Below are 230686 nucleotides of genomic sequence, written 5' to 3' on the forward strand. Positions count from 1 at the left end.
TTTCGTATGCCGATCGTGGCCAACAGTTCGCCCAGGCAGTTTTGGAGTAAAGAATGAGCGTCACACTGTCCGCGGAAGACGAGCGGGCGAGGGACGTTATTCGCCAGGCCGTTCTGCTGGTTCTTTCCGCCACGCTCATCCTGACGGTTATTGGAATCGTCATGGTCTTTTCCGCCACGTCCGTCACCTCGATCTCGCAGGCCCTCGTGTACGACAATCCTGCGGCACGCTTTGCGGAGGCTCAACGTCAGCTCACTTTCGGAATCGTGGGGCTCATCCTGCTGCCTATCGCGGCATGGATTACTCCCCGGTTCTATGAGCGGTTTGCTTGGCCGATCTTTATTGCGGGGATCGGGCTTCAGCTTCTTGTCCTGACCCCGCTCGGCATGTCCTCGCGCGGCAACAACAACTGGGTGAACATTGGCGGCTTCACCCTGCAGCCATCCGAGTTCCTCAAGCTTGCCGCCGCTCTCTGGCTCGCGGTCATGGTCGGGCGGCTTGCCAAGTCTGACATGTCGGACATGAGGAAGGTCGCCATGCCGGCAGGGGCGGGAGCACTCATCGCGCTCGGCGGCGTACTCGCCGGCCGGGACATGGGCACCGCCATCATCTTCGTTCTCATGTACGGGGTGCTGTTCTGGTTGGCGGGAATCCCGGGACGCTGGGTCGCGATCATCGCCATTTGCGTTGCCGTCGTTGCCGTGTTGCTCATCGCAATGGAACCGTCGCGCCTCAACCGTGTCGCGGACTACGCTGAGAACATTTTCATCACCCCCGACGTCTATGACCCGACCCAGTCGGAGTATGCGATGTGGGCATTTGGCACCGGCGGGATTGGCGGTGTCGGACTCGGTGCCTCCCGGGAGAAGTGGAACTACCTTCCCGAGGCGCACAACGACTTTATTTTCGCGGTTATTGGTGAAGAGCTGGGCTTGGCCGGCTGCTTCGCCATCATCATCCTCTTCGTTGTTCTCGGCTTCGGTCTGTTCCGGATCGCCACCCACCACAGGGACCGCTGGGTCCGGTACTTTGTTGCGATGATCGCGGTCTGGCTGACCGGGCAGGCCCTGCTCAATATGATGGTCGTGACCGGCGTGCTACCGGTCTTTGGTGTGCCACTGCCGTTCATCTCCCAGGGTGGTTCCTCGCTGATCGCCTGCCTGCTTGCTGTCGGCGTGGTTCTCTCGATGGCTCTGCGCCAGCCGGGAGTGGCCCAATCCTTGCGACTGTCGAAAACTGCATTCAAGTCCGTTGCTACGGTCAGGAGCACCAAATGAAAGTACTTGCCGCTGCCGGTGGTACCGCCGGCCACGTCAACCCGATGCTGGCAACCGCACGGGAACTCACCGAGCGTGGACACGAGGTGCTGGCGATTGGGACGATGGAGGGCCTGGAGGCGGACCTCGTTCCTGCCGCGGGACTCGAACTCTATCCGATTGCGAAGATCCCACTCCCGAGAAAGCCCTCCCTGGACCTGGTACGACTGCCGGGACGGATGCGAGCGACGGTGAACGAACTGCGTGGGCTCATGCGCGCCCGCAGCATTGATGCGGTCATCGGTTTCGGTGGTTACGTGTCGACTCCGGCATACCTGGCTGCGCGACAGGAAAAGATCCCCGTCATCATCCAGGAACAAAATGCTCGCCCCGGGCTGGCAAACAAGCTCGGGGCCCGCTGGGCTAAGGGTGTTTCCCTGACCTTTGAGACGACCCCGCTCGCCGCCAAGAACGGCATCACCCGCGTCACGGGACTGCCGTTGAGGAAAGAAATCAGTGACCTCGCGGCCGACTTTCAGGTGCCGGAACGCAGGTGGGAACGCCGCAATGCCGCAGCAGAACGCTTCGGACTCGACCCCGAAACCCCGATCGTTCTCGTGACCGGCGGTTCTTCGGGTGCACAACGCCTCAACGTTGCCTTCTCCCAGGCCGCCACCGATATTCGCAAGCACGCTCAGGTCCTCCACATCACCGGGCGCGGCAAGAGTTCCGACGTTGACTCGAGTTCCACGGGTGAGGGATACCGGGTTGAGGAATACGTGGGTGACATGGAAGAGGCGTACGCGGTTGCCGACCTCGTTGTGACACGGTCCGGTGCGGGCATGGTCGCCGAACTTGCCGCCCTCGGAATTCCCGCCGTCGTAGTCCCCCTCGCAATCGGTAATGGCGAGCAGTACCTCAACGCCAAAACCTACATTGATGCTGGCGCCTTCACCCATATCCCCAACGACGAGTTCACGGCCGACCGGGTCCGATCCGAGATCGTCCCCCTCATCAACCCCACGACGCTCAAAGAACGCCGCGACATCCTGCTCCAGTCCGGGGTGTCGAACGGCGGCTCTGCCGTCGCCGACCTCGTGGAGGAGTGCGCATGAAATTCCATCTCATCGGTGCCGGCGGAGTAGGCATGGTTGCCGTTGCCGAACTCCTTGCCTCACGCGGACAGACGGTCACCGGATCCGATGCCACCGCCTCCGCTAACACGCAGCGTCTCGAATCCATTGGGGTCACGATCTTCATTGGCCAGGATGCCGGCAATGTCGACCCTGATGCTGCGGTCGTCATCTCGTCCGCCATTAAGCCAGCAAACCCGGAACTCGCGATTGCTCGCGCCCGCGGGCAACGCATCCTCCACCGCTCCGAAGCACTCGCGCTGGCAGCGACAGGACTGGATTTCATTGCGGTGGCCGGAGCCCACGGTAAGACCACAACCTCGGGCATGCTTGCCGTTGCCCTCACCGAAGCAGGCCTTGACCCGTCCTACGCGGTAGGGTCCACCCTGCCCGGCGGTGCCTCGGGTGCGAAACTTGGTGGCGGGGACGTGTTCGTTGCCGAAGCGGATGAGTCGGATGGCTCGTTCCTCAACTACACTCCCGCGGTTGCTATCGTGACAAACATCGAACCGGACCACCTCGACCACTACGGCACCGAGGAAGCATTCCAGCAGGCCTTCGTTGACTTTGCGGCCTGCCGCGTGCGCGGCGGTCTCCTCATCGGGTGCGGTGATGACGAGGGGGCGGCGGCACTCCTGCAGGCGGCAGAAGGGCGGCGCTGGTCCTATGGGACCGGTAACCAGGTTCCTGGAACCGATGCCCATATCAAGATCACAATCACAGGTCCTGGCACTGCCACGCTGACCTTCCAACCCAACCGCGGACCCCACGCTAGCGCCACGGTGCGCCTCGCGGTCCCGGGTGATCACATGCTGCTTAATGCGGCCTCGGCATGGGCGACGGGGATTGAGCTCGGTGTCGACCCGGAGACCATGGCTCGCGCCCTTGGGACATTTCGGGGAACAGGACGGCGCTTCGAGAAGCGCGGCACGAAGAACAGCATCGATGTCTACGACGACTACGCACACCACCCCACCGAGGTGGAGGCAACGATCCGAGCAACGGCTCAGCAGTCCGAGGGACGGATTCTTGTTGTCTTCCAGCCCCACCTCTACTCCCGAACCCAAAACTTTGCTCGCGAATTCGCGAAGGCACTGGACCTGGCCGACGATGTGATCGTGACCGGGGTGTACGGTGCGCGAGAAGAACCGGTCGAGGGAGTCGACGGGTTCCTCATTACCGATCAGATGGTGCGCGGGGAATTTGTGGAGGACATGCACGAGGCGGCACGCGTCATTGCCAGCCGAGCCCAGCCCGGGGACCTGATCGTCACCATGGGTGCCGGTAGCGTCACCAAGCTCGGTCCCGAGATCCTGGACCTGCTGTGAGACCACCCAAGCAGCCCCGCAGGATCCAAACGGACCCAGCACGGGACCGCCAGATCCCGCCCCCGGAAACCGACACCGCGCGCGAGAGAGACGGTCGGGCCGGGCATGAAGGCGAACGCACATCCAAGCGGAAGACCGAGTCCGAGCGTGAGTCATCGGTCGACCGGGCGGTACGGAAAACAAAGACGCCCGCCTCGGGTAAACCATTGATGCCCCGCACCGCCGGCAAGCTCGCTTCCGAGCGGGTATCTGCCACAAAGCCGGTGATGACAGGCTTCCCGGGACGGAAGCGGTCCGAGAAGGATACCGCCGAAGAAAGTGCGCAGGCATGGACAAGCGGGGGAGCGAAGCAGAAGAGGGGCCTGAGGCGAAAGACCGGCACGGTTCCCGAACTGCCCATCCCGGAGAACCGCAAGAAGTCCTCCGACCCGTACGTGCTGACAGACAAGATCGAGAAGAAGAGACAGGCACGACGGAAGCAGCTGCTTCTCCGCATGGCCGGCCTTCTCGCAGCTATCGGCCTGGTTGCTGGCGCGATCTGGCTCCTGTTCTTCTCCTCCTTCTTTGTTGTGAAGGAAGACAAGATCGAGCTCACGATTGACGACCCCGCGGGCGTTGTCAACGAGGAGCAGGTCAGGGAGATTGCGCGCACCGCGACCGGGACTCCGGTGCTCCGATTGTCCGCAGCCGAGATCGAAGGGCAGCTGGAAGAGAATCCGGCCGTTCTTGATGCCTCCGTCAGTTCCTCGTTCCCGAACGGGATGACCGTGGACATTACGGCACGCGAACCCGTGGCCTGCGTTGGCGACGAAGGATCGTGCGTGGGAATCTCGGAAGATGCTGTGCAGTTGGAGATCTCCGATGAGGTGAGGGCGAGCCTACCGAGGTTGACGATGGACCTGGATGGTGACCACGCCAAGGCTCAACTCACCGGGCTCCTCGATGCGGTGGCAACCATGCCAGAAGATGTCCGCGGGCGTGTCCAAACAGCCACCATCTCCTCGTCGGGGCTCATCGAATTCCAGCTCGATTCCGGTGTTATCAAGTGGGGTCCCTCGGAGGAGAACGAGAAGAAGGCGCGAATTATCGCGGTTCTGCTCGATCAACCCGCCGGCACCTACGATGTGACATTGCCGGATGCCCCCGTCACGTATTAGACGACTTTGCCGATTGGGCGCGTCGGTAGTTGAACGAGGCCCCGAAGGTCCGTAACTTATGCGCGAGGTTGGAGCCAAGAAACCTCAACCATAACTTGAGGTCCCCGGAGGAAATATGTCAACAATCAACAATGCAGCAAACATCAAGGTCATTGGCGTTGGTGGTGCAGGAGTCAACGCCGTCGATCGTATGATCCAAGATGGTGTTGCCGGGGTTGAATTCATTGCCGTCAACACGGATGGCCAGTCCCTCGTCAAGTCCGAGGCGGAGACAAAACTCGACATTGGCCGCTCCGTCTCGAACGGCCTCGGCGCGGGCGCCGACCCCGCAATTGGACGCAAGTCCGCCGAAGAAAACATCGACATCATTCGCGCTGCACTCGAGGGCGCAGACATGGTGTTTGTGACCGCGGGTGAAGGTGGCGGAACCGGAACCGGTGCCGCCCCAATCGTGGCGAACGTTGCCCGTGAACTGGGTGCACTCACCGTTGGTGTCGTGACCCGCCCGTTCGAATTCGAAGGCCGTCAGCGTGCCTCGAAGGCAGCCGAAGGCATCAAGGAGCTGCGTAGCTCGGTCGATACCCTCATCGTCATCCCCAACGATCGTCTCCTTGAGATCGCGGAATCCGAGCCCTCGATCATCGAGGCCTACCACATGGCTGACGAAGTGCTCCGCTCCGGCGTCAAGGGAATCTCCGACCTCATCACGATCCCCGGCCTCGTCAACCTCGACTTCGCGGACGTGAAGGCGGTCATGAAGGATGCAGGAACAGCCATCATGGGTATCGGCTCCGCATCCGGCGAGGACCGGGCCATGAGGGCAACCGAGAACGCGATCTCCTCCCCGCTCCTCGAGGCCCGCATCGACGGTGCTCACGGCGTGCTCCTTTCCTTCCAGGCTGGAACCGATTTCACGATGCGCGAGCTGGCAAGCGCCTCCCAGCTCGTCCAGGAATCGGTCGACCCGAACGCGAACATCATCGTTGGCCAGATCATCGAGGAATCCCTCGGCGACGTCGTCAACGTGACGGTCATTGCCGCGGGCTTCGACGAGGCCGAGGACCACATCCTCGAGGGCCGTATCCCCGGAGCAGTCTCCCAGACGAAGCCGCAGGCCTTCCCCACCAGCCCCGAGGTTGCTCCCGTGCAGGAATCCGAGTCCGCGACCGAGGCTGAGCCCGGTCACCTCGTGACCCCCTCTGCACCGGTCGCGCCCCAGCAGCCTCAGCAGCGCCCACGCGTTGTTGAGGAAGAGCGCGGTCGTTCTGATCTCGACATTCCGTCTTTCCTCTTCAACGAGGACTAATCATTTACCGGGTTGATCTGCCGGGGGTGTTCGCAGGCTTCACGATGAGGGAAGCAGGAACATCCCCGGACTCGTATGCCGGGAACCTCGGTTACCACGTGGGAGACGATCCTGACAACGTTGACCTGTGGCGCGGCCGCCTCCAAGACGAGACTGGTCCGCTGTCGTGGATGAGCCAGGTGCACGGCACCACGCTTGTTGATGCTGCACCGCACGTGCAGGAAGCCGATGGCTTGCTGCTGGGGCCCGGTCAGGGCGGGGCGGTCATGGTGGCAGACTGCGTGCCACTCCTGCTCCTTGGTACGGGGCCCGTCACCCGCGGCGCAGTTGTGCATGTGGGACGGAAAGGACTCCTCGGTGGTATAGCCACCAAGGCGGTTCACGCTCTCAGGTCGGCTGGTGCAACGGATGTCCGCGCTGTCATTGGACCCTCGATTTGCGGAAGCTGCTATGAGGTGGGGGAGGAGGTGGCGGCGGAAGCCGAGAAGGATTTACCTGGTTCTGCGAGCACCACCTCCTGGGGAACACCGAGCATCGACATCCCCGGCACACTCGTGAGGCTCCTGGAAGCCGAAGGAGTGGATGTTGATCTGGTCGAGGCGTGCACGATGGAGGATGAGCGATTCTTCTCGCACCGCCGTCAAAAGGGCCGCGCTGGGCGGTTTGCGGGGGTTCTGGTTCTGCCGGGTTGACGACACTCCGCGGGACCTAGCACCGAAGAATGACCGACTGAATTACCGTAATCATGGCATGCTACTAACGGAAGGGGGAGCGCCGTGGGAATGTTTGAGCGCTTCATGGAGAAAGCACCGGCCATCGACGAAAACGAAGAGTACTTCGACGACGGCTACGAAGAGTATTCCGACTACGAGGAAGAGACTCCAGTGAGTAGCATCAGGCCCGTGGCGGCCCACGAAGAAGTGTCGCGTATCGCGACCTGCCGTCCGAAGACGTTCCAGGACATCGCGGTTTTCGCTGACGAGTTCCGCAAGAACCTCCCCGTCATCCTCAACCTTGCTGACGCGGACGATCACGCACGCCAGCGCATTGCCGATTTCGCACTCGGAGTCTGCTACGGCCGTGGTGGCAACCTCAACAAGATTTCAGAAGATGTCCTGCTCATGACCCCCCACTCGGTCCGCATGGATGAGTACCCTTCCGATGGGAATAACCGACTCGGTCATTAATGGCTCTTCTACTCCAAATCCTGTGGTGGGGGCTCTGGCTTTACACCCTGATCCTGTTCGCCCGGGTCGTCATTGACCTGGTGACCGTACTGTCTCGTGACTGGCGCCCCACCGGCGTGCTGCTAGTCGTCTCGAACTTGGTGTACGGGCTGACAGATCCTCCGCTCCGATTCTTGGGACGGTACGTTCCGCCCCTCAGGCTGGGTGCCGTGGCGCTCGATATGGGATTCCTGATCCTATTTTTCGGTGTCTCGCTCGCCCAGTGGATCATCCAAAGAATCCTTATTGCACTGTAGACCGCAATTATCTTGACAATCCTGGTGTAGTGTTGAGAACGATCAAGCACTACCCGAACTACCAAGAGGTGAAGACATGGCGCTGCTCACTGAAGACGATGTCGTAAACAAGACATTCACCGAGTCCCGTTACCGTGAAGAGGGATACAACCAGGACGAGGTTGATGACTTCCTCGACGAGGTTGCAGAAACGATCAAGCAGTTGACGGAAGAGCGTGACAGCCTCCGTGAAGAGCTTGCTCAGTCCAAGGCACGCGTTGGGGAACTCGAAGCCAGCGGCGGGCAGACCCAGCAGGTAGCGGCAGCGACGCAACCTCAGACCACGAACGAGACCGGCGACCTTGCCGGCCCCGCAGCGGGCGTCCTCGCACTCGCACAGCAGTTGCACGACAAGTACGTCAACGAGGGCCGCGAAGAAAGCGAACGCATCCTCGCGGAAGCGAACACCGAGTCGGCTCGCATCATCAAGGAAGGTGAGGACCAGTACAACCGGACCCTCACCCAGCTCGAGCAGGAACGCGGTCTCCTGGAGCGCAAGATTTCCGAGCTTCGTGACTTCGAGCGCGACTACCGTTCACGCCTCAAGTCCTACCTCGAGTCCCTCCTGTCCAATGTTGAGTCGGGTAACACCGGCGCGGGCAGCATCTAAGAGACATGAGTTCGATGGCGGCCTACGGGCCGCCATCGATGTGTTATGTACCGACTTGCTCTCCCCATCACCCTGGCCGTTATTCTCATGGACCAGGGGACAAAGTTCTGGGCCGAACAGGCCCTCGCCGACGGTCAACGCATCCCCGTGATTGGGGATTTCCTCAGCTTCGTCCTGGTCTACAATCCGGGTGCCGCCTTCTCGTTCGGGACCGGTAACACGTGGCTGTTCACAATCTTCTCAATCGTCGTCATCTCCGCGATCTCCTACGTCCTGAAAGAGTGCCGGTCACGAGCCTGGGGCATTACCCTCGCCGTGATCCTCGGCGGCGCAGCAGGGAACTTTATTGACCGTATTTTCCGTGACCCGTCGGTCGGGCAGGGACACGTCGTTGACTTCATCAACTACAACGGATGGTTTGTTGGGAACATTGCCGATATCGCCCTCGTCCTCGGCGTGGTTGCACTCATTATTATTGAACTGCGAGGCATCCCTTTCGGGGGAGTGGAACAGCGGGCGGAGGACGAGCCAGAAAACGTAGAGGAGTGAGGGCGATGAGCGAGTTGCGCAGATACTTCGTACCGGAAGGACTGGCTGGCGAACGAGCGGATGTTGGGGTCGCTCGCCTGACGGGACTCACCCGGTCTAAGGCAGGTGACCTGATCGACGAGGAGAAGGTCAGAATTGGCGGCCTCCCCGTGCAACGCTCCCGCAGACTCCTCGACGGTGAAGGTATCGAAGTCGAGATCCCGGCACCCGAACCGGCTGAGCCCGTCGAAACCCCGGTGGACATGGATGTCGTCTTTCAAGATGACGACATCATCGTCATCGACAAACCCGCAGGGGTCGCAGCCCACCCGTCGGTCGGATGGGAGGGACCGAACGTGGTCGGTGCGCTCCGTGCGGCAGGGGTCAAGATTTCCTCCTATGGTCCATCCGAACGCAAGGGGATCGTGCACCGCTTGGACGTGGGTACTTCGGGGCTCATGGTGGTCGCAAAGTCTGAACAGGCCTACACGGTTCTGAAGAGAGCTTTCAAGGAACGCACAGTCTCGAAGATCTACCACGTTCTCGTCCAAGGTCATCCCTTCCCCGCGAAGGGCACGATCGATGCGCCAATTGCCCGGGACACTCGGCATTCGTGGAAGATGGGAGTGGTGGCCGGAGGCCGAGCCTCGATCACCCACTACGACACGATTGAAACCCTCGGGGGAGCAAGCCTGCTCAAAGTGGACCTAGAAACCGGGCGCACGCACCAGATCAGGGTGCACATGTCCGCGGTCCATCACCCCGCCATCGGCGACCCCCTCTACGGTTCCGACCCGACCCTGTCTGCGAAACTCAATCTCGACCGCCAATGGTTGCACGCAACCGAGCTGTCGTTCGCCCATCCCCGCACGGGTGATGGGGTGACTTTCCATTCTGACTATCCTGCCGACCTGCAGTACGCACTGGATCGGATGAGGGAGGGTGACCTGTGGTAATCACCAGAATTGAAACGAGCGAGGATCTAGAGGGTGCCTTCGCGGTCCGTAAGGCAGTCTTCGTGGACGAACAGCACGTGCCCGTGGAGGAGGAACTCGACGATCTTGACCACGCAGCCACGACCGTTCACGTACTCGCGAAGGACGATGAAGGGCCGTGCGCAACGGGCAGAATCCTCCTCGACGGTCCAGGTCAGGTTCATCTCGGCCGGATCTGCATTCTCCCGCGCGTCCGAGGCACCGGTCTAGGCCGGAAGCTCATGGCGGAGCTGGAAAGCATCGCGTACGCGGAATATTGCAGCGATGGCAGGCTTGTTATTGCACTCTCTGCCCAGGACCAGGCTCAGGGCTTCTACAGTGCTCTTGGATACGACTATGTCGATGATCGGGAGTATCTCGATGCTGAAATCTGGCATCGAGATATGAGCAAGACCGTGACTGGAGTGTCCGACTAGAAGTCACGGGTCTGCAGGTTAAGAGGTAGAGAGTGGCCGGCCCACGAAGTACCGAGGTTGAGACCTGGGAACCTGATGGTCGTTGATCGCCTCAGTTGTCGTGACCAGTATGGGCACGTGAACCAAGTAGCATTCGGAAGACCAAGCGGGTGCGGGAGAGTCTGAAGAATTAACGCTTGCTACGGCGACGCGCCGGGGACTCCCCGATGAAACGGCGTGGCCATGAGCCGATCGGGTCACAACGGTCTTTTCTGGTCTGTTATCTGCCTGCCGGGAACCTAAACTGGTGAGTATGGCTATTGCAGATGAAGATTTCGCGCACCTCCACGTACACACCGAATATTCGATGCTCGATGGTGCAGCCAAGATCCAGAAACTTGTGGATGCTGCGGTAAAAAATGGCCAAAAATCGCTTGCTATTACCGATCACGGATACCTATTTGGTGCCTACGACTTCTATCGCACTGCCAAGAAAGCCGGGATCAAGCCCATCATAGGTCTCGAAGCATACGTGACCCCCGGGATCTCCCGCTTCTCGAAAGAACGCGTTCGCTGGGGACGGGATGATCAGAAGGCGGATGACGTGTCGGCCTCCGGTGCCTACACGCACATGACACTGCTTGCGCACTCAACTGAGGGCATGCACAACCTGTTCCGGATGGGATCGAAAGCCTCCCTCGAAGGACAGATGGGCAAATGGCCACGGATCGACCGTGAGCTCCTGGAGACCTACCACGAGGGACTCATCGGCACGGCTGGATGCCCCTCGGGTGAGGTGCAGGTCCGGCTTCGGCTCGGACAGTGGAACGAGGCGGTTCGTGCCGCGGGTGAAATGCAGGACCTGTTTGGCAAAGAGAACTACTTTGTCGAACTCATGGACCACGACAACGAGATCGAACGCCGGGTGCGTAACGACCTCATCAAGCTTGCCAAGACCATTGATGCTCCGATCATTGCCACGAATGATTCGCATTACGTCAATGAAGAAGATGCGAAGATCCAGGACACGATGCTGTGCATCAACTCCGGCTCGACACTGACCGATCCTGACAGGTTCACGTTCGACGGGCACGGCTACCACCTGCGAACAACCCAGGACATGGAGAAACTGTTCGGGGATGTTCCGAGGGCACTCTCGAACACCGTGCTGATTGCTGAACGGGCCGAGATGGAGTTTGTGACAGCCGACCAGGGCGCGAACTTCATGCCCGAGTTCCCCACACCTCCGGGCGAGGACCCGACCTCGTGGTTCGTGAAGGAAGTCGAGAACGGGCTTCGCTACCGCTACGGGGATACGATCCCGGACGATGTTCGCCAGCGTGCCGACTACGAGGTGAGCGTCATTGCTCAAATGGGTTTCCCCGGCTACTTCCTCGTTGTCTCCGACTACATCAAGTGGGCAAAGAGCCAGGGCATCCGCGTCGGTCCCGGACGTGGTTCCGGTGCGGGCTCCATGGTCGCCTACGCCCTTCAGATCACCGACCTCGACCCGATCCCGCACGGCCTGCTGTTCGAGAGGTTCCTCAACCCCGAACGTGTCTCCATGCCCGATATCGATGTCGACTTCGATGAGCGCCGCCGCAACGAAGTGATCGAATACGTCGAGAACAAGTACGGGAAGGAAAACGTTTCCCAGGTCGTCACCTACGGCACGATCAAATCGAAGCAGGCACTGAAAGACGCCTCGCGCGTGCTGGGCTACCCGTATGACGTGGGTGAACGGATGACGAAGGCGATGCCTCCCGGTGTCCAGGGGAAGGAAATTCCGCTCGGCGACGTGTACGACAAGAATGCACCTCGCTATGCGGAGGCCGGAGAGTTCCGGGCTCATATTGAGTCGAGTCTGGACAACCAGAAGGTGTTCGAACTCGCCACCGGTATTGAGGGGTTGACCCGCCAGTGGGGCGTCCACGCTTGCGCCGTTATCATGTCCTCCAAACCCCTCGAGGACGTCATCCCGATCATGCAGCGCCCCCAGGACGGCGCTATCATCACCCAGTTCGAGTACCCGCAGTGCGAGGAACTCGGACTGCTGAAGATGGACTTCCTGGGGCTGCGTAACCTCACCGTTATTGAGGATGCTCTCGAAAACATCCGCAATAACGGTAAAGAAGCACCGGACATCGATAATCTGCCCCTCGATGACAAGGAAACGTACGAGCTCATGGGCAGGGCCGAAACGCTTGGCGTATTCCAGCTGGATGGTGCGGGCATGCGCACCCTGCTCAAGCAGATGAAGCCTGACAACTTCGAAGATATTTCGGCTGTGTCCGCGCTGTACCGCCCGGGACCGATGGGGGCGGGCTCGCACACGAACTATGCGCTCCGTAAGAACGGTCTGCAGAAAATCACCCCCATTCACCCCGAACTGGAAGAGCCGCTCCAGGACATTCTCGGCACCACCTACGGTCTGATCGTCTACCAGGAGCAGGTCATGCAGATCGCCCAGAAGGTGGCCGGATTCTCGCTCGGTAAAGCAGACGTGCTCCGCAAGGCCATGGGTAAGAAGCAGCTGAAGGTACTGAACGCCCAGTTTGCCGATTTCGAGGCCGGCATGGTCAACAACGGGTACTCGAAGGAGTGCGTCAAGGTGCTGTGGGATATCCTCCTGCCCTTCTCCCAGTACGCATTCAACAAGTCCCACTCTGCCGCCTACGGTGTCGTCTCCTACTGGACCGCCTACCTCAAGGCCCACTACCCGGTGGAGTTCATGGCTGCGTTGCTGACCTCGCAGAAGTCGGACAAGAAGAAGCTCGCCCTCTACCTGGCCGAATGCCGCCGCATGGGCATCGTCGTCAAGCAACCAGACGTCAATAGCTCAGCCGCGAACTTCACCGCCGTGGGTGACTCGATCATGATCGGGCTCTCCGCGATCCGTAACGTCGGCGCGCACGTGGTTGAAGGAATCATTGAGGCACGCGAAGAGCACGGCGAGTTCACGTCCTTCCAGAACTTCATGGACAAGGTGCCGCTCCCGGTCTGCAACAAGCGCGCCCTCGACTGCCTCGTCAAAGCGGGCGGATTCGATCAACTCGGATATACCCGCAAGGCACTCGCCCTCATCATCGAGGAAGCCGTCGATGTGGTTGTCGGAATCAAACGGAACGAGGCCGCGGGCCAGTTCGACCTGTTTGCCGATTTGGGAGGATCGGGGCCCACCTTCGATATTGAAGTTCCGGACGTACCCGAATGGGATAAGAAGACGAAGCTGAACTTTGAACGAGACATGGTGGGGCTCTACGTGTCCGACCACCCGCTGTCCGGGCTTGAGGCGGCGGTTGAACGAGCCTCCACGGCGTCCGTTGTGTCGATCTTTGAAGGTGAGGACCGTGCGGATGGTGAGATGGTGACCGTTGCTGGTCTCATCACGTCCGTTGAGGTGCGTGTCGCAAAGAAGACCGGCAGACTCTGGGCTCAAGTCATGTTGGAGGACATGACGGGATCAATCTCGATCAACGTCTTTAACGCCACGTACCAGAAGGTCGTCGATCACCTCGTCCAGGATGCTGTTGTCTCGGTGCGTGCGAAGGTCTCGAACCGGGACGGGGACATCCAGCTCAACGCTCAGGATGTCGCACCTGTCGACACGAGGGGTGTCGATGATCGTCCGGTCCTCATCTCCATTCCTGAGGAACGCTGCACGGAACGGACCATGAACGAGCTCCGCCACCTGCTTCAGAACTACCCGGGCAACACGCCCGTCCACCTCAAGGTGAAGAAGCCCCACGTGTCGGTCATCGTCAAACTGCCCGGTACCCTCCATGTCCAATCCGGCCCAGCACTCGCCGCTGACATCTCGGTCATCCTCGGAGCCAGAAGCCTGGCGTAAACAAGCGGGATCCATGATGCCCTGCCAGACCGTAGCACCGAGCTCGGACTGGCAGGGTTGTCGTTTGGGAGAGGGCCTTTACCGGAAGCGGAGGTATGACCGGCTAGGTATTGGATTGAGCTAAATACTCGCTGTTGGGCGCCGCAAGTATTGGAAGTACTTGAGAACTGAGTGACTCAACCCGCTTGGTCTGATTGGTGTCTGGTTAGGCGGGCGAAGGAAAAACGGGAGTAGGGTGGAAAGCGTGCAAAAAACGCTTATCCCCGGACTTGCCTTTAGCCTCATCGTCGGAGCCGCGTGTGTGCTCCTGCAAAGGCTCGTCCCGGGGCTTAGTGCACTACTCGTCGCCATCATCGCGGGCATCGCCGTCGCCAACCTCACTCGAATACCCGACTCGCTAACTCCGGGTCTTGCCGTCGCTTCGAAGAGGGTTCTGCGGATCGGGATCGTGCTCCTTGGGTTCTCGATCCTCCTGGACGACATCGTCGCCCTCGGATGGGGTGTTGTTGCGGTCGTCATTGCCGTGGTCTTCGGTGGCCTGTTCGGCACCATTCTGATCGGACGGTGGCTCGGGGTCACACGATCACAGTCCGTGTTGATCAGTGCCGGTTTCTCGATTTGCGGGGCTGCGGCAGTTGCTGGAGTTGAGTCCACGATTAAGCGCAAGGATAGCGAGGTGGCGACCGCGATCGGGCTTGTTGTCCTGTACGGCACTGCCATGATCGCCATCGTTCCCCTCCTGCTTGGGTTGACGGGCTTCGACGATCACCTCAAGGGCCTCATTACCGGGGCATCGATCCACGAGGTGGCGCAGGTCGTGGCCGCGGGCGGGATCATGGGCGGGGGAGTCCTAACCGTTGCGGTCATCGTTAAGCTCGCACGCGTTCTCATGCTCGCGCCCGTGATCGCCACGCTAGGATTCCTCGAACGTGGCAACAATCAGTCCGATAAGCGTGCCCCGCTGATCCCGCTCTTCGCCGTGGGCTTCATCGCGGCATCCGTCTTTGCTTCCCTCGTCGATATCCCGGACTCGGTCAGAACCGTTATTTCCCTCCTCCAGTCCCTGTGCCTGGCCGCGGCCATGTTCGCACTCGGAGCAGGAATTCGCTTCTCCTCATTCAAACAGGCAGGAATGAAACCCGTTTTGCTTGGAGCGCTCTCCACCCTGCTCGTGGCCGTCATTGCCACCACCGGCATGATCCTCGTTTCCTAAGAAACATCGTCACTACCTCGGGGAACACGGGGAACACGGGGAACGAAGACGTACGAGGACCGGGATATGTAGTCGCAAGGGTAAGGGTTGTTGCCCGACGACCTCAGTCGGTGCGGGGTGTAGATAGGCTGTGCTTTGTGCTGGTTACATGCGGCGGGTTCCCCTGCGCACGAGATAGACACAGACGAAGGCGAAGATCGCGGTCCAGACAGTGAAGTTCAGCAGTGCCTGCCACAGAGGCTCATCGGTCGCGTTCCCGTTCGTGTCGAACCCCGTCCCCTCGTACAGCGGATACTTCGCAAGCGTTGCATATCCGTAGAGGGGCGTGAGCTTTCCGATGGTGAGCATGATGCCAGACAGGGGCACGAAGAGGTTGCCGAGGAAGGCGAGGATGACGAGGATGCCGGAGCCGACCGAGGCACCGGTCTCGTTCTTGAACAAGAGCCCGAAGGCCAGGCCGTAGAGGGCGAACATCATCGACCCGACGACAAGAATGATGGCCGACAGAAGCCAGGTCATCCCATCAGCTTCGGACTTGAGAAGGAAACCAAGAAGGTAGATGAGGGCGATAGGGAAAGCCCCCACCGTCATGGCCAGTGCCGTCTTCACACCCACGTACGTGGACTGTTTCATGGGGGTGAGGGCAAGCTGTCGGCCCCAGCCCTGGGTTTTCTCGACGGCCGCCATGCCCGACACGCTGGACGTGGCGGTTGCCGCACCGTAGGCACTCATGGAAATCATGGTGGCCATGGCGATGTTGCCGTTACCGACCCGAACATCCGCCCACTCCATGGTGGAACCGAAGATGATGAACATGAAGGCGGGTAGGGCGATGATGAAGAAGAGGGAGGCGGGGTCGCGGAGGATCCGCTTGATTTCGATCCAATACATGGTGCCGTTCACGATGTCTCCACCTCTTCGGTCAGATCAACGAACGCATCCTCCAGCGAGGGGGCAACGATTTCGAGCCCCGCGACGCCATCGAGTGACAGCAGAAAACGAGCAAGATCGTCGCTATTCGCGCTCTTTGCTTCGAGGAGTCCGTTGTGAATCGAGTACGCAAGATCGGGAAAGGCTTGCGAGAGTCGTGCGTGCACCGCGTTTTCGTCTGCCACCCGGACGGCGAGGAGGCGGATGTCGGTGTGGTGGCGGATCTGTGACATCGGACCATCGGCGACCACCCGGCCGCCGGAAACCAGGATGACTCGCTCCGCGAAGGATTGGGCTTCTTCCAGGTAGTGGGTGGCGAAGATGACGGTGCGCCCCTCCCGGGCCTCCTCCTGCATCGTCGTCCAGAAGGAACGGCGTGCCGTCACATCCATCCCCGATGTCGGCTCATCGAGAATCAACAGGTCGGGGTTTGGAAGGAGTGAGAGCGCGAATTTGAGTCGCTGCTGTTCGCCGCCGGAGCAGAGGGACACTTTGCGATTGGTTAGATGGCCAATACCCGCCCGTTCGAGGACGACGCGGCCGAGCGTGGGGGTGCGGTAGTTGGAGGCTACGTAGTCGATCACTTCCCCGACTTTGAGGTCGTGGAGCAGGCCACCGGTTTGGAGGACCGCGCTAATCTTTCCGTCGCGGATTGCGTCCCTGGGGGAGAGGCCTTCAATCTGAACGCTTCCCGCCGTTGGGTCGGTCAGGTCGAGAACCATGTCGAGTGTCGTGGTCTTGCCGGCCCCGTTAGGGCCGAGAAAGGCAACGATTTCACCCTTGTTAATTGTCAGGTCGATGCCGTCTACGGCCTTGACCTTGCCCCTATTAAAATGCTTCTTGAGATGGTTGATCTGTACTGCCGTCATGGTCGTATCTCCCTGATGTCGGAAGTAAGGTTCTTCCCAGTGTCCAATAATTGGACACAATGCGAAAACGGAAACGCATATTACCCACAAATTCCATTCAACGAACGGCGTTCATGAGGGCGTGCATTTGGCGGCGAATACGAGCTAATGCACCGAGTGTGCCAACAATGGTGGCAGTGAAAATAGGCCGGCTACGCGAACAATCGCTGCAGTGAAACTATTGGGCGCTGCTGGTGAGGCAGGTGGAAGGTGATCAGCCTAGTCGGCGATGACGGTGATCGATTCACCGTGAACGGTGACCGTGTCACCTTCGCCCAACTGCTTGCCGCGCTGCGTGCAGGGAGAGCCGTTGAGGAGGACCTCACCCGTTTCGATGAGTTCGCGGGCGTGAGCACCGGACTCGGCAAGGTTGGCGAGTTTCAGGAACTGGCCAAGTCGGATGGGAAGTCGAACGTTGACCTCAGTCATTGATGAGTTTCTCCTGTGCCTTCTTGCGGAACTTGACCCAGAGGGCGATTGCGACGATGAGGATGATGAGGGTGGCGATGCCGGCCGGAGAGCCCGCGAAGGCCGCGATGAGAGCATTCCACATTGAGAAACCGATCGTGGAATAGATGAGTGCCCACACGAGGCAGCCGGGGAACATGGCGGCCGTATAGTTGATAGGAACCATGCGGGTGAGTCCGGCACTGAGCTGAATGATCGTCTGGAATCCGACCGTCAGAAAAGACAGCGGGATGATGATCCAACCGCGCCTGTGCAGAGTGGCGATTCCATTTGTGACGGCGTCCTTTTGGGACCAGTCGTAGAACGTTCTCCGCCATCCCTCTTCCGGCACGTTCTTCATGAGTCTGGAGGCAATGTAGTAGCCGAGCCAGTAGGTTGCCTGTGCCCGTGTGAAGACGACGACCAGCAGGAAGAGGTAGAGCCAGATGAAGGGGCCTGAGGAGATCGACTCAGGCATCAGCATCTCCGTGGCAGGCCGCGCACACCCCGTAAAGCTCAAAGGTATGGGAGACCCCAACGAAGCCATGCTGAGACGCCGTTCTTTCGGCCCAGTCCTCCAGCTGTGGTGCTTCCACTTCTTGGGTGGAGCCGCACCTGCGGCAAATCAGGTGATGATGGTGGGCTTGACGGAGGCATTTCCGGTAGAGCATCTCTCCATCAGAATCACGCAGGCAGTCCACGTCACCGTCATCGGCAAACAGTTGGAGGGTGCGGTAAACCGTGGCAAGACCAACGTCCTCACCGCGTTCGGTCAGCAGCTCGTGCAGGCCCTGCGCGGAGAGGAACTTATCGGTTGAATCGAGTGTCTCGCGGATAATGGAGCGGGCACGCGTGGAGCGACGGATCGGTTGACCTACGCCGTTCGACAATTTTCACCTCTCAACTCATCATCCATGGTCGGATGAGGATCTTCCACCTTCGATCTTACAAGGAGGGGGCGGGCGAGCGATACGATCGCGTACAACGCCACAGTGAGCGTCACGATCATCGCGCCGGGAGAAAGATCGTACACGTAGGTGATGATCAGGCCGGCCTCGGCAACAATGATGCCGATGATCATGCCGAGCCGCATCGTCATCGTGAACGAACGGGTGACGAGCTGGGCGGTGGCGACGGGGATGACCATGAGGGCTGACACCATAAGAACCCCGACCACCCTCATCGAAATCGCCACCGTCAGTGCCGCGGTGACGGAGATGAGGACCGAGAGAAGCTGCACGGGGATGCCGCTCGCTTTCGCGAACTCCTCGTCGTGACAGAGCGCAAAGAGGGCGGGGCGAAGACCGATGCCGACGAGAATGATGAAGATGGCGAGTCCGAGAGAAAGCCACATGTCCATCGTTGTCACGGTGGAGAGGGAGCCGAACAGGTAGGCGTTGAGGTTGGCGGTCGTACCACCGGCAAGCCCGATCAGGAGAACGCCACCCGCGATGCCGCCATAGAACAGGAGGGCAAGCGCCACGTCACCCGATTCCCTGCCGCGGCTGCGAAGAAATTCGATTGCGAGAGCGCCAACGACGGAGGCAATGATGGCACCGGGAACTGCCCACTGATCCTGCTGGGTTGCTCCAGCAGCTGACGCAGCAAGCCAACCGGCTGCGACACCGGTGAGCGCCATGTGCCCAATGCCGTCACCGAGAAGGGTGAGCCTGCGCTGGACTAGATAGGTGCCCATGATGGGGGCGGAGATGCCAACGATTGCGGCGGTGATGAGAGCGCGCCGCAGGAGGCCATTGCCCCACATTTCACTCAGAATATCGATCACAGCTGTCCCTCCAAGTCCGGTGTCCGATAGGGCAACGCCTCATCTCCGTGCTCGTGGTCGTGCTCGTGGTCAGGATGATCGTGACCCGTTTGGGCAAGCGGTGCTGCTCCCCGGTGCACGATGCGCCCGTGTTCGATAACAATCGTCTTGTCGATCATGGGTGCGAGTTCCTGCAGTTCGTGGAGGACGACGACGATGGTGAGGCCTTCCTCGCGGCGCCGCATGAGCGTCTTCGTGATCTGCTCGCGCGATTGCCGATCCACTCCCGAAAAGGGCTCATCAAGGAACAGGAGTGAGGGCTTGCGAACGAGAGCGCGGGCGAGCATGACTCGCTGCTGCTGGCCACCTGAGAAGGTTTGAACGGATTCGTTTCCGCGGTAGGCGAGCCCTACCTCGTCGAGTGCTTCAAGGGCCTTCTGCTTCGCATTCTTCGCGTGCCGGACGCGTTTGCCGTAGAGAAGGCCCGAGGCAACGACTTCGAGAGCGGTTGCCGGAACTCCCGCCGTGGAAGTGACGCGCTGAGGCGCGTATCCGATCCGTTTCCAGTCAATACTTCGTCCCGGCAGTTCGGCACCGAAAAGCTTGATGGTGCCGGTGTGGGGAAAGATCCCGAGCATGGCCCTGACGAGAGTGGATTTGCCGGATCCGTTGGGGCCGAGGATCCCGAGAGTGGTGCCGGATTCGACCGTGAGATCAATAGTGGACAGAATCTGGGATGCGCCTAGGCGCACCCCAACGTTCGTGAGTTCAACCGCTGTCAACTGCACCCCAATGCACCTTGGAGCTTTGACAAATTCGTTCTCATGATTTCCTCGTAATCGACATCGGGATCTCGCTGGGTGGCCCCAGCATCAAGAATGTCCACGTCCACGCCTGCTTCCTCAGCCAGCACGCTCGTAATCGAGTATTCGGCATCGGAGGTCGCGAAAATTAATGATACTCCTGAGTCGGAAATGAGGTCAGTGACCTCTGCGACACGCCTGGGGGACGGTTCGGTGTCGATCTCCAGTCCGGCGATGCCCTCCTGCTCAAGGTCGTAGGCGTTTGCAAGGTAGCCGAAGGCTTCGTGAGAGACAACGAACGTGCGGGTCTCGCACTGGGACAGCCCGGCATGAAAATCCCCATCAAGCTTCGTCAGATCTGCGACGAGCTGCTCCGCGTTCTGCCGGTACTCCGCGGCGTTCTCGGGATCAATCTCCGCCAGTTGCTCGGCAACGGGCTCTGCCAAAAGCGCCGTTTGGGTGGGGTCTAGCCAAAAGTGGGGGTCGGGACCCGAGTGATCGTGCCCATCATGCGAATGTTCATCAGTAGTTTCTTCCGATGCCTGGTCATCGGAGTGCTCGTCAGCGGTATCCGAGGCGTCGTCATTGTCGTGATCGTGACTATCCGTGTTTTCGGCCGCGCCGTGTTCGTGACCGTCAGCGGAGTCCGCCCCGTCCCCATGATCGTGGTCGGAGTGGTCGATGTTCTCGATGACGTCCACGTAACCCATGGCATCGATGACACGTGCCGGCGCGGTCGCGTCGACCGCGTCGTCCATGGCCGCCTGGTAGCGCGAGGCGTAGAGCACCAGGTCGACACTTTCGAGTTGGGTGACCTGCCTGGGGGAGAGCTCCAGGCTGTGGTCGTCCGAGCCTGCCGGGGTCAGCGACGTGACCGAGACGTAGTCGCCACCCACATGCTCCACCACGTACTGGAGTGGGTAGATGGAGGTGGTGACGGTAATGTCTCCGCCCCCTGCCGTGTCGGTATCGGTTCCGGAGCAGGCTGCGAGGACCAGGGCGAGTGCGCCGAGGGCAGCAACGGACTGTGAATAACGCTTCATGAGAACCATTCTCTCCTTAATGATAATGGTTGTCAATTTGGTGGAGTGCGTTGTGGGACACGGCAGAATGTGGTTTTCGGATCTGTTTCGGGGATACTGGGAGGCGTATGTCAGCATCCGTGCCATCCAGGTACGGGAAACAGAAAGGTTCCCATGGCTACTTCGAAACTCGACAACGTCATTTCTCTCGCGAAGAGGCGAGGCTTCGTCTTTCCCTCCGGTGAGATCTACGGCGGTACCCGCTCGGCATGGGACTACGGGCCGCTCGGTGTGGAGCTCAAGGAAAACATCAAGCGCCAGTGGTGGCGCAACATGGTGCAGGGCCGCGAGGACGTTGTCGGACTCGACTCGTCCATCATCCTCCCGCGCGAGGTCTGGGTTGCCTCCGGTCACGTAGGTGTCTTCTCTGACCCGCTGACCGAATGCCTCAACTGCCACAAGCGTTTCCGCGTGGATCAGATGCAGGAGGAATTCGCCCACAAGAAGGACCTTGAGAACCCGGATGACATTCCCCTGACTGAGCTTGGATGCCCCTCCTGTGGCACGAAGGGCCAGTGGACCGGGCCTCGTGACTTCAACATGATGCTCAAGACGACCCTCGGCCCCGTCGAGGACGAGTCGGGCCTGCACTACCTGCGCCCCGAAACCGCCCAGGGAATCTTCGTCAACTACAACAACGTCATGACCTCGGCACGCCAGAAACCGCCGTTCGGCATCGCCCAGGTCGGAAAGTCGTTCCGTAATGAAATCACCCCGGGTAACTTCATTTTCCGTACCCGCGAATTTGAGCAGATGGAGCTGGAGTTCTTCGTCAAGCCCGGCACCGATGAGGAATGGCACGAGTACTGGCTCCAGTACCGCACGGACTGGTACGTGGATCTCGGCATTAACCGGGACCACCTGCGCCACTACGAACACCCCCAGGAAAAGCTCTCCCACTACTCGAAGCGCACCGTCGATATCGAGTACCTGTTCGGATTCCAGGGTGGCGACTGGGGCGAGCTTGAGGGCGTTGCCAACCGCACCGACTTCGACCTCTCAACCCACACTGAGCACTCGGGTAAGAAGCTCGAGTACTTCGATCAGCAGACCGGTGAACGCTACACCCCGTACGTCATTGAGCCCTCGGCAGGTCTCACGCGTTCGATCATGGCGTTCCTCGTCGAGGCTTACCACGAGGATGAGGCCCCGAACACGAAGGGCGGCGTCGACAAGCGCGTTGTGCTCCGGCTCGACCCGCGACTCGCACCCGTTAAGGCAGCGGTCCTGCCGCTGTCCCGCAAGGAGGAGCTGACCGTTCCCGCGAAGGCGTTCGCTCAGGAACTGCGCGGCATGTTCAACATCGAATATGACGATGCTGGAGCCGTGGGACGCCGCTACCGCCGCCAGGACGAGATCGGCACTCCCTTCTGCATCACCTACGACTTCGATTCGATCGAGGACCAGGCCGTCACCATTCGTGACCGCGACACGATGGCTCAGGAGCGCGTCTCCCTGTCCAAGGTCGCCTCGTACCTCAACGAGCGAATCCCGCGCTAGTGCATTCCCATGAGGACGTGAGCCTCGACAGGGGTACGACAAAACGCATTGCCACCTGGCAGTCGATCATCGTCGTACCCCTGGCGCTCGCCACCCTCATCGGACTCATCCTGCTCTGGCCCCCGTCCAACACCCCGGCCGGATCCATTCCCCTCCTCGCGGACTCGGCACGCCTCGAAAAGGGGCGGATCACGGAGATGGGGGAAGTGGACGAGACCGGAGCCACCCCGGTCCGGATGCTGCTCGAGGGGGATGTCGGGACCGAAGTTCCGGTCCACGTGCCACCCGAAATCATCGTGAACGGGCTGGACGTGGGGGACACCATAGAGGCACTGTTTACTCCGTCTGCGATCGGCACCGGTACGCCCTACGTATTCTGGGATTTTGAACGGGACGTCCCCCTGTGGACTCTCATCGGGCTCTATCTTTTCGTTGTCGCCCTCGTCGCCCGAGGCAAGGGACTGGCTGCGGTCGCGGGGCTTGGACTGTCCCTCGCCGTTGTCGTTCTCTTCATGCTCCCCGCACTGCTCGCAGGGTCGAGCCCGCTCCTCGTTGTCCTCGTCGGGGCAGGGGCGATGATGTTCACCTCGATCTACCTCGCCCACGGCATCTCAATCCGCACCACGACAGCGATTCTTGGCACCGCGGGAGGCCTGCTCGTCACCGGTGTGCTCGCCATTGTCGCCACCGACTTCGCGAACCTGACCGGTACGCTCACCGACTCGGCACTGTCGCTCACCTCCTACAGCATTCAGCTCGACCAGGTACTCGTGTGCGGCATGATTCTCGCCGGCCTCGGTGCTCTCAACGACGTCACCATCACCCAGGTATCAACCGTGTGGGAACTGCGTGCCGCGAACCCGGACGCGACCGTCGCCCAGCTCTACCGGCAGGGTATGGTCATTGGTCGAGATCACATCGCCTCCACGATCTACACGCTCGCCTTCGCCTATGTGGGTACAGCCCTGCCCCTTCTCATGTCCGCAGCCTTACTCGACCGGTCCTTCCTCGCTACACTGTCTACTGGCGAAATCGCGGAAGAGATCGTACGCACCCTCGTTGCCTCGATCGGACTCGTGCTCGCCATCCCACTCACGACCGGAATTGCTGCGAGGCTAGCGCGTGCCTGAACTAAACTTTGGAAACCTGACCGTCACGGACGTTGTCCTGGCGCCCATGGCTGGCGTCACGAACCCGCCCTTCCGCAGGCTCTGCCGCGAAGCGGGCGAGCTCGGTGCCCGCCAGGCCGGATACGAGGGCGTGAGCGGACTCTACGTGTGCGAAATGGTCACCACCCGCGCTCTTGTCGAGAGGCACCCGGAAACGATGCGCATGGTCGAACCGGACCCGGAGGACCCGATCCGCTCCATCCAACTCTACGGAGTAGAACCTAAAACCGTGGGAGCCGCCGTCAAGCTCCTGGCCGACGAGGACCGTGCCGACCACATCGACCTGAATTTTGGATGCCCGGTCCCGAAAGTTACCCGCAAGGGCGGGGGAGCCGCACTTCCCTGGAAAACAGACCTCTTCACCGAGATCGTCACAGCAGCCGTCGACAACTCCGGCGGCATCCCCATCACTATCAAGACCCGCATCGGTATCGACGGCGACCACCAGACGTATTTGGATGCTGGGCGGATCGCGCAGGATGCGGGGGTGGTTGCCATGGCACTCCACGGACGCACCATGGCCCAGCACTACTCGGGTAAAGCCGACTGGGACACGATCGCGACCCTCGTCGACGAACTCGACATCCCGGTCCTCGGCAACGGTGACCTCTTCACCGCGGACGATGCGGACGCGATGAGGGAACACACGGGGTGCGCGGGAATTGTTGTAGGCCGCGGATGCCAGGGCAGGCCCTGGATCTTCACCGATCTCGTTGCCGCTTCCCACGGCTCCACCGTCCGAGCCCGCCCCAGCTTCCGGGAAGTCAGCGCCATCATCCACCGGCACGCCGAATACTCCATTGACCACTTCGGTGACGAGGGACGCGCCATGAGAGAAATGCGCAAGCACATCACCTGGTACCTCAAAGGCTTCGCCATCGGTGGGGAGGCCCGCCGCGACCTCGCACTCGTCTCCACGCTCGCAGAGCTTGACGACCGCCTCGCCGCCATTCCCGACCAGGAGTATCCCGATGCGGCTGACGGTCCCAGGGGGCGTGCCGGCTCTGAGAAGAAACCGCACCTGCCCGAATTCTGGCTCGACTCCCGCCAACTCTCACCCGAGCAAAGCCTCAAGATCCACGCGGCCGAACTCGGCATCTCCGGAGGCTGACACCCCCGCCGGTCTGGCGATGAGAGGACCCGCACTCGGTCCACAGGAACAAGGATGCTCACCCCACCCCGGAAGCGTTGTAAGCTCTAAAGGTGGACTATGACGGCCTTGATGTAGAGCGGTGGGCACCCGAGGGTGCCCACAGTGCCGCCCGCTCCCACTTCGAACGAGACCGGGCACGCGTCCTTCACTCCGCTGCGCTACGCAGACTTGGCGCCAAAACCCAAGTGCTGGGGCCCGCTACCAACGACTTCGTGCGCACCCGGCTCACCCACACTCTCGAAGTTGCACAGATCGGACGTTCGCTCGCCAAATACATGGGAGCTGACCAGGACCTCGTCGAAACCGCCTCGCTCTGCCACGACCTGGGCCACCCGCCGTTTGGGCACAACGGTGAGCGAGCGCTCGCGGAAGTTTCCCAAGACATCGGTGGCTTTGAAGGGAACGCGCAAACACTGCGCCTCATCACCAGGCTGGAACCGAAACGATTCTTCCCCGACGGGAGGCCGGCCGGCATGAACCTCACCCGCGCCACGATCGACGCAACGATCAAATACCCGTGGGGAGCGGGTGAAGGGAAGCGAAAGTTCAACTTCTACGAGGACGATCGCGACGTATACGAGTGGGCTCGGCTGAGCAATGAGGGACAGTGCGTGGAAGCGCAGATGATGGATCTCGCTGACGACATCGGGTACTCGGTTCATGACGTGGAAGATGCGATTGTTCGTGGCCACGTGCATGTCGACACCCTGGCAAACGAGCTCGGCCAGGTCATCGAAGCCACCATCAACTGGTATGGCGGTGACGCGGACCGGCTTGCCGCGGCCTTCGAGCGACTCCAGCCCCTGCTCCCGACGAGCTATGACGGAAGCCAGCGCGATCTTGCGCGCCTGAAAGACTTGACGTCAGACTTTATCGGTCGGTTCCTCACCGCGGTGACAGATGCCTCCCCAACCTCGCTGAGGTATCGGGGCGAGGTCGTTATTCCCGAGGAGATCGCGGACGAGGTCCTGCTCCTCAAGGGCATTGCGGTCACGTACGTCATGGCACCACGGGAACTTGAACCCACCTACCTGTCGCAGCGCTCCGTCCTCTTCGACCTGGTTGACGCCCTGTGGGACCGGCCTGCAGAAATGGATCCCATGTACCTCGACACGTATCGGGAAGCGGGCGACGATGCTGCGAAACTCCGGGCCATCATCGACCAGGTTGCTTCGCTGACCGACCAGTCGGCGATGGGATGGCATGCGCGCCTGTGTGGAATGCTCAGGAGCTCCCTGTGATCCCCAGAGAAGATATCGACAAGGTGCGCGAACGCGTCCGCATCGAAGACATCGTGTCCGACTACGTGTCGTTGCGGAATGCGGGTACGGGTTCGATGAAGGGGCTGTGCCCCTTCCACGATGAAAAGTCCCCGTCTTTCCACGTGCGCCCCCACGTGGGCCGCTGGCACTGCTTCGGATGTGGGGAGGGCGGCGATGTCTTCTCGTTCGTTGAGAAAATTGAACACATCCCGTTCATCGAGGCCGTCCAGTTCCTTGCGCGCAAGGTTGGTGTGGAGCTGCGCGACGAGAAGGGACCGCGTGAGAACAGGGGAGTGACGAGGGCGCGACTCGTTGATGCGCACACGGCAGCCGTCGAGTTCTACCAAGACCAGCTCTCCCGCAACTCTGTTGCCCTCGAATTCTTAACCAATCGGGGTTTCGACCGCGAGGTCATCGACTCGTTCGAAGTCGGATACTCACCAGACTCGTGGGATGAATTGCTTCGCCACCTGCGCGGAAAAGGATTCACCGAGAAGGAGCTCGCCGCAACCGGGCTGTTCTCAAGCGGCACTCGGGGAATGTATGACAGGTTCCGTGGCCGTATCATGTGGCCAATCCATTCGATCACTGGTGAAACCATTGGATTCGGTGCCCGGATCATCGGTGAGGGACAACCCAAGTACCTCAACACCCCCGAAACGCAGCTTTACCAGAAGTCGAAGGTGCTCTACGGGCTGGACAGGGCAAAGAAAGCCGTCAGCACCGACCGTCAGGTCGTCATCGTCGAAGGCTACACAGATGTCATGGCTGCCCACCTGGCAGGAATCACGACTGCGGTCGCAACCTGCGGCACCGCCTTCGGAACTGAACACACGAAGATTGTCCGCCGCCTCATCGGAGACTCGGCATCGCCCTCGGCCGGAGTGCAACTGTCGTCTGGCAGGTCCGTGGGCGGAGAAATTATCTTCACCTTCGATGGTGACGAGGCCGGTCAGAAGGCCGCCCTGCGAGCATACGAAGAAGACCAGTCTTTTGCGGCCCAAACATTCATTGCCGTTGATCGCGCGGGTCGGGACCCGGCCGATGTGCGGCAGCAGGATGGTGATGAGGGGGTGCGCGCCCTCATCGAATCCCGCGAACCACTCTTTGCCTTCGCAATCCGTTCCGTGCTCAAAGGGGCCCGCCTCGAAACAGCCGAGGGACGCGTGGCAGGACTGCGGGCAGCAGCCCCCATGGTCGCGGGCATCCGCGATCAGGTCCTGCGGGGCGAGTACTCGCGGCAGCTGTCTGGCTGGTTGGGGATGGACGAGGACTCGGTGCGTTCCGCTGTTAGAAGCGCGGGCGGCCCCCGAGGCCAAGCGCGGCAAACACCTGCCCAGTTGGCGCCCCGCAATCAGCTTCGGGACCCGATCGAACGGATTGAACGCGAAGCGCTTGAAGTCATCTTGCAGATGCCGAACTATGCTCGAGCGGCCGGGGTTGACGATCTGCCGGCAGAAACATTCGTGGTGCCGGTCCACCGGTCCATCCACGACGCGATCCGGGCAGCGGGCGGTGTTGCCGCCTACGCGGTGAAGGAAGAAGAGCTTGCGGGAAGGGGAGTGCCAGATGCCGCCTCGAAGGCAAGCAACTGGTTCGTCGACGAAGTCTCCTCCCAGGCCGAACCCGAAGTGGTGGCTGCGATCTCCCAAATTTCGGTTGCGCCACTTCCGCAACGCGACCCGGAAGGGCTGTGGACCTATGCTCGGGGAATCATCTTGTCCCTTCTCAGGCTTGGTGTGACCCGTCAAATCGGTGAAATCCGGGGCAGGCTTCAGCGCACGGATCCCGAACACGACGATTACGAGGCACTCTTTGCCAGGCTCATGCAGCTCGAACAACAAAAGCGAGCCTACGAAGAGGCGTAGCGTGGACACAGGTCAAGCTTGGGTAGGGTGCCCGTGAATTTGTTCACCGAATCTATAGAATTGGTTTGACTCCTGTGTGATTTTTGTATTTGCCGAGCTCTCTGAATGGACTTCACGCGGAGCTGTGCATCTTAGCTTGATAGTGGCCGTACCAGCAGTCAGTCGCAAACCCTCGGTCATTTCCTAGTGTGTGCACTCGACTGTTTGTCCAATGTTGGTTTTTTGTTAATGTACGTACACAAAATTTGGATTTCTGCCCCGCAGTGTAAACTTCAAGAATTTTAAAGTTATTTGTCCTCACTCTCCTTCATAATGAAGTTGTGTTTAATACACGCTGACTCACATTGGAGAGAATGATGATACGAAGAGGTATTGCCGCAACCGCGGCAATTGCTCTGACTACGAGTGGTATTGGTTTACTATCGGTAGCCGCGGTGGCTGCTGATGAGGCTAGATATCTGCCGGCGTCAGAGATTACTTGGACAAGCACCCCGGAAGAAGAAACCGCTAGTTATAACGTATGGCACTTCGACCCCAGTTCGACGGTCGCGGCCGAGCAGAAGCTCAATGGTCTCCTCGTCAAGGCGGGAGAGCGCGCTCTCATCGTTGAGGGAACCGGCAACGATGTTGTGGAAAATGGCGGACAGCCCGTCGATGCCACGAGTGTGACCGACCTTGCCTCGAGCCTAGATGTGGTCACCTCGCACCCCAACCTGGTTCACTACCAGATTCCGGTCTTTTATGGCTGGGGTGAAGAGGGTATAGCACCCAAATTCACGACCCTGCGCAAGCAGGTAAGCGCGGAAGACGATAAATGGGTGAGTTCCGCAGCCATCGATGCTGATGGCGATGGCACCCCTGAAATTGCGCACAATGCCACCTACAACATTACCGAGATTGCCGATGCCCTCGACGAGGCGGGCGGTGACAACGTCACGCCGATCGCCGCGGGATTCATTATTGACAAGGTCGATACTGACGTTCTCGTTTCGTCTTTCACCGCAAACGGTGAGCAGGTGAAGTTCTATGGCGCTCCCGTTGCGGACAGCTACACGGGTGAGGCGCAGACGCTCGTCCACCAGCAGATTCGTCCCGATGAGGCCGTGTACAACGGTTGGCACCAGGGACACGAGCCCGCTCGTGGAGAGTACGTCACCGTCATGGAGAACGGTGTCCCGGCAGGACTCAAGCTGACCCGGGACGTCCAGATCCTCAACGGCCTGGGTGACGACCTGGCTCTGGTGAATGCGCTCGAGCTGGCTCGTACGATGGAAGTTGAAGTTGCCGAGGGGTCTTCCCCGGTATGGTCGCAGATCCCGATCTTTGCGTTCCAGGATGGCGTGCTTGGTGATGGCCAGTTCACGACACTGCGCGCACAGATCCCCGCATCGGGCAAGCTCGCCGATGCCGAAGCGTGGGTTTCCAGCCGAGACATCAAGGATGCCACCGGCGCGATCATTATCAAGTCCGGCGAAGCTCTGTCGTTCGATGAGCTTCTCAGCAAGATCGACAACCATGCAGTTATTGGATACGGCTTCCTCACGAGCGGAGCAAACGCCAATGCGACCGTTCGCTCTGTCACGTTTGATGGTGTGACAACGTCGTTCTACCAGGAGCAGGCTGCCTGGGAGGCGGATGACGTGTACGTCCCGCTGTCGGCAATTGTTCCGACCTCCAACGCAGCGGAAGAAACCGAGAACTACAATGTCTGGCACTTCGACCCCAGCTCAACGACGGATGCTGACCAGAAGCGCAACGGCATCGTCGTTCCGCAGGGCGAACGCGCCCTCATCGTTGAAGGTAACGGCAACGACCTAGTCGGTCCCACCGGAGCATTGGCAGACAGTACAGCGATCCCTGCTCTTATTGAAAGCCTGGAGATCGTGACGTCCAACGATGCGCTCGTTCACTACCAGATCCCACTTCGCTTCGACTACAACGAGGAAATGGGATCCTGGAACTGGGCCACACTTCGCCAGCGTGCAGATGCTGATAACGATCAGTGGATCAGCTCCCGCGCCATTGGCACCGACATCAAGGCAAACACCGCCTACCCGATCGACGAGATCGTCGCAGCACTGAATTCGTACGGCGATGCCCGCGTCATTGCAGCCGGATTTATCATTGACAAGCCCTCCGAGGATGTCCTCATTTCATCCTTCTCCGCGAAGGACGTGACGACATACTTCTACGAGGCAGATGAAGCAACGGGAAGCTACGACGGGGCAGACGAGTTCGTCATTGACGAGCAGATTCGTCCCGACGAAGAAGCCTATCCAGGATGGCACGATGGCCACCCGAACCCGGGAACCTATGAGACGGTCTACCGTGGCCCCCAAGCCAATGGCGTCCAGCTTGAAGGAACCGTCCAGCTCATCAACGGATTCGAACCCGAGAACTTCATCCAGAATGGTGTGGAGCTGGCTTCCACCCTTGAAGTTGATATCGCATCCGGTGACGATCCGGTCTTCGCGCAGATCCCGATCTTCTACTACCCAGACGGCAGCCTGAACGAGAAGTTCACGACCATCCGAACAGAGTTCAACGAGTCTGGAATCATCTCTGAGGATGCCCAGTGGACCACTTCGCAGAACATCGTTGACTCGAACGGCGACGTTGTCATTGCCAAGAACACCAGTGCATCACTGGCTGACATCAAGGCAGCGCTCGGTAAGCACGATGTTCTCGCGTACGGGATTCTCACGTGGGAATCCGGCCCCGTCGTCATCAACTCCATCACCTTCGATGGTGTAACCACGAGCTTTGTTGGTAACGCGGTAGCGGTTGCACCCGAAGCCCCGACCCAGTCCGGTGACAATGGTGAAACCATTACGATCCCGACGGTTGACGGAGTCGAATACCTCGTCGGTGGCGAAGTGCAGACAGGCGAGATTACTCTGAACATCGGTGAGAGTGTGACCGTCACGGCACGCGCTGCAGACGGCTACGCATTCGAAGACGGAGCTGTCACCGAGTGGACGCTCTCCTACATCAACACCGTTGTCGAGGCAGAAGCGCCAACGCTTGAGGACAATGTCGTGACGATTCCGACCGTTGAGGGTGTCGAATACCTTCTCGATGGGGAGACCGTCACAGGCGACATCACTCTGCTCGTTGGGCAGACAATTGAGATTACGGCACGTGCTATCGACGGCTACGAGCTTCAGGGCGATGCTGACTGGTCGTTCACCTATGTGAATACCCAGATCACGGCAACCGCTCCGGCCTTTGAGGACAACACGATCACGATCCCCGTGGTTGAAGGCGTGGAATACCTCGTTGACGGCGAAGCCGTCACGGGTGACATCACCGTGCCGATCGATTCGACAGTGACCGTGACCGCGCAGGCAACCGCCGGATACGACCTTGTCGGTACCACCTCGTGGGACTTTGACTATGTCGACGTGATCGTCACAGCCACGGCCCCGACCTTCGAGAACAATGCCATCTCCATCCCTGTGTTCGACGGTGTGGAGTATGTGGTTGATGGCGAGGTTGTCACAGGTTCGGTCGCGGTTGAGATTGGTGAAACCGTTGAGGTGACTGCTCGCGCGATTGCCGGTTATGAGCTTGCTGGGGATTCGGCTGCTAGCTGGTCGTTTGCTTACGTGAATGTCGTGGTTGGGGCGAAGGCTCCGGCCTTAGAGGACAACACGATCACCATTCCTGTGGTCGAGGGCGTCGAGTACGTGGTTGACGGCGAGGTCGTTTCTGGCACGGTCGAAATCACGAAGGACACGACTGTCACGGCTCGTGCGATCGAGGGCTATGTCCTCGCAGAGGACTCAGTTACGGAGTGGGACTTCAAGTACGTTGCTCCGATCGTTGAGGTCACCGCGGTGGCCCCGGCCTTTGAGGACAACACGATCACGATCCCTGTGGTTGAGGGTGTTGAGTACCTGGTTGACGGCAAGGTCGTGTCCGGATCGGTCGCGGTTGAGATTAGTGAAACCGTTGAAGTCACCGCTCGCGCGATTGCCGGTTATGAGCTTGCTGAGGATTCGGCTGATAGTTGGTCCTTCACCTACGTCAACGACTCAGTGACAGCTGTTGCGCCGACGCTGCTCGGTAAGACAGTCACCATCCCGAACGTTAAGGGCGTCGAGTATGTCATTAACGGAAAGGTTGTGACTGGCACCTACGATCTCGCAAACGGACAGACGGTGACCGTCACCGCTCGCGCAGTGCCCGGTTACGACCTGTTGGGAACCTCCTCCTGGAAGTTCAGCTACTCGGCAGTTGCCAAGGGCAATATCTTCTACATCCTGAACTCGTGGAATAAGCCCACCGAGGACTTCCGTTTTGCATACGGGCGTCAGGGAGATGAAGTGTTCGTGGGTGACTGGGATGGTGATGGCTACGACACGCTCGCAGTCCGTCGCGGCAACACCTTCTTTGTGAACAATGAGTTGCGTGGCGGAAACGCCGACAGCCCGTTCAAGTACGGCCGCGTCAACGACCAAGTGCTTGTTGGTGATTGGAACGGCGACGGCAAGGACACCTTCGGTATCCGCCGTGGCAATACGTTCCACCTGAAGAACAGCCTTGCCGGTGGCAACGCCGACGCGTCGTTCAACTACGGTCGTACCACCGATGAAGTTTTCATCGGTGACTGGGACGGTGACAAGAAGGACACGGTGACAGTACGCCGTGGCAACACCTTCCATGTCAGCAATTCCTTTACCGGCGGAAATGCTGCGCGGTCCTACACCTACGGGCGAGTGACCGACGATGCAATCGCAGGTGACTGGAACGGCGACGGTAAGGACACCATGTCACTCCGTCGTGGAAACACCTACATCATCAACAATGGACTCACTGGCGGCAATGCGGGTACTTCGATCCGATACGGTCGTGCAAATGACAACGTCATCATTGGCGACTGGAACGGCGACGGCATCGATACGATTGCTGTGAACCGTTACGTTGGCTGATTCCTAAACCAACACGTGAGGGGTGCTGGCAGCGAAACTGCAACCAGCACCCCTCAACTCATTTGTAACCCCGGTGAATGAAAGCGAATTGCTCGCCTGTTTCCCATTTATTGCTCGACCGGGGGAGCTAGATACTAGAGGTCCGGCAGGTTCTCAGCCAGATAGGGAAGTGCCCGCGATGTGCCGATGTAAACGTGGAGGTCGGCAAACTTATCGCCGCGAGTATCGCCACGATTAATGATGGCAATCGGTTTGCTGTCCCGATGAGCTTCCCGAACGTATCGCAAGGCCGACGCGACAGCGAGCGAGCTTCCAGCCACAAGAACAGCGTCAGACTCGGAAACAATGGCACGTGCCTCAGCCGTGTCCTCGGGGCGGACCGTGCCACCGAAGAAGACAACGTCCGTGCGGAGAATACCGCCACAGATCGGGCAGTCCGCAACGACAAATCCTGACGTCTGCTCAATAGCCGCATCAGCATCGGGAGCAATCTCAACATCATCAATGTGACGCTCTGCCCATCCCGGATTCAGTTCTGTCAAGATCACGTTCAGCTCGGAACGCGGCATGATCATGCCGCATTGAGTGCAGGTGACCCGGTCCCCTCGACCGTGGAGATTCACTAGACGCTTTGTTCCCGCCGCACCATGTAGCATGTCAACGTTTTGCGTAATGATCCCGGTGACGATTCCGCGTTCTTCGAGGAATGCGAGTGCCCGGTGGCCGACATTTGGCTTCGCCTTGTAGGGGTGCCGCCACCCTACGTGATTCCGTGCCCAATAGTGGGAGCGGAAGGATTCAGAGGCCATGAACTGCTGAATTGTCATGGGGTTGCGGGGTGGAGAGCCGGGGGACCGATAATCTGGCAATCCCGAATCCGTCGAGATTCCCGCGCCGGTAATAACCGCGAGCTTCTTGCGTTCGAGGAGCCGCAATGCTGGTGCTAGGGCCTCCGCTAAGTTGGTAGGCTCTGGCCGAGCAGCATCAGCCGGTGGTGCTTCGATGTTCTTGATACGAAGCCGCGGGGCTGCGCCGTTCGGAAAGTAATCCTCGATCGAGTTGGCCATGGGAATTACTGTAGCGGACGGTCTCCTTCGACACGGTCGCACAGATCGCTGTTCGTTATTGGCGAGCTGACAGCGAAAACCGCCATCCCAGGATCCTCATGCGCTCCTCATCTGTCTGTCCTAAAGGGTGCCTAGTGTTCCTAATCATGATGAGAGATATTCGTGCCAAGGTGCGAGAGAACATGGGGTCCCGGTTCACCCGAGTCTGGTGGATCGCACTGTTTGGTATGTGTCACCCTCATTGTCGGGGTTCTGATTTTGGACATGATGCACCGCCTGCACCACGTGCGCGGCATGTTCCCCTTCGCCGGCCACCACTGGTTTGATTCCGATGCGGACCGGAGCCTGTCGGAAATGATCGGATACATCCAGTCCCTGGCCTCGGCGTGGCTCATTCTGTTCTTGGCGGTCGCAGTCAAGAAAGGTTGGACCCACATTGTTCTTGGCCAAACCATGATCCTCATCGTTCTCGACGACTACCTCCGGATTCACGAGGAGCTTCGTGGCACCTTTATTGACCTGCTGAGCCTCGAACCCATGTGGGGCTTGAGAGCTGAAGATCTCGGCGAGCTACTTGCCTGGCTGTTCCTCGGCATTCCGATTCTCATCTCTGCAGTTCTGGCATGGAAGTATTCGGGTAGGAGAGCACGCAATCAAACCAAGTACTTTATAGCAGGACTTGGATTCCTGCTTTTCTTCGCTGTCGTCATTGACATGATTGCGATTCTTCTTGGTGGGATAGGGATCGAAGCTGGTGCGCTCGGATGGCAGGGGAGGGCGTACTACGTCCTGACCATCTCAGAGTCGGGTGGTGAACTTGCTGGGCAGTCAATAATTTTCGTCACGACCCTGTTCTTTGCCCTTCAATACCTCAATCGAGCTGCAACTCGCTCGGAGTCCGACGAAAGACTCGATGCCGAGTCGCAGGTAATGAATTTGAATGGCAGGGATAATTAGCGAACGCATTGCCTAGGGAGATGCTTGGTCTCTATAAGCCAACGTGGTTGTCGAAGAACTTCAGAAAAAACCGATAGAGAGTTCCATTCAGCCGGCATTCCTATTGGACCAACAACTTCGTCAGTCTCAATCGTGGAAGATGGTCTGACTGAGGGGGTCCCAAAGTGAAGTTGCGGTACCACCAAAGCAGATTTATCCCAGTGCCCCCAACAGGACTCGAACCTGTGACCCATGGATTATGAGTCCACTGCTCTAACCGACTGAGCTATAGGGGCAACGCATACATTCTAGAGGACCAATGCGACGTTGAGAAAACGAAGCGCATGCCTCCGGTCTGGAAGTGGATCTCTCTGTTGTGTGGCAACGTGTGTGTGGCAACGTGCTCGGTTGTCTGAGAGGCCGAGAGCCCCCGTTAGGGTACTCGGATTAATCTCATTCACATTCCTCCGGCTCAAGTTCATTGTCTTGAATAGCTTATTTCAAGTCATAGTGCTTGAACGGTTGTGAAGCTAGCTAAGTTTCCGGAGAAGGTGGCGATACGGGGAGCTCTTGCAAGCTGCATTCTCGAAGTACACGAATTCCGTGCTTAGGAATTGTGGATGTCACGGCCTTTCAACAGCCTCAGGCTCGCGAGGTAGAGGACGATGGTGAGGGCGATCACGATTGCCAGCGGTAAGACCTTTAACTCGCTGTATGGGAGCAGGGGAGTGTGCGTGAAGCGAGAGAAATTACTCAACCATTGCGGGGTTTTGATGAGTTCCCCAAGGAAGAGGTCAAAGTCGATAAAGAACACGAGGATCCAGGAATAAGGGGTAAACCTCGGGTTGTGGGAATCTCGAGATCGCGTTCCGGTTCACGAATCTTCCGCAGTTTCTCGACCTCCTCACCCCAGTTGTGGAGCACCGTGGCGCGAGCAATTTCATTCCGAATATTGAAGTAAAGCCCGTGCGCCCTCATCCGCGACACATCCGTCGGATCCCACTTCGCTGGTTCGTACTGGAGGGCCCTGAACTCGAGCGGTGCTTCAATGACACCGGATTCGATGAGGGAGATATAGGCGTTGATACCAGCGGTGAACGCTTCTGCCACCGATTTGGTTGAATTGGCATACGCAAGCCACTCCGCACGCATGTCACCACGGTAAATAAACTTCTTCGCTGCCCGGTCGTATGGAACGAGACGTTCTCCGAACACTTCAGCTAGGAGTCCGAGACTCCGGCGCCTGTGAAAGTCGAGTTGCCACAGGCGGTGTCGAGCGGCGTTGAAACCCTGAGCGAAATAAACGTCATGGGTGGTGTTTGCGTATATGTGGGGCACGCCCACCTGTCGATTCGAATCTCTACATCGTCATCCAGTCCGGGGACTGTGTGCACTGCATCCGTCAAGGTGCCTCCGAAAGTCATCGTTGATTGTCGGGAGCCGCTGTTGCCTATGCCACATCGGCCTGCCATGCAGGTTAGCCGAAAGGCCTCACTGAAACATGCCAAATGTATACACCACGTCTATTTCGAAGAAATGCCTCGTGACGTTATGTGCAATCTGATGGGGTGATACTGGCCCGGGGTTAAACTGCTTTGAAATCTCCGAGATTCCTATGAAACCCCTTGGTACCATCGGTGTCACCGTGAGTTCGGCGGATTTTTCGCATCGTTTTAGGCCTTCCGAATTGTCAGAAATGTGCCCCCATTTTGCAGTTAGGGGTAACTTGGACGTATTCCCAGGGACGTTGGCACGGCGTGCATATGTACTTCGTCTTTGCCCAAGCAAAGATTGACCCAACGCAAGTCGAAGCCGGATCTCCGAGTTTCTAAAAACGTTTTCGAACGACTTTATGTATCTCGGTGCCTGGTGAAGTCGGATGTTGAAGCCTATGAACGGGGAGGTGTAATCGAGTAAGTGGCTGCCTCGTTAGGCAATGGGCGCTGTGCGTGCGACAGGAAGAGAACGAAGAACTCATCGCTTGCAGGGGCGAGCTGCCAGGTGCCAAACCGAGCATCGAGCTTGAGCCCGGCTTCCTGTGCGTCGGCTTCGAAGTCGTCGATCTCGTACCCGCGGCCAGCGCCGAAACCAATCGTCATGCGCCCACCCGGTGCCAGGTGTTCCCTCATGCGAGTCAGAGAGGGAACGCGTTCACTACCCGCCAGAAATGTCATGACGTTGCCTGCCGAGACAATGTGGTCGAATTGGGCGAGCCCGGAATCGGTCTGAAGCTGGAAGGTCGCGAGGTCTCCCGTGACCCACTGAGCGGAAGGATGGTCTTCCTGAGCGACAGAAATGAGGTAGGGGTCGAGATCGAGTCCGATCACCTGGTGACCACGCCTCGCAAGGTAGCCGCCGAGCCTGCCCGAGCCACATCCAGCATCAAGAATCCGTGATTCCCTTTTGGTCAGGGCATCGATGAGGCGGGCCTCTCCGTGAATATCGTGACCGGCTTGCTCTAGTGTCCGCCACCGCTGCGCGTAGTTCACCGCGTGATTCGGATTCTGGCTGGTCACGGTCTTCCACACATTGACTTCAGGAGCGCTCATAACCCAAGTATCGGTCTTTCTTTTGAAAGTGTCGAACAGGCGTGATTTGAGGCGACTTTGAACTAACTCAGAGCATGTGGGAGCGGTTTTGCGTTAGTGGGGGGATAGCTGGGTAGTTGCGCTGCGGAGGTAGTCGTAGAGTTTTTGGAACTACGGAATCTTTGGAGTAGTAGAAAGTGCGGGGACGGATCGTAAGTGATCTGTCCCCGCACCGTCTTGAAAGGTCTAGACGAGTTCTGCGTCGACCGTGATCTCTGCCGAGGCGTAGAGGCGAGAAACGGGGCAACCTGATTCAGCGTCGGAAACCGCGGCCTTAAATGCTTCTTCGGTGATGCCGTCGATGTCGGCCTTGAGGGTGATCTTGGAGGTGGTGATGGTTGGGTTACCATTCACTTCGTCGAGCGTTACTTCGGCGGTTACCTCGAGGCGGTTCGGAACAATCTTGTCCTGGCTCAAGCGATCGTTTAATGCCATGGCAAAGCACGAGGAGTGCGCAGCTGCGAGCAGTTCCTCGGGGCTGGTCTTGCCCTCGGGTGCTCGCGTGCGTGATCCCCAGGTGACGACCTGGTTGTCGAGAACTGAAGAGCTGGATTGGGAGAGGGTTCCCTTGCCGGAAGGAAGATCGCCTTCCCATGTGGTCGTAGTCGAACGTGATGCGATGGCCATGGTGGACTCCTTCATTGAAAAGTTCCCATGTGAGACTGTGATCTGGATCAACATGGGTATGCCTCCATTGTTTGCCTGAATGAAGGGCGAGTCAATGGCTCCAAGCTTTCCGTGAAGATCCTTGCCTTTACGAAATACTATTGCCGAGTCATTGAGAAGTGACGGGTGTGGAGGGGGCACTTGCCTTGGTTGTAGCTCGGGTGTTCCGGTCCTCGCCACCAAACACCGTAGAATGGGCAGAGAATATGAAGGAGGCCCGGTGGCTAAAGAAGATGATGAGCCTCAGCTCCCGCTGAGCGAAGAAGAAGCAATCGCCAAGCAGCGCAAACAGTTCCTTCTTTTTGCAATCGCTGGCATTCTCATGCTCGTGATTGCGTTTCTTGCCGGGCGGACAGTTAGGGGCTGGGTATCCGATGATGATTCGGCACCCCTGTTCAGTCCCGTCAGCATCGTGGAAGTGATTGATGATGAAATCTGAGCGAAGACTATGGAGCGGTGAGCTGGCCGATGGGCGAACGGTGGTCGTGACCGAGCACTTTGGCCGAATTGTTGATGGCTCGCAGATCGTTACCGAGTGGCCCTGGGTAAACTACGCATCGGGGGAGTGGGACGGCGAGGCGGGCAGATTCGATGCCCTGGCCATCGCTGATGATGTCGAAGACCTGACTCTTGACTTCGGCCCTCAATCGGATCTCGACATCGGCCTCATCCTGTCCGACCGCATCGAGGCATCCATCGTCTACCACGAGACGGCACTCGTCACCGACGTGGGTTGGGTCCGGGTGTTTGTGAGAAGAAATCCTGATGGATCCATGTTCACCCAGGCCCTTGGTTACAACATTGACGATGCTGAACCTGAGAAGGTGGAACAAGTGGTAAACGAACTCGAAGTTGCGGTGCGCGAAACGGTGGGGATGAGGGTGAACTAGTGCCTTTCGGCACAGTTTCGAAAAATCACTGAAGCGAGTTTGAAACCGGACGGCTAAGCTTGCTAAAGTCGCTATGTCGCAATCCCGCATAGCTCAACGGCAGAGCATTCGACTGTTAATCGAAGGGTTGCTGGTTCGAATCCAGCTGCGGGAGCCAATGGCCCTTAACATACGTTGAGGGCCATTTCTTTTTCCTTCATCCCAGCTTTTCTGTGACTCTCCTAGCAGACGGGTTCCGCACCAGGCTTGCTGTGATTCCTGTGGAATAATGAGCGCATGGCTTACCGAGAAATTCGTGTGATTGGTGACCCGGTACTACGGACCGTGTGTGACGAGATTAAGAAAATCACCCCCCAGGTTGAATCCCTTGTTGAAGATCTTCTGGAGACGGTGGATGACGAGGGTAGGGCCGGTCTAGCTGCGAATCAGATCGGTGTTTCCCTGCGTGCATTCTCGTGGAATATCGAGGGTGAGATCGGATACATTCTCAACCCGAAGATCGTGGGCCTGTCCGAAGATGAGTACCAAGATGATGATGAGGGATGCCTTTCCATCCCCGGTCATTTCTTCCCGACCAGGCGCGCCTGGTACGCCAAGGCCGTGGGCGTAGACTTGGCAGGTAACGAAGTAGTTGTCGAAGGTGAAGAGATTATGGCTCGTTGCATCCAGCACGAAGTTGACCACCTTGACGGTCACCTCTACATCGACCGCCTCGACCGCGCTGCTCGTAAGAAGGCACTGAGGAAGATCAGAGACCTATGAGACTCGTTGTTTCTGGAGCATCGGGCTTCCTCGGATCCGCACTGGTTACCGGTGCGGAGGAAGCCGGGTGGTCCGTGGCAACACTGTCACGTGGGACAAATGCGCACGAGACACCCAACTTTGATCCAGGAAACGGTTGGGTTGACGAGAAAGTCTTGGCAGGCGCGGATGCTGTCGTCTGCCTCAACGGTGCCGGCCTCTTTTCACGGCCGTGGACTGCTTCCTACAAGGCGAATCTCCTTAGCTCCCGATTGAGTTCGGTGAAAACTCTTATTGACGGGATCGGTCGACTGAACCCACATGAGCGACCTTCGCACTTCGTGACCGGCTCCGCCATCGGCTACTACGGCGCCAACCGTGGCGACCGTGTCCTTGATGAAACTGACTCGCCGGGTGATGATTTCTTGGCAGATCTCTGTGTTCAATGGGAGGCAGCCGGCAGGGAAGTGGAGAAGCTCGGTGTCACGCACTCTGCTTTGCGTACGGGACTTGTCATGGACGGGAGAGGGGGCATGCTGGGCTTGCTCAAGCATCTGTACCGCTTCGGATTGGGTACGAGGCTGGGGGATGGACAGCAGTGGATGTCGACCATCTCGCTACGCGACCACGTGAGAGCCACCCTCCACGTGATCGAACACGAGCTCGCTGGTCCCGTCAACCTCACCTCTCCCAACCCTTTGCGCAACAGGCAGTGGCATGAACTGCTTGCGAAGCACCTTCATCGCCCCGCCTTCCTCGTCGCGCCCCGTCCCGTTTTGACACTTGCCCTTGGTGACTTCGCGAAGCAGGCAGCCTTTGCTTCCCAGCGTGTACTCCCAGACAAACTCGTAGGGTCGGGATTTGAATTCTGGGACCCGACCGTTGCCGACATCTTCACTCAGGCACTGCCCTCAAAGTAAGCCCGCGGCTAGCGTCAAACGCCGCCATGTGGCACAGTTGGTGGTATCGGAAACGTACTGGGTGTGACGGGGAATCTCACCTAAGGAGGTTCCGATGACAACACAGCGCGCCACCCGTGGCGTTGTCTTCATACATTCTGTAACGCCCGCCCTCCAACCGCATGTGGAGTGGGCGCTTTCTGGTGTCCTGGGATACCAGGTCCACATCGAGTGGATAGACCAGCCCGCCAACCCCATGTATCACCGTGGCGAATTCTCGTGGACCGGTGACGTGGGGATGGGGGCGATGCTCGCGTCAGCCCTCAATGGCTGGGAACACTTGCGCTACGAGATTACGGAAGAAAGCACGCCGGTATCTGAAGGCGGGCGCTGGTCTCACACGCCCGAACTGGGAATCTTCTACGCTCAAACCGATCTCGTCGGCAACGTTGTCGTTCCCGAGAACAGAATCCGAGCGGCCATGGAATACGTGGAGTCGGACCCTGCGGAAATGAGAAGGCTCCTCGACCTGGCTCTCGGCCAGGCTTGGGATGATGAATTAGAACCGTTCAGGTACGCCGGCGCGGGAGCGCCCGTGCGCTGGCTACACCGAGTCGGCTAGTACCCTTTGTCCACACCTTCATCGGGCCAATACGTTCGGCATCCCATCTTTCATGGGGTGCTGAACCATGTCAGGGGAGGAATAGGAGGCTGTGCCCTGATCGTCAGGACCAGAGGACCTGACACGTATCGTCATGCCACCGCTCTTTTGCGGGATTTGTGAGTACGCGAAGCCTCTTGGCAGTGGCCTGAGCAATCTCCGGCGACAAAGAGGAAGGTTTTCCTAGTCCTCAGCGATGAGGGCGAGAATGGTCTTAGCCTGCTCAATGCGGGAATCGGGGATTGTTACTTTGAGAGCACGCTCCAGTCGAAACGCGAGAGCATACTTGGTGAGTGGATCGAGCTGCAGATCGGCCTCGAGATCTGTCGTCTCCGTAATTTCTTCCACCGCGATTTCGGGTGCCAGGGTGTGAAGGATGTCGCGGGCTACCTCGATCGTGGAAGTCATAATTCATTATTACCTCAAATGCGAACAGTTTGATGTGGCCCACCACAACTGTGGCCTGGTTCGCTATCCTGGAAGCATGGCTTTCATAGACTTACTGAGACAGCTCATGCAGAACTCCGGAGCCCTTCAAGGGGAGGACGCTGCAGAGGTACTTCGCGGAATTGAACTCCGGGAGGCGCTGTCTGAGGACCCGAACGACATTGCGGCCTTCCAGGGACTGGCAGAACTAGTCGATGAGGCAGCAAGTAGCTCCATGACAGTCGAGGATCCGCTGACGGCAGAGGGAGCGGAGAGCACGCCCCAGGAGCAGGCGAACCTCGCCATGTGGTCCCTCGCCGAAGAGTTGAGCGGCCGCCCCAACGCCTGGTACCCGCTCATCGAACTGGCACGCCTGTCCGTTGAATCGGATGTTGAAGGCGCTACGCGCCGCCTCCAGACCGCCATCGAAAGAGATGAAACCGGTCGGGCACTGGGCGAATCGATCAAGGTTCTGCGCGAGGCCGGCTACGCCGATAGCGGTATTTCCCTTGGCATTGGTTACTGGGACCCGAAGAACCAGAAATTTGCAGCGGGGGAGCAGCTGATTTTGGCCGCGATTGATGCTCACCGCCCGGATATTGCCACCAAGAACTTCCAGATCTTGGAGCAGTACGCGATCAAGGGGGAGCACGAGGACCGGCTCGCATTCCTTTCGCAACTTATCGAACAGTCAGAGGCTGAAGCCGAGTCGCGTTTGAAGGAACGCGAACAGCGCGAGAATTGAGTGACCATGGCCCGCTACGTTGAAATTCATCCCGACAATCCGCAAGAGCGACTCATCAACAAGATTGTTGATGATGTCCGCGCGGGTGGTGTTATCGCTTTCCCCACGGATTCGGGATATGCGATTGGTTGCAAGCTGGGGGACAAGGATGCGCTTGAGCGACTTCGTGCAATCCGCAAGGTCGGCGATAAACACCATTTCACGGTGCTGTGCAGCGACTTCGCCCAGCTCGGCCGGTTCGTCATTGTCGACAATGCGCAGTTCAGGCTGATCAAGCAGCTCACTCCGGGCCCCTACACGTTTATTTTGAAAGGCACCAAGGAAGTGCCTCGCATGACCCTCAATCCGAAGAAGAACACGATCGGTGCGCGGATCCCTGACCACCGGATCACCCAGGCACTCGTGTCCTCCCTCGGCGAGCCGATTCTCTCCTCCACTCTCATCCTCCCCGGCGAGGAGGAGCCGATGAACGACGGGTGGGAAGTGAACGAAGTGATTGGTCATCTCCTTGACGTGGTGATTGAGGGACCGGTGGGAACGGAAGGCGCAACCACAGTTGTCGACATGTCGTCCGGGTTTGCTAACGTTGCTCGTGAAGGTGCCGGCAGTGTGGAGATGTTTGAGTGAAACTCGGAGCCATTCTTTTCGACCTTGACGGCACAATTATTGACTCCGCTCCAATCATCACCTCTCTGCTCGCCAAGACGGCCGAGACGATCACCGGCAAACCCGTAGAGTCAGCGGACATGATCAAGTACGTCGGCCCGCCACTCAAGTGGTCGATGGGGGACATGGGTGCGGCCGAGGACGATATTCCGGAATACATTGCCTACTACCGTTCCCACTACGACGAGGTCATGACCTTGTCACCCGTGTTTAGCGGGATGGCAGAACTCTTGCAGGACCTGTCAGCAGTCTTACCGATCGGGCTCGCCACATCGAAGAAACTGTCCGGCGCAAAACTCACCCTCGAAGCCAAGGGTCTCGACCACCTTTTCACAGTGATCCGTGGAGGAAGCGAGGATGGGCTCAGTGCCCGCAAGGCCGACATCATTTCCTCCGCCCTCGAAGGAATCGGACCGGTTGAGGGTGAGGTTCTCATGGTTGGTGACCGTATCTACGACATTGAAGGTGCTGACGCCAACAACCTGAAGACAATAATCGTGTCCTGGGGTGCTGGTGGTCAGGAAGAACGGGACCGAGCGTGGAAGACCGTCGACACGACCGATCAACTTCGTGAGCTCCTGTTTTCTATTATCCCGGCCCCATAGCGAAGTTAAGTCTTTGTTGTTCAACACTTAGTTGCTCAACACCCGGTCGCTCGCCCATCCCAAGCACGTCATCGAACCCTTTCGGTGCAAGGGGGAGAGCTCCCGTAATGGAGTGAATGACGAGCCCCGCCTCTTTCGAGTCCAACGGACTCGAAAGAGGCGGGGCTTCGTTTATTCTTTTCCGAGCTTTCTCAGCTTCCTGTGAGGCTAGTCGGCATTGTCGTCTTCGGTTCTGTCGAACTGTGCCTGGTAGAGGCGGGCGTAGGCACCTTGGCGCTCGATGAGCTCATCGTGGGTACCCTGTTCGACGACGTCACCACTTTCCATGACCACGATCAGATCGGCGTCGCGGATCGTGGAGAGACGGTGTGCAATGACGAAGGAGGTGCGGCCCGCCTTCAGCCTGCTCATGGCCTCCTGGACCAACATTTCTGTTCTCGTATCGACCGAGGAGGTCGCCTCGTCGAGGATGAGGATCTGCGGATCTGTGAGGAAGGCGCGTGCGATAGTGACAAGCTGCTTCTCACCAACGGAGATCATCTCCCCATCGTCATCCACGATTGTGTCGAGTCCCTTGGGGAGCTGGCTGGCGAGGCGATCAACGGTTGCAGCTTTCGCTGCGGCGAGTACTTCCTCGCGTGTGGCGTTGTCCTTGGCGAAAGCAATGTTGTCAGCAATCGATGCCTCGTACAGCCAGGTCTCTTGGAGGACCATGCCCATGTTGCGGCGTAGCTCGTCCTTGGAGACGTTTCTCGTATCGACTCCGTCGATGAGGATCTGACCCGAGTTGATCTCGTAGAACCGCAGCAGCAGGTTGACGAGGGTGGTTTTGCCGGCACCGGTTGGTCCAACAATGGCGACCGTTTGTCCGGGCTTGGCATGCAGATTAAGTCCCGTGATGATCGGGGTGCCTTTCTCGTACGAGAATCGCACATCCCTAAACTCAACCTCGCCCCGCCGGGGTTCTGGCATGGTGGCAGTCCCGTCCTCTTCCATCTCCTCCGCATCCAGGAAGGCAAAGATGCGTTCGGCGCTTGCCGCGCCGGACTGGAGGAGGTTGGCCATGGAGGCGAGCTGACCCAAAGGCTGAGTGAACTGGCGAGAGTACTGGATAAAGGCCTGGACCGAACCAAGCGTGATTGTACCGGCTGCGACCTGGATGCCACCCACGACGGCAACGATGACGTAGCCGAGGTTGGAGACAAGGTTCATCGCGGGCTGCATGAGAGCGGAAATGAACTGGGCCATGAAGGAGGCGTGACGGAGCTTGTCATTCTTCTCATCGAATTCGTCGACAAACACGTCCTGCAAACCGAACGCCGTCACAACCTCGTGTCCCGTGAATGCCTCCTCGACAGTGTCCGACACGTCGCCCGTGGTCTTCCACTGGTCACGGAAATAGGGTTGTGCCTTCTTCATGATCTTCGTGGCAAGCCAGACTCCGGCCGGAACAACAATGAACGTGAGGAGTGCCAGCTGCCAGCTGATGACGACCATCATCGCCGTAATACCAATCATCGTCAGGATGCTTTGGAAGGCGGAGTTGAGGGTCTGCATGAGTGTCTGCGTAACGTTATCAACGTCGTTCGTGACGCGGGAGAGAAGGTCACCGCGGGACCTACCGTCAATGTATGACAGGGGCACGCGGTCAATCTTGGCCTGGGATCTCGCACGCAACTCCCAACCGAGATTCTGAACGACGACACGGATGATGCAGCCGGCAAGGAAGCTGATGGCGGCAGCCGCAAGATAGAGTCCAACGACAATGAGCAGGATCTTCCCCAGCTGACCAAAGTCAATTCCCTGCCCGGGAGTAACATCGGCCTTGCCCACCATGTTGGCGAGCTCCGACTGCCCGCGCTCCTCGAGGAGCGCCGCCGTCTCTGAGGCTGAGAGTCCCGAGGGGAGACCGTCGAGGATCCTGCCCAGCACGCCGGTGTAGATGAGGTCGGTTGCTCGGCCGAGCATGGCGGGAGCCGCCACCTGCATGACCACCGCAATCGCGGTCAGGATGATAATGGCGAGGATCTTGATCCTGGCCGGTCTAAGCATTCCCTGGAGTCGTTTAGTCGTGGCACGGAAGTTCTTGGGCTTCTGGCCCGGTGCGGAGCCTTGGCTCATGCTGCCTCCTCTGCCGAAAGCTGGGAGGCGATAATCTTGCGATAGGTTTCGCTCTTCTCCATGAGCTCCTCGTGCGTTCCCTGACCAACATCCCGTCCCTCGTCGAGCACGAGGATCCGATCGGCATCGCGAATGGTTGAAATGCGCTGCGCAACGATGAGAACTGCAGTATTCGGTATCGCCTCCGGGAGGGCAGCACGGAGCCTCTGATCGGTGGCAAAGTCGAGAGCCGAAAACGAGTCGTCAAAGACCAAGAGATCTGTGTCCTCAACCATGGCACGGTAAAGGGCTCGAGCGATGGTGAGGCGCTGGCGTTGACCACCCGACAGGTTGCGTCCACCCGGATCGACCCGAGAAGCTAGACCATCATCCAATTTCTGCACGAACTCGGTGGCTTGGGCGTAATGGAGCGCTCGCCAAATCCGATCCTCATCAAACTCCGTGGCACCGCGTTGACCGGTGACGGTTGAGGCAATGGTGCCGGCGAACAGGTATGCCTTCTGAGGAACGAGAGCGATCCTTGACCGCAGGGCAGCCGGATCGAGTTCCCGCACGTCCACACCGCCGAGGGTGACCGTGCCACGGGCGGGGTCGACCATGCGGCTGAGGAGATGGACGAGGGTAGTTTTTCCGGAGCCTGTGCCGCCCACAATCGCGGTGGTTGACGCGGGTGGGAACGACAGGTTGATCGAATCCAGAACCGGGCTGTTAGCATCCGCGAACTGGACCGTTGCATCAGTGAGCTCAATCGTTGCGGGGGAGGGTGGCAGATCGGCGGGCTGTTCGGGTGCCGTGATGCTGATCGGGATGTTGAGGACCTCCGAGATGCGGCGGGCAGAAACCTGGGCGCGCGGGATTATCATGAACATCATGGCCGCCATCATGACCGCCATGAGGATCTGCATGAGGTAGTTGATGAACGCGATGAGCGCACCCACCTGCATCCCACCATCCTCAATCCGGTACCCACCGAACCATACGATTGCCACGGACGAGACACCGATCATTGCCTGCACGACGGGCATCATAAACGCCCACGTCGTCCCGATCTTGAGCCACACCTCGCGTAGCGAGTCGTTGGCTTCCCGGAAGCGTTTCTTCTCTGCCCGTTGGCGCTGGAAGGCGCGAATGACGCGGATGCCGGTCAGCTGTTCTCGCAGGATCCGGTTGATCGTATCGACCCGCTTCTGCTGGGTCTCGTAGAGCGGTCCCAACCGAACAATCATGAAGAATACGAAGCCGGCCAGAAGCGGCAGGATAATGAGGAACAGGCCGGAAAGCGTCACGTCTTGTGCCGCGGCCATGATAATTCCGCCCACCCCCATGATCGGTGCCATGACGATAATCGTGAAGGTCATGTGGACGACCATCTGCACCTGCGTGACGTCGTTCGTGGACCGGGTGATGAGGGAGGCGGGACCGAATTCGTGAAGCTCGGACCTGCCGAACTGCTGCACCTGGGTGAAGACCTCGCGGCGCAGGTGATGACCGAGCCCCATTGCAAGTCCCGCACCGAGGTAGATCGCGCCAGCAATGGTGATGACCTGCAGGATCGTCACGGCAAGCATCAGCCCGCCCAGGACCCAGATCCGCCCAATATCGGCCGCGATGACTCCGTCGTTGATGATCGCCGCGTTCAGTGCGGGAAGCATGAGGGAAGCCATCGATTGGATGAGTTGAAGAACAAGGACCCCTGCGACCTTCCATTTTCGTTCCCGCAAGTAGCCCCACGTCAGTCGTACGAGCATGCTCCTCTTTCAGTAAGTCGAGGGGCGCCGAATAATCGGCGCCCCTCTGCGTTTAACTAGTCGATTTTATCGACCTGTCCTGTGCTGATCCTGGATGGCTCCTAGGCGTCGCCACCGGCCTCACCGGATTCACCGGCCATGACATTGAACAGGTCGTACTTGTCGATAGCCTGCTGGACAACACCACGATCGATGCGGCCGAGATCAGCGAGAGTCGCAAGAGCGCGGACCACCATGGAGTGGGCGTCGATCTTGAACTGGCGGCGAGCAGCTGCACGAGTATCGGAGTAGCCGAAGCCATCAGCACCGAGTGTTGAGTAGGTGCCGGGCACCCAGCGACGGATCGAGTCCTGAACCTGGTGCTCGAAGTCCGAGGTGGCAACGAAGACATCAGCATCGTGCTGGAGCTTCTCGGTCAGGTAGGCGGTGCGACGCTCCTCGTTCGGGTAGAGGAAGTTGTGTTCGTCCACCTCGAGGCCGTCCTTGCGAAGCTCGTACCAGGAGGTCACGGAGTAAACGTGTGCCTTGACGCCCCAGTCGGATTCGAGAATTTCCTTCGCGTGGAGGGCCCACGGGACACCGACACCGGAGGCGAGCAGACCAACGCGGTTGCCGTCACCTTCCTGTGCTTCAGCGATCTTGTGGATGCCGCGGATGATGCCATCAACGTCCACGTTCTCCGGCTCGGCAGGCTGAAGCAATGGCTCGTTGTAGACCGTCAGGTAGTACATGACGTCCTGGTCGCGACCATCCGATCCGTCACCGTACATGCGCTTGATGCCGTCTTGGACGATGTGGGTGATCTCGTAGCCGTAGGCAGGATCATAAATCACCATCGCGGGGTTGGTAGAGGCGAGGACGGGGGAGTGCCCATCCATATGTTGCGTACCTTCACCAGCGAGAGTGGTACGGCCAGCGGTTGCACCGATGATGAAGCCGCGAGCCAGCTGGTCAGCGGCTGCCCAGAACTGGTCACCCGTTCGCTGGAAACCGAACATCGAGTAGAAGATGTAGAACGGCATCATCATCTCCCCGTGCACGGCATGCGAGGTGCCGACCGTGGCGAGCGTGGCAGCGGAACCTGCCTCGTTAATGCCAAGGTGCATGATCTGGCCCGACTCGGCTTCCTTGTAGGACAGGAGCAGGTCGGCATCCACGGCGGTGTAGTTCTGGCCGTGGGTGTTGAAGATCTTCGCAGTCGGGAAGATCGCATCCAGACCAAACGTACGAGCCTCGTCCGGGATGATCGGAACGACGCGCTTGCCGAACTCCTTGTCCTTCATGAGCTCCTTGAGGAGACGCACGAGGGCCATGGTCGTGGCAACCTTCTGGGTGCCCGACCCCTTCTTCAAGACATCGAAGCGCTTCGCTTCGGGAAGCTGGATACCGTTCCAGGTCTGACGGCGCTCAGGCAGGTAGCCACCGAGTTCCCTGCGGCGCTGCTGCATGTACTCGTATGCTTCGCTGTTTGCCGGGGGACGGTAGTAGGGAGCGTTGTACGGATCCGAGAGCTGCGAATCGTCAATATCGAGTGCGAGAGTGTCGCGCAGACCCTTGAGGTCCTGCTCGTTGAGCTTCTTCATCTGGTGCGTCGAGTTACGGCCAGCGAAGTTCGTGCCAAGCAGGTAGCCCTTAATGGTGTGGGCGAGGATGACGGTGGGCTGACCGGTGTGCTCGGTCGCTGCCTTGTATGCGGCGTAGACCTTGCGGTAGTCGTGACCACCGCGCTTGAGCGACCAGATCTTCTCATCCGACCAGTCCTTGACCATGGCCTTGGTGCGGGGGTCACGTCCGAAGAAGTTCTCACGAACGAAAGCACCGTCATTGGCCTTGAAGCCCTGGTAGTCACCGTCAACGATCGTGTTCATGATGTTGACGAGAGCGCGGTCGTGATCGGCCTCGAGCAGCGGATCCCATTCGCGGCCCCAAATGACCTTGATGACGTTCCAGCCGGCTCCGCGGAAGAATGCTTCAAGCTCCTGAATGATCTTGCCGTTACCGCGGACGGGGCCGTCGAGGCGCTGCAGGTTACAGTTCACAACGAACGTGAGGTTGTCGAGACCCTGCTGGGCTGCGAGCTGGAGCATGCCGCGCGACTCCGGCTCGTCCATCTCACCGTCACCGAGGAATGCCCACACGTGCTGCTGGTCGGTGTCCTTGATGCCGCGACCCTGCAGGTACTTGTTGAACCAAGCCTGGTGAATAGCCTGTGCGGGGCCGAGACCCATCGACACGGTCGGGAACTCCCAAAAGTCCGGCATACGACGCGGGTGCGGGTACGAGGGGATGCCTCGTCCGCCCGCGGGGTGGGAGTGTTCCTGGCGGAAGCCGTCCATGTCAGCTTCGGTCAGGCGGCCCTCCACGTACGCACGTGCGTAGTTACCGGGGGCTGCGTGACCCTGGAAGAAGACCTGGTCTCCGCCACCGGGGTGGTTCTTGCCGCGGAAGAAGTGGTTGAAACCAACCTCGTACAGGGTGGCAACCGATGCGTAGGAAGAAATGTGGCCACCGACTTCAACACCGGGACGCTGTGCGCGGGTAACCTGAACGGCGGCGTTCCAGCGGACCCAACGGCGAATCTCGCGCTCAATCTTCTCGTCGCCAGGGAAGTAGGGCTCGTCCTGAACCGCGATCGTGTTCACGTACGGGGTGTTGAGGTTGGCTGGGACCTGAATGTTGCGTTCCCGTGCACGGCGTAGCATTGAGAGCAGAATGTAACGTGCTCGCGGTCCGCCACGGTGGTTGATCAGATCGTCGATTGAATCAAGCCACTCCTGAGTCTCCTCTGAATCGATGTCAGGGACTCGGCTTAGCAGGCCGTTAATCAGCGGTGACGTATTGTCTTGTGAACTCACAGCATCTCCTTGCAGTGCACTAGAGGGTGCGGGGCGGGCCGACTGTGGCCGGCTTGACCAGTACAATCAAATCTACCGCTTTCGGGGCCAAACGTCCCGCCTCTTCTCGTTCTCTCCCTGTGAAAGTTCCCTCATCCCCCTCGTTTTGTTACCGATTAGCCACAGTTTTCACCAAATTCGGTGGTAGACGTGGAAATTTCCCCCAAGATTTGGTGAACTAGGGTTGTGGAAAATCAAGCGACCGCAGCCTCGCGGTCTACACAGGAAAGGACCGGTTCTTCGAACGGATCAGTTGAACTCGGCTTGCACGCCGGTCAAGTGATTCAGGAATTTGGTTGGGACACTGACGTCGATGACGGGTTCCGAGCCAGGATCGAAGACGCAACGGGCGAAGCGCTCGTTGATGAAGATTACGCAGATGTCTGTGACGGCACCCTGATTTGGTGGCGTGATGATGACGGAGACGAAGATGACCTCGCCGATCTTCTCGTTGATGCAAAAGGCAACCTGGACGATGGTTCAGGAATCATGTGGGTTTTGATTCCAGCTATGGGACGTGACGGCTACGTCGAACACATCGTGGTGGAAGAAGCAGCGCAAAACGCTGGACTTTCCGCCACCACCGCGGCCGCTCTATCACCGGAATGGACGGGTGTCCGCCTGTCCGCACGGGGTCCACGGCGCTAAGAATCAGTAACAGTCCATAGGGCGGGTGACGATGTCACCCGCCCTTTCACTTCCGCTAACTAATCCTTCTAATCCTTTAAGTCCTCTTGTATTGAATGACGTTGACGGCTTCATTCGCGGAATAGTTTCACTCACGATCCCACCGCTTCTATGCTGATTCCTGCCACCGCTCCCATGCTGATGGTGATTCTTCAAGGGCAGCCTTCCAATGAATGCGCACAGTCCACACCCCGCACTCATGAAAACAAATTGGACTTCATCGACGAAAGCGTGGGAAAAGTTTCATCCTTTGAGTTGAAGCGACATAAAAGTCACTAATGTCGCAGAAAAGTTACCAACCCGTTAATCTCAAAGGTGGTCCAGATTGCTGACACTGGCTGAGCAATCGTAGAGCGCCACGGAACTCAGCGGCGCGATGTAAATGCTCAAATGAACAGGGCATGATCGCATGCGGGAACCGGGGCGATGGGCTTGCCTAACGATGCCACGAAGACATGAGCGACACCGAGTTGCTCTCTGAAAGGTAAAGCGGTGACACAGTACCGAGTTGAAGAGGACCTCCTGGGGACTCGCGAGATTCCAGCCGACGCCTACTACGGCGTTCACACCCTGCGAGCGATGGAGAACTTCCCCATGTCAGGACGGCTCGTGCGGGACGTTCCCGAGTTCGTCAGAAGCATGGTCGAGGTGAAGAAGGCATCGGCTCTTGCCAACAAGGAACTGAGGTCACTCCCGTCAGACATCGCTGACGCAATCATCGCTGGCTGCGACGAAGTACTCGAAAACGGCCGTTGCATCGACCAGTTCCCGATCGACCTATTCCAAGGTGGTGCCGGCACCTCGGTCAACATGAACACGAACGAGGTTGTCGCCAACCTGGCACTCGAACTCCTCGGATACGAGAAGGGCCGCTACGACGTCATCAACCCGAACGATCACGTCAACAAGTCGCAGTCCACGAACGACGCCTACCCGACAGCGCTGCGTCTCGCGATCTACCGGCTGGTCATGCACCTGCGCACGAGTGTCGTCAGCCTTGCCGAGGCTCTGCGGGAAAAGAGTGAGGAGTTCTCCAAGGTTCTGAAGATGGGGAGGACCCAGCTTCAGGACGCAGTCCCCATGACTCTCGGCCAAGAATTTGGTGGCTGGGCAACAACCCTGGAGGAAGAAAACGTTGTTCTCCAGCGTGCTTCCAACTACCTCCTTTCCATCAACCTCGGCGCCACCGCCATCGGCACCCGAGTCAACACCCCCGAAGGCTACGCGGAGGTTGCGGCGCGCAAGCTCTCCCACGTCACCGGGCTCGACATCACCTCCGCACCCGACCTGGTTGAGGCCACGAGCGACACCGGTGACTATGTCATCGTCCATGCAGCACTCAAGCGCACCGCCCAGAAGCTTTCCAAGATCGCATCCGATCTCCGCCTCCTCTCGTCCGGACCGCGTGCCGGATTCAATGAAATTAACTTGCCGGAGATGCAGGCGGGATCGTCGATTATGCCCGCCAAGGTCAACCCCGTCATCCCCGAGGTCGTCAACCAGGTCTGCTTCAAGGTCATTGGTAACGACGTCACGGTAACAATGGCGGCAGAAGCCGGTCAGCTCCAGCTCAACGTCATGGAACCCGCACTGGCGGAAGCAACGTTTGAATCCATCCACCTCCTGATCCAGGGCTGTGACACCCTGCGCACCAAGTGCATCACTGGCATCACCGCCAACGCCGCACGCACCCGCCAGGACGTCGAGAACTCAATCGGCATCGTCACCTACCTCAACCCGATCATCGGCCACCACAACGGTGACCTGGTCGGTAAGGAATGTGCTCGCACCGGCAAGTCCGTCAAGGAAGTCGTGGTGGAAATGGGGCTGCTGACCGCAGAGCAGGTCGATGGCTACCTCACCCACGAAGCCTTCATGCATCCCCGCTACACAGGCAAGGTCTGGGCAGAGGGGGAGAAGGGGCTCCCCGAAAAGTAGGGCATTCCAATAATTGAATTTGTTGGGTGTGGGGCGGCCAGGATTCGAAGGATCGATGGCTACCCCGCACTCATGTCAGCGCAATATATCGCTCAAGAAAAGCGAATGCCGCGATGTTGAAAGCGGCTTGAATGCGCGACAACTGGTGGCGTTGAACACGAACATCCCAAAAACCTGTTTCTCGTTTGCTCGGTCGGAATGAATCCGTGTAAAGTCACTAATCGATCCACCAAAGAGTAACGCAAAGTCGTTATCTCCAATGTGGTTCAGGGCCTGTAGCTCAGTTGGTTAGAGCACCTGGTTTACACCCAGGGGGTCGGGGGTTCGAGTCCCTCCGGGCCCACAAATCCGATGAGTCGGGACATAGGCGACAGTTTATGTCCCGACTCATTTCATTTACCTCAACGAAGACCTAGGTCAAAGATGATCTAGCCTTTCAATGCACGTGAGCTAAGTGCAGAGTTGGTTGAATGTGGCCGGGATAGTCCCGATGGTCGTCGGCAGTACAGTGTCGGCAGCCTTTAGTCTGCGTAGCTTTGCTTGTGGCTAAGGATCCTGTCCGTACTGGCCTCCGGAGTGAGGTCAAGCTTACGCAGTAACTGAGCATTGAGGGCGACCACAATTGTGGACAGTGACATGAGGATCGCGCCGACGCTCATCGGCATCACAAACCCAATGGGTGCGAGGATGCCGGCTGCGAGAGGCACCGAAATCAGGTTGTATCCGGCAGCCCACCACAGGTTCTGCTTCATCTTCCTAAAGGTGGCGCGTGACAGTTCGTAGACTGACAGCACTGAGCGGGGATCGGAGGAGGCAAGGATGACTCCGGCGGAGCCGATTGCTACATCGGTCCCGGCACCAATGGCGATGCCAACATCGGCTTGGGCCAATGCGGGTGCGTCATTGACGCCATCGCCCACCATGGCGACCTTGCGGCCCTCAGCCTGGAGTTCCTGGACCTTGGCGGCCTTGTCCTCAGGGCGGACGCCCGCGAAGACGCGATCAATGCCGAGGTCCTTGGCAACAGTGTCAGCAACTGCCTGAGCGTCACCGGTGATCATGACGACCTGCGAGCCTTGAGCGTGAAGAGCGTCAACGGCATCGCGAGACTCGGGACGGATTTCGTCAGCGAGTCTGAGACCACCAATCACTTCACCGTCTGCCAGTACATGGAGAATGATTGCGCCCTCTTCTCGCCACTGTTCAGCGATGGGAAGCTCCTGAGCGGAACGCTCCTCGAGCAGGTAAGGGCCACCGACTTCAATCGCTGTTCCGTTGACTGCGGCTTTGACGCCGACAGCAGGGGAGGAAGAGAAATCGGAGGAGGTTGGAACTTCAAGCTGACGATTCTGTGCGGCACCGGTAATGGCGCGAGCAAGCGGGTGCTCACTGCCTGCTTCAGCTGCTGCTGCCAGAGCGAGTACCGAGTTTTCGGTGTGGTCACCAACAGGTTCTATTCCGGTTACGGTGGGCTCGCCCTTGCTCAGGGTGCCGGTCTTATCGAACAGGACAGTATCGACGCTTCGCATCGATTCAAGAGCGAGACGATCCTTGATGAGGACACCGCCGCGCGCTGCACGTTCGGTTGCGATGGAGACAACCAAGGGAATGGCGAGTCCGAGAGCGTGAGGGCAGGCGATGACGAGCACGGTAATCGTTCGAACAACGGCTTCGTTCGGTGTGCCAACAAATGCCCAGACAATGGCTGTGATGATGGCCGCTCCGAGAGCAAACCAGAATAGCCAAGCTGCAGCCCTGTCTGCGATGCGTTGCGCACGTGACGAGGACGCTTGAGCATCAGAGACAAGCTTCTGGATTCCCGCTAGGGCAGTATCGTCACCGGTTGCTGTGACCTCGACCCTCAAGCCGGAGTCGGTGGCGATCGTGCCAGCCACGACATTGTCGCCGATTTCGCGGCGCACAGTTGTCGATTCACCCGTCACCATCGACTCGTCCATGGAAGCAGAGCCATCGACAATGCGACCATCGGCCGGTACGGATGAACCCGGGCGGACGATGACTACGTCGCCGACCATGAGATCAGCGGGGGACACCTTGATGACTTCATCGCCGTCCACCTTCTCTGCCTCATCCGGAAGCAGAGCAGCAAGTGAATCCAGGGCAGATGTGGTTTGAGCCAGTGACCTCATCTCAATCCAGTGCCCAAGGAGCATGATGACTACGAGGAGGGCAAGCTCCCACCAGAAGTTCAACTGGTGATTGAGCAGATTAAGAGAAGCACCCCAGGACGAGATGAAGGCGACGGTGATGGCCAGGCCGATGAGGAGCATCATGCCGGGCTGGCGCGAACGAATCTCGATGACAGCACCCGTCAGGAACGGCCAACCACCCCAGAGGTACATGATTGTGCCCAGAATTGGCGATACCCAAGGGGCCCACTCAGCATCTGGCACCTGGTAGCCAAGGAGATCAGCAAACATGTCGTTGAAAATGACAACGGGGATTGCCATGACGAGCATGATCCAGAACAGCCTGCGGAACTGGCCAACATGATCTCCGTGATCACCATGCCCGCCGTGTCCACCATGTCCTGAACCATGGTCGTGTCCTGCATGGCCGGCATGTGGCTTATGGCCCGAGTGGTCTCCAGGGGCTTGATCAGAGTCGATCACGGCCGCACCCTTGACGTGAGATTCGGTTCCACGACCGTGATGCTCGTGATGAGAGTCGTGCTCTGTGCTCATGTAGGTCCGCTTTCTCCTCTTTATTTGTCATCTGACTGGTCATTTACACTTCGACCATATACCCCCGAGGGGTATACGTCAATGCTTTGTGTCCGTATTTTCATGACCAAACCCGGCTCTTGTGGGCAGGTTCTGTCAGTGCCGTTGAGTCGAATACTGAATTCTTGAGAATAAGTCGGGAGTTAAAGGCGGAGTGCTTGCCTTAACTCACAAGATCCGTACCTGCTGCGGAGTTGAACCCGACAGCAGACTCATTGCAGAAACTTGGGATGTTGGATGGGGATACAGTTCGGACAAGGAGGTAATCATGGCGGACAAAGTGGCAAGTGTTGAGGAGTATTTGGATGGAGTGAATCCTGAGTTCCGCAGTGAACTCGAGCGGATACGCGAATTTGTAACCCATCTTGTTCCCGGTCTTGAAGAAACAATTAGCTATCGAATGCCGACCCTGAAATAGAAGAGGTGGGCTCTCGTCTATTTCACCGCTTCAAAGAAGCACATAAGCTTCTATCCATCATCGTGGGCGATCGATGAACTGAGGGACCGACTCGATGGATACAACACCACAGCGCACGCTGTGCAATTCACTCTAAAGAATCCGCTTCCGAAGGAGTTGATCGAAGACCGAGCGGGGGTTTATGTGCGTCAGATTGATGCTGAGTTGAACTAGAGAATGAGCGATCTCTGAACAGGCTGTAGCGAACGAGGAGAAGTCATCCTCGGAACAATGCTTACTTCAAATTGAAACTGATGAGTTTGCGTGTGAGTCAAATGGGAATTTGGCGAGGGTTGGGGATTTTACATTGACCTCGACAATTTCCTTGGTGGGTGAACGACTGTCAGTCCTCTTGGGACAAGCCTGAAGCCGAGCTGATCGTACGTGAAATCCGTAGGTGGAGGGGTGAACAATTCTGTCCACCCCTCCACCTACATCTACAGATCGGTTCTAGATAGTGACGACCGTCCTGCCGTGGCCGTGGCCGGTCTTAATACGAGCGAGAGCATCGGGTGCCTGGTCGAGCGGAACGACATGCGCCAACATCGGGTCAAGGGAACCGTCAGCGACAGCCGCCATCAACTCCTCCAGCATCGCTCTCAGATCAGCCTGTGCTTTTTCGTCGCCGTGGGAATGTGCGGCACCGAGCGCAATTTCGTGAAGCGAAACTGCGTAGGTGAATGGCTCGATCACGGAACCATCGGGCCGGCCTGCAATCGACACAAGCCCACCACCATGGACCAGTATGGAGAGGTTTTCGGTTGCGGATTCTGCACTGACCGTGTCGATAACGGCGTCCACCCCTCGGCTGTTGGTCAGTTCCTTGACGCGTTCCACCACGTTTTCCGTGCGGTAGTTGATGACCTCGTCCGCGCCGAGCTTCCTGACGCGTTCAATGTTTGCTTCAGAACAGGTGGTGATGACCTTTGCGCCCATCTTTTTCGCGAGCTGGATGGCATATCCACCAACGTCACCGGCACCGGCAGTGATGAGAATTGTTTGTCCGGCAGATACGTGAAGACGGCGGTGAACCGCCTGGAATGCTGTCATGCCAGCGCACGGGAGTGCGGCTGCCTGCTCGAACGTGACTTCGTCGGGGATGGTGGCGAGGATTGTGGCTGGCGCGGTGACGAACTCGGCGAGTCCGCCTTCTCGGCGCAGATCACCGTGGAAGACTACGTGCTGACCGATCTCGAATTCGGTAACTCCCTCACCGAGAGCCTCGATCGTTCCTGCTGCGTCGAGACCCAGCACGTGTGGCCAGGACCATGCAGGATTGCCGCCGCCAGCTACTCCCACATCAACCGGGTTGAGGCCGCAGGCATGGACGCGGATGAGAATTTCACCCGGTCCTGCGGTCGGTTCGTCAATTACACCGAGTCGGAGTGTGTCGGGAGTGCCCGGCTGGTCGAGCAGAATTGCCTTCAAGTACGGATCCTTTTGTGTTCCATGTGACTCGAGCAAGGTAGTCGCTCGTAGCGGAGAGTGAATACATCGCATGCTACTCGCGCTTGCTGTCTCCACCTGGTGGGTTCGCAACGGGTGAGATGGGGACTAAATTGACGTTCGAGAAGAGATTGATCGGTTCGCGTGGGTCGCCGGATTGACGGAAGTCTCCCCGTCCATCATGGTTAAATTGTGACACGAATTGAGCCTTCAGATCGGCCCACGGCCCGACACGTTCTCGGGGTTTTTACAAGGCTGGGACTGACCTCTTTCGGTGGGCCCGTTGCTCACCTTGGCTACTTCCGTGATGAATTCGTGAAGCGTAAGAACTGGTTATCTGACAGGGACTACGCGGACCTGGTGGCGCTGTGCCAATTCCTTCCCGGGCCCTCCTCCTCGCAGGTGGGGATGGCGATCGGCCTGCACCGTGCCGGCGGGCTGGGCATGCTCGCCGCCTGGATTGGTTTCACCCTTCCGTCAGCGATTCTGCTCGTTCTCTTTGCGGTTGGCCTGACAGCGGTCGGGGATACTGCCGGGGCGGGATGGTTGCTGGGACTCAAAGCCGCGGCAGTTGCCGTTGTCGCACACGCCGTCTGGGGCATGGCAAAGTCGCTCACACCCGATGCGAAGCGAGCAACGATCGCGCTTGTCACCCTCCTGATCGTCATCCTCTTCCCGGGGGTGCTTTCCCAAGTCATTGCCATCCTCGTTGCAGGGATTGTTGGCTGGCTCTGGTTGGGAGATTCTGAGAAACGGGATGACATTGTCTCTGACATCAAAGTTGGGATCCCGCGTGCCGTGGCAGTTATCTGCCTCGGCTTGTTTTTTCTCCTCCTCGTTGGACTTCCCCTTCTTGCGTCACTGACGTCCCAGCCCATTATTGGCCAGATTGATACCTACTACCGTGCTGGTGCCCTCGTGTTCGGTGGAGGTCATGTGGTTCTTCCGCTCCTCGAGGCAGAGACGGTACAAACCGGTCTTGTCACCCACGACCAGTTCTTGGCGGGATACGGGGCTGCGCAGGCTGTGCCAGGGCCACTGTTCACCTTCGCGGCCTACCTCGGTTACGTCTCCGTGGGCGGGGGAGTGGCGGGTGCTGTTGTCGCCCTGCTCGCAATCTTTCTCCCATCCGTTCTCCTCATCGTCGGCATCATCCCCTTCTGGGAAGGTCTCCGTCACCGCAGCCGGGTCCGCAGGGTCCTTTCCGGAGTTAACGCCGGCGTGGTCGGTATCCTTGCAGCCGCTCTCTATACTCCCGTCTTCACCTCGGGCATTACCGGACCCGAAACTTTTGGGGTCATGGCGGTGGCATTGGTGGCGCTCGCGGTCTGGAAGCAACCGGCGTGGCTGGTCGTGCTTGGATCCGCTCTCCTTGGACTGGTCTTTCTCTAATTCAGCTTGTGGCCGCGCTTGCTCTCAGGTGACTGGTGCGATCTCAGGATAGTTCGATAACCGCGTCCCACTCGTGGCTCTCGTCATTCCATGTCAGATCGCATTCCCAGTGCTGTTCCACTCGTCGGCGGGGTTGAATGAGAAAACTTTGCCGCTCAAGTGAGTGCCGTCAATCGTTTCGTAATCAAACTTCGTGTCAACCGGGTCGGTCATTTCGAGCTCGACTGCAAGCTCACACATGTCTTGACCGGTTTCAGGGCGCGCGGGGTCGTGAATGATCGCAGAAGGCGGCTCCTCGATGGTTGTTTGAGTGATCGACCAATTCTCACCCGACCAGTTCATCTCACAATTCCAGTGAATGGTGACCCGCTGATCTATCTTGTCCGCACCAACGGCTGATCCGCTCATGACATAACCGGATCCCATCGAATCTGCGGCTTCCTCAAGAGGTTCGTATTCGTCATCTCCGGTGAATTGCACCTGGTCAGGATTGACGACGGCTTCGAGTACGCTCTCCTGACACTGATTGGGTGCAGAGGTCAGATCATCCGGTGACGGGGTTGATTCAGCAGGAGGAGTGGTTGTCGGTGGCTCGGATGTCTCTGCATCCGTCGGCTCATCAGCCACCTCCGTCGTGTCGTCGGATGGTGTTTCGGGTGCCGGTTCGGTGGTTGGTGTCGTGCTTTCGGTTGGCTGCGTTGCTTGTTCGGTGGGTTCCTCACCGGTTTCGGTGCTATCCGAGCAACCAGCAAGGACGATCCCGGCGGCCGCCAGTGCCAGTAGTTTCCGTGTCATCGTGATCAGGAATTCCCTCAGCCTTGTATTTGCTGTCACATAACAGCCTAGGGAGGTTATTCGTGCTCGGCATGCGGAGAAAACGATTGAAACCGCTTACAAGACTGTTATCCCAACGAATAAACCGCATTAGGAAATGTCTGGAATGAGGTGCGGTTAGTAACAAGAAGCAGGTTAAGAATTGCCTGACTGGTGTCTCTTGGGGAGGTGGCACGTGCCGACCGTCGATGCGGTGCTTGTGGCCGTGCCAACCGTGAACTAGAGCCAGCCCATGGAGCCGAGAATGACGATCCAGGCTGCGAGGGTGATGAATGAGACGAGGATGGAAAGCATGACGATGGCGGTGCTGACGTCGGCCTCACCGTAGGGCTCGGCCAGGGAGGGCAGGATGGAATAGGTCGGTAGCGCACAGGTGATGATCGCGGCGGCCTTGAGCTCGATCGGCAGGTCCGGAAGCCCGATGGCGATGAGGAGGGTGAGGACGCCGATGGCGATGGCGGGCATGGCCACCAGCTTCCCGCTCACCGCAACAAAGACGTCGAGGAGAGCTCCCTTGATCTGTAGCCCGGCAAGGATCCCACCCACCGTGAAGAGCGCAAGGCCGGTCGTGGTGTTGGCGAGAAGATCCACCGATCGGCCGGCCCAGTCTGGCATGACAAATCCGATGGAGTTGAGGACGAGTGCGAGGGCGATTGCGATGACAAGGGGGTGGAGGAGGACTTCTCTCGCCGTGGTCTTGAGGCGCTGAATGAGAGAGCCGGAGCCGGTTGCGTGCTCGGCAAGGAACAGGGTGAGAGGGATGATGAAGACATTATCGACCAGCATGTCCATGCCGACCGCAACACCGGCCCATTCCGGTACGAGGATAAGGAAGATGGGAAGACCCATAAAACCGTTGTTCGTCCCCGCCATGCCAATACCCATGAAGGTGGCTCGTAGCTTGCTACGCTTCATCACCTTCGCATACAGGTAAGCGAGGCCAAACATGATGATCGCGGTCAGGGCATAGGTCAGCAAATAGGTGGGGCGAAAGATCTCGGATGCGGCCTTGCCGTAGACGTTGACGAACACGAGGATCGGGAGCGCAATCTTGACCACGAAAGTAGAGAGGATCGACATGTCCTCCCGCTTGAATGGACCGAATTGGACTGCAATGTATCCGACTCCCACCACAAGGAAGATCGGGACAATTGCCGACACGACGAGACTCAACGCCACTCACTTTCGTTTCAACATCCGGTTCCCGATCGACAGTGCACCGGACCCTACGGGTACACCCTAGGGCACACCGTTCCGATGTGACCTTACTTGCGAGGTTTTGCATTCGTCCTTAACGATATGCTGTCGCTCCGTCACGATCGAAGCACCAAAACCAGAATGGATTTTGTATCAATTGCTCCGGCGGTAGTGGATTGCCGCGGTTGCTAGGATCCCCTGCATGGTAACACTGCTCGTTATGAGGCATGCCAAATCATCCTGGAACACAGGGGTCGAGGACTCTCTGCGGCCCCTGAATAAACGTGGCCGGCGACAGGGAAATGCGGCGAGGCAGTACCTTGCCGAACAGCATCCTTCAATCGATACGGTTCTTTGCTCGCCGTCGACTCGCACTCGGCAGACCTGGAAACTCGTACAGGATGCTGGGATTGATGGGCCGGTGACCTATGTGGACGACATCTATGAAGCGGGTGTCACCAACCTGATTGCTGCCGTGCGAACTCTGGGAGATGGGGAGACGGTGTTGCTGATCGGGCACTTTCCCGGAGCGCATGACCTCGTCGAGTACTTGGCGGAGCCGGATGGGAGCCAGGCGTGGGAGAAGCTGGACGATGGATTCGTGACCAGCTCGATCGCCACGCTCACCATCCCCGTTCCGTGGGGACGTGTGAATGAGGGATGTGGAAGGCTCACCTCGTTCGTAGCGCCGGGCCGAGAATAGATGACGACGAATTTGACAGTTCAACGGTTGGGTATAAGTTGTTCAGTTTTGGCTCTTCGATGAATGCCAGGTGACGTTTGCCCGCGAAATGGGAACTGAGCTTACTGACGGCTACGATTGACGGAAAGCTTATCTGCGAGGGCTATAAAAAGAGGGGCTATGAAGAGGTCGCTGAGGCGCGAAGACTGGTTGACAATTCCCAATATCATCACCCTCGTTCGGCTCCTGCTCCTTATCCCCATCTGCTATCTGCTCGCGATCGATTCCAGCCCGGTCGTGACGGCGATCCTGCTCGTCACCTTTGGAGCAACCGACTGGATTGACGGCTACGTTGCTCGCCGGTTCAATCAGGTCAGCAAGGTCGGAGAGATCCTTGACCCCATTGCCGACCGTCTCGGCGTCGCGGTCATCGCCCTCTTTCTCGTCATCGGGCACCATTTGCCCGACTGGATTGCCTACGTGGTGATCGGAACCGATCTCACCCTCGCCATCATCTACCTGGTTTTCAAGGGAAAGTATCGAGCGAAGGTCAGCTATCTCGGTAAGGTGCGGACCGCGATCCTCATGGCAGGATTGCCGCTCACCGTGTTTGGTCGAATCTCCCAACTCAGCTTCCTTGGTTCGATTGGCGTCGTTGCCGCCGCGGTCGGTGCCATCCTCCACGCCATCACCGGCATCACCTACGCCGCGACCATCTTCAATATGCGCAGGGTGGACCGCACTACGGGTCAGGACTGATCGTATGTCGAGCCAGGACTGATCGTTAGCACCAGTTAAGGGATCGGCGGCCAGCATCCAAGCTTGAAGCGTGATTCGCTAGTCGAGCGGGTCGCGCGAGATTGGGCAGGTCATGCAATGGCCACCTCCGCGGCCCCGACCAAGCTCCGCCCCGGCAATCGTGATGACGTTGATCCCAGCGTTCCGCAGCGCCGAATTGGTCAGGGTGTTGCGATCGTAGGTGAAGACTGTGCCGGGTTCGAGGGCGACGGCGTTGTTGCCGGAGTCCCACTGTTGGCGCTCTGATTCGTACACGTTGCCCGCGGTTTCAACCGTGCGGAGTTTTGGAAGCCCCATCGCTTCGGCAACAACCTCAACAAAGTGACGCCCCTTCTCATCGAATACTTTAACTCCTGGTTCCCTCTCCGTGGGACGCAGGACGTAGGGGTGGATGGCGTCAACGATCTTGGGGTGGATTGTCACGAGGTCACGGTCGGCAAAGGTGAGGACGGTATCGAGGTGCATGGCGGCACGTAGCCTCGGCATTCCTGCAACGACGATTTCGGTGGCTGCCTCCGCCTCGAAGAGGGATGCTGCGAGGGAGGTGAGTGCTTGGTGGGAGGTTCGTTCGCTCATCCCGATCAGAACAACACCGTTTCCGACGGGCATGACATCTCCGCCTTCTAGATGAACTTTCGCCCAGTCGGTATCGGAGCCACCCCACCAGCGAACCGAGTCCCGATAGCTCTCGTGAAACGTGTAGATCGCCTCCATGAGCAACGTTTCCTCTTTCCGTGCCGGATAGTAGAGGGGATTCATCGTCACCCCACCGTAGATCCACGCCGTGGTGTCACGCGTGTACAGCATGTTTGGCAGGGGTGGGAGTAAATACTCGCTATCGACGGGGACGTCCCGTGAGAGGGCCATGTGTCCGCTCCGGTACTCGGAGGGTAGTTCGGCCGTGGCAAGCCCGCCGATTAGGAATCTCGTGAGGTCGGTAGGGGAGATGGAGTCCAGGTAGGTGCGGGTACCGTCAACGAGCCCGATCCCGACCCGGTTCGGGTGGACCTTGCGGTCGAGCAACCATGCTCGTGCTTCCGGTATTGCCATGGTTTCAGCCAGCAGGTCATGCAACTCGACAACCTCAACGCCCTGGCCCTGCATCTTCTCCACGAAGTCGCGGTGGTCGCGCTTGGCTGCTTCGACCCACATGACGTCATCGAACAGGAGCTCATCGGAATTCGTTGGGGTGAGTCGTTCGTGGGCGAGTCCCGGCCGGCACACGAGGACCTTACGGAGCCTGCCCACTTCGGAATGGACGCCGTGTGCTACCGCGGGTGTCGCCGCTGTACCAGGATCGTGCTTGGAATCGGGTCCGGTTGCGTGGGAACTGGTGGTGCCGGCTGTTGTGTGTGCCATGCGGGCTACTTTGTCACAGCTGTCAGCGAATGTCAGGCGGACCGCCCCTCCGTGGCCAAACTGCCACGCAAAGGAAATGACTGGGGAAGGGTATGAAGGGAGTGAGAATTCAACCATTCCGGATGAGCCATGCGCGTGTATTCTGACCGGATCCAGGCGCCTAGTCCGTGCCGGTTTCCCTTGTCAGGACACCGATGACATCACCGTCTGCGTTGGAGATCGAGAGGGTGTTGCCGCTGAGCTGTCCCGTGTCTAAACCGGTCAGCCACATATCCACATTCATGCAGAACATGCGGGTGGAAGCGACCTGGTGAAAGGCGACCGTTGCACCCTTCTTGGACCACGATCCCACCATGGCGTTGCAGCCGTCGTTTCCCGTGAGCCTGCCATCCTCATGGAACTCCAGAAAGGCCTGAGGAGGGTCGGTGGCGCTCCATCGACCGAGCGGTGAAGTGATTCCTAGCAGTCCTGCGGCAATCACCTCGGACACTCTCTTGCTCTGTTCACTCACCGTTCAATCCCTTCGCTCAATGCCGCGTTTTCAAGTCCCATCATGACAGATCGGGAATGCGAAGAGTCACCATATGCTGGACAAAGTGCTGATCTAGATTCCCAGAACGGTCTTGGCAATGAGGAAGTACACGACAAGACCGGTGGCATCGACAAAGGTGGTGATGAACGGGTTGGAGAAGACCGCGGGATCAACCCCGAGAAGCCGCGCAATGATTGGCATGATCCCACCAACCGCCGCTGCCATCGTACACACCACGGCAAGAGTCAGCCCGATGGTCAGCCCGATGCTCGGACCATAAATAGCGCCCGTAATGATGCCGCCGAGGATCCCGAGGATGCCTCCCATCAGCAATCCCACGCTCAGTTCCCGCACCAGCACTTTCGCGATATCTCGATTCTCAATATCCCCCAAAGCAAGCGCGCGGGTGATCGTGGTGGATGCCTGATTACCGGTGTTGCCGCCCGTTCCGATGAGGAGTGGAACGAAGAGGGCGAGGGCCGTGACCTGAGCCAACTCAGATTCGAAAATGGAGAGAACCTGGACGGTGAGGGTGGCTCCGATTGCCAGAACGAGAAGCCAGACAATGCGGGAGCGAACGAGGGACCGGACCGGGGTTGAGAAATACGGCTTCCCCAAAGGATCGGTACCGCCCTGGCGGGCAGAGTCTTCCGACTCCTCCTGCTCAATAATCCGACCAGCATCATCCACCGTCACAATACCGACGAGCCGATTCTCATCATCAACGATGGGCAGAGCAAGGAGCCTTCGATCAATGATGAGACGTGCTGTGTCCTCCGCGGACGAATAGGCGCTCGCGACCCTCGCCTCCCGCATGATGCTCCCAATGAGGGTATCGGGCTCGTGGCGCAGCAAATCACGCAAACTGACGATGCCCAGGACGTGACGACCGTTGTCAACGACAGGAATGGTGTAGATCGTTTCCGCTTCATCAATGTGCTGCTGCACCCGTTGCAGGGTGTGTTCCACGGTGTAGGTGTCCCTGGTTGATACATACTCGGGGGACATGCGGCGGCCGATTGAGCCCGGTTCGTAGCCGAGAACGATGCTGGTGAGCCGCCGCTCATCAGGCGTCAATCCGCTGAGCAGTCTCGTTGCTGCGGTTGCCGGCAGTTCGTCGAGAATCCACGCTCGATCATCGGGGTCCAATTCGGCAAAGAGGGAGGCCACTTCCTCACCTTGTAGGGCTTCAATGAGGTCACCCTGCTGTTTGGGGGAGAGAAGATCAAAAACCCCGGCCGCACGATCCTTTTCCAAAAGCCGATAGAACACGGCCTGGCTCGCAACCGGCAGGCGTTCGAAAACTGTCACGGTCTCGTCGACGTTTGCGGGTTCGATGAGCTCCTGGACAGCGGTCCAGTCTTGGCGGGCGAGGAGGTCTTGAATCGTACCTTGGAGGGCAGTCAAAGATTGGCGCATGGTGGTCCTTCACGTGGGGAGATGGTTACTCACGAGTCCGCGCCCTCCCTGGAAGTTACCGGCAGGATCCATCCTGCCTACATGTGTGGGTGCCTAGGCCCTAAAAATTGAGGAGAGCGCGCTGAATGATCGGTGGCGGGAACTATCAGAATTCATGTCCCTCACCTCGCTCTCGTCTAGCCCAAATCAAATACCACCATATCAAGCCCCCACATTCATGCCATCTCGAAGGTGAGGATTGTCATGACAAGTCAAGCAGATCCGGAGAACCCCGGGTTTTGCAGTGAAGAGAGATAGAGAGGAGAAGAAAGAAGAAGAGAGAAGCGGTGAGGATCTGCTAGGGGCGTTGTGAAAGTGACGCGGAGCGGTAACGGGATAGCGGAGTCGTGAAGAAGCGGTGTGGTGATAGATGAAAGGTGGGGTCTTTCCTCGACTAGTTAGTCAGAGAAAGACCCCACCTCAATTCACCAAACCGATTACGGTCTGCTGTTTGGCTAGGGGGCTACGTGCTTGCCCTTCTTTTCGGAGCCGCCATCTGCCTTGTCTTCGAACTCCTGGTCAGCGGAGCCGTCCGAGCCGGCATTATCAGTTCCAACAGCATTCTCCTCAGCTTGCTGCTGGAACGATGCTCCTTCCACGTCAACTGAGGGAAGGATCTTGTCGAGCCAGGCCGGAATCCACCAGGCTTTCTCTCCGAAGATTGAGAGCGCGGCGGGAATGAGGCTCATCCTCACCACGAACGCATCGAGGAGAATACCGAAGGCAAGACCGAAACCAATCGGCTTGATCATCGTCATCTCGGAGAAGATGAAGCCGGCGAAGACGGAGAACATGATGAGGGCGGCGGCGATCACGACCGCACGACCCGCGTACAGTCCGTCCGTCACGGCCTTCTTGGCTGGGCGGCCGTGCGCCCACGACTCACGCATGCCCGTCGTGAGGAACAGCTGGTAGTCCATCGCCAACCCGAACAGGATGCCAACGAGAATGATCGGCAGGAACGAGAGGATCGGACCCGGATTGTCAACACCGAAGATGTCGGAGAGCCAGCCCCACTGGTAGATCGCAACGACCGAACCCATGGCTGCGAGTGCCGAGAACAGGAACCCGACAGTTGCCAGGAGCGGCACGAGGATCGAACGGAACACAATGACGAGAAGGACTAACGAAATGAGGATAACGACCGCCAGGTAGACCGGCAGCACCTCGGCCAAGTTCTCCGACACGTCGATCTGCATGGCTGTCTGACCCGTGACATCGAGAGTGATCTCGTTGCCCTCAATGGTGAGAGGTGACATGTCACGAATGGTGTGGACGAGGTCCTCCGTTTCCACATCCGAGGGACCGGTGGTGCCGATGACCTGGAAGACGGCCATGTCACCATCCTCGGAGGCACCGGCCGGCAGAACCGACACGATTCCCTCCGTGGCAGACAGTTCCTCACCAATCTGCAGGATCGTTTCCTGCCGCGCTGCCTCGTCGAGTCCGCTCGGCAGATCGGCGGCCACAATGTGTGGGCCGTTGCGTCCGGGACCGAAAGCCTCCGAGGTAATCATGTAGCTTTCGTAAGCATCCGAACCCGGATCCTCATTCGAACCATCGGGCAGTCCCAGCCTCATCGAGAAGAAGGGGATCGCGAGAACGCCAAGAACAACGAGCGAGACAATGGTCGTGGCCCACGGGTGGCGGACAGGGAGCGGAACCGGCTTCGAGTCATTGGCCTCGTGAACCGCGACAATTCGGTCGAGTTCCTGAGCCTGCTTGCGCTGCTTCTTGGGAAGCACACGGTATTCCATGAGGTGCAGGATCGCGGGAGTCAAAGTGATTGTCAGAAGAACGGCGATGAGGATCGCGAGCGCCGCGACGTTACCCAGAACGCCGAGGAACGGGATGCCAACGAGGTTGAGTGCGACGAGGGCGATGATGACGGTGGAGCCGGCGAAGACAACGGCGTTGCCGGAGGTGCCGACCGCGAGACCAATCGAGTCATCGATCTGGTAGCCGCGCAGTAGCTGCCGGCGGTGTCGGTTGACGACGAACAGGGTGTAGTCGATGCCGACCGCGAGACCCAGCATAATGCCGAGAATCGGGGAGATCTGGTGCATCTCAATCACACCCGCAAGCGCCTGGGTGATCATGACCGTGATGCCCACGCCCACGAGGGCGGTGAGGATGGGGAGGGTTGCGGGCAGGATCGCGCGCAGCATGACGAGAAGAACAATGGCGGCAACGAGCAAGCCAATGGCTTCGGTGGGGCCAAAGATGTTCGAGATGTCGGACGCGATTGCTTGCGAGTAGTAGATGAGCACACCGGAGTCACCGGCCTGGTCGATCGCGGCCCGGAGCCCGTCACGGGTCTCGCTTGTGACTGACATGCCGTCACCGTCGAAGGTGATGGTTGCGATGGCGGCGGTGCCGTCCTCGGAAATGACGGAGTAGTCGCCAACGATGTCGAGTGTTCTCTGAGCGGTCTCCAGCTGGGCCAGACCGTTATCGATCTCGGTCTGTCCGGCCTCTGCCTGGGCACGTGCCGTATCGAGTTGAGCCTGCTGGGAATCGAGCTCCGCCTCGGCCTCGTCAAGGGCTGTGACCTGGGCCTGGAGTTCTTGCACCTGTGCTGCTACGTCCGCCGGTAGCTGGTCCGTCGGCACGTCCGGTACCTGCGCCAGGGCCTCATCGAGCTGTGCGCGTCCCGCCTCGAGTTCGCCACGGGCCTGGTCGAGCTGTTCCTGACCGGACTCGAGCTCAGCGAGGCCAGCATCGATCTCTTCCTGGCCGGCGGTGAGCTGCTCACGGCCGGATTCGGCCTCGGCGAGCTGCTTCTCCATTTCCTCCGCGCTTACGAATGGATCGGTGACGGCAAAGATGCCATCTACCTTCTCCGCCTCCGACAGTGCGGTTGAGATCGCGGTGATCTGCTCCTCCGACAGAGGGTCGCTGCTTTCAGAGGTAAAAGTGATGGTTCCCGTGCCCTTCGCTGCCTCGGGTAGTTCTGATTCGAGACGGTCGGCCAAGTCCTGCGACCTGGTTCCGGGAATGGAGAGCTCGGATGAGTAGGTGCCGCCCGCGAAGGTGCCGAGCAGGATGGCGCCGACAAGCAGCAGCGCCCATATCCCAATAACGAACGGGGAATGTGTGGCGCTTCCGCGACCGAGTCGCTGAAGGAATGAAGCCATGAAAGTGACCTTTCGATTGGTTGGCAGAGCTGACTTGAGACGATTGGGTGATTGCGGTGAAAGAACTAGGTGCGGTCGGCGAAACCGTGGCGGACATTGTCAAGGGCTCTCTTGTTGAGAGCCTCCCAGTGCGAGCGGGAACCGGAGTCGACCAGGGTTCCGTGGGCCCAAATAGACTGGGCGGTTTGGATTGCGGAGATAATCGCGTGAGCGAGAAACACGCCATCAACCGGGTTGAGTGAGGGCACATATGTCCGCAGGACACGGTCGAGGATCTCGCTGGATTCCTCAATGATCTGGCTCGACCACGACAGGGTGTTCATGTGGCGAGGATCCGTGGATAGGACCTCCGTGACGTGACCGAGGTACCGGAAGGACAGGTCGGAGTTGAGGGCCTCACCGAGTTGCGTGAGAAAATCGTCGACCGAATCAATGTCGTCGAAAATGTCTTCGATCTGGTCGATGAGGTCCTCGATCAGGGAGGTGAGGTAGGCGTAAACCGCACTGTCTGCCGTGTGGAAGTGATTGAAGATCGAGCGGCGGGACGTGCCAGCTGCGTCAGCGAGCTCCGCGACAGTAAAGTTCCCCATGCCTCGCGTTGAGGCAAGTTCGCCAGCGGCAGCGACAATCGCGCGGCGATTGCGCTCCTTCACTGACTCGGGGTGTCCTGATTTGTCCATGCGCACCTGACCACTCTAAAGATCGAATTGCACTGAGTGCAAATGTTTCTGATGTGACCTTGTCGACCTGGTGGCAACGCTCCCAGTCTGCACCCAGACAAGGGAATTCCCTAAAGATGTTGAGCGTGGAATCAGACCGCTCGGTCGTGTTGGTAGGGGCTTGGAGGATCGAATGAGCGGCGGCCTGTCCGGGATGTCTGAACTGCCCGTTTGTGGTGTGTTTCCGGGGATTTAGGTCCCACGGGTTCGCTGTTTTCTTTTCCTAGAGTGAAGGTGACGATGCTAGGAGAGGCACAATGGCACAAGAGACGTCAATCGAACCGTGGGAACAGCGGCGATTGCCCCGCAGTAGCAATGCCCCGGGTTTGGATCAGGAAGCGCTCGATCGGGGTCGTGTTGAACCTCGACACGTTATTCCTCAGGTCCGCCCCAGCAACTGGACATTGAAGGTCACCGCAGCAGTGACGGGATCGTTGCTCGCACTGTTCGTGATCGTGCACATGGTGGGCAACCTCAAGGTGTATCAGGGACCGGAAAGCTTCAATGCTTACGCACATTGGCTCAAGGTGGCGGGATATCCGCTGCTGCCGAAGATGGGCCTGCTGTGGATCGTGCGAGGGGTCATGGGTACCTCCCTCATCCTCCACATCTGGTCCACCCTCCTCATCCGATACCGGGGGTACAGGCTGAGAGGTGGCCGGAAGAAACCGCAGCTGAGGGCTGGGTCGTTCGTTTCGCGGCTCATGCTCTGGACAGGAATTGTTCTCCTGCTCTTCATTTTTATTCACATCCTTGATCTGACGACGGGGCAGGCGAATAGCGGGTTCCAGGCACCAACCGCGACCGAATCTTTCGCGTACGAGAACCTCGTTCATTCAATGAGCCAGCCGCTCTTCGCGGTGATCTACATGGTGGCCATGGGCGCACTCGCCCTCCACCTCGTGCACGGCCTGTGGCTGATCGTGACGGACCTGGGAGTAACGGGGGAGCGGACCAGGAAGATCTGGCAGGCAATTGCCCACCTGCTCGCCGTTGTCGTTGCCCTCGTCAACATGTCGATACCCCTTGCCGTCCTGCTTGGAGTGGTGTCATGAGGCTCGGTTTGGCTCGACAAAAGTCTAAGAAAACAAGATTTGGTGTGAAGAACAAGAAGAGAAATAGGGACGTGGGAGCCGTGCGAGAACGTAGTGAAGAAGTCCGCGGGTCAATGTCGATCCGCGGATCCCATCCGGGCCACGATCACGGCTCTGTTAAAACGGATGCGGTGGTGACCGATGGGCCGAAAGTTCGTCCCGGAACGATCCTCGATGCGGCGGAGCCTGCCGGGCCTGCAGAGCAGGCTTGGGCGAATGCGAAGCAGGGCTACAAGCTCGTTGGCACTTCGAACCGCCGCAAGTTCACGGTCATTGTTGTGGGCACCGGCCTGGCCGGTGCGGGAGCAGCAGCAACGCTTGCCGATCTCGGCTATCACGTCATCTCCGTGACCTATCACGATGCTGCGCGCCGGGCCCACTCGGTTGCTGCCCAGGGCGGCATCAATGCCGCGCGGGGCCGCAAGGTCGATAACGACTCGGTTGCTCGCTTTGTGAAGGACACCGTTAAGGGAGGTGACTTCCGTGGCCGGGAGAAGGAAGCCTACCGGCTGGGAGAGATCTCATCCCAGGTCATTGACCATCTCAACGCTGTCGGAGTGCCCTTCGCTCGCGAATACGGTGGCTCCCTCAACACCCGCTCCTTCGGTGGCGTCCAGGTTTCCCGCACCTACTACACGCGCGGACAAACCGGACAGCAACTCCAGGTCGCAGCATCCGCCGAACTTGCTCGCAAGGTCAATGACGGCATGGTGACCCAGTACGTGCGCCACGAAATGGTCGACCTCATCGTGGAGGACGGCAGGGCGAGGGGAGTGATCGTTCGCAACCTCGTGACGGGCGAACTCAAGCCGTTGCTCGGCCACGCGGTCGTTCTTGCCACGGGTGGATACGGAAACATCTACTACCGGTCCACGCTGGCAAAGAACTCGAATGCGTCGGCAGCATGGCGGGCGCATCGCCGAGGTGCGCACATGGCAATGCCCTCGTTCATTCAGTTTCACCCGACTGCGCTCCCCATCTCGACCGAATGGCAGTCGAAAACGATCCTCATGAGTGAATCGCTCCGCAACGACGGTCGGATCTGGGTCCCGAGGGACCCGGGGGATGAAAGGGGCGCGAACGAGATCCCGGATGATGAACGGGACTACTATCTGGAACGCAAGTACCCAGCATTTGGCAACCTCACGCCCCGAGACGTTGCCTCCCGAGCGGCGAAAGAAATGATTGATGCTGGCCACGGGGTCGGTCCGCTCAAAAACTCCGTCTATCTCGACTTCCGTGACGCCATTGCCAGGCTTGGCAAGGATGAGATCGCTGCTCGGTACGGGAACCTGTTTCACATGTACACCGACGCCACGGGTGAGGACCCGTACACGGTGCCCATGAGAATCGCACCCGGAGCCCACTTCACCATGGGAGGGCTGTGGACCGACTACCAGCTTATGACCTCCATCCCCGGACTCTTTGCGGCCGGCGAGGCAGGTTTTGCCTACCACGGAGCCAACAGGCTCGGAGCAAACTCGTTGCTCTCGGCCTGTGTTGATGGCTGGTTCACCATCCCGACAACGGTCCCGAACTACCTGGCACAGCATCTGGGTGAGGCGCTTCCAGAGGCCGACAGCCCGGCCGTGAAACAAGCATTGGATAACTCGTACGATAGGTTCGATCGCCTACTCGCCATCAATGGGAAGACCCCGCCGCGGGACTTTCACCGCCGTCTGGGCGAAGTTCTGTATGCCGGATGTGGGGTGGCGCGTAGCGCCGAATCCCTTACCTCCGCCATCACCAAGATCCGGCAGATCCGCGAAGAATTCTACGAGGACCTCCTCATTGCTGGACCGGTTGATCGAGTGAATCAGGAACTGGAGTATGCGGGACGGGTGGAAGACTACCTGCAACTTGCCGAGGTCCTGTGCGTCGATGCGTACGACCGTGACGAATCGTGCGGTGCGCACTTCCGGACCGAACACCAAACCGAGACGGGAGAAGCCAAGCGAGACGACGAGAATTGGGCTCATATCTCGGCCTGGGAAACCAGCGGGTGGCCGAACGAACCGGCCTTTACCCGTCACACCGAACCACTAACCTTTGAAGCCGTCCCGTTAGAAGTGAGGGATTACCGATGAAACTAACCGTCAACGTGTGGCGACAGGGCGGTCCCGCCGAGAAGGGAAAGTTCGAGAAACACGAAGTCACCGAGCTGGAACCGTCACTGTCAGTCCTTGAACTGCTGGATAAGATGAACGACGACATCGTGAAGGGCGGGGGAGAACCCGTGGCCTTCGAATCCGACTGTCGCGAAGGCATCTGTGGTGCCTGCGGAATCGAAGTGGATGGGCGGCCCCACGGGCCGGTCTCGAACACTCCCGCCTGCCATCAACGACTCTCGTCATTTAACGATGGTGACACGGTGACGATCGAACCACTCTCGTCGGGGGCATACCCGGTCATCAAGGACCTCATGGTCGAACGTGGAGGACTGACCGACGTCCTCGAATCGGGTGGTCACGTCCAAGTTGCCGCGGGAACGGCGCCCGAGGCTGACTCCGATCGGATCACTTACGACACGGCAGAAACAGCGCTCGACTTCGCTGCCTGCATCGGCTGCGGCGCGTGCGTTGCAGCATGCCCCAACGAATCGGCAAACCTGTACGTTGGAGCCAAGCTCGCGCACCTCTCGATGCTCCCCATTCCGGCCTCCGAAAGAGGCAAGCGTGCGAAGGCGATGGTGGAAACCGCAGATGAAAACTTCGGTCCGTGCTCGTTGCACGGGGAGTGTGCGAAAGTCTGCCCCGCAAACATACCTCTTGTCGCCATCTCCTACGCCAACCGCGAGCGCATTCGAGCAGGCCTGCGAGGGAGTAACGACTAAAGAGTCTCGAAAAATCACGCCGCAAGCGTTGGTGGTGGAGACTCAAGAGCTCGGAAGTCGCGAGTAAAGTCTGTGATCGCGTTCTATTTCCATGGCGGGGCGCTGACTTGACCGCCCCGCCGCTCTTCATGCTGGTCGTTCCTCACCTGGACTTCTCGTGGTTACTTCTCGGACTTAGCTCGTCTGAGTATCGGTGTTGCCTACAGAATCGGTAGCTGACGCTGGTGTTACCGGACAGGCGCGGAAGAAGACGGACAGTAGACCGCCCGAAATGTTGTGCCAGACAGAGAAAACTGCTGCGGGAAGTGTCGAGCTTGTTGCTTGTCTCGAACAGCTTTCACAAGGTCAGTAACTGGGAACGATCTCTGCCTCGGTGTAACTGCGGACTGCTGAATTATCAGAACTGGACACCCGGGGGAGAAACGACCATCGCCATACCTGACGGTCAGTTCGATGTGTCTTTCGCCCCTATGTGAGCAAGACTCACGTCTGTTACTTCCACAACCTCACGGCGTGTGTTGGTGAACTTCAGGATCGAGATATTGAGGACAGGATTGGAGTGACGATGGTGGCGTGATTATGGATGAAGAGGCGACGGCGGAAGATAACCGGTTTTTTGGCTACTAGTCAGCGGTTAGCATTAGGGCTACCGTCACCGTTTAGTATGATGGCTTGGAGTCGTCCATGGAGATCGGGACCGAACAGCAGGATCCCACCTGCGTCGCATCCCTCTCTCCTGAACGTGCGGCACGTGCGATCAAGCTGACGAGGTGGTTATGAAAGCAACAGCGGAGGAGCAACAGGCACTTATCGAACTTGCCCGAATCGACGGTGAACTAGGAAAACTGAGGCACCTACTTGCCACCCTTCCGGTCTGTGAGGAGTTGGCAGCCAGGGAAGAGAAGCTAGCCACCCACGAACAGCAGACCGAGAAGCGCGCCTCCCGCGGCGCACCACTTGAACAGGTCATCGCCGACTTAGAGATCCGAGTCGACCAGCTCAATGCTGGAATCGACCGGAAGCAGCATCAACTAGACTCCGGTGAAGGCGTCGACTCGCGTCAGCTACTCGTGCTCCAGTCTGAAATCGACGGGTTGGTAGAGGTGCGCGACGCGGCGGAAATGGAGCAGTTGGAAGCGATGGAGCTTCTAGAACAGGTCCAGGCAGATGCCAGGTGGGACGAGGAAACAAGGAAAGAGCTCGACTCTCAGGTTGCGCATCTCCAATCCCGCAGGGATAGTGACGTCGCCCAACTGGAGAAGGATATCGAAGCTACGATCTACACGCGCACCCGCTGCGCAGGAAGCATTCCGGCCCAGGTGATCGATGCCTATGAGGAATCGAGGAGCATGGGAGGAACGGGCGTCGTGGTCATGAAGTCCGACGGCACGGTGGATGGGGGTATGGATCTTTCCGTCGTAGAGTTTGAAGCCGTGCAGGCGCTGCCTGCTGACGAGGTTTACCTCACCGAAGACACAGGAGCCATTGTCGTCCGCGAATATTAAGCGTGCGCTTCTCAGCGGTCGATGGAGTAGATGTCTCCACGTGCGCGCAGGTCGCTAAAAGAAGTCGGTAACCTTTTCGACAATCGTGATCGTGTAATGGTTGCCGGTGCCGCTGAGTTCGATGTCGCCCACGAGCACATCGCTAGATTTCGTTGCGAGGTGGGCGAGTTCGTCCACCGTAGTCGGAACTGAATGAGCCGTGAGTGCCAGGCGAGCAAAGAGCCCTCTGTAAAACTTTGCGTTGTGAGTGATGACTTGGCGACGGTCCCCCAAATCCCGTACGGCACGTACCTTGACACAGGTTGCGGTGGAGGGCGGCTGCCAATCGGCATAATCGCCCGACCTGCCATCGATGACAACCTGACCATCAGCAACGCCATCGAGCTCTGCCCATTGTTTCCGCCACCGAGACCGAGGGGTACCTCCAGGGAGCTTCGCGCCCATCTTCAATCTGTATCGGGGAACAAGATCAGTTGGTCCGTGAGCGCCAAACAATGCCGAAAAGATAAGGACTGACTCCTGAGCACGCTGAAGTGCGCCGGCAGACAGTGATGAGAAATTGGCTGCCTGATAGAGCACGCCTGTATAAACTTCATGTGCCGGTGCGGTGGGTAAAGTTAATAGATGTCGTTGTGCTACTACCTCGTCTGCAACTGACTTCCCAACCTGTAGCACCTCCATCGCATCATCTTGACCACTGACCTCCATGAGTTCAGCAATTAACTGTTCCCGGAGCGACGTGAAAGAGGGGATCGAGAGGGAACTGAGATCAAGCGAAGGGCCGGATGATGGTGCGGTTTTGCCTTCTGAAGGGGGGAGCAGTATCAACACTCGTCCATCCTACGAGGCATCGGTTGCTCTGGGAAAAACATTCTGTGACGTGCGGGCGTCATCGCCGGCTGAAACCTATTGATCGATTTCTGTGGGCACTCGCGGTCAAGCTGTTCCCGCTAAGGCAACGCGAACCTTCCGTCCGAACACTCCAATCTCATACCGCCTATGGCGAGCCGGCGAAATATTGAAATTCCAGACACTTCTTGCAGCCTCGGTCGTCTCGGATGACCCCGGGCTTGGTATCAATGAATAGCCCGTCCTTGTCAGGTTCTTCTCGGGACGAGACAAGTCGGCCGTGCCAAGGCGCCATAAGAGAGGTAACCTCGCGCCGACCATAAACAGTGAGACATCATGTTGCAGAGAGCAACAGTCGTCAGGCCAAACATCAAGGTGATAAGTCCCGACCTCCTGAGGAAGAATGAATGAGCATACTTCTGTGCTGAATACGCGCCGATTGGTCCATAATGCACCAACGTCGGGGGAGGGCGAGAAAGGAGCATTCGGATCAACTCTGCGGGTTGAATCTTCCTGCTGTGAGACTGGTCGCAACACTACTCGACTATCTCGAATCTTGACGGAGTAATCGGCATTCGGCATCGTGCGGGAGAAAATCGCTGAGACGTGCTCCAGAGAGCACCAAGGGCAGCATCGACCAAGCGAGCCTCGGAGGGCCAAGACCTAGATATGGCGCCCACTGAGTCCCTTCGAGGGGCTGGAAACCTGTCCGAGGCAAATACCTGAGCACTGAGGGACTACTGATCGGTGATCAATACGCCATACAATTAGCGCGTGTCCAATATCTGGAAAGTTTTTTCACGAGACGCTAGACGCTTGTTCCGAGTGCGGAAGGCGTGGGTCGTTATTGTCGGCGTTATTTTTACGCCGGCACTGTACGCCTGGCTAAACATCAGCGCATTTTGGGACCCGTACTCGAATACCGGAAGTATTGAGGTTGCTGTCGTCAACCTGGACGAAGGTTCGTCATCCGAGCTCACTGGACCACTCGATGTCGGCGCGCTCGTGGTCGACGAGCTTCATGCTAACGACCAGCTCGGCTGGCAATTCATGTCGGAGGACGAAGCTCTTGAAGCTGTGAAGCGTGGTGATGTTTACGCCGCGATTGTCATTCCGAAAGATTTCAGTAGAAATCTTCTCAGCATCACGACTGGTGACTTCGTCCAGCCGCGCCTCGAATACCACGTTAATGAGAAAGTGAGTGCGATTTCACCCAAGATCACGGACGTGGGGGCCTCGCAGCTCGACAAGCAGATCACCAGCACCTTCTCGGAACAGGTTGCAGCTGCCGCTACCGAGGCTCTGAGAGACGTTGGAAATTCGGCAGAAGCTCAGTTATTGGAAGCTCAGGGCAACACCTTGAGCGCAGTTGACGAGGCGGAATCAAAGGTGTCGACCACGCGCCAGCGCCTCGGCAGGCTACAATCTGATGTGCAGTCGTCCCGGGAAGGGTTGGCTCTGGCGGGTAGTACGTTGACCAACGTCGATACGGTCCTGACTGATGTGCAGACAGCAGTGACTCAAGCCCAATCAATTGTTGCCAGCGTTCAGAACGAGGTTATTGCATTCGGCGACGCCGCGACGGATGCTTATCTAAATGGCACGGTACTTCTCGCAGAAGGAACGTCGGGCGCGAACATCGCAGTGACGGAAGTCGTCCAGTCTCTTGAGCAACTCAGCTCGAAGGCCGAAAGCGCAATCACCGATGTTTCGGAAGCCGTTGAGGCCAACGGTGTGGCAATAGAACGACTCCGTACCCTTCTCGAGAGCGCAGATGCCGATTCCGCAGTAGCCGAGCGGATAGTGGGGCTGCTGGATGCTCTCGAGGATCGTAACGCGACAGATCAGCAGCTGCTTTCAGACCTTCAGGCGCTCAATTCCAGTGCCGATACTGTTGCGACTGCGATACAAGACACGGCGGGCCAGCTGGACAATCTCGCTCAGGATTCACAAAATGCGGCAGTTGAGATGCGCACCGTCTTGGCAGAGACACTACCGGGTCTCAATGAGTCAATGAGCGCGCTGACCACGAGCGCCGGTGCGTTCTCAGCGGCACTCGATGCCCAAAAGGATCAGCTCATCCAAGCCCAACAACTCTTGACCGATATCGACGAACAACTGGTCGCGACTTCAGGTGTTCTCGACAGGCTTGACGAGAACCTTGATCAAATCGACGATGGCATACAGACAACCCATAACGATCTTGTCGCGCTCAGCCAGGCGTCCATTTGGAACGACCTCAGCTCATTGACGGGTCTGGACACGGAACAGATAGCCCAGTTTATTGCATCACCCGTCACTATTGATGAGCACGTGGTGTTTCACGTGAACTCCTACGGTTCAGCGATGGCCGCCCTTTTCACCAATCTGTCCCTATGGATCGGCGCTTTCGTCCTCATGGTCATTTTCAAGCTCGAGGTGGATCCGGAGGGCGTTGACGGGCTGACTGTACGTCAGGCGTATTTTGGGCGGTTCCTACTACTAGGAATGATCGCCGTGGTACAAGCCCTAGTCGTATGCATTGGTGACCTCATGATTGGGGTTCAGGCGGTGACCAGTATCGGTTTCGTCGCAACAGGCGTTTTCACAGCTTTGGCATATTTGAGCGTTATCTACGCTCTGTGCGTTGCCTTTGGCCATGTGGGAAGAGGTCTATGTATTCTCCTCGTCGTCATGCAAATTCCGGGCGCCTCCGGACTCTATCCGATCGAAATGATGCCTGGGTTCTTCCGAGGTCTCTATCCATTCTTACCATTCACGTATGGCATTGACGCGATGAGGGAGACCATCGGCGGCCTCTACCAAGGGCACTATTGGTTCTACATGGCGGCGCTAGCAGCTTTTGTTGCGGCTTCCGTCCTCCTTGGCCTCGTTCTACGCCGTAGATTGGCGAATATCATCTTGATGTTTAACCGCCAGATCGGTGCGACAGACCTCTTCATCAGTGAGACCGTACACGTGAAGGGATCTGGTTACAGACTTTCGGACATCGTCCACGCTCTCCAGAACCGACAGGAATACCACGAGGATGTCACTCAGAGGTCCGAGCAGTTCGCGAAGCGATATCCGACACTCCTTCGTACAACCTTGATTGCCGGCCTCCTTCTTACCATCATTCTGGCCGTTGCCGGTGGGCTGTATCCATCTGCCAATGCCACTCTTCTCGCCGCATGGCTTGTGCTCAGCCTCATCATAATTGGAGTCATCATCGCTCTTGAATATGTCAAGGAGTCATTGGGCCGTGCGCAACAGATTGCGAGTCTCGACGACTCTGTGCTCAGCAGTGTCGCGCGGGCTGATGACGGAAAGGTAAGGAGTGCCGATGGTGACGGTTCTGATGAGGCGATGGTTACAGCCCTGCCGATGGAGCAGGTACTTGTTGCCGAGCGTGAAAGGACAGCGGATGTCGTTCCGATGACCGAAAGCGCGGACGAGACAGTCACAAGTGTCCCGGAGGAGCCGGAAGGCGAAGCAACCTTAAGTAGCGAGATAGCGGGCATTGGTGGCGGCGAGAGTATGCCCGTTGTGGAGAGCTCGGACCTTGATAATCAGGGAGATGGAGGAGGGCAAGGCGTCGGGTCGGACGCCGCTTGCGTGACGGATCCAGATGTTCCCCCCTTGATTGAGGACGAGAGCCAGTTGCATGAGGACACCGATGTGGCGGGCCACTGTGGATCTGGACGACATCGAGCAGACTCCGACACTATCGGCAAGCGGGAGGAGAACGAATGAGAGACATACTTCGGCTCATGCAGCGCGATCTCCATCGTGCTACCAGTAGCGTTCTGGCATCGATCGTCATTTTCGGGCTCATTGTCATCCCTGCTCTATTTACGTGGTTCAATGTGATTGCGAGCTGGGATCCTTTCTCGAACACCAAGAACCTAAAAGTTGCCGTTGCGAGCTCCGATGCTGGTTATGAGAGCGATCTCATACCCGTTCGTATTAATGTTGGCGACCAGGCTCTGTCTGCTCTTCGCGCCAATGATGATTTTGACTGGGTCATTACATCAGAAGAGGAAGCGATAGATGGAACTGAATCGGGCGAGTATTATGCTGCTATCGTTCTTCCTGAGTCCTTCAGTGCCGATATGGTGACCTTCTTTGCGGAGGGCCACGAGAGCGATCCGATTGCTTACTACACAAACGAAAAGAAGAACGCCCTTGCGCCTACTCTCACCGAGCAAGGTGCGGAAGGTGTGTCAGCTCGCATAACGGAGGTATTCACCGAGACGCTCAGCAATCTTGCCCTCGGATTGATCTCATCCATGTCAGATTTCCTTACTGACGACGAGACGCGTGTAACTCTCGCAAAGCTTGAACTGAGAGTTAGCAAGATTGGAAGCGATCTACGCGGCGCCGCGCAAACCGCAGAGGCCTTTGGTTCCGTCATTGAAAGCAGTATGACTGTAGTTCGCAGTGCCAATGACCTTGTCAGTGGATCCAGCATGGCCATAGAGGGTGTGTCTACTGCTGTTTCGAATGGGTCCGCTGCGATCGAAAGTCTCCGCTCGAACGTGCAGACAGCAACCCAAGGGCTCGCGAATGCACTCGCGTCTACATCGGATGCCTACGACGATGTGAGCGCGAGCGTTGATAATTTATTTGCCGAGCTCGATTCTGGCAGCACCTCACAGGCCGACGTCATCGACACGCTTGCCCAGGAAGTCCAACTACAGATCGACAGCTACACTCGCGCGCGCGACACGCTCCGGGACGAAATCGCCCCAATGTTGCCAGAGTCAGCGCTTGATGGAATTAACTCCGTCATCCTCAAGGTCGAGACAGCAATATCCCGTCAGCAGGATGTCTATGACAGGCTCGTCTCCGCTGCACAGGCTGTTAGAGACAACAACAGCGAAGCTCAAGCCTCCCGTCAGGAGGTTCAGGAGACAATTGCGCAGGCGAAGCAGGCAATCGACGATGCGGAGAATGCCTACATTTCCAATCTCAAGCCACAGCTCGACGAGCTGTCGTCAACGCTCGACAAAATCAAGGTAGATATTGAAGCCATTGGCACTGACCTAGCCTCAGCATCTTCAAACCTGTCGGCACAGTCCGGTTCGGTGCTGGCATCGCTGTTAAGCGCTTTTCAAGCCACGGGAGAAATCTCCGATTCGCTCAAAGAAACGGCAGACAAGTTCGACGAGCTTGCGGCATCGCTTGCACGCGCAGCTGACACCGGGGAGCTCGACGAGGTCACCGCGATCATCGGAACGGATCCGAGTGTCCTCGCAAGATCTCTGGCGCAGCCTGTTGGGATAGAGCGGATCGCGGTATTCCCAGTTGCTAGCTTCGGTGCGGGAATGGCTCCGCTGTACATGGTCCTCGCTCTGTGGGTGGGAGCGCTACTTATGACTGTTGCTATCAGAGTTGATGTCAAAGCGGACGTTCTACCTGGCAGGCCTAACCTCACACCAGCACAGCAGTATTTAGGCAGATATGGAATATTTGCCCTGGTAGGTCTTGCACAGGCTAGCCTCGTCACTACTGGCTTGGTTCTCTTCGTTCAGATCGAGGCACGTCACCCTCTTTTGTTGATACTGACGGGGTGGATCATTTCCATTGTTTTCACGCTCTTGATCTATACAGCAGTCGCCGCATTCGGCAATGCCGGTAAGGCTCTGGCTGTTCTCCTGCTCGTCGTCCAAATCTCTGGCTCCGGCGGGGCCTATCCACTCGCGGTTCTCCCGCAATGGTTCCGGCAGATCAGCCCCTTCCTTCCTGCAACGCATGCGATCGATGCTGTACGTTCAGCGATCGCAGGCGTCTACGGCGGTGACCTCTGGGCCTCCCTTGGACTGCTTTGTCTGTTCGCGTTCCCGGCTCTTCTCATAGGACTTGTGCTAAGACGCCCGCTCATTCAGTTCAATCGCGGCCTGACCGAGGCTTTGGAGTCCACGAAGCTCATGTAGCTGGGAGAAGGTCTCCGGAGGAAAAAGCGCGCGAACTGTTCAAGAAGTTCAGCCGCAAGCTGGGCGAGCGTGCTATGCATACAGTCACGACCTACAGTGAAAGGTGGTTAAGAATAGAATCGTTTTAGACGGTGGCACAGTAACGCCTCCTCGGTGCGGAGAGTAAGTGACGGTACAACCTTTTGATCATGGGCGCACGCCGTTAGTGCCACAACACGCCGCGAGAAGAGCTGCCCGCGGTACGTAGGCTGGTCTCGACGTGCCAGCCGACCGCCAAGGATGAAACAGTCTTTTTGTTTTCGAACTCAATCGTCCTACGTTAATGATTGTTGTTCTTGTCAAGCGTGACGTTTATTTTGGAATCGAGCGCATAGGGCAGGGTACCTACTTCGAGTTGACCTCCGGATTCTTTCGAGTCAGTACGGGTTATTGTGCGTTCGCAGATAAGCAACGTACGTTGCTCCATAGCGTAGCTGTCCGTTGGGGCCAACGCGGCTTGATGCGTGAGGCACTGCTCCGGTAGTGGTTGGGGCGAGTGCCGAGTAGACTGAGACTGGACAAGCTGGCTAGGCGGCCGCGGCACATTGTGTCGAGGAACGTCCGGGCTCCACAGAGAACGGTGGTGGGTAACACCCACCCGGGGTGACCCGCGGGCTAGTGCAACAGAAAGTAAACCGCCGCAAGGTAAGGGTGAAAGGGTGAGGTAAGAGCTCACCGCGGACTGGGTGACCAGGACGGCACGGTAAACCCCACCGGGAGCAAGACCAGGCAGTCGGCTTAATGCTTCTCGTACACGGGCTACGGCTCGGGCCGACGGGTGGGTTGCTAGAGGCACGTGGCAACACGTGTCCCAGATGGATGGTCGCCCTAGACAAAACCCGGCGTATCGGCCAGCTTGTCCCCACTTTTCTATTTCTCAATGTTCAGCGGAGCATTCGCCTAGAACTAACGGGATGATGAGCACAATCCCAACAGTTGGCATTCACAGGACGCACGGGATATTGCGCCTGGCGGTAAGCTGAATCCATGCGCATTCACGATGTCATGACCGCCATTGAAAAACTTTGCCCGCCAGTTCTGGCCGAGGATTGGGATGCTGTGGGACTTGTTGCCGGGCATCCCGATTGGCGGGCACAGCGCGTGCTCCTAGCTGTCGACCCGTGCCGCGCAACAGTTCAAGAAGCCATCGAAGGCGAATACGATCTGCTACTGACCCACCACCCACTCTACTTAAGGGGTACCACCACGGTTGCTGCGAGCACCACCAAGGGAGAGTGGGTGACGGACCTGATCCGCGCAGGTGTCTCGCTTTACACAGCCCACACGAACGCAGACTCGTGGGGAACAGCTCAGGCCATGGCTGACCTTGTGGGAATGAAGGATGCCAGACCACTTGTTCCTTCCGGCACTGATGTGAGCCTTGGGTTAGGAAGGATCGGTTCGATCGAGCCGACGACACTGGGTGAACTAGCGGACCTCGTGGCAGACAAGCTACCGAGAACTCCCGCCGGCATTCTCGTCGGTGGTGACGAAAACAAGATTGTCCGTACCGTAGCGGTGAGCCCGGGGTCGGGAGATTCCTTCCTCGGTCTCGTGACCGAGCAGGGTGCCGACGTCTACATCACGGCCGATCTGCGCCATCACCCCGCCAGCGACCACCTGTGGGGCGGGGGACCGGCACTCATTTGTCCCACTCACTTCGCGAGCGAATGGCCGCTGTTGCCCAAGCTCGCACAAGAACTTGGGCAGGCACTGCCGGACATCAAGTTTGATGTGTCAACGATTGTGACCGACCCGTGGGGGAGTCGCAGGTAGCAGGCACCGATACTAAACCTTTCGCGGAGGCGCCGTGTGGTCGGCACTGTGATGTGCCGACCACACGGCTACGTGCCTAATTGCTGTCTTTAGCTGCGAGTGCGGCCGCGCCGATGATGCCGGCAGAGTTTCGGAGCTGGGCAGGGATGAGTGGTGCGTTGGTGGTGATGAGGGGGAGGAACTTGTCCGCCTGCTTGGAGATCCCGCCACCCACGATGATGAGATCGGGATTCAGGAGCTTCTCGTACTCGGCGTAGACCACCTGGAGGCGGCCCGCCCACTTCTCCCAGGTCAGTTCCTTGCGTTCCTTGACGGCTGCTGATGCCCAGGGCTCAGCTTCCTTACCGCCGGGAAGAACGAGATGGCCCAGTTCGGTATTGGGAACGAGCTGGTGGTTGATGATGAGGGCGGAACCAATACCGGTCCCAAGGGTTGTGACAAGGACGGTGCCGGACTGTCCCTTGGCTGCACCGTACTCGACCTCGCCATAGCCAGCAGCATCAGCATCGTTCACAACCGAAACGGCTGTACCAAGAACATCGCTGAAGAGGTCATTGACGTTGGTGCCGGCCCACGAGTTGTGAAGGTTCGCCATCCACGACGCGACACCGTGAACAATCGGTGCCGGGACGGTGATCCCAATCGGAGTGCCCTTGGGCAGGGAGAAATGCTGAGCAATCTGCCCAACAACCTCCGCTACGTTCTTCGGAGTGGACTTCTCAGGAGTGGGGATGCGGTAGCGTTCACCAACGAACTCGCCGGTTGTCAGATCAACCGGGGCGCCCTTGATGCCCGAGCCGCCAATGTCGATTCCCAGGGCATCGATCATGGGAGGGTCAGCACCTCCGCGCCATCTTCGGTCACGACAAGGGTGTGCTCGTACTGGGCTGTGCGGCCACGGTCCTTCGTCAGGACCGTCCACCCATCATCCCACTGGTCCCATGCAATGTTTCCAAGGGTCAGCATGGGTTCGATGGTGAATACCATGCCGGGCACCATGATGGTGTCGTATCTGGGTGCCGTGTCGTAGTGGGGGACGATGAGGCCCGAGTGGAAGGCTTCGCCCACACCGTGGCCCGTGAAGTCCTCAACAACCCCGTAGTTGAAGCGCTTGGCGTAGGCCTCAATGACGCGGCCGATGACGTTGATGGCGCGGCCGGGCTTCACTGCCTTGATGCCCCTCTCCATCGCCACCTTCGTGCGCTCCATGAGCAACTGGGATTCTTCATCGATCTCACCGACGGCAAAGGTCGCGTTGGTATCGCCATGGACGCCTTCCCGGAAGGCAGTGATGTCAATGTTGACGATGTCGCCCTCGTTGAGAACCGTGGAATCGGGAATGCCGTGGCAGATCACTTCATTGATCGAGGTGCATAGGGACTTGGGGAAACCCATGTAGTCTAGGCTCGACGGATAGGCTTTGTTGTCGATGAGGAACTCGTGACCGATCCGGTCCAGTTCGTCCGTGGTGATCCCGGGACGCACGGCCTGACCAACAAGCTCGAGCGCCTGAGCGGCCAACTTCGACGTGCGCCGGATCCGTTCGATGGTCTCAACATCCTTCACATCGGAAGCTGTCACAACTTCCGGACCATCATGGAACAGATACTCTGGACGTTCGATCGACGAGGGAACCTGTCGCTTCGGGGACAGAGTTCCGGGAACAAGGGTGCCAAGAGGTGCGCGCTGTGCAAGCATAGAACCAAGCTTAGCGCCGAGGAGGCCCACAATGGCGAATCCACTCAACCGTGAGTACTGGTACAACACGAAAACAGGGCAGGTCGAGATCGGGCGACAGTCCGGATGGACGGACCTCATGGGTCCCTATGCCACGGAAGAAGAGGCCCGCAATGCTCTCGCTTCAGCAAAGGCACGCAACGAACGCTTTGACGAGGAAGAAAAGGCCTGGGAAGACGAATGGGATAACGAAGACGAAGACCAAGAGTTATGAACCTGGGGCACCGGCTACCGGGCCGACACCGACCATGTGCTCGTAGTTCACCGCGTCAGAACCCACCGGAAGACCGTGGACCGAAATAAGTGTGAAGCATCCCGTTCAGGCAATCCCACTGTGTACTCCATCGCAGCAAGCTTCGGATTTGCCACGGCAACCCAAGAATTCGGCTGACGTGGACCTGCTACTTCGTCCCCGGTGTTACGGGATCCGGAGAACCGCTACCGGATCCTTCATTGCCACCCAGATCGCGGAAGGAACCGTTGCGGCAATGCCTGCCAGCGATACGAGAATCGGCACCGCAATAATCAAACCTACGTGAGCCGTTACACCAGCAAGGAACCCAATGAGGGTGACGGCAAGCGCGGTCCCCAGGCTTGCTCCGGCGATGACTGGGATGGCATTCTCACCCAGGGCGAGAGCGATGATCGCGGAACGGGTCGCTCCAAGTGCCCTACGCCTACCGTAGTTGCGGCGCCGCCCCAGTGAGGCAATGGCTGAGGTGAGGCCGATGAGGATTGTCCCGCTGAGAAGGATCCCTGCCGAGAGCTGCCGGGAGAATGAGCCAAGTTCACCCGAGATGGTTTGAGTGACGAGAACGAGTTCGTCGGATGTGTCGATCGTGACGTGATTGGCTTGCTCGGGTGTGGACAGGGCGAGAATCTGGGAGGTCAGCAGGCTGACTGACTCAATATCTATTGCAGCAATGTAAATCTGGTAAGCATCGGGAGGATCGGTACCTGTGGGACCGAGGAGAACAAGGCGTTCCAGGTCCTTCAGTGAGCCGGTTGCGCTGTAGGAGCCAACAATTGCGTACTGGCTTTCGGCTTCCAAGGTGCCCGCCGGAAGAACATAGCTTAGGGAGTTCATAGTCGGGTTCGAGAGCAATGCTTCACCCGGCCCCGGATATCGTCCCTGAATGATCTCGACCTCCGGTGGTAATGGGGTGAGGAGCGGGCGAGCAAGGCTACGGCTACTGGGGACTGCAGGATTGCCCACATCGGTCACCGGGCCGAGGGCAATGAGCCAGTCAACCGTGTTGAGAGAGTTGAGAATTGCAACGGTGTCGGCGGAATAGCCGGGTGCTTGAGCTTGAATATTGACGGCGATGAGCCGAGGGGCTGTGGACTCAATGCTCGCCATCACCTCACGTTCGGTCATTGCCGCGCGGCCAGCGCTCGCAAGGACCGCGGCGGACATGATGGCGGCAACGAGAGCTACGAGGGCCGCAGTCACCGTGTGGGCTCGTACCGACTGAAGGACTTCCCGCAGCCCCCGCCTCCACTCCACTACCCGATCCTACCGTTCTCAACGATGAGCTGATGCTGATATTTCGATGCTCTGATCCTGTCATGAGTGGCAACAATAACTGTTGCTCCCTTAGTAGCAGCCTCTTCCAGTGCGTCCCATACGATATCGGCAGTGTCGCTGTCGAGGTTCCCGGTCGGTTCATCTGCCAGGACGAGGGAAGGGCTATTGATGAGTGCCCGGCAGAGAGCGACCCGCTGGGCTTGACCGCCGGAGATTTCGCCCGGTTTACGTAGTGGATCAACCTGGACACCGAACTTCTCCAGCAGATCGTGTGCGCGTTCGATGGGTGGTGGGCCGGGACGAAAGAGGGATCCCTCGAGAACGTTGTCAATTATCGACCGCGACTGGTCGAGGACGGCGTCCTGGAAGACAAAACCGATCCGTTCGGCACGCCACTGCGCGCGGCGAAAGTCAGGCCACCGTGACACGACATCCCCACTATCGAGCACTCTGCCCCCGGTGGGGGAGAGCATGAGGGCTAGGAGATAGAGAAGGGTTGACTTTCCGGAGCCGGACACACCGGTCAGCACCGTGACTGTACCGGGATGGAAGTCGTGACTCTCATTTCGGATAATCCACGACTGCTCATCGTGATACCGAAACGACAGATCGTTGAGAGAGATCATGATGATCCAAAGAGGAAGATTTCAGTACCCGGATCCAGGTCAACAATGGCCTGACCGCCGTGGGATAACGTCACCTCGACGACGACTTCGCTACCATCGGTCCGCTCCACAATGGCACTGCCGTCCGGCTGGGCGCGCAATGCTGAGATCGGAACGAGAGTGCCCGTGGTTTCTGGAACGAGGTCAACAACCACTCGAACCGGAACATTATCCCCGCGGGGAACCAGATCCGGGCAGGTATCAATACACGCTGATTTTCCATCATCGAGCACAACCTCCAGTGTTCTGCCATCCAGCGAGTCATCAACGCTAAGAATTCCGGGAAACTCCTCACCGCCAATCTCAATCCGAGCAGTCATTCCACCGGCTGGGGCCTCACGATCCGATGGATCGGTGGGAACTGAGATTCGAGGAGTCGATGTGTAGGTGGTGACGACAGGCTGGCCGGGAGCAACCGTTGCTCCCAGGACCACCCCATCGGCCAGCTCAGCTCTGGTTGGGAGAGCCGGTAGAACAAGGATGTGGCTGCGACTCACAACCCCGGTGGGCTCCCAGCCCACCTCCTCCTGCCATTCGATTACTCGAGTCCTTGTACCAGCATCGAATTCACCGGTTTCCTCCACGCCAAGGAAAGCTTGAATCTGTGCGACATCGGGCCCCGTCATGCCCTCCTCCAGGTCGCGAAAGGCAGGAATGGCTCCTTCAATGGCAACCGTGGGAACAAGGTTGACCGAAAAGACGACAGTACCGGCCTGGATCTCATCTTCGAGATTGATTTCGGTCAGCGTGCCCTGTGCACCCGACACTCCTGGAGTGCTTGTCTCCCACGTGGCCGATCCCGAAAGGCCAACACTGCGAGACAGCGTTCCCTCGCGAACAAGGTACGTTTCCCTTTCAGGGGCCGTCTGTTCTACCTGGGGTGGGGATATTGCCCGAACTGAAACCCAGGTGAGGGCAATGGCAATAAGAACAACAAGGAGCCACGCGATATGGACATGTCGCCGTTGAGTCTTCCGTGCCACTGCCTATGTCTCCTTATCCGAATGACTGGCAATCTGGGGTGGCGTACCGATAGCCGTGAGAAGTCATCTCCCAGGGCCCTCCGCCCCAGATGGTTTCTTTATTAAAGGCAGACTTCGCGTGGGAATAATTAACTTGAAAGCTGTTGTAGTTCTGAAACTGTTGTCGAAACTCTCCACCAGGAGCGATATGTGTAACAAAACCATATGCCTCGGTTGTTAGATTGCCAACTTCCGTAACATTCATGGGGAAAGTACATGAATGAGATCCGCTTAAGTTGTTTGTCCCCCATTGATCTGGGGATTCCGAATTAATTCAAGCTGATGCACTTACGGTCGGTGCTGCAACTAAGAGCGTGGCGCAGAGTAGAACTTGATGTAGTCGCTTCATGACATATTCTTGCTTCCTCAAGCTTACTTTTTAGTTTTATTAAAACCTTTTGAATGATCGTCATTAATAATGCGTAATTCTCGGCCCTACCTCTCTATTGTCTTTACCATTCATCTAACGGCGCTGGACACGTAGTTTGGGCTGCTGGAATATCGGCCGAGTCGAGCTCATTTAGGCCTGACCACAAGCTATTATCTTCCTCCACACGATTCATGAACTCTTCAAAACTGAGTGGTTGACCGGTGAGGTAGCCATTTTCGACCATACATTCGTATTGCTCCACGCGCCAAGAATGCATGCGTCGAAGTTGGTCCTCGGGAAGTTGTTCCGTTTCCGGCATCGGGGGAATTCTCGAAAGACATTCCTCTTGGATCGGGAGGAAGTCTTCGGTGTCAAGTGTGGAAGAGACACCGAGACTATTTCCTTGCTGTTCGGATTCAATCCCGTGCTCGTCATAGCATGCAATCATTAATTGCCAGAACTCGTCAGGAGATCCCGTAAAATACTCTTCCACTTGTTTGCTGCTCGTTTCTTCTGCCTCTTGTGAGCAAGCTGTGAAGGCTAAGCTAAGTGGAAGGAGGACTGTCAGTTTTAGATATCTTCTCATTGGTGATCAACTCGGTAGGCGCCAGTGCCTTCTCGTTTCGACAAAGGCTAACTTCTTGAGCTTGCATATGCAATGGATAGCGGTAAAATTATTCTACTTTAATTTGAGATTATGAAGTTGGTTCCGGATCTTATTTAGCGCTGGAATATGGCGCAATATATCTGATGATTAATAAAATTCTTTATTGTGCCTGGTAGATTCTGTCAATCTTTGGAGTAGGGGACCTCCGAGCTCGGATTCCGTGAAGTTGCGCCTCTGTGGGGTTTGCGTGGGTAATTCTCTAAGAACCGCGCAGAGCGAACGGTTCTCGCCAGGCTGCTGGGTGTTCGATAACCGCGGATACTCTTGTTGGATTTCTAAGCTAAAGATTGCTATTTTCTGGACAGTTTTTATGCACGCGTGTTGCGCAGTAATTTCTTACAAGAAGGGTTCACTTCATATATTATGAGTAAAACCGTGCTTATTTAGTGGAGGATTAATGTCTGAATCATGGCTCCCCAGCCTTATAACGAGCACGCCCGAGGAAGGGTTTCAGCTTGCGATTACTTTGTCTCGCAGAAGCGTGAAGCTCACGCAAGGTGACGCCGAAGTCCTGCACAAGCTCCGCCCGGTCTATGCGGAAAATGCCGATAGCTTGACGATGGCCTCCCAGGTTATCGCCATCCACTTCCAAACCGTCGCTGCTGCGAATGGGTACTGGCGGTAGGGATCTGCCTATTGATTAGTGAGCTTCAGCGCTCAGTAATCAATACTTCCTGCATGCTCGAGAAAGCATAAAACTCTAGGTAGAGAGCTGAAATAGTCTTCTGGCCCGCATGTCACACGCGGGCCAAGAGTCGTTCTTGAGCAGTATCTCGATGGGGCCGTGTGCACCTGGCTTATTCAGGATTCAGGTTAAGAGCCGGAGGTTGAGACTGCTAGAAGGAGTGCTCCCTCGTGGGGAAGGACTTGGATTTTACGGCATTAATATAGTCGGTTGCTGCGGTATTGAGTGCGGCACCAACCTCCCCGAAGCGCTGGACGAAGGAGGGCTGCCAGCCCGTCATGTTCACCATGTCAGACCATACAAGCACCTGACCGTCCGTGTCGGGGCCCGCACCGATCCCGATCGTGGGGATTTGGAGGATGGACGTGATGCGGGAGGCGAGTTCGGCCGGAACCATTTCGAGAACAACGGCAGAAGCTCCGGCTTCCTGCACTGCCACAGCATCTTCCAGGACTCGGTCGGCAGCATCGTCACCGCGCCCCTGGACGCGGGGTCCGGACAGAATGTTTTCTGACTGGGGTGTGAAACCGATGTGGCCGATGACGGGGATGCCGTTGAGAACCAGTTTCTTGATCTGGTCGACAACCCGGACTCCACCTTCGAGCTTCACCGCATTGGCGCCTGCCCGGACGAGCTCAACGGCTGAGGTAAAGGCTTGCTCGGGGCTGGTTTCGTAGGTGCCGAAGGGCAGGTCCGAAACGATGAGCGCCCGCTGGGGGCCGGTTGAGACGGACTTGGTGGCGCGCACCATGTCGGCCAAGGTGACACCGAGCGTGTTTGCCTCACCGAATACGGTGGTGCCGATCGAGTCACCGACGAGCAGCATGTCGATGCCGGCAGCGTCGAAGATTGTGGCTGTCATGGAGTCGTAGGCGGTTAGCATGGTGAGTTTATCGCCGTGCGACTTTGCTTCGGCCAGGTGTGCGATTCGGAAGCGTCGAGGACGGGATGTCGAGTTAGTTCCTTCGGTCATGGAACATACCTTACCGCGCCGGCACGGCGATGAGAGGCCGGTAACGAAACGCGTAGGATAGTGACCGGAGAAGGGAGCGGCATGGACCGTCAACAAGATCACGTGTTACGCAGCATTCAGGAGAACGATGTTCGTTTCATCAGGCTCTGGTTCACCGACGTTATCGGGACATTGAAGTCCGTAGCGATCGCGCCGGCGGAGCTTGAAGAGGCCTTTGATGAGGGGATCGGGTTCGACGGTTCCTCGATCGAAGGACTTGCTCGCGTCGTCGAAGCGGACATGCTTGCCCACCCCGATGCGTCCACGTACCAGATCTTGCCAGGCACGGCCGAGGGTGGGCTGGTCGCCCGCATGTTCTGCGACATCACGACTCGTGATGGGGAACCGGCACGGTCCGATCCGCGATCCATTCTGCGCCGCGCACTCGATCGCGCTGCGGACATGGGTTTGAGTTTCTATACCCATCCCGAGATCGAGTTCTATCTCTTCCATCCGCACGATGATCCAGATGTGGACTTCAAACCGATCGACCGTGCGGGCTATTTCGATCACTCGGCGCGCTCGATTGCTCTCGACTTCCGCAGGGATGCTGTCGCGGCACTGGAAAGCATGGGCATTCCGGTTGAGTTCTCCCACCACGAGGCGGGTCCGGGGCAGAACGAGATTGATTTGCGGTACACGGATGCGCTGTCCATGGCGGACAGCATCATGGCGTTCCGAAACATCATTCAGGACGTGGCCATCTCCCAGGGGGTATTCGCGTCCTTCATGCCCAAGCCCCTCATCAACCAGCCGGGAAGCGGCATGCACACCCACATGTCACTCTTCGAGGGGGACAAGAACGTCTTCTATGACCCGTCCGCGACTTATCTGCTGTCGGCAACGGCACGGAAGTTCATGGCGGGTCTGCTCGAGCACTCCCGCGCCATCTCCGCCATCACCAATCAGCATGTGAATTCGTACAAGCGGTTGTGGGCAGGCGATGAGGCACCATCGTTCGTGTCATGGGGGCATAACAACCGTTCCGCGCTCGTCCGTGTCCCGACCCTCCGTGCCGGTAAACCCCAGTCTGCCCGCATCGAATACAGGGCCATTGACTCTGCCACGAATCCCTACCTGGCTTTCGCTGTGCTGCTTAGTGCTGGTTTGGACGGTATCGAACGAAACCTCGAACTGCCCGATGAGGCTCTCGATGACGTCATGTCCCTGTCCCGCAATGAACGCCGCGCGCTCGGGATTCGGTCCCTTCCCGGCAATCTTGAGCAGGCACTGTCCCTCATGCACGAGTCCGAGCTCGTTGCCCAAACCCTCGGGGAAGAAGCGTTTGAATACTTCCTGCGGAACAAAGAAAACGAATGGCAGGCATACCGCAACCAGGTGACCCCGTTTGAGCGGGAACGGTTCCTCTCAGTGAACTAGCATGCGGAAAGAAAGCCCCACCAGCACCTTTCGCAGGCTCGGCTTTGCCGAACCCGCGAAAGTGGCGCGCTTACTTGAGGGCGTGATGGACGAGTGGTGGCCCGTCCTTGATGACCTGTCGCTTGGAGCTGACCCCGACCGCGGCCTGCTCACCCTTCTCCGGATCTCCGAACAGTCACCTGAAGAATTCCAGCTCATTCTCACCAATCCGAGCGTGAGAAGAGCCGCCACCGCCATCACCGCCATGTCCACCGCACTGGGGGACATGCTCGTCACCCACCCGGAGTGGCTCCACGACTTTGTGGGACTGTCAGACCAAGGCAATGGCGAACAGCTCGAAGCAAACAACGATCCTGATAATCGCACCGACATTGCCGAGGCACTGCAGGTTCGAGACGGTGTGGCAAGCGTTGAGTGGGATGACGGGGTTGGCCTCCTGCGGTCCGCCTACTATCGCAGGCTCCTAGCCATTGCGGCCCGTGACCTGACGAGTGAAAACCCGATCGGCGACTTTACGGAGACTGCGCGGCGAATCAGTGATCTCGTGGATGATGCACTGGAGGGTGCCCTCGCGCTCGCACGCGCCGTCACGCCCGATGAGCACAAGGCCCGTCTCTCCATCATTGCCATGGGCAAGCTTGGCGGCCGCGAACTCAACTACATTTCCGACGTTGACGTCATCTTTGTTGCCGAACCGGCAGCGGAAGGTGGCGAAGGGGAAGTGGGAGACGGTACCAACGACCATACTGGGCGTGGAAGTGAGAGCGAGGATGAGGCGCTGGAGATCTCCCGCAAACTCGCCAGCACCCTGACTGCCGCAGTCTCCGGTCCCGGCACAGTTCCGGCCCTATGGCCACTTGATGCCAACCTGCGACCCGAGGGCCAGGATGGTCCGCTGGTCCGCACCCTCGCCTCGCACGTTGCCTACTACGAGCGGTGGGCACATGACTGGGAATTCCAGGCGCTCCTCAAGGCCCGGCACTCAGCTGGAGACCGGGAGCTGGGGGAGAGTTACGTAGAAGCGATCGCGCCCTTTGTTTGGTCTGCGTCCCAGCGAGAAGGATTCGTTGAATCATCGCGGCGCATGAGGAAACGAGTCGAATCCACAATTGCGAGCCAATCGGCATCTCGACAAATCAAACTCGGGGCAGGCGGACTACGGGATGTCGAATTCAGCGTCCAACTTCTCCAACTCGTTCACGGCCGAGTCGACGAAGCCCTCCGTGTGCGATCAACCCTGGGGGCGCTAGAGGCGTTGAAGAACGGCGGCTATGTGTCCCGCGACAACGCGGACAAGCTTGATAAGCACTATCGGTTTCTCCGCACTCTCGAACACAGAATGCAGCTGCAGAACATGCGACGCAGCCATGTTCTGCCGGATCAGCCAGAGCAGTTACGCAGGCTTGCTCGATCCATGAAGATTCCGAGCATGACCTCCCCGGACCACCTGGAGACCCGATGGCAGGAAGTCAAAAACTCCGTTCGCACTCTCCATCAGACCATCTACTACCGTCCCCTCCTGCCGGCAGCGGCTCGTCTGAGCGATGAAGAGATCGCGTTGGATCGGGATGCGGCGGCCGATCGGTTGGCAGCGATTGGTTACCGTGACCCCGCTGGAGCCATCCGGCACATTACGGCCCTGACCGAGGGAGTGTCCCGTACCGCCAAGATCCAGAGGCAGCTCCTCCCGGTCCTGTTGGGATGGTTTTCTGACGGACCCGATCCAGACTCTGGGCTCCTCCATTTCCGCATTCTGTCAGAAACCATGGGCCGCACCCACTGGTACATGAAACTTTTGCGGGATTCGGGGATGGCGGCGCAACGCCTCGCCCACATTCTCTCCACCTCAAGGTATCTGGCGGAGGCAATGCCCGGACTGCCCGAATGCGTCGCCTGGCTCGAAGGGGAAAAGGACCTGCACCCCCTCAGCATCGAAGCCCTCCACCTAGAGCTCGACGCCCTCATTTCCCGCCGCACATCCCCCGAAGGCATTGCACTCGTGGGCAGGTATCTACGTAGACGCATGCTTTTGCGAACGGGAATGGCGCTTGTGCTTGGCATCATCGATACCCGAAGTGCCCAAAAATCTATCACCCTCGCATCCGAGATCGCGATCGTTGCTGCACTGCGTGCCGCAACCGACAAGGTGCTCGTCGAGCGGGGACTCGATGAGACGCCCTCACGTTACCTCATTATCGGCATGGGATCGCTCGGGGGTGCCGACATGTCCTATCCCTCCGATGCCGACATCATGATCGTCCACGATCCCCTGATCGAGGATCGGATCCTGGCACAAAAGGTTGCGGTTGACATTGCCGCGAGCATGATGGCGCTCCTGACCGAGGGATCGGATGAACCTCCCCTCAAGGTTGATGCCGACCTGCGGCCCGAGGGGAGGAACGGCCCTCTTGCCAGGTCTCTCGACTCCTACCGCGACTACTACGACCGGTGGGTTTACACCTGGGAGCGGCAGGCGTTGCTTCGGGCACGGCCCGTTGCGGGAGATTCGGACCTGGGGCGAGAATTCATCACCATGATTGAGCCCGTTCGATATCTGCCTGAACTGAGTCAGGCAGAGACGCGGGATGTGAAGCGGATGAAGGCTCGGATTGAGGCCGAGCGTGCACCCCGCGGTGAACAAAAGCAACGTCACCTCAAGCTCGGTCCCGGCGGGATCGCCGATGTCGAGTGGACGGTGCAGTTCCTTCAACTCGCACACGCGGGGGAGCATCCATCCCTGCGAACAACGTCGACGATGGATGGGCTCGAGGCACTGCGGTCCCTTGGATACCTGAGCGAGGACGACACGGACAGACTGTCGGAGAGTTGGCTCTATGCTCAGCAACTCCGCCTCGCGATTGCCCTCGGCACTGGCCGCACCACCGGTCCACGTACGAGCATGCTCCCCTCGGACTCCACCGATTTGGCAATGATTGCTGCGCTCCTGTCGCACGACTTGTCTGCGCGCCACGAAGTTGAGGAAAACTATCTGCGGCTCGCGCGCAGGGCCCGAGCCGTTGTCGAACGGATCTTTTTCGGCGAGGATGGGGAGGGACCGTGATGTCCCGCGTTCTTGAAGAGATGGATGAGTGAAAGAAGACCATGAGACTGTATCTGGCCAGGCACGGACAAACCACCTCCAATGTTGCTGGAGCACTCGACACCGCAGCACCGGGCGCCGATCTGACCGAGACTGGACGAGTCCAGGCACAAGAACTGAGTGACCGCCTGACCGACATTGAATTGGATGGGATCCTCGTTTCCAACCTCGTTCGTACCCACCAGACAGCAGAGCCCGTCGCGAAGGCGAAGAATCTTGCCCCGCGTGAAGATGCGCGGATCAAGGAAATTGCCGGTGGTGACTGGGAGATGACCACCGATGCGAACTACTTGCGTAAGTATTTCGAGATTGCTTATGGGTGGATGAAGGGCGACCTGTCTGGGCGTGTTCCCGGTGGCGAAAACGGCCATGAAGTACTCGAACGCTTCAACGCAGCCATAGAAGAATCCGAGGAAGACTCACTCCTCGTGGTCTCCCACGGGATGATGCTGCAGGTCTGGGCAACCATCATGGTTGGCGATCCCGCCGGCGACGTTCTACCCCACATGACCAACTGCGCACTCGGAGCCATTGACGGACAACCCGGCTCCTGGACGCTCGTCGACTGGTACAAGCCGCCGGTCCCCGGCGAAGAAACCAGCCAAATAGCGTAGCGATAGACTTCAGCGACTGCGCCCCTCCATAAAGTGATTGTCGGATGGGAGGGCACCCGCTTTAATCTCGATACTTGCCAGGATTCCAAAGAGCCCGAAGCCAGTCATGGAGTTCTAACCGAATGCTTGAAGGCCTTGGGCGGGATGTTAGAGGAGCAGGAGGGCGATGACGATGAGGGCAATGCCGAGGGCCACCCCACCGAATACCACGCCTGCACAACCTTGCCTGTGCTCCTCGGGGGATTCCCGGTAAGGGTTTTGCTGGTACCGCCACGCCGCATGGTTAGTCCACGGGCTCGTTTCATCGTAGGGCGTGGACTCGCGGGGCGGGTTGGGATCGCGGTCGTCATACTTTTCCCACGGCCCGGACGTCATCCCGTAGGGACCCGCCCCTTCACCGTGGCCAGCATTCGGTGGGGGCGGGAACTGGCCACCGCTCTCAAGCGAGTGAGGTGGAACCTGGTCTTGATTTGGTTCAGGGATTGCCCAGTCGTCACGATTGTTGACGTAGTCAGACCAGTCGTTGGAGTCCTCCGGGTGCTTCTTCATGACACAACCCTATGACACGAGGTTGTGAAGCGCGATCTCAACCGATCCTCATTCAGTAGATAACCAGACATGCTGCCCGCGAGCCTCACCCGATCGGGGCGCTCACGGTGCGCACAGCTTGGTAGGTGGGATCTTTGCGTTCGCGCTTCGTAACGTCCTCGAAGTAGGGCAAGGTATTCGGAACTGAAATAGCTGTGGCCGCATGCCCCAGCCAGGGGATTGTGCGGGCCACGACATTCTTATTGGTTTAGATATCGAAGTAGAGTTCGAACTCGTGTGGGTGGGGGCGCTGACGTAGGGGAGCGATCTCGTGGTCATACTTGTAGTTGATCCACGTGTCGATCAGATCCTGGGTGAAGACGTCACCTTCGAGTAGAAACTCGCTATCATTGCGCAGCGCTTCGAGTGCATCCTCGAGGGAGGTCGGGACCTGTTCGATCATCGCATGCTCCTCGGGGGGAAGCTCGTAGAGGTCCTTATCGATCGGGTCGGCAGGTTCGATCCGGTTCTTGATTCCGTCAATGCCGGCCATGAGCTGTGCCGCGAAAGCCAGGTACGGGTTCGAGGACGGGTCGGGTACACGGAACTCGAGGCGCTTCGACTTCGGAGAAGAACCGGTGACGGGAATGCGGATGCAGGCGGAGCGGTTGCGTGCCGAATGCACGAGGTTGACGGGTGCTTCGAAGCCGGGAACGAGACGGTGGAATGAGTTCACCGACGGGTTCGTGAAAGCAAGGAGTGCAGGTGCGTGCTTGAGCAGGCCGCCAATGTACCAGCGTGCAATGTCGGACAGGCCACCGTAGCCCCGCTCATCAGCAAACAGCGGTTCGCCGTTCTTCCACAGCGACTGGTGGCAGTGCATGCCTGATCCGTTGTCACCGAAAATGGGCTTGGGCATGAAGGTGGCGGTCTTGCCGGCCTCCCAAGCAACGTTCTTGATGATGTACTTAAACTTCATCAGGTCATCGGCGGCAGCAAGCAGAGTGTCAAAGGTGTAGTTGATTTCCTGCTGGCCCGCGGTGCCAACCTCGTGGTGGGCGCGCTCGACACGCAGTCCCGACTCGGCCATGACCCTGCTCATCTCGTCACGCAGGTCAGCGAACTGGTCGTTGGGAGAGACGGGGAAGTACCCGCCCTTCATACGAGTCTTGTAGCCCTTGTTGCCACCCTCTTCTTCGCGGCCGGTGTTCCACCAGGCTGCGTTGGAGTTGATGTGATAGTAGGACGAGTGCTCGTTTGTGTCGAAACGAATGTCGTCAAAAATGTAGAACTCGGCCTCGGCACCAAAGTAGACGGTGTCGGCGATGCCGGTGGATCGAAGGTAGCTTTCAGCCTTCGCGGCCACGTTCCTCGGGTCACGCGAATACACTTCGTCGGTGAACGGGTCCACAATCGAGAAGTTCACGACCAGGGTCTTGGCCTTGCGGAACGGGTCAATGTAGGCGGTTGAGACATCCGGGATCAGCTTCATGTCCGATTCGTGGATGGCTTGGAAGCCGCGGATCGAGGAAGCATCAAACATGAGCCCCTCGGTGAACACCTCTTCGGAGAATGTTTCTATGGGAATGTTGAAGTGCTGCATGATCCCTGGCAGGTCACAGAACCTGACATCGATAAACTTCACGTCCTGTTCCCGAGTGTAGGCAATGGCCTCTTCAGCGTTGGCGAACATTTCTCTCCTCTATCGTTCACCGCTAATGCTATATCGATATCGCCCCGTCACTGCCTAACATCCACTGTTCTACTCCGCACATGTCCAAAATCCGGGATCGGTGAGGGAACCGTTTAGGATAGGGGCATGGCTGAATCGATTCCCCTGGCACCCTTTGGGCGGCGCATTGCCGCACTTGTTACCGACTGGGGACTGGCGATGGCCATTTCGGCTGGCTTCTTTCATTTCAACGAATTCGCTACCCTCGGTGTTTTCGCACTTATGCAGCTTCTGCTCATCGGAACGCTCGGAAGCAGCATCGGCCACTTCTTCCTCAGACTCGGTGTTCGCCGCACCAACGGCCAACTCCCAGGACCGCTCAAAGCTCTCGGCCGCACCGTTCTGCTGTGCCTCGTCCTGCCGGCCATCTTCACAGTTCCCGATGGTCGTAGCTACCATGATGCGCTCATGGGAACCACAATCACCCACATTCGCTAAGCATTCCTCGAGACCAGGTAGCGCTGCCAGAAGCAACTGAGCGTAGAGAGCGAATCCAAGAAAACGGGGCTATTCACCGGAGATCTCGATATAGGTCTGAGACGTTCGCCATGCAGTTGGTAGGTCAACAGTTGCACGGATTTATTCACCATGGCAAGGACATGTCACCATGTCACCTGCGAGACATCACGCTGGTCCTTCGTCCATCTCTCGAACGGGGCGCGTTCAATGTTTGGGGGTTTACGAGTATCTGATCGTCAACGTGGTGTTGGCCGAATCCTCTCGGTGGTGTAAGCCGGAGAAAACAGTGTCCCCGCCGGTGGCGGGGACACAGAAGGCTGGGGATTAGCGTCCGCGGGTGGCGCGGCGATCGGGCCTCATCTTGTACGGATCGATGCCCTTGGGGATGGGAAGCTGGTTGGTCTTGATCGAGTCGTAACGCTTCGCGACCACACCGACCTCGGCAGACGTGAGGGTCTTGGGAAGCTTCTTCAGAGACTTCATGAGCTTGCCCAGCTTGACCTGGTCCTCGTCGGTGCCAACATGAATGGCGTGAACGGGAACATTCGGCGCAATGCGGCGAGCTTGCTTACGCTCGTCCTCCACGAGTTTCTGCACGCGGTTCGTGGGACCCTCGGTCACAAGGACAATACCGGGCTTACCGATGAGGCGGAACACCATGTCCTGGGTGCGAGCATTGAACCGGACGGGCTCCTCCTGGAAGGACCAACCGCGGCGGATGCGGCCGATGACGGCGGAGGCAGCTCCCGGGATCCCCTCCATCTGCTTATACGACGCGCTCTCAATGAAGCGGGTGAGAGTCACCATCGTCAGCATGGGGCCGAGAATGACACCGGAAATGGTCCACAGGATCCAGTTTCCAGTCACAATGCCGACGGTAATGAAACCGCCGGTGACGAGAACAAACACGCCAAGAAGAATCCACGGCAGTGCCGGGTAGGACTTCTTCGCGATCTTGTAACCGTCACCGAGGAGTTGATACCACCGGCGCTTGTTCGGGTCTTTGTCTGCCTTTGCCATGATTCCTAGTCTAGCGTGAACGATCGCGCAGAGCCGCGATCAGCCCTATGAGACCCATGACTAAAGCGGATCCCGCGGCGACCCAGAAGGCGTAGGCAAGCTCCGTCTTGAGTAGTTGTCCAGCGAGTGCCGCACCGATGGCAACACCACCAACGTTTGCTGCCCCCAGCGCCGTCATCGCCACCCCGTCACCACCGCGCGGGGCGCGCCTCGATGCGAGAGTGAACATGGCCACAGAGGCCGGGCCGATTGCGAGTCCGAGCAGGAAGAGGATTCCCGCGAGCTGCCAGGGGCTGTTCGTCAAGGGGGCGATGGGGACGAGGATGGCGAGGATGATGCCTGAAATGGCGATGCGGGCGGGCTGGCTGATCCGTTCGGGGATCGCGACCGCACTCAGGGCGGTGATGGCCGCGCCGGCACCCATTGCCGCATAGATAAGTCCCGCGTAGCTTGCTGAACCAAAACCTTCCGCGGCTGCCGTGGTCGAGGTCTGCATGGATCCGAAGTACGAGCCGAGGCACAGCATGGCGAGGAGCGATGCCGCGACGAGGGTCACCGTTCGCCACAGGGCAGGTGAGGGAGTTCCTTCAACTTTGCTCGATGTGGTTGGTGCTGACCGATGGACACCCAGGGTCGTGACGCACGTTGCGGCAATGACAGCGGACAAGATCAACGGTGTTGATGGAGACAGCGTCGTCGCGAGAATGCCGACAATGGCGGGGCCGAGAACAAAGTTCAATTCATCCGCAACAGTCTCGTAGGACATGGCGGTTGCGATTGTCTTCGGTGTTTTTGCGACCGAGTACCACCTGATGCGCATGAGAGCACCGACGGGAGTTGTCGTGAATCCGACCAGGGCACAGAAGACAAGGACAACGGAGAATGGCTGTCCGAGCTCCGTGACGGCCACCAAACCTATCAGTGTAGCGGCGTTGACGGGACCCAAAATGAGGAACGGGAGGCGCTGGCCTGCCCGGTCTGTCCACTGCCCAATGAGGGGCTGCCCAATACCGGTTGCGATCGCGAGTACGGCGGATGAAACCGCTGCGGAAGAAACCCCGTGATGCTGTGTCACGAGAGTGAGCACCCCGATGATGATCATCGAAGTGGGGAGCCGACCAATGAATGCGAGCGGCATGAAAGACCCACCCCAGAGCCGAGGCAGGTCACGATAGCTAGTAAAGGAAGAAAGTACGTTCATGAGAAGAAAAAGTGGAGGATCCACGATCGAGGACCCTCCACTCTAACCTATGTGCACGTGCGTGCGTTGACTATAGGCCAACCTCGGCAGCGAAGTCGCCCTCTTCAAGGCGGGCCTTCACGGCGGACAGGTAGCGGCCGGCGTCAGCACCGTCAATGAGGCGGTGGTCGTACGACAGGGCCAGGTAAATGTAGTTGCGGATACCGATCGACTCGTTACCGAACTCATCCTTGACGACTGCGGGACGCTTGACGATCGTGCCCACACCGAGGATTGCGGACTCGGGTGCGTTGACGATCGGGGTGTCGAACAGTGCTCCGGACGAACCGGTGTTCGTGATCGTGAAGGTGCCGCCCGACAATTCGTCAGGGGAGACCTTGCCAGAACGGGTGCGGGACGCGAGGTCGGCAATGGACTTGGAGATGCCAGCAATGTTGAGGTCGCCAGCATTCTTGATCACGGGAACCATGAGGCCACGCTCGGTGTCCACGGCAATACCAACGTGCTCGTGACCGAAGTATTCGACATTCTTCTCGTCGACGATGCGAGCGTTGATCTTCGGGTGTGCCTTGAGCGCCTCGGTTGCTGCCTTGACGAAGAAGGGCAGGAACGTGAGCTTAACGCCCTCGGATGCCTGGAACTTCTCCTTCGCTGCGGTACGCAGTGCCACAACCTTGGTCACGTCGACCTCGACAACGGTCGTGAGCTGTGCGGAACCGTGGAGAGAGTCCATCATGCGCTGGGAAATGACCTGGCGCAGGCGGGACATCTTCTCCGTCGTGCCACGCAGCGGGGACACCTCGGTCACCTTCGCGGACTTCGCGGGAGCGGCGGAAGCTGCGGGAGCTGCTGCCTGTGCAGCGGCTGCCTCGGCGGCCTTCTTCGCTGCCTCAGCTGCTTCCTCAATGTCCTGGCGGCGGACTCGACCACCAACACCCGTGCCCTTGACCGAGTCAAGATCGACATCGAGCTCACGAGCGAGCTTGCGCACGATCGGGGTGACGTAGGTGCCGGTTGCGGATTCGGCAGCGGATGCTGCGGGGGCCGCGGACTCGGCGGGAGCTGCTGCCTTCGGAGCTTCCTCCTGCTTGGGAGCCTCCTCCTTGGGTGCTTCCTCCTGCTTCGGGGCCTCGGCAGGTGCCTCTTCCTTGGGGGCGGGTGCTTCCGCCTTCTTGGGGGAGCCGGAACCGATGATGGCCACGGGTGCGCCAACGTCAACGGTCTCGTCTTCGCCAACGAGAATCTCGAGCAGAGTACCGGCGACGGGGGAAGGAACCTCGGTGTCAACCTTGTCGGTCGATACCTCGAGGAGAGCCTCGTCTACCTCAACGGTGTCGCCAACTTCCTTGAGCCACTGGGTGACGGTGCCTTCCGTGACGGACTCGCCAAGCGCAGGCATGGTGACCTTCTCGCCGTCGGAAGAGCCGGAATCCTGTGATTCGGTGTCAGGCGCCTCTTCAGCGGGAGCTTCCTCAGCGGGAGCTTCCTCAGCGGGAGCCTCTTCGGCGGGTGCTTCCTTGGCAGCTGCTTCTTCGGTTGCGCTGTCGTTGCCCGAGTCATCGGAGGAACCGGAACCGTCACCAATGTAGGCAACGATGGCACCAACCTCGACGGTCTCGTCTTCCTCAACCACGATCTTCTCGAGAACACCGGCAATGGGGGAGGGAACCTCGGTGTCAACCTTGTCGGTCGATACCTCAAGCAAGGGCTCGTCCACCTCGACCGTGTCACCCACATTCTTCAGCCATTGCGTGACTGTACCGTCGGTGACGGATTCGCCCAGTGCGGGCATCTTAATTGCTTCAGACATTGTGTGTCAGTCTCCTTGAGCTTAGTTGTGGGTGTGCAACGGCTTGCCGGCAAGAGCGAGAACCGCTTCGCCAACGGCTTCGTTCTGGGTCGGGTGTGCGTGGATGAGGCCATCGAAGTCCTCCGGGAACGCTTCCCAGGCCACCATGAGCTGGCCTTCGCCAATCTGCTCGCCCATGCGAGCGCCGATGGCGTGGAAGCCAACGATCGGTCCGTCCTTCTCGCGCACGAGCTTGACGAAACCGGCGGTTCCGAGCATTTGGGACTTGCCGTTACCGGCAAGGTTGAACTCGGCAACCTCAATGTTGTCCTTACCGTATTTCTCTTCGGCTGCGTCCTGGTTGAGGCCAACCGAAGAAACTTCAGGATTGGTGAAGGTCACACGGGGGATGTGGGTCTCGTCGATTTCCTTGGGCTCGAGTCCAGCGATCTCTTCAGCAACGAAGATGCCCTGGAGGAAGCCGCGGTGCGCGAGCTGGAGGCCGGGAACAATGTCGCCGACTGCGTAAATGTTGCCAACACCGGTGTGGAGGCGTGCGTTCGTGGTGACGAAGCCGCGGTCCATGGGGATGCCCTGCTCTTCGTAGCCAAGGTTGGCGGTCGCGGGGCCGCGACCGATGGCGACGAGAAGGTAGGAGGCCTCGTAGGACTTGCCGTCCTGGGTGTAAACCTTGACGCCGTTCTCGTTCTGTTCAACGCGGTCAAACATCGTCTTGGTCTTGAAGTTGATCTTGCGCTTACGGAAAGCACGCTCGAGGGCCTTGGAGATGGCGGGATCCTCGTTCGGGAGGAGATTGGGCAGACCCTCAATGATCGTGACGTCAGCACCCATCGACTTCCATGCGGAAGCGAACTCGGAACCGATAACGCCACCACCGAGAACCACGACGGACTCGGGCACCTCGGTCATCTGCAGAGCCTGCTCGGAAGTAATAACGCGGCCCTCAATTGCGAGGCCGGGGATCGACTTCGAGTAGGAACCGGTGGCGAGAATAATGTTCTTGCCCTTGAGGACACGGTCACCAACCTGGACCGTGTTCGGTCCGGTGAGGCGGCCCCAGCCTTCAACGGTTTCAACGTTGCGCGAAGCCACGAGTCCGGTCAGGCCCTTGTACATGCGGGCAACGACACCGTCCTTGTAGGAGTTCAGCGCCTCCATGTCGATACCTTCGAAACTGGTTTTGACGCCAATGCTCGCGCCCTCACGTGCCTCGTCGGCTACGTCAGCGGCGTGCAGAAGCGCCTTGGTGGGAATGCAACCCCGGTGAAGGCAGGTTCCCCCGACCTTGTCACCCTCGACGAGTGCCACTGTCAATCCCAACTGTCCTGCGCGCAGGGCAGCTGCATAGCCACCCGAGCCCGCACCGAGGATAACGATGTCGTATTCCTGCGTGTCAGCCACGTAGATCTCCCTTAATCTCAACTCGAAAACCCGGCCGAACGGCCGCGTCACTCACCTGTTATTGTTCCACTTTCTAGGCCAAACGTCATGGTAGTTCGCTCATGTTCTCTGATTGCTGAGGGAGAAAGTACAATAAGCTCATGGGAATTTTCTCTCGTTTGGGTAGCGGTGGGTCTCGTGACCGCAGGAATGCGACGGCAGAACACTTCCGGGATTTCATCAGCACACGCAAAGGTGTCGAAGCCTATTTCGAGCCGGCCGGAGCCCGTGAACCCATGTCTCTCATTCTTGTGGCCCGTGATGGGGAATGGACCAGGCGTCCCGTTCCGAGCGTCAAAGAGGCCGCGAAACTGGCCGCTGAGCTGGGATTACCCTTCTACGAAGTGATCCGAACAGGGTACCCGCAGCGCATGCGGGAATGGTCGCGCAAGAACAAATAGTTACGGCATAGCGGATGCGCGACTCGGCCTTCAGTTAGGAAACTGCGACCGGTTTCTGTCGATTTCAGGCTGCCCCCAGGGCTGAAAGCTCCGATACACCAGCCTCGGGTAAGCTCCGAATTGGTTGTGGGCGGCAGACTCTCGCCCAAGAAATTTGTGAATCCGCTCCTGTTCGTGTGAGGACTTTCACCGCATCAGACCGGCTCAATTCACCCCACTTCTGGGGGCCCTGTCGACAACTTGGACAAGGTCGATCTGTGGACGCAGGACTCGATGAGTCGGCTTCCTAAACTCGCAGGGGTCAAGAGCATTCTTGGGGAATATAGAAGCATGAGTTGGGGCCCGCGCCTATGCGCGGGCCCCAATCGTTTGCGCGTCCTTCTTTCTTCCTATTCGGCTGAGGCGTTGATGGCCCGAGTCAGCTAAAGATTCGGAAGAGTCTGTGCGAATTTTTGTTTTGCCGGCTTACTTCTCGGCGGTGTGGGCGGTTGCCCACTCGAGGAGGGTCTGCACTGCGACGCCGGTTCCGCCCTTGGGGGTGGAACCGAAGGGGCCCTCTTCGTTGAAGGAGGGGCCTGCGATATCGAGGTGAGCCCAGGGGGTGTCACCGACGTACTCAGCGAGGAAGAGGCCTGCGGAGAGCATGCCGCCGCCGCGTCCGCCGGAGTTCTTCGTGTCGGCGATATCCGAGTCGAAGCCCTTGTTCAGGTGAGCGGGGAGGGGCATGGGCCACATGTCTTCACCCGTGGCTTCAGCTGCTTCAATGATCTCGTTACGAATGTTATCGGTTCCCATGACGCCGGTGATGCGGGGGCCGAGAGCAACGATCTGAGCGCCGGTCAGAGTCGCGATATCGATGACCGCGGTCGGCTTCTCTTCGACCGCGCGTGCCAGGCCGTCACCGAGGACGAGACGCCCCTCAGCATCCGTATTGTTGACCTCAACGGTACGGCCCGAGTACATGGTGAGAACGTCACCGGGGCGTGTGGCGGTGCCAGAGGGCATGTTTTCCGCAAGGCACAGCCACGCCACGAGATTGACCTTGAGGCCAAGGCGGGAGGCGGCAAGAACGGTTTCGAGAACGGTAGCGGCACCGGTCATGTCCGTCTTCATCGTTTCCATGGACTTGGCAGGCTTGGGTGAAAGGCCGCCGGAGTCGAAGGTGATGCCCTTGCCGACAAGCGCAAGTGTTTCGGTCGCTCCCTTGGCCTTGTATTCAAAGCGGACGAGGCGGGGCGGATTGAGTGAGCCCTGGCCAACACCGAGGATGCCGCCAAAGCCTTCCTCTTCCAGCTGGTTCTCGTCCCACACCTGGACCGAGAGGGAACGGTCGGTCTTCGCGTAGGCTTCCGCGAGTTCCGCCATCGAAACCGGAGTCAGGTCGGATGCGGGGGTGTTGACGTGGTCGCGAACCCGTGAGATCGCTTCCGCAACAACCTGAGCCTCGGCCGACAGTGCGTCGAGTTCGGCCTTCTTGAGCTTGGCGGGGGTGACAACGGTGATGGTGTCCGCGGGTGCGGGCTGGACCTTGTAATCCTCGTAGATGTAAGCACCGAGCAGACCGCCAAGGCCCGCCTGATAGGCGCTCTCCGGATCCTCAAAAGGCACCGCTAGCGCAATGTGTGAGACACCTGACAAACCGCGCACAGCCGCTCCGAAGGCCTCGCGAAGATCGATTGCTTCGAGGGAGGCGCGGTCCTTGCCGGTACCAACGAAGGCAACGGTGTCGGCAGCAATGCCGGAAGGAGAGGGAATGCGAGTCAGCGAGCCGGTCTTACCCGAAACTCCGAGCTTGGGCAGTACCTCATCCAGTCCCGCAGCAACCTTTTTCGGAAGCGCATCCGACAGGATGTGGATGCCGTCCTCGCCGGTGACGACGGGCACAACTAGGACGTTGGCAGTAGTTTTATCTGGGGCTTGTTGAATAAAGTTCAGTTCAGACACGTCTATCATCATAGCTGGGTAACGAAGGAGGTCGAGTGGAACAGGACTCGTCGTCACACGAACTGTCGGACAGCCGGCGCACCGCGCGCGGCAGCGCACGCCTACTCATCTTCCTCATCGCAGGACTCACACTCGTCTTTTCTTGGCTCGGAGTCGTCGGTGCGACATCGGCGTTCATGAACGACCGACCGGCCACCGCGGTTCTTACGCTCGTGGCCGCGATCGTCTGGATTGGGATGAGCGCGGGACTGCTGCACAATGGTCGCCGTATGAGGCGAGTTGCCTGGGCCGGGGCCATCATCAACCTCACCCTGCCGATCATCGGGATTTTCGTCAATCTCCCGCTCGATATGTGGAGCCCGTGGCGGGATGGTGGGCTTGCCTACTGGTACGTTCCGACCATCGTGACCGTCATGGCCATCATCTGGCTCTACACCTCCTCGCCCGCCCGACTCGCCCAGCAGAACGGCTAACCACCCGCTCGGGTCGTAACTGGCTAGAGTCTCACCTTCTAATCAGCCTCTCACCTTCGATGAGAGGCTGATTTATAGCCCCTGAACTGGTACCTGGATGTGCGGGACTACAGCTTCGGCAAGAGTCGCCCAAGTCTTTTGAGCAGTCGTCATCTTGCCTATTCTCCGACGTCCCGGTGAAGGACTGCACCTAAGGAATGATGAAGCAGGATCATTGTGTCGGGAGAGAGTGGGCACCGATATTGGGCAGGCGTGAAGCCCGCTAGACTGGGGGCGTGTTGTACCGACTCTTTTTCGACAATGTTCTAACCAAGACCAATGCCGAGCAGGCACACCATGGCTCACTTGAGGCGATTGGCGCCGTTGGACGATCCCCCTTGGCACCCCTTCTGAGGGCGAGCCTGGGTCGCCGCAGGGTACCGGTGCGCCCAACCGTTTTTGGCCGAAAGCTGTCGGGGCCCGTCGGACTAGCTGCAGGCATGGATAAGAATGCCACCGCCATCGAGGGCCTTGATGCCCTCGGCTTTGGGTTTATCGAGATCGGTACCGTGACACCGGAGCCCCAGCCGGGCAACGAGCAGCCCCGCATGTGGCGTCACGTAGAAGACCGTGCGTTGCGGAATGCCATGGGATTCAACAACGACGGTTCGAAGGTTGTCGCGAAGCGGCTGAAGGAGCTGCGGTCAACGAAGCGCGGCCGTTCCATTGTCGTCGGCGTCAACATCGGAAAGAATAAGTCGACCTCGGAAGAGGACGCGGCCGAGGACTATCGGATTGCGGCACGCAGGCTCGCACCGTACGCCGACTATCTCGTCATCAACGTTTCCTCCCCGAACACACCGGGGCTGCGAAACCTACAAACTGCCGAGGCACTTGCACCCATCATTAACGCCACCCGTGGCGCCGCAGACGAGGCGAGTAAGAGGCATGTGCCGCTTCTCATCAAGATCGCTCCGGACCTAACCCCGGAGCAGGTGGGGGAGATGGCGGACATTGTTCTGGGCGAGAACCTTGACGGCATCGTTGCGACCAATACAACGATTGAGCACGACTATTCCCGCGGCGGAGTCTCGGGTGCGCCACTGACTGCCCGGAGCCTCGCGATAGTCCGTCAACTCCGCGACAGGCTACCCGTCGACAAGATCATCATTGGCGTTGGTGGCGTGGCCACGGTCGACGATGCTCAGGGCATGCTGAGCTCCGGAGCTGACCTTGTGCAGGTCTACTCGTCGTTCGTCTACGAAGGACCGGCTCTACCGGGCAAACTCAACCGCGCCCTCTCACACCTGTAGGAGGGCCGGATCGCTTTGGTGCCAGGAGAGGACTGACTCTTGGCACCAAAGCGATCCTTACCGGGTTAGAATCTCGGGACGCTCGTGGGGTGCGTTTTCCGAGGTCAGGCGCGGATCATCAATGATGACGTCGCGGAGAACATCGTCGATCCGGGCCATGAGTTCAGCGGGGATCGTGACGTCGGCAGCCACCACGTTCTCGGCAATCTGTTCGGGGCGGGAGGCACCGATGATGGCGGAGGTGACGTTGTCGTTCTGCAGGACCCAGGCAACGGCAAGCTGTGCGCGGGTCAGTCCCATCTCATTCGCGATCGGTTCCAATTCGTCAACCGCACGGAGGATCTCGTCGGACAGGTAACGCTGGATGGTGCGGGCCCCGCCCTTGGAATCGGTGGCGCGGCTCCCGGCGGGGAGTTCCTCACCAATCCGGTACTTTCCTGACAGTACGCCCTGGGCCATGGGTGACCACACGATCTGGCTGACCCCGCACTTTTCTGACATCGGAATGACCTCGGACTCGATGACTCGGTAGAGCATGTTGTACTGGGGTTGGCTCGAGATCACCTGGAATCCCAATTCCTTGGAGAAGTCGTGGGCGTACTTGATTTGCTCGGCAGTCCACTCGGAGACGCCGATGTAGAGGGCCTTGCCGGCACGGACCACGTCCGCAAACGCCTGCATGGTCTCCTCAATCGGGGTTTCCACGTCATAGCGGTGGGCCTGATAGACGTCCACATAGTCGGTCCCGAGGTTGCGGAGCGACCGATGGATCGACGTCATGATGTGCTTCCGAGACAGCCCAGCATCATTGTGTCGCTTCTGGCCGGTGGGCCAATACACCTTCGTGAAGATTTCGAGATTGTCCCGATTCTCTCCCGCGAGAGCGCGGCCGAGGACTTGCTCGGCGGCACCATTCGCGTAAACATCCGCCGTGTCGAAGGTTGTGATGCCGTGATCGAGGGCGGCGTGCACGCATGCGGTTGCGGCCTCTTCCTCGACCTGGCTGCCGTGGGTCAGCCAGTTGCCGAAAATAAGATTCGAAACGCGCAGTCCTGAGTTGCCAAGAAATTCGTAGTTAACCACATCACGATTCTAGACCTGGAACGGTGCTCCTGCCCAGGAACGGAAACGTGGGATCGGAAAACTGCCCTTCAAAATTGGGTGTAGGTGGGTGCGGCAATGAAGGTAATTGTTTTGGTGGCCAATCTTGTGGTTGGTGATAAGGCTGTGGTCCGAGGCTAGCCTCGGACCACAGGTACGTATTGAATGTGAATGTGCGGTGCTTACTTGGCGCCGGCGGGCCATTCGCCACGATCAACGGTGGGAATGGGACGGCGCCAGCGGCGCGGGTAGAAGGTGCGACCGAACATCTGCCAGCGCAGTCCGCGGGGAATTCGCTCCTCACCAAACTTCGCGATCGCCTTCTTCTTCAACTTTCCGGTTGCAAGGAAGGAGTCGACGAGCATGAGTCCCATGAGGACGTACAGCACGATCATGGTGATAAGAGCGGCTTGAGCGTTGATCGTCTGAAGGAAGACGAGCAAGAGCACCGCGAACGCAAGGAAGAAAAAGTAGGAAGCCAGGTTGAAGCGAGCATCGATATAGTCGCGTGCCCACTTACGGACAGGGCCACGGTGCGCGTAGGGCAGGTTCGCTTCATCGCCGGTCTTCATGGCGAGCTGTTCCTTCTGGAACTCGAGATCACGCTGTGCGCGGGCCGCTCGCTTCGCTGCCTTGCGGTCCTTCGGAACGAGGGGGCGACGGTTCGCGGCCTCAGCCTCCTTACGCTTGGGAGTGGGCCTACCTTTACCGACGGGCACCGTATTGATGACCTCGGGCTTGTCCGTTTCCTGATCCTTGCTCACGTGCCAATCGTAACGTGGAACGAGTAGGGTTTGAAACATGACAGACCTCGCCTCCTTCCAATCCGCAGTTGATGAGATCCTTCCCACGGTTCGTGCCGAGCTTGAGGACCTCGTCCGCATCCCATCAGTGTCCTCACCGGCCTTCGACCAGACCCAGCTTGATCGTTCAGCCGAGCGCGTGGCCGACATCCTGCGCGACTGCGGAATCACCGATATCGACATCATCAAGCTAGAAACAGAAAGCGGTACGGGCCGACCCGCGATCCTCGCACACAAGGCTGGCCCCGAGGGTGCCCCAACCGTGCTTCTCTACGCTCACCACGATGTGCAGCCCCCCGGGGATCGGTCCACGTGGGATACGGAACCGTTTGAACCAACGGAGGTCAACGGGCGGCTGTATGGTCGCGGCACGGCAGATGACAAGGCCGGCATCCTCGTTCACGCTGGTGCGCTTCGCGTTCTGGAGCAGCTGGGCGGACTACCCGTCTCGGTGACCCTCTTTATCGAGGGGGAGGAAGAGATCGGTTCCCCCACGTTCGTTGATTTCTTGAATGCGCACCGCGATCGCCTGGAAGCCGATGTCATTGTTGTCACCGACTCGAACAACTGGACCGTTGATGTGCCGTCCTTGACCACGTCGCTACGTGGCATTGTTGGTCTCGAAGTGACGGTGGACGTTCTTGATCACGCACTCCACTCGGGTATGTACGGTGGCCCGGTGCTCGACGCCGTGATGATCGCATCGCGTCTCATCGCCACGCTGCACGACGACACGGGCGCGGTAGCTGTTGAGGGGCTAACCGGATACGACGATGCTCAGGCGAATTATCCCGAAGAGCAGTTGCGGGCAGATATGGGTGTCCTTGATGGTGTGGAGCTGGCAGGAACCGGGTCGCTTGCTTCGCGGCTGTGGACCAAGCCCGCACTGTCCGTCATTGGCATGGACGTGACCTCGGTCGAGAAGTCCTCGAACACGATGATCCCGTCTTGCCGCTTCCAGCTGTCGCTGCGGATTGCCCCCGGCCAGGAGCCTGCAGAGGCTCTCGAGCACTTGAAGAAGCACCTGGAGAACAATGCTCCGTTCGGAGCACACGTGAGCTTCGGGGCGGGTGAACTTGGTCCGTCCTTCCAGGCCACCAACAATGACGTCATGGACCTCGCACGCGGCGCACTTCGGGACGCGTGGGGAACCGAACCCGTCGACATCGGTGTGGGCGGCTCCATCCCCTTCATCTCCGACCTTGCCAAGGTATTCCCCGACGCAAAGATCCTCGTAACAGGTATCGAGGACCCGGATACTCGGGCGCACTCCGGAAACGAATCCCTCCACCTGGGCACTTTCCGCAACGCAATCCTTGCCGAGGCACTCCTCCTTGCGAGGCTTGGAAAGTGAAAGTACTCCTCGTCGCGAGCAAGACTAAGTCGGCCTCTGCCGGAGTCATGCTCGAGGCAGCGGCTCCCGCATGGCAGGAGCGCGCCGACGTTACGCTTGCTCCGGTGAGTGACGGGGAAGGCGACCTGTGTGACGTCCTGTTCGAACTCACCAAGGGAGAGCTCGGCGTTGTGGATGCCGATGGATCTCCCGTACCCGTTCACTCGAAGGACGGTGCCTGGACGATTGACGTGTCTGATGCATGGGGTGAGGACTCGACGAATCTCGGGCTGGCACTCGACCAGGTCCTTGCGGAATTACCCAGTATGCTCACCATTAACCTTCCCCGCCAGGTCCCCCCAGACATGGGGCGGGGCATGATGACAGCACTCGGCGTGCAGGATGAGTCAGGACTGGCGCAGCGTCTGGCAAGCACGCATCTGCTGGTCACGTCCTCCTCCGAGCAACCTCTACTTGGAGTTAACGGATTACCGCGCTGGCTCGATCGACACGGGCTACTGAGCCCCATGGACGCGCAGGATCTCGAACGGCACCTGGGAGGCAACCTGCCAGCCTCGGTGCGCCCGTCACTCCTTCCGGGAGGAATGGATGCCAAAAGCCCGACGAGTGGCCTGGGCGGGGGATGCGGGCTCCTGTTCGAAGCGATCGGTGCCCGTTTCGCCTGGGCTGGCGACATCGTGGTACGAGAACTCGAGAGATCCATTCCAGAATCAGATCTTGTTGTCTACGTGACAGGTGACATCGGTCTTGACCTACCTCGGTCGCTCTTTGCCCTGTCGAGGGAGGCTGAGGAGCACGCGATACCCGTTGTCGTGATCTACGGCGGTGGACGACTGCAAAGACACGAACTCGCACGCTTTGGGTTGTCCGGATCGTATTCGTACGCGGCAGCGGGTGGCGATGTTGACGGCTTGCGACACGCCATGGTCGCCATCGCCCAAACCTGGGCCCGATAGAAAACCGCATATTCACGGACAGTCCCAGGCAATTGCCAGGAAGGTCCTTGGAAAGCTTGGGGGATGCACGTAATCTTGTAGTAGCCTCCCGGCTAAAGTTTTAAGGAGAAACTCATGACTGAAACACTCGCAGTCCACGGTGTCGAACTGACCGATGTCGCAGCGAACAAGGTGCGGAGCCTGCTCGCGCAGGAAGGTCGCGACGATCTGCGTCTGCGCGTCGCAGTTCAGCCGGGCGGTTGCTCGGGTCTCATGTACCAGCTGTACTTCGATGAGCGTGAGCTCGAGGGCGACCTCGTCCGCGACTTCGACGGTGTCGGTGTTGTTGTCGACCAGATGTCATCGCCCTACCTCGATGGTGCAACGATCGATTTCGCTGACTCGATTGAGCGTCAGGGATTCACGATTGACAACCCGAACGCTGGCGGCTCCTGCGCCTGCGGCGACTCGTTCCACTGATGCGATTGACGCGACGGATCGTCGCGCTCGCAGCAGTAGCGAGCCTGGTTCTAGCAGGATGCTCGTCCAACGAGGACGAGACACAGTCAGAAATTACTGAAGAAACAACCTCGGCTGAGCAGGCCCCGTCCGATGACGAGTCCGGCACTCCAGCCGAGGTTGACGCGGTGATTTCAGATGAGGGTATGCCCTCCATCGTAGAGAAAGATGGCATCGTCAGCCTCGACTTCGAAGGCGCGACCGAACCGGATCAGCTCCAGGTATCGGTCGTGGAAGAAGGCGATGGTCGCGAGGTCGCGAGAGAAGACCTCGTGTTCGTCAACTACGCTGGTCAAGTGTGGGGGAGCGACACAACGTTCGATTCTTCCTACGTACGTGGTGCCCTCTCAGCATTCCCGCTGAATTCCGTTGTCCAGGGATGGCGTGACGGCCTTGCCGGCCAAAAGGTTGGCTCCCGCGTCATCATCTCCGTCCCCGCGGATCTCGGATACGGACCCATGGGTGGCAATGATTCCGCAGGTATTGGCGAAACCGACACGATTGTTTTCGTTGTTGATATTGACAATGCCATCGCACCGGATGAGACCGGTGACCCGGAGGCGAAAGTTGTCACCGACGCTGACGAACTACCTGTCGATATCGAGGGCGGACTTGGCGAACTGAGCCAGGTGACCGTCAAGGAGGGCGAAGAAGAGCCAACGGAACTCGACTCCATCGTCGTGGCCGAAGGTAGCGGCGAGAAGGTCGGTTCTGCAGGTACGACTGTCTACTTCCAGTACTCGGCAGCGACGTGGAACAACGGCCAAGCCGAATCGTCCATCGACTTTGGTGGTGTGCAGAACACCACAATCGGTGGCGGCTCCGCATTCGATGCTCTCGAAGGCGTGCCGATCGGATCACGAGTCCTCCTCCTCATCCCGGGTGATGAAGAGACCCCGTCGATGGCGGCACTCGTCGATGTTGTTGCCCAACTGCCTCCTGCGCAAGCTGTTGAGTAGGTAAAGAACTGGCCAAAACGAGCCGGCAATAGTCTGTAAACATTTCCCCGCACCACATGGGTGCGGGGAAATGTCCGTTTTTCCACAAAAAACCGAGGAATTCTCATATTCGTTGGCACTCAACCCTGAAAAAACTATGTACAGTAGAGTACTAGGACGATAGTCCCTATCTCCGCTGGGATTGAGCGGGGAGGGAAACGTGAAGGAAGGTACACTACCGTGCGTGAAACACAGCAACGGCGTAGGGGAATAGCCCGCTTCGGCGCGCTCCTCGGTGTCGTAGCACTCGCCTCCGCATGTTCGTCGGATCATTCTCCGAGCGAACCAGGCAAGGGCATCGACGTTGGATTCTTGCCCTCGACGAGGGAGATGACCGATAGGACCGGTCAGCTTATCGACTTCTGGAACGGTGCATGGTTCGCAGCCGTCGCTGTCGGTGCACTCGTGTGGGTTCTCGTGCTGTGGTGCGTCATCGCCTACCGCAAGCGCAAGAACGATAACGAGCTCCCAGTGCAGCTCCGCTACCACGTGCCTCTCGAAATCCTTTACACGATCGTCCCGATCATCATGGTCGGCGTGCTCTTCGTCTTCTCCACCCGCGCAACCGCGGAAATGAACGACGTCTCGGCCGAACCCGATGTTGAAATCGAGGTTTACGGCAAGCAGTGGAGCTGGGACTTCAACTACACGACCGACGATGTTCACTACTCGGGTGACAGGATCTCCTTCAATGACGGCGAAGTCGGAGCCGAGGAGAAGCTCCCGACCCTGTACTTGCCGGTCGATGAGACGGTGGAATTCACAATCAAGTCGCGCGACGTCATCCACTCGTTCTGGATCCCCGCCTTCCTGTACAAGATCGACATGGTTCCCGGCCGCGTCAACACATTCCAGGTGACCCCGCAAGAGGAAGGTGTGTATTCAGGCAAGTGCGCAGAGCTGTGCGGTGAATACCACGCAGAAATGGTCTTCAACGTTGCGGTCGTGGACCGCGACACTTACGACGCCGAAATGGAAAAGCTCCGCGAAGCTGGGAACACCGGCACCCGCGGCGACGAGTACAACAGGCAGTACGTCCTAGAGGGGGCAGACAATGGCGACCACTGAAGTTGACCAGTCCATTATCGAAGGAGACTTTGTTCCGGGCCTGAAGCCCAAGAAGCAGTCCTTCGGTAAGATCGCGATCTCGTGGATTACGTCCACGGACCACAAGACGATCGGGTACATGTATCTCATCTCGTCCTTCGCATTTTTCTTGATCGGTGGTGTCTTGGCCCTCGTTATTAGGGCCGAGCTCTGGGAGCCCGGCATGCTCCTCCAGTCGAAAGAACAATACAACCAGTTCTTTACGATGCACGGCACGATCATGCTCTTCCTGTTCGCGACACCGCTTTTCACCGCGTTCGGTAACGTCCTCGTTCCCATCCAGATCGGTGCCCCCGATGTCGCGTTCCCGAGGCTCAACATGTTCAGCTACTGGCTGTTCAGCTTCGGCGGTCTCATCACCATCGCCGGCTTCCTCACCCCGAAGGGGGCAGCGTCGTTTGGTTGGACGGCATACGTGCCACTATCGACCAACGCGTTCTCACCGGGTCTCGGTGGTGACCTGTGGATTATGGGTTTGATCATGACCGGTTTCGGCACGATCTTTGGTGCCGTCAACTTCATCGCAACGATCATCACGATGCGTGCGCCCGGCATGACCATGTTCCGCATGCCCATCTTCACCTGGAACATCCTCATCACCTCGATGCTTGTTCTCATGGCCTTCCCGGTTCTCGCCGCCGCACTGTTCGGACTCGCATTCGACCGCATCCTCGGTGGCCAGATCTACAACCCCGAAGCCGGCGGCGCTCTCCTGTGGCAGCACCTCTTCTGGTTCTTCGGACATCCCGAGGTGTACGTAATCGCCCTGCCGTTCTTCGGCATCATCTCCGAAGTCATCCCCGTGTTCTCCCGCAAGCCCATTTTCGGATATAAGGGCCTCGTCTACGCAACGATTGTGATTGCTGCCCTGTCCGTGACCGTGTGGGCACACCACATGTTCACGACCGGTGGCGTCATGCTCAACTTCTTCTCGCTGCTGACGATGGCGATTGCCGTGCCGACGGGCGTGAAGTTCTTCAACTGGATCGGCACAATGTGGCGAGGAAAACTCAGCTTCGAGACACCGATGATGTTTGCCATCGGGTTCCTCCTCACGTTCGTTCTTGGCGGCGTCACGGGTGTCATCCTGTCCTCGCCAGCCATGGACTTCCACATCCACGACACGTACTTCGTTGTTGCGCACTTCCACTACGTCGTGTTCGGAACGGTTGTGTTCGCAATGTACGCGGGCTTCTACTTCTGGTGGCCCAAGTTCACCGGCCGCATGCTTAACGAGCGCATTGGTAAGCTCCACTTCTGGCTCACGTTTATTGGTTTCCACCTAACGTTCATGATCCAGCACTGGCTTGGTGTGCAGGGTATGCAGCGTCGTATCCCGGACTACATGCCCGAGGATGGTTTCCAGACGTACAACCAGATCTCGACGATTGGTTCCGCGATTCTAGCGATCTCAACCATCGTCTTCCTCTGGAACGTTCTCAAGACCCACACCGGGCCCAAGCCGGAACCGCTTCCGGACGACCCGTGGGGCTTCGGCGGATCCCTCGAATGGGCAACTGGCTCTCCGCTCCCGGCACACAACTTCACGTCACTGCCGAGGATCCGTTCAGAACGTCCTGCCTTCGACCTACACCATCCCGAGGTCGCGGCTATGGAACGAATTCAACCTGACACATCCGGCAAGATACTGGAGGAATCGAAGTGACAACACAGCAGTCGAAGGAACGTCGCGGTCTTGTTGCCGAGTTCTTCCTCTTCCTCATTCCCGGAGCCTTCTTCTTCATTGTCGGTGCAGCCTACGCGATCGTCACCAATGCAGAACCGATCGGGACCATGACCCTGGTCGGTCTGGGCTTCATGTTCTTCTTCGTCTCAGGTTTCCTGTGGCTGACATCGCGCCGCGTGGACTTCCGTCCATCCGACGACGAGGAGGCAACGATCGATGAGGCTGAGGGCGATGTTGGCGAATTCAATCCGCACTCGTGGTGGCCACTGGTCATCGGTATCGCCGCATCACTCGTCGCAGCCGGACTCGCAGTTGGCTGGTGGATGTTCGGTCTCGGCATTGCCGTCTCCATCATCGGAGTGATCGGCTACGCACTTGAGAACAACCGTGGACACTACGCCCACTGAGCTCGTAACTAACTGAAATGGAAGATGCCCCGACCATAGTGGTCGGGGCATTTGCTTTCTGCTCTCAGCCTTTTCCATTAGGCAAGTTCGAGTGTTGGGGGAATAGCACAGATAACCGAGTAAGAACCCTCCTGTCAGGGGCCAAGTAACCTCTTCCTGACTCATTCGAATAGCGGATGTTGGTGGATTGGCAGAGGTAGTACTAAGCTCGGCAGCACGTCTGCGTTCACGAAGGCCTTCCCAGGGGTTGATGAACGGTGCTGAGAGAAGTGGCGCTGTTCTTAACGCGGCAGACAATCGCCATAGGGCGAGGCAGCGTCTGTATAGTTAAGAGGAGGCCGTAGAACCTTCCTAGCCGCCCACAGGAGGCCACAGGAACGTGCTGTGAGGGTGATGGGTAGTCCGGGGCCACACCCGTCGTCGTTCTGCCGGAATTGCCGCTCAATGAGGTTTATTCGGGATTGAGTGATTCGGGGAGCAGCCGCTGTGTCCGATGCGTTCTGGGCCGACAGTCTTTGAAGGCGAGAAGTGGAGGGAGGCCTAGTTCAGTTTTTCGCGGTCGTCATAAACTTCCGTTCGGCAGTCTCTGGCACGGAAGACGATGACCTCAAAGTCCTTGTCGTGGAGTTTCCCAAGATTATTAGCATGTGCCACAACATCACGTCCGCGAGCTGTTACACGTTGAAAGGTGCCATTAGTCAGGCACGTATTGAAGAATACTTGTTCGGCTGGTGTTGCTTCTCGTGGCGGAGCGAGTCGTGAATCGTAATCAAGCTGGTCGAGGAGCGCTTCAGAATATTCAGCCTGGCTTACTTCATTCGCGGTGACACCGGTGATGAAGAAAAGCTGGACACCGGTGATACCAATAAGAAGAGCCGCGGCGATCGAATAGATGCCGCGACTCTTGTGAATCCGTGATTTCACGCCCCTCGTTTCACTCAGCTGTCGTGACCGTCTGGTCGACCGGCCTGGCGATCGCGATAGTTCTTCTGATCGTATTCTCCCCGACCAGTTTCACCAGTCGTCTCTTCCCTTTGATCAGTGTACGGTACCTGATCGTACTCACCGCCGTGTCCTACTTCAGGTTCGTGGGTGGGACGGGGTTCAAAATCTGGGTCGTCAGCATGAGGGGAGAGGGGATTGAAAGGAGCGTTGTCGTGCACCTTTCCGTTCTCATCATTCTTTTCGGACATCGGGTCCTCCTTCGTTGTGCTGTAGCTAACATGATACACACATGCAACGCCAATGTGTCCCGCAAAAACATGATCAATATACGTAGTTTCTTGGGCTGGCAGTGGAGGTTCTCGACACCTTGGGGTGGAGTGCGCGATTTTTGTGAGCAGGAGGATCTAACACCACTTCCGTAGGTGCTTACTGTTGAAAGTTTTCAGTTTCGCGCTGTGTTTAATGCATTAGCATCGGGCGGAGGCAGTGCGAAGAGAGCACTGTGGGCGGTAGCAAAAATACCACCGCCCACAGGTCGTTTCTCTTACGAGTCAGGTTTAGAGGGTGCCTACCTGCTGGCCACAGGAGGTGGCAATGTCGGAAAGCTCGCTCACCGAGTTGGAGTCGTAGACGTCCACACCGTTCGAAATGGATTCGATAACTTCAGGCGTGAGGCGCTGAAGAGACTCGTCGGTCACGCAGCTGAGGTAGTCGTCCCATTGCTCGGCCGTGATGCCCTGTGCAATTGCCTGCTCCTCGGTAAGGCCGCTGGCAGCAAGAATTTCTTCCATGCCCGCACGGAACGCGGCCGGATCAGCATTGGGATCGCCGTACTGCTCGTCGCCATCGGTCGTTTCCTCGCCTCCATCAGCGGTGGTCTCGTCACCGAAGGGATCTTCGCTCTCATCAGTCGTGAAGGTGTCGTCACCATCGGTTTCGGTGTCGGACGTTTCTTCGGTGCCAATGGTCTCTTCGGTTGTGCGATCGTCATCGGACTTCTCGTCATCGCCGTTGAAGAAAAGGAAGTACGCACCGGCACCGAGTGCAAGGAGCACGACAACGACAATGGCGATGATCATGCCGGTCTTGCTACCGCCACCCTGGGGAGGCTGACCGTAGCCACCGCCCTGAGGGGGCTGGCCGTAGGGCGGCTGGCCGCCGTGTCCCTGGCCACCGTACTGGCCCTGGTTTGGGTCACCGTAAGGAGCGTCCTGCTGGTATCCCGGGGTCTGACCCGAAGGAGCCGACGGAGGCTGCTGTCCCCAGTTACCCTGGCCCTGAGGGCCGTAATTCTGATTATTCCCAGTTGTCATTTCGATCTACCTTTACTCGATTCAGTCCGTGAGTAGGGCCGATTCGTGATGTGTGAAAAAGTACGTTCGCGTTACAACCTAACACCCAGAAGAACTGTGAGTACAGCTCGATCACGGGGTGAATTCCCCAGTTCAACATCTTGGTTTGTTCCGTAGATAAAGACGTATTTTTCGTTACTTGTTCTTGGCGCAAATGAGGCAGGAACGGGCAAGGGCTGAAGCACCTTGACGTTGATTAGGATGCAGTTCAAGGGTGAGCGCGGATAGGAACAGAATGCTGGGAACCAGGTATCTGCGTCTGCAAGCAGCTGGCTCCCGTGAGTTCCAAATTTTGTTAAGGAACTTCCGGGAGCCGGTTGGAGATGAAGGACTGACTATGTGCAGGGAGGATTATTCGAACATCAGCTGCGCCATGCAGGTGTTGCTGGCCTGCCCAAGGATCGAGGCATCTGCGCTACCGGTTTCGGCGTCAGGATCGCCTGCAGCGATGAGCCTGAGGGTTTCATCAGAGACGTCATCATAGACATCGTCAACAACGCAGTCGTAGAATCCGTCCAGGCTGATACCTTGGGTTTCAAACATTTCGGGGGACTGTCCCTGGCTTTCCATTTGCCCGATGACGACTTCTTCGATCCCTGCACGCACGTCTGCACGGCTCGGCTTGCCATCTCCAACACCGTCGCTTGTTAACCAGAATGCGAGGCCGGCAATGAGGGCAAGGATGACGATGCCTAGACCAATGAAGAGAGGAGCTTTCGACTTCTGAGGGGGCATCGGGTACGGCTGGTGACCGTCGGGCGAGTAGTAGGCACCCTGGTCGCTACCAGGTGCTTGTGCGGAATACTGGGGAACTGGTTGGTATGGCTGATTGCCCGGGGCGGGCTGATAGTGCTGTCCTCCAGGCGCGCCGGGTTGCTGCCAATTCTGATTACCGTTCGTCATGATCATGGTCCCTTCCATGTGCTGTCCGGACCGCCATGCTGGCCGGATGTTTACGTCCTCAACCTAACTTTGTTACCTACGAGTGAGAAGTTAACAGCGGGGTGAAGGGTCCCCGTACCCAACGTATTGCTCGGTCCGCATAACACTGCCCCTTAACCGAGAAGGCAAGGGGCAGGGTTATGGGAAGACCGCAATAGTTTTGGCGTTATTCGACGTGTTCTTCGAGACAGCGGGTGAAGACGGTGGTCATTTCGCCCTGCTCGGACGGTGTCATGTCGAAGTCTTGCTCTTCAATCTTTTCGATCAACGAATCAGGGTACGACTCGCGTCCCTCCTCGACCACGCAGTTGAACCAAGCCTCATATTGTTCCTCTGTCATCACACCGGCATCCCGTGCCAAGATCGCGGTTAGATCGCTCTCTTCGAACATCACTTCCATGCCTTCCCGGTACTTGTCTTCACCCGTGAAGACAAAGAAGAGGATGACACTGACAACGATGACGATGGCGAGAAAGGATCCAAGGATCACCCATAGTTTGGTGTTCTTCTTCGGCGGAGCATCGTAGCCAGCCGGGTTGTATTGGTAGGGGCCAGGGCCTGAATAGTAGCCCTGGGGAGGATTCTGGATGGGCTGGTGATCCATCTGTGCGGGATTCTGACCGTACTGTCCAGACTGCTGGTGTTGACCCGGTTGCAACTGGGCACCCGTGTTGGCACTGGATGCCGAAGCAAATCCCTGGGTTTGCTGCTGGTATGAAGGTGCCCCAGGACCCATGACAGGCGACTGATTCATCTGTGGCCCATACCCGACACCCATGGGAGGTGCACTCTGAGCATGAGGGAATCCACCTGCCGGGCCCGATGGTGCTGATGGTGCAGGACCCGACGGCGCGGAAGGAACGGGACCCGATGGCGCTGGCCTGTTCAAATCAATGGGACCGGAGGGTGCGGAGGGAGCGGAAGGATAGCTCTCCGCCCAGGAAGCTTGCTGTCCGTGAGAACCCGGGGCATGCCCAGGGAACTGGTGGCCTGGATGAGTGTTGGACCCAGGTTGTTGCTGATATCTGGAATGAGGCTGATTCCAAGGTCGATCCTGACCTGGATAGGCCTGATTGCTCGGTCCGCCCTCGGGACCACAAAACTGGTGCCCGTCGGGATCCGCCAGCCCCTGGTTGTACATGGGCGGATGACCATGCTGGGGTTGCTGGGGGCCTGTGGGGCTATATCCGTGGTTTGGGGGAGTGGAAGGCTGCAACATGATTCCAGGAGCTGCAGGAGGCACCTGACCAGACTGTGATCCTTGAGCACTCTGTCCCGGTTGATTGTTCCACCGAGGAGCGGGTGGCTGCTGCTGGGGAGGCTGAGCACTCCACGGGTCTGGTGCCGCATTGCCGGGGCTCTCGGGCGCAGAGGGTGCCGTAAACGGGGCAGGTTCGGATGGGGGGAGGGCGTTGTAGGCCCGCTCCTCGCCTGGCTCGGGCGGGGTCTGCCCGGTCATGAGTTGTTCCTCGGTGGGTGGGCGGCTAGTGGTACGAGTGTAACGACCGCGGATTGCATCGGGACTGAATCCGGGCAAAAGAATGTGCGGGCGGCAAGCTCAATGCTTCCCACCCGCACAACCATGGTGTCGTTACTTAACGATGACGGTCTTCTTGGCGTCCTCGAGACGTGCAGCGACGTCTTCCCAGTCGACGAGGTTCCAGAAGGCCTTGACGTAGTCGGCCTTGACGTTCAAGTAGTCAAGGTAGAAGGCGTGCTCCCACATGTCCAGCATGAGGACCGGGAGGGTACCCGCGGGAACGTTGTTGGCCTGGTCGTACATCTGGAACGTCGTGAGACGACCAGCGACCGTGTCGTATGCCAGAACGGACCAGCCGGAGCCCTGGATGCCGGTTGCTACTGCGGTGAACTGCTTGACGAAACCGTCGAAGGAGCCGAATGCGTCCTTGATTGCTTCGAGGAGCTCACCCTCGGGCTCGCCACCACCGTTGGGGGAGAGGTTCTTCCAGAAGATCGAGTGGTTGATGTGTCCACCAAGGTTGAAGGTCAGGTCCCGCTGGTACTGGTTGAGTGCACTGAAGTCACCAGATTCTTGTGCGGCCGCGATCTTCTCAAGAGCTGCGTTAGCTCCGGTCACATACGCGTTATGGTGCTTGCTGTGGTGCAGCTCCATGATTTTGCCGGAGATGTGGGGCTCCAGTGCCGCGTAGTCGTAGGGAAGCTCGGGCAGTGTGTACTTTGCCATGATGATAATTCCTCCGTAATGCCCGGTGATGTCCCGGGACTCTTGTCCTACCAGTCTCGCTGAAGAGCGGGTCTGCCGCTAGCAAACCCGCTCTTGGCGAAATCAGGATTCGATTGTGTTGGTGGTTGGCTTCTCGAGCTGTGCAATCGATGTTGACTGCGAGGTGTGGTCAAGCTGGTGGTGCGAAGCCTGAGCCGCCGCGAGCTCGCTGCGAGTCACGGGCTCCACGCGATCCTCGAAGAAGAAGCGGGACACCGCGGAACGGCGCTTGAGCTTCTTGTGTTCGGGGCGCGGGTGACCATCGGCATCGTTTGCGGAACCGATCTCGAGCGGGCGGTGCAGGTCGTGCTGGACGAGAGTCCAGAGCTCGTAGTCGTCGAGGGGACGGTGCACCGAGTGGAATGCTCCGTCAGCGGTCTGGACGACACGACCGGTTGCTCGCCCGTGCATCGCCAGTTCACGGTCACGACGCTGGAGCGAGAGGCAGATGCGCTTGACGATCCAGAACGTGATGAACGGGGCGATAAGGAACAGGATGCGCAGGAACCAGGTGATTCCGTTGAGGGACATCTCGAAATGGGTGGCAAGAATGTCGTTCGATCCTGCGAGAACGAGGATGAAGAATTCGACGATGATGATCGAGCCGATTGCGGTGCGGACGGGAACGTTGCGGGGGCGGTCCAGGATATGGTGCTCGCGCTTGTCTCCGGTTACCCAGGCTTCCAGGAACGGGTAGATCGCCAGGACGGTGAACAGGATTCCGGGGATGACGACACCGGGGATCAGGATGTTCATGGAGAACGTGAATCCGAGCCACTCGAACTCCCAACCCGGCATGAGGCGCAGCGCCCCTTCCAGGAACAGCATGTACCAGTCAGGCTGAGCACCCGCGGAAACGGGGGAGGGATCGTACCCGCCGTAGCTCCACACATTGTTGATTGATAGCGTTGCGCCCAGGAGCGCAATGAAACCGAACACGATGAAGAAGAACCCGCCGGCCTTCGCGGCATAGACCGGGAAGACGGGGAAGCCCACGACGTTGTCTTCCTTGTGTCCCGGACCGGGATACTGGGTGTGCTTGTGCACGACAACCATGAGCAGGTGTAGCCCAACGAGAGCGAGGATCAGACCCGGCACCACAAGAATGTGGAGCGTGAAGAGCCTCGGAATGATGTCCATGCCGGGGAATTCGCCGCCAAAGAGCGCGAAGGACACCCACGTACCCAGGATCGGGATGGCTTTCGCGACACCGTCGGCGATACGCAGGCCGTTACCGGACAGCACGTCATCGGGGAGCGAGTAGCCGGTGAAACCGGCAAGCAGGCCGAGAATGAGGAGGGTGAAACCGACGAGCCAGTTGAGCTCGCGAGGCTTGCGGAATGCGCCGGTGAAGAACACGCGGAACATGTGCGCAACGATCGACGCCATGAACAGCAGCGCAGCCCAGTGGTGCATCTGCCTCATGAGCAGGCCACCCTTGACCTCGAACGAGATCTTCAGCGTGGACGCGTATGCCTCCGACATGTGGTTGCCCTGCTCGGTGACGGGAAGAGCATCCAGCGGATACGTGGTTGAACCCATGGAGGGTACAAAGAACATGGCAAGGAAGATGCCGGTGATGATGAGGGTGATGAACGAGTAGAGCGCGATCTCACCGAGGAGGAATGACCAGTGGTCGGGGAACAGCTTCCGCGCAAATCCCTTGATGACACCGGACAGTCCCGTGCGCTCATCAACATAGTTGAAGGCGCCGCCCTGCTGCTTGGGCTTTTGTGAATACTTTGGGGTGGTCACTTCTTACGCTCCCAGTAGCTCGGTCCAACAGGCTCAGGGAAGTCGCCTTCCGCAATGAGGTAGCCCTCTTCGTCCACGGTGATCGGCAGCTGGGGAAGCGGGCGCTTCGCCGGGCCGAACACAACCTTTGCGCCATCGGCCACGTCAAACGTTGACTGGTGGCAGGGGCACAGCAGGTGGTGGGTTTGTTGCTCGTACAGAGCAACCGGGCAACCCACGTGGGTACAGATCTTCGAGAAAGCAACGATGCCGTCGAGGGACTTCTCCGGCTGCTTGAGGTCCTTCTCGTCGAGACGGATGAGCAGAACAACGGCCTTCGCCTTTTCGTCCGCGTAGCCCTCTTCGTGGCTCAGATCGTTAAGGCCTTCGGGGATCACGTGGAAGACCGAACCGATGGTGACGTCTTCCTTCTTAATCGGACGAGACGCATCGTGCGGTCCGTCGGTCATGAGGCGCGTCCCCTTAGCCCACATCGTGTGCTTGAGCTTGCCGATGTTCCAGCCGTCTTCCTCACCCAGGTTTGCGACCAGGGGAACGATGAAGGGGAGGGGAACGAGAGCGAGTGCACCACCGAGTGCTGCGGTGATGAAGGGGCGGCGGGCAACACCGGATTCGGCAACACCCTGGCGCATGATCTCGATCGCCTCAGACTGAGCCTCAGCGGAGGTTCGGGAGGTGTGACGCTCCTCGACCTTCGGGCTGTCGTCCATGAGCGCACGAGCCCAGTAGATCGCGGCGATACCGATACCACCGAAACCGATGGCAAGTCCGAGACCGAGAACGAGGTTGCCGACACGAATGTTGGCGAGCGTCGTGTAATCGGGCAGAACGAAGTACAGGACAACGGCTGCGATTGAGGCGAGCGCGGATAGGGAGAAGATGCCGGTGACGATTGCCGAGTCGAGCTTCTTCAGGCTCGGCTTCGACTCATTCTTGCGCGGCTTGTGCGGGGGGAGGCCCGGGTTCTCGAACCGTTCTTCCGGTTCGTTACTCAGCGTCGACCCGTGCTGAATGTCGTTACTCAAGACTTCTTCGCTCCAATCCATACGGCGATCAGGCAGAGGCCGCCGAGACCGATAATCCAGACCCACATACCTTCAACGACCGGGCCGACCGAGCCCAGGTTGTTACCACCGACAGAGTCTGCTTCCTGCTGGTGGGTGATGTAGGCAATAATGTCCTGCTTCCCCTCGGGGGTGATGTTGGCGTCGTTGAAGACCGGCATGGACTGCGGTCCCGTCACCATCGCTTCGTAAATCTCCGTGGGAGTGGAGTCCATGAGCGAGGGAGCAACCTTACCTTCGGACAGTGCGCCGCCTGCGCCAACAGCGTTGTGGCACATCGAGCAGTTGGTCCGGAACAGCTCCATACCCGAAGCCGGGTCACCACCGGCCGGGTCAACCATGTCCTCGGAAGGAATGGAGGGACCGGGGCCCAGGGTCGCAACGTAGGCAGCGACGTCGTAAATCTGTTCCTCGGAGAACTGGGCGGGCTTCACCTCAGCCTGGGGAGAGTTGTTGGCCATCGGCATGCGTCCAGTGATCATCTGGAAGTGGACGGAAGCCGCACCGACACCCGTGAGCGAGGGTGCAATATCGGTGCCCGCGCCATCGGGACCGTGGCAGGAGGCGCAGTTCGCCTCGAAAATGGCTTCGCCTTCTTGGACGTTGGCTTCGGAAGAGCCCTGGGTCGCGGTTGCGCTGTCAGGGCCAACAAGTGAGTAGATTCCGGCCGTAAAGAACAGGGCAAGCATCAGGAGAATGACGGGTGCGTAACGGCTTCTCCTGGACAGGGCAGTGATCTTCACGATGATGGCCTCGCTTCTGCAAAGTAGTTGGTAAGTCGGTTAAAAGTCATCATCACTTGAGCACGTAAATGATGAAGAAGAGAGCAATCCAGATGACGTCAACGAAGTGCCAGTAGTAGGACGTCACGACAGCGGTCGATGCCTCGCGGTGGCTGAACTTCTTTGTGATCTGGGTCCTGCCAATGATGAGCAGGAAGGCCACCAGGCCGCCCACGACGTGGATCGCGTGGAAGCCCGTCGTGATGTAGAAGGCCGATCCGTAGCTGCTGGACGAGACCGTGACACCGTGGCTGACCAGCTCCGAGTATTCGAAGATCTGGAGGCTGACGAAGATCGCGCCCATGATGAAGCTGAGCATGTACCACTCGGTCATGCCCCACTTCCTCACCTGGAAGATCGAACCCTCGCGGCGGGCAATCAGCTTCTCAGCCTTCCACACGCCAAACTGGCACGTGACCGAGGAGAGCATGAGGATCGTCGTGTTGATGGCCGCGAAGGGCACGTTCAGGACCTCAGCAGCCTCGCTCCACGCGGCGCTACCGGCAACGGAGCGATGCGTGAAGTACATGGCGAAGAGGCCAGCGAAGAACATGACCTCACTGGAAAGCCAGACGATGATACCCACCGACAGGACATTGGGACGCGTAACGTGTGGCGCACGATTGGCAGCCGAAGATGCTGTACTCACAGTGGACATTATGTCTTAAAATTCCCTGAACTTGTGCATTTCCTGGGATGAAAGTCCTATATTTGGGCGAAATGTCCCAATAGTGGCATAGATATCAGCGACTTTTGAACGATTGTGTCGCTACTTGAGGCCTATGCCATAGTCGGCACGTCTTTCCGGCGAGTTGCACAACATCATTCTGACGTAACGGGACAGTGGACGAATGACACACGTTCCCTGTTGACGGGATAGGATAACCCTCGTATCTACACAGTTCCGGATGGAGGACAGAATGTCGGATCTCGTACGATCCCAGGATGCGGCAGTAGCCGGCTCACAGGCGAGCGCCAAGATCATGATTTACAGCGATGATCGAGCAACCCGCGACGAGGTGCGGACCACTGTTGGACGCCGCCCCGGGAAGGGTGCGCCGACGATCGAATGGTACGAGGCAGCGACGGAGTTCGGCGTCACCGACCTGATCGAACAGGAAACCTTTGACCTTCTCATCATGGACGGTGAAGCCTCCAAGGTTGGCGGCATGGGACTGGCCAAGCAGCTCAAGGACGAAGTTGCCAACTGCCCGCCCGTTCTTCTTCTTATTGCCCGCCCTCAAGACGAATGGCTCGGTCGCTGGTCTCTCGCTGAGGAGATGGCCTCGTTTCCGATCAACCCCCGCGACATTCAGCAGAAGGTGACGAAGCTCCTGCTGGAAACCAGCAACCGATGAGCCGGCGGACCTGGTCCGATCTGACAGCTCGCCTGATTCGCCGTGAAGACCTCGACACTGAGGACACGCGGTGGGCGATGGACGAGGTAATGTCCGGGCTCACGTCACCGGTTGTGCTCGCAGGTTTCCTCACCGCGCTCGCCACCAAGGGTGAGACCACGGATGAATTGCGCGGACTGGCGGACGCCATGCTCGAGCACGCAAAATCCATCAATATTGACCGGGATACCCTCGATATTGTCGGGACCGGTGGCGACAGGATGAAGACGATCAACATCTCCACGATGTCGTCCATCGTTATCGCCGCCGCCGGGGTCAAGGTCGTCAAACACGGCAACCGTGCCTCCTCATCAGCGTCCGGCTCCGCCGACTGCCTCGAGGCTCTCGGAGTGGACCTCAACCTGCCCGTCAAGCAAGTGATCTCCAACTTCGAAGAACTCGGAATCACGTTCCTGTTCGCCAACCTCTTCCACCCTTCCATGCGGCACGCAGGTGTGGCACGGAAGGAGCTGGGTGTTGGCACCGCGTTCAACGTGCTCGGCCCACTGACGAACCCGGCTCGCCCACGCGCCGGAGCGATCGGAGTTTCTTCCGCCCACCACGCACCTATCGTGGCCGGGGTACTCGCTGGCCGAGGTACCGATGCGCTTGTCTTCCGCGGCGATAACGGCATGGATGAACTGAATGCTGTGTCGGTCAACCACGTATGGGAAGTGCACGACGGAAAAGTCGAGTACAGCATCGTCGACGCGGTCAAGGATCTGGGACTGAGCCCGGCTACGGTCGAGGACCTGCGCGGCGAAGACGCGGTCTACAACGCCAATGTTGCCCGCAGGATCTTTGCCGGTGAGAAGGGTGCAGGCCGCGAAGCGGTCCTGCTCAACGTTGCCGGTGCACTCGTTGCCTACGGTAGGGCACCCGGAGTGGACCGGAACTCCGGCACTCTCATCGAACGCCTCCGTGCTGGCCTGGACATTGCACGCGACACGATCGACTCGGGCAAGGCCGAAGATCTCCTCAGCAGATGGGTGTCGCTCTCCCAAGCGGAGTAATGAGCGCCGTTATCTGTCAGGGGCACCCACGAACTCAAACAAGTTCGTGGGTGCCCCACCTTCCACCGAGATCCGAGACCTGAGGCCTCTGACTCGAAACTCGAGATTCGAACATTTTCAATTGACACATCGATGTTTCTCTGAACCAACACCGTTGTATGTCCAGTGCTGGAATTCAGACTTTGGGCAATCAGACTCTTGGATAGCTGAACGACGAAGGCGCCCAGGCTGTGCCCGGGACGCCTCACCGCTCGCGAGTGATTAGTCGAGTCCGATGTGGAAGGCAGCTTCCAAGTCGTGCTGAGAGTACGCGCGGAAGGCAATGTAGGTGACGGTGTCGATCACGCCTTCCACCTTGCCCATCTTGTCCGCAATCACGTCTGCGAGCTTGTCGTGGTCGGAGACACGGACGACGGCGATGAGGTCACGGTCGCCGGTGGTGGAGTACACCTCCGAAACGCCCTTGATTTGAGTGATTTCTTCTGCGACCTCGGGGACCCGTGCGCTCTCGGCATCAATGAGAACTATGGCGGTGAGCATGCTGACATCCTTTCGCTACCGGTAATGAGACAAGCTTACGCCCTGGAAGGTGCCCTCTTGTCTCCCGCGAGCTCGACGATCCGGAAGCGATGTGGGGAATTGCGAGAGACAGCGACGGGTTGCTCTGGGCTGTTGAGGAGCCTGGTGCCGGGGGAGAAGATCCACGCGAACAGGAGTTCGGTCTCTTCCACCGGGGCCGCCCCGCACGCGAGCGTGGGTTCCTGGACGGGTGGGGTGGTGGCAGCAAGGGTTTCGGCCATGCCGAGCACCTCGTGGGCTGAGCTGACGGTGGCGGTACCCGCGAGCCTGCCGTAGCGGATCACGACGATCTCCCAACCCTTTTTCCCGGGGCGGGAGGCGCGCAGTTCGGGAACGCTCGTGAGAAGGCGCAGATTTTCTTTGCGTGCGGCAGTCTTGATCAAAGAGGAGAGCCGGTCCCGTTCCTCGGCTGCTCGCTCAAACTCCTCCCGGGAGGACATTTCCCTCATGTTCTCCAAAGCTTTCTCGACGGTTTCGTCGATGAGGCCGGACAGGTTGCTGGCAGTGCGTGGGACGGCCGGTTGGGTGATTCCCGTGAGGCAGGGAGCATCGCACCTGCCCATGTCCGCAAGAGAGCACGCGCGTGCATTCTCCGCCGGTACAAGGGGAAACTTGGTCGTGCACGTTCTGATCCGCGTGGTCTTTTCCAGGAGGTCTTTGACGAGCTTGGCTGAGCGGGCCGAGGTGAAGGGACCAAGGGCGTCTGGGAAGTCAGCTACGGGCACGGAGCGGACGATGGAGAGCCGTGGGTGGGATTCCTTTGTCAGCACGAGCCAGGGCCGCTTCTGCGGTTTCTTGGAGCGCCGATTATAGGGCGGATCGTAGGTCTGAATGTCACGTAACTCGAGCACCTGTGCCTCGAGGGTGGTGGCGGTGGAGGTCGCTTCGACCCGGACCGCGAGATCGACCATTTCCCCCATCCGATTGCGTTTCTCGGCGGCGGTGAAATATTGCCGGACTCGCTTATAAACATTGACCGAGGTGCCCACGTAGAGGACCTGATCACCCGGACCGATGAAACGATAAACCCCGGGCGTGCGAGGGAGGTGATCGGCGAGAGAGGCGCGAACACGACGCTTGTATGGGACGGGGTCGGTCACGGTCTTCAGGTCTTCCAGGTGGCTGACTCCGAGGGGACCGAGCCTGCCGAGGATGAACTGGAGAAGTTCCTCTGTTGCAAGCGCATCATCGAGCGCCCTGTGCGTGGGGGTGACGGCTGTACCGATCACACGCGCGAGTGTGCCCAGCTTGTAGTTGGGGGTTTCGTCTTTTGAAATTGTCCGGCGTGCGAGCTGCACAGTATCGAGCGTCATAACCTTGGGAAACGGTAGGTCAAGAGCCTGGGCAGCGGCTTTCAGATGTCCGACGTCGAAGCGCGCATTGTGCGCGACCAGGACCGTGTCGGGGGAGTCTCCTACGAACTCGAAAAAGGCAGGCAGGACGGTCGCGATTCGCGGCGCATCCATGACCATCGCTGTCGTAATGCCGGTGAGGACGGTGATGGAGGGCGGGATTGGCTGATTGGGATTGACGAGGGTCCCAAAGGTGCCGACGACCTCCCCGCCGATCGACTTCACGGCCCCGATTTCGGTGATCTCTTCCGCCCCCGGTGCTCCGCCAGTCGTCTCAAGATCGACAACGACGAAGGTGACGGAACGCAGGTCCGTGCCCAAATCCGAGAAGGCGAGCTGGACATCGATACCTTCGGGTGCTCGTCGAGCATCCTCAAGAACGAGCCGGCCAGCCACTAGATCCTCATTCCGTCGTCATCTTCCTTCCCCGTCGCATAGGACACCACCCATGCGACAGCCGCGCCTACGGTCGCGATAACAACCACGATAAAGAGAGTGGGGGACAAAGATATGAAAGAAATTTCGGACAGGACAATGAGGACCAGCCCGATCCCTGCGATCGCGAGGAGGGCGCGTTCCAGGGTGGAGCGGGGTGTTCCTTCCATGGCGCGATAGGTGGCGTCCAACACCTCATCGGCCGCTTCTGGGCGTTCATCATCCACATCCGGCTGCACCCAGTCGCGGGGCCGCTCGGGACGAATCGGCGCTGGAGCAGGGGAAATGGGCCAATCTGAGCCGTCGAAAGCATCCTCGAGCTCCGCAGCGTACCGCTCCCAGTCGGTACCCTCTGTGTCGTCATCTTTGTTCCGTGGACTCATGCTTTAAATGGTAGGCCAGATAGAATGAATAACGTATTGCTCCAAAAGGAAGGTTACCCATGGCTCTCAATCGTGTTGCTCTCTTGACTGCGGGCGGCTTCGCCCCCTGCCTATCGTCGGCAGTTGGCGGACTCATTGAGCGTTACAACGAAATTGATCCCGAAATTGAGATCATTGCCTACCAGTACGGCTACCACGGCCTCCTGACCGGTGACAAGATCGTTTTCGACAAGCAAGCACGCGCAAACGCCCGGATCCTCCAGAACTACGGTGGTTCCCCGATCGGCAACTCCCGCGTCAAGCTCACCAACGTTGAGGACTGCGTCAAGCGCGGTCTCGTCAAGGAGGGTGAGGACCCGCTCGAGGTGGCAGCCGAGCAGCTTCGCGCCGATGGCGTTGATATTCTGCACACCATTGGGGGCGACGACACCAACACGACCGCCGCTGACCTCGCACACTACCTGCACGAGCACCAGTACGAACTGACGGTCGTGGGCCTGCCCAAGACCATCGACAACGACATCGTTCCCATCGCCCAGTCCATGGGTGCCCTCACTGCAGCCGAAGAGGCAGCCGAATACGCCATCAACATCATCGGTGAGCACCGCTCCTCGCCCCGCATGCTCATCATCCACGAAGTCATGGGACGCAACTGCGGCTACCTCACCGCACGCGCCGCAGCGGACTACCGCCGCTGGGTTGACCAGCAGGAATTCCTGCCCTCGGCGGGCCTCAAGAAGGAACGCTGGGACATTCACGCCGTCTACCTGCCGGAGATGGACATCAACCTCGATACCGAAGCCGAGCGCCTCAAGACCATCATGGACACCGAGGGCAACGTCAACATCTTCCTCTCCGAGGGTGCAGGCGTTGACGAGATCATCGAAGAGATGGAAGCAGCGGGCGAAGAGATTCCCCGGGACCCCTTCGGCCACGTCAAGCTCGACCAGATCAACCCCGGCCAGTGGTTCGCCGAAAAGTTCGCTGACCGACTCGGTGCCGAAAAGGTCATGGTTCAGAAGTCCGGCTACTTCTCGCGTGCAGCCCGCGCCCGCGAAGAAGACCTCCGCCTCATCAAGGGCCTTGTCGACTTCGCCGTCGAATCAGCCTTCAGGGGCGACTCGGGTGTCGTTGGCCACGACGAAGAGGACGACAACAAGCTGAAGTCGATCGACTTCAAGCGCATTGCCGGACACAAGGCCTTCAACATGTTCCAGCCCTGGTTTGAAGAGGTCATGGAGACCATCGGTCAGCCCCTCAAGGCCGACTAAACCGCGCTAGCAACCGTAAAATTGTCACGAGTCCGAATCAATTAATCGGACAACACAACTTGAAGTGACCACGTGCCGGACAAATTCTGTCACGTGGTCACTTCTGTATAGGATCATCACGTGGAATCACGATCAGTCAATGAGATATACCAGTCGCTCGAGCGCTGGCGGGAACTGCCCGCCAAACATCAGCCAGCATGGCCTGATGAACTTAAGGTGCGGAGCGTCGGGCAGTATCTGCGCTCAATGCCGCCGCTGGTGTTTGCAGGTGAAGCGGACACGCTGAAGGAACAGATCGCCAAGGCAGGACGCGGCGAAGCCTTCATCCTCCAGGGTGGGGACTGCGCAGAGACGTTTGCCGACTCGATTTCAGCTGACCGGATCCGCGCCAAGATTCAGACGATCCTGCAAATGTCGATCATCCTCACCTACGGTGCGGCCCTTCCCGTTGTGAAGATCGGTCGCATGGCGGGGCAGTACGCGAAGCCGCGTTCGAACCCGATCGAGAACCGTGACGGCGTTGAGCTCCCCTCGTACATGGGTGATGCTGTCAACGGGCACGACTTCACCACGGAACAGCGGATCCCGGACCCGCAGCGTATGGTGGACGCCTACCACCGTTCCGCGACCACCCTCAACCTCATCCGTGCCTTCACCGGTGGTGGCTTCGCCGACATGTCCAAGGTCCACGAGTGGAACAAGGGCTTCACGGAGAACCCCGCTTACAAGAAGTACGAGAAGATGGCGGCGGACATCGACTGGGCTCTGCGGTTCATGGAGGCAGTCGGTATCGACTCCCCGAACCTGCGGACCGTCGACATGTACTCGTCGCACGAGGCTCTGCTGCTCGAATACGAGACGGCGATGACGCGTATCGACCAGCGCACCTCTCAGCCGTACAACACGTCCGGACACTTTCTGTGGATTGGCGAACGCACACGCGACATTGACGGCGCTCATGTCGAACTGCTCTCTCACGTCCGCAACCCGATCGGCGTCAAGCTTGGACCGACCACGACGGTCGATACTGCTCTGCGCCTCATGGACAAGCTCAACCCCGAGGGCGAAGAGGGTCGCCTCACCTTCATCACCCGCATGGGTGCCGGAAAGATCCGTGACATCCTGCCCGACCTTGTCGAAGGCGTGATGAAGGATGGTCGTCCCGTGACGTGGATGACGGACCCGATGCACGGCAACACCATCACCGCGTCCAACGGCTACAAGACGCGCCGCATGGAAGATGTGGTTGACGAGATCAGGGGCTTCTTCGACGTTCACATTGCCAAGGGCACCGTCCCCGGCGGTGTCCATATCGAACTGACCGGTGACTCTGTGACCGAGGTTCTGGGCGGCTCTGAGCAACTGTCCGAAGAGATCCTGTCCCAGCGTTACGAGACCCTGGTCGATCCGCGGCTGAACCATCGTCAGTCCCTCGAGGTGGCCTTCCTCGTTTCGCAGATGCTGCGCGACAAGAAGTAACTTCAAGGGGACAAAACACAGGCACAGTGCGCAGAGAAGAACTGCGTCAAGGTCGGGGTCGGAGCACAGTGGATGCTCTGACCCCGACCTTTCTGTGTCTGGAATTGGCCGGACGGAATCCTGCGCTGAACCATTGCCTTATACCAAAGTGATCCTTCGCCCTATACCAATACGGTGGCAAGTGGGAGGGTAGGGAAGGGCTTGCTAGACGACGATGAGGGTGATGATCGTGCCGGCGGGATGCAGTTCTCCGGCCGGGATTGATTGCTGGCGAACCTGGTCGAAAACGCCGCCGAGGAAGTTGTCGAATTCAACCTCGAACCCGGCGTCGTTGAGCAGCTTCTCTGCGTCATCTCTTGACATGCCATAGACGTCGGGCACCTCGAAGAGCTCGGGGCCGAGGGAGACGGTGATCGTGACCGTATCGCCGCGGTAACCGCTACCAGAAGTGGACTGGGAAATAACCAGTCCTTCCTCGATATCGTCGGAATAGGCTTCCTCAGTCACAACGTCGAGTCCCTCGTTCTTCAGGATGTCAGCCGCATCCTCTGCAGTCTCGTTGCTGACATCGGGGATGGTGACGGGTTCGCGCCCAAGTGAGACGGTAAGCGTGACGGTTGTCGAGTGATCAACCTCGGTTCCCGCAGGAATATCCTGGGAAATAATGTTTCCCTCGGGCACCTGGTCGGAATAGTCTTCCTCAAAATCGGCTGTGAGCCGGCTGCTGGTGAGAACCTGCTCGGCGGTTTCTTGGGGGAGTCCGATAACGGCAGGAACCTCGACCTGTTCGACACCGAGGGAGACGACCAGGGTGACCTCGTCACCGCGCGCCATCTCCGATGGCACCGACGGATCGGTCGAGATCACGTAGCCTTCGCGCACCTCATCCGAATAGTCGTGGTCGATAACGGGGGTGAGCTCGAGCTCTTCCAGCACCTTGACGGCAGCATCCTCTTGACGGCCCGTGACATCGGGGAGTGCCATTCTCATTCCCGGCCCGGCAGTGAAGTACCAGAAGATGCCGGCGGCCGAGGTGGCAATAAGGAGCAAGATGATGAGCCAGCGCCACAGCTTCGACGAGGTTGAGGACTTCACCTCATTGGAGCCCGAGCGTTGCCTGGCAAGTTCGTGACCGCGCGAGTTTCGTCGCTTCGTCTCGGGCGGTGCGGTCAGCAGGGCGGTCTTGTGGGCGGGCGTGAAGGACCGAGTGTCGTAACTGCCGTTCGCAGGATCCTCGGGAGCGGGCGTGGACCGGTGCTCGAGATCGGTGGGAGAGACGGCAATGCGCCGCTTGGCAATAATGTCGTCAAGATTATTGAGGACCTCTTGGACGCGGTCGCGAGCAACGATGCCGTTGGCGGGCCGCTGCGCGGGGTCCTTTGCGGTCAGCAATCCGATGAGGGAGTCGACGGAGGAGGGGATCCACGGTGCGACCGTGGAGAGCCGTGGCATGTTGTCGTTGACGTGCTTGTAGGCCAGTGCGATGGGGGTTTCTGCCCGGAATGGCACATCTCCCGCGATGAGCTCGTAGAGCATGATGCCGGCCGCATACACGTCAGAACGGGAGGTCACTTCTTCTTGGAGGACTTCCGGAGCGAGGTAGGCGACTGTGCCGAGAACCGTGCCCGCGGTCGTGGAGCGTGCCGCAGCCATGGCCCGTGCCAACCCAAAGTCCGTGACCTTCGCGATGAGTCCGTCCCCTTGGACGAGCATGACATTCTCGGGCTTCACGTCCCGGTGGACAAGGCCGGCCTGGTGGGCGTTGCCGAGTCCGGAGAGGACCTGGCGGGTGATTTCGAGTGCCATCCTGAGAGAGAACGAACCTCGGCGGGACAGTGCGGTGCGCAGGTCGTCACCGTTGATGTACTCCATGACCAGGTAGGTCGTGTCATGGAGATTATCGGATTCGATCGTCCCCTCATCAAATACCGAGACAACGTTGGGGTGGGAGAGCTTTGCGGCGGCAAGTGCTTCGCGGTGGAAGCGATCAACAAAGTCAGCCTGGTCAGCCAAGTGGGGGTGCATGATCTTCACGGCAACGCTGCGATCAAGCCGCTGGTCCTGTGCCTTGTAAACGGTGGCCATGCCGCCCCGTCCGAGGCGCGCATGAATCCGGTACCGACCATCGATGACGGTACCGAGCAGAGGATCTGGCACAGATTTCACGTACCTAGCCTAAACGACACTCCCTAGCCCTGCTTTGAAGCGGGGCTGGGGAGGACGCACCTGTGAGGTTTAACGGAATTGGGCCATCGAGGCCTTGACCCGAGCCACGTAGCTCTGGGTGTCGGAGAACATGCCGTAGCGACGCACCGAACCAAGACCCTGGTAGTAGCCGGCGATGCCGACGTCGAGGGAACCGGACATCGACTGGAGCTGACGGATGATGACAACGCCAGCGATGATGTTGTCGCGCGGGTTCAGCAGGTTGAGGTCGTAGCCAACGAGGTCGGATGCCCACTCACCGGAAGACGGAATGACCTGCATGGTCCCAATCGCGTTCGCGGGGGAAACGGCCCGAGCATCGAAGCCCGATTCGCGGAAGGCGTGAGCTTGGGCGAGAGCGGGATCGACACCGTACTGGATAGCGATCTCTCGCACCATGGCCTGAGTTTCGGCGCGGGACGGGACAGCGATTGAGTTGAGGTAAGCCTTGTTCTCGTTCGCGGAACGGACCGTCGCATCCGGGTAGGTGTAGTGCAGGAACGTGTTCGGCACCAGATCCTGGTTCGAGTTCGAAGCAGGGGCGGAAGCAGTGCCGGCAACCGTCAGTTTCTGGCCCGGGTAAATGACCGTGGAGGACAGTCCGGAGGCCGACATGATCGCGGACACCGATGTGCCGTGCTTGGTGGCAATACCGGACAGGGTGTCACCGCGCTGCACCGTGTACGTCGTCGACGAAGCACTCGGTGCCGGTGTGGACGGTGCGGGAGTGGACGCGGCGGGAGCCGACGCCGCAGGAGCAGAGCCGCGCAGGGTTAGCTTCTGTCCCGGGTAAATGACGTTCGCGTTCTTCAGACCCGAAGCCGAAACAATCGCTGACACGGTCGTGCCGTGCTTGGCTGCAATGCCCGAGAGAGTATCGCCGCGCTGGACCGTATAGGTCGTGGCTGAGGAACTGCTTGAGGAAGGTGTAGCAGGAGCCGGAGCTGCGGTGGCGGGCTTCGAAGCCGACGACGATGCCTTCAAGTTGAGCTTCTGCCCGGGGAAGATGAGGTCGGAGGATAGGTTGTTGGCGGACTTGAGAGCACCCACCGTTGTCAAATGCTTGAGCGCAATACCGGACAGGGTGTCACCGCGCTGGACCGTATAGGTCGTGGCTGAGGAACTGCTTGAGGAAGGTGCAGCAGGAGCCGGAGCTGCGGTGGCGGGCTTCGAAGCCGACGACGATGCCTTCAAGTTGAGCTTCTGCCCGGGGAAGATGAGGTCGGAGGATAGGTTGTTGGCGGACTTGAGAGCACCCACCGTTGTCGAATGCTTGAGCGCAATACCGGACAGGGTGTCGCCGCGCTTAACCGTGTAGGTGGACGACGAGCTCGACGAAGACTTGGTCGACGAGGCTGTAGGAGCTCGTGTGGCAGTGACGCTCGAACCGGGGATCTCCAGGCGCTGACCGGGATGAATAACGGCACTGTTACCAAGATTGTTCGTGCTGATGATCGAGTTCATGGAGACACCGAAGCGCTGGGAAATATCCCAGATCGTGTCGCCGCTCGTCACCTGATAGGTGGCTGAGGGGAGCTTAATTGCGGGACCTGCTGGCAGGTCGGCCGCCGTGGCAGGGACGGGTGCCAAAACGCTCACGGCAGCGGTTGCAGTGACGGCAACCGAAGCGCTGAGAGAGCGACGTGAGTAGGCCATGAATCCTCCGGAGTGAAACACGGGAACAATGATCGTGATGATCTTGTTGTGAATTGTGATGAGTTTGTGACAGATGGTTCAGATGTGACACTAGTCGGTTTTGCGGCGTGTCGCCAACCGTTTCCAGAAATTGGTCCTACTATTTTTCCGTGAACTCTGTCTTACCCGACAATATGTCCCTCCCAGAGGTCGCAGTAGCCCTCAATATTCGGCTTCGTGACGTCCGCACCCTCATCTCCGAACACAAGCTTTTGGCGACCCGTCCGGAAGGCCCTCTCGTGGTGACGAGCGATCAGCTTGTGGAGGAAGACGGAACGTGGCAGGTGCTGGGAAACCTGCGCGGCACCCTCATCCTTCTCTCCGATAGCGGGTTCAGTGACGACGAGGCTCACGAATGGCTGCATCGGGAAGATGCGGAACTGGGGATGACACCCATGGAAGCGCTACGACAGGGCAAGCATCGTGCCGTGCGCCGGATAGCATCCGGTCTCGCCTACTAACGAAGACCCGGAAACCTCGTCCGCTAGGACGAATTCTCTTGATTTAAAGAGATCACACCCCATGGCGTGCTTTAACCGATTGCGCTACCGGTCATCACATACGACCTTCCCCAACGGGAAGAATCGCGGTTTTGCGAGTCTCTTACTTGGGTGACTGGAGTCCAATGATCTTGGCGTGTAGTGCAGGGCAGGAACACCGTTGTTCCCAGCCTGATGCTCACAACATTTGCAGGGAACTGCGTGCCTTGAATAAGTCATGCTCGTTCAAGGCACGCTCTGCCTGTGGGGATTGATTCAGTGTTGGCGGGTGGTTAGACGATCCATGAGCTGATCGAGGCTATCCTTGCCAGGTCCGTCGGGCAGTTCCTGCCAGGCCGTGAGAGCCTGTTGCTCCCGCTCGGCAATGATCGCCTCGTGCTCCTCCCACGCGCCACTGCTGGTGATGAGACCGGTAATGGTGTTGACCTCGTCATCCGAGAGAGGCTGACCAAGGGACTCTGCAATCATGTGAGCCTCCTCGGAGCCAGCGAGTCTCGCGAGGGCCGTGAGGATCAGGACCGTGCGCTTACCTTCCCTCAGGTCGCCTCCGGTGGGCTTGCCGGTCGTGGACGGATCTCCCGCCACGCCGAGCGCGTCGTCGCGCAACTGGAATGCTTCGCCCAGGGGAGCCCCGATGTGGGAAAGAGTGGCAAGGAGGTTCTCGTCGGCGCCGGCCGCTTCGGCACCGATCAAGAGCGGGTCACGAACGGAGTACCGAGCGGACTTGTGGCGGATGACGGAGAAGGCATCTTCGCGCGCCGCCAGGAGCGCCTCCCGTGGATTGGGTCCGTTCAGCATGCTGAGTAGGTCAATGTTTTCGGCACGAACATCGAGGAACTGTCCGAAAGCAACCTCGGCGCACATCGTTTGGAAACGAAGGTTTGCGGCCTGCGAGGCGTGCTTGAGCATGTGGGTGGAGGCGAGGGCGAGGAGGAAGTCACCGGAGCAAATCCCCGCATCGCGCCCAAACATCACCGAATCGCCAACAAGATCGGAGTCGTCGAAGGCGGTAGCGAACTGGATATGGACGGCGGGCTGACCGCGGCGGGTGGGGGAGTCGTCCATGATGTCGTCGTGCACGAGAGCCGCGCCCTGGAAGATTTCGATCGCTGCCGCGACCTCGAACGCATCATCGCTGGGTTCGTTGCCGGTCGCGCACATGGCGCCCGCAAGCGACAGGAGGCCGCGCACACGCTTACCGCCGCCGAGAAGCGATCGGGTCGGGTCGATAAAAGACCCGAGAAGGTGACGATCCGCATCGGCGAATCCATGTGCGTCCAGCGCCGCAATCGTGCGCTCGGAAATGATCTGTGGGAACGACTCGTGCATGCCACCACTCTAACCGGTTGCCACAGTCAAACAGTTTTACACAACCATCCACAGGTCGTCTTCCCTCAATTAATTCGGGTGGGTGTTCGCGGTTTCATCGAGGCATGAAAAACGTCACTGAAGAAATCCTGCCCCTCGCAACCCTCGCCCACCTCGCGGTCGAAGCCGGGAACTACCGGTTAAACGGGAAGCTCGCACTCGTTGACGCAGACGGAACTAGCGGTACGAGTGTTTTTCTCATCCCATTCGACCACCTGCCCGAAATCATCGGTCGCACATCACCCCGGGCCACCGTGGCCTTCCTCTTCCCCGACGGAACCGACCTCGAGGATAGGTTGATACGTGAACGCGCCGAACTAGTTGACGAGATCGGTCGCTCCCGAGGGCCGAATAACGGTCCGTGGGATACCGTGATCGCCCACGGCGGGGTCCGATTCCGCATCTATTCACCGCACGGCTGGCTCGACGAACCCGAATTCGACGGGATGAGCAACGAACGCCTCGACCACTACATTGCCGCGTTCTCCGGGGAACAGCCGCGTGGTGAGAAACGGACGCTGAGCGTTGCGGACCTCGGACGGGCGCATGACCAATGGCGGACCGCTCTCGCCAGCGCCATGAATGGCGAAGTGAGCAGCGTCGTTCCCATGGAGGGGTCGCTTGAGGCCGGCTCCATCCGTGACACGGTCATCGTCTGGTCCGTTGGCGACGAGGGCAGAGACACGCTCGGTCCCCGCGGCACTTTCATTCCGCCCCGTACACCACCCAATCCGGACAGGATTGAGGCGGCGCTCGCGGTGCTTGCCGCCCGCGTCGGGCACCAGGACACGGTGCATGCCCTCAGCTGCGCCGCCTACATCGCCTGGTGGTGCGGATTCGACCGGCTGGCAACCCACCTCTACTACCGGGTCAGGTCAACCGGGCAACGCAGCAGACTGGCAAAACTCGTGTGGGCGGCCATGTCCCAGCAGATCATGCCGCCCTGGATGGGACAAATGCAGTCGGCATCTTGACGAAATACCGCGCCCTGAACGCCCACATGCGATAGCGTGGCATTGACAGCGACGTCCCCGGGGAAACATGCCGCCACAAGCGGAAGCATTCGAGTAAACGATGCCCCCCAGGTGCAAGGAAGCGGGAATAATACTCATATGACCCTGGAAGCCACGGCGTTGGAAAGTGTCCACCAGAAGCTCGGCGCCACCATGACTGACTTCGCGGGATGGCACATGCCGCTCAGGTACACATCGGATCGGGAAGAACACGAGGCTGTCCGCACCCGGTCAGGCCTGTTCGACCTCTCCCACATGGGGCAGATCCGCGTCGAAGGACCGGATGCCGGGAGGGTTCTCGACTATTCGCTCGTCAACATCCTGTCGACCATGCAGGTGGGCAGGGCCCGCTATTCCCTCATGGTGAATGAACTCGGAGGAATCCTGGACGACCTCATCGTCTACCGCACGGATGAGACCGACTATCTTGTCATCGCCAATGCCGCCAATTGCCGCACCGTCAGCGACGAACTGACGCGACGCTCCACCGAGCTTGATGCCAAGGTCGCGATTCAGGACAACACTCATGCCCGCGCCCTCATCGCCGTTCAAGGACCACTTAGCGCCGATATTGTCAGCTCCGTCATTGACGACCCGGCCCGTTTTCTAGAGCTCGGCTACTACCGCCACGACACCTTCGTCATTGGCGGTCTACCGGTCCACGTGGCTCGCACCGGATATACGGGTGAACGCGGTTACGAAATCATGGCTGATGCCAACGGGGCTCAAGAGTTGTGGAATATTCTTGCCGAGGCGGGCAAGGAAAACTCGTTGCAGCCCTGCGGGCTTGCGGCACGCGACACTCTCCGCCTCGAGGCTGGCATGCCCCTCTACGGCAACGAGCTCTCCCAAGAAAGAACCCCTGCCGATGTTGGCCAGGGCGGGATCGTCAAACTCGACCACGACTTTGTTGGAGTAGAGGCTCTGCGAAACCACGCCGCATCCACAACGCTGTACGGACTGCGCGGCGAGGGCAGGAGAGCTGCGCGGGCAGGTTCCATCATTTCCATCGACGGAACCGACGTAGGAGTCATCACCTCCGGTGTGCTTTCACCAACGCTCGGATACCCGATTGCGCTCGCCATCCTCCCCGAGGGAATACCGGCCAATACCAGCGTTGTTGCAACCGTTCGCGGTAAAGACCAACCCATGGCCATCACATCACTCCCGTTCTATACGAGCACCAACTAGGAAACGAGGCACCATGTTCCCCACCGATCGTCAATACAGCCCCGATCACGAATGGTTGACCGACGGAGTACCCGCACGCGTCGGCATCACCCAGTTCGCTGCAACATCCCTTGACGAAGCCGTCTACGTTGAACTCCCCGAAGTCGGAGACAGCGTGACAGCCGGTGCAGCGTGCGGGGAAATTGAATCCGTCAAGTCCGTTTCCGACCTCGTTGCACCCGCGAGCGGAACCGTTGTCGCCGTCAACCAGGCGGTTGTGGACGACCCGAAGCTCGCCACCGATGACCCCCATGGGGAAGGCTGGCTCTACGAGCTCGAGGTCACCGAGAAAGCTGGCGACCTCATGGATGCTGACGCATACGAGGAGTTGACGGCCGATACCAAATGACAGAATTTGCGACCCGACATATCGGAACCTGGGGTGCGGACCGCGACCACATGCTCGCCACAGTTGGGGTGTCGTCGCTCGACGAACTCGCCGACATCACGCTGCCAGCCGGGTTGACTAGGACCGCGATCGACGGCCTCCCGGAAGCCCGATCCGAGCAGGAGGTGCTGGCAAGGCTGGAAGAGCTCAGCGCCAAGAACACCGTCCGCACCTCCATGATCGGACAGGGCTACTACGACACGGTCACCCCCGCGGCGATCCGCCGCAACATTTTAGAGAACCCGTCCTGGTACACGGCCTACACACCCTACCAGCCCGAAATCAGCCAGGGGCGCCTCGAAATGCTCCTCAACTTCCAGACCGTGGTTGCCGACCTGACCGGAATGGATATTGCCGGCTCCTCCATGCTCGATGAAGCCACCGCGGTCGCCGAAGCCATGCTGCTCGCCAACCGAGTAGTCAAGAACCGAAGCACCGTTCTCATCTCGCCCGACCTCTTCGATGCGACATCGGCTGTCCTCCACACCCGGGCCCGAGCCGTTGACCTCACCCTCACCGAATCGGACTTCACCACGATCGACGAGCAGGTTGCCGCGATCATCATCCAGTACCCGGAAGCATCCGGACACGTTCCCGACCGTCAAGAACTCGAAGAGATCACGTCCCGTGCCCACGAAGTTGGTGCCCTCGTCATCGTCGCGGCCGACCTCCTCGCCCTCACACTTCTCGAAAACCCGGCCGAATGGGGCGCCGACATTGTGGCCGGATCCTCCCAACGCTTCGGAGTCCCCATGGCCGGCGGCGGCCCCCACGCCGGCTATCTCGCAGTGAAAGAACAACACAAGAGGCAGCTCCCGGGACGACTCGTCGGAGTATCGAAAGACAGCGACGGAGCGGTCGCCTACCGTCTCGCACTCCAAACTCGCGAACAGCACATCAGACGCGAAAAAGCGAGCTCCAACATCTGCACCGCCCAGGTGCTCCTGGCTGTCATGGCCGCGGCATACGCCATCTACCACGGGCCGGACGGACTGAAATCTATCGCGAGAACCGTCCACGAACACGCGGTGGCACTCGCGGCAGATCTCACGAGCCGAGGACTTCAACTCAGCTCCCATTCCTTCTTCGACACCCTCGAAGTCACGACCCTCAACGGTTCAGAACAGGCCCAGAAGCTCCTGCTCGACGCCAATATCACCTCGTGGCGAGTCGATGACACGAAGATCCGGATCTCCTGCGATGAGAAGACGACTGCCGAAATTCGGGACAGAATCGTGGAGGCACTCGCGGGTGACAGTGAGCGGACCGGTGACGGAATTGAATGTGGGTTCCCTGATTCTCTTGCGCGGACGACTGAGTACCTCGGACACCCAACCTTTCACAGGTACCGGACGGAAACACAGCTCATGCGTTACCTCAAGACGCTGGCCGACAAGGACTACGCGCTCGATCGAGGAATGATCCCGCTCGGGTCCTGCACGATGAAGCTGAACTCGGCTATCGAAATGTCTGCCATCACCTGGCCCGGATTTGCGTCGATTCATCCGTTCGCTCCAGTCACCGACCGTGGCGGCTACATTGAGCTCATCAGTGAACTGGAGGACTGGCTCGGTGCGGCAACCGGTTACGACGGTGTCAGCCTCCAACCAAACGCCGGATCCCAGGGTGAACTGGCCGGCCTGCTGGCAATTCGCGGTTACCACGATTCGCGCGGCGATAACGACCGCCGTATCTGCCTCATCCCCGCCTCGGCACACGGTACGAATGCGGCCTCCGCCGTTCTGGCTGGCTTCGAGGTTGTTGTTGTTGTTGCAACTGCGGCCGACGGGTCAGTTGATCTCAATGATCTTGATGCCAAGATCGAGGCCAATCGGGAGCGGCTGGGTGCGATCATGATTACCTACCCGTCCACGCACGGCATTTACGAGGACTCTGTTGGCGACGTGTGCTCCCGCGTGCACGAGGCTGGCGGTCAGGTCTACATTGACGGAGCAAACCTCAATGCGCTTGTTGGCGTGGCTCGCCCCGGTGACTTTGGTGGCGACGTTTCGCACCTGAACCTGCACAAGACGTTCGCCATTCCGCACGGTGGTGGCGGCCCGGGTGTGGGTCCGGTCGCTGCTCGGTCTCATCTCGTCCCGTTCTTGCCCTCGCATCCGATGCGCGATGGTGACAGGACTGGAGCGGAGGTCGCTCGAACGCGGGGGAGCGGCGCAATCTCGCAGGCACCCTACGGTTCTGCTGGAATCCTGCCGATCTCCTACGCCTACATTCTTCTTCTCGGCGGTGAAGGGCTGCGCCTCGCGACCCAGTCGGCGGTGCTGGCCGCGAACTATGTGGCAGCCCGCCTGGACAAGGTCCTGCCCGTGCTCTATCGCGGACCCGGGGGACTCGTCGGTCACGAATGCATCATTGACCTGCGTCCGCTCCGTGGCGATACGGGGATCACGATTGACGACGTGGCGAAACGGCTGATCGACTATGGCTTCCATGCCCCCACCATGTCCTTCCCGGTCCCGGGTACGCTCATGATCGAACCAACCGAATCGGAAGACCTGGCCGAGATCGACAGGCTGTGCGATGCGCTCCTCCGTATTCACGACGAGGCACGACAGGTGTCTGAAGGTGTTTGGCCGGCGGACGATAACCCGCTCGTGAACGCGCCACATACGGCGCCGTCTGCTCTCGTGGGGGAATGGTCACATCCGTACACTCGCGAGACCGCCGTCTATCCGGCCGTGGCGGACGAGGTTTTGGCTGATCCGGCACGACTATCAGCCGTTGTCGCGGCGAAGTATTGGCCTCCGGTTCGGCGTATTGACGGGGCTTATGGTGACCGTAACCTCGCCTGCTCGTGCCCACCGGTGAGCGACTACCTATAGTAGGGTGGAGCGTTCAAGAAGCTGAAGATCACTGTTTCTTTTTCGAAAAATTTCGGGTATGGGAACAAATCTTCAGTTTGTGGCGTTGTCACATGATAGGCCCTCCCATTGGATGGTCGTCCTCTACTTTGGAAGGTATTCAGTGTCTGAAGCGACTACGACTCGAACCCTAGCCACCGACGTGAAGGGGGATGTCGACACGTCAGCGCGCCGTACCACGAAGAGCGCATCGGCCTCAAAGGCCGGAGCTACCAAGACGCCAGCCAAGAAGGCGCCCGCTAAGAAGGCCCCTGCCCAGAAGGCAACGACGACGGCAAAGACTGCTACCAAGGTTGCCCCCAAGAAGGCCGCGGCAGCACCGAAGAAAACCACGACCCGCAAGTCCACCAAGGCCGAACCTGTGGCCGAAGAGGTTGTGAAGCCGGTCGACTCCGCTGAAGAGATCGATTCGGCCGTCTCCCCGGATCTTGAGCCGGAGGATCTTGACGAAGAAGAGGTCGAACTCGACGAGGAAGACACCGACGAGGACGATCTCGAAGACGACGCTGAAGACGACGAGGACGCGAAGGACAAGGAAGACGCCGATGACGGTGTCTCGCGCCGAACCATGCTTCACGCTGAAGAACGCACCGGACAGTTCGTTGTCAAGGACTCCGATAATGCGGACGAACCAGCCCAGCGGATCCACGTTGCGGGTGCGACCGCTGACCCGGTCAAGGACTACCTCAAGCAGATCGGTAAGGTCGCGCTTCTGACAGCGGAGGAAGAGGTGGAGCTCGCTCGCCGTATCGAGGTGGGTCTCTATGCGAACTTCATCCTGACCGAGGACCGGGACAAGATTAAGGACAAGGCTTACGAACGCCGCCTCAAGTGGATGGTTCGCGATGGACAGCTCGCCAAGAACCACCTGCTGGAAGCGAACCTGCGTCTCGTCGTGTCTCTTGCCAAGCGTTACACCGGTCGCGGCATGCTCTTCCTCGACCTCATCCAGGAAGGCAACCTGGGTCTTGTTCGTGCGGTTGAAAAGTTCGACTACACGAAGGGATTCAAGTTCTCTACCTACGCAACGTGGTGGATCCGTCAGGCCATCACGCGTGCCATGGCGGACCAGGCCCGCACCATTAGGATCCCGGTCCATATGGTTGAGGTCATCAACAAGCTTGCTCGCGTGCAGCGCCAGATGCTTCAGGACCTGGGTCGTGAACCCACGACCGAGGAGCTCGCGAAGGAACTGGACATGACCGAGGAAAAGGTTGTTGAAGTTCAGAAGTACGGTCGGGAACCGATCTCCCTCCACACGCCTCTCGGCGAAGATGGTGACTCCGAGTTCGGTGACCTCATCGAGGACTCCGAGGCTGTTGTGCCAACAGACCGTGTCGCCCACATTCTCCTTCAGGAGCAGATCCACCAGGTTCTTGACACCCTGTCCGAGCGTGAGGCTGGCGTGATCACGATGCGTTTCGGCATTAACGACGGTCAGCCCAAGACCCTTGATGAGATTGGTAAGAAGTACGGCGTGACCCGCGAACGCATCCGTCAGATCGAATCCAAGACGATGTCGAAGCTTCGCCACCCGTCTCGTTCGCAGGTGCTCCGGGACTACCTCGACTAGAGGCATATCGGTTCATCGAGAATCGGAAAAGCTCGGTCTGTTGCCCGCACACTAAGCCACGATGCTTGGAGTGCGGGCAACAGCCATATCGCCAGAAGAATGTAGCCTTCTTGATGCTTTGCGTCCGGACGGCGGATTCGCGCCTCTACGCCGGATTCGTGGCGGGGTTAACCGGGGTTGCTCGCTCCCATTCGCGTGGCGTGATTTCGCCGCCGCTGTGCCGATTGATTGCCGAGTCAAGTACCTTGCGTCCTTCTTTTTCAGCACGGATGTAGTAGGCAAGTAGCGCACGTGCGGACTCAGTATCTGAGGCAGCACGGTGGCTGATCGTGTCCGTGCGGTCGATACCGGCACGCTCCAGGCAGGCCGCAAGGTTGTGTCTGCCTTCGGGAAGATAAAGATAGGACTGCTCCATCGTGCACACCCCGACCTCTCGGGGAAGAACATAGGAAAATCCTGCTCTTTCGAACTCGGCATTGAGGAAAGACAGGTCGAATGCGACATTGTGTGCCACGATGATCCTGCCGCGGATGAGCCGAATGAGATGGGGAACGAGATCGCTAAAAACGGGAGCATCTGTCACGTCGTTGTCGGTCAGCCCGTGAATGTGAGTAGCGCCGATGGCTCGCTCGGGGTTGACGAGACTCGACCAGCGATCCTTGACGGCGGCCTGATCGTTCGTGACGAGGACGGCGAGGTCGACAATCCTGTCTACCGTCGCATCGAGCCCCGTCGTTTCTACGTCAATAACCGCAAATTCCACGCCCCGATTGTCCCCCAGGTACACGCCCACACCAAACGTTGCGGCGACACGCAGGACAAAAAACTGCTGGTCACGTGGATAAATAAGTATCTGATTCTAGATCCGTACCACCGGGATGTGGCTGGAATGGTGCGCGGTAGGGGATTGGCAAGGTGTGCGGTGAGGGTCTGTGACGTGGGGCAACTTTGGGCCGCAAGCGAACTCACACGGACAGTGGGAAGAAAACGGGATGATCTGTGGTTGGATATTAATGTGAGTACATCAGTAGTAGAACCAACGCAATTGACCGCGACAGACCGTTGCGACGCATGCGGAGCTCGCGCATACGTCAGGGTTGAGCTCGAGTCCGGCTCGCTGCTTTTCTGCGGTCACCACGCCAACCAGCACCTCGACAAGCTGTCCGCCACTGCAAAGAACATTGTCGACGAGCGAGCACAGCTCACGGCCGAAAGCGTGAACTGAACTCAGAGTTTCTTCGAAAGTGCGGGCTAAGTCAGTTATTGATTTAGCCCGCACTTTTTCACATTGGCGAGGCAAAGCCCCGCTTTTCTCAGTTTCTCGCCTAGGATCAAACGGTGCCTGAATATACCGCTCGTCATCTGTCCGTCCTCGAAGGCCTCGAGGCGGTCCGTAAGCGACCCGGCATGTACATCGGGTCGACGGACTCCCGGGGCCTCATGCACTGCCTGTGGGAAATCATTGATAACGCAGTCGATGAATCTCTCGAAGGGCATGCCGACCGCATCGGTGTCACACTACTGCCCGACAACTCCATCCTTGTCGCCGACAACGGTCGAGGCATCCCGGTCGACGAAGTACCCGGCGTTGGGCTGTCCGGTGTCGAGGTTGTCTATACGAAGCTCCATGCCGGCGGTAAGTTTGGTGGCGGCTCCTACGCTGCCTCGGGCGGTCTGCACGGCGTCGGCGCCTCCGTCGTCAACGCACTGTCCCACCGCCTCGATGTGGAAGTGGATCGCGACGGTCAAACCCACCGCATGACCTTCCGGCGCGGCGAGCCAGGGGTATTCAAGGACGGTCGCACCAAGTCACCCGACAATGCGTTCACCCCGTTCACAACCGATTCGTCACTCGAAATTGTTGGGAAGGTTGCGAAGAAGAAGACCGGTACCAGGGTGCGTTTCTGGGCCGACCCGCAGATCTTCCCCGATACGACGAGCATTTCTCTCGAGCAGATTCTTGCCCGTGCAAAGCAGACCGCATTCCTCGTTCCCGGGCTGACCCTCGTGATCCGTGACGAGCGGACGAGTGACGTGACGGAAGAAGAGTTCCGATTCGACGGTGGTGTTGTCGACTTCGTCGAAGAAATCGCTCCCGATGCTGCCGTGACACGGACCTACCACATTCGTGGGCAGGGCTCGTTCATGGAAACCGTGCAGACCCTTGACCAGAAGACCGGTCACCTGGTGCCTGTCGAGACGGAACGCATCTGCGAGGTGGACGTCGCCTTGGCGTGGGGCCAGGGATACGAGACGACGATGCGATCGTTCGTCAACATCATTGCTACGCCCGTGGGCGGTACGCACGTTCAGGGATTCGAAGCGGGACTCACGCGGTCCCTGCGGAAGCTCATCGAATCGAACACGCGCCGCCTCAAGATCACGGCGAAGGACCCGAAGATTGAGAAGGAAGACATTCTTGCGGGCCTGACCGCCGTGGTCACAGTTTCCCTTCCCGAGCCACAGTTCGAAGGCCAGACCAAGGAAATTCTTGGTACCGGACCGGTCCGCGGCATTGTCAACAAGGTCGTGGGAGACACGCTGACGGAAATCCTGACCTCGACAAAGCGTTCGCAGCGTGACGAAACCAACCGGTTGCTTGAGAAGATCGTGGCGGAGATGAGGGCGAGGGTAGCGGCTCGACTCCACAAGGAGTTCTCGCGCCGCAAGAACGCACTCGAAACATCGACGATGCCCGCCAAGCTTTCCGACTGCCGCTCCGAGGCGGTTGAGAACACCGAACTCCTGATCGTTGAGGGTGACTCGGCACTCGGTACCGCGAAGCTGGCACGCAATTCCGAATTCCAGGCGCTTCTGCCGATCCGAGGAAAGATTCTCAACGTTCAAAAGGCCTCGCCGGCCGACATCCTCAAGAACGCCGAAGTTGCCTCCATCATCCAGGTCGTGGGAGCCGGATCGGGCCGCACATTCGACTTGGATGCCGCCAGGTACGGGAAGGTCATTCTCATGACCGACGCCGACGTCGACGGCGCCCACATCCGCACCCTCCTCCTCACCCTGTTCTTCCGCTACATGCGGCCACTCGTCGAAGCCGGACGCGTCTACGCGGCCGTCCCGCCCCTGCACCGAGTTGATGTTGTTGGCCGTGGCAAGGCTGCCAACGAAGTCATCTACACCTATTCCGAGGCGGAACTGACCGCGCTCCTGAAGAAGCTGGATAAGCAGGGACGCAAGTACAAGGAACCGATCCAGCGCTACAAGGGTTTGGGTGAGATGGACGCGGATCAGCTTGCCGAAACAACGATGGACCCCGCCCACCGGACACTGCGCAGAGTGTCAATGGCCGATGAGGAATCCATCAAGGCAGCCGAGGAAGTCTTCGAGCTCCTCATGGGTAACGATGTTGCACCCCGAAAAGAATTCATCATCGAAGGCTCCAGCGACGTCGACCGGGCACGGATCGACATCTGAGCCCTGGTAAACTCGGGACCATGGAATCGAACCGCGTGACGGCGCGAGCCGGGTCCCTCGACCAACGTCTGAGAGTCCCCGAGACTCTAGAATTCCCAGGATCGCACCTGGGACTCACATGGGATCTCTTGAACGAGAGCCACGTCGACGAAGTGTATGAGCTGGAACTGCGGTGCCGCCCAAACGACCGGCCCAGCACACCCCGCACCGCCGGCGACTTCGCACCGTACCTGTCCGCAGCTCCGACCGCCCACACGTACGAGGTACTCGGAGGACGGGATTCCCACGGTGACCTGCGTGCCGTCGGGATCGTTGCCCTACTTGCAGGTGCCGATTCTGAACACGTGAGCCTGCTGGAAGCCTTCATTGACCCAACCTGGCGAGGACGCGGCATCGGCCGCGCCCTCATCGACTGGCAGGATGGGCGCGCCAGGCAACTCATTTCGGCTGATGGTCGGGACCTGCCCGTCTCGATCGAGTCACGAGTTGTCTCCCACCTAACCGAGCGTCGCAGGCTCCTGGCAGCCGCTGGATTCAGCCCCAGCAGGACCGTTGAATACCTCGTCCGAACCATCGAACGCACCGAGCACAACAACCCGGTCATTCGCGCCAAGCTCGAGGCAGCAGGTGTCAGTCTCATCCCGTTCGATGAATCCCTCAATGAGGAAATCCGTACGGTCTTTAACAGGTCACAGTCGCTGAGCCTCGGGGGCAGGCTCATGCCCTCCAAGGATTTTGCTCGTCAAACCTCACAGGTGAACACTGATCTGTCGTATGTTGCGGTCACGAACGATGACAGGATCGTTGTTGGTTTTCTCCTTGCGAGGGTTGATGAGGGGGAGTACGGGAAAGAAGCCCGCATCGAATTCCTCGCAACAGAACGTGGATGGCGTAACCGTGGGATCGCGGATGCTCTCATGGCCCAGCACCTGCAAGCCTGCGCAGAATCCGGCATTGGGGACACGGGGATCGCAGTCGATACGACGCTGAACGAGACGTCAAAGTCGTGGGTGACGCGATGGGACTTTTTTCCTCGTTCCACCGATATCGTCTACGCTATCGAGATGTAATGCGGATTGAACTCAAAAGGGACCGACTTCCCGAACTGGTCAGCATGGTCGCGGCAATTGAACGGCACGACCGTGCCCCATTCAGGACCCTGCCGTCCGAACTCGAAGACTACTTCGACTCCGGCATGAACACCCGCTCCCTGGGATTGATTGTTGATGGTGTGCTGGCTGGATACGGCGTGGTACGGGACCCGGCAGACGGCGGACCCCTTCGCTGTTCGGGCGGCACCCACCCCGGCTATCGCGGGTACGGTCTTGGCCGGCAGGTCATCCAATTCTTCAACGAATCAGCTCGTGAACTTGCCGAGGATCGTGCCGATGCGCGAATGGAAATCCATGTCGATGAGGGTCGCGACAGCCTTATCGATCTCCTGATCCGAGCAGAATTTGAGCCCGGAGGTGGTTACGTACAGTTCCGTCGTGACCTGTCCAAGCCACGTTCCGAGGTGGATCTGCCCAGCTTCTTCCGGCTTATTGCCTGGTCGGAAATCAAAGACACCGAATTCGGTGCATCCATCCGTCAGCAGCTCGTTGAGCTATCCGATGCACTCGATTCCCAATTCTTCGTACCCGAGTGGTCCTTCATTGTGGTCGATGCTCGGTCGGACAGGTCAAAGCTTGCGGGTTACATCCTCTCGCACAAGTACCAGCAGGACTGGCCGGCATTCGGATGGTCGGAAGGTTATACGGAAGAACTCGTTGTCCTACCCGACTACCGCGGCCTGCACCTCGCAACCGTTCTCCTCAACGCTGCAGCCGATGCGTATGATCGGGCGGGGATGGAGTATGCGGGGATGGACATCAGCGTTGATGCTGACGGTGAATCGCCCATGCTCGACCTCTTCACCCACTTCGGCTACGAGCCCGTCCGGAACACAATCCTCTATTCGAAGCCCGTCTTTCCGGGTGGGGTCAGACTGCCTGCAGACCCCGTCGAAGAGTAGTACTCCCAATTTCGCGTGAGAGCCAAACCGGGTTCTCACGCGCCGTACAAGATCTGGATCCCATATGCGGTACAAAGCCGACTTCCACCACGCTATCTGAGCCTTATCGGGATCCACAGCTCCCTGACTACAGGGATGGCAGGAGCTCGGTGAGTGAGGTGATGGTGGTGCCATCACTATCATGCGGCACGCTTGCCGAGACCAGCAGAAAGGCTTCGATACCCGCGGAGTTAGCAGCCAGGACATCGATCGGGCGATCTCCAATGGCAATGCAGTCAGATGCCCGGATGGAATTGCGTGAGAGAATCTCGAAGATCATAGCGGGATCGGGTTTGCGGGGGAAGCCATCGGAGGTGCTGATCAAGTCATCAGCAACAAACTCTGACGTCGACAGGAGCTGAAGGGCGGAGTCGCGATCTCGGTGCGTAACGACCAGGTTCTTCCCGCCACTGCTCTTGCACGCCCTAGCAACCTCGAGGACTCCCGCCATGAGCGGAGGCGGACTCGTTTTCCACCCTTCTTTGACTTCGTCGTAGCGGTCACGAAAGAGGGAAGGAAGTACCGCTGACTGCCTAGCGAGCGTGGTGATGGCGTGTTCCCGGCTCACCCGTGTGAGGGCAGAGATCTCACTGAGGTCGATGTCGTGGCCGTGTTCTGTCAAGAGGTCAGCAAACGCGTGGTCGATTGATGGATAGGTGTCGAAGAGCGTCCCGCCCATGTCCCACACGATAGAAGTCATACCGTCATGTTCTCAGAAAACCTGTCTTCAACGGCACGTAACTGACCTGCAATTTCGGCGTATGAAAGTTTCTAAGCTTTCTTTATCTGACAAGGAAATCGATTAGCGGGTGGGGATCGGAAAAGGTGCAGGCTTGAGCAATGAAACCAACAGAGGTCATCTAATTGGTTGTGGTCGCCTCTCAGAAGAGGCGACCACAACCTACGCGTCTTGAACGTGACAGTGAGGCGACTAGCCAATACCGCTGACGATCGAGGAGAGTGGAGTGCCGGAAGCGTCGCGCTTCTCGTTCACTTCCGGTAGGTCAATCGGCTGACCGCCCGTTCCGACGGCGCGCGGATCGAGGCCGACCCAGGCGAGTGACAGCAGGTCCTCGCCCCGCAAGAAACGGTGCGTGCGAACACCGAGGGTACCCCGACCCTTGGCGGGGTAGCGGTCGAGTGGCGAGGTCTTGACGGAGCCTGTTTCGGTTCCGGGGAGAGCTCCGAACGAGCCGGTGATGGTGACAACCCTGGCCTCACCTAGGAGACCGGTTGGCACAATACCGAGCGCGCGAACGACAGCATCCTGCGCAAGCTTGATCCCGGCAACACCCTGCCCTGTGCGGCCCTGGGGCCGGACAGCATCCGCACCAAACCGCAGGAGGTACGCATCAGAGGTCACGAGAACGAGCTGGGTATCGTCACCAGCATGACCCACGCCCACAACCGAGTCACCGTCGGCAAGGGAGATGATCGTAAATGTGTCTGCCTTCGGATAGGTGGGCGTGACCCGCTTGATCTTGCCGAGGGAGGTTGCGAGCGTGACGGGCTGAGCATCCTCCTCGAGAGAGATAAGACCAACCGGTTCCGTTCCGGGTGGGAGCAGTTCCTTGAGCGGAACACCGCCGGCTAGAGACCGCGTTCCGCGGGGGAGTGCCGGGGTGTCGACCACGTCGAGACGGTGGACCTCTCCCGCTGCGGTGACGACGCCGATTTGACCGCGGGTAGTTGCTGGGACCACGGAGATGATGGCGTCGTGGGTTTGCCGGTCTGGAGTATCGGGCAGTTCGGCTGTTCGTGCGATGAGGCCCGTGACGGAGAGCGCAACGTGGCAGGGTTCGTCACTGACCTCAACGTCTTCGGCAATGATCTGTTCCGTGCCATCGGACTCGAGCAGGATGGTGCGCCTCGGGGTGGCAAACTGGCGGGAAATCTCCGTGAGCTCGTCCGCGACAAGCTCCTTGAGGAGCTTCTCGGATCCCAGAATTTCTTCCAGCTCCGCAATCGTTTTGAGGAGCTGGTCTCGTTCCGTTTCCAGTTCGATCCGGGAGAATTTCGTGAGCCTGCGCAGGCGCAGTTCCAGAATGTATTCTGCCTGGATCTCGGTTAGGTCGAAAACCGACATGAGTCGGTCCCGAGCGGCCGCCGAATCGTCGGAGGTGCGAATAACGGCAATGACTTCGTCAATGTCGAGGATGGCAAGGAGTAGGCCCTCAACGAGGTGGAGGCGGTCCTTGGCCTTGCCGAGGCGGAAGGCGCTGCGGCGCCTCGTGACGTCAACGCGGTGGTTGACGAACACTTCGAGAAGCGGCAGGAGCCCAAGTGTCTGAGGCTTACCGTCCACGAGGGCAACGTTGTTGATACCGAAAGAGTCCTCCATCGGTGTCAGCTTGAAGAGCTTCGCGAGGATCGCTTCGGGATTGACCGTGTTCTTGACCTCGATGACGAGGCGCAGACCGTGGTGACGGTCGGTGAGGTTTTGAACGGCGGTGATGCCCTGGATCTTCTTTGACTGGACGGCGGTCTTGATCCGTTCAATAACCTTCTCCGCACCCACCTGGTAGGGGAGTTCGGTGACGACGATGCCCTTCTTGCGGGTGGTGATGTTCTCAATCCGAGTGGTGGCGCGGGTCTTAAACGTGCCGCGGCCGGTCTCGTATGCATCGCGAATACCGGAAAGTCCAACGATTTTGCCGCCCTCGGGCAGGTCCGGTCCAGGAATGAACCGCATGATGTCATCCAGGGTCGCATCGGGATGGGCCAGCAGGTGCTTGGCGCCGGAAATCACTTCACCGAGGTTGTGGGGCGGCATATTCGTCGCCATGCCAACGGCAATGCCCGCAGCTCCGTTAACCAGAAGATTGGGGATCGCCGCGGGAAGAACCTCTGGCTGCTGGTAGGAGTTGTCATAGTTCGGAACCATATCGACGGTGTCTTCGTCGAGGTCCTGAGTCATCGCCAGGGCAGCGGAGGTGAGGCGGGCTTCCGTGTAACGCGAGGCGGCCGAGCCGTCGTCGAGCGAACCGAAGTTACCGTGGCCGTCGATGAGGGGCAGGCGCTGCGTGAAGGGCTGGGCCATGCGCACCATCGTGTCGTAGATCGCGGCATCACCGTGGGGGTGGAGCTTGCCCATGACGTCACCAACAACGCGGGAAGACTTGACGTGACCCCTGTCCGGGCGCAACCCCATCTGGTCCATCTGGAACAGGATGCGGCGCTGAACCGGCTTCAAACCATCCCGTGCATCAGGCAATGCACGCGAGTAGATGACCGAATAGGCGTACTCCAGGAAGGAGTCTCTCATTTCCTCGGACACGTCAATATCGACAATGTGTTCGATGATGTCGGTCGGGATGCCCGGGTTCTTGGATCTTGCCATTCCCCTATTCTTTCACGCCGAAGCGGGCAAAGCCGTGAGGTGAAACGTATTCGGATGGTGGAGACGGTCACCCGCTAAGCTGGGACACATGACCGAACAGAGCCCCCTTGTGACCGATGTCCTGGCCGGAACATGCCATGTTCTTGGATATGACCTGCCTGGCCTGGACGGTGAACGGTCTGCTCAGGCTCTTGGGCTACCGCAGGCCAGCCGCGCAGTGGTTGTTTTGGTTGATGGGCTCGGCTACCACAATCTAGGCGCACTTAAGGGACATGCTCCCTTCCTGCGCAGAAGGCTCACCGAGCGTCCCGATCCCATCAGAACCGTGTCGCCGTCGACAACAGCCGCCGCGATCACCGGCCTTGGTACGGGTCTGCTTCCGGGGCAGACGGCAATGGCCGGATATTCTTTGCGTGACCCGAACACGGGTGACCCATTCAGCCTCATCACCTGGAACACGGACTTGTGTGCCGAAAATTGGCAGCGCCAGCAAACCATTGGCGAGAAGCTCGCGGCCCAGGGCCATGAGCTTGCTGTCGTGCAGCCAGCAAAGTTCCTCGGCTCCGGATTGACGAATGCGGCATGGCGGGGCGGCAAGCCCGTTGTTGGTGAATCCCTTGAACAGCGCGTGGATGGCGCGCTTGCCGCATTGGAGTGGACGAACCTGGTCTATCTGTACTGGGGCGAAGTCGACCATGTGGGGCACGGCAAGGGGTGGCAGTCGGATGCGTGGACTGCCGAGCTAGAGAATCTCGATAGTGAAATGGCCAGGCTCGCAAGAAGACTCCCGCCCGATACGCTCCTGATCATCACCGCTGACCACGGCATGATCGATGTTGAGGAACGGATCGATGTGGCCGCCGTTCCGAGTCTCTCGGAGGGTGTGACGTTGGTGGCAGGGGAGGAGCGTGCCGCCCAGATCTACACCGAAGACCCTGATGCTGTTTCGGCCCGCTGGCAGGCGTATTTGGGCGACAGAGCCACCGTGTTGACGAAAAATGAATGGATCGAATCCGGGCTGCTGGGTCCTGTAAGTGACCAGACCCGCTCCGTTATCGGTGACGTCATCGCCTTTTCTCATGGCAGACTTGGCATCGGCGATTCCCGCTTCATGAGCGCTTGGGCGCTCAGCATCACCGGTCTGCACGGCTCGTTGACCGATGAAGAAATGGACATTCCCTGCCTGGTGGAGGTTACGACTTGAGCGAGCTTGTTTTCTTTTCCGGAACGATGGATTGCGGCAAATCAACCCTTGCTCTTCAGCTCGCATACAACCGCAATGCCAGGGGACTGGCGGGACTCATCTTTTCCCGCAACGATCGCGCCGGTGAGGGGCGGCTCTCTTCCCGTCTCGGACTCGACGTGCCCGCCATCGAGGTGGAAGCGGACACGAACATTTGGCAGCTCATCACCGAACACCGCATGCGCGGTGAGCGTGTCGATTTCCTCGTGTGTGACGAGGTCCAGTTCTATTCAATCGAGCAGGTTGAACAGCTCGCCCGGATCGCTGACGACATCGGTATCGATGTTTTCGGTTTCGGAATTACCACGGACTTTCGGACAAAACTCTTCCCGGGATCGGCGCGGATGATGGAGCTGGCGGACAGGGTCGAGCGCCTCCAAGTTGAAGCGCTCTGCTGGTGCGGTGCTCGTGCGACACACAATGCTCGTACGGTTGGCGGATTGATGGTGACCGAGGGTGAACAGATCGTCGTAGGTGACACCGGTAATCAGGCCGAGGTTGGCTACGAGGTGCTGTGCCGCAAGCACCACATGAAGTCGATGACCGCTGCCGCAGTCAATGCCTCACCACTGACCGAGGATGCCCTGCCCCTGGGTGAAGGCACACGCTAGACCCTGACCCGGTGTAAATCCATCCCCGTTGCAATTCCATCTGAGATATTGAGGCCCCGCTGACTGGACTCAGATCTGTTTCAGAGTTCGGGTAATGTGCGGCTTATAGGACAAAATGTGTTGGTCGGGTCGTGTTTTAGAAGCTAGGTCCAGGAGTTCGGGTGGGGGCTGGTGTGGTGGAGCTCGTTCCAGACTGCGATGGTGCCCATGACGGGCAGGCCGATGTCACGCTCATGGCTCTCACGGCGAGCCGCTGCCTGATAGAGCTCACTGATCTGGGACTCGGTGGGCATGGTCTGCAAGATCATGGCCGGACTCAACGGCGTCTCGGTATGCATGTAGCACCACCACATAATCGCTTTGATACGCCGCTCGAAACTCATTCCCCGATGATCACGCAGCAAGGCACGCAGCTGGGTGTTGACTCCGCCCTCGATCCGGTTGTTGGTTGCCGGCAGCGGCACTGCCAGGTAGGCCGAAGCAGGATAATTCTTGGGGTCAACAAAAGTGAACAAAGTCGAGGAACGGATTAAGGTATCCAAGCTCGATCGTGCGGTGATCAGTCGCTGATGAGTGAACACTGTCCTGCCAGTAGCCAGGGTCGTTTTCTCAGCCAGGAACTCTTCCCACCGGTTGCGCCACTGCCCGTACGCCACCAGCCACGCGGCTGCCTCAACATTCGTTGATACTTTCATCAGAGCCTTGGCCAGCCCGTAGATCTCTACTCCTGCCTGGGTTCGCGGGCGCGTGGTGGTCTGCCGACGGACCTGGCTGAAGGCGTGGAACAGGCAGCGTTGGACCTTGGTGTGTGGCCATAGCTTCCGTCTGGCTGCAGCAAATCCCTGCCCGCCGTCGGTGACCACCGCGTCGGGGGCGGCGATCTTCGACAGAAGGGCTTCCCATGAGGTGGTGCGCTCGGTACGGGCCAGGTGCCAGCCGAGCACGTGGGTGTTGCTGGTGGCGATCAAGATGACGGCAAGCCTGCCGAGGTGGATCCCGTCAACGTAGACGACCCGGTGGACCTCGTCCACGATCGGGGGTAAAGGCCACAGTGCCCAGAAGCGTTGGGTGCGGCGCCGGTAGGTGCGCCCGGCCCCGGGCAGGTCTCGTTGGCGCTTGCGGGAGAACAAGAAGCTCAGGAACAGGGCGAGGTCTTTCGCGTCCGTATTGATCTGTGCGACCTGGGTTGTCCCGCACGAGGGGCATCGGTAGCGCTGGCGTCCCGTGCCGGTCTTTCCGTACCGGGTCATGGGCCGCTGACAAGGACTACAAGAAGGCGTATTCACGCCTTTAATCAGGCAACTCCAAACCTGCTTTTATGGTGATAACACGCCCATAAGTCGAGGTGAAACCAACACCGAATGTCCTATAACCTGGCTCCAGGAACCCAACTCTGACCCCGACCTTTTAGCTCTATGCCGGGGGAAAGTCGCAGTGAAACCAACACGTAGTGTCCACCTGTGAAGTTGAAACCATCGAACTTCAATCCCGACAAAACGTTGACAGCAAGCCGAAAAACCCGACCCAAACCAACACCAAATGTCCTATAAGCCTAATGTGCGCGGCTCAGTTTCTTTGGGATGCGAGGATGCCCGCCGATCCAATGGGACGGCGGGCATCCTCGCGTTTGCGCAGTCTCTCTAGTGTTTGGACTGGCCGAAGACAATCTCGTCCCAGGAGGGCATCGCGGGGCGGTTACCTCCCCGCTTGCGGCGCTTCGGAGTACCCTGGGCAGGCTTCTTGAACAGCCCGTCGTCACCGCTGCCGTCGTCATTCTTGTTGGTCGACTTCGCATTTGCCTCGGGCTCGGTCGTCACGTCGTCCTCAGGGGGCTGCGACGAAGAGACAGCATCTGACTTCTGTCCTGAAGCTTCAGTTGATGAGGTTGCGGACGCCGCATCGGGGGAGACTGCCTCCTGTGCGGAACTGGCCAAGAGACGTGCAGTATTCTCTGCCTCGGTACCGGCTTCCGGCTCGGTGCGTGGCGTGCGAGCCGGCCGGGGAGGAAATGACAGAACGGTGGCATCGGTCGCTTCCTCGGGACGGGAAGCGGGGGGATGTGCTGCGGGAGGCAGATCCTCATCGTCGATCGTCATCGCCTGCTTCGTTCCCCTGCGTGCGGAGAGGGTATCGAGCATGGAAACGATAGCGCTGTCAGAATCCTCACGCGGCTCGGGAATGGACTCGGCCGCGGGTTCGGTTTCTGCCTCATTGGTGTGTAAGGCGGAGACTGACAGGGGGCGCCACGGAGAATCCTTGACCGGAATTTCGGTCTCGGAAAGCCAGCGTGCCTCATCATTCAGCGCGGTCAGGGAGCTGGTCTGTTGGTCGATGGACCAGGAGGCAACCGTCTCGCGCCCGGCCACCGTGTAGGTTGCTGTTAGCTCCCAGTTTTTCCCCTGTTCGCGTATTGCGCTCCAGGCGATACTGTCAGATTCCACGTCCCGGGACTTAAGTCTTGACGTGACGAGCTCCTCAACGCTGAGGGCACCGATCTCGTGACCGATCCGATAGGCGCGTGCCTGAGTGGCGGCATAATCACGTTCCGCAAGGATCGGGAACTCGTAGGGGGAGAGCTGCGAGGCGGGCATGGACGTCAGCTCGGACAGCTCCTCGAGGGTACGGCCGGCACGGAAGTGGGCCTGAATGTCGCGGGGGGACATGGGTTTGGGTTCCTCGGTCGGGCTCACGACACGGTCGCGACGTAGCGCGGCACGCAATTCATCAGTAATGGGTAGGGAGTACCGGTTACCGTCTGAATCGTTCAGCGTCATGTGGTTTCCTTCGGGCTGTACCCCAAGAAACTCAAGCTCGAGCATATGTGTCCTCCTAGATGACATCTCCTCCAAGGGTGCCAGCTTATAGCTGAAAAGCGGGTAATAGTCTCGGAGTGTTCAACAGTTTATCTGGCCTCCTTGACGGAGGCACTAAGGGACTTGCATAATTCGCACGGAAAGGGCAATAATGTCCCCGCTACCAGGAAGGTAGCGAACCTAGGGTTATGGAAGCGGAAATATGGCGACTGATTACGATGCACCGCGCAAGCGCGACGAAGATATCGAGGAGGACTCACTTGAGCAGCTGAAGACTCGACGTTCCGATCATCAGTCTGGTTCGGTCGACGTGGATGAGGCTGAAGCCGCTGACTCGTACGAACTTCCCGGAGCTGATCTGTCCAACGTTGAACTTGCTGTCGCGGTTCTGCCCGCACAGGACGACGAGTTCACCTGCTCGGAATGCTTCCTGGTTCACCACAGGAGCCAGCTGGCTTACGAGAAGGACGGCATGCTTATCTGCTCGGAGTGTGCTTCCTAAGCACGGACATGAGTCTGTCCGGCTGACGGGTATAAAGAATCCAACTCTCAATCGGATCCGCGTCATCGATATTCTCGATCTCGACAGCGGTCTTCACCCAGGGAGAGTAGAGAGTGAAATGCTGGCCCGTTGACCATTCAGCAAGTTTTGTTCGGACTGCTTCTTCATCAAGATCATTGACCTCGCCAAGATGTGCGAGGTCAATGTGTGCCCGGTTGCAGAAGAGCTCAACACCGCTCACTCCGGTGCCTGACTTCGCGATCTTGATCCTCGGCGACACGAACCAAACCAGTGCGGGACCGGCAATCGCGAGAACGACGAAAGCAATGAGCGCGGCTGCTTGAGAGAAGGGCAAAAACACGAGCCCCATAATTCCCGACACGGCGGCAACCGCAAGGAGAACCCAGGTCCCGGGATAGAGCTTTTCTGAGTAGTAGGTCACCGGTCAAGCATCCCATCTTCGCGGCACAACCAACAAACCTATCTCTTGGTAGGGTGGTATCGATCAAGACTGAAAGGCGCAAGAATTGGCATTCTTCTCGCGACGCAAGAAGCAGGGCCCCGTCAGCGAACCCGAAGCCACGGAAGTGGAACAGGATCCCGTAGCCGAGGCCACTGCCAGCGACGGGCCACGCGACATTTCCCTGGTTGACACCGTTGACGGCATGCACAACTTTGGTGTTCTGCACCTGCCGAAGAAGCCCGGTATCAGGGTCCAATTCACCATCAACAAGCGCACCCGGGCAGCGATTGGCGCCCTGGTTCAATTTGAGGGAAGTGCCGTCACACTCAATGTCTATGCAGCACCCAAGAACACCGGCCTGTGGCACGACATCCGTGAGGAGCTGTCCGAAACCGTGTCCGGTTCGGGAGGGACCGCGAACTTCCGTGAAGGACCGTTCGGTCCCGAGATCGAGGCGATGGTCCCGAAGAAGGATGTCAACGAGATCCGCCACGTCCGCTACGTTGGTTTCGATGGCCCCCGCTGGTTCCTGCGTGCCACCATCGAAGGCGACGCGGTCACGAACGCCGACGTGCGCGCGATCGTCGATGACTACTTCCGCGAGGTCGTTGTTGACCGGGGGAGCGAACCGCACCCGGTCCGTGACCTCCTCGAACTGGAAATGCCGGACTCGGCCCGCGAGCGCGTGGAAGCGAAGTTGGGCACGCTCCCCGCCATCAAGACCCGCGGTCCGGAACTCCCGGAGCTTGCATGAACACCTCCGGTGAAGTTGAGTTCACCGGAAGAATTCAGGCGATCACCCTCCCCGCGGTGAACGCCCACCCCACCTTTAAAGTCCAGGTCGAAGACCATGACGACATGGTGGAACTAATTTTTGTGGGTCACCGTGACCTACCGGGATTCCGTGTGGGACGGTCCATGACGGCCCGCGGGAAGATGCTCACTACTCCCCGACGCATGATGTATAACCCGATCTACTGGTTGAAAGCGGACTCGACATGAGTAATACCGAAACTCCCGTTCCCGGCAAGGGCGGCCTCGCATCCGTTGTCGCCGATGACTTCTCGGTCTGGGAAGCAGTGGGTGGGGTGCGCGGCCTCATCGAGGCCGTTCTCCCCTCAATTCTCTTCGTCGTCGTCTTCACCATCACCGGTGAAACCGTCCCCGCAGTCCTGACCGCAGTCGGCACCTTCGCCCTCTGCCTCATCATTCGTCTCATCCAGCGCATCGATATCACCCCCGCGCTCAGCGGCGCCATCGGAGTCCTGATCTCGGCCGTATGGGCCTGGCGCTCCGGGGAAGCAGGTAACTATTTCGCGATGGGGCTGTGGACCAACGGTGCCTACCTGGCAGGTCTCCTCATCTCCATTATCGTTCGGTGGCCGATCATTGGAGTCGCGGTATCCCTCCTCAAGGGTCGGGACCAGTCGTGGCGTAACGATCCACAACAGGCTGCGAGGAAGCGCCGCTACTATCTTGCGACCTGGCTGTGGGTCGGGATGTTCGCCCTCCGCCTCACAGTCCAACTGCCTCTTTATCTTGCCGAGGATCAGGTCGAGGCTCTCGGCATTGCCCGGGTCCTCATGGGACCGTTCCTGTTCGGTATCGTCGCCTGGTTCACGTGGATTCTGTGCCGTGAGCCGGGCCAACAGATCGTCGTGGGGGAAGATACAGGTGATCCCGGGCAGTCATCTGATGGCAATGGTGGCGTTGCCGAGTCACAGGGCCTGGCAGCGAACAATGAAGATACTCCCGCAGCGGATGATGCTCCTCAGCCTGATGGCAATAACACAGCCCGGTAGAAGAGCTGAACAATTATCGAAGAAAAGCGTCCCGTTAGAACCTCCGTCGGTTTCTAATCAAGGGACCGACGGACGCTCTGACAGGGACCGAATGCTGTGTAACAGGGACCAACTGTCGAATACCTGGAAGCCGCATGAGTGTTCACCTCAGCTTCGGGACCTCGCCTGAGCTACTGACAGCCGAGCAAGGCGAAGCCTCAGCGGAAGACGTACGTATACGATCCGGGATCCTTCTGTCCGTGGCGCTTTCTATCCCCTGTGAAGCATGCACTTTTGGTGCTTCAATGGTGACGAGTTTAAATGCCTAGTCTTCTGTCGAAGAGTCCTCACCCGTCAGGTCAGCACCCATGAGCTGACCGATGAGGTCGAGATCGGGCTCTGCTTCCTCGGAGACGAGGAGGAGGATCTGGTCCCCACCTTCAAGGGTGAGGTCTCGTTCGGCGTTGAGTGGATTTCCGTCACGAACAATGGTCGTGAGAACAGCTCCGGGTGGGAGGATCACTTCGCCAATCGACATCCCCACCACGGGAGCGGAATCGGTGAGGTGCGTTTGATAAAGGGATGTGCCGGAACGGTGGAAGCGAGCCATTCGCACGAGATTACCTTCGGAAACCGCTTCCTCCACGAGGGAAGTCATGATCCGCGGGGTCGAAACGGGTACGTCGACGCCCCAGTTCTCATCGAACAGCCACTCATTGCGGGGGTTGTTGATGCGGGCAATAACCCGGGGCACCCCGTAAACAAGCTTGGAGAGCATCGAGGTGACAAGGTTTGCCTTGTCGTCACCGGTTGCGGCAACGATGACATCGCAATCGTCGATTCCGGCCTCGGCAAGGGCCTGCGGATCGCATGCATCACCGAGCAACCAGTCCACATCGGGAACCGAAGCCACCCTCATTGCCTGAGTTTCTTTATCGATGAGGGTGATGGAGTGGGATTTGGAGGATAGCTCGCGGGCAATCGACCGACCGACCGAGCCGGCCCCGGCAATAATGACCTTCACTCTGTGTCCTCCTTCGGTCCCGTAGCCAGTACGGTCTCGGCACGGCGAATCGTGCTGGGAGAGGCCACGATCCTCATCTCATCACCCAGTTGCAGGACTGTGTCGTAGCGGGGAATAACTCCCTCGCCGCCCCGGACAAGGAAGGCGACACGCACGGGCAAAGCATCCTCCACCTCGGCAACCGACCGTCCCAGCCAGGGTTCACCGATCTGAACATGATAGATCGATAGGTCCGCAGTGGAATTGCGCAGTTCGACCTGGGCGGGGAGCGGGATGAGTCGCCTCATGACCTGATCCGTTGTCCACGACACCGTCGGGACCGTGGGGACGCCGAAGCGTTCGTAGATGGCGGCGCGTTCGGGATCGTAGATGCGTGCCACCACGTTGGAGACCCCGAAGGTCTCGCGCACCACGCGGGCCGCAATGATGTTGGAGTTGTCGCCGGAGGAGACGGCGGCGAAGCCGGCCGCTTCGGCGATTCCGGCTTCTTCGAGGGCTTCCCGGTCAAATCCGACACCCGTGACGCGCTGGCCCTCAAAGCTGTCTGGTAGGCGCAGGAAAGCATCCGAATCCTGATCGATGATGGACACGGAATGGCCGCGATTGGAGAGTTCGGTGGCGAGTGAGGCCCCCACCCGCCCGCATCCCATAATGACGTAGTGCACGGTACGTTACGCTACCCCAAGTCGGTCCGTGGCGTAGCCTAAATTCATTATGAGAGTCGTACACGTACCGGGTGAATATCGGCAGTTGCGGATTGTGACCGCAGCGGGCCTAGCCTTCCTCGCGCTCTACCAAACCCCGCAGTCACTCCTGCGGGCAGGACTCGGTTCAGACGAGCCCCTGAACTATGCCGCGGCCCTCGCGATTGGCCTGGTGGTGCTCCTGGCCTGCTGCATGGGGTATCGGGTGCTGGCACGAGTGCTGAACAGGACCGCCGACCACCGGGTGGTTGCTCGTTATCTGTCCGATGTCTCCGGCATCGTCACAGCCGCGGCCAAGCTCGTCGCCTACGTCCTCGTGGTTGTTCTCGCTGCCGGGATTGCGGTCAACTCGCTGCTACCGATCCTGGATCTGCGGACGGTTTCAGCCCCTCTCATCTCCGCCGTGCTCATTCTCCTTCTCGCGTTGCCGTCGATCTTTGCGATCCAACCGAAGGCCCGGTTCCTCTACGTGCTCATGATCCCCGCAGGCCTTGGGATTATCACGATTGTCGGTGCCGGACTTCTTCTCGAGCTTCTGGACGGGATTGATCTCGACCGGGTGATCTCCGGGGGCACAATCAATGGAAGGGCAGGGAGTGGCCTGAGTTCTTCGCTCGGGATCGGGGCCCTCGGGGCATGCCTGCCGGCAGCGCTCGCCGGACTCTTAACCGAGCGGTCCTTTGGGGAGACGAGCGTCCGCCGGGTTTCGTTGCGCTCGGTCCTCACGGTTCTCGTCCCCACCTTCGTCGTAATTTCCGGATACCTCTACCTCGTTCACCTGGTCGAGTTCCCCACCAACCTCCGGCTGTCACCGGTTCTAGCGCTGGGGGAGATCTTCTTTGGCACGACCGGTGCCGCCATCATCGGGATCCTGTTCTTCGTTGCGGCAATGGCGATCGGTCTCGCCGCCTATGCTCAGGTGGCGTTATACATGAGGGCGCTGGCGACCGACGGGATTCTGCCGAAGAACATGGCGCCGGCCGATGCTCACCGGCCCCGCCGCATCGTCATCGCCACGATCGCCATCAGCTGCGCTCTTGCCTCACTTCTCATGGAGACCTCCCTCGGAGTGTCGACAGGGCTCGTGATCGTCATGTTCACGAGCTTCTTCATGGTCATGATGGGACTTGTAGCACGGGGCCGGAAGATCATGCGTGACTCGACCGTGCTCACCGAGCGCCGGGACGCTCAGCTCTCCATCCGCATCGGCCTCCTCCTGGGACTGCTTGCCCTGGTGGTGCTGGTGCTGGCGGCCATTGTTCAGCCGTTCTACACGATCGTTTCCTTCGGGGTGCTCCTCATCCCCACCTTGATCCTGCTTCTTTTCCGCAGAGGCCGCGGAAAGATTGGTGAGACCCTGGCTGCACAAGACCTGTCCCAGGGCCGAGTACTTCCCACCAGGGTGCACGTCATAGTTCTCGTCGACCGGCTTGACCGCCCCACCCTCCAGGCCATCTCCTACGCCCGTGCCACACGCCCCTCGACGATCACCGGTCTCGTTGTTGACGTGGACCCGAACAATACCGAGAAGCTCACCCGCGACTGGCAAGCAGCGGAACTGCCGGTTGAGCTCCGGATCCTTGGCACCCCGAAGGGTGCGGAGCGTCGTCCCGTGATCGAACACGTCCGGTCGCTACGCAAGGCAGCGCCCCGCGACATTGTCATCATCTATGCTCCCCGCGTTGTGTCGACCTCCGCCGCGTGGAAACGCTTCTTTGTTCGACATTCCACACCCGCGCTCCTGTCCGAGTTGAAATTGGAACCGGGTGTTATCGTGGCTGAAGTTCCCTACCAGTTGGAAGATAGTGAAGAGCAGTGAAACGTGAGTTAGTGGCGGGATCGCCGGTCCATGGTGGCTATACGCTGGCGCGGGATGAGGGGCGAATCATCCTTGTTACCGGTGCCGCACCGGGCGAACGGGTCGAGGTCGACATCGACGATAGCCAAAAGACCTGGACCGGAACCGTCACGAAGGTTCTCGAACCCTCCACGGACCGTGTCGACCACGTCTGGGACGTGGCGGGCGGTGCCGAGCTTGGCTACCTCAAGAGAGCGGCACAGCTTGAATGGAAGACCGCCGTCCTTGAAGACTGCATCAACCACCTCGGTGGGGGACTAGGCGACCACCTGAAGGAACGCGGCCTCGGCATCAACGTTCGCGAAGTCGGTCCTGGACTTGGTACGAGAACGAGACTCGATCTGGACGTTAACGACGAGGGCAGGCTTGCCATGCACGCCTACGCCTCCAATGACCTCGTCGCGATTGAGAACATGCCGCTCGCAACCGACGCCATCAACGCGATTATCACCGGCCAGGACGACTGGGCGGGCACGTGGAAGCCCGGCGACAGGGTCAGGATTGTTGACCCGTCGGGGCAGGGCACCGTTGTCGCCGTTGGGAAGGACGTGTACCGGGCACCGGGGGAGAAGACTTCTCCCAGGGTGCTGGAGCGAGCCGCAGGATATTCGTGGGAAGTGACCGCTACCGGATTTTGGCAAACCCACGAAAAAGCACCCGTGACGCTACTTGACGCGGTCCTCAAGGGAGTGCGGCTTCGCAGTACGGACCGTGTGGCAGAATTCTATGGGGGAGCGGGGTTCTTCACCCTCCCGCTCACCGATCAGGCACGTGCGGTTCGCATGTGGGAAGGCAATGCGGTAGCGGTCCGCGACGCCAAACGCAATGCCCCCAATGCCCGGATCGCCCAGGCCGCCATCAATCCCAAGGTTCTTGCCGAGGGAGCCAAGGGCTCCGATGTCGTAATCGCCGACCCCTCCAGAGCCGGCCTCGGTATTCCCGGTGCCACCGCAATTGCGAAGTCAGATACGCAGGCAATCGCACTGGTTTCCTGCGACCCGGCTGCGATGGCACGCGACGTGCGGGCCATGGTCGAAGCGGGACGTCAGGTCATGTCCCTCGCGTCCTTCGATCTTTTCCCCCACACCTCCCACCTCGAAGTGGTCACCGTCCTCGCCTAACGAGGAGCCAGGTACTGAGCAGAAGATTCTTCGCTCCTTCAAGGCCATAGGTTTTCACGAGTCGACCGAGGTCCACGACTTCCTCAAAACGGTCAACGGACGGTCAAGTCGGAGTAGGGTGGGCGTGGGTGCGTTGGTGACGGGATCAGCTCAACCGGGCTGATTGTGAGCTTGCGCCGATAAATGCAAAAGACCCAATTGCGGAACATGTTTATGTCCAAAAAAGGGCTTGACACGGGACAAGTTGGGTTGCTGGCAGTCATAAATTGGGATATCTTGAAATCGAGATATTCGCGATTTTTGTCGCCTGAATTGAGGAGTACACCGTGAGTGTTGACAGTTTTGGAGCAAAAGCTGCTCTCAATGTCGGGGATAAAACCTACGACATGTATCGCCTTGATGCAGTTCCCGGACTGGAGAAACTGCCCTACAGCTTGAAGGTCCTGGCAGAGAACCTGCTGCGGACCGAGGATGGTGCGAACGTCACCACCGATCACATCAATGCGCTTGCAAACTGGAACCCAGACTCGGAGCCGAGCCAGGAGATCCAGTTCACTCCCGCACGCGTTGTCATGCAGGACTTTACGGGCGTGCCCTGCGTTGTCGACCTGGCCACGATGCGCGAGGCCGTTGTCGAACTCGGCGGCAACCCCGAGTCCATTAACCCCTTGAACCCCGCCGAGTTGGTCATCGACCACTCGGTCCAGATCGACGTGTTCGGCACGAGCCAGGCTCTCGAGCTCAACATGGAGCGCGAATACGAGCGCAACGGCGAACGCTACCAGTTCCTCCGCTGGGGTCAGGGCGCATTCGAAAACTTCAAGGTCGTTCCCCCCGGCACCGGCATCGTCCACCAGGTCAACATCGAATACCTGGCACGCGTGACGATGGCCGCGGAGCAGGATGGTGCGACCGTTGCTTACCCCGACACCTGTGTCGGTACTGACTCCCACACGACCATGGTCAACGGCCTTGGTGTGCTGGGCTGGGGCGTTGGCGGTATTGAGGCCGAGGCCGCGATGCTCGGCCAGCCGATCTCCATGCTCATTCCCCGCGTCGTTGGCTTCAAGCTCAAGGGCGAGATCCCTGCCGGTACCACCGCAACCGACGTGGTTCTCACGATCACCGAAATGCTGCGCCAGCACGGCGTGGTCGGCAAGTTCGTAGAATTCTACGGTGAGGGCGTCGCCGAGGTGCCGCTCGCAAACCGCGCCACCATCGGCAACATGTCTCCCGAGTTCGGTTCGACCGCGGCCATTTTCCCCGTCGACGATGTCACGCTCGACTACATGCGCCTGACCGGCCGTGATGAGGAGCAGATCGCTCTCGTCGAGGCCTACTCCAAGGAGCAGGGACTGTGGCACGATCCGTCCGTCGAGGTTGAGTACTCCGAATACCTTGAGCTTGACCTGTCGACGGTCGTTCCGTCGATCGCGGGCCCGAAGCGCCCTCAGGACCGCGTGCCCCTGACCGAGTCGAAGGAGTCCTTCGCCGGCACCCTGCCCGACTACATTTCGGGCAAGGGCCACGAGTCCACCGAACTTGATCTCGAAATTGAGTCGACCATGGATGCGTCCGATCCGATCTCGCCCGATGGGCATTCGGTTCCCGGTGACTCCCGTGAAGTTGCTGCAAAGGCTGCAACTCGCCCGCACCGCACCGTGCCGATCACGATGCCGGATGGAACGAAGACGAAGCTTGATCACGGTGACGTTGTCATCGCCTCGATCACGTCGTGCACGAACACGTCGAACCCGTCGGTGATGATGGCAGCGGCACTGCTCGCCAAGAAGGCGGCCGATCTTGGACTGAAGTCGAAGCCCTGGGTCAAGACCTCGATGGCTCCCGGCTCCAAGGTTGTCACCGACTACTACGAGAAGGCAGGCCTGTGGCCCTCCCTCGACGCTCTCGGCTTCAACCTCGTTGGCTACGGTTGCACCACCTGCATCGGTAACTCCGGCCCCCTCCCCGAAGACATCTCCCGCGTTGTCAACGACGAGGACCTGACCGTTGTCTCGGTCCTGTCAGGTAACCGCAACTTCGAGGGTCGCATTAACCCCGACGTGAAGATGAACTACCTGGCATCCCCTCCGCTCGTCATTGCGTACGCTCTGGCTGGCACGATGGACTTCGACTTCGAAACCGAAGCCCTTGGCCAGGACCACATGGGTAACGACGTGTTCCTTGCTGACGTGTGGCCATCCCAGGAAGAGGTTCAGGAAACGATCGATGCAGCGATCGACTCCGACATGTTCACCCGCAGCTACGGCTCCGTCTTCGACGGTGACGACCGCTGGCGCGCACTCGACACCCCCGAGGGCAACACCTTCGCGTGGGAAGAGGACTCGACCTACGTTCGTAAGGCACCCTTCTTCGAGGGCATGGGACTCACCCCGAGCCCTGTCGAAGACATTTCCGGTGCCCGTGTTCTCGCGAAGCTCGGCGACTCGGTGACCACCGACCACATTTCCCCGGCGGGTGCCATCAAGAAGGATTCCCCGGCAGGTCGTTACCTGACCGACCACGGTATCGCACGCAAGGACTTCAACTCCTACGGCTCGCGCCGAGGCAACCACGAGGTCATGATCCGCGGTACCTTCGCCAACATTCGCCTGCGCAACCAGCTTCTGGACGACGTTGAGGGCGGGTACACGAAGAACTTCCTCACTGGCGAACAGGACTCGATCTTCGATGCATCCGAGGCCTACCGTGAGGCCGGCATTCCCCTCGTCGTTCTCGGCGGTAAGGAATACGGTTCCGGATCCTCGCGTGACTGGGCTGCCAAGGGCACGTCCCTGCTCGGCGTCAAGGCAGTCATCACCGAATCGTTCGAACGTATTCACCGCTCCAACCTCATTGGTATGGGTGTGCTGCCGCTCGAATACAGCAACGGTGACACTGCCGAATCGCTTGGCCTGGACGGTACTGAGACCTTCGATATCTCCGGCATCTCTGCCATCAACGACGGCCCCACCCCGAAGACTGTCTCCGTGGTGGCCACCAAGGAGAATGGCGACAAGGTCGAGTTCGAAGCGAATGTCCGCATCGACACCCCCGGTGAAGCCGACTATTTCCGCCACGGCGGAATTCTCCAGTACGTGCTTCGTCAGCTTGTCAACAACTAAACCCATCGTTGTGAGGGACCGGCAACTACCTAAATAGAATTCTTAGCTGGTTCTCCGTAATTGCAGATGTGTGCCCCGTCAGGTCGAACACTGACGGGGCACACATCTGTTTAAGATTCAGGCAATGTGACCTCGCCAGAATGGATTAGTGGCCCAATCCTCGGGGAAACCCATGCCACGCAAATTCATATTTGGCCTGGTGATTAATAGGTCTTGTAATCGCTGAGCCCAGCTACTCTTAGGTGAAATTGTGTTGAGTACGACCTGCAAGGAGACCATTACCGGATATAGGCGCTTCCGTGAACTTTCGGGGAGTGCTCCTTCACCATCAAGCCACGATACTTGCGTCGACGTCGGAATCTTTGGGTAGTTACCAAGTCCGACATTCCACAGTCGGCCATGATGGGCACAAATGTTTCGGACTCGGACGTAAGTTTGCATCCAGGAATCGAGCAGTGGTTCCGTTATGCCAAGTTTTCTAGCTATGTTCGTACGGTCTTGTCGACGAGAAAGATTCCGGTACATGTTTGTCAGCTGTCCAATTGTGAGTGTCTCGACCATGAGCCAAGAGGGAGGAAGCTCTGGGAATCCGTAAGTGGTTAAGTAGTGTTCAAGCGCTGAACGGTGCACTAACCTGTCTTCTCCCTTTTCGGGGGTTCCATGTAGCCGTGTGACACCAGTCTGTTGGACGATTCGCAATAGCTCCTGATGCCTGCGCTGATCTTGAAAGTGAGTCTCGCTGATGTACCAGTGTGAGTCCCGATACGTGGTCGACATGCGGTCAGTAATTGCGGCACGAACCGCCACCTCTATCCGCTCAAGTGCATCCATGACAAGAAGCCTTAGATAGCGATCAAAAACGTAGAGGTCAAGTATGTTGTCGAAGCTAGTTCCGGTTCTGAACAAGTGATCTGATCCAGCTATTTGAAACGGGATTGAATAGGGAGAAAGTCGATAGTAACCAATGTGCCGCAGATATCGGAGAGCTCGGTCACGATCCGGGATAACGAGACCCCGGCTGGCTAGGCGTGCGACAAGCTCGTCGAGCGCCAGGGGCGGTTTGGTGTAATGTTGGGTGCCGCGTGGGCGCGGCCCTCGGCGATCCTGCGCCATTGGAAAACCTCCGGACCCGAGATAGAGAAGATCCCCCAAGTGCGCATCGTCGAGAGGCGTGGGGGATTTAGTATCTAAAGCGTATCATGGTGTGCTGCGCTGACAACAAAAAATATCGTTGGTCTTCAATCTTTTGCGTGGGCGATGGGCTCCCCTAGCAGGTGCTGTTGATAAGGGCAGGGGACCGCTCCACGCGCTCGGGTGAGTCCCTTAGTGTGGTGTAAATTCCTGCGGGTTTCCAGCAACGGTGATGGTGAAGATTGTTGGGAGTCATCGTGGGAGACTCAAATGTTCGACCAAGATACAAGAAAGCGACATCCCACGATGACTCACCACCAGTCTGCCCTGACGACCCTGATTTCTGAAGTCCTCACCGACCCTGATCTTGCTCACAACGATGTCTTCCGCCGCCTGCTCCAGGCCGGCCTTCAAGATCTCATCGATGCTGAAGCCACCGTCAAGATCGGCGCTGGCCCTCACGAACGCACCCCTGACCGGATCACTCACCGTAACGGCACCCGGCCCAAGACTCTTGCCACCCCGGCCGGGGAAGTTGACCTACAGATCCCTAAGCTGCGTCAGGGCTCTTTCTTCCCGGCGCTGCTGTCCCCGCGCCGTCGGGTAGATAAAGCGCTTTATGCAGTGATCTGCCAGGCATGGATCGATGGTGTCTGCACCCGCAAGGTTGATCACCTGATCAAAGCCCTGGGCAACGACACCGGTATCTCAAAATCAACCGTCTCGCGTATCTGTGCTGACATTGACGAGGGCGTGAGCCAGTTCCTGGGCCGGCCCTTGGATCACACCTGGTTCCCCTACCTGTTCCTGGATGCGACCTATCTCGACGTGCGTGTACGTAACCGAGTCGTCTCTCAAGCACTTGTCATAGCCACCGGCGTCAGCGGTGAGGGTAACCGCGAGATCCTGGGCATGGCACTGGGTGATTCTGAGACCACCGATTTTTGGACTGAGTTCCTCCGCTCCCTGCGAGAGCGCGGCCTGAAAGTCGCCACAAGCGCTGATCCGCTCGGGGTGGCGGTAGTGACCTCGGATGCTCACGCGGGGTTGAAAGCCGCAGTCAAAGCGATCCTGCCTGGGGCGGCTTGGCAGCGGTGCCGGGTCCACTTCGCCCGTAACATCACCCAACGAGTCGGCTCAGCCCGATCTAAGCCTGTCAATGCCCTGGTCTCAACGATCTTTGCTCAGACCACCGCGCAGGCTGTCAGAGCTCAATACCGCACCGTCATTGACGGTCTATCTGGCTCGTTTCCCGAGGTAGCAGCCATGCTCGAACAGGCCGAAGCAGAGCTGACAGCTTTTGCTGACATGCCTCAAGAGCATTGGAAGAAGATCTGGTCCAATAATCCGATCGAGCGGTTGAATCGGGAGATCAAGCGTCGTGCTGACGTGGTCCAGATCTTCCCCGACCCTGCCAGTGTCACCCGCCTAGTCGGAGCTGTCCTTCAAGAACAGCACGAAGAATGGCTCTACGCCGAACGGCGCTACTTCTCCGAAGTCTCCATGCGAAAACTCATCCACACCCTCAACGCCCCCACCGGGCAAACCGATCACCATCCCGGCCAGGAACTCTTCCTCACCGCCTAACCCAACCCCGAAAAGTTACACCACACCAAAGGACTTGACCGATCATTGCGAACTCTACCGAACGAGGTAACGGGAATTTCGTGTTTTCCCCGGCCTCCGTTAGCTACCAGTTGGCCGTGGCCTCGACCGGCCCCTTCTGTATCTCCCCAGCCGTTACGGAAACACTTGACGGTGGAGAGGACATCGCCGCTACACATTTAGAACTTGCCTCCCACTTGCCTCTGGAAGGGGAAGGCTACTCGACCAATTTGAATGGGCTACTCATTCACAATGCTGACCGAACGGCAGTCATGCTCTCCGAGTCAGAGGAGATAGTGGCGGACTTTTCCATTCCTGTCATCAGCGTAGCCGGAGATGACATGAACGAGATCGGGCACCAGTGGATGGTGGACGTAACGAAGGGACGGAACAGCATGCTTCCCGAAACCCTCAATACCGCCACCGACCTTGCTCTTCTCACCCACCTGGAATATTCGAGCACATGGAGTTCCGCACCCGGTGTCACGACGATGACCTTCACCTTTGAGGAAGGACGGAGCGAACCCGTTCCCGCTCTCGAGATAGCTGGAGCTAAAGCGTCGGAAGCCAATCGAGGAACTGTTATTGAGCTACCGACTACCAGCCCTGACCCAACCCGAATCTTCCTGCCCGATGATCCCAGTCAGCCCGTGACTTCCGATGACTGGGAAACGATCGGTTTGCCGCGCGATGCTGTTGTGACCGTGCCAACGTTTTCCACGACGACAGCATTCGACATGGGAGGAACGTACGACGGGAAGGGCATGCAAGGTGATGCGTGCGAGATGCGGGATGGGGTGGGCCTCAATACCGAACTCGTGAATCCCGTTGCCTCCTACGAACTCAGTTCCTCCGGTATCTCCATCCCTCCGGGAGAAGAGCTAGAACTCACCGACACCACCAATCCCAGTGAAGTACCGTCACTCTACGACGACGAAGAAGTGCAGCACGTTCAGATCGATCGACCCTTCACCATCACGACCACGGATGCTGATACGGGATGGACGCTCCTTTACGGCACCATCACAGACCCAACCCGTCGACTATAAGTTTCAGTTACTAGGCAGGACATCATGAAAACCAGAAGAGCATTCGCCATCGCCATGATCCTCACCGTGTCCGCCTGCGGGAATGAGGCAGCGAACGACCAGGATGATCCCACGGTTGATCCCACGGCAACAGAAGATCCTCTCAATGGTGGTGATCCCGCGTCGGATGAGGAACTGGAGCGGGCAGTGAATACTTCTCTCAACTCAGCTATCGAGGCCTTGCGGGCCAGCGGCTCCGACAACGGCCTCATTTCTCCTGCCTCGCTGGCATATGCACTGGCCATGGCGGGAGAGGGAGCTCAGTGTGAAACTTAGACTGAAATCAATGCCTTCCTTGGTGTTGACGATGATTGCCGCTCCGCCGTTTACTCCGACCTCGTGGGCGGTGTTGGCCACGAGGGGAAGAATGCCGTAACTTCCCTCGATGGAGCGATCGCCCACAATGAAGAGATTGACACAATCAAGACGGACTTCGTCCAGGACGTCGCGAATACGTACGACAGTATGTTCCTGTCGGACACGGTCGAGAATCTGAACCCCGCACTCAATGACTGGGTCGATGAGTCAACCGGTGGTCTACAAACCGAGCTCCCGAGCCCTCTCAAGGACACGACTGCACTCTCGTTCCTGTCAGCCATGCGTTACGAAACGGCATGGGAAGGCCAGGTTCATAGCAAGTCCATCGACTTCACGACGCTGTCGGGAGAAAAAGTCACTGTTGATGGCTACAGCACTGGCGAGAAGACGATCGGATGGGAGGTGGATGGTGGGACGATCATTGAGCTCCCGACTCGGTCCACGGACCCGACTTACGTGTTCTACCCGGATGACACGATTGACCCAAATGAGCTCACGGCCGAGGACTGGAACACGGATGATGCTGGAGGCTTTGACGTATTTGTGACCCTGCCAGCTGTCGACTTCGAGTCTCAAACCGATCTGGTCGAAAACAAAGATGCGATCGCGCTCGAGCACCTAACCGATAGTGAGAAGGGATGCGGCCTGGCGGACTATTCCGTAACCGAGAATGTGTTTATCACCCTCGTCATCCAAAACACCACGTTGCGGATTGATGACAAGGGAATTGCTGCGTCCGCGGTGACACAGACCGATGCGGTGGATGGGGCCGCACCGGACCGAGAAGCACCGGTCAGCATCACTGTTGATCGGCCCTACGCGCTCATGACCACGTCGGAATCGAGTGGCTGGGCACTCATGTATGCCACGATCACCGATCCCAGCACGGCGACCAACTAGGAGCACTCCACGTCGGCTCATGGACTGCACTCATTCCCGCTTGGGCAAGGGTGCAGGCCATGACCTTGTCAGGAAGAGAATTTCCATGTCTTCCGCTTCCATCACCAACGTTCGCTTTGACCTCTGAATACGTCATGGCTGCGGCTAAGTTCCTCACGTTCTGCCTGCCATCATCGCCTTTCAACACGGTGTCCCGATAGACTGTGCCGGTGATTATTGGCCAAAACGTCTCCATGCGAATCGGTACCCGCGAACTCCTGACGAACGCGAACTTCCGTATTGATAAGGGCATGAGAATCGGTCTCGTGGGACGCAACGGTGCTGGTAAGACCACTCTGACCAGGCTCCTCGCAGGAGAGGGCGTCACCTCCGATGTCATTGAGCACTCCGGAACCATCACGCGGTCCGGTGAGATTGGCTACCTCCCTCAGGACCCCCGCACGGGTGACCTGAGTGTCCTTGCCGGGGATCGGGTTCTTTCTGCTCGCGGGATCGATGACACGATCCGGAGGATCCGTAAGGCCGAATGGGAGATGGGGGAGTTCACCGGAGCCCGCCAACAAAAGGCCATGGAACGTTACGTCCGTCTTGATGCGGAATTCACTGCTGCGGGTGGATGGGCGGCGAACTCAGAGGCCGCAACCATCATGAGCGCTCTCGGGCTGCCCGGCAGAGTCATCTCTCAGCCCCTCGAAACCCTGTCCGGTGGTCAGCGCCGCCGCGTTGAGCTTGCTCGCATTCTGTTCTCGCAGGCCAAGACCCTGCTCCTTGACGAGCCCACCAACCACCTCGACCACGACTCGATCCTCTGGTTACGGGACTACCTGCGGAACTATTCCGGTGGTTTTGTTGTCATCTCCCACTCGACGGAGCTCTTGGATGAGACGGTCAACACCGTGTGGCATCTCGATGCCAACCGTGCCGAACTCGACGTGTATTCCATGGGTTGGAAGCTCTACCTGAAGCAGCGCGAAACCGATGAGAAGAGACGCCGCAGGGAACGAGCCAACGCAGAGAAGAAGGCCGCAACCCTGCTTGCTCAGGCGGACAAGATGCGAGCCAAGGCAACGAAGGCCGTCGCGGCACAGAATATGGCCAGGCGTGCGAACCGCATGCTCGATGGCCTGGAATCAGAACGTGCTGCCGACAAGGTCGCGGCCCTGCGTTTCCCCACCCCGGCTCCGTGCGGGAAGACCCCGCTGACCGGCCACGAACTGTCAAAGAGCTACGGTTCGCTCGAAGTGTTTGCAGGCGTGGACCTCGCCATTGACCGCGGCTCCAAGGTCGTGATCCTCGGCCTCAACGGTGCCGGCAAGACCACCCTGTTGCGGATCATGGCAGGGGTCGAGGAACCTGACACCGGTGAGGTGAGGCCCGGGCACGGGCTCAAGCTCGGCTACTACGCTCAGGAACACGAAACGATCGACACGACAAAAACCGTGTACGAGAACATGCGGGCCTCCGCACCGGACCTGGACGACACCGAGGTCCGCAAGGTCCTGGGGTCTTTCCTGTTCTCGGGGGATGATGCGAGCAAACCTGCCGGTGTCCTATCCGGTGGTGAGAAGACCCGCTTGGCTCTCGCGACACTTGTTGTCTCGGCAGCCAACGTGCTCCTGCTTGATGAGCCCACGAACAACCTCGACCCTGCCTCCCGTGAAGAGATCCTCGGAGCACTGCGCACCTATGAAGGTGCCGTTGTGCTGGTGAGTCACGATGAGGGGGCCGTCGAGGCACTCAACCCCGAACGCGTCCTGCTCCTACCGGATGGCGATGAGGACCTGTGGAGCGATGACTACCTGGAATTGATCGCGCTCGCCTGATCGAGGATCTCATCCTCGATTTCCTCATCGGTGCGCCCACGCCGGGAAGGCTTCTTCTTCGGTTCTGTCCTGCTGGTACTCAGCCCCAGGTCCCTCAACTCTTCGTCCGTGAGGTCCAGTTCCCGCAGGTCAACCCCGTCTACCACCCACGTGTTTTCGGCTGCCTCACGGCGCGCCAGGATCGGGACGACCGCGAGCGCAGCCAGTGCAAAGAACCGCCACTCCCACGCATAAGCCAGGTGGGAGCCGAGTGATGTTGAGGGCTTGGGGTACGCCTGGGGTGCTCCAGTTTCATGAGATCCTGGCTGGTCTGAGGAGAGTTCGATCCTGCCCTCGTAGACCGGGGCGAGATTTGTCACGGAGTTGGGAAGTGCGTCGATCACCTGGTTGGGGTTGAGTGTGTAGAGGTAGCCGGGTGCGGGCTTACGATCATTGGGTTCTTCCGGTGGGCGGAGCCTGCCTTCGACGGTTACCGTACCGGCGGGTGGGAGTGGGACGTTTCCTTCACTCCCGTCGTCGCCGTCTGCTTGGAGGCGGGTGATCCAGCCGCGATCGACGATGATGGTGGTGTCGTGGCCGTCAACCTCGGTTTTCATGAGGGCAATGACCTGGTAGGCGGCTTGACCGCTCACTGAGCGCCCCCGCAGGAGCAGCTGACTGTCGGGAATGAATTCACCCGTCACTGTTGTTTCGTGCCATTCGTCGCTGCGGCTATCAAGTTCGCCGAGTGGAGCTGCTTCCTGGTCCCATGCGGTGTCGATCTGATTGGCGCGCGCAACTTTTTCTTCGTAGCGGCCATGCTGCCATTGCCCGAGGAACACGCAGGTAATGGAGGCGATGATCATGAGGATGATGAGCCCGATCCAGCGAGGGCTGGTGAGGAACGAGTATTTGCCCATTACCGGAAAAACTCTCCCTCGTTCAGGTGGTGGGTCGCCTCATAGGTGGTGAGCTCGCCGTGGTTTTCGACGAGCCTGGGGGAGGGGCCGCGTTCCCGGCCAGCATTGGCGACGAGGACGGCGATTGCGGGGATGATGACTGCGCAGAGGCCGAGGATGATGCGGGCGGGCCAGTTCGGGATGAGGAGAACGAGGATGAAACAGATGATGCGGAAGATCATGGACACGAGGTAGCGGCGGCTCCGCCCCTCAATGTCTTCGTTGAGTGCGCGCCGTACCGAGGTGACCGATACGATCTTCGATGCGCGTTTTCCCATAGTCCCAGGTTACGCCACCTGGTGGAGCAACCAATATTCGCGGTTTACAGTGTTGCTATGAAACTTGTACTCATGCGCCATGCTCGCGCCAACGATGGATTGCCCGATAAGGCTCGCCGACTGAGCGATGAAGGGCGGGAACAGGCAAAGGACCGAGGCAGGCAGCTCGCCGATACCGTATTCGATTCTGCTTACGTGTCAGATTCTGCCCGGACGAAGGAAACGTTCCGCCTCCTCCAGGTGGATGCCGACCGTATTGAGGAAATGCCGGAGCTCTACCTGGGCTCACATGAGACCGTTATCGAGCTCGTCAGGAATCTGTCCGAGGATGAGAAGATGGTGCTCATCGTCGGGCACGAACCAACGATCTCCGCAGCATCGGCGCTACTGGGTTCAACGTCCGCACGTGTCCACGAAGTCCGCACCGGAGTTTCCCCCTCAACAGCCATCGTTCTTGAATTCGATTCGTGGGATGGCCCTGGCACCATCATCGACGTCATGAGGCCGCAGTCGTAAAGACTGAGCTCCAGGGTTCTTCAGTTCAGTACCCACTCCTGCCTGACGAGCTCGGAAATGGAACGCTGACACCGGTGTCTGAAGTTCTCGGCCAATCTCCGTTCACTAAGGACCGTTAACGATGCGTAGAAGGCTGGTGGAGATTCTTTCTCCACCAGCCTTCTTGGATCTTGCTACCCGTCTCGAGTTGTTTCGAAGCGTGCGGGGTTATGCCCAGCCAAAGAGTGCGCCAACAGCATCGAGCCGGTTGAAGGAAATGTTGGCATCTGCCTGTTCACGGACGATGGGCTTTGCCTGGAAGGCGATGCCAAGGCCGGAGATGCCGAGCATGTCGAGGTCGTTCGCCCCATCGCCGACGCACACGGTGCGATCGAGCGGAACCCTGTACTTGTCGGCCCACGACGTTACCTTCTCGGCTTTCGTTTCCCGACCAATAACGGGACCAATCGTGCGGCCGGTTAGGACACCGTCGTTGATCTCGAGTTCGTTGGCGATCCACTGATCGATCGAGAGACGCTCCGCGAGCGGATCGAGGATCTTCGTGAAACCACCGGAGACGAGTCCGAAACGGGCACCGCGATCGTGAGCGAGCTCGACGAGGCGCTCCGCGCCCGGGGTGGGCCGGATTTCGCGGGCAACGTGGTCGATGATGGTGGACGGCAACCCCTCCAGGACAGCGACACGCAACGTGAGGGATTCTTCGAAGCTCAGTTCGCCCCTCATGGCCCTGTCCGTGACGGCCTTGACCTCGTCCTCCTTGTTGGCGCGGCGAGCAAGGAGCTCGATCGCTTCATCTTGGATGAAGGTGGAGTCGACGTCGGTGACGATGAGGGCGGGGCCGTGTTCGGCGAGGTCACCCCATGTGAGTGCGGCGTCGATGCCGAGAGCGGTTGCGGGGGAGACAAGCTCCTCGTTCCAGCCCGCGAAGTCACCCGTGGCGGTACCCGTGAAGGTGGTGGCGGCAAAGCCGTCCACGGGAACCTCCGTGGCCGTCAGGTCACGCACTCGGCTGTCGAGGTAGCTGTGGGCATGGCGCAGGTAGGCGCCGGGCAAGGGGCGAGGGGACACGAGTCCGAGTCGAACCCTGTCCCCTCCGTTGGGATTCGTCATTTTTTCACGATACTGTTCTTCGGAACAACAACGATTCCGGATTCCGTTACGTGATATCCGCGTGCCATGTCCTCTTCGGGATCGATGCCTAGCTGGGCGCCTTCCTCGACGCGCACGTTCTTGTCAAGAATTGCTTTCGAGATCGTGGCATTACGGCCGATCTGGACGTTGTCGAACAGGATCGAGTTCCGTACCGACGACCAGGAGTTCACGCGCACGTGCGGGGACAGGACCGAGCCCATGACTTCACCACCGGAGATGATGACGCCGGGGGAGATGATCGAGTCGAGCGCGTGGCCGAGGCGTTCGTGGTGACCGTAGACGAACTTCGCGGGCGGCAGACCCGTGTAGCCGGTAAAGAGCGGCCACTTGTCGTTGTACAGGTTAAAGACGGGGGACACGGAGATGAGGTCCATGTTGGAGTCGTAGAACGCGTCGATCGTTCCCACGTCACGCCAATAGTTGCGGTCCTTATCGGTGGAACCGGGAACGTCGTTGAACGTGAAGTCGTAGAGACCGGCCTGCCCGGCTTCCACAAACTTCGGCACGATCGAACCACCCATGTCGTGGGATGAGTCGTCATCCAACGCGTCGGCCTTGACGACGTCGATGAGCGCATCGGTGTTGAACACGTAGTTGCCCATGGAGGCGAGAACTTCGTTCGGGGAGTCCTTCAGACCAACAGCATCCTTGGGCTTCTCCAGGAATGCGCGCATCTTGACCGGGTTGTCCGGGTCCGCATCGATCACACCGAACTGGTCAGCAAGCTCGATGGGCTGCCTGATACCGGCTACGGTCATCGGAAATCCCGAATCAATGTGGGACTCGACCATCTGCGAGAAGTCCATGCGGAAAATATTGTCCGCACCAGTGATGACCACAATGTCGGGCCGCTCATCCTCAATCGTGTTGAGCGACTGGTAGACGGCGTCTGCAGAACCGAGGAACCAGTTCTTACCCTTGCGCTGCTGGGCAGGCACCGGAGCGACATAATTGTCGAGCATGGTAGACATGCGCCACGTCTTGGAAATGTGGCGGTCAAGGGAGTGGGACTTGTACTGCGTGAGGACAACAACCTTCAAGTACCCCGAGTTCACGAGGTTTGACAGCGAGAAGTCGATCAGTCGGTAGATGCCTCCGAAGGGAACGGCCGGTTTGGCGCGCTCGGCAGTGAGCGGCATCAGGCGTTTTCCTTCCCCACCGGCGAGGACAATGGCGAGGACACGGGGATTAGATCTCATGACGACAACTATACCCAAGACCGTGACCGGGACCACCGAGTTTGCAGAAATTCTCCACTTCCGTGGGTACGATAAAGGAAGGAAACGTCACGACATTGAAAGGGAGTTCCCATGAGGGTTGATTTACTAACACGCGAATACCCACCCAATATTTACGGTGGTGCCGGTGTCCACGTTGCGGAACTGTCAAAAGTCCTAGCCGATCATGCCGACGTGCACGTCCACGCCTTCGACGGCCCCCGCGACGGCAACCCGGTTCCCGGTGTCACCGTCACGGGATACGACTACCTGGACGGTCTCGAAGGCAACGATGCCATTAAGACGTTCGGGGTCGATCTGCAGATGGTTGCCGGCGTCGAGGGCGCAGACCTGGTCCACTCCCACACCTGGTACGCGAACCTCGCCGGCCACCTGTCGGGACTCATGTACTCGATTCCTCACATCATCTCCGCCCACTCGCTCGAACCGCTCCGCCCCTGGAAGCGGGAACAGCTCGGTGGCGGCTACGAGCTCTCCGCCTTCGCGGAAAAGACCGCGTACGAAGGAGCCGCTGGCCTCGTCGCGGTGTCGCGCGCCATGCGAGAAGATATTCTGCGCAGCTACCCGAAGGTTGACGAATCCAAGGTGGAGGTCATCCACAACGGCATCGACCTGGATGCGTGGAAGCGTCCCGAGTCCCTCGATGAAGCCGAGGCCTACTTCCGTTCCTACGGGCTCGACCCCGACCGTCCCACAATTATCTTCGTTGGTCGCATTACCCGGCAGAAGGGCGTCCCGCATTTCCTGCGTGCCGTCGCCCAGCTCCCTCGTGACATCCAGGTCATTCTCTGTGCCGGTAAGCCCGACACCGTCGAGATCGCGAACGAAGTCCGCGGGCTCGTCGAGGACCTTCAGAAGGAACGCGACGGCATTGTCTGGATTGAAGAGCACCTCCCGCACGACAAGATGGTGTTCCTTCAATCTATGTCCACCACTTTCGTCACCCCCTCCGTCTACGAGCCTCTCGGGATCGTCAACCTTGAGGCCATGGCGTGCGGCCTGCCCGTCGTGGGCTCCGATACCGGAGGCATTCCCGACTGCATCGTTCACAACGAGACCGGACTCCTCGTTCCCATCGACCAGGTTGATGACGGGACCGGAACCCCGAAGGATTCGACGCAGTTCGAAGCTGACCTTGCCTCAGCCCTCGTCGAGGTCTGCGCCGATCCCGAACGCGCCGCAGCGATGGGTAAGGTCGGCCGTAAGCGTGTCGAAGAGCAATTCTCGTGGGATTCCATTGCGGTGAAGACGATGGACTTCTATCGCAGGGTCCTCGACCGCTTCTGAGTGGACTAAACTGGGATATATGGGAGATGTTCTAGAACTTCAGCAGGTATCGGTGCGGCGCGGAAGCCGCAATATTGTCGACCGTGTCGACTGGTCCGTGAACGAGGGTGAACGCTGGGTCATTCTCGGCCCCAACGGGGCCGGGAAAACCTCCCTCATTCAGCTTGCTGGAGCCCGCCTCTTCCCGACCGTGGGAACCGCGACCATCCTTGGTGAGAAGGTCGGCAAGGCCAACGCAGCCGAGCTTCACCCTCTTATCGGCCTCGCATCCTCCGCACTCGATGCGCGGATCCCGGGATCGGAACACCTCCACGACGTGGTCCGGACCGGCGCCTACGGAGTGACGGCCCACTGGCGGGAGCAGTACGACGAGGAAGACGACCAGCGTGCGCGCGGACTCCTTGCGACCATGGGCGTCGGTGAACTCGCCGACCGAACGTTTGCGTCGATCTCTTCTGGGGAAAAGAAGCGTGTGGGCATTGCTCGTGCGCTCATGCCCGATCCGGAAATCCTGCTCCTCGACGAGCCTGCCTCCGGTCTCGATTTGGGCGGACGTGAGGAACTCATGGGATCGTTGCGAACCCTGTCCTCCGATCCCGCAGCGCCGTCCATGATCCTCGTGACCCACCACGTGGAAGAGATTCCTGCGGGCTTCACCCACGTTCTGCTCATGAAGGACGGATCCGTTCTTGACAGCGGCGAGATCGATGACGTGTTGACGAGTGAGAACCTATCGGAATGCTTCGGTATCAAACTTGGTGTTGAAAAAACTGGGGACCGCTACACGGCCCGTGCGACGTTGAACTGAGCTTGGCCTCACAGCCGCGCCCTATACTGGTAACTGAGTCACAACATGAGGAGTACATATGGGCTGGATGGCTTGGCTAATCATCGCAATCGTCTTGGGAATTATCGAGATGTTGACGGTCGAGTTCACCTTCCTCATGTTGGCTGGTGGCGCACTAGCCGCGGCAGCCGCCGCGGGCTTCACCGATAACCTGGCTGTCCAGGTTATTACCTTCGCAGTCGTTGCCGTCATCCTCCTGTTGACGGTACGACCCTGGGCACGGAACCACATTTACCAATCCAGCCCCGAAACCAGAACCAATTCTCATGCCCTCCTCGGACGGCAGGCAGAAGCGATCAGTGACGTGACGGCCCGTGGCGGCCGTATCAAGCTTGGTGGTGAAGTGTGGTCGGCCAGAACGGCAGGCGACATCATCCCCTCCGGTGCTCTGGTCGTTGTTAACCACATCGACGGCGCAACCGCGATCGTCAGCCCAAGGTAAGGAATCATGTTAGAAGACACGTCACCGGGCCAGATTATTCTCTGGATCCTCCTACTTGTTCTCGTTGTCTTTATTGCAGCGGCCCTCTTCAAGTCCGTCCGCATCGTCTCTCAGGGTGAGGCACAGATTGTGGAACGACTGGGCAAGTACCATCGCACACTCACCCCGGGTATGCACTTCCTCGTCCCCTTCATCGACCAGATCCGCCAGCGCGTCGACCTTCGTGAACAGGTTGTGCCCTTCCCTCCGCAGCCCGTTATCACCTCCGACAACATCGTTGTCAACATCGACACCGTCATCTACTACCAGGTGACCGGGCCCGAGGCAGCGACCTACGAGATCGCCAACCCCATGGCCGGTATCGAACAGCTCGCAGTCACAACCCTGCGTAACATCATTGGTTCGATGGACATGGAGCAGGCGCTCACCGGACGTGACCAGATTAACGGACAGCTCCGCGGAGTGCTCGATGAGGCGACGGGACGCTGGGGCATCCGCGTCAACCGTGTCGAGCTCAAGGCTATCGACCCGCCCGCAACCGTCCAGTCGGCCATGGAGCAGCAGATGAAGGCGGAACGTGACCGCCGTGCAGCAATCCTCACCGCTGAAGGTATCAAGCAGTCCGCGATCCTGACCGCCGAGGGTGAAAAGCAGTCCGCGATCCTCACGGCCGAAGGAGACGCTCAGTCAACGATCCTCCGCGCCCAGGGTGAATCCCGAGCCATCCTCCAGGTCTTCGACGCTATCCATCGTGGCAACGCAGATCCGAAGCTACTCGCATACGAGTACATTCAGATGCTGCCGAAGATCGCTGACTCGGAGTCGTCGAAGATGTGGATCATTCCGACCGAACTCACCGAGGCACTCAACGCAGTCACCACCGGTTTCGGTGGCACCCCGAAGACCCCGGTCGCGGGCGATTCGGATGAGCAGCCCAAGGTTGATTTCGGTCACGGTGACGAGGACGTGGCTGATGCCCTGCTCAACACGTCCCTCCCGGACATTGACGATGCCCTCGCGGCCGCGAAGGGGGAGGCTGCCCGCGCAACCGACGAGGCCTCCGAAGCTGGGGAGCACTCGGGTCGCCGTGCACGTCGTAGCGACACGGCTGGACAGGACCCGGATCGTCCGCACCGTGACGAGAACGACCAGCAGTAAGACGAAGAAATGTTTCTAGGGTAGCGACCTGGGTGCAACAATTGAGGGCGGCAATCATGCCGCCCTCAACTCTTTCCGGAAGGACATCGTGTACGTCGAGCTCTCTGGACCTGATGAACGTTTGCAGGACTACACCTCCCTGACCGACGTGGCGCTACGCAAGAAACTGGAGACAGAACGGGGCCTGTACCTCGCCGAATCCACGAATGTTGTCATGCGAGCCATCCAGGCCGGCCACAAGCCTCGCTCTTTCCTCACCGCGCCCAAGTGGATTCCGACCCTCGAACCGTGGATCGAGCAGGCCTGCGGAAGCCTTGATGGGGGAGAGACGCCCGTTTATCTTGCCGGGGAGGACGTGCTCGAACAGATCACGGGATTCCATCTGCACCGCGGAGCTCTCGCCGCCATGCACCGCCCTGCGCTACCCCAGGTCGCCGACATTGTTAAGGACGCGAAGGTTGTTGCCGTTATTGAAGATCTCGTTGACCACACGAATGTTGGTGCGATCTTCCGCTCGTGCGCAGCCCTTGGCGTCGATGCAGTCCTCGTCAGCCCAGGGTGCGCCGACCCGCTCTACCGCAGATCGGTGCGCGTCTCGATGGGCACCGTCTTTCAAGTGCCGTGGACACGGCTCGAATCGTGGCAGGACCTGGAAGTCATGGTTGGGCAGGGGTGGAAGGTAGCCGCCCTCGCGCTGACCGAGGAGTCCGTTTCCCTCGCGGAATTCACTAACTCTCTGGAGCCCGATGATCGAGTCGCGCTCCTGTTCGGAACCGAGGGGCACGGACTGTCGAAGTGGGCGCTTCGCGCCGCAACCCACACGGTCAGGATTCCCATGGCGGGTGGTGTGGACTCACTCAACGTCGCCGCAGCGTCAGCGGTAGCAAGCTATGCGGTCACCCAAGGATTGCACGGGGATCACAGGTCATCCTGACCCAAAAATGTTGCTTGTCACTGCTCACTCGATCGATATCGCGAAGGTCACAGTGATTACCGGTTATAACCGGTTGCTCGAGCACCCTCTTCGTGGTGGGTTTAATGTGTGAGTATTACTTCCGTTCCCGATGCTATTTTTGTTCGCGCCCTCGGGCAGGTCTGTCTGCGGTACCGGAAAGAGCGGGGGATTAGCCAACAGACTTTCGCAGATTCGGTGGGAATGGATCTGAGCAATTACCAGTACATTGAGCACGGACAGAATCCCCGTGGCGACATGTCCAATCCGCAAATGAAGACCCTGCTTGCTATTGCGCGCGGCTTCCAGGTGCCGCTCAACGTCATGATGAATGACGCGTGGGAGACCGCCACCAGCAAGCTGTAGTCCACGTCTTTTCTTTAGCCCCCTGTTCCACAGGGGGCTTTCCTCTGCATTCAGATCGGTGCCTGGGTGGGCAGATTGTTCTCGATGAGCGGGCTAAGCCCGAAGTCAAAGGAAGGACAATCATGTTCATCAGTCAGATAGCTGTGCCCCGGCCCCGGCCGGTCGCGACCCGAGCGGGGAGGCATCATGGATAGCCTCTGGATACCGGCCGTACTCCTCCTGATCTGCGTTAGCTCTATCGCCCTATTTGTCATCAGGAGGAAGCAGTGAGAAAAACACTTGCTTGCCTCGCTCTCACGGGACTGCTGTCCGGCGCAGGAATCACGGCAGCCCAGGCTGACCTCACCGCGACACTCAACGTGGACTGGGATGGGGCGCCGGCAGAAATCTCCTCGGGAGACGTGGCGGTAGCAACCATCGAATGGGATTCGAACTATGCTCACGGATACCTGGACGATGCTGAACCAACCGAATCGACGTTTACGATCACGGCAGAGCGCGGCACGATGGTGTCAATGCCCGACCAGTGCGGGGACGGCTCCATCCTGAGCCCCACCGAGATTAGTTGCGTGCTGACGATGCCGGACGATGACGGTGTGGCAGGGATGCTTCCCGTCCCGGTGCGGGCGTGGGGTTCGAACGGTGACAACCTCACCGTCACCGTCACCGACCCACATGGCAATGTTGCCAACGCACCGAACATTCCCATCGTCGCCACCTCCGGAATCGACGTTTCCCTGGCCCCGGCAGGAATCTCGCCATCGGACTACCTTTTTAATGAGACGGCCGATGCGACAACGACCGTGCCGATCATGGTGTCGGTTCCCATCGGGGCTGAACCACTCGACGGTGATGTTGCTATCGAGCTTGTTCTCGATACGACGAGCGGTCCCGACATCTCCGAGCACATGAAGCACCTCGAAATTGTCAACGTCGGAACGGGCGGTGCCATGACCGGGGTTGCCGCGAACAGCGGTCACTACCCCAGGCCGGAAGTTGAGGTGGGCATTGTTGAGAACGTGCTGACACTGACCTTCCCCGTCGCGGATGTTATCTCACCGAGTGTGGATGGTGCCGGTCAGGTCCTGGACACGGTTCCGGTCGCATCCTTCGGGCTGCGCTTCACCTACCCCGTGTACTCTGCCGAGCAGAACAACATGGCCATGTCCTGGTCTGCCCAGGTCCGCTCCGTCAGGGCACGCACGGCGACGGCGGAGTTGACGGAACAGATTCGTACGACGAACGATCTGTCGGTCACCTCCTTCGTTTCCGATGGTTCGGTCAGTGCCCGCTTCGTCAACGGACATGCCCCAAGCGCGGGCGGGATCCTCGCGGAACCGGGCGACGATCCGGCAAAGCTGCCGGCCGTTCACCGCGACGTGTGGGACCCCGCCCAGGGGACCGGCACACTCTCGGCCGGCGCGGACAACTGGCAGGGACGCGGACCAATCCTGCCGGGTGACCAGATGGTGGGGATCGTCAACTCTGCCCACTATCTCGGCCACGGGACAGCGGACTACGAGCCGGGAACAACCCACGGCTACTGCCTGATTTTCGATCGCGAGAAGGGCACCACGTCATACAACGGGCTCTATTCCGTGACCCAATTGCAGGACTACACCCTTGAGTACCTGTCCGGCCCCATCCCGGGTGGATTTGCCACACCGGACTGCGGGCAGGGCGAATGGTCGCAGGCCGCGGTGGCTGATCCGACCGCGATTCGGATTCTCTTTGATCCGGCGAAGCAGGAGGCTGACTTTACTGCCCGTCCGATCCTCGGTGCCGGCTACCTTGCGGCCGAAGACCTGGACGAAGGGGAGCGTGCATGGATGGCCGGAGGACACAGCCTCGATATTAGCCAGGGATGGAACATGACGGGGTCACCCATTGCGGAAGCCCCCGGATACGGATCGACCACGACCTTCCGCGATGCGGTGGAAGCCGTTCCGTCTCGCACCTCCGTCTCCCTTGAGGCATCGAGCGACACGGTCGCACGCGGTCAGGAGATTACCTGGACGGTCCAGACGCGAGTCTCGGCAGCACCCTTTGCCGATCGGGGAACCGATACGGTCACGCATAGGCTCACTCTCCCTGCGGGGGTGGAATACGTCAGTTCAGAGGTTGACCCGACGATCGGTGAAGAACACGGACGCCAAGTGCTGACGTGGGATGGGTCGGTTGAAGTGGGAACTCCACTCAATACCGATATTGTCACCGTGCACAGGACCGGGACCGGATCTCTCACGGCACAGGTTGCTGTTGAAAATCAGGACAGTGCGCGGCTGAGAACCGATAGTGACTCGGCTTCGGTTGCTGCCCTCGCATCGTCAGGAACCTACCTCGCAAAAATGTCGGAATCCTCCGAATTTGCGCTTGATGGTGCCAACAGGTGGACGGTGGAATTGCACAACCGTGATGCCGACCCGGTCACAGTCGCGGATACGATCGACATCCTGCCCTTCGAAGGGGATGGTCGAGGAACCATCACCTCCGCTGATGTCAGCATTGTGGAGATCGCTGGGGGAGAACCGTGGGTCACCACCGCCGACCCGAGCACGCTTAATCCCGACCCTGCCGCAACGGAAAATGGCGCGCCAGGACAGCCCTCCAGCATGTGGGAGGAATGGAACGGTCAAGAGAACGTCACTGCCGTGCGATGGGTCAGCCGTGATCTCGGGCCCGGTCAGGTCGCGACCTACACCATCGACTATTCGGTTACGGGTGCGACCAACGGGGACCTGTTTGTGAACTCGGCGCAGACCCGCACGGTTGGCTCAACCACGATGATCAACTCGAGCGCCTCCACGACCGTTGGCGACCCCGCCGACCTTCAGGTTCACAAGAGGCTCGTAGGTTCGGACAGTGCCCTTGCTGCCGGTGAGGAGCTGACGTTCGAGATCCAGGTGAAGGGAACCGGCCCGGGCACCGTGCGCGGAGCGACCCTTGTCGATATACCGGTCAAGGGACTGACTGACATCACCTTCACCCACGTGGACCAGGGCACCGCCGAAGGGGGCGTGTGGCGCATCGGTGATCTACCCGAAGGGCAGATCCTCACCGCTACCGTCACGGGCATTGCCACCGGTGGGCCGGTGGAAAACATGGTTGTGGCAGAACCCTGCGATGACTGCGTCCCAACCCCGCCCCCGGCCTGCGTCCCCAACGTTGACGTGGAGTCGGACACCGACAGGTGCGATTTTGTTGAACTGACCGAACAGCCCGTTCTCAAGGTTGACAAGCACCATGAAGGGATCCTGCCTGAATCCGGACCCGTGAGTTTCACCATTACCGTCGCCAATGACACCCAGCCCGAGGAGGGAACGGTCACCGCTGCGAGCCTCGTGACGGCAACCGACCTGCCGGGAATGGGACTCGACCCTGCCACCATCGCGTGGAGCGACCTGAGCGTGGGAGAAGCGAGTGGAGCAGACTGGCACATTGGAACACTCCGCGCCGGTGAACTCGTGACCGCCACCGTGACCGGAGACCTCGTGACCGACACCCAACGCGTCGTCAACGCAGTCTTCGTTCACAACCCGGAGCTACCGAGGGAACTCACCGACCCGCTCGAGCCCATCCCCAACAGTACCGTTTACGAGGATACGGACCAGGCCGACGTCGTTGACCTGAGCCGCGAAGGACGGCTTGCCATCAACAAGGAACTGGCCGAGCTCGATGGTAATCTCCTGACCTACGTCATTGAGGTTGGAAACCTGGGTGGGGAGACCATCGAAGGCGTCACCGTTCACGACCTTCCTGACAGGCACCTCGAGGCAGAACTCGCCCAGCCCACCGCCGGTGAGTTCGACGGTCTCACCTGGCACGTTGGTGACCTCGAACCCGGGCAAGTCGAAACCGTCCTCGTCACAGCCCGTGCCGAACGCGGCATCGACACCGTCACGAACCGCGCCTATACAGAGTCGGAAACAATCCCGCACGATGGCGGATTCGAACCGAATCCAACACTCGAAACCGATACCGACCGTGGCGACATTGTCACCGTCACACTCCCGCAACCCGACCTGCGTATCGACAAGCGCATCCTCGACATCAACGCCACCAGCGCCACCTTCGAGATCGAAGTCTGCAACCTCGGAGACGGCACCGCCACCGCGGTAACCGTGACCGACGAAGGGGGACAGTCCATCACCTCCCTCGATTCGGATGATGAACGGTACAACGACGGAACGTTCTACATCGGGAACCTCGAGGCAGGGGACTGCGAGACACTCACGGTTGCAGCAACCATCACCGGCAACGGACACAACATCGCCTACGTCGACTCACCCGACGACCACCTTGAAGAAGGCGCCAACCAGCCCAACGAGTCCATCGCTGACGACATTGACGGCTGGGACAGGGTTGACTTCACCATCCCCGGGGCCGCGGGCCCCACACCGGAAGAGCCCCTCGCCTTCACCGGCCCACGGGTCGGCGGCCTCATTGCCGGAGGCATCGGACTCCTGACACTCGGGGCAGGGATTCTCGTCTCACGACGCCGAATCTAACCCCATCAGACAGCCAGGCCCCACACCGATAACACAGATCGGGAAACAGGGGACTGACCGTCACGCGTGAGAGGTTTTGCCGGGGCTACTCAGCCCCGGCAAAACCATTCTGACGCCACGCTTCGTAGATGGCGATCGATGCCGAATTTGCCAAATTCAATGACCGGATATGAGGCTGCATCGGAATGCGTACCCGCTTCGTCACAGCCCCATGGTCCATGACATACTCCGGCAGTCCGGTAGGCTCCGGGCCAAAGAGCAAAACATCGCCGGGCTCGTACAACACATCGGCAAAAGAGTTAGATGTGTGCCCCGTGAACGCGTAAATCTTCCGCCCTTCACCAAGATGCTCCAGGAGAGCATCCCAGTTCTTGTGAATCTTCAGATCAGCCAGGTCGTGATAGTCCAAACCGGCACGACGAAGATGAGCATCGCTGAAATTAAAACCCAGAGGCTCCACCAGATGAAGGGTGATACCCGTGCAGGCAGACAGGCGAATAGCGTTGCCCGTATTGGAGGGAATGCAGGGCTCGTAAAAGACGACATCAAACACGAGCCAAGACTACCTACTGTTGATACGTCACTTCCAACGTGGCACGAGCAATCGTGTGGAACAACGCGTTAAACGACACCGCTGCCATGGACACATCATCCGGCAGATCCAGGGTCGGAACATCGAGAGCATGGACCGCAAAAATGTAGCGGTGCGGACGATCACCGGCAGGTGGGTTCGCGCCCTCCCAGCCCCACTCGCCACCATCGGTCCGCACGTGAGTGGCGGCGCCAGGAAGGAACAAGTCCGACTGCCCGTGACCGCGATCCAAGAACGTCACGGCCGTATCGAGATCAACGATCGCCCAATGCCAATACCCGGATGGTGTTGGGGCGTCCGGGTCGAAGCAGGTCACAACAAAACTCTTCGTCTCCTCTGGGAAACCGTGCCATGACAGCTGGGGAGACACGTTCTCGCCCTCGAACGTGTGCTCCTTCGGCATTGCCTGCCCGGCCACAAGATCGCTTGATTCCAACGTAAAAGAGGGGACCGGGGGAAGAGACTCGTACGGATCGGGTGCAATGGGACGCTCAAGATTCATAACCCCAGTCTATGTCAGCAGTCACACCCATGTGAGAGGACGGGGTCCGCGTCACTCAAAATTACGGTCGATTTTTGCCGTTCGAGACCCTAAGCTAGCTATCGAACAAACGTTCTAATCGAGGAGGGGTGATGAACCAAGTACAGCGACTGGAATACGCTCGTGCAGTCCTGCACAAAGCAGAAACAGCCAGCGGCCTCACTCGTGTCGAAGAGCAGGGAGGCTGGAACACCCCCGATGTTCTCCAGCCCGTTCTCCCCTCTCTCACCCCCGGAGTCCTCACCGTCACGGGCTCGGCAACCATCCTCCTCGCTCTCGCAGGGCACGCCTCCAAACAGGGAGCCTGGACCGCCATCCTCGGCCTGCCCTGGGTCGGGTGGGGAGCCGCAACGGAACACGGACTCGACCTCACTCGAACAGCACACATCCCGCACCCCGGATCCCAGGCCGCTAATATCCTGACCGCGCTCGCGGACGGCTTCGACATTATCGCGGCCGGCGATATGAACCTCGGGATTCGCGAGGAACGTGCAATTGCCCAACGGGTGCGAGCCCGAGGAGCCACGATCCTTGCAACAAACTGGTCGACATCGTCGGGGACCCTGCGCGTAGAAAACGAGGGTGCGGAAGGCTATGCGGACGGGGTGGGGCACCTGAAGCGGCTCCGCTTCCGCGTGTCTGCTGGAATGTCGTCAGTCTCCTGCCTGTGGACGGGAGAGGAACTTGTGGCGACACCGCGTGCGCTGAGGGCGGTGGTCTCATGATTGGGACACTGCGAGGCGCCCTGTGGGTCCCGGACTGGCCGGTTGCGGCAGCGGTCTCCTCCTCTCTCGCATCCCCGGAGGCCCCGGTGGCAGTGTGCGACACGAAGGTGCGTGCCGCCAGCCCGAGCGCGCGCCGGCAGGGAGTGCGGGTGGGCGATACTCGGCGGAAGGCGCTCTCCCTTGTCCCCGACCTGCAGGTCATCGCGAGGGATGATGAGCGTGATGAGAGGGTCTTCAGTGCTGTTCTCGATGCAATCGACGATCATGTTGCCACCACCGTCATTATCCGTCCCGGTCTCGTTACCTTCGGGGCCGCAGCCCCGGCCCGCGCAGCGGGCGGGTTGGATGAACTTGCGCAGGCCCTGATCTCATCCGTGGCGAGCCAGTCCGAAGAGTCCCAGGTCGGTTATGGGAGCGGGCTTTTGACCTGCGTGCTTGCGGCACGAGCTGGGGCAAATGTGCCGGTTGAGGAGACGGCATCCTTCCTGGCTGACTTTCCACTCACCGCGGTTCTGACGGTGGCCGGTAACCCTGCAATGCAGAAAGACTGGGAGGCGATGATCGAGACGCTCGCCGGGCTCGGGGTGCGCACAATCGGGCAGTTTGTGGCGCTCGACCATGCCCAGGTTGCGTCCCGGTTTGGGATGGTGGGGACGGTGCTGTGGCAGCTGTGCCAGGGTGCTGACCATGCCGTCCCGCAAACGACCGCACCGGCACGAGACATCGCGGTGCGCCGCCACGTCGATGCGGTCAGCAACGAGGAACAGGCGGCGTTCCTGGCGAAGCAACTGGCTGATGAATTGGCTGGGAAGCTGGGGGAGCGGATGCAGGTGGCGGGGCAGCTCATGGTGAGTGCACGCTTCTCGAACGGCCTGGAGAAGAGCCGCACCTGGTCGGTTGATGGCGTGAACCGGGCACGGGACATGACGGACAGGGTCCGCTGGCAAATATCCGGCTGGTTAGCGAGCGACCGGCCGCTTGGTGAACTGGTCTACCTAGAACTGGTGGCAACGGGCCTGACGGCGGCGGGTACCCAGCAGACATCGCTGTGGGGAGACCGCCGCCGAGGCCAGGAGCAGGCACAGCGAAGCGTGCTTCGGGTGCAGGGGATGCTCGGGGATAGTGGTGTGCAGTCCGTTCGAGTGACGGGTGGCAGGTCGCCTGATGCGGCCACCGAATTTGAGAACTGGCATGTCTCTACGGAAAAGAAGGAACCTATCAAGCCATGGGTTGGGGCCGTGCCCCGGCCCTGGCCGTCCGTGGTGTTCCCAGAACCACCGCGGGTGGCACTGTCCTGCCGGTGCGGGGGCAATATTTACGTGGGCTCCGACATTGAGCTTGCCTGCGTTGGTTGCGATGATCCTGTCCCCACCGCCATGGTTCTCCTTGCAGGGCAGGGAAAGAGAACCCCAAGCTATTCGCATGCCTCCTGCTACTACTCGGGTCAGGTGCGAGTGTGGAACTATGCCGGACCGTGGAACGTATCCGGGCGGTGGTGGGCAAAAGACGCCTATCGGCGTGCCTACCTCCAGCTTGGTCTTGAGGGGCCGGCTGCTCTCATCTACCGGAGCGGTGCCAGCTGGTTCCTGGAAGGGATCTACAGCTAGTGGCACGCTACGCTGAACTGCACGCTCATTCCGCCTTCTCTTTCCTTGACGGAGCCTCCCTCCCGGAAGACTTGGTGAATCGTGCGGCCGAATTAGAGCTATCGGCCCTGGCACTCACCGACCACGATGGGCTTCCCGGGGTGGTTCAGCTCGCGACCGCGGCCCGGGATGTGGGACTACCAACCGTGATCGGCACCGAACTGTCCTTACCCCTTGAGGGACAGGTCTATGCGGACAAACGAGCGGGTGCACGCGACCCGGAAGGACGGCACCTCCTGGTGCTGGCACACGGGGTGGATGGCTACCGCAGGCTCTCGTCCGCAATCGGGCGTGCCCAGCTGGCAACGGGACGCAAAGGACGAGCCGATTACAGCCTGGAGGGGTTGGCGGAAGCCTCGGGTGGGCAATGGCAGATCCTGACCGGCTGCCGCAAAGGTCACGTGCGAAGCGCACTTGAAACAGAGGGCTACGAGGCAGCCGGGCGGGAACTTGATCGGTTGATCGCGCTTTTCGGGCAGGATCACGTGGCTGTTGAGGTGACCGATCTGGGGAACCCGCACGACCGCGAGCGGGCAGACACCCTGGTGGAACTTGCGCGCGACTACGGGGTACGGGCCGTGGCAACCGGACAGGTGCACTATGCGACGGCCGAGGAACGGCCGCTGGCTGATACTCTCGCGGCGATCAGAAGCCGGGCAACTCTCGACGATATTGATGCGTGGCTTCCGGCTTCGGGAGCCTATCTCCGTTCCGATGCCGAGATGAGAAGAATCCATGCTCGGCACGAGCACCTGGTGGATGCTGCCAGTGAGCTTGGCAGTGAACTGGCTTTCGACCTGCAACACATCGCCCCGCAACTCCCGCCCTTCCCTGTCCCGGAGGGACACACGGAAGCCTCATGGTTGCGGGAACTGACCTATCGGGGTGCGCGGCAGCGCTACGGGGACCGGAACGAGACGGTAGGAGCCTGGGAACAGATCGACCACGAGCTGGCGGTGATTGAAGAACTCTACTTCCCCGGATACTTTCTTATCGTTCACGAGATCGTGGAATTCTGCCGGATCAACAACATCTTCTGTCAGGGCAGAGGATCCGCCGCCAATTCCGCCGTTTGCTTTGCTCTCGGCATCACCGCGGTCGATGCCGTGCGACATAAAATGCTGTTTGAACGGTTTCTGTCACCGGGCAGGAGCGGCCCGCCCGATATCGATATTGATATCGAGGCGCGCAGGCGAGAAGAAGTCATCCAACACGTGTATGACATGCACGGGCGGGAACACGCCGCGCAGGTTGCGAACGTTATTAGTTATCGGCCGAAGATGGCGGTGCGAGATGCTGGACGGGCTCTCGGTTTCGAGCTTGGCCAGGTTGATGCCTGGTCAAAATCGGTGGAACGCTGGGGCTCACTCCTCCATGCCGACGACGGCGAAGGTGGCGAGACCGAGGTATCGACAGACTCGGTTGACGGCATCGATCCGCAGGTGCTGAGCATCGGGCAACAGATGCTGCGGTTGCCGCGCCACCTCGGCATCCACTCGGGAGGCATGGTCATGTGTGCGGGCCCCGTCATCGACGTGTGCCCCGTTGGGTGGGCAACGGCCCCCGGTAGGACAGTCCTCCAATGGGACAAGGACGACTGTGCGGAGGCGGGCCTGGTCAAATTCGACCTGCTGGGCCTTGGGATGCTCACCGCGCTACGGCTTGCCTTTACCGAAATCGCAGATCAGGGGTTCAGGGACGAGAAGGGCCGGCCTTACGAGCTCCATACGGTTCCGGAAGACGACCCGGCCGTATACGACCTGCTGTGCGCCGCCGATACGGTGGGAGTGTTTCAGGTCGAATCCCGCGCCCAAATGAGCACCCTCCCGCGGCTACGGCCACGAGAGTTTTACGACATCGTTGTGGAAGTTGCTCTCATCCGCCCCGGGCCGATCCAGGGCAATGCGGTCAATCCCTATATTTCCCGGCGTCGCGGACGCGAACCCGTCACCTACCTTCACCCTCTCCTCAAGCCCGCGCTGGAGAAAACTCTCGGGGTTCCGCTGTTTCAGGAACAGCTCATGCAGATCGCGGTGGATGCTGCCGGTTTCACTCCGGCGGAATCCGACCAGTTGCGTAAAGCCATGGGGTCAAAACGATCGGTGCAGAGAATGGAAGCGTTGCGCGGAAAACTCCTGGCTGGCATGAAGGCAAAAGGGATCGAGGAAGAGGCGGGAAATGAAATCTATGAGAGCCTCAAAGCTTTCGCAGACTTTGGTTTCCCCGAATCCCACGCCTTCTCCTTCGCCTACCTCGTGTATGCGAGCTCCTGGCTCAAGGTGCATCATCCTGAGGCGTTCTATATGGGACTGCTCGCGGCCCAACCGATGGGTTTCTATTCACCCCAGTCCCTGATGGCTGATGCACGGCGGCACGGCGTGCGGATTGCTCGCGCTGACGTTAACCATTCCGCCGTGGAGGCAAGCCTGGAAAGGAGTACGGTGCCCGTTCCAGGTGAGGAGGGCTCGCCGCAGGCTCCTGCCAACAACCGGGTCTACCCCCATGAGGATCTCGTGCTCCGTCTCGGACTTGATTCGGTTAAGGGACTGGGGGAGGGAGCTGACCGTATCCGCCAGTCTCGACACGAAGCCCCGTTTGAGTCGATGGCGGACCTGGCGCGCAGAGCCGAACTGGGGGAGCGTGAACTCCGGATCCTTGCGGAGGCGGGAGTACTGACCTCCTTGAAGATCTCTCGCAGGGAAGGCATGTGGGCGGCAGGTCCGCTCGGACAGTCTCAGCGGGTTGGTCACGGCTGGATTCAACCCACAATCCCCGGGACTGAGGTGGGTGTGGCTGCACCCCAGCTGCCGGAAATGAGCAGAGCGGAAACGGTGATTGCGGATGTGACACGGACAGGAATCTCAGCCGACTATCCCACCGTTCTCGTACGGGAACGGCTCGCCCAGCAGGGCGTTCTCCCCATCCTCAACATTCTGGGAGCCCCCGTTGGGGAGAGGCTCTGGGTCGGGGGAATCGTCACGCACCGGCAGCGCCCCCACACCGCGAAAGGCACCATTTTCCTTTCCATTGAGGACGAAACGGGGATGCTCAATGTCGTCTGTTCCTCTGGGCTGTGGAACAGATATCGAGATATTGCGAGGCGCTCGCGGGCGCTCCTGATTCGAGGCATGGTCGAACGGGCTGATGGGACCGTGAATTTTGTTGCCGATAGCTTCGCTCATCTCCCCCTATCTCTGCCTGTTACGTCACGAGACTTCCGGTAATTCGCCGTGCCGGTTCTCAGCGAAATGCCAGCTCAGCAGGTAAAGTGGTAATGACCTTTGAGGAGATTAAGAAATGGCGAAATTTACCCACCTTATTCGTTGGGCCATCGTTTCCGGACCCATGGTGGTCAAAATGGTGCGCCAATACGGACCGGTCATCAAGAAAGTGATCGACAACAATCCGCAAGTTGTCCACAAGCTGACCGGCAAGCTCAAGTCCTACCAGAACGCGAAAGATAAGAAGGGCGTTCCCGGCGTTGAAGCCCGTCTCGCGGTGCTCCGCGAACAGGTGACCTACCTGTATGCCTCCGCAAACACTCCCGACGTTGCAGAGAAGGCAACCCGCTGGAAGGGCCAGCTGGCAAAGATCGAGGCCGGGATCCCACTGGTTGAGGTCATGTCGGACAAGGAACAGAAGCGTCAACTGAAGGACCTCAACGAGAAGATTGACGCACTATCGAACGAGATCCTGGCCGCTGTCGTCGAAGACGATATTCAGGATGCCGAGATTCTTGACGAGGATCAGTGACCACACCGCCGCCTGAGGAGGAGGATCGGACGATCCTGCCATCCGCCAACACACCGGAACCAGAGTACGAACCGGGGGATATTCGCCCGAACCCGGCACCGATCCCACCTCGGCCGGAAGGGTCGCGAGTTAACCCTCACGGTATCCGCCGCTCACCCACCCCCTTCTCGGCATCGTCTGCTCCCAGGCCAGGGAATGGGCCCGCATGGAGCAAGCCGAATCAGCCGGGCTGGAATGGTGCAGCTCCCGGATATCCGCAGCAGGTTCAGCAGCAAGGACCGCAAGACTCACAGGGATCGATGGGACAGCAGGCGGGTCCGCCCCACATGCCCCAATACGGCCACGGGAATGATTCTCATGGGAATCAGCAGCGTGGACAGATCGGCTGGCAGCAACATCAGCCTGCCCGGGCGGGGGCATCGGGACAAAACATGGTGGGAATGCCATACCCGAATAGTCCCCACTATGCCACGGATAACTCTGCAACATCAGCGATTGGTGTTTTCGGTGGGGTCATGGCATTGGCCGGCGGCTTCATGGCCGCTCTCATGCCCTTCCTTCCTTTAATCGAACTGCCAACGGCAAGCGTGAAACTGTGGGGTGCGGCAACCGGATCGGCAAACTCATACATCATTTTTGCGGCTGCACTGCTTGGCATCATCGGTGCCGTCATGATGCTGACCTCAACGAGGAAACCCAAATCCTCATTGATGGGTGGTTCGGTAGCCGTTGCGGCAGGCGTGATTGCTGGCGGAATGGAAACCTATTTCGCCACGAATTCGAGCCACCGCGCCCAAGTCGCCCAAGGCAGTACGTTTGGTGTTGGGGTATGGCTTCTCATTGTTGCAACCTGTGTTTTACTCGTGGGAGGGATACTCGGCATCGTCCGAGGAACTTCCAAATAGTGATGGAGGGAAAGCGTGACTAAGGCTGGCGAGGTTGCCGCTGAAAAGATGAGGCATGCAGGGCTCAATGATTTAGCGATCAGAGTCTTCCAGCAGAATCTGGAGACGGTGCAACAGGGCTCCTTCGACTTTATCCGTGAATCCGACATTAGTCCGCTCACCAACATCCCCTCATTCGATGCTGAAGGCGGGGCTGGGGACGCAATCAAGCGGACCGCAGTTATCAAGCTCAACGGCGGGCTTGGCACATCGATGGGGCTGCAGAAAGCTAAGTCTCTCCTCAATGTGACGGCCGATCAGACGTTCCTTGATATCACCGTTCAGCAGGTCCTATCCGTGCGGGAACAGACCGGTGCAACCCTGCCTCTGATTTTCATGAACTCATTCCGCACCGAAGACGACACGAGCAGCTTCCTCGCCAAATATGAGGATCTCCCGGTGGAGGGGATTCCGCTCGGTTTCATCCAGAACCGGGTCCCGAAGATCCGACAGGATGATTACATGCCAGTCTTGTGGCCCGCGGATCGGAGCCTGGAGTGGTGCCCTCCTGGGCACGGCGATCTGTTCACTGCGCTTCCGGGTTCTGGGCTACTTCGCACACTTCTTGATCGGGGATTCCGGTACGCGATGGTGGCGAACGGGGACAACCTTGGCGCTTACCCTGACCCGGTTCTTGCCCAGTGGTTTGCCGACAGTGGGGCACCGTTTGCCATGGAGGTGTGCAAGCGGGCCGCGTCTGACCGCAAGGGGGGTCACCTCGCCGTCCGCAACTCTGACGGCACGATCATCCTGCGTGAGATCGCGCAGACCGATCCTGCCGACCTAGATTCGTTCCAGGACCTACAGCGCCACTCCTACTTCAACACAAACACGCTGTGGCTCGACCTCGAGGCGGTAGCTGCCGAACTCGCTCGTGGAAACGGCTATTTGGGGCTGCCCGTGATCCGCAATGCCAAGAACGTGGATCCCACTGACAAGACCTCAACTCCGGTCTTCCAGCTCGAAACAGGGATGGGCTCCGCCATCGAAGTTTTCCCCGGCTCGACCGCAATTGCTGTGGGCCGGGATCGGTTCATGCCGGTCAAGACAACCAATGATCTCTTTCTTCTCCGTTCGGATCTTTTTGACTTCACAGATGATGGCAAGATTGTCCAAACCGTACCTCGTCTGCCCCACATCAGTCTTGATCCCGAGTTCTTTGGCACGATCAACGAGTTTGAAAAGCGCTGCGAGTCGATACCGTCCCTCAAGCGCGTCACAAGTCTCGCGGTTGAGGGTGACTACGTCTTCGAGCCAGAGACGGTTCTTGAAGGAGACGTGACCCTTCACGGGTAACGAGTCTCCTTATAGTGAGCCGGCCTGTCGGATGATGGGGCCTAACCACGAAGCGCTCAATAACCGCACACATCATGAGGGATAAATCTGGGCCCAACGACTAAAGCTTCGAGGCGTCACCAAGACGTGGCCGTCTCCAAAAGTTCGCCGTGGAAAAAGCGTCCTATTGAGTGTGATCCCATTGGGCCTCGTCGCCACATGGTCCAGTGGCTGTCAGGGGCGGTTGTGTGAATTGGATTGTCGCCGCCCGGACGGGGTCACAATCCTGGAAAACCAGAAAGGGCGGTATGACTTTTTGTTGTCATACCGCCCTTTCGGACTGTGCGCGGAGGGGGACTTGAACCCCCACCCACATTACGTGGACTAGCACCTCAAGCTAGCGCGTCTGCCATTCCGCCACCCGCGCAGGTGACTCGGCCTTGGCCGAAGCAACGTATAAGAATTTACCACGTCTGGTTCGGACTTCGCCAACTCCAGGGGGCTATTTTGGTGTGATGTCGCTCGCCCATATTCAATTCTCACAGATGCCCAAGGAAAGGCGAGCCGTGCCTGGAAGCGAGTAACCTGGGGGACATGAAGCCAGTTACGCTCACGACCGACCGTCTTACTCTCACGATTCCGACACTCGACCTTGTCAGCGACGTGACTCGGATCTGCCGCGATCCTGAAGTTCAGCGATGGACAACTGTACCTGCCAACTACTCGGAAGAGGATGCTGAGGCCTTCCTTGGTTCGGCAGTGGAAAGGTGGGAGGAAGATAGCCCCCTCTGGGCAATCTTTCTCGGAGAACAGCTTGTTGGCATGGTGGAATTGTTCAGGCCCCTAGGGGAGGGGAAGCGTACCGACATTGGGTTTTGGCTAGACCCCGAAGTGCGAGGTGAGGGGTACATGTCAGAGGCGGTATCGGCTGCCATCGACTTTGCTTTCGAACACGGCAGTTACGCTGTTGGGTGGTCCTGTTTAGTAGAGCGGGGAGTCCCGAACTGGGCGAGCACAAAGGTGGCATGGAAGGCTGGCTTCCAGTTTGAGGGTGTGCGTCGCGGAGCAAGTTTCGAGAACGGTGAACCAAAGGATCACCTCATTGCCACCCTCATGAAGGATGATCCCCGCAAGCCCGCTTCGGCCTGGTTCGGTCCTTCGGAGGGTAGGAGGGCAGTACCGAATGCTCGTGACCCGGAAGCGCTCGTGCGGGAATTCCATCAAACGTATGCCATGCCGATTGCGGAGGACGGGCCGAATGTGGACCGGGAACGAAGCGGCATGCGCATGGCGCTCATCGCCGAAGAGTTTCATGAACTCGTGACAGCCTATTACGGGGAAGGCGCCGGAGACACGGTGTCGCGAGCTTACGAGGATGCCGTGCTGCTCGATGACGGTAGCCGTGACACGGTCGAGGTTGCCGACGCTCTCGCCGATCTTGTCTATGTCATTTACGGCATGGCGTTGGAGACGGGAATCCCGCTTGAGGACGTGCTGCGTGAAGTGCAGGCAGCCAACCTGTCGAAGCTTGGAGCCGATGGCAAGCCCATCTACCGTGAGGACGGAAAGGTGCTAAAGGGGCCGGACTACTTCCGCCCCCGCATCGACCGCGTCCTCGGACTCGAAGCAACAACACTGGAATAGGAACTAGCCACACATTTGCTAGCCCCGGGCATTCGCCGATCCATTCGGGATGTGTTCGATCAGGTTTGAACGGAGGAGTGCCCTGCGGGTTTTCGCAGGGCACTCCCTCATATCCGAATCGGATTAACTGAATTGGAGATGTTGAATCGTAAGAATCTAATGACTCGCTTATTTTGCCGATGTCAGTGCTAGAACTCCCAGCGCCATCCCGACCCGTCCACGCCCCACGGGTTGTACACAACGTAACCGTGTTCGAGGCTCGTGTCGAGGGCAATAACTCCCTTGGCTGTCTCCCCGGGGTTGATGAAGGGGGCGAGCTGCTCGTCTATGGAGAAGCATTCGTAGGAGGAGATGGTGATGACGTCTGACTGAACGACTCCCTTGAGGTCGGTGAGGTGGAACGCGTCCGTCGCGGTGGCGAGGAAGGGTTCCTCACCTTCTTCTAGAAACTCTCCGTAGTTGGCAGCCATCTCGGCCGTAATGTCTGCGACGAGGAAGGAACCGTTCTCGTTCTCGACATCGACGGGATCGATGCGGGACGGGCAGGTGGGGGTGTGCTCGATCGAGTTGACGGTCATGGTGAAGATTGCTTCGTCCCCACCCCCTGCGAGCCCAATCGGTTCACCGAGTGTTCCCTCAACGTCACCACTGTCCGAAACTTCCGGAGTCTCGTCGGACTCGGGTGATTGGCCATTGGGGGAGTTATTGGTATCGAGATCTGGCTTGGTTGTGCCAACCGGGACGGGATCGACCTCGGGAGTAGGATCCGCATCGGCCCCGCTTGAGCAGGCCGCAACAATGAAGATACCGGTCAGGGCAAGTGCTGTTTTAGAAGCGCGTGATATCACCAGAAACCACCTTCGTTCCGTAGTTCTTGGCATAGGTCTGACGCCACGGGGTTGCCACGTAAACCCAGGCACTCTTGTTCTGGTTTGTTGCTCGTTTTTCACGAATGTAGTTCATCGTGTTCGGGTTCCCGCCAGGGGTGTACCCTTCCCAATTGTCGAGTCTGGCAACTTCGGCGTTGTAGGTGGCGTTCGGCAAGAACAGCATCTCGCCGGTCATGCCCGTCGAGCCAGGGAGCGCCCACGGCCACACCGGATACGAGGGGTAGGGGTGGTCGGTCACCCACAGCTCGAGCGATGGTGCCCTACCGAGTACGTTGAGGGTGAAGCGTCCTTGCACAACATTGTGGGCAGGCTGCCCGGTTCGTAGGGTGCCGTAGACCATGACCGGGGTCTGTGAGGGGAGCGAGGGTGAAGTAGAACCGGGGCGGTGAACGCCGGGTGTTGTCGTCCCGTTCCCATCCCAGTCACCCACGATGGGAGTGTCGCTCGCCTTGCCGTAGCGGATCGTGGTTTGGGCATTGCCGGACTTGAAGTCGTTGCGAATGAACCATTCGTTACCACGGCGGACAGCAAACGTGTCCTTACCATCACCGTTCCAGTCGCCCACGTGGACTTCGTCGCCACGCCTGCCGTAGTTGAATTTGATGTCGGCGCTGCCCCAGCTGAGGCTGTTCTTCAAGTAGAACGTATTTTCTCGGCGGACCGCGATCGTTGTGCGACCGTCACCGTTCCAGTCACCGACGAACGTTTTATCGTTCGTCTTGCCGTAGCGGATGACCTTGTGTGCGGGCCCGTTCGAATTGATGTTTCGCAGGTGGTATTCGTTACCGCGACGGATACCGATCGTATCCGTGCCATTGCCGTCCCAGTCGCCAATGTACGATTGATCGCTTGCCTTGCCGTACTTTACCCAGTGATCGTGCCCGCCACCGGAATTGTTATTGCGGAGGAAGTATTCGTTGTCTCGGCGGATGCCGATCGTGTCCTTGCCGTCGCCGTTCCAGTCGCCGGCAAGTGGCTTATCCGATGCCGAACCGTAGTTGAACTGGAGGGTAGCATTCCCGCTCTGCCACGAGTTGTTGAGGTAGAAGAGGCAAGGACCGCCCGAACCGCACGTTGCCTGGATCGTGTTGCGTGGGGCAGAAGACTGTTGGGTGATCGCGGTTCTTGACTGGTCGATTTCTGTATAGAGGCGAGCGTACGATTCCGGTTCGCTGTCTTCGTCGTTCGTATCTGCGAAAGACACGGGTCCGGCCACCATGGTGAGGCTCATGAGGACGGCGAGCGCCAGGGAAAGGATAGTTCGGTGCTTTCGGCTCGTCATGATTCTCCTCCGGGCCGGGTAAGTCGTGGTGAAAAATGTCGATCGACAATGATCGCAAGTGGTGGGTGCCTGAGGCTGACACACTGCTTTCAGGGTCGAGTCGCGACCCCTGATCCAAATTGGTTTTATTCCCGTGCGGCTTCGCTCAGGTTGATGACCAGCAGTGATTCAGGCAGCAGCAAGTTCGCGGCACATATCGGATGTTTATGTGCCATCTATTTCCAAGTGGTGAGGGCCCCTCCGAAGAGGGGCCCTCAGACCGATCGTTATCCGTGTCGCATCACCTTGATAGTGATACTGCGCGGAAACTAGTTCGGGCGGTTCACACCGGGGGTGTCGGTGCCGTTTCCGTCCCAGTCTCCGATGAAGAGGATGTCGGATGCGCGGCCGTAGGCAAGAACGCTATCCGCGTTACCACCACGGAGGGAGTTGTTCACGTGGAACTTGTTGCCGCGGCGGAGTGAGACAGTGTCGGTTCCGTCTCCGTCGAAGTCGCCAGCAAACGCTTCGTCACCGATGCGTCCGTAGTTGTACTTCGTGGAAGCGTTGCCGCCCTTGAGTTCGTTGTTGACGAAGAACGTGGTGCCACGGCGGACCGCGAACGTGTCCTTACCGTCCCCGTTCCAGTCGCCGACGAGGACCTCGTCGCCCTTGCGTCCGTAGTTGAACGAGGTGGTGGCGTTGCCGCCCTTGAGTTCGTTGTTGACGAAGAACGTGGTGCCTCGGCGGACCGCGAACGTGTCCTTACCGTCCCCGTTCCAGTCGCCGACGAGCACTTCGTCGCCCTTGCGTCCGTAGTTGAACGAGGTGGTGGCGTTGCCGCCCTTGAGTTCGTTGTTGACGAAGAACGTGTTGCCACGGCGGACCGCGAGGGTGTCGGTGCCGTTACCATCCCAGTCGCCAACGAGGACCTCGTCACCGATGCGGCCGTAAGCGAAGGCAACATCGTGCGTGGTGGAATCCCACGAGTTCGACAGAGCGAAGGCGTTACCGGTCGGGATCGGGTCAGGGGTCGGAGTGGGTTCCGGTTCCGGTTCCGGGTCGGGATCGACCGGTGCTTCGCCGATTTCGCCAGCCATGGGTGAGCCATTGGCGTCGAGGTAGACGGACTGCTGACCTGACAGCATCTCGCGGCGCTCAACATCCACGAGATCGTAGTTGTCGTCAAGGATGGGGAACATGGAGACGGGGGTCATGACCATTTCCGCAGCCGGCATCTCACCCGTCGTCAGGGGGTTGCCCTCGTAGGGCTGGATCTTGATGTCGAGGTGGCCGTAGTGCTTACCACCCGAAACGAGGTGGGTGACACCGTTCTCGTTGGTTTCCCACATTTCCGGTTCATCAGCCTGCGCCATCCACGTCGAGTGGGTGTTGAACAGGAGCGGAACACGTTCGCCCTCGTCGTTCAGGGTGAGCTTGTCGCCGCGGAGTCCGTCGGATGCGACACCAACATCCCAGTGGTAGACACCGGTGCCGTCGCCGGCCTGGTCGACGTACGAAGACTGGAACATTTCGTCGTGTCCGGAGAAGACAGCTGCGACGTCGTATTCCTCGAGGAGGGGCTGGAGGTGGCGCATCGGGGTGCCGGGCTGAGCGTCCGTATCGGTGGTGTGGTTCATGGTCGTGCCATGGGTGCCGTTCGAGTAGGCAACGTGGTGCCACTGGAGAACAATCGTCTGTCCCTGGGCGCGTGCGTCCTTCAGCTGCTCTTCGAGCCAAATGTACTGTTCTGAACCGGGCATGAAGTTCGGCTGATCGATCGGATCATCCGCTTCCACGCCGGGGAACCAGCCCATCTCCACAGCCTTCGGGAAGTCCCGCTGGTACTGCTCGATGGTGAAAGCGTTCTGGGTGTCGGTACCGAGTTGCTCATCGGTGATGTTCGCGTCGTTACCGGAGATGGGGGCCGGGTCGCCGGGCACCTGGTCGGTGCCGTTGGTGGAGTCGATGGAAATGAAGGTGACCGGACCGTAGTCGGTGCGGTGGTAGGCGTCGAGTGCGTGCTCATTGGTGGAACCGTGTGTATCGATCGACCAGTTGTATGCTGCGCGTGCCCTCATGACCGGCGTGCAGTCATCGGCCGAAGCACAGTATCCGTAAACCTCGTGGTTGCCGGGGGAGGTGAAGATCGGGATTGAGTCGAGAACCTGGCCCTGGTCGCCCGCGAAGTAGCGGAACCATTCGTCCCAGTGGGTCTGCCAGGAGGAACGCTCGGTCAGGTCTCCCGCGAGGATGATCATGTCGGGATCCTGCTCCTCGATGATCATGTTGTTGAGTCGCTGAGCGTCGTCCTCGGTGACCGGGTAGTTGACGGCAAGCTTGCCGTCTCGCGTGGAGGTTCCGTACTTCTGTGCCCACACCGAGTCGGCGCCGGGGCGGGGTTCTGAACCTTCGGCGAGGGTGGTGGTCTCCACCCACTCGCGGAAGGTAACGCGCCCAACCGGGTCCGTTTCAGTATCGGAGAAGGCGATGATGTGGATCGGTTCGGTCAGGTCACTGCCCGCTTCGGGGAAGGTCGAGAAGGATGCCTCGTGAACGTAACCGTCCTCGTTCACCGAGTAGGTGTAGTCGGAGTTCGGAACCAGGTTGGTGATGCGAGCGGAGTGCTTGTAAGGCTTTTCGCCACGGATCCAGGTGCCCTGAGGAACACTGCCCTTGGCGTTGTTCTTGTTGAGGTCCTTGAGGGTGAGTTCACCTGCCTGGTAGGTGTTGACGGGGTTGTGCACGCCCTCGACCTCGAGCGTCAGGCCTTCTGCGGGAAGCCCGGGGCCGTGAACGGTGATCGGGCTGGTGCCACCGGTTTCGGAGAACCAGTTGACCGTCATCTCCGTCGAGCCTGCGCGCTGCAGGTAGGGGAGGACACGGAAACCGTCACGTACCTCGGTGGGGACGGTCCTGCCATCAACAACCGTTGGGTTGTCGTTGGTGGAGGAGAGTGCGGGGGACTCGAGGCTGGGCTTGGCTTCGGCGGGCTCGCCGAGTGCGGCGGGTCCGGTGACTGCGATCAGGCCCGCGGTCATGGCCGCCGTGAGGGCGGCAAGTTTCTTGTTCATTACACGCTTTCCATGGGAGAACACTGACAAATTCAACCTAGGGAGCCGAAGTAAAGTTACATCCCACGACAAGTAAACGTCTGGCCAACTCCCAGAGGCTAATGCATGAAAAGTGGCAAGCATCTTCACCTTCGATCATTAGTCGTTGACCTTTGTGTGACGCAATAAGCATGTGGCCAGGGAGGCTCGTCATTGCGTCCTAAAACAACGCTCGTGATTGAGTCTTGAAACACGGCGCGGTTCGGGCCTGATCATGATCGTGTTGGACCGCATAGGAGAGCTCGGTCTTGCTGAACCGCCCGCGCTGCACCGCTATGCGGCGAGGACAGGTAGTACAGGAGTCTTGAGAAGCGGTGGTGCCGTCTCGTGTCAGCGAAGCTGGGTTGAGATAAGAAACAGAAGGAGCCCCGATAGCACAAGCTACCGGGGCTCCCGTGTTGACATTATCGATTAGCGGCGCAGGCCGATCGTGTCGATGTCGTCGCCGTTCCAGTCACCGACGAGAACTTCATCGGTGGCACGTCCCACCGTGTAGGAGCGTGCGGCGTTGCCGGAAACGAGGGAGTTGGAGATATGGAAGACGTTACCTCGGCGTACCGAGATCGTGTCCTGTCCATCGCCATCCCAGTCACCAACGAGCACATCATCGGTCTTACGACCGTAGTTGAAGGTGTTCGATGCGTAACCGCCACGGAGATCGTTGTTGACGAAGTAGGCGTTTCCGCGGCGGACTGCGAAGGAGTCCTTGCCGTCGCCATCCCAGTCACCTGCGTAGACCTCATCGGCCTTGCGTCCGTAGTTGAACTGGACGTCGGCCTTGCCGCCGCGCAACGCGTTGGTGACGTAGAAGGTGTTGCCGCGGCGGACTGCAAAGGAGTCCTTGCCGTCGCCGTTCCAGTCGCCGACGAGAACCTCGTCGCCCTTGCGTCCGTAGTTGAACGAGGTTTCAGCGTTGCCGCCGGTGAGCTTGTTCTGGACGAAGAAGGTGGTGCCACGTCGGACAGCGATCGTGTCGACGCCATCACCGTCCCAGTCGCCTACGAAGACTTCGTCGCCCTTGCGGCCGTAGTTGAAGTAGTGGTCAGCGGGGGAGGTGAAGTCGTTGTAGAGCAGGAAGCCCTTGTTGACGTTCTCGTTGATCGAGCCGGTGCCGGGGCCTTCGCCCGGCTGGCCGTCACGGTCGATCGTGAAGACCGGGGAGAGCCAGGTCTCGACGTGGTCGGGGTTAGACGGATCGCCAACGCCCTTGACCGCGGTGACTTCGATGACGTAGTCGCCGTCGAGAGCCTTGAGCGGCTGATCGGATTCCGCGTACTTCAGGTAGGTGCCATCCCACTGGAAGACCTGGATGCCGGGCATGGAGCCTTCACCGTCTGATTCGTACACGATGTTGTAGTCGGGGCTCACGGGTGCGCCCTTACCACCGGAAGCGGTTGCGTGGAACGCTTCGATCTTCAGCGACGAGATCGGGTTCTCGATGTGGAGAATGGCGTACGGGGTGTCACCGTCAGCCATCGAGTACACGTACTCGTCGTGACCCCAGCTGTAGTTGCCGGCGCTCACGCACTCGCCCTCGAGCAGTGTCGAGCACGATTCGAGGACACCGAGGCCCGGGGTGGAATAGATTGGAGTATCGACGAGGTCACCCACGTCCTCCGCGGTGAAACCGAAGTCGGCATAGGTCCACTGGGTCATGAACGAACGATCGGTTTCGTAGTCGCCCGCCATGCCGCCGTAGGCGACAATGGACTGGGTGCTATCGGAACCGTCGAGACCGATCTGGCCACCGTAGATACCACCCTCGAAGCCGGTCGGCTCGGTGATGGTGACGTTGATGGTGGCGGTGCCACCGGCGGGGACCGTCAGGGACTGCGCAGACCAGGTGACGGTTGCGTAAGCACCGTAGTAGTCGGGTAGCTCGTTCATGCCTGCTGTTGCCACACCGGGTATGTGGAACGGAGTGTAGGTGACGTCAACGTCGTTGCGGTTCGTGACCGTCAGCGTGTGCGTCTCGGAGGCTCCCGTGTCTGCGTCACGGAGGTTAATCTGCGACGGGCTGACCTGGGTGCCGAAGAGGTTTGCGAACACGGCGTTCGGGATGTTGATCATGCCGGCACCCTGGCGGTGTGCGGGCTCGGGAAGACCCGATTCGGGCTTGAGCGACCACAGGAGCGGGTCTGCGGTGTTCTGCAGGTTGGTGAGAACCTGGCTGGGGTTGAGCTGTGGGCTGGCCTCGAGAATGAGGGCGGCCGCACCAGCAACGTGCGGAGCTGCCATGGAGGTACCGGACATGGTTGCGTAACCGGATCCGTCACCATCTGATGCATCCAGCGGGTATGCCGAGTTTATGAAACCACCGGGTGCGGACACCTGGGGCTTGAGCGTCAGGTCGGCCGACAGGCCGTAGGAAGAGAAGTCCGAGATGAGGCCACCGGTTGCAATTTCGGAGACCACGGTTTCCGAGGACCAGGTGAGCGTCAGCTCTTCTTCGGCGTCAGCGAGGGCAGCTCGGATGGCCTGACCATCTTCCTGCGTGATGGTGACAACGGGGATCGTGATTTGCTCTGCGCCCTCAACGGTGGCGTTGATGATGCCAGCAGTGTTGTTGTCGATGACAACACCGGCCGCACCCGACTGTTGAGCGGCAAGTGCCTTGTCGTAGAACGAGCTGGTTCCACGCTGGATGAGGACAATCTTGCCGTCAGCGCCCTCAATCGGGACAGCACCGGTTTCGGAGCCGGCCGGGTAGGCGATGATCGGCAGTGTCGTGTTGTCGGCGGGCGGCGCGGGCGAGGCGGAAGCGGGGCTGTACGCGATCTGCTGATCCGCGACGATCAGCGAGGGGGATTCGGATGCGTAGTTATCGACCGAACCGACCGAGATCACCTTCGAGGCAACGGCGGGAGCACCACCGGAGAAGATGCCCGAGTCACCGGAGTTACCCTGTGAAACGGTGACGACAACACCGGCATCCACCAGGTTGTTGGCCGCGACAGCGGTCGGGTAGTTCGGCCAGGTCATGAAGGAAGCGCCGATCGACATGTTGACGATGTCGGCACCGTCGGCTGCGGAGCGCTCCATCGCTTCGAGCAAGATGGCGGAGTCGGTGGAACCGTCGCAGCCAAACACACGGTAGGCGAGGATGAGGGCATCGGGTGCGACACCCTTGCGGCCCGTGGTTGCGTCGTTACCGGCGGCGATGCCGGCAACGTGCGTGCCGTGGCCCTGGCAGTCATCCGGGTTGGCATCCGGAACCGGCACCGGATCGTAGTTCGGTGAGGCCGGATCGGCATTGTAGTTGTCGCCGACGAGGTCCCAGCCACCAATGATGCGGCTGCCGTTACCCTCGGCGCCCCACGGGGTCGCATCCGAGACACCGGTGCCACCGAAAGCCGGGTGATCAATGTCGACACCGGAGTCAATGATGGAGATGACCTGGCCTTCACCGGTGACACCGAGCTCCTGCAGGTAGTCGGCTCCGGTCATGCCGGCCGCGAACTGCATCTCCGGTTCGGCACCAAGGTCGAGCTTCTCCGGTGCGTCAACGAGCAGAACGGGGAAGACCCCGGCCACGTCGACGCGGTCGAGGACTTTGGCAAGTTCTTCATCGTCGGCGGTGACGACAGCACCTGCCCACAGCTCACTATGGTCGGCCTTCACCTCAACATCGAGGTCGGAAATAGCTGATTCAAACTGGCTGAGTTCTGCCTGGACGCGGGCTTCGGTTCCACCGTTGACGATGGGTGCGGATTTGAAAGACACGAACCATTCACCGGTTGCCCGGGAACCGTAGGCTGAGCCGGTGATTGTTGCCTGATTGGCACTCTGAGCGATAAGTGGTGACGGATCGGATTCATGGATAGGTTCCGCACTCGGAGCTGCATGCGCAGGGACAACCATTGCCCCAAAAGCGAGCGCACCTGCACCAAATGTGGCGATGCAGGTGCGGAGCTTTCTCCGAGAACCAGGTACATGACTAGTCATGTGTTCTCCTCTTATTTGACATCTCATTCGACGCTTCCTCGCGACGAAGTTCTTCCGATTATGCTTCACCTAACATTTTTTTTCATCCATTAAGTGAACATTGAGACAGGATTCAGGCAAATTTCAGCAATTGCACCTCATTTTCCCAATTCATTGCTAATTGTCCGATGTGCCGATACGTTACGTGATCGCGATCAATTGGGCTGGGGCGGACTCGATGGCTGGGCGGAGTGCGGGCGACTAGAGTTGCCGCTATGACTACTGTTGACCCGGCAACGATCGATACCTCTCGTGTTGCTGAACTATGCGCTGACCTGATTCGGATTGATACCTCCAACTATGGGCCCGATCCCCGCACGAAACCGGAACGTCCCGCAGCCGATTTCGTCGTCGATTACCTGAGGGAGTACGGGTACGAACCGGAGATCTACGAGTCTGAGCCGGGACGTGCCAGCGTTATTCTCCGCGTGCCGGGCGCAAACCCGGAGCTGCCCGCCCTCGTTCTTCATGGTCACCTCGATGTTGTGCCTGCGATCGTGGAGGACTGGACCGTTGACCCGTTCGGCGGGGTCATCAAGGACGGCTACCTGTGGGGCAGGGGAGCGGTCGACATGAAGAACATGGATGCTATGATCCTGACCGTGCTGGCGGACATGGCAACCCGCGGCTGGCAGCCCGAACGTGAACTGATCGTTGCCTTCTTCGCCGACGAAGAGGCTGGTGGCGTGCTCGGAGCGCAGTGGCTGGTTGACAACCATCCTGAACTGTTTGCTGGCGCAACCGAGGCGATCTCGGAAGTGGGTGGCTATTCGGTCCAGGTTGGTGGGCAGACCGTTTACCTCATCCAGACGGGCGAAAAGGGCATGAACTGGATGACACTGTCAGCCAAGGGGCGTGCCGGCCATGGTTCTCAAGTGAACGATGATAATGCGATCACGAAGCTCGCGACCGCCATCTCCCTCATCGGCCAAGAGCACTGGCCAATCGAACTAACTGACACGGTTCGAATCCTGCTTGAAAAAGTGGCGGAACTGACGGGACTGCCGTTCTCGGAAAACCCGGATGATCTGGCAGCTCTCGTCAAGGAACTGGGGCCGGCTTCACCGTTCGTTGGAGCTACCCTCAAGACCCAGGCCAACCCGACGCAGCTGAATGGCGGCTACAAGGTCAATGTCATTCCCGGTGTTGCCACGGCAGGCGTTGACATGAGGCCGATTCCGGGCACCGAGGATAAGGCCGAGTACGTGATTCGTGAACTGGCGGGCCCCGACATTGACGTGACATCGGTCGTTCGCACCTCGGGTTACGAGGTGCCCTTCGATGCTCCGCTGGTGGAAAAGATGGCGGCCTCAATTCTGGCTGAGGACCCCGACGCGATCATCGCTCCCTACCTGCTGTCGGGCGGGACCGATAACAAATCACTCATGCAACTCGGGATTACCGGCTACGGTTTTGTTCCGCTCGCGCTACCGGCTGACTACAACTTCTCCGCCATGTTCCACGGCAATGACGAGCGCGTTCCGCTCGCATCGCTTGAATTCGGTACGCGTACACTCGCACGCTTCCTCGCGGGCTAAGAAACTCTGCACGCAGACGTCTCAGTGACAGACACAGGGCCCGGCCGGACCGTTGAATGACGGACCGAGCCGGGCCCGAGGCTACCTTCTTCCACGTCCAAGGGAGCGAATCGGATGAGACGTGTGCTGGTTGCGCAGTGCGCCTCTCGACGGTAAGAAACGTATGAGCGACGGCAAGACACGTATGAGCCGAAAGCCGTCTCGTGACTCAGTTGAGTGTCCTTCGAGACTGAAGCGGTGGTAGGTTCCGCTCAGATATAAAAGACTCAGTTAGAAGCTCGATGTTTCGATCAACCTATGCGATCCCTTTCACAAAACTGATTGGGTGATGTTAGGATGGCTGAAACAAAATATGCACTACGGGATGGTAACGAAGGCTCGGCGCTAACAAATAACGGTTGCGCGGGCCTTTTTTCGTTCCCGGCCTGCGTGACAAGTCAACGAAGGAGTTACTGCACATGTCAAAAACACGCAGGATGAACAATATTTTCGGCCCCGATGGTCGATCGGTGTCACTCGCACTCGACGGTTTCGGGTTTGCGGAAAAGACTGCAGGTATTGACGATGCGGCACTGAAAGTGCCGGACATGGCAGAAGCCGGACTCGACAATGTGCTCGTCACCTACGGTCAGGCACGTAACTTCGCCGACTATTTCACCAATGTGGGATTGACCTTGCGCGTGGATGTGACCGCGGGCGTCTACGATGCTACTGTTCCGGACACGATGCCGGCCTTTGACGTGACAGATGCACTGAAGCTGGGTGCGGACGGCGTTGTCATCATGAACTTCCCCGGGGCCTTCAACGAGCGCGCCTCGAATGAACTCGCAACCCGGCTCGTCCGTCAATCCACCGAATGGAATGTGCCGTTCATGTGCGAAGCACTCCCGTTCGGTTACCCCGTCACCAGCCCAGAATCCGCGGACCCCGCGAAGATCGCGACCGCTGCACGCTTCAGCGAAGAACTCGGTGCCGACATTATCAAGACCCGATTCTCGGGAACCGATGAGGACCGGCTTATTGTCGATAACTGTACGGTCCCCGTCCTGGCACTGGGCGGGCCCAAATCCGATCACGAAACCTACTTCGGTTTCGTCCAACATGTCATCGCCTGCGGCGCAGCGGGTGTGGCGGTTGGCCGCAACATCACCCAAGACCCCAAACCCTTCGCCATGGTGTCTGCACTCGCCGCTCTCGTCCACGAAGATGCGACCGCACAGCAAGCCATGACCATCTACAACGAGAACAATGATTGAAATTCCCGAACGGACTGTCATCCCCTCAGTCCGCTACCTGAAAGAACTTGAGAAGGCGCTCGACAGCGCATCCCCCTACGTGCTCCTCACCAACGTGCACATCGGCAACCTTGAGGCGCTCGCCAAGAAATGCATCGCAGCTAGCCGGAAAGTCCTCGTCCACTGCGATCTCATCGGCGGCTTCCGACCCGACCGGCAGGGCATCAGGCTCCTGAAAAACATGTACGGCGTTGCCGGTGTGCTCACCCAGAGCGCACAGGTTGTCTCCTACGCACAAAAGGCCGGCATGATCGGAATCCTCCGGGTCTTCATCATGGATTCCCGCTCCCTTGAAAAGGGGCAGCAGGTCCTCGAAGACACCAGACCGGACGGAATCGAGATCCTGCCGGGAGCCATGGCAGACCGATACTGGGACCTGTTCGAACCTTACGCGGACACCTCCACCCTCATCGCCGGGGGCATGATCGTCACCGAAAAGGAAAGAGAAAATCTCTTTGCCTGCGGATATCGCGCCATCACCGTCTCCAGTCCAGGACTGTGGAAACCATCCAAATAGACGAGGTCTGCATCCAAGGGCCGGAGAGTTTTCGTCGAACACGGCGCTATCACGTGCCGAACAAACCTGACTTCACATGGCCAGGCTGTAGGGCAGGAGCAAGACAGGTACGAGGAAGCGCCGTAGCGCAACCGCTGCACGAAAGAGAACGGCGAACATTGGGCCCAGGAAACCTGCGAACGTTCTATCGTCCGGCACCCGAGTCACTCATCCATGATCCATAGAAATCCTAAGCACAGACACAATCCCAACCCCACAGGCAGCACCCAACCAACCCATCAACACAGCAACAGAGGAGTCAACGATGACTAATCGATATGTTCTCGGAATTGACAACGGTGGCACCGTCACCAAAGCAGCAATCTACGATGCTGAGGGAAAGATCTACGCACTCTCCCAAGCCCACCTCGAATCCCTCAACCCCCGCCCGCTCTTCACCGAACGCGACATCGACCAGTTCTGGGACGCCAATGTCACCGCGATCAAGAACGTCCTGAAAGAATCCGACATCGACCCGGCAGACATTGCTGCGCTCGCGGTCACGGGGCACGGCAACGGCATCTACTTCGCCCGCAAGGACGGCAGTGCACCCCGTCCGGGTGTCATTTCGACCGATGGCAGGGCGCAAGCATTTGTTGACCGGTGGCTCGCGGACCCGACCTACGATGAGCGAGTCCGCGCCAAGACCGGCTCAACCGTGTGGGCTGGCCAGCCACCTGCACTGCTTGCCTGGTTTGATGAGAACGAGCCCGAGCTGTTCGACAACGCCGACTACGTGCTGTCCGCGAAGGACTACATTCGGTTCCGCCTGACGGGCGAGGCAAAGATGGAGGTCTCGGACTCGTGCGGCATTGGTATCTCCAATGTCGTGACGAAGGAGCTCGACCGTGACCTCTTCGACTTCTATGGAATCTCCCGTTGGGCTGACAAGTTCCCGCCCTTCTGCGAATCTGCCGAGATTGCCGGTTACATTACCGATGAAGTTGCGGAGTTGACGGGACTCAGGGCGGGAACCCCGGTCGCTGGTGGCGTCATGGACGTGGCGGCAAGCGCTCTGGCTGCCGGTCTCGTCGACGAACACGAACTCACCGTCATCACCGGCACCTGGTCCATCAACGAAGTGCTGTCACGCGACGTCAACCTCGACTCCGATAATGAGGTGTGGCTGACTGTCCCGTACCCGGTGGACAACACCTACCTGTTCTTGGATGCGAGCCCGAACGGTGTTTCAAACCTCGACTGGTACATCAACTCCGTCATCCGCAAGGCCCTCAAGGCCTTCGGCCATGAGGACATTTCTGATGATGAGGTGTTTGCCGCATGCGAGAAGATGATCCACGACTTCACCCCCGAGAGTGAGGACCCCATCTTCCTGCCCTACATCAACGGCACCGACATCATCCCCGGCGGACGTGCAGGTTTTGTGGGAATGACCGGATACCACGACATCCGCCACCAGGTCCGCGCCGTGTACGAGGGCGTCATCTTCTCCCACCTGTACCACATCGAAAACCTCCGAGCCCACGATGAGAACCTGACCGGCCACGTCCGCTTCACGGGCGGTGCCGCGAATTCCAGCATCTGGCTCCAGATGTTTGCCGACGGGATCGGCAAACCCCTCGACATTGTCGATGCTGCCGAATCCGGAACTCTCGGTACGGCGATCTGTTCAGCGGTCGCAGCCGGACTGCACGAGGACGTCGCGAGCGCGGTACGCGCCATGACGTCAGCACCCCGCACAACGGTCGAACCGAATCCTGAATTCGCTGAACTGTTCGCGAAGCGTTACGAACGTTTCGTCTCGATTCTCGACACTATTACTCACCCGAAATAGGACACTCATGAATATTCTTGCCATTGCCGACGCCTTCATCCCCCTCGACATGCTCATCGAGGGCACGAGGGAACTGCACGAAGCCGGGCACGCCATCACCTACGTGGGATGGGAATCGGAATCGATCGAGAAACTCCAGGAAGTTAACCTCGCAGTCGAGCAGCACGGCCCGAACGGCGTGGAGCTTCCCGCCGACATCATTGCCAAGGCAGCCGAAGCCGAAGTCATCATTACCCAGTTCGCCCCGATTGGTGCCTCCGTCATCAACAACAGCCCGAACCTCAAGGTCGTTGGTGTGCTCCGCGGCGGTACGGAGAACGTTGATGCCGAGGCCGCAAAGGCCAAGGGTGTCCAGGTTGTCAACACGGGTGGGCGTAACGCTCGCGCGGTTGCCGAGTTCACGGTCGGCATGATTCTGGCTGAGACCCGCAACATTGCTCGCACCCATGCGGCGATGATGAACCATGTGTGGCTGAAAGACTTCCCGAACTCGGACAATATTTGGGAGCTCGAGGGACGCACCGTCGGCCTCATCGGAGCCGGCAACATCGGTCAGCTCGTCATGCGATTCCTCCAGGGAATGGATATGAACTGCCAGTTCTACGACCCTTACCTGGAGTCTTCCGAGTATGGCACGAAGGTGGACACCCTCGAGGAACTGGTCTCCACGAGCGATGTTGTCTCCCTTCACTCCCGCCTCACAGCGGACAACCACCACCTGGTTGATGAGAAGCTCCTCAACCTCATGAAGCCGAATGCTGTGCTCGTCAATACGGCACGTTCGGGACTCATTGACGAGGAGGCCCTGCTTTCCGCCCTTCGAGAGGGAAAGATTATGGGAGCCGCAATCGATACCTTTGATGAGGAACCGCTCGCAGCTGACTCGGAGTGGATGTCCCTACCAAACGTGACGATCACGTCGCACCTGGCGGGATCGACCCGGGACGCGTTCGCGAAGACACCGAAGCTACTGAGCGCCAAACTACTCGAACTTCTTGCAAAGGACTAAGAATGGATCTGCATCTCAACGGTAAACGTGCCCTCGTCACGGGAGGGGCCTCCGGCATGGGAGCCGCGCTCGTCAAGCTTCTTGCGGAGGAGGGCGCCAGCGTTGCGCTCAACTACCGCAGCCGTGAAGACGAAGCACGGGCCATGGCTGATTCGATCGACGGCACCGTCGTTCCCATTCACGCCGACCTTTCCCAGCGGGACCAGACACGGAACCTCTTCGACAAGTCGGTTGAAGCACTGGGTGGGCTCGACATTCTCGTCAACAATGCTGGCCTGTGGCTCACCGCCAACATTGGCGAATTCGACGAGAAGCTGTGGGATGACACGATCGAGGTCAATCTCGGTGCCCCCATGCTCCTCTCGCAGCTGTTTATTTCCCACTGCACCGGGCAGGAGCGTCCCGGCAGGATCCTCAACATCACGTCGCAGGCCGCGTTCCGTGGCTCGTCGACCGGTCACGTCCCGTATGCGACCGCGAAGGGCGGCCTGGTGACCATGACGAGGTCACTGGCGCGCGAGATGGGAAATAACGGGATCACGGTCAACTGCCTCGCAATTGGCACCATGGAATCCCCGATGATTGCGGACGCTTTGGAGGACAAGAGGGAGTTCTACGAGGCACGCATCCCGATCGGATACGTGGCCTCAGCCGAACAGATTGCCTCCGTCGCAACATTCCTCGTATCGGAAAAGTCGGGATACATGACCGGAGCAACCATCGACGTCAGTGGCGGGCAGCTCCTGCACTGAGCCCTGTCACAAGAGGGAACTGAGTAACGGTCGCGGCGGGAAGAGAATAGGGGCCACACCCAACCTTCCCGCCGCGTCCTCCTCTCACCAGGGAGAGGTCTTGCGGGACAAACTGTGGAAATGCCAGAACAAAACTCCACGCACATGTTTGTCACCAAGCTGATGTTAACGACAGTGTAGTTCACCGTGCCGACAAAGTCTTTGAGAGTTCTTGATCTTGTCGTTTTTCTTAGATCAATGGTCGCTTGAGCGCATGAGTAACCAATGTTTGGTAGTCGTTCTTCCTTGCACGATTTCTTGAGAGCCGGGCGTGCCCCCATGCCATTTTCGAGATAGGATCTTGACATGATTGATCCGCGTACCGCACTTGATCGCCTCATTGGGGCTCTTGAAGCGTTTCACGATACCGCCGCAAACACGCAGGACCCCGATGCCGACTCGGTCATCGAAGCAATGGATAACCTTGCTGACGCCTACCTGGTGTACGACGACTCCGTCTTCACGAATTACGGGATTGAACTTCCGTTCGACGTGTACGAGGACGAGGATCATGACGACGAAGACGACGATGATGAAGACTACTTTGACGATGATGATAACGACTTCGAGGATGACTTCGATGACGACGATCTTGAGCCGTTAGACGACTAAGATGTCGACGACATAACTGTTTGCGGTGGGGACAGTTTCCAGAAACGGAACTGTCCCCACCGCTTTACCTTAAGATTTTGGATGAAATGCCAGGGTTTAGAACCGCTCGGGATATCCCCACGTCTGAGAAGTGACGTCGGTCAGGGCTTCGAGGACAGCGTCCGGCATTTCTTCATCCAAATCGGCGAGGATCGCATTGAGCTGGGCCGCGGTGCGGGGGCCGATGAAGGCAACGGACACGTGGGGGCGAGACAGCACCCAGGCGAGGGACACGGTCGCAATGTCGACTCCGAGTCCGTCCGCCGCTGTCGCGATTGCCTCGACGATCTGCCGGGACTTGTCACCCAGATAGGGTTCGACAAAGCTCGCAAAGTGTGGGGAGGCGGCACGGGAGTCGGGTGGGATCGAGTGTCGGTAGCGGCCGGCGAGAACCCCGCGACCTAGAGCCGACCAGACCATGATGCCCGCCTGGGCATGCTCCGCGAACGGAATGAGTTCGCGTTCGATGCCGCGTTGCAAAAGGTTGTATTCGACATGTAGTGCGGACAGCCTGACGCCTCGCTCGGCCAGGAGTGTCGACATGATTCCCGCATACCACCCCGGGCAGTTTCCGAGCCCAACCCCGTGGATGAGTCCCCGGTGGGTGAGAGCGGCGAGTGCGTCGGCCGTTTCTTCGTAGTGGGTTGACTGGTCGGGTGCCGCCAGGATGAGGGTGTCAATCCAGTCGGTGCCGAGAGTCGCCAGCGATGCTGTCACGGACCTCTCGAGACTGGACCGGGAGGCATCAACGCCATCGGGTCCAAGACCGGCCCGGGACACGATGTGGAGGGTATCTCGATCGACGTGGGATTGGAGAAGCTCGCCGAGCACATGCTCTGCTTCTCCACCCCCGAAATAGGGTGAGCTATCAATAACGGAACCGTTTGCATCTAGAAACATGTCGAGTTGCTGTTCCGCATCATCCGGCGTTGTGTCGCGTCCCCATGTGAGGGTACCGAGCCCGAGGGCTGTGACATAGGTACCGATCGAACCAAGCTTGCGTTTTCTCACACTGTGAGCCTACTGCATGAGCCGTGGGAGAGGCTTAAGGTATCGCTATGGGAATTATTGAAGCGGTCATTCTTGGCTTCGTTCAGGGACTGACCGAGTTCCTGCCAATCTCTTCATCCGCGCATTTGCGCATCGTGGGGGAGCTGTTCCCTTCACTGGGGGATCCGGGAGTGACGTTCACGGCAGTGGTCCAGATCGGCACCGAACTGGCTGTCGTCCTCTATTTCCGCCACGATATTTGGCGGATTATTAAAGCTTGGTTCAACGCTTTGCCGTTCGGCCCGTGGAAGGACCGCACGCCCGCGGATCCGCACGATGCTCGCATGGGCTGGATCGTGATAATTGGCACAATCCCGATTGTGGTGCTCGGTCTTTTCCTGGAAGACGCGATCGATTCCGTCTTCCGCAACCTCTACCTCACTGCCCTCATGCTCGCCCTATTTGCGGTGTTTTTGGGCCTCGCAGACCGCCTCGGCAAGCAGCGCCTAGGCGAAACTGATCTGTCGATGAAGGACGGCCTGATCCTGGGCTTTGCCCAATCAATGGCACTGATTCCCGGTGTTTCTCGTTCGGGTGGCACGATCACGATCGGCTTGCTTTTGGGATACACGAGGGAAGCTGCGGCACGCGTTTCCTTCCTGCTCGCAATTCCTGCGGTGCTCGGCTCGGGACTTTACCGACTGATTTCTGACGATGGTTCCGGCCCTCAAGTTGGAGCCACACCCACGCTCGTGGCAACTGTGGTGTCCTTCATTGTTGGTTACATAGTCATCGTCTGGTTCCTTAAGCTGATCTCAACCAAGTCTTATCTCCCGTTCGTTCTCTATCGCCTGACACTCGCCGCAGTCGTCGTTGCTCTGCTGGCAATGGGCGTGCTGGAGGCACTGTGACCAGAAAGGTTTCTATGCGTTCGTGGCCGGCTCCGCAAGTCCCCTCTCTGCCGGGGACTGCGCCCACCTTGCGTGTACTCGACACTCGTACTGGAGAGCGGGTGTCCGTAACCGGTTCGGATGCCAATCTGTACGTATGCGGGATTACCCCGTACGACGCGACCCATCTCGGTCATGCCTTCACCTACGTATCGTTCGATATTCTGGTGCGCACGTGGTTGGACGCCGGACTCAACGTGAACTACGCCCAGAACATCACCGACATTGATGATCCGCTGTTCGAACGTGCCGAAGAAACCGATGTGTCGTGGCGGGAGCTGGCCGATTCTCAGATTGAGCTCTTCCGTACGGACATGGAGACCCTCAACGTCATCCCACCCACCAACTGGGTTGCTGTATCCGAGATTATTGATCCTCTCGTTGACGAAGTGAAGGAACTGATCGAGGAAGGCCGCGCATACGGCCTCACCGAGGACGGCCGCACCGACTACTACCTCGAGACGAGCGACGACGACTATCGTTCCTACCACCTGGAGGGCATGGATCTCATTTCAGTGTTCCGGGAAAACGGGGGAGACCCCGACCGTCCGGGCAAGAAGCATCCGCTCGACCCGATCATCTGGAAGGGCGTCAAGGACGGCGACTTCCAGTCCGAAGGAGCTCGGGCAGGTGCGTGGCGTCCGGGCTGGCACATCGAATGCGCTCTCATCGGACGCGACTACCTGGGCGAGACGGTCGATATTCAGGGCGGCGGCGCCGACCTTGTCTTCCCGCACCAGGAAATGTCGCTGCTGCACATGGCTGACTTCCACCCCGAGGTCAACGTGCGGGGGCAGATGAACATCGGCATGGTCGCCTTCGAGGGCCACAAGATGAGCAAATCGCTCGGCAACCTCGTCCTCGTTTCCCGTCTCCTGCAACGTGGTTTTGAACCCATGGTGGTGCGTCTCGTACTTCTTGGTCACCTGTGGAACTCGGACTGGGAGTACACGGATGAGGACCTGGACCGTGCCGAGCGCCGGTTGACCCGCTGGCGTCGCGTTCACCACACGGGTGGTGCCGGTGCCGCGGAACTTCTGGCCAAGGTCCGCGAACGGCTCTCCGACAATCTCGACACCCCGGGCGCCCTCGCGGTGATCGATGAGTGGGCGGAAACGAACGAATACAACGACGACCGCGATGGTGCCGCACTGTTCAAGGACATGTGCCAGGCACTCCTGGGAGTCAGCCTGTCGTGAGCATCGCGGCCCTCCTCTGGGCCCTGATTCTCGCACTGTCGGCCGCCACCAGCGTCAGGGGAATGCCACGATCGATGCTGGGGCAGATGCGGGACCTGCATCTGCCCTCACCCCTCATGAGGCCGGCTGTTGCATGGGCGCACCTAGCCACTCAGCTTCTGCTCGTTGTGGGACTCGTCTTTGCTCGCGGCATCACTGCCTGGGTGGTAGGCGGTGCAGGAGTTCTTCTCGCAGCGATCTATCTGGTGCTCATTATCCGGGCCAGGGGGAGCGTGTGCGCGTGCCTGTCAGTCAGGCCCCGCCCGATCACGAATCTGACCGTGCTGCGAAACGTGGCAATTCTCGTGCTTGCGATCATGGGGCTGGGCTGGACCTACACGGGACTGGTCGAGCTCCTTGCCTTTGTTCCCTTTGCCGTTGTCATCGCCTGCGAAGTGGTATCAGCATCACGCCACTACCGCGTATAGTCACGCCTTCAACAGCGTGAAACCTGTCTGGTTAGGCGTTAGTTTGGTTCTGCTTAAGTTAGAGCAACCCTTCTGAGCTTCGCGACGCCCTCCTCGCTCATGGGTGGTTCCTGACCACCAAAGGCTGGGCAGATGTCCTTGAAATTGCACCAGTCGCACAGTTTTGAGGTGCGGGGCGGGAACTGCCCCTGATCGAGGCAGTCCAGGATCTGATTCCAGATCCCGACGATGTTCTCTTCGACCTGGGTGCTGTCGTTTGCGTCAGTCCAGTAGGTCAGAGTTGAGTCCGAACCGAGGTAGATGATCTGGGACTGGAGTGGTTCTTTGTCCTGGTCGTACTTGAGGAGCAGACCGTACGCTCTCATCTGGAACAGTGCCTCGTTCTGATACATCGGCCCGGGCATCTTCCCCGTCTTATAGTCCACGACCCTCAAGTCACCCGATGGCGCAACATCGACACGGTCAATAACACCGCGGAAACGGATCCCCGAGTCCAGCTCAACGGTGATCATCCGTTCCCGATTGGAACGGGAGGGATTGAGCATGGTCGGATTTTCCCGATTGAAATACGTGCGCACCAGGTTCCGTGCCGAATCCAGCCACTCACTGAAAGACTCTTCTTCAAACAGCTTCTGAACTTCGGGATCGCGTTCAACCAGAGCGGCCCACTGCGGCTCCAGAAGATTGGTTGCCTGATGAACGGTGCGATCCTGGGCAGGCAGATCGAACAGGTGCTCGAGTACGGAATGGACGAGGGTGCCCTTCGTGGCGGCCGACGAGGGCGGCTCGGGAATCCTGTCGATCACCCGGTAACGGAACTTGAGCGGGCACTGCTTGAAGTCATTCAGTCGAGATACTGAAAGAGCTGGTTGGTAACGCATGTGACTAGCCTAGCGAAGGGACGGTGAGGAACAGTCGGTAGACTGGTCCACTGTGACTATTCATCCCTCAGGTGCCGACCGGCGACGCGGCCCCTTCCGTGCGGGAGAGCGAGTGCAGCTCACCGATGTGAAGGGCAGAAAATATACCACCATGCTCACCCACGACGGCTACTTCCAGTCCGGACGCGGCAGGCTCCGACACAGCGCCATCATTGGCCAGCCGGAAGGCTCCGTGCTGGATACGAATGACGGGCACCGGCTCCTCGCGCTCCGCCCCCTTATCAGCGACTACGTCCTCTCCATGCCACGCGGTGCCACACCCATCTACCCCAAAGACGCAGCCCAGATCATTTCCGTGGCAGACGTGTTCCCGGGCGCAAAGGTTGTTGAGGCAGGCGTTGGTTCGGGTGCGCTCACACTCTCGCTCCTGGAAGCCACCGGACCGGACGGTCACGTTCATTCCGTTGAGCGGCGCGAAGAATTTGCCACCATCGCCGTCGGCAATGTCGAAAGCTGGTATGGGGACACGATTCCGCCGTGGACTGTGGAACTCGGTGACCTGAACGACGTGCTGAGGGATATGGAAGCCCAGTCCGTCGATCACGTGTTACTGGACATGCTCGCCCCCTGGGAGAACCTCGACGAAGCTGTTCGCGTGCTTCGTCCCGGAGGTGTCATTCTCGCGTACGTCGCTACGACCACGCAAATGTCACGATTCGTTGAAGACCTGCGGAAAACCTTTTCTTTCACGGAAGCCGAAGCAACAGAAACTTTGGTGCGTACGTGGCACTTGGAGGGGTTGGCCGTCCGTCCGGATCACCGGATGGTTGCGCACACCGGATTCCTCATCACGGCACGCAGGCTCGCACCCGGAAGCGAACCGCTGCTGGAGAAGCGACGTCCTGCGAAACTTGCCTATTCGGACACCATGCCATGGGAAGACGAGAGCCCCCCTCCCATGACCGAGCCCGAGATGTCTCCCAAGAAGCTCCGCAGGGTGCTGCGCGACATCAATCAGCGGCGCCTCATGGAACAAACCGGCTCCTCTCACATCCCCGAAGAGGACGAAAACGCCGATCAGCTCCCCGACGTCGCTACGGCCGATCCGGATAGCGATAACGAAGAAACGAACGAGCGCCGCTGAGTTTTCTGATCCGAGCACAAGGTCCGATCTCCGAGCACGAGAGCCAAACTCCGGGCACAAGTTCCGGGTACAGAATACTGTGACAAGAACCGTGTGCGGGGTTTGGGGCGGCATTGCCGGTGGTGCATGACAGGTGTGCCGGTGTGTGTGGTTGAGAGTTTGCAGCGCGCGATACCTACTCCTATGGAAACCAAGGTGGTGCCTGTCCACCATGCCAGCACTCCGAAGGCCCACCAACGCATAAGGAGTATGCTCGAGGAATATTGTCCAGGTGGTGTCCGCTCAGGCGTGGGCTGACCCACGTCGACACGTGCCTGGAGCTGCGAGATACTGGAATGACCAGATGAGAGGAAGTTGATGAGCTCAGCGAGCAGTACGAACGAGCAGGTGACGCTCCTCATCCGTCAGAATGAGAAGCTGGCCGCGGCACTTGCCGGGGCTCGTGAGGAACTGAAGAAGATGGACGAGCGGCTCGAAGCACTCGCCTCCCCGCCCAGCCCCTACGGCATCTTCATCTCCTCCGCACTCGACAACACCGCACGGATCCTCCTGAGCGGGCGGTACATGCAGGTGACCGTTGATCGCGGTGCGGGAACGCTCCGCCCCGGGCAAATCCTCCGCATGTCAGAGCAGCTCGTCGTCCTGGAAGGTCTCGGATTCCCCGAGACCGGTGATGTTGTGACCGCCAAGCTCATCATCGGCAAGGACCGGGTCCTCGTGACTACGAACCATGCCGAGCAGGTACTCCGCATCGCCGACCCACTCATCGCACAAAATATTCGACCCGGCGATTCACTCCGTGCCCACCTCGAGTACGGCTTCGTGTACGAACTGCTCGAAAGGCCGGATGTCGAAGAGCTCCTGCTCGAAGAAATCCCCGACATCTCCTACTCCGACATTGGCGGACTCGGTCCCCAGATCGAACAGATCCGAGACTCGGTCGAAATGCCGTTCGAGCACCCCGAGCTCTACCGTGACCACGGACTCAAACCACCGAAGGGCGTTCTTCTCTACGGGCCTCCCGGATGCGGAAAGACACTCATCGCCAAGGCCGTCGCCACGAGCCTCGCTGACACGACGGGTGACGACCGCGCCTACTTCCTCAACGTCAAAGGCCCCGAACTCCTCGACAAGTACGTCGGTGAAACCGAACGCCAGATCCGAGAGATCTTTGAGCGCGCTCGTGAACGAGCTTCGGGCGGATACCCGGTCGTCATTTTCTTTGACGAGATGGAAGCTCTCTTCCGGACCCGTGGTAGCGGTGTGTCCTCCGATGCGGAGACAACGATCGTGCCTCAGTTGCTTGCGGAGATTGATGGCGTTGAATCGCTTGATAATGTGATCGTCATCGGTGCCTCCAACCGCGAGGACATGATCGACCCCGCGATCCTGCGCCCCGGACGCCTCGATATCAAGATCCGGATCGAACGACCCACGCGCGACGGTGCTGCCGACATCATGGCCAAGTACCTGACCGCGGACCTGCCGATCCACGAAACCGAACTGGCCCGCAACGGATCGCCGCAGGGGGCAGTCTCCGCGATGATCAACACGGCCATCGATGCTCTCTTCGCTCGCGTGCCAGAAACCGAGTACGTCGAGATCACGTATGCCGATGGTGCAATCGAAACCCTCTACCTTTGCGACTTTGCCTCCGGCGCGATGATCGCGGGTCTCGTTGATCGAGCCAAGACCCTTGCCATCAAGGAACTGCTCAACACCGGCGAGCGCGGGATCAAGACTCAGCACCTGCTGACAGCGCTCGACCAGGAGATCCGCCAGAACGAAGACATCGCTGGTGTCACGAACCCGGATGAATGGGCCAGGGTTAATGGACGCCCGAACCGCCGCGTCACCTTCGTTCGCTCCCTCGCGGGCCAGCACCAGGCCCGGCAGGAACTGGAACCCGCATCAAACGCAAGGGCACACGGCGCGGATCACGCTTCGGGTGGTAGGAGTGAGGGTGACGACCTTTCGTCGCCCGCGCATTCGTTTGAAGGTGTTGATTGGGGAGGGAAGCTGTGACCGTTCGCCGCGTCATCGGTACCGAAACCGAGTTTGGGATCCTGGCAGACCAGCCGATCAATCCGATCCAATATTCCGCCTACATTGTCGACGCGTACGCGAGCGCCGGTGAGGGAAGTCCGTCCGGCCCCATCCGGTGGGACTATCGGGGTGAGGATCCGTTGAACGATGCTCGCGGCTACCGCATTGAGCGAGCAGCTGCCGATCCGTCCATGCTCACCGATAATCCGAATGCCATGGCGCCATCGGGCCCGACGAGCGTGCGGCGTCCAAGCGAGGCGGAACTGGAGTTGCCGCGCGCCTCCAACACCGTCCTCACCAACGGCGCCCGCTTCTATGTTGATCATGCTCACCCTGAGTATTCGGGCCCCGAAACTCTTGGTCCACTCGATGCGGTGCTGTACGACAGGGCGGGGGAGCACATCGCACGGGACGCGATGGATATCCTTGCCGGGCAGGGCACGCAGGCCACGCTGTATAAGAACAATGTTGACGGTAAGGGCGCGACCTACGGTTCGCACGAAAACTACCTCGTCGATCGCAACGTCGATTTTGATGATCTCGTTGCCGCACTGGTTCCCTTCTTTGTCACCCGCCCGGTCCTGTGCGGAGCGGGACGCGTTGGCCTTGGTCAACGATCCGAGGAGCCGGGGTTCCAGATCTCTCAGCGTGCAGACTACGTCGAGAACGATATTGGGCTGGAAACGACCTTTAATCGCCCTATCATCAACACCCGCGACGAACCGCATGCCGCATCAAACTGGCGCCGCCTCCACGTGATAGGTGGGGACGCGAACCTGTTCGATTACTCGAACTTCCTCAAGTTCGGCACCACGTCGGCTGTGCTGTGGTTGCTTGAGAACGGGGGAGCGGGCCTCGAGCTCGATTCCCTCGCTATTGCGAGCCCGGTGTGGGAGACGCAGGAAGTCTCTTACGACACGAGCCTCACCCACAAGATCGCACTCCGGGATGGTAGTAGTGCGACGGCACTGGAAATCCAGGCTCACTACGCTCGTATGTGCCGCACCGCCATGACCGCAGCCGGCGAACTCGATGACGAAACCCGCTTCCTGCTCGACACGTGGGACGAGGTGATTGAATTGCTTTCTACCGACGTGTATTCGGCCGCGAGCAAGATCGAGTGGGTGGCGAAGATGCAGATGCTCGAGGGGCTTCGTTCGCGCGGCAACCTCCCCTGGAATGATCCCAAGGTCGTGGCTTTCGACCTGCAGTGGCACGATCTGAGGGCTGGACGTTCGATCGTGGACCGCCTCGATCGGGCCGGACGTATCGATCGTCTCTTCACACCAGATCAAGTCTTTAACGCGGCGACGAACCCGCCGGAGAACACTCGCGCATTCGTGCGCGGTTCCCTGATCAAGACCTATCCCGGTCAGGTGCATGCCGCATCGTGGGATTCGATCACGGTTGAGACGGGGGAGGAATCCCTCCTGCGTATCCCGACCTTGAACCCCCTGGCAGGAACGAAGGAACTCGTTGGTGATGCACTGAATGCACCGACGATCGCAACTTTTCTTAACACACTGAGGAGCTAGCCATGCAGGAAAGAATCAGTAAGCAAACACAGACGCAGAAGAACGCACCCCAGGAGGTGCAGGCGAAGTCCATCGAACACGAAGGCATCGATTCACTGCTGGACGAGATCGATTCCGTGCTCGAAACCAACGCTGAAGCATTCGTGCAGGGCTTCGTCCAAAAGGGCGGACAGTGATCCCGAAAAGGGTCATGGGAGTGGAGACCGAATACGGTCTCACCAGCGCCACGACCACGGGCGAACCCTCCCAACTCACGGGTGAAGAATCAGCCCAGATACTGTTCCGCAAGGTCGTGGAGTGGGGCAGGTCCACCAACACCTTCCTCAGCAACGGTTCACGACTCTACCTTGATGTTGGAGCGCACCCCGAGTACGCATCCGCAGAGTGCGTCTCGATCACCGATCTCGTTGCCCTCGACCGGGCAGGTGACCTCATCTACCAGTCGATGGCAGATGATGCGAACGCGAAGCTCGCGGAAGAGGGCTCGATCGAGCGACTGCACCTGATCAAGAACAATGTTGATTCCGCAGGGAACTCATACGGCTGTCACGAGAACTACCTGCTCCGCAGGAGACGCGACTTCCGTTCCCGTGTCGACTCCCTCATTCCCTTCTTCATCACCCGCCAAGTCCTCACCGGTGCCGGGCACATCCGCCGTCAACCAGACGGCGCGACCTTCGAACTGTCGCAGCGTGCGGACCACATGTGGGACGCCATCTCCTCCGCCTCGACCCGGTCCCGTCCGATCGTCAATACCCGCGACGAACCCCACGGTGATATCGAGATGTATCGCCGCATGCACGTCATTGTGGGAGATACGAACATGTCCCAGACCGTGACGGCACTGAAATTTGCGA

General features: G+C 59.1%; 197 protein-coding genes, 4 tRNA genes and 1 other RNA gene (2 of these 202 cut by a window edge). 121 read left to right on the forward strand and 81 right to left on the reverse strand.

All coding sequences use genetic code 11. The features are described 5' to 3' along the window. The 15 genes from murD to BN1241_RS09945 form a co-directional block, all read left to right on the forward strand. A protein-coding gene (murD, locus tag BN1241_RS09875) for a UDP-N-acetylmuramoyl-L-alanine--D-glutamate ligase (protein ID WP_222704440.1) crosses the window boundary here: on the forward strand, positions 1 to 50 show its 3' end. 1363 nt of this gene lie to the left of the window's left edge; 50 of the gene's 1413 nt are visible here — the last part of the coding sequence; its start codon lies off the left edge, out of view; it ends in the stop codon at positions 48 to 50. A 3-nt stretch (positions 51 to 53) separates the two neighbouring features. Then, positions 54 to 1277 (forward strand): FtsW/RodA/SpoVE family cell cycle protein, encoded by a 1224-nt coding sequence (locus BN1241_RS09880; protein WP_054953424.1) that lies wholly within the window; start codon positions 54 to 56, stop codon positions 1275 to 1277. Continuing rightward, positions 1274 to 2371, forward strand: a complete 1098-nt coding sequence (gene murG, locus BN1241_RS09885) for an undecaprenyldiphospho-muramoylpentapeptide beta-N-acetylglucosaminyltransferase (protein ID WP_054953425.1) — start codon at positions 1274 to 1276, stop codon at positions 2369 to 2371. The genes BN1241_RS09880 and murG overlap by 4 nt, the downstream gene beginning before the upstream one ends. Further along, positions 2368 to 3717: a UDP-N-acetylmuramate--L-alanine ligase gene (murC, locus tag BN1241_RS09890; RefSeq protein ID WP_054953426.1), complete on the forward strand. Its 1350-nt coding sequence runs from the start codon at positions 2368 to 2370 to the stop codon at positions 3715 to 3717. The genes murG and murC overlap by 4 nt, the downstream gene beginning before the upstream one ends. Beyond that, a complete protein-coding gene (locus BN1241_RS09895; RefSeq protein ID WP_147599398.1) occupies positions 3714 to 4874 on the forward strand; it encodes a cell division protein FtsQ/DivIB in 1161 nt (386 codons plus the stop codon). Before murC ends, BN1241_RS09895 begins: the two co-directional genes overlap by 4 nt. A gap of 115 nt (positions 4875 to 4989) precedes the next feature. Continuing rightward, complete coding sequence (gene ftsZ / locus BN1241_RS09900) at positions 4990 to 6180, forward strand: cell division protein FtsZ (protein ID WP_054953428.1); 1191 nt, start codon at positions 4990 to 4992, stop codon at positions 6178 to 6180. A gap of 26 nt (positions 6181 to 6206) precedes the next feature. After that, a complete protein-coding gene (locus BN1241_RS09905) occupies positions 6207 to 6872 on the forward strand; it encodes a purine nucleoside phosphorylase YfiH/LACC1 family protein (RefSeq protein WP_054953429.1) in 666 nt (221 codons plus the stop codon). A 90-nt stretch (positions 6873 to 6962) separates the two neighbouring features. Further along, the gene (locus BN1241_RS09910) at positions 6963 to 7367 is read left to right on the forward strand and encodes a cell division protein SepF (protein WP_230198304.1); all 405 of its coding nucleotides are present in this window, start codon (positions 6963 to 6965) and stop codon (positions 7365 to 7367) included. After that, entirely contained in the window at positions 7367 to 7663 is a 297-nt protein-coding gene (locus BN1241_RS09915) for a YggT family protein (protein ID WP_054953431.1), read from the forward strand. The genes BN1241_RS09910 and BN1241_RS09915 overlap by 1 nt, the downstream gene beginning before the upstream one ends. 76 nt (positions 7664 to 7739) lie before the next feature. After that, entirely contained in the window at positions 7740 to 8312 is a 573-nt protein-coding gene (locus tag BN1241_RS09920) for a DivIVA domain-containing protein (RefSeq protein WP_054953432.1), read from the forward strand. Between the two features lie 45 nt (positions 8313 to 8357). Next, the gene (lspA, locus tag BN1241_RS09925; protein ID WP_054953433.1) at positions 8358 to 8861 is read left to right on the forward strand and encodes a signal peptidase II; all 504 of its coding nucleotides are present in this window, start codon (positions 8358 to 8360) and stop codon (positions 8859 to 8861) included. 5 nt (positions 8862 to 8866) lie between these two features. After that, positions 8867 to 9796: an RluA family pseudouridine synthase gene (locus BN1241_RS09930; protein WP_054953434.1), complete on the forward strand. Its 930-nt coding sequence runs from the start codon at positions 8867 to 8869 to the stop codon at positions 9794 to 9796. Beyond that, on the forward strand, positions 9790 to 10251 hold the full coding sequence (locus BN1241_RS09935; protein WP_054953435.1) for a GNAT family N-acetyltransferase: 462 nt from the start codon (positions 9790 to 9792) through the stop codon (positions 10249 to 10251). The genes BN1241_RS09930 and BN1241_RS09935 overlap by 7 nt, the downstream gene beginning before the upstream one ends. Before the next feature lie 292 nt (positions 10252 to 10543). Beyond that, positions 10544 to 14080, forward strand: a complete 3537-nt coding sequence (gene dnaE, locus BN1241_RS09940; protein WP_054953436.1) for a DNA polymerase III subunit alpha — start codon at positions 10544 to 10546, stop codon at positions 14078 to 14080. A 244-nt stretch (positions 14081 to 14324) separates the two neighbouring features. Next, on the forward strand, positions 14325 to 15293 hold the full coding sequence (locus BN1241_RS09945) for a YeiH family protein (RefSeq protein ID WP_187117627.1): 969 nt from the start codon (positions 14325 to 14327) through the stop codon (positions 15291 to 15293). Positions 15294 to 15437: 144 nt separating this feature from the next. Here BN1241_RS09945 and BN1241_RS09950 read toward each other — a convergent pair whose 3' ends face one another. The 8 genes from BN1241_RS09950 to BN1241_RS09985 form a co-directional block, all read right to left on the reverse strand. Then, complete coding sequence (locus BN1241_RS09950) at positions 15438 to 16196, reverse strand: ABC transporter permease (protein WP_054953438.1); 759 nt, start codon at positions 16194 to 16196, stop codon at positions 15438 to 15440. Beyond that, positions 16193 to 17092, reverse strand: a complete 900-nt coding sequence (locus BN1241_RS09955; protein WP_054953439.1) for an ABC transporter ATP-binding protein — start codon at positions 17090 to 17092, stop codon at positions 16193 to 16195. Before BN1241_RS09955 ends, BN1241_RS09950 begins: the two co-directional genes overlap by 4 nt. 258 nt (positions 17093 to 17350) lie before the next feature. Next, positions 17351 to 17560, reverse strand: a complete 210-nt coding sequence (locus tag BN1241_RS09960; protein ID WP_054953440.1) for an RNA-binding S4 domain-containing protein — start codon at positions 17558 to 17560, stop codon at positions 17351 to 17353. Beyond that, positions 17553 to 18056 (reverse strand): DedA family protein, encoded by a 504-nt coding sequence (locus BN1241_RS09965; protein ID WP_054953441.1) that lies wholly within the window; start codon positions 18054 to 18056, stop codon positions 17553 to 17555. Before BN1241_RS09965 ends, BN1241_RS09960 begins: the two co-directional genes overlap by 8 nt. Then, positions 18049 to 18468, reverse strand: a complete 420-nt coding sequence (locus BN1241_RS09970; RefSeq protein ID WP_315968844.1) for a Fur family transcriptional regulator — start codon at positions 18466 to 18468, stop codon at positions 18049 to 18051. The genes BN1241_RS09965 and BN1241_RS09970 overlap by 8 nt, the downstream gene beginning before the upstream one ends. Further along, the gene (locus BN1241_RS09975; protein ID WP_082418311.1) at positions 18453 to 19364 is read right to left on the reverse strand and encodes a metal ABC transporter permease; all 912 of its coding nucleotides are present in this window, start codon (positions 19362 to 19364) and stop codon (positions 18453 to 18455) included. The genes BN1241_RS09970 and BN1241_RS09975 overlap by 16 nt, the downstream gene beginning before the upstream one ends. After that, a complete protein-coding gene (locus BN1241_RS09980; protein ID WP_222704441.1) occupies positions 19361 to 20131 on the reverse strand; it encodes a metal ABC transporter ATP-binding protein in 771 nt (256 codons plus the stop codon). The genes BN1241_RS09975 and BN1241_RS09980 overlap by 4 nt, the downstream gene beginning before the upstream one ends. Then, positions 20122 to 21189 carry a metal ABC transporter substrate-binding protein gene (locus BN1241_RS09985; protein WP_187117628.1) on the reverse strand — a complete coding sequence of 356 codons (1068 nt, stop codon included), beginning with the start codon at positions 21187 to 21189 and terminating at the stop codon, positions 20122 to 20124. The genes BN1241_RS09980 and BN1241_RS09985 overlap by 10 nt, the downstream gene beginning before the upstream one ends. A gap of 153 nt (positions 21190 to 21342) precedes the next feature. On the opposite strand from BN1241_RS09985, the gene BN1241_RS09990 reads away from it, so the two are divergent. From BN1241_RS09990 to BN1241_RS10015, 6 genes are all read left to right on the forward strand, one after another. After that, complete coding sequence (locus BN1241_RS09990) at positions 21343 to 22728, forward strand: glycine--tRNA ligase (RefSeq protein ID WP_054953443.1); 1386 nt, start codon at positions 21343 to 21345, stop codon at positions 22726 to 22728. Between the two features lie 17 nt (positions 22729 to 22745). Beyond that, entirely contained in the window at positions 22746 to 23858 is a 1113-nt protein-coding gene (locus BN1241_RS09995) for a YibE/F family protein (RefSeq protein WP_054953881.1), read from the forward strand. Further along, on the forward strand, positions 23851 to 25008 hold the full coding sequence (gene dusB, locus BN1241_RS10000; protein WP_054953444.1) for a tRNA dihydrouridine synthase DusB: 1158 nt from the start codon (positions 23851 to 23853) through the stop codon (positions 25006 to 25008). Before BN1241_RS09995 ends, dusB begins: the two co-directional genes overlap by 8 nt. A gap of 92 nt (positions 25009 to 25100) precedes the next feature. Continuing rightward, positions 25101 to 26291: a deoxyguanosinetriphosphate triphosphohydrolase gene (locus BN1241_RS10005; RefSeq protein WP_054953445.1), complete on the forward strand. Its 1191-nt coding sequence runs from the start codon at positions 25101 to 25103 to the stop codon at positions 26289 to 26291. Beyond that, positions 26288 to 28180, forward strand: coding sequence for a DNA primase (dnaG, locus tag BN1241_RS10010; RefSeq protein ID WP_230198305.1), 1893 nt, complete (start codon positions 26288 to 26290; stop codon positions 28178 to 28180). Before BN1241_RS10005 ends, dnaG begins: the two co-directional genes overlap by 4 nt. A gap of 353 nt (positions 28181 to 28533) precedes the next feature. Then, the gene (locus tag BN1241_RS10015; RefSeq protein WP_147599400.1) at positions 28534 to 33114 is read left to right on the forward strand and encodes an RHS repeat domain-containing protein; all 4581 of its coding nucleotides are present in this window, start codon (positions 28534 to 28536) and stop codon (positions 33112 to 33114) included. Positions 33115 to 33248: 134 nt separating this feature from the next. Here BN1241_RS10015 and BN1241_RS10020 read toward each other — a convergent pair whose 3' ends face one another. After that, on the reverse strand, positions 33249 to 34181 hold the full coding sequence (locus tag BN1241_RS10020) for a Sir2 family NAD-dependent protein deacetylase (RefSeq protein ID WP_082418314.1): 933 nt from the start codon (positions 34179 to 34181) through the stop codon (positions 33249 to 33251). A 264-nt stretch (positions 34182 to 34445) separates the two neighbouring features. On the opposite strand from BN1241_RS10020, the gene BN1241_RS10025 reads away from it, so the two are divergent. After that, on the forward strand, positions 34446 to 35138 hold the full coding sequence (locus BN1241_RS10025) for a hypothetical protein (RefSeq protein WP_054953448.1): 693 nt from the start codon (positions 34446 to 34448) through the stop codon (positions 35136 to 35138). Positions 35139 to 35339: 201 nt separating this feature from the next. On the opposite strand, the gene BN1241_RS10030 is transcribed toward BN1241_RS10025, so the two are convergent. The 4 genes from BN1241_RS10030 to BN1241_RS10045 all read right to left on the reverse strand — a co-directional run bounded on the left by BN1241_RS10030 (position 35340) and on the right by BN1241_RS10045 (position 38332). Beyond that, positions 35340 to 35413: transfer RNA gene (locus tag BN1241_RS10030), tRNA-Ile, on the reverse strand. Between the two features lie 457 nt (positions 35414 to 35870). Continuing rightward, positions 35871 to 36461 (reverse strand): penicillin acylase family protein, encoded by a 591-nt coding sequence (locus tag BN1241_RS10035; protein ID WP_077138357.1) that lies wholly within the window; start codon positions 36459 to 36461, stop codon positions 35871 to 35873. A gap of 545 nt (positions 36462 to 37006) precedes the next feature. Further along, positions 37007 to 37666 carry a class I SAM-dependent methyltransferase gene (locus BN1241_RS10040; RefSeq protein ID WP_054953450.1) on the reverse strand — a complete coding sequence of 220 codons (660 nt, stop codon included), beginning with the start codon at positions 37664 to 37666 and terminating at the stop codon, positions 37007 to 37009. 225 nt (positions 37667 to 37891) lie between these two features. Then, a complete protein-coding gene (locus tag BN1241_RS10045; protein ID WP_054953883.1) occupies positions 37892 to 38332 on the reverse strand; it encodes an OsmC family peroxiredoxin in 441 nt (146 codons plus the stop codon). 259 nt (positions 38333 to 38591) lie between these two features. On the opposite strand from BN1241_RS10045, the gene BN1241_RS10050 reads away from it, so the two are divergent. From BN1241_RS10050 to BN1241_RS10075, 6 genes are all read left to right on the forward strand, one after another. Continuing rightward, positions 38592 to 38810, forward strand: coding sequence for a hypothetical protein (locus BN1241_RS10050; protein ID WP_054953451.1), 219 nt, complete (start codon positions 38592 to 38594; stop codon positions 38808 to 38810). Beyond that, positions 38797 to 39261, forward strand: a complete 465-nt coding sequence (locus tag BN1241_RS10055; protein ID WP_147599402.1) for a hypothetical protein — start codon at positions 38797 to 38799, stop codon at positions 39259 to 39261. The genes BN1241_RS10050 and BN1241_RS10055 overlap by 14 nt, the downstream gene beginning before the upstream one ends. Positions 39262 to 39343: 82 nt before the next feature. Continuing rightward, positions 39344 to 39418, forward strand: a tRNA-Asn gene (locus BN1241_RS10060). 119 nt (positions 39419 to 39537) lie between these two features. Beyond that, positions 39538 to 40023, forward strand: a complete 486-nt coding sequence (gene def, locus BN1241_RS10065; RefSeq protein WP_054953453.1) for a peptide deformylase — start codon at positions 39538 to 39540, stop codon at positions 40021 to 40023. Continuing rightward, a complete protein-coding gene (locus BN1241_RS10070) occupies positions 40020 to 40922 on the forward strand; it encodes a TIGR01777 family oxidoreductase (RefSeq protein WP_054953454.1) in 903 nt (300 codons plus the stop codon). Before def ends, BN1241_RS10070 begins: the two co-directional genes overlap by 4 nt. A 94-nt stretch (positions 40923 to 41016) precedes the next feature. Continuing rightward, positions 41017 to 41523: a DUF3145 domain-containing protein gene (locus tag BN1241_RS10075; RefSeq protein WP_054953455.1), complete on the forward strand. Its 507-nt coding sequence runs from the start codon at positions 41017 to 41019 to the stop codon at positions 41521 to 41523. 222 nt (positions 41524 to 41745) lie between these two features. On the opposite strand, the gene BN1241_RS10080 is transcribed toward BN1241_RS10075, so the two are convergent. After that, positions 41746 to 41970 (reverse strand): acyl carrier protein, encoded by a 225-nt coding sequence (locus BN1241_RS10080; RefSeq protein ID WP_054953456.1) that lies wholly within the window; start codon positions 41968 to 41970, stop codon positions 41746 to 41748. A 76-nt stretch (positions 41971 to 42046) separates the two neighbouring features. Between BN1241_RS10080 and BN1241_RS10085 the strand changes: the two genes are divergently transcribed. Genes BN1241_RS10085 through BN1241_RS10095 form a run of 3 tightly spaced genes read left to right on the forward strand, consistent with a single transcriptional unit; the run spans position 42047 to position 44004 of the window. Next, positions 42047 to 42733, forward strand: a complete 687-nt coding sequence (locus BN1241_RS10085; protein WP_077138358.1) for a hypothetical protein — start codon at positions 42047 to 42049, stop codon at positions 42731 to 42733. Between the two features lie 6 nt (positions 42734 to 42739). Further along, positions 42740 to 43360 (forward strand): L-threonylcarbamoyladenylate synthase, encoded by a 621-nt coding sequence (locus BN1241_RS10090; RefSeq protein WP_054953884.1) that lies wholly within the window; start codon positions 42740 to 42742, stop codon positions 43358 to 43360. Continuing rightward, a complete protein-coding gene (locus BN1241_RS10095; protein ID WP_054953458.1) occupies positions 43357 to 44004 on the forward strand; it encodes an HAD-IA family hydrolase in 648 nt (215 codons plus the stop codon). Before BN1241_RS10090 ends, BN1241_RS10095 begins: the two co-directional genes overlap by 4 nt. A gap of 207 nt (positions 44005 to 44211) precedes the next feature. Here the strand turns inward: BN1241_RS10095 and BN1241_RS10100 are convergent, their stop codons facing one another. The 3 genes from BN1241_RS10100 to aceE all read right to left on the reverse strand — a co-directional run bounded on the left by BN1241_RS10100 (position 44212) and on the right by aceE (position 50728). After that, positions 44212 to 46125: an ABC transporter ATP-binding protein gene (locus tag BN1241_RS10100; RefSeq protein WP_054953459.1), complete on the reverse strand. Its 1914-nt coding sequence runs from the start codon at positions 46123 to 46125 to the stop codon at positions 44212 to 44214. After that, positions 46122 to 47873: an ABC transporter ATP-binding protein gene (locus tag BN1241_RS10105; RefSeq protein ID WP_054953460.1), complete on the reverse strand. Its 1752-nt coding sequence runs from the start codon at positions 47871 to 47873 to the stop codon at positions 46122 to 46124. Before BN1241_RS10105 ends, BN1241_RS10100 begins: the two co-directional genes overlap by 4 nt. A 101-nt stretch (positions 47874 to 47974) precedes the next feature. Further along, the gene (gene aceE / locus BN1241_RS10110; protein ID WP_054953461.1) at positions 47975 to 50728 is read right to left on the reverse strand and encodes a pyruvate dehydrogenase (acetyl-transferring), homodimeric type; all 2754 of its coding nucleotides are present in this window, start codon (positions 50726 to 50728) and stop codon (positions 47975 to 47977) included. A gap of 303 nt (positions 50729 to 51031) precedes the next feature. Here aceE and BN1241_RS10115 point away from each other — a divergent pair, with 303 nt between their 5' ends. The 3 genes from BN1241_RS10115 to BN1241_RS10125 all read left to right on the forward strand — a co-directional run bounded on the left by BN1241_RS10115 (position 51032) and on the right by BN1241_RS10125 (position 53735). Further along, the gene (locus BN1241_RS10115) at positions 51032 to 51415 is read left to right on the forward strand and encodes a DUF3052 domain-containing protein (protein WP_261795479.1); all 384 of its coding nucleotides are present in this window, start codon (positions 51032 to 51034) and stop codon (positions 51413 to 51415) included. A 531-nt stretch (positions 51416 to 51946) separates the two neighbouring features. Next, entirely contained in the window at positions 51947 to 53392 is a 1446-nt protein-coding gene (gene aspA / locus BN1241_RS10120) for an aspartate ammonia-lyase (RefSeq protein WP_054953463.1), read from the forward strand. A 269-nt stretch (positions 53393 to 53661) separates the two neighbouring features. Further along, positions 53662 to 53735 (forward strand) — tRNA-Val (locus tag BN1241_RS10125). A 178-nt stretch (positions 53736 to 53913) separates the two neighbouring features. Here the strand turns inward: BN1241_RS10125 and BN1241_RS10130 are convergent. Beyond that, a complete protein-coding gene (locus BN1241_RS10130) occupies positions 53914 to 56097 on the reverse strand; it encodes a heavy metal translocating P-type ATPase (RefSeq protein WP_082418315.1) in 2184 nt (727 codons plus the stop codon). A 307-nt stretch (positions 56098 to 56404) separates the two neighbouring features. On the opposite strand from BN1241_RS10130, the gene BN1241_RS12885 reads away from it, so the two are divergent. Beyond that, a complete protein-coding gene (locus tag BN1241_RS12885; RefSeq protein WP_147599404.1) occupies positions 56405 to 56554 on the forward strand; it encodes a DUF1801 domain-containing protein in 150 nt (49 codons plus the stop codon). 489 nt (positions 56555 to 57043) lie between these two features. Here BN1241_RS12885 and BN1241_RS10135 read toward each other — a convergent pair whose 3' ends face one another. After that, a complete protein-coding gene (locus tag BN1241_RS10135) occupies positions 57044 to 58021 on the reverse strand; it encodes a zinc-binding dehydrogenase (RefSeq protein WP_054953464.1) in 978 nt (325 codons plus the stop codon). 210 nt (positions 58022 to 58231) lie between these two features. Here BN1241_RS10135 and chrA point away from each other — a divergent pair, with 210 nt between their 5' ends. Beyond that, positions 58232 to 59431, forward strand: a complete 1200-nt coding sequence (chrA, locus tag BN1241_RS10140; protein WP_222704442.1) for a chromate efflux transporter — start codon at positions 58232 to 58234, stop codon at positions 59429 to 59431. Between the two features lie 93 nt (positions 59432 to 59524). Here the strand turns inward: chrA and BN1241_RS10145 are convergent, their stop codons facing one another. Both BN1241_RS10145 and BN1241_RS10150 read right to left on the reverse strand, forming a co-directional pair. After that, positions 59525 to 60226, reverse strand: a complete 702-nt coding sequence (locus BN1241_RS10145) for a hypothetical protein (protein WP_054953465.1) — start codon at positions 60224 to 60226, stop codon at positions 59525 to 59527. A 258-nt stretch (positions 60227 to 60484) separates the two neighbouring features. Next, a complete protein-coding gene (locus BN1241_RS10150) occupies positions 60485 to 61426 on the reverse strand; it encodes an AEC family transporter (protein ID WP_187117629.1) in 942 nt (313 codons plus the stop codon). A gap of 238 nt (positions 61427 to 61664) precedes the next feature. On the opposite strand from BN1241_RS10150, the gene BN1241_RS12410 reads away from it, so the two are divergent. Together BN1241_RS12410 and BN1241_RS10160 are read left to right on the forward strand one after the other, a co-directional pair. Further along, on the forward strand, positions 61665 to 62165 hold the full coding sequence (locus BN1241_RS12410) for a SixA phosphatase family protein (protein ID WP_077138359.1): 501 nt from the start codon (positions 61665 to 61667) through the stop codon (positions 62163 to 62165). 159 nt (positions 62166 to 62324) lie between these two features. Next, on the forward strand, positions 62325 to 62903 hold the full coding sequence (locus tag BN1241_RS10160) for a CDP-alcohol phosphatidyltransferase family protein (protein WP_054953468.1): 579 nt from the start codon (positions 62325 to 62327) through the stop codon (positions 62901 to 62903). A 78-nt stretch (positions 62904 to 62981) separates the two neighbouring features. On the opposite strand, the gene BN1241_RS10165 is transcribed toward BN1241_RS10160, so the two are convergent. The 5 genes from BN1241_RS10165 to BN1241_RS10185 form a co-directional block, all read right to left on the reverse strand. Continuing rightward, positions 62982 to 64301 (reverse strand): arginine deiminase, encoded by a 1320-nt coding sequence (locus tag BN1241_RS10165; protein WP_082418316.1) that lies wholly within the window; start codon positions 64299 to 64301, stop codon positions 62982 to 62984. A 160-nt stretch (positions 64302 to 64461) separates the two neighbouring features. Next, entirely contained in the window at positions 64462 to 64812 is a 351-nt protein-coding gene (locus tag BN1241_RS10170) for an META domain-containing protein (RefSeq protein ID WP_082418317.1), read from the reverse strand. Positions 64813 to 64905: 93 nt separating this feature from the next. Then, on the reverse strand, positions 64906 to 66252 hold the full coding sequence (mgtE, locus tag BN1241_RS10175) for a magnesium transporter (RefSeq protein WP_054953470.1): 1347 nt from the start codon (positions 66250 to 66252) through the stop codon (positions 64906 to 64908). Positions 66253 to 66746: 494 nt separating this feature from the next. Further along, positions 66747 to 69428, reverse strand: a complete 2682-nt coding sequence (locus BN1241_RS10180; RefSeq protein ID WP_054953471.1) for an MMPL family transporter — start codon at positions 69426 to 69428, stop codon at positions 66747 to 66749. 65 nt (positions 69429 to 69493) lie between these two features. Then, positions 69494 to 70108 carry a TetR/AcrR family transcriptional regulator gene (locus BN1241_RS10185; RefSeq protein ID WP_054953472.1) on the reverse strand — a complete coding sequence of 205 codons (615 nt, stop codon included), beginning with the start codon at positions 70106 to 70108 and terminating at the stop codon, positions 69494 to 69496. A 296-nt stretch (positions 70109 to 70404) separates the two neighbouring features. On the opposite strand from BN1241_RS10185, the gene BN1241_RS10190 reads away from it, so the two are divergent. The 5 genes from BN1241_RS10190 (at position 70405) to BN1241_RS10205 (ending at position 75579) form a co-directional block, all read left to right on the forward strand. Next, positions 70405 to 71202, forward strand: coding sequence for a succinate dehydrogenase cytochrome b subunit (locus BN1241_RS10190; protein WP_082418318.1), 798 nt, complete (start codon positions 70405 to 70407; stop codon positions 71200 to 71202). A 113-nt stretch (positions 71203 to 71315) separates the two neighbouring features. Beyond that, entirely contained in the window at positions 71316 to 73328 is a 2013-nt protein-coding gene (locus BN1241_RS10195; protein ID WP_082418319.1) for a fumarate reductase/succinate dehydrogenase flavoprotein subunit, read from the forward strand. Further along, entirely contained in the window at positions 73325 to 74074 is a 750-nt protein-coding gene (locus tag BN1241_RS10200) for a succinate dehydrogenase/fumarate reductase iron-sulfur subunit (protein WP_054953473.1), read from the forward strand. The genes BN1241_RS10195 and BN1241_RS10200 overlap by 4 nt, the downstream gene beginning before the upstream one ends. Before the next feature lie 472 nt (positions 74075 to 74546). Then, on the forward strand, positions 74547 to 74651 hold the full coding sequence (locus BN1241_RS13645) for a hypothetical protein (RefSeq protein WP_390618015.1): 105 nt from the start codon (positions 74547 to 74549) through the stop codon (positions 74649 to 74651). 199 nt (positions 74652 to 74850) lie between these two features. After that, complete coding sequence (locus BN1241_RS10205) at positions 74851 to 75579, forward strand: zinc ribbon domain-containing protein (RefSeq protein ID WP_054953474.1); 729 nt, start codon at positions 74851 to 74853, stop codon at positions 75577 to 75579. Between the two features lie 54 nt (positions 75580 to 75633). On the opposite strand, the gene BN1241_RS12415 is transcribed toward BN1241_RS10205, so the two are convergent. Then, on the reverse strand, positions 75634 to 76410 hold the full coding sequence (locus BN1241_RS12415; protein WP_077138360.1) for a YaaA family protein: 777 nt from the start codon (positions 76408 to 76410) through the stop codon (positions 75634 to 75636). Positions 76411 to 77202: 792 nt separating this feature from the next. On the opposite strand from BN1241_RS12415, the gene BN1241_RS10215 reads away from it, so the two are divergent. The 4 genes from BN1241_RS10215 (at position 77203) to BN1241_RS10225 (ending at position 84158) form a co-directional block, all read left to right on the forward strand. Continuing rightward, entirely contained in the window at positions 77203 to 80160 is a 2958-nt protein-coding gene (locus BN1241_RS10215) for a YhgE/Pip domain-containing protein (RefSeq protein ID WP_077138361.1), read from the forward strand. Continuing rightward, entirely contained in the window at positions 80157 to 82343 is a 2187-nt protein-coding gene (locus tag BN1241_RS10220; RefSeq protein ID WP_054953477.1) for a YhgE/Pip domain-containing protein, read from the forward strand. Before BN1241_RS10215 ends, BN1241_RS10220 begins: the two co-directional genes overlap by 4 nt. 558 nt (positions 82344 to 82901) lie before the next feature. Beyond that, positions 82902 to 83245, forward strand: an RNA gene (rnpB, locus tag BN1241_RS12035) — RNase P RNA component class A. A 124-nt stretch (positions 83246 to 83369) separates the two neighbouring features. After that, complete coding sequence (locus tag BN1241_RS10225; protein ID WP_077138362.1) at positions 83370 to 84158, forward strand: Nif3-like dinuclear metal center hexameric protein; 789 nt, start codon at positions 83370 to 83372, stop codon at positions 84156 to 84158. Between the two features lie 76 nt (positions 84159 to 84234). Here BN1241_RS10225 and ppgK read toward each other — a convergent pair whose 3' ends face one another. Together ppgK and map are read right to left on the reverse strand one after the other, a co-directional pair. After that, positions 84235 to 84987 (reverse strand): polyphosphate--glucose phosphotransferase, encoded by a 753-nt coding sequence (gene ppgK, locus BN1241_RS10230; protein WP_054953478.1) that lies wholly within the window; start codon positions 84985 to 84987, stop codon positions 84235 to 84237. Then, positions 84984 to 85856 carry a type I methionyl aminopeptidase gene (gene map / locus BN1241_RS10235; RefSeq protein ID WP_054953891.1) on the reverse strand — a complete coding sequence of 291 codons (873 nt, stop codon included), beginning with the start codon at positions 85854 to 85856 and terminating at the stop codon, positions 84984 to 84986. Before map ends, ppgK begins: the two co-directional genes overlap by 4 nt. A 31-nt stretch (positions 85857 to 85887) precedes the next feature. Between map and BN1241_RS10240 the strand changes: the two genes are divergently transcribed. After that, positions 85888 to 86109: a hypothetical protein gene (locus BN1241_RS10240; RefSeq protein ID WP_054953479.1), complete on the forward strand. Its 222-nt coding sequence runs from the start codon at positions 85888 to 85890 to the stop codon at positions 86107 to 86109. Between the two features lie 204 nt (positions 86110 to 86313). Here BN1241_RS10240 and BN1241_RS10245 read toward each other — a convergent pair whose 3' ends face one another. The 4 genes from BN1241_RS10245 to BN1241_RS10260 form a co-directional block, all read right to left on the reverse strand. Then, entirely contained in the window at positions 86314 to 87402 is a 1089-nt protein-coding gene (locus BN1241_RS10245; RefSeq protein WP_054953480.1) for an FtsX-like permease family protein, read from the reverse strand. Beyond that, positions 87402 to 88049 carry an ABC transporter ATP-binding protein gene (locus tag BN1241_RS10250; protein WP_054953481.1) on the reverse strand — a complete coding sequence of 216 codons (648 nt, stop codon included), beginning with the start codon at positions 88047 to 88049 and terminating at the stop codon, positions 87402 to 87404. The genes BN1241_RS10245 and BN1241_RS10250 overlap by 1 nt, the downstream gene beginning before the upstream one ends. Beyond that, positions 88046 to 89071: a peptidoglycan-binding protein gene (locus BN1241_RS10255; protein WP_054953482.1), complete on the reverse strand. Its 1026-nt coding sequence runs from the start codon at positions 89069 to 89071 to the stop codon at positions 88046 to 88048. The genes BN1241_RS10250 and BN1241_RS10255 overlap by 4 nt, the downstream gene beginning before the upstream one ends. 491 nt (positions 89072 to 89562) lie before the next feature. Continuing rightward, on the reverse strand, positions 89563 to 89973 hold the full coding sequence (locus BN1241_RS10260) for a hypothetical protein (protein ID WP_054953483.1): 411 nt from the start codon (positions 89971 to 89973) through the stop codon (positions 89563 to 89565). A gap of 571 nt (positions 89974 to 90544) precedes the next feature. On the opposite strand from BN1241_RS10260, the gene BN1241_RS10265 reads away from it, so the two are divergent. Next, complete coding sequence (locus BN1241_RS10265; RefSeq protein ID WP_054953484.1) at positions 90545 to 90772, forward strand: hexameric tyrosine-coordinated heme protein; 228 nt, start codon at positions 90545 to 90547, stop codon at positions 90770 to 90772. A 211-nt stretch (positions 90773 to 90983) separates the two neighbouring features. On the opposite strand, the gene panB is transcribed toward BN1241_RS10265, so the two are convergent. After that, the gene (gene panB, locus BN1241_RS10270; RefSeq protein WP_054953485.1) at positions 90984 to 91805 is read right to left on the reverse strand and encodes a 3-methyl-2-oxobutanoate hydroxymethyltransferase; all 822 of its coding nucleotides are present in this window, start codon (positions 91803 to 91805) and stop codon (positions 90984 to 90986) included. 81 nt (positions 91806 to 91886) lie between these two features. Between panB and BN1241_RS10275 the strand changes: the two genes are divergently transcribed. Genes BN1241_RS10275 through BN1241_RS10285 form a run of 3 tightly spaced genes read left to right on the forward strand, consistent with a single transcriptional unit; the run spans position 91887 to position 96938 of the window. Then, positions 91887 to 93224, forward strand: coding sequence for a glutamine synthetase family protein (locus tag BN1241_RS10275; RefSeq protein ID WP_054953486.1), 1338 nt, complete (start codon positions 91887 to 91889; stop codon positions 93222 to 93224). 1 nt (position 93225) lies between these two features. Beyond that, a complete protein-coding gene (locus tag BN1241_RS10280; RefSeq protein ID WP_054953487.1) occupies positions 93226 to 96285 on the forward strand; it encodes a bifunctional [glutamine synthetase] adenylyltransferase/[glutamine synthetase]-adenylyl-L-tyrosine phosphorylase in 3060 nt (1019 codons plus the stop codon). A 41-nt stretch (positions 96286 to 96326) separates the two neighbouring features. Further along, entirely contained in the window at positions 96327 to 96938 is a 612-nt protein-coding gene (locus BN1241_RS10285) for a histidine phosphatase family protein (RefSeq protein ID WP_054953488.1), read from the forward strand. Between the two features lie 147 nt (positions 96939 to 97085). Here the strand turns inward: BN1241_RS10285 and BN1241_RS10290 are convergent, their stop codons facing one another. Further along, positions 97086 to 97487: a hypothetical protein gene (locus BN1241_RS10290; protein ID WP_054953489.1), complete on the reverse strand. Its 402-nt coding sequence runs from the start codon at positions 97485 to 97487 to the stop codon at positions 97086 to 97088. 247 nt (positions 97488 to 97734) lie between these two features. Beyond that, the gene (gene glnA / locus BN1241_RS10295; RefSeq protein ID WP_054953490.1) at positions 97735 to 99159 is read right to left on the reverse strand and encodes a type I glutamate--ammonia ligase; all 1425 of its coding nucleotides are present in this window, start codon (positions 99157 to 99159) and stop codon (positions 97735 to 97737) included. Positions 99160 to 99285: 126 nt separating this feature from the next. Between glnA and BN1241_RS10300 the strand changes: the two genes are divergently transcribed. Then, positions 99286 to 99636: an RDD family protein gene (locus tag BN1241_RS10300; protein WP_054953491.1), complete on the forward strand. Its 351-nt coding sequence runs from the start codon at positions 99286 to 99288 to the stop codon at positions 99634 to 99636. A 345-nt stretch (positions 99637 to 99981) separates the two neighbouring features. On the opposite strand, the gene BN1241_RS10305 is transcribed toward BN1241_RS10300, so the two are convergent. The 4 genes from BN1241_RS10305 to lpdA are packed head-to-tail and all read right to left on the reverse strand — an operon-like array spanning position 99982 to position 105089. Continuing rightward, positions 99982 to 100677: a DUF4191 domain-containing protein gene (locus BN1241_RS10305; RefSeq protein WP_054953492.1), complete on the reverse strand. Its 696-nt coding sequence runs from the start codon at positions 100675 to 100677 to the stop codon at positions 99982 to 99984. Between the two features lie 10 nt (positions 100678 to 100687). Further along, positions 100688 to 101902: an MFS transporter gene (locus tag BN1241_RS10310; RefSeq protein WP_082418320.1), complete on the reverse strand. Its 1215-nt coding sequence runs from the start codon at positions 101900 to 101902 to the stop codon at positions 100688 to 100690. A gap of 46 nt (positions 101903 to 101948) precedes the next feature. Next, a complete protein-coding gene (sucB, locus tag BN1241_RS10315) occupies positions 101949 to 103688 on the reverse strand; it encodes a 2-oxoglutarate dehydrogenase, E2 component, dihydrolipoamide succinyltransferase (protein ID WP_054953494.1) in 1740 nt (579 codons plus the stop codon). Between the two features lie 21 nt (positions 103689 to 103709). Further along, entirely contained in the window at positions 103710 to 105089 is a 1380-nt protein-coding gene (lpdA, locus tag BN1241_RS10320) for a dihydrolipoyl dehydrogenase (RefSeq protein ID WP_054953495.1), read from the reverse strand. Positions 105090 to 105229: 140 nt separating this feature from the next. Between lpdA and BN1241_RS10325 the strand changes: the two genes are divergently transcribed. After that, a complete protein-coding gene (locus BN1241_RS10325; protein ID WP_054953496.1) occupies positions 105230 to 105529 on the forward strand; it encodes a hypothetical protein in 300 nt (99 codons plus the stop codon). 465 nt (positions 105530 to 105994) lie between these two features. Here BN1241_RS10325 and BN1241_RS10330 read toward each other — a convergent pair whose 3' ends face one another. Continuing rightward, on the reverse strand, positions 105995 to 107473 hold the full coding sequence (locus tag BN1241_RS10330) for a leucyl aminopeptidase (RefSeq protein WP_222704443.1): 1479 nt from the start codon (positions 107471 to 107473) through the stop codon (positions 105995 to 105997). Positions 107474 to 107508: 35 nt separating this feature from the next. Here BN1241_RS10330 and BN1241_RS10335 point away from each other — a divergent pair, with 35 nt between their 5' ends. Next, positions 107509 to 107946 (forward strand): hypothetical protein, encoded by a 438-nt coding sequence (locus BN1241_RS10335; protein WP_054953497.1) that lies wholly within the window; start codon positions 107509 to 107511, stop codon positions 107944 to 107946. A 275-nt stretch (positions 107947 to 108221) separates the two neighbouring features. After that, positions 108222 to 109238, forward strand: coding sequence for a quinone-dependent dihydroorotate dehydrogenase (locus BN1241_RS10340; protein WP_054953498.1), 1017 nt, complete (start codon positions 108222 to 108224; stop codon positions 109236 to 109238). Between the two features lie 57 nt (positions 109239 to 109295). Here the strand turns inward: BN1241_RS10340 and BN1241_RS10345 are convergent, their stop codons facing one another. Continuing rightward, positions 109296 to 110321: an aldo/keto reductase family protein gene (locus BN1241_RS10345; protein ID WP_054953499.1), complete on the reverse strand. Its 1026-nt coding sequence runs from the start codon at positions 110319 to 110321 to the stop codon at positions 109296 to 109298. Positions 110322 to 110521: 200 nt separating this feature from the next. Continuing rightward, positions 110522 to 111103, reverse strand: coding sequence for a DUF3043 domain-containing protein (locus BN1241_RS10350; protein ID WP_187117630.1), 582 nt, complete (start codon positions 111101 to 111103; stop codon positions 110522 to 110524). A gap of 37 nt (positions 111104 to 111140) precedes the next feature. On the opposite strand from BN1241_RS10350, the gene BN1241_RS10355 reads away from it, so the two are divergent. The 7 genes from BN1241_RS10355 (at position 111141) to BN1241_RS10385 (ending at position 118149) form a co-directional block, all read left to right on the forward strand. Next, positions 111141 to 112496, forward strand: a complete 1356-nt coding sequence (locus BN1241_RS10355) for a dipeptidase (RefSeq protein ID WP_054953501.1) — start codon at positions 111141 to 111143, stop codon at positions 112494 to 112496. Beyond that, positions 112493 to 113452 (forward strand): glycerate kinase, encoded by a 960-nt coding sequence (locus BN1241_RS10360; protein WP_054953502.1) that lies wholly within the window; start codon positions 112493 to 112495, stop codon positions 113450 to 113452. Before BN1241_RS10355 ends, BN1241_RS10360 begins: the two co-directional genes overlap by 4 nt. 114 nt (positions 113453 to 113566) lie before the next feature. Then, entirely contained in the window at positions 113567 to 113911 is a 345-nt protein-coding gene (locus BN1241_RS10365) for a HesB/IscA family protein (RefSeq protein ID WP_054953503.1), read from the forward strand. A 5-nt stretch (positions 113912 to 113916) separates the two neighbouring features. Then, positions 113917 to 114909 (forward strand): FKBP-type peptidyl-prolyl cis-trans isomerase, encoded by a 993-nt coding sequence (locus BN1241_RS10370; protein ID WP_187117631.1) that lies wholly within the window; start codon positions 113917 to 113919, stop codon positions 114907 to 114909. 219 nt (positions 114910 to 115128) lie between these two features. Then, positions 115129 to 116016 (forward strand): aa3-type cytochrome oxidase subunit II, encoded by an 888-nt coding sequence (ctaC, locus tag BN1241_RS10375; RefSeq protein ID WP_222704444.1) that lies wholly within the window; start codon positions 115129 to 115131, stop codon positions 116014 to 116016. Next, the gene (gene ctaD / locus BN1241_RS10380; RefSeq protein WP_054953505.1) at positions 116003 to 117721 is read left to right on the forward strand and encodes an aa3-type cytochrome oxidase subunit I; all 1719 of its coding nucleotides are present in this window, start codon (positions 116003 to 116005) and stop codon (positions 117719 to 117721) included. The genes ctaC and ctaD overlap by 14 nt, the downstream gene beginning before the upstream one ends. Further along, positions 117718 to 118149: a cytochrome c oxidase subunit 4 gene (locus BN1241_RS10385; RefSeq protein WP_054953506.1), complete on the forward strand. Its 432-nt coding sequence runs from the start codon at positions 117718 to 117720 to the stop codon at positions 118147 to 118149. Before ctaD ends, BN1241_RS10385 begins: the two co-directional genes overlap by 4 nt. A gap of 540 nt (positions 118150 to 118689) precedes the next feature. On the opposite strand, the gene BN1241_RS10390 is transcribed toward BN1241_RS10385, so the two are convergent. From BN1241_RS10390 to ctaE, 10 genes are all read right to left on the reverse strand, one after another. Next, a complete protein-coding gene (locus BN1241_RS10390; protein WP_054953507.1) occupies positions 118690 to 119073 on the reverse strand; it encodes a hypothetical protein in 384 nt (127 codons plus the stop codon). A gap of 14 nt (positions 119074 to 119087) precedes the next feature. Next, entirely contained in the window at positions 119088 to 119342 is a 255-nt protein-coding gene (locus tag BN1241_RS10395) for a hypothetical protein (RefSeq protein ID WP_054953508.1), read from the reverse strand. Between the two features lie 309 nt (positions 119343 to 119651). After that, a complete protein-coding gene (locus tag BN1241_RS10400; RefSeq protein WP_054953509.1) occupies positions 119652 to 120407 on the reverse strand; it encodes a hypothetical protein in 756 nt (251 codons plus the stop codon). 390 nt (positions 120408 to 120797) lie between these two features. Next, positions 120798 to 121349, reverse strand: a complete 552-nt coding sequence (locus BN1241_RS10405; RefSeq protein ID WP_147599408.1) for a hypothetical protein — start codon at positions 121347 to 121349, stop codon at positions 120798 to 120800. A 205-nt stretch (positions 121350 to 121554) separates the two neighbouring features. Next, positions 121555 to 122142, reverse strand: a complete 588-nt coding sequence (locus BN1241_RS10410) for a hypothetical protein (protein WP_147599410.1) — start codon at positions 122140 to 122142, stop codon at positions 121555 to 121557. A gap of 837 nt (positions 122143 to 122979) precedes the next feature. Next, on the reverse strand, positions 122980 to 123594 hold the full coding sequence (locus tag BN1241_RS10420; RefSeq protein WP_054953513.1) for a superoxide dismutase: 615 nt from the start codon (positions 123592 to 123594) through the stop codon (positions 122980 to 122982). Between the two features lie 102 nt (positions 123595 to 123696). After that, the gene (gene qcrB, locus BN1241_RS10425) at positions 123697 to 125388 is read right to left on the reverse strand and encodes a cytochrome bc1 complex cytochrome b subunit (RefSeq protein ID WP_054953514.1); all 1692 of its coding nucleotides are present in this window, start codon (positions 125386 to 125388) and stop codon (positions 123697 to 123699) included. Then, on the reverse strand, positions 125385 to 126413 hold the full coding sequence (qcrA, locus tag BN1241_RS10430; protein ID WP_222704445.1) for a cytochrome bc1 complex Rieske iron-sulfur subunit: 1029 nt from the start codon (positions 126411 to 126413) through the stop codon (positions 125385 to 125387). Before qcrA ends, qcrB begins: the two co-directional genes overlap by 4 nt. Next, the gene (gene qcrC / locus BN1241_RS10435; RefSeq protein ID WP_054953516.1) at positions 126410 to 127195 is read right to left on the reverse strand and encodes a cytochrome bc1 complex diheme cytochrome c subunit; all 786 of its coding nucleotides are present in this window, start codon (positions 127193 to 127195) and stop codon (positions 126410 to 126412) included. Before qcrC ends, qcrA begins: the two co-directional genes overlap by 4 nt. 52 nt (positions 127196 to 127247) lie before the next feature. Next, the gene (ctaE, locus tag BN1241_RS10440; protein WP_230198308.1) at positions 127248 to 127883 is read right to left on the reverse strand and encodes an aa3-type cytochrome oxidase subunit III; all 636 of its coding nucleotides are present in this window, start codon (positions 127881 to 127883) and stop codon (positions 127248 to 127250) included. 271 nt (positions 127884 to 128154) lie between these two features. Between ctaE and BN1241_RS10445 the strand changes: the two genes are divergently transcribed. Then, the gene (locus tag BN1241_RS10445; RefSeq protein ID WP_054953518.1) at positions 128155 to 128592 is read left to right on the forward strand and encodes a response regulator transcription factor; all 438 of its coding nucleotides are present in this window, start codon (positions 128155 to 128157) and stop codon (positions 128590 to 128592) included. Beyond that, a complete protein-coding gene (gene trpD, locus BN1241_RS10450) occupies positions 128589 to 129644 on the forward strand; it encodes an anthranilate phosphoribosyltransferase (protein ID WP_054953519.1) in 1056 nt (351 codons plus the stop codon). Before BN1241_RS10445 ends, trpD begins: the two co-directional genes overlap by 4 nt. A gap of 261 nt (positions 129645 to 129905) precedes the next feature. Here the strand turns inward: trpD and BN1241_RS10455 are convergent, their stop codons facing one another. Genes BN1241_RS10455 through BN1241_RS10465 form a run of 3 tightly spaced genes read right to left on the reverse strand, consistent with a single transcriptional unit; the run spans position 129906 to position 132393 of the window. Next, a complete protein-coding gene (locus tag BN1241_RS10455; protein WP_054953520.1) occupies positions 129906 to 130184 on the reverse strand; it encodes an Lrp/AsnC family transcriptional regulator in 279 nt (92 codons plus the stop codon). Positions 130185 to 130219: 35 nt separating this feature from the next. After that, positions 130220 to 131971 carry a DEDD exonuclease domain-containing protein gene (locus BN1241_RS10460; RefSeq protein ID WP_054953521.1) on the reverse strand — a complete coding sequence of 584 codons (1752 nt, stop codon included), beginning with the start codon at positions 131969 to 131971 and terminating at the stop codon, positions 130220 to 130222. Beyond that, on the reverse strand, positions 131971 to 132393 hold the full coding sequence (locus tag BN1241_RS10465) for a hypothetical protein (RefSeq protein WP_054953522.1): 423 nt from the start codon (positions 132391 to 132393) through the stop codon (positions 131971 to 131973). Before BN1241_RS10465 ends, BN1241_RS10460 begins: the two co-directional genes overlap by 1 nt. Before the next feature lie 59 nt (positions 132394 to 132452). On the opposite strand from BN1241_RS10465, the gene BN1241_RS10470 reads away from it, so the two are divergent. Together BN1241_RS10470 and BN1241_RS10475 are read left to right on the forward strand one after the other, a co-directional pair. Beyond that, a complete protein-coding gene (locus BN1241_RS10470) occupies positions 132453 to 133664 on the forward strand; it encodes a pyrophosphate--fructose-6-phosphate 1-phosphotransferase (RefSeq protein WP_054953523.1) in 1212 nt (403 codons plus the stop codon). Positions 133665 to 133784: 120 nt separating this feature from the next. Beyond that, complete coding sequence (locus tag BN1241_RS10475; RefSeq protein ID WP_077138363.1) at positions 133785 to 135143, forward strand: class II 3-deoxy-7-phosphoheptulonate synthase; 1359 nt, start codon at positions 133785 to 133787, stop codon at positions 135141 to 135143. Between the two features lie 204 nt (positions 135144 to 135347). Here BN1241_RS10475 and pknB read toward each other — a convergent pair whose 3' ends face one another. Further along, positions 135348 to 137309 carry a Stk1 family PASTA domain-containing Ser/Thr kinase gene (gene pknB / locus BN1241_RS10480; RefSeq protein ID WP_077138364.1) on the reverse strand — a complete coding sequence of 654 codons (1962 nt, stop codon included), beginning with the start codon at positions 137307 to 137309 and terminating at the stop codon, positions 135348 to 135350. Between the two features lie 69 nt (positions 137310 to 137378). Further along, positions 137379 to 139004, reverse strand: a complete 1626-nt coding sequence (locus BN1241_RS10485) for a LysM peptidoglycan-binding domain-containing protein (RefSeq protein WP_082418322.1) — start codon at positions 139002 to 139004, stop codon at positions 137379 to 137381. A gap of 149 nt (positions 139005 to 139153) precedes the next feature. Between BN1241_RS10485 and BN1241_RS10490 the strand changes: the two genes are divergently transcribed. After that, positions 139154 to 139504, forward strand: coding sequence for an Rv2175c family DNA-binding protein (locus tag BN1241_RS10490; protein WP_230198309.1), 351 nt, complete (start codon positions 139154 to 139156; stop codon positions 139502 to 139504). A 294-nt stretch (positions 139505 to 139798) separates the two neighbouring features. On the opposite strand, the gene BN1241_RS10495 is transcribed toward BN1241_RS10490, so the two are convergent. Next, on the reverse strand, positions 139799 to 140872 hold the full coding sequence (locus tag BN1241_RS10495; RefSeq protein WP_054953527.1) for a polyprenyl synthetase family protein: 1074 nt from the start codon (positions 140870 to 140872) through the stop codon (positions 139799 to 139801). 104 nt (positions 140873 to 140976) lie between these two features. Between BN1241_RS10495 and BN1241_RS10500 the strand changes: the two genes are divergently transcribed. From BN1241_RS10500 to BN1241_RS10520, 5 genes are all read left to right on the forward strand, one after another. Then, positions 140977 to 141885 (forward strand): DUF4192 family protein, encoded by a 909-nt coding sequence (locus BN1241_RS10500; RefSeq protein ID WP_054953528.1) that lies wholly within the window; start codon positions 140977 to 140979, stop codon positions 141883 to 141885. A 138-nt stretch (positions 141886 to 142023) separates the two neighbouring features. Continuing rightward, a complete protein-coding gene (gene gcvT, locus BN1241_RS10505; RefSeq protein WP_054953529.1) occupies positions 142024 to 143115 on the forward strand; it encodes a glycine cleavage system aminomethyltransferase GcvT in 1092 nt (363 codons plus the stop codon). A gap of 13 nt (positions 143116 to 143128) precedes the next feature. After that, positions 143129 to 143503 carry a glycine cleavage system protein GcvH gene (gene gcvH / locus BN1241_RS10510; RefSeq protein WP_054953530.1) on the forward strand — a complete coding sequence of 125 codons (375 nt, stop codon included), beginning with the start codon at positions 143129 to 143131 and terminating at the stop codon, positions 143501 to 143503. Beyond that, positions 143500 to 146385, forward strand: coding sequence for an aminomethyl-transferring glycine dehydrogenase (gene gcvP / locus BN1241_RS10515; protein WP_054953531.1), 2886 nt, complete (start codon positions 143500 to 143502; stop codon positions 146383 to 146385). Before gcvH ends, gcvP begins: the two co-directional genes overlap by 4 nt. A gap of 112 nt (positions 146386 to 146497) precedes the next feature. Continuing rightward, positions 146498 to 147997 carry an RNA polymerase sigma factor gene (locus BN1241_RS10520; RefSeq protein ID WP_082418323.1) on the forward strand — a complete coding sequence of 500 codons (1500 nt, stop codon included), beginning with the start codon at positions 146498 to 146500 and terminating at the stop codon, positions 147995 to 147997. A 145-nt stretch (positions 147998 to 148142) separates the two neighbouring features. Here the strand turns inward: BN1241_RS10520 and BN1241_RS10525 are convergent, their stop codons facing one another. Then, entirely contained in the window at positions 148143 to 148760 is a 618-nt protein-coding gene (locus BN1241_RS10525; protein ID WP_187117632.1) for a 3'-5' exonuclease, read from the reverse strand. Between the two features lie 252 nt (positions 148761 to 149012). Between BN1241_RS10525 and BN1241_RS10530 the strand changes: the two genes are divergently transcribed. The 4 genes from BN1241_RS10530 to BN1241_RS10545 all read left to right on the forward strand — a co-directional run bounded on the left by BN1241_RS10530 (position 149013) and on the right by BN1241_RS10545 (position 153443). Beyond that, the gene (locus BN1241_RS10530; RefSeq protein ID WP_082418378.1) at positions 149013 to 149222 is read left to right on the forward strand and encodes a DUF7455 domain-containing protein; all 210 of its coding nucleotides are present in this window, start codon (positions 149013 to 149015) and stop codon (positions 149220 to 149222) included. A 113-nt stretch (positions 149223 to 149335) separates the two neighbouring features. After that, entirely contained in the window at positions 149336 to 151429 is a 2094-nt protein-coding gene (locus BN1241_RS10535) for a DNA gyrase/topoisomerase IV subunit B (protein ID WP_054953533.1), read from the forward strand. 20 nt (positions 151430 to 151449) lie between these two features. Continuing rightward, on the forward strand, positions 151450 to 152499 hold the full coding sequence (locus BN1241_RS10540; RefSeq protein WP_054953534.1) for a GNAT family N-acetyltransferase: 1050 nt from the start codon (positions 151450 to 151452) through the stop codon (positions 152497 to 152499). Then, entirely contained in the window at positions 152499 to 153443 is a 945-nt protein-coding gene (locus tag BN1241_RS10545) for a GNAT family N-acetyltransferase (protein ID WP_054953535.1), read from the forward strand. The genes BN1241_RS10540 and BN1241_RS10545 overlap by 1 nt, the downstream gene beginning before the upstream one ends. Before the next feature lie 127 nt (positions 153444 to 153570). Here the strand turns inward: BN1241_RS10545 and BN1241_RS10550 are convergent, their stop codons facing one another. Beyond that, on the reverse strand, positions 153571 to 154182 hold the full coding sequence (locus tag BN1241_RS10550; RefSeq protein ID WP_054953536.1) for an HAD-IA family hydrolase: 612 nt from the start codon (positions 154180 to 154182) through the stop codon (positions 153571 to 153573). A 231-nt stretch (positions 154183 to 154413) separates the two neighbouring features. Continuing rightward, positions 154414 to 156822 (reverse strand): DNA gyrase/topoisomerase IV subunit A, encoded by a 2409-nt coding sequence (locus BN1241_RS10555; protein ID WP_054953537.1) that lies wholly within the window; start codon positions 156820 to 156822, stop codon positions 154414 to 154416. A gap of 88 nt (positions 156823 to 156910) precedes the next feature. Between BN1241_RS10555 and BN1241_RS10560 the strand changes: the two genes are divergently transcribed. Both BN1241_RS10560 and BN1241_RS10565 read left to right on the forward strand, forming a co-directional pair. Continuing rightward, on the forward strand, positions 156911 to 158026 hold the full coding sequence (locus tag BN1241_RS10560) for an alkaline phosphatase family protein (RefSeq protein ID WP_082418326.1): 1116 nt from the start codon (positions 156911 to 156913) through the stop codon (positions 158024 to 158026). Further along, positions 158023 to 158676, forward strand: coding sequence for a thymidine kinase (locus BN1241_RS10565; RefSeq protein ID WP_054953538.1), 654 nt, complete (start codon positions 158023 to 158025; stop codon positions 158674 to 158676). The genes BN1241_RS10560 and BN1241_RS10565 overlap by 4 nt, the downstream gene beginning before the upstream one ends. 143 nt (positions 158677 to 158819) lie before the next feature. Here BN1241_RS10565 and BN1241_RS10570 read toward each other — a convergent pair whose 3' ends face one another. Together BN1241_RS10570 and sepH are read right to left on the reverse strand one after the other, a co-directional pair. Beyond that, positions 158820 to 159962: an IS1249 family transposase gene (locus BN1241_RS10570; RefSeq protein WP_261795459.1), complete on the reverse strand. Its 1143-nt coding sequence runs from the start codon at positions 159960 to 159962 to the stop codon at positions 158820 to 158822. A 354-nt stretch (positions 159963 to 160316) separates the two neighbouring features. Then, on the reverse strand, positions 160317 to 161516 hold the full coding sequence (gene sepH / locus BN1241_RS10575) for a septation protein SepH (RefSeq protein ID WP_082418327.1): 1200 nt from the start codon (positions 161514 to 161516) through the stop codon (positions 160317 to 160319). A 175-nt stretch (positions 161517 to 161691) separates the two neighbouring features. Between sepH and BN1241_RS10580 the strand changes: the two genes are divergently transcribed. Next, on the forward strand, positions 161692 to 161991 hold the full coding sequence (locus BN1241_RS10580; RefSeq protein ID WP_054953540.1) for a DUF4193 domain-containing protein: 300 nt from the start codon (positions 161692 to 161694) through the stop codon (positions 161989 to 161991). Here the strand turns inward: BN1241_RS10580 and BN1241_RS10585 are convergent. Continuing rightward, positions 161966 to 162433, reverse strand: a complete 468-nt coding sequence (locus tag BN1241_RS10585; protein ID WP_054953541.1) for a DUF3093 family protein — start codon at positions 162431 to 162433, stop codon at positions 161966 to 161968. The genes BN1241_RS10580 and BN1241_RS10585 overlap by 26 nt on opposite strands. A gap of 85 nt (positions 162434 to 162518) precedes the next feature. Between BN1241_RS10585 and BN1241_RS10590 the strand changes: the two genes are divergently transcribed. The 3 genes from BN1241_RS10590 to BN1241_RS10600 are packed head-to-tail and all read left to right on the forward strand — an operon-like array spanning position 162519 to position 164256. Then, a complete protein-coding gene (locus tag BN1241_RS10590) occupies positions 162519 to 163208 on the forward strand; it encodes a DUF3710 domain-containing protein (protein WP_054953542.1) in 690 nt (229 codons plus the stop codon). Continuing rightward, positions 163205 to 163456, forward strand: a complete 252-nt coding sequence (locus BN1241_RS10595; protein ID WP_054953543.1) for a single stranded DNA-binding domain-containing protein — start codon at positions 163205 to 163207, stop codon at positions 163454 to 163456. The genes BN1241_RS10590 and BN1241_RS10595 overlap by 4 nt, the downstream gene beginning before the upstream one ends. Next, positions 163453 to 164256, forward strand: a complete 804-nt coding sequence (locus BN1241_RS10600; protein WP_054953544.1) for a DUF3159 domain-containing protein — start codon at positions 163453 to 163455, stop codon at positions 164254 to 164256. Before BN1241_RS10595 ends, BN1241_RS10600 begins: the two co-directional genes overlap by 4 nt. 304 nt (positions 164257 to 164560) lie before the next feature. Here the strand turns inward: BN1241_RS10600 and BN1241_RS10605 are convergent, their stop codons facing one another. Further along, entirely contained in the window at positions 164561 to 165259 is a 699-nt protein-coding gene (locus tag BN1241_RS10605) for a potassium channel family protein (protein WP_054953545.1), read from the reverse strand. After that, complete coding sequence (locus BN1241_RS10610) at positions 165256 to 165924, reverse strand: potassium channel family protein (protein ID WP_054953546.1); 669 nt, start codon at positions 165922 to 165924, stop codon at positions 165256 to 165258. The genes BN1241_RS10605 and BN1241_RS10610 overlap by 4 nt, the downstream gene beginning before the upstream one ends. Before the next feature lie 49 nt (positions 165925 to 165973). Here BN1241_RS10610 and BN1241_RS10615 point away from each other — a divergent pair, with 49 nt between their 5' ends. The 3 genes from BN1241_RS10615 to acnA all read left to right on the forward strand — a co-directional run bounded on the left by BN1241_RS10615 (position 165974) and on the right by acnA (position 172067). After that, positions 165974 to 167782 carry an amino acid permease gene (locus BN1241_RS10615; protein ID WP_082418328.1) on the forward strand — a complete coding sequence of 603 codons (1809 nt, stop codon included), beginning with the start codon at positions 165974 to 165976 and terminating at the stop codon, positions 167780 to 167782. Beyond that, a complete protein-coding gene (locus BN1241_RS10620; RefSeq protein ID WP_147599412.1) occupies positions 167779 to 168942 on the forward strand; it encodes a class I SAM-dependent RNA methyltransferase in 1164 nt (387 codons plus the stop codon). The genes BN1241_RS10615 and BN1241_RS10620 overlap by 4 nt, the downstream gene beginning before the upstream one ends. A 386-nt stretch (positions 168943 to 169328) precedes the next feature. Further along, on the forward strand, positions 169329 to 172067 hold the full coding sequence (acnA, locus tag BN1241_RS10625) for an aconitate hydratase AcnA (RefSeq protein WP_230198342.1): 2739 nt from the start codon (positions 169329 to 169331) through the stop codon (positions 172065 to 172067). A 117-nt stretch (positions 172068 to 172184) separates the two neighbouring features. On the opposite strand, the gene BN1241_RS13650 is transcribed toward acnA, so the two are convergent. Further along, entirely contained in the window at positions 172185 to 173180 is a 996-nt protein-coding gene (locus tag BN1241_RS13650; RefSeq protein ID WP_077138366.1) for an Abi family protein, read from the reverse strand. 324 nt (positions 173181 to 173504) lie between these two features. On the opposite strand from BN1241_RS13650, the gene BN1241_RS10630 reads away from it, so the two are divergent. From BN1241_RS10630 to BN1241_RS10650, 5 genes are all read left to right on the forward strand, one after another. Then, on the forward strand, positions 173505 to 174785 hold the full coding sequence (locus BN1241_RS10630) for an IS256 family transposase (RefSeq protein WP_054952389.1): 1281 nt from the start codon (positions 173505 to 173507) through the stop codon (positions 174783 to 174785). A 44-nt stretch (positions 174786 to 174829) separates the two neighbouring features. Continuing rightward, on the forward strand, positions 174830 to 175852 hold the full coding sequence (locus BN1241_RS10635; RefSeq protein WP_390618023.1) for a serpin family protein: 1023 nt from the start codon (positions 174830 to 174832) through the stop codon (positions 175850 to 175852). Positions 175853 to 175876: 24 nt separating this feature from the next. Continuing rightward, a complete protein-coding gene (locus BN1241_RS10640) occupies positions 175877 to 176167 on the forward strand; it encodes a serpin family protein (protein WP_147599414.1) in 291 nt (96 codons plus the stop codon). Positions 176168 to 176173: 6 nt separating this feature from the next. After that, positions 176174 to 177109 carry a serpin family protein gene (locus tag BN1241_RS10645; RefSeq protein WP_082418329.1) on the forward strand — a complete coding sequence of 312 codons (936 nt, stop codon included), beginning with the start codon at positions 176174 to 176176 and terminating at the stop codon, positions 177107 to 177109. 233 nt (positions 177110 to 177342) lie between these two features. Beyond that, positions 177343 to 178932: an ABC-F family ATP-binding cassette domain-containing protein gene (locus BN1241_RS10650; RefSeq protein ID WP_054953898.1), complete on the forward strand. Its 1590-nt coding sequence runs from the start codon at positions 177343 to 177345 to the stop codon at positions 178930 to 178932. On the opposite strand, the gene BN1241_RS10655 is transcribed toward BN1241_RS10650, so the two are convergent. Beyond that, on the reverse strand, positions 178905 to 179831 hold the full coding sequence (locus BN1241_RS10655) for an SURF1 family protein (protein ID WP_054953553.1): 927 nt from the start codon (positions 179829 to 179831) through the stop codon (positions 178905 to 178907). The two genes, BN1241_RS10650 and BN1241_RS10655, sit on opposite strands and share 28 nt — an antisense overlap. After that, positions 179831 to 180148 carry a DUF3099 domain-containing protein gene (locus BN1241_RS10660; RefSeq protein ID WP_054953554.1) on the reverse strand — a complete coding sequence of 106 codons (318 nt, stop codon included), beginning with the start codon at positions 180146 to 180148 and terminating at the stop codon, positions 179831 to 179833. Before BN1241_RS10660 ends, BN1241_RS10655 begins: the two co-directional genes overlap by 1 nt. Positions 180149 to 180205: 57 nt before the next feature. Between BN1241_RS10660 and BN1241_RS10665 the strand changes: the two genes are divergently transcribed. Further along, positions 180206 to 180664 carry a SixA phosphatase family protein gene (locus BN1241_RS10665; RefSeq protein ID WP_054953555.1) on the forward strand — a complete coding sequence of 153 codons (459 nt, stop codon included), beginning with the start codon at positions 180206 to 180208 and terminating at the stop codon, positions 180662 to 180664. 207 nt (positions 180665 to 180871) lie between these two features. Here BN1241_RS10665 and serB read toward each other — a convergent pair whose 3' ends face one another. Next, positions 180872 to 181774 (reverse strand): phosphoserine phosphatase SerB, encoded by a 903-nt coding sequence (serB, locus tag BN1241_RS10670; RefSeq protein WP_082418330.1) that lies wholly within the window; start codon positions 181772 to 181774, stop codon positions 180872 to 180874. Next, positions 181771 to 183015, reverse strand: a complete 1245-nt coding sequence (glgC, locus tag BN1241_RS10675) for a glucose-1-phosphate adenylyltransferase (RefSeq protein WP_054953900.1) — start codon at positions 183013 to 183015, stop codon at positions 181771 to 181773. The genes serB and glgC overlap by 4 nt, the downstream gene beginning before the upstream one ends. Before the next feature lie 111 nt (positions 183016 to 183126). On the opposite strand from glgC, the gene glgA reads away from it, so the two are divergent. The 7 genes from glgA to BN1241_RS10710 all read left to right on the forward strand — a co-directional run bounded on the left by glgA (position 183127) and on the right by BN1241_RS10710 (position 192614). Next, positions 183127 to 184341, forward strand: coding sequence for a glycogen synthase (gene glgA, locus BN1241_RS10680; protein ID WP_054953556.1), 1215 nt, complete (start codon positions 183127 to 183129; stop codon positions 184339 to 184341). Positions 184342 to 184360: 19 nt separating this feature from the next. Further along, positions 184361 to 185149, forward strand: coding sequence for an ABC transporter ATP-binding protein (locus BN1241_RS10685; RefSeq protein ID WP_054953557.1), 789 nt, complete (start codon positions 184361 to 184363; stop codon positions 185147 to 185149). A gap of 67 nt (positions 185150 to 185216) precedes the next feature. Beyond that, positions 185217 to 185630 carry an NfeD family protein gene (locus BN1241_RS10690; protein WP_054953901.1) on the forward strand — a complete coding sequence of 138 codons (414 nt, stop codon included), beginning with the start codon at positions 185217 to 185219 and terminating at the stop codon, positions 185628 to 185630. A gap of 6 nt (positions 185631 to 185636) precedes the next feature. Further along, positions 185637 to 186788 carry an SPFH domain-containing protein gene (locus tag BN1241_RS10695; RefSeq protein WP_054953558.1) on the forward strand — a complete coding sequence of 384 codons (1152 nt, stop codon included), beginning with the start codon at positions 185637 to 185639 and terminating at the stop codon, positions 186786 to 186788. Between the two features lie 88 nt (positions 186789 to 186876). Further along, positions 186877 to 187722, forward strand: a complete 846-nt coding sequence (locus BN1241_RS10700) for a TrmH family RNA methyltransferase (protein ID WP_054953559.1) — start codon at positions 186877 to 186879, stop codon at positions 187720 to 187722. Between the two features lie 108 nt (positions 187723 to 187830). Then, positions 187831 to 188106 carry a helix-turn-helix domain-containing protein gene (locus tag BN1241_RS10705; protein WP_054953560.1) on the forward strand — a complete coding sequence of 92 codons (276 nt, stop codon included), beginning with the start codon at positions 187831 to 187833 and terminating at the stop codon, positions 188104 to 188106. Between the two features lie 266 nt (positions 188107 to 188372). Further along, the gene (locus BN1241_RS10710; protein ID WP_054953561.1) at positions 188373 to 192614 is read left to right on the forward strand and encodes a DUF11 domain-containing protein; all 4242 of its coding nucleotides are present in this window, start codon (positions 188373 to 188375) and stop codon (positions 192612 to 192614) included. 85 nt (positions 192615 to 192699) lie between these two features. Here the strand turns inward: BN1241_RS10710 and BN1241_RS10715 are convergent, their stop codons facing one another. Continuing rightward, entirely contained in the window at positions 192700 to 193167 is a 468-nt protein-coding gene (locus BN1241_RS10715) for a tRNA (cytidine(34)-2'-O)-methyltransferase (protein ID WP_054953562.1), read from the reverse strand. 13 nt (positions 193168 to 193180) lie between these two features. Further along, a complete protein-coding gene (locus BN1241_RS10720; RefSeq protein WP_054953563.1) occupies positions 193181 to 193708 on the reverse strand; it encodes a YbhB/YbcL family Raf kinase inhibitor-like protein in 528 nt (175 codons plus the stop codon). Positions 193709 to 193839: 131 nt separating this feature from the next. Here BN1241_RS10720 and BN1241_RS10725 point away from each other — a divergent pair, with 131 nt between their 5' ends. The 6 genes from BN1241_RS10725 (at position 193840) to BN1241_RS10750 (ending at position 202111) form a co-directional block, all read left to right on the forward strand. After that, positions 193840 to 194472 (forward strand): hypothetical protein, encoded by a 633-nt coding sequence (locus tag BN1241_RS10725; RefSeq protein WP_054953564.1) that lies wholly within the window; start codon positions 193840 to 193842, stop codon positions 194470 to 194472. Then, entirely contained in the window at positions 194469 to 196079 is a 1611-nt protein-coding gene (locus tag BN1241_RS10730; protein WP_054953565.1) for a DNA polymerase Y family protein, read from the forward strand. Before BN1241_RS10725 ends, BN1241_RS10730 begins: the two co-directional genes overlap by 4 nt. Then, entirely contained in the window at positions 196079 to 199342 is a 3264-nt protein-coding gene (locus BN1241_RS10735; protein WP_054953566.1) for an error-prone DNA polymerase, read from the forward strand. The genes BN1241_RS10730 and BN1241_RS10735 overlap by 1 nt, the downstream gene beginning before the upstream one ends. Positions 199343 to 199415: 73 nt before the next feature. Next, a complete protein-coding gene (locus BN1241_RS10740) occupies positions 199416 to 199871 on the forward strand; it encodes a hypothetical protein (protein ID WP_054953567.1) in 456 nt (151 codons plus the stop codon). Next, the gene (locus BN1241_RS12890) at positions 199868 to 200776 is read left to right on the forward strand and encodes a hypothetical protein (RefSeq protein WP_147599416.1); all 909 of its coding nucleotides are present in this window, start codon (positions 199868 to 199870) and stop codon (positions 200774 to 200776) included. The genes BN1241_RS10740 and BN1241_RS12890 overlap by 4 nt, the downstream gene beginning before the upstream one ends. A 15-nt stretch (positions 200777 to 200791) precedes the next feature. Further along, positions 200792 to 202111 carry a UTP--glucose-1-phosphate uridylyltransferase gene (locus BN1241_RS10750; protein ID WP_054953569.1) on the forward strand — a complete coding sequence of 440 codons (1320 nt, stop codon included), beginning with the start codon at positions 200792 to 200794 and terminating at the stop codon, positions 202109 to 202111. Positions 202112 to 202433: 322 nt separating this feature from the next. Here BN1241_RS10750 and BN1241_RS10755 read toward each other — a convergent pair. Further along, positions 202434 to 202517: transfer RNA gene (locus BN1241_RS10755), tRNA-Leu, on the reverse strand. Between the two features lie 167 nt (positions 202518 to 202684). On the opposite strand from BN1241_RS10755, the gene BN1241_RS10760 reads away from it, so the two are divergent. After that, positions 202685 to 203734 carry a GNAT family N-acetyltransferase gene (locus BN1241_RS10760; protein ID WP_054953570.1) on the forward strand — a complete coding sequence of 350 codons (1050 nt, stop codon included), beginning with the start codon at positions 202685 to 202687 and terminating at the stop codon, positions 203732 to 203734. A gap of 188 nt (positions 203735 to 203922) precedes the next feature. Here BN1241_RS10760 and BN1241_RS10765 read toward each other — a convergent pair whose 3' ends face one another. The 4 genes from BN1241_RS10765 to BN1241_RS10780 all read right to left on the reverse strand — a co-directional run bounded on the left by BN1241_RS10765 (position 203923) and on the right by BN1241_RS10780 (position 212943). Further along, complete coding sequence (locus tag BN1241_RS10765) at positions 203923 to 204582, reverse strand: hypothetical protein (protein ID WP_054953571.1); 660 nt, start codon at positions 204580 to 204582, stop codon at positions 203923 to 203925. Beyond that, positions 204563 to 205906 (reverse strand): gamma-glutamylcyclotransferase, encoded by a 1344-nt coding sequence (locus BN1241_RS10770; RefSeq protein ID WP_054953572.1) that lies wholly within the window; start codon positions 205904 to 205906, stop codon positions 204563 to 204565. The genes BN1241_RS10765 and BN1241_RS10770 overlap by 20 nt, the downstream gene beginning before the upstream one ends. A 308-nt stretch (positions 205907 to 206214) precedes the next feature. After that, complete coding sequence (locus tag BN1241_RS10775; protein WP_054953573.1) at positions 206215 to 208959, reverse strand: purple acid phosphatase family protein; 2745 nt, start codon at positions 208957 to 208959, stop codon at positions 206215 to 206217. Between the two features lie 450 nt (positions 208960 to 209409). Then, positions 209410 to 212943 (reverse strand): S8 family serine peptidase, encoded by a 3534-nt coding sequence (locus BN1241_RS10780; protein WP_187117633.1) that lies wholly within the window; start codon positions 212941 to 212943, stop codon positions 209410 to 209412. 254 nt (positions 212944 to 213197) lie between these two features. Here BN1241_RS10780 and BN1241_RS10785 point away from each other — a divergent pair, with 254 nt between their 5' ends. From BN1241_RS10785 to BN1241_RS10815, 7 genes are all read left to right on the forward strand, one after another. Then, the gene (locus tag BN1241_RS10785; protein ID WP_054953575.1) at positions 213198 to 214520 is read left to right on the forward strand and encodes a M20/M25/M40 family metallo-hydrolase; all 1323 of its coding nucleotides are present in this window, start codon (positions 213198 to 213200) and stop codon (positions 214518 to 214520) included. 458 nt (positions 214521 to 214978) lie between these two features. Further along, positions 214979 to 215776: a class I fructose-bisphosphate aldolase gene (locus BN1241_RS10790; protein WP_054953576.1), complete on the forward strand. Its 798-nt coding sequence runs from the start codon at positions 214979 to 214981 to the stop codon at positions 215774 to 215776. Further along, positions 215769 to 216332 carry a glycerol-3-phosphate responsive antiterminator gene (locus BN1241_RS10795; RefSeq protein ID WP_054953577.1) on the forward strand — a complete coding sequence of 188 codons (564 nt, stop codon included), beginning with the start codon at positions 215769 to 215771 and terminating at the stop codon, positions 216330 to 216332. The genes BN1241_RS10790 and BN1241_RS10795 overlap by 8 nt, the downstream gene beginning before the upstream one ends. 304 nt (positions 216333 to 216636) lie before the next feature. Next, complete coding sequence (locus tag BN1241_RS10800) at positions 216637 to 218166, forward strand: FGGY-family carbohydrate kinase (protein ID WP_054953578.1); 1530 nt, start codon at positions 216637 to 216639, stop codon at positions 218164 to 218166. Positions 218167 to 218173: 7 nt separating this feature from the next. Then, positions 218174 to 219175, forward strand: a complete 1002-nt coding sequence (locus BN1241_RS10805; protein ID WP_054953579.1) for a 2-hydroxyacid dehydrogenase — start codon at positions 218174 to 218176, stop codon at positions 219173 to 219175. A 2-nt stretch (positions 219176 to 219177) separates the two neighbouring features. Beyond that, positions 219178 to 219927, forward strand: coding sequence for an SDR family NAD(P)-dependent oxidoreductase (locus BN1241_RS10810; protein WP_054953580.1), 750 nt, complete (start codon positions 219178 to 219180; stop codon positions 219925 to 219927). A 345-nt stretch (positions 219928 to 220272) separates the two neighbouring features. Next, entirely contained in the window at positions 220273 to 220578 is a 306-nt protein-coding gene (locus BN1241_RS10815) for a hypothetical protein (RefSeq protein WP_054953581.1), read from the forward strand. A 96-nt stretch (positions 220579 to 220674) separates the two neighbouring features. Here the strand turns inward: BN1241_RS10815 and BN1241_RS10820 are convergent, their stop codons facing one another. After that, positions 220675 to 221628 (reverse strand): aldo/keto reductase, encoded by a 954-nt coding sequence (locus BN1241_RS10820; RefSeq protein WP_054953582.1) that lies wholly within the window; start codon positions 221626 to 221628, stop codon positions 220675 to 220677. Between the two features lie 47 nt (positions 221629 to 221675). On the opposite strand from BN1241_RS10820, the gene BN1241_RS10825 reads away from it, so the two are divergent. The 3 genes from BN1241_RS10825 (at position 221676) to BN1241_RS10835 (ending at position 224223) form a co-directional block, all read left to right on the forward strand. Beyond that, the gene (locus BN1241_RS10825; protein ID WP_082418333.1) at positions 221676 to 222518 is read left to right on the forward strand and encodes an undecaprenyl-diphosphate phosphatase; all 843 of its coding nucleotides are present in this window, start codon (positions 221676 to 221678) and stop codon (positions 222516 to 222518) included. Positions 222519 to 222619: 101 nt separating this feature from the next. Next, a complete protein-coding gene (locus BN1241_RS10830) occupies positions 222620 to 223756 on the forward strand; it encodes a hypothetical protein (RefSeq protein ID WP_230198311.1) in 1137 nt (378 codons plus the stop codon). Further along, on the forward strand, positions 223753 to 224223 hold the full coding sequence (locus tag BN1241_RS10835) for a MauE/DoxX family redox-associated membrane protein (protein ID WP_054953585.1): 471 nt from the start codon (positions 223753 to 223755) through the stop codon (positions 224221 to 224223). The genes BN1241_RS10830 and BN1241_RS10835 overlap by 4 nt, the downstream gene beginning before the upstream one ends. Before the next feature lie 53 nt (positions 224224 to 224276). Here the strand turns inward: BN1241_RS10835 and BN1241_RS10840 are convergent, their stop codons facing one another. Continuing rightward, the gene (locus BN1241_RS10840) at positions 224277 to 225104 is read right to left on the reverse strand and encodes a RecB family exonuclease (RefSeq protein WP_054953586.1); all 828 of its coding nucleotides are present in this window, start codon (positions 225102 to 225104) and stop codon (positions 224277 to 224279) included. Between the two features lie 52 nt (positions 225105 to 225156). On the opposite strand from BN1241_RS10840, the gene BN1241_RS10845 reads away from it, so the two are divergent. The 5 genes from BN1241_RS10845 to pafA form a co-directional block, all read left to right on the forward strand. Continuing rightward, the gene (locus tag BN1241_RS10845) at positions 225157 to 226248 is read left to right on the forward strand and encodes a tRNA (adenine-N1)-methyltransferase (RefSeq protein WP_230198312.1); all 1092 of its coding nucleotides are present in this window, start codon (positions 225157 to 225159) and stop codon (positions 226246 to 226248) included. A 357-nt stretch (positions 226249 to 226605) separates the two neighbouring features. Beyond that, positions 226606 to 228273: a proteasome ATPase gene (gene arc, locus BN1241_RS10850; protein ID WP_077138368.1), complete on the forward strand. Its 1668-nt coding sequence runs from the start codon at positions 226606 to 226608 to the stop codon at positions 228271 to 228273. Beyond that, positions 228270 to 229829, forward strand: a complete 1560-nt coding sequence (gene dop, locus BN1241_RS10855) for a depupylase/deamidase Dop (protein ID WP_054953587.1) — start codon at positions 228270 to 228272, stop codon at positions 229827 to 229829. Before arc ends, dop begins: the two co-directional genes overlap by 4 nt. 2 nt (positions 229830 to 229831) lie before the next feature. Next, positions 229832 to 230005, forward strand: coding sequence for a ubiquitin-like protein Pup (locus tag BN1241_RS12430; RefSeq protein ID WP_077138369.1), 174 nt, complete (start codon positions 229832 to 229834; stop codon positions 230003 to 230005). After that, positions 230002 to 230686 carry the beginning of a Pup--protein ligase gene (gene pafA, locus BN1241_RS10860; RefSeq protein WP_230198313.1) on the forward strand. Its footprint extends 698 nt past the window's final position, so the window shows 685 of its 1383 coding nt (coding positions 1-685); its start codon is at positions 230002 to 230004; its stop codon lies beyond the right edge, outside the window. Before BN1241_RS12430 ends, pafA begins: the two co-directional genes overlap by 4 nt.

The sequence above is a fragment of the Flaviflexus massiliensis genome (assembly GCF_001375495.1).
Classification (GTDB): Bacteria; Actinomycetota; Actinomycetes; order Actinomycetales; family Actinomycetaceae; genus Flaviflexus; species Flaviflexus massiliensis.

Bases quoted from the DNA above. Each gene is read 5' to 3' on its own strand.
- BN1241_RS09880 (WP_054953424.1), top strand. From the start codon at position 54: ATGAGCGTCACACTGTCCGCGGAAGACGAGCGGGCGAGGGACGTTATT.
- murG (WP_054953425.1), top strand. From the start codon at position 1,274: ATGAAAGTACTTGCCGCTGCCGGTGGTACCGCCGGCCACGTCAACCCG.
- murC (WP_054953426.1), top strand. From the start codon at position 2,368: ATGAAATTCCATCTCATCGGTGCCGGCGGAGTAGGCATGGTTGCCGTT.
- ftsZ (WP_054953428.1), top strand. From the start codon at position 4,990: ATGTCAACAATCAACAATGCAGCAAACATCAAGGTCATTGGCGTTGGT.
- BN1241_RS09910 (WP_230198304.1), top strand. From the start codon at position 6,963: ATGTTTGAGCGCTTCATGGAGAAAGCACCGGCCATCGACGAAAACGAA.
- BN1241_RS09915 (WP_054953431.1), top strand. From the start codon at position 7,367: ATGGCTCTTCTACTCCAAATCCTGTGGTGGGGGCTCTGGCTTTACACC.
- BN1241_RS09920 (WP_054953432.1), top strand. From the start codon at position 7,740: ATGGCGCTGCTCACTGAAGACGATGTCGTAAACAAGACATTCACCGAG.
- lspA (WP_054953433.1), top strand. From the start codon at position 8,358: ATGTACCGACTTGCTCTCCCCATCACCCTGGCCGTTATTCTCATGGAC.
- BN1241_RS09930 (WP_054953434.1), top strand. From the start codon at position 8,867: ATGAGCGAGTTGCGCAGATACTTCGTACCGGAAGGACTGGCTGGCGAA.
- dnaE (WP_054953436.1), top strand. From the start codon at position 10,544: ATGGCTATTGCAGATGAAGATTTCGCGCACCTCCACGTACACACCGAA.
- BN1241_RS09955 (WP_054953439.1), bottom strand. From the start codon at position 17,092: ATGACGGCAGTACAGATCAACCATCTCAAGAAGCATTTTAATAGGGGC.
- BN1241_RS09960 (WP_054953440.1), bottom strand. From the start codon at position 17,560: ATGACTGAGGTCAACGTTCGACTTCCCATCCGACTTGGCCAGTTCCTG.
- BN1241_RS09965 (WP_054953441.1), bottom strand. From the start codon at position 18,056: ATGCCTGAGTCGATCTCCTCAGGCCCCTTCATCTGGCTCTACCTCTTC.
- BN1241_RS09985 (WP_187117628.1), bottom strand. From the start codon at position 21,189: ATGAAGCGTTATTCACAGTCCGTTGCTGCCCTCGGCGCACTCGCCCTG.
- BN1241_RS09990 (WP_054953443.1), top strand. From the start codon at position 21,343: ATGGCTACTTCGAAACTCGACAACGTCATTTCTCTCGCGAAGAGGCGA.
- BN1241_RS10015 (WP_147599400.1), top strand. From the start codon at position 28,534: ATGATGATACGAAGAGGTATTGCCGCAACCGCGGCAATTGCTCTGACT.
- BN1241_RS10020 (WP_082418314.1), bottom strand. From the start codon at position 34,181: ATGGCCAACTCGATCGAGGATTACTTTCCGAACGGCGCAGCCCCGCGG.
- BN1241_RS10025 (WP_054953448.1), top strand. From the start codon at position 34,446: ATGATGCACCGCCTGCACCACGTGCGCGGCATGTTCCCCTTCGCCGGC.
- BN1241_RS10040 (WP_054953450.1), bottom strand. From the start codon at position 37,666: ATGAGCGCTCCTGAAGTCAATGTGTGGAAGACCGTGACCAGCCAGAAT.
- BN1241_RS10045 (WP_054953883.1), bottom strand. From the start codon at position 38,332: ATGGCCATCGCATCACGTTCGACTACGACCACATGGGAAGGCGATCTT.
- BN1241_RS10055 (WP_147599402.1), top strand. From the start codon at position 38,797: ATGATGAAATCTGAGCGAAGACTATGGAGCGGTGAGCTGGCCGATGGG.
- def (WP_054953453.1), top strand. From the start codon at position 39,538: ATGGCTTACCGAGAAATTCGTGTGATTGGTGACCCGGTACTACGGACC.
- BN1241_RS10070 (WP_054953454.1), top strand. From the start codon at position 40,020: ATGAGACTCGTTGTTTCTGGAGCATCGGGCTTCCTCGGATCCGCACTG.
- BN1241_RS10075 (WP_054953455.1), top strand. From the start codon at position 41,017: ATGACAACACAGCGCGCCACCCGTGGCGTTGTCTTCATACATTCTGTA.
- BN1241_RS10080 (WP_054953456.1), bottom strand. From the start codon at position 41,970: ATGACTTCCACGATCGAGGTAGCCCGCGACATCCTTCACACCCTGGCA.
- BN1241_RS10085 (WP_077138358.1), top strand. From the start codon at position 42,047: ATGGCTTTCATAGACTTACTGAGACAGCTCATGCAGAACTCCGGAGCC.
- BN1241_RS10090 (WP_054953884.1), top strand. From the start codon at position 42,740: ATGGCCCGCTACGTTGAAATTCATCCCGACAATCCGCAAGAGCGACTC.
- BN1241_RS10100 (WP_054953459.1), bottom strand. From the start codon at position 46,125: ATGAGCCAAGGCTCCGCACCGGGCCAGAAGCCCAAGAACTTCCGTGCC.
- BN1241_RS10105 (WP_054953460.1), bottom strand. From the start codon at position 47,873: ATGCTCGTACGACTGACGTGGGGCTACTTGCGGGAACGAAAATGGAAG.
- BN1241_RS10130 (WP_082418315.1), bottom strand. From the start codon at position 56,097: ATGAGCACAGAGCACGACTCTCATCACGAGCATCACGGTCGTGGAACC.
- BN1241_RS12885 (WP_147599404.1), top strand. From the start codon at position 56,405: ATGGCGGACAAAGTGGCAAGTGTTGAGGAGTATTTGGATGGAGTGAAT.
- BN1241_RS10145 (WP_054953465.1), bottom strand. From the start codon at position 60,226: ATGACACGGAAACTACTGGCACTGGCGGCCGCCGGGATCGTCCTTGCT.
- BN1241_RS12410 (WP_077138359.1), top strand. From the start codon at position 61,665: ATGGTAACACTGCTCGTTATGAGGCATGCCAAATCATCCTGGAACACA.
- BN1241_RS10160 (WP_054953468.1), top strand. From the start codon at position 62,325: ATGAAGAGGTCGCTGAGGCGCGAAGACTGGTTGACAATTCCCAATATC.
- BN1241_RS10165 (WP_082418316.1), bottom strand. From the start codon at position 64,301: ATGGCACACACAACAGCCGGCACCACCAGTTCCCACGCAACCGGACCC.
- mgtE (WP_054953470.1), bottom strand. From the start codon at position 66,252: ATGCGCCAATCTTTGACTGCCCTCCAAGGTACGATTCAAGACCTCCTC.
- BN1241_RS10180 (WP_054953471.1), bottom strand. From the start codon at position 69,428: ATGGCTTCATTCCTTCAGCGACTCGGTCGCGGAAGCGCCACACATTCC.
- BN1241_RS10185 (WP_054953472.1), bottom strand. From the start codon at position 70,108: ATGGACAAATCAGGACACCCCGAGTCAGTGAAGGAGCGCAATCGCCGC.
- BN1241_RS10190 (WP_082418318.1), top strand. From the start codon at position 70,405: ATGGCACAAGAGACGTCAATCGAACCGTGGGAACAGCGGCGATTGCCC.
- BN1241_RS10195 (WP_082418319.1), top strand. From the start codon at position 71,316: ATGTCGATCCGCGGATCCCATCCGGGCCACGATCACGGCTCTGTTAAA.
- BN1241_RS10200 (WP_054953473.1), top strand. From the start codon at position 73,325: ATGAAACTAACCGTCAACGTGTGGCGACAGGGCGGTCCCGCCGAGAAG.
- BN1241_RS10205 (WP_054953474.1), top strand. From the start codon at position 74,851: ATGAAAGCAACAGCGGAGGAGCAACAGGCACTTATCGAACTTGCCCGA.
- BN1241_RS10220 (WP_054953477.1), top strand. From the start codon at position 80,157: ATGAGAGACATACTTCGGCTCATGCAGCGCGATCTCCATCGTGCTACC.
- BN1241_RS10225 (WP_077138362.1), top strand. From the start codon at position 83,370: ATGCGCATTCACGATGTCATGACCGCCATTGAAAAACTTTGCCCGCCA.
- ppgK (WP_054953478.1), bottom strand. From the start codon at position 84,987: ATGATCGATGCCCTGGGAATCGACATTGGCGGCTCGGGCATCAAGGGC.
- map (WP_054953891.1), bottom strand. From the start codon at position 85,856: ATGCTTGCACAGCGCGCACCTCTTGGCACCCTTGTTCCCGGAACTCTG.
- BN1241_RS10240 (WP_054953479.1), top strand. From the start codon at position 85,888: ATGGCGAATCCACTCAACCGTGAGTACTGGTACAACACGAAAACAGGG.
- BN1241_RS10250 (WP_054953481.1), bottom strand. From the start codon at position 88,049: ATGATCTCTCTCAACGATCTGTCGTTTCGGTATCACGATGAGCAGTCG.
- BN1241_RS10265 (WP_054953484.1), top strand. From the start codon at position 90,545: ATGTCTGAATCATGGCTCCCCAGCCTTATAACGAGCACGCCCGAGGAA.
- panB (WP_054953485.1), bottom strand. From the start codon at position 91,805: ATGACCGAAGGAACTAACTCGACATCCCGTCCTCGACGCTTCCGAATC.
- BN1241_RS10275 (WP_054953486.1), top strand. From the start codon at position 91,887: ATGGACCGTCAACAAGATCACGTGTTACGCAGCATTCAGGAGAACGAT.
- BN1241_RS10280 (WP_054953487.1), top strand. From the start codon at position 93,226: ATGCGGAAAGAAAGCCCCACCAGCACCTTTCGCAGGCTCGGCTTTGCC.
- BN1241_RS10285 (WP_054953488.1), top strand. From the start codon at position 96,327: ATGAGACTGTATCTGGCCAGGCACGGACAAACCACCTCCAATGTTGCT.
- BN1241_RS10290 (WP_054953489.1), bottom strand. From the start codon at position 97,487: ATGAAGAAGCACCCGGAGGACTCCAACGACTGGTCTGACTACGTCAAC.
- glnA (WP_054953490.1), bottom strand. From the start codon at position 99,159: ATGTTCGCCAACGCTGAAGAGGCCATTGCCTACACTCGGGAACAGGAC.
- BN1241_RS10300 (WP_054953491.1), top strand. From the start codon at position 99,286: ATGGCTGAATCGATTCCCCTGGCACCCTTTGGGCGGCGCATTGCCGCA.
- BN1241_RS10305 (WP_054953492.1), bottom strand. From the start codon at position 100,677: ATGGCAAAGGCAGACAAAGACCCGAACAAGCGCCGGTGGTATCAACTC.
- sucB (WP_054953494.1), bottom strand. From the start codon at position 103,688: ATGTCTGAAGCAATTAAGATGCCCGCACTGGGCGAATCCGTCACCGAC.
- BN1241_RS10325 (WP_054953496.1), top strand. From the start codon at position 105,230: ATGGGAATTTTCTCTCGTTTGGGTAGCGGTGGGTCTCGTGACCGCAGG.
- BN1241_RS10355 (WP_054953501.1), top strand. From the start codon at position 111,141: ATGACAGACCTCGCCTCCTTCCAATCCGCAGTTGATGAGATCCTTCCC.
- BN1241_RS10365 (WP_054953503.1), top strand. From the start codon at position 113,567: ATGACTGAAACACTCGCAGTCCACGGTGTCGAACTGACCGATGTCGCA.
- ctaD (WP_054953505.1), top strand. From the start codon at position 116,003: ATGGCGACCACTGAAGTTGACCAGTCCATTATCGAAGGAGACTTTGTT.
- BN1241_RS10395 (WP_054953508.1), bottom strand. From the start codon at position 119,342: ATGTCCGAAAAGAATGATGAGAACGGAAAGGTGCACGACAACGCTCCT.
- BN1241_RS10400 (WP_054953509.1), bottom strand. From the start codon at position 120,407: ATGACAACTGGGAATAATCAGAATTACGGCCCTCAGGGCCAGGGTAAC.
- BN1241_RS10405 (WP_147599408.1), bottom strand. From the start codon at position 121,349: ATGACGAACGGTAATCAGAATTGGCAGCAACCCGGCGCGCCTGGAGGA.
- BN1241_RS10410 (WP_147599410.1), bottom strand. From the start codon at position 122,142: ATGAATCAGTCGCCTGTCATGGGTCCTGGGGCACCTTCATACCAGCAG.
- BN1241_RS10420 (WP_054953513.1), bottom strand. From the start codon at position 123,594: ATGGCAAAGTACACACTGCCCGAGCTTCCCTACGACTACGCGGCACTG.
- BN1241_RS10445 (WP_054953518.1), top strand. From the start codon at position 128,155: ATGTCGGATCTCGTACGATCCCAGGATGCGGCAGTAGCCGGCTCACAG.
- trpD (WP_054953519.1), top strand. From the start codon at position 128,589: ATGAGCCGGCGGACCTGGTCCGATCTGACAGCTCGCCTGATTCGCCGT.
- BN1241_RS10455 (WP_054953520.1), bottom strand. From the start codon at position 130,184: ATGCTCACCGCCATAGTTCTCATTGATGCCGAGAGCGCACGGGTCCCC.
- BN1241_RS10465 (WP_054953522.1), bottom strand. From the start codon at position 132,393: ATGAGTCCACGGAACAAAGATGACGACACAGAGGGTACCGACTGGGAG.
- BN1241_RS10470 (WP_054953523.1), top strand. From the start codon at position 132,453: ATGGCTCTCAATCGTGTTGCTCTCTTGACTGCGGGCGGCTTCGCCCCC.
- BN1241_RS10485 (WP_082418322.1), bottom strand. From the start codon at position 139,004: ATGGCCTACTCACGTCGCTCTCTCAGCGCTTCGGTTGCCGTCACTGCA.
- BN1241_RS10495 (WP_054953527.1), bottom strand. From the start codon at position 140,872: ATGCACGAGTCGTTCCCACAGATCATTTCCGAGCGCACGATTGCGGCG.
- BN1241_RS10500 (WP_054953528.1), top strand. From the start codon at position 140,977: ATGAAAAACGTCACTGAAGAAATCCTGCCCCTCGCAACCCTCGCCCAC.
- gcvT (WP_054953529.1), top strand. From the start codon at position 142,024: ATGACCCTGGAAGCCACGGCGTTGGAAAGTGTCCACCAGAAGCTCGGC.
- gcvH (WP_054953530.1), top strand. From the start codon at position 143,129: ATGTTCCCCACCGATCGTCAATACAGCCCCGATCACGAATGGTTGACC.
- gcvP (WP_054953531.1), top strand. From the start codon at position 143,500: ATGACAGAATTTGCGACCCGACATATCGGAACCTGGGGTGCGGACCGC.
- BN1241_RS10520 (WP_082418323.1), top strand. From the start codon at position 146,498: ATGGTCGTCCTCTACTTTGGAAGGTATTCAGTGTCTGAAGCGACTACG.
- BN1241_RS10540 (WP_054953534.1), top strand. From the start codon at position 151,450: ATGGAATCGAACCGCGTGACGGCGCGAGCCGGGTCCCTCGACCAACGT.
- BN1241_RS10545 (WP_054953535.1), top strand. From the start codon at position 152,499: ATGCGGATTGAACTCAAAAGGGACCGACTTCCCGAACTGGTCAGCATG.
- BN1241_RS10550 (WP_054953536.1), bottom strand. From the start codon at position 154,182: ATGACTTCTATCGTGTGGGACATGGGCGGGACGCTCTTCGACACCTAT.
- BN1241_RS10555 (WP_054953537.1), bottom strand. From the start codon at position 156,822: ATGGCAAGATCCAAGAACCCGGGCATCCCGACCGACATCATCGAACAC.
- BN1241_RS10560 (WP_082418326.1), top strand. From the start codon at position 156,911: ATGACCGAACAGAGCCCCCTTGTGACCGATGTCCTGGCCGGAACATGC.
- sepH (WP_082418327.1), bottom strand. From the start codon at position 161,516: ATGTCATCTAGGAGGACACATATGCTCGAGCTTGAGTTTCTTGGGGTA.
- BN1241_RS10580 (WP_054953540.1), top strand. From the start codon at position 161,692: ATGGCGACTGATTACGATGCACCGCGCAAGCGCGACGAAGATATCGAG.
- BN1241_RS10595 (WP_054953543.1), top strand. From the start codon at position 163,205: ATGAACACCTCCGGTGAAGTTGAGTTCACCGGAAGAATTCAGGCGATC.
- BN1241_RS10600 (WP_054953544.1), top strand. From the start codon at position 163,453: ATGAGTAATACCGAAACTCCCGTTCCCGGCAAGGGCGGCCTCGCATCC.
- BN1241_RS10615 (WP_082418328.1), top strand. From the start codon at position 165,974: ATGAGAGTCGTACACGTACCGGGTGAATATCGGCAGTTGCGGATTGTG.
- acnA (WP_230198342.1), top strand. From the start codon at position 169,329: ATGTATCGCCTTGATGCAGTTCCCGGACTGGAGAAACTGCCCTACAGC.
- BN1241_RS13650 (WP_077138366.1), bottom strand. From the start codon at position 173,180: ATGGCGCAGGATCGCCGAGGGCCGCGCCCACGCGGCACCCAACATTAC.
- BN1241_RS10630 (WP_054952389.1), top strand. From the start codon at position 173,505: ATGACTCACCACCAGTCTGCCCTGACGACCCTGATTTCTGAAGTCCTC.
- BN1241_RS10640 (WP_147599414.1), top strand. From the start codon at position 175,877: ATGAAAACCAGAAGAGCATTCGCCATCGCCATGATCCTCACCGTGTCC.
- BN1241_RS10650 (WP_054953898.1), top strand. From the start codon at position 177,343: ATGCGAATCGGTACCCGCGAACTCCTGACGAACGCGAACTTCCGTATT.
- BN1241_RS10655 (WP_054953553.1), bottom strand. From the start codon at position 179,831: ATGGGCAAATACTCGTTCCTCACCAGCCCTCGCTGGATCGGGCTCATC.
- BN1241_RS10660 (WP_054953554.1), bottom strand. From the start codon at position 180,148: ATGGGAAAACGCGCATCGAAGATCGTATCGGTCACCTCGGTACGGCGC.
- BN1241_RS10665 (WP_054953555.1), top strand. From the start codon at position 180,206: ATGAAACTTGTACTCATGCGCCATGCTCGCGCCAACGATGGATTGCCC.
- serB (WP_082418330.1), bottom strand. From the start codon at position 181,774: ATGACGAATCCCAACGGAGGGGACAGGGTTCGACTCGGACTCGTGTCC.
- glgC (WP_054953900.1), bottom strand. From the start codon at position 183,015: ATGAGATCTAATCCCCGTGTCCTCGCCATTGTCCTCGCCGGTGGGGAA.
- glgA (WP_054953556.1), top strand. From the start codon at position 183,127: ATGAGGGTTGATTTACTAACACGCGAATACCCACCCAATATTTACGGT.
- BN1241_RS10685 (WP_054953557.1), top strand. From the start codon at position 184,361: ATGGGAGATGTTCTAGAACTTCAGCAGGTATCGGTGCGGCGCGGAAGC.
- BN1241_RS10690 (WP_054953901.1), top strand. From the start codon at position 185,217: ATGGCTTGGCTAATCATCGCAATCGTCTTGGGAATTATCGAGATGTTG.
- BN1241_RS10695 (WP_054953558.1), top strand. From the start codon at position 185,637: ATGTTAGAAGACACGTCACCGGGCCAGATTATTCTCTGGATCCTCCTA.
- BN1241_RS10720 (WP_054953563.1), bottom strand. From the start codon at position 193,708: ATGAATCTTGAGCGTCCCATTGCACCCGATCCGTACGAGTCTCTTCCC.
- BN1241_RS10725 (WP_054953564.1), top strand. From the start codon at position 193,840: ATGAACCAAGTACAGCGACTGGAATACGCTCGTGCAGTCCTGCACAAA.
- BN1241_RS10730 (WP_054953565.1), top strand. From the start codon at position 194,469: ATGATTGGGACACTGCGAGGCGCCCTGTGGGTCCCGGACTGGCCGGTT.
- BN1241_RS10740 (WP_054953567.1), top strand. From the start codon at position 199,416: ATGGCGAAATTTACCCACCTTATTCGTTGGGCCATCGTTTCCGGACCC.
- BN1241_RS10760 (WP_054953570.1), top strand. From the start codon at position 202,685: ATGAAGCCAGTTACGCTCACGACCGACCGTCTTACTCTCACGATTCCG.
- BN1241_RS10770 (WP_054953572.1), bottom strand. From the start codon at position 205,906: ATGACGAGCCGAAAGCACCGAACTATCCTTTCCCTGGCGCTCGCCGTC.
- BN1241_RS10775 (WP_054953573.1), bottom strand. From the start codon at position 208,959: ATGAACAAGAAACTTGCCGCCCTCACGGCGGCCATGACCGCGGGCCTG.
- BN1241_RS10780 (WP_187117633.1), bottom strand. From the start codon at position 212,943: ATGACTAGTCATGTACCTGGTTCTCGGAGAAAGCTCCGCACCTGCATC.
- BN1241_RS10785 (WP_054953575.1), top strand. From the start codon at position 213,198: ATGACTACTGTTGACCCGGCAACGATCGATACCTCTCGTGTTGCTGAA.
- BN1241_RS10790 (WP_054953576.1), top strand. From the start codon at position 214,979: ATGTCAAAAACACGCAGGATGAACAATATTTTCGGCCCCGATGGTCGA.
- BN1241_RS10795 (WP_054953577.1), top strand. From the start codon at position 215,769: ATGATTGAAATTCCCGAACGGACTGTCATCCCCTCAGTCCGCTACCTG.
- BN1241_RS10800 (WP_054953578.1), top strand. From the start codon at position 216,637: ATGACTAATCGATATGTTCTCGGAATTGACAACGGTGGCACCGTCACC.
- BN1241_RS10805 (WP_054953579.1), top strand. From the start codon at position 218,174: ATGAATATTCTTGCCATTGCCGACGCCTTCATCCCCCTCGACATGCTC.
- BN1241_RS10810 (WP_054953580.1), top strand. From the start codon at position 219,178: ATGGATCTGCATCTCAACGGTAAACGTGCCCTCGTCACGGGAGGGGCC.
- BN1241_RS10815 (WP_054953581.1), top strand. From the start codon at position 220,273: ATGATTGATCCGCGTACCGCACTTGATCGCCTCATTGGGGCTCTTGAA.
- BN1241_RS10825 (WP_082418333.1), top strand. From the start codon at position 221,676: ATGGGAATTATTGAAGCGGTCATTCTTGGCTTCGTTCAGGGACTGACC.
- BN1241_RS10840 (WP_054953586.1), bottom strand. From the start codon at position 225,104: ATGCGTTACCAACCAGCTCTTTCAGTATCTCGACTGAATGACTTCAAG.
- arc (WP_077138368.1), top strand. From the start codon at position 226,606: ATGAGCTCAGCGAGCAGTACGAACGAGCAGGTGACGCTCCTCATCCGT.
- BN1241_RS12430 (WP_077138369.1), top strand. From the start codon at position 229,832: ATGCAGGAAAGAATCAGTAAGCAAACACAGACGCAGAAGAACGCACCC.